Source organism: Nocardia sp. NPDC024068 (assembly GCF_040638875.1).
Classification (GTDB): domain Bacteria; phylum Actinomycetota; class Actinomycetes; order Mycobacteriales; family Mycobacteriaceae; genus Nocardia.
Genome location: NZ_JBEZYU010000002.1, coordinates 285,979 through 516,664, shown reverse-complemented (window position 1 = coordinate 516,664; position 230,686 = coordinate 285,979). Strand labels below are relative to the sequence as shown.

At 68.9% G+C, this 230,686-nt stretch carries 196 protein-coding genes, 2 pseudogenes and 1 riboswitch (2 of these 199 running past the window's edge); of the genes and pseudogenes, 91 read left to right on the top strand and 107 right to left on the bottom strand.

Annotated elements, in window-relative coordinates; translation table 11 throughout:
* Window positions 1-302 carry the beginning of an alpha/beta hydrolase gene (locus AB0F41_RS05065; RefSeq protein ID WP_357421403.1) on the bottom strand. It extends 589 nt beyond the left edge of the window, so only the first 302 of its 891 coding nucleotides appear in the window; its start codon is at window positions 300-302; its stop codon lies off the left edge, out of view.
* Between the two features lie 156 nt (window positions 303-458).
* Between AB0F41_RS05065 and AB0F41_RS05060 the strand changes: the two genes are divergently transcribed.
* Window positions 459-1,370 (top strand): LLM class F420-dependent oxidoreductase, encoded by a 912-nt coding sequence (locus AB0F41_RS05060; protein ID WP_357421402.1) that lies wholly within the window; start codon window positions 459-461, stop codon window positions 1,368-1,370.
* A 29-nt stretch (window positions 1,371-1,399) separates the two neighbouring features.
* Here the strand turns inward: AB0F41_RS05060 and AB0F41_RS05055 are convergent, their stop codons facing one another.
* On the bottom strand, window positions 1,400-2,305 hold the full coding sequence (locus tag AB0F41_RS05055) for a universal stress protein (protein WP_357421401.1): 906 nt from the start codon (window positions 2,303-2,305) through the stop codon (window positions 1,400-1,402).
* Window positions 2,306-2,476: 171 nt separating this feature from the next.
* Here AB0F41_RS05055 and AB0F41_RS05050 point away from each other — a divergent pair, with 171 nt between their 5' ends.
* Window positions 2,477-2,974: a GNAT family protein gene (locus AB0F41_RS05050; protein WP_357421400.1), complete on the top strand. Its 498-nt coding sequence runs from the start codon at window positions 2,477-2,479 to the stop codon at window positions 2,972-2,974.
* A 7-nt stretch (window positions 2,975-2,981) separates the two neighbouring features.
* On the opposite strand, the gene AB0F41_RS05045 is transcribed toward AB0F41_RS05050, so the two are convergent.
* The gene (locus AB0F41_RS05045; RefSeq protein ID WP_357421399.1) at window positions 2,982-3,896 is read right to left on the bottom strand and encodes a Ku protein; all 915 of its coding nucleotides are present in this window, start codon (window positions 3,894-3,896) and stop codon (window positions 2,982-2,984) included.
* Window positions 3,896-5,002 (bottom strand): lycopene cyclase family protein, encoded by a 1,107-nt coding sequence (locus AB0F41_RS05040; protein WP_357421398.1) that lies wholly within the window; start codon window positions 5,000-5,002, stop codon window positions 3,896-3,898. The genes AB0F41_RS05045 and AB0F41_RS05040 overlap by 1 nt, the downstream gene beginning before the upstream one ends.
* 138 nt (window positions 5,003-5,140) lie before the next feature.
* On the opposite strand from AB0F41_RS05040, the gene AB0F41_RS05035 reads away from it, so the two are divergent.
* Window positions 5,141-6,637 carry an MFS transporter gene (locus tag AB0F41_RS05035; protein WP_357421397.1) on the top strand — a complete coding sequence of 499 codons (1,497 nt, stop codon included), beginning with the start codon at window positions 5,141-5,143 and terminating at the stop codon, window positions 6,635-6,637.
* 39 nt (window positions 6,638-6,676) lie between these two features.
* Here the strand turns inward: AB0F41_RS05035 and AB0F41_RS05030 are convergent, their stop codons facing one another.
* The 3 genes from AB0F41_RS05030 to AB0F41_RS05020 form a co-directional block, all read right to left on the bottom strand.
* Window positions 6,677-7,540 carry a hypothetical protein gene (locus AB0F41_RS05030; protein ID WP_357421396.1) on the bottom strand — a complete coding sequence of 288 codons (864 nt, stop codon included), beginning with the start codon at window positions 7,538-7,540 and terminating at the stop codon, window positions 6,677-6,679.
* Between the two features lie 169 nt (window positions 7,541-7,709).
* Window positions 7,710-8,561, bottom strand: coding sequence for a hypothetical protein (locus tag AB0F41_RS05025; RefSeq protein ID WP_357421395.1), 852 nt, complete (start codon window positions 8,559-8,561; stop codon window positions 7,710-7,712).
* 77 nt (window positions 8,562-8,638) lie between these two features.
* Window positions 8,639-10,132, bottom strand: a complete 1,494-nt coding sequence (locus AB0F41_RS05020) for an NAD(P)/FAD-dependent oxidoreductase (protein WP_357421394.1) — start codon at window positions 10,130-10,132, stop codon at window positions 8,639-8,641.
* Between the two features lie 249 nt (window positions 10,133-10,381).
* On the opposite strand from AB0F41_RS05020, the gene AB0F41_RS05015 reads away from it, so the two are divergent.
* On the top strand, window positions 10,382-11,866 hold the full coding sequence (locus tag AB0F41_RS05015; RefSeq protein ID WP_357421393.1) for a cytochrome P450: 1,485 nt from the start codon (window positions 10,382-10,384) through the stop codon (window positions 11,864-11,866).
* A 62-nt stretch (window positions 11,867-11,928) separates the two neighbouring features.
* On the opposite strand, the gene AB0F41_RS05010 is transcribed toward AB0F41_RS05015, so the two are convergent.
* Together AB0F41_RS05010 and AB0F41_RS05005 are read right to left on the bottom strand one after the other, a co-directional pair.
* Window positions 11,929-12,807: a serine hydrolase gene (locus AB0F41_RS05010; protein WP_357421392.1), complete on the bottom strand. Its 879-nt coding sequence runs from the start codon at window positions 12,805-12,807 to the stop codon at window positions 11,929-11,931.
* Between the two features lie 52 nt (window positions 12,808-12,859).
* Entirely contained in the window at window positions 12,860-13,072 is a 213-nt protein-coding gene (locus AB0F41_RS05005) for a hypothetical protein (protein WP_357421391.1), read from the bottom strand.
* A 328-nt stretch (window positions 13,073-13,400) separates the two neighbouring features.
* Between AB0F41_RS05005 and recC the strand changes: the two genes are divergently transcribed.
* From recC to recD, 3 genes are read left to right on the top strand one after another with little or no spacing between them, the layout of a single operon-like run.
* Window positions 13,401-16,856, top strand: coding sequence for an exodeoxyribonuclease V subunit gamma (gene recC / locus AB0F41_RS05000; protein WP_357421390.1), 3,456 nt, complete (start codon window positions 13,401-13,403; stop codon window positions 16,854-16,856).
* Window positions 16,857-16,896: 40 nt separating this feature from the next.
* Entirely contained in the window at window positions 16,897-20,247 is a 3,351-nt protein-coding gene (locus tag AB0F41_RS04995) for a UvrD-helicase domain-containing protein (RefSeq protein ID WP_357421389.1), read from the top strand.
* On the top strand, window positions 20,244-22,178 hold the full coding sequence (gene recD / locus AB0F41_RS04990) for an exodeoxyribonuclease V subunit alpha (protein ID WP_357421388.1): 1,935 nt from the start codon (window positions 20,244-20,246) through the stop codon (window positions 22,176-22,178). Before AB0F41_RS04995 ends, recD begins: the two co-directional genes overlap by 4 nt.
* 16 nt (window positions 22,179-22,194) lie before the next feature.
* Here the strand turns inward: recD and AB0F41_RS04985 are convergent, their stop codons facing one another.
* The gene (locus tag AB0F41_RS04985) at window positions 22,195-22,947 is read right to left on the bottom strand and encodes a TetR/AcrR family transcriptional regulator (RefSeq protein WP_357421387.1); all 753 of its coding nucleotides are present in this window, start codon (window positions 22,945-22,947) and stop codon (window positions 22,195-22,197) included.
* A 172-nt stretch (window positions 22,948-23,119) separates the two neighbouring features.
* Between AB0F41_RS04985 and AB0F41_RS04980 the strand changes: the two genes are divergently transcribed.
* Window positions 23,120-24,688, top strand: coding sequence for a succinic semialdehyde dehydrogenase (locus AB0F41_RS04980; RefSeq protein WP_357421386.1), 1,569 nt, complete (start codon window positions 23,120-23,122; stop codon window positions 24,686-24,688).
* Window positions 24,689-24,732: 44 nt separating this feature from the next.
* Window positions 24,733-25,560 (top strand): SDR family NAD(P)-dependent oxidoreductase, encoded by an 828-nt coding sequence (locus tag AB0F41_RS04975; protein ID WP_357421385.1) that lies wholly within the window; start codon window positions 24,733-24,735, stop codon window positions 25,558-25,560.
* Here the strand turns inward: AB0F41_RS04975 and AB0F41_RS04970 are convergent.
* Both AB0F41_RS04970 and AB0F41_RS04965 read right to left on the bottom strand, forming a co-directional pair.
* Window positions 25,544-26,347 (bottom strand): putative protein N(5)-glutamine methyltransferase, encoded by an 804-nt coding sequence (locus AB0F41_RS04970; RefSeq protein WP_357421384.1) that lies wholly within the window; start codon window positions 26,345-26,347, stop codon window positions 25,544-25,546. The two genes, AB0F41_RS04975 and AB0F41_RS04970, sit on opposite strands and share 17 nt — an antisense overlap.
* 92 nt (window positions 26,348-26,439) lie before the next feature.
* Window positions 26,440-27,039, bottom strand: coding sequence for a TetR/AcrR family transcriptional regulator (locus tag AB0F41_RS04965; RefSeq protein ID WP_357421383.1), 600 nt, complete (start codon window positions 27,037-27,039; stop codon window positions 26,440-26,442).
* Window positions 27,040-27,158: 119 nt separating this feature from the next.
* Between AB0F41_RS04965 and AB0F41_RS04960 the strand changes: the two genes are divergently transcribed.
* Window positions 27,159-27,980, top strand: a complete 822-nt coding sequence (locus AB0F41_RS04960) for an SDR family NAD(P)-dependent oxidoreductase (protein ID WP_357421382.1) — start codon at window positions 27,159-27,161, stop codon at window positions 27,978-27,980.
* Between the two features lie 27 nt (window positions 27,981-28,007).
* Here AB0F41_RS04960 and AB0F41_RS04955 read toward each other — a convergent pair whose 3' ends face one another.
* The 3 genes from AB0F41_RS04955 to AB0F41_RS04945 form a co-directional block, all read right to left on the bottom strand.
* A complete protein-coding gene (locus AB0F41_RS04955; RefSeq protein WP_357421381.1) occupies window positions 28,008-28,634 on the bottom strand; it encodes an NUDIX hydrolase in 627 nt (208 codons plus the stop codon).
* Window positions 28,635-28,714: 80 nt separating this feature from the next.
* A complete protein-coding gene (locus AB0F41_RS04950; protein WP_357421380.1) occupies window positions 28,715-30,049 on the bottom strand; it encodes an adenylosuccinate synthetase in 1,335 nt (444 codons plus the stop codon).
* Entirely contained in the window at window positions 30,046-30,987 is a 942-nt protein-coding gene (locus tag AB0F41_RS04945) for a hypothetical protein (RefSeq protein ID WP_357421379.1), read from the bottom strand. The genes AB0F41_RS04950 and AB0F41_RS04945 overlap by 4 nt, the downstream gene beginning before the upstream one ends.
* 161 nt (window positions 30,988-31,148) lie before the next feature.
* Between AB0F41_RS04945 and galT the strand changes: the two genes are divergently transcribed.
* On the top strand, window positions 31,149-32,270 hold the full coding sequence (gene galT / locus AB0F41_RS04940; protein ID WP_357421378.1) for a galactose-1-phosphate uridylyltransferase: 1,122 nt from the start codon (window positions 31,149-31,151) through the stop codon (window positions 32,268-32,270).
* A 1-nt stretch (window position 32,271) separates the two neighbouring features.
* Here galT and AB0F41_RS04935 read toward each other — a convergent pair whose 3' ends face one another.
* On the bottom strand, window positions 32,272-33,147 hold the full coding sequence (locus AB0F41_RS04935) for a YdcF family protein (RefSeq protein WP_357421377.1): 876 nt from the start codon (window positions 33,145-33,147) through the stop codon (window positions 32,272-32,274).
* 200 nt (window positions 33,148-33,347) lie between these two features.
* Between AB0F41_RS04935 and AB0F41_RS04930 the strand changes: the two genes are divergently transcribed.
* From AB0F41_RS04930 to AB0F41_RS04920, 3 genes are all read left to right on the top strand, one after another.
* Window positions 33,348-34,223, top strand: coding sequence for a bifunctional 5,10-methylenetetrahydrofolate dehydrogenase/5,10-methenyltetrahydrofolate cyclohydrolase (locus AB0F41_RS04930; protein ID WP_357421376.1), 876 nt, complete (start codon window positions 33,348-33,350; stop codon window positions 34,221-34,223).
* Window positions 34,224-34,343: 120 nt separating this feature from the next.
* On the top strand, window positions 34,344-34,826 hold the full coding sequence (locus AB0F41_RS04925) for a TrkA C-terminal domain-containing protein (protein ID WP_357421375.1): 483 nt from the start codon (window positions 34,344-34,346) through the stop codon (window positions 34,824-34,826).
* Window positions 34,827-34,836: 10 nt separating this feature from the next.
* Window positions 34,837-36,027, top strand: a complete 1,191-nt coding sequence (locus AB0F41_RS04920) for a cation:proton antiporter (protein WP_357421374.1) — start codon at window positions 34,837-34,839, stop codon at window positions 36,025-36,027.
* 119 nt (window positions 36,028-36,146) lie between these two features.
* Here the strand turns inward: AB0F41_RS04920 and AB0F41_RS04915 are convergent, their stop codons facing one another.
* Window positions 36,147-36,497: a hypothetical protein gene (locus AB0F41_RS04915; RefSeq protein ID WP_357421373.1), complete on the bottom strand. Its 351-nt coding sequence runs from the start codon at window positions 36,495-36,497 to the stop codon at window positions 36,147-36,149.
* A 316-nt stretch (window positions 36,498-36,813) separates the two neighbouring features.
* On the opposite strand from AB0F41_RS04915, the gene AB0F41_RS04910 reads away from it, so the two are divergent.
* From AB0F41_RS04910 to AB0F41_RS04900, 3 genes are all read left to right on the top strand, one after another.
* Complete coding sequence (locus AB0F41_RS04910) at window positions 36,814-38,367, top strand: AIM24 family protein (RefSeq protein WP_357421372.1); 1,554 nt, start codon at window positions 36,814-36,816, stop codon at window positions 38,365-38,367.
* 59 nt (window positions 38,368-38,426) lie between these two features.
* Window positions 38,427-40,001, top strand: a complete 1,575-nt coding sequence (locus AB0F41_RS04905; protein WP_357421371.1) for an NAD(P)/FAD-dependent oxidoreductase — start codon at window positions 38,427-38,429, stop codon at window positions 39,999-40,001.
* A gap of 131 nt (window positions 40,002-40,132) precedes the next feature.
* Window positions 40,133-41,578, top strand: a complete 1,446-nt coding sequence (locus AB0F41_RS04900) for a three-helix bundle dimerization domain-containing protein (protein ID WP_357421370.1) — start codon at window positions 40,133-40,135, stop codon at window positions 41,576-41,578.
* Window positions 41,579-41,622: 44 nt separating this feature from the next.
* Here AB0F41_RS04900 and AB0F41_RS04895 read toward each other — a convergent pair whose 3' ends face one another.
* Window positions 41,623-42,543: an LLM class F420-dependent oxidoreductase gene (locus tag AB0F41_RS04895; protein WP_357421369.1), complete on the bottom strand. Its 921-nt coding sequence runs from the start codon at window positions 42,541-42,543 to the stop codon at window positions 41,623-41,625.
* Window positions 42,544-42,605: 62 nt separating this feature from the next.
* Window positions 42,606-42,833 carry a hypothetical protein gene (locus AB0F41_RS04890; protein ID WP_357421368.1) on the bottom strand — a complete coding sequence of 76 codons (228 nt, stop codon included), beginning with the start codon at window positions 42,831-42,833 and terminating at the stop codon, window positions 42,606-42,608.
* A 325-nt stretch (window positions 42,834-43,158) separates the two neighbouring features.
* Between AB0F41_RS04890 and AB0F41_RS04885 the strand changes: the two genes are divergently transcribed.
* Together AB0F41_RS04885 and AB0F41_RS04880 are read left to right on the top strand one after the other, a co-directional pair.
* Window positions 43,159-45,258 carry an AMP-binding protein gene (locus AB0F41_RS04885; RefSeq protein ID WP_357421367.1) on the top strand — a complete coding sequence of 700 codons (2,100 nt, stop codon included), beginning with the start codon at window positions 43,159-43,161 and terminating at the stop codon, window positions 45,256-45,258.
* A gap of 203 nt (window positions 45,259-45,461) precedes the next feature.
* Window positions 45,462-46,802: a metallophosphoesterase gene (locus AB0F41_RS04880; RefSeq protein ID WP_357421366.1), complete on the top strand. Its 1,341-nt coding sequence runs from the start codon at window positions 45,462-45,464 to the stop codon at window positions 46,800-46,802.
* Window positions 46,803-46,820: 18 nt separating this feature from the next.
* Here the strand turns inward: AB0F41_RS04880 and AB0F41_RS04875 are convergent, their stop codons facing one another.
* Window positions 46,821-48,059 carry a hypothetical protein gene (locus AB0F41_RS04875; RefSeq protein ID WP_357421365.1) on the bottom strand — a complete coding sequence of 413 codons (1,239 nt, stop codon included), beginning with the start codon at window positions 48,057-48,059 and terminating at the stop codon, window positions 46,821-46,823.
* Window positions 48,060-48,209: 150 nt separating this feature from the next.
* On the opposite strand from AB0F41_RS04875, the gene AB0F41_RS04870 reads away from it, so the two are divergent.
* The gene (locus AB0F41_RS04870; protein WP_357421364.1) at window positions 48,210-48,983 is read left to right on the top strand and encodes a siderophore-interacting protein; all 774 of its coding nucleotides are present in this window, start codon (window positions 48,210-48,212) and stop codon (window positions 48,981-48,983) included.
* A 31-nt stretch (window positions 48,984-49,014) separates the two neighbouring features.
* On the opposite strand, the gene AB0F41_RS04865 is transcribed toward AB0F41_RS04870, so the two are convergent.
* Window positions 49,015-49,788: a M50 family metallopeptidase gene (locus AB0F41_RS04865; protein WP_357421363.1), complete on the bottom strand. Its 774-nt coding sequence runs from the start codon at window positions 49,786-49,788 to the stop codon at window positions 49,015-49,017.
* Between the two features lie 237 nt (window positions 49,789-50,025).
* Here AB0F41_RS04865 and AB0F41_RS04860 point away from each other — a divergent pair, with 237 nt between their 5' ends.
* On the top strand, window positions 50,026-50,466 hold the full coding sequence (locus AB0F41_RS04860) for a hypothetical protein (RefSeq protein WP_357421362.1): 441 nt from the start codon (window positions 50,026-50,028) through the stop codon (window positions 50,464-50,466).
* Window positions 50,467-50,469: 3 nt separating this feature from the next.
* On the opposite strand, the gene AB0F41_RS04855 is transcribed toward AB0F41_RS04860, so the two are convergent.
* Together AB0F41_RS04855 and AB0F41_RS04850 are read right to left on the bottom strand one after the other, a co-directional pair.
* Window positions 50,470-51,687 carry a helix-turn-helix domain-containing protein gene (locus AB0F41_RS04855; protein WP_357421361.1) on the bottom strand — a complete coding sequence of 406 codons (1,218 nt, stop codon included), beginning with the start codon at window positions 51,685-51,687 and terminating at the stop codon, window positions 50,470-50,472.
* Window positions 51,688-51,850: 163 nt separating this feature from the next.
* Entirely contained in the window at window positions 51,851-52,369 is a 519-nt protein-coding gene (locus tag AB0F41_RS04850; RefSeq protein ID WP_357421360.1) for a DUF3558 family protein, read from the bottom strand.
* Window positions 52,370-52,582: 213 nt separating this feature from the next.
* On the opposite strand from AB0F41_RS04850, the gene AB0F41_RS04845 reads away from it, so the two are divergent.
* Complete coding sequence (locus AB0F41_RS04845) at window positions 52,583-53,995, top strand: MFS transporter (RefSeq protein WP_357421359.1); 1,413 nt, start codon at window positions 52,583-52,585, stop codon at window positions 53,993-53,995.
* 20 nt (window positions 53,996-54,015) lie between these two features.
* Here AB0F41_RS04845 and AB0F41_RS04840 read toward each other — a convergent pair whose 3' ends face one another.
* The 4 genes from AB0F41_RS04840 to AB0F41_RS04825 all read right to left on the bottom strand — a co-directional run bounded on the left by AB0F41_RS04840 (window position 54,016) and on the right by AB0F41_RS04825 (window position 59,195).
* Window positions 54,016-55,002, bottom strand: coding sequence for a hypothetical protein (locus AB0F41_RS04840; RefSeq protein WP_357421358.1), 987 nt, complete (start codon window positions 55,000-55,002; stop codon window positions 54,016-54,018).
* A gap of 255 nt (window positions 55,003-55,257) precedes the next feature.
* Window positions 55,258-55,812 (bottom strand): hypothetical protein, encoded by a 555-nt coding sequence (locus AB0F41_RS04835; protein ID WP_357421357.1) that lies wholly within the window; start codon window positions 55,810-55,812, stop codon window positions 55,258-55,260.
* A 193-nt stretch (window positions 55,813-56,005) separates the two neighbouring features.
* On the bottom strand, window positions 56,006-57,808 hold the full coding sequence (locus AB0F41_RS04830) for an FAD-dependent oxidoreductase (RefSeq protein ID WP_357421356.1): 1,803 nt from the start codon (window positions 57,806-57,808) through the stop codon (window positions 56,006-56,008).
* Between the two features lie 13 nt (window positions 57,809-57,821).
* Entirely contained in the window at window positions 57,822-59,195 is a 1,374-nt protein-coding gene (locus tag AB0F41_RS04825; protein WP_357421355.1) for an FAD-dependent monooxygenase, read from the bottom strand.
* A gap of 267 nt (window positions 59,196-59,462) precedes the next feature.
* On the opposite strand from AB0F41_RS04825, the gene AB0F41_RS04820 reads away from it, so the two are divergent.
* A complete protein-coding gene (locus AB0F41_RS04820; RefSeq protein ID WP_357421354.1) occupies window positions 59,463-60,128 on the top strand; it encodes a TetR/AcrR family transcriptional regulator in 666 nt (221 codons plus the stop codon).
* Between the two features lie 12 nt (window positions 60,129-60,140).
* On the opposite strand, the gene AB0F41_RS04815 is transcribed toward AB0F41_RS04820, so the two are convergent.
* Complete coding sequence (locus tag AB0F41_RS04815) at window positions 60,141-60,722, bottom strand: TetR family transcriptional regulator (protein ID WP_357421353.1); 582 nt, start codon at window positions 60,720-60,722, stop codon at window positions 60,141-60,143.
* An 89-nt stretch (window positions 60,723-60,811) separates the two neighbouring features.
* Between AB0F41_RS04815 and AB0F41_RS04810 the strand changes: the two genes are divergently transcribed.
* From AB0F41_RS04810 to AB0F41_RS04800, 3 genes are all read left to right on the top strand, one after another.
* Window positions 60,812-61,282: a DUF4334 domain-containing protein gene (locus AB0F41_RS04810; RefSeq protein ID WP_357421352.1), complete on the top strand. Its 471-nt coding sequence runs from the start codon at window positions 60,812-60,814 to the stop codon at window positions 61,280-61,282.
* Entirely contained in the window at window positions 61,279-62,370 is a 1,092-nt protein-coding gene (locus AB0F41_RS04805) for an NAD(P)-dependent alcohol dehydrogenase (protein ID WP_357421351.1), read from the top strand. The genes AB0F41_RS04810 and AB0F41_RS04805 overlap by 4 nt, the downstream gene beginning before the upstream one ends.
* Before the next feature lie 175 nt (window positions 62,371-62,545).
* Entirely contained in the window at window positions 62,546-62,803 is a 258-nt protein-coding gene (locus AB0F41_RS04800; RefSeq protein ID WP_357421350.1) for an acyl carrier protein, read from the top strand.
* A 238-nt stretch (window positions 62,804-63,041) separates the two neighbouring features.
* Here the strand turns inward: AB0F41_RS04800 and AB0F41_RS04795 are convergent, their stop codons facing one another.
* The 4 genes and pseudogenes from AB0F41_RS04795 to AB0F41_RS04780 form a co-directional block, all read right to left on the bottom strand.
* Complete coding sequence (locus AB0F41_RS04795) at window positions 63,042-64,034, bottom strand: hypothetical protein (protein WP_357421349.1); 993 nt, start codon at window positions 64,032-64,034, stop codon at window positions 63,042-63,044.
* A complete protein-coding gene (locus AB0F41_RS04790) occupies window positions 64,031-64,354 on the bottom strand; it encodes a hypothetical protein (RefSeq protein WP_357421348.1) in 324 nt (107 codons plus the stop codon). The genes AB0F41_RS04795 and AB0F41_RS04790 overlap by 4 nt, the downstream gene beginning before the upstream one ends.
* Window positions 64,355-64,620: 266 nt before the next feature.
* Window positions 64,621-64,915 (bottom strand): annotated as a pseudogene (locus AB0F41_RS04785) (TniB family NTP-binding protein); the annotation flags it as partial.
* A gap of 198 nt (window positions 64,916-65,113) precedes the next feature.
* On the bottom strand, window positions 65,114-65,599 hold the full coding sequence (locus tag AB0F41_RS04780; protein ID WP_357421347.1) for a hypothetical protein: 486 nt from the start codon (window positions 65,597-65,599) through the stop codon (window positions 65,114-65,116).
* 388 nt (window positions 65,600-65,987) lie between these two features.
* Between AB0F41_RS04780 and AB0F41_RS04775 the strand changes: the two genes are divergently transcribed.
* The 4 genes from AB0F41_RS04775 (at window position 65,988) to AB0F41_RS04760 (ending at window position 69,790) form a co-directional block, all read left to right on the top strand.
* Window positions 65,988-66,302, top strand: coding sequence for a hypothetical protein (locus AB0F41_RS04775; protein WP_357421346.1), 315 nt, complete (start codon window positions 65,988-65,990; stop codon window positions 66,300-66,302).
* Window positions 66,303-66,409: 107 nt separating this feature from the next.
* Entirely contained in the window at window positions 66,410-66,886 is a 477-nt protein-coding gene (locus AB0F41_RS04770; RefSeq protein ID WP_357421345.1) for a hypothetical protein, read from the top strand.
* Window positions 66,887-66,967: 81 nt separating this feature from the next.
* Window positions 66,968-67,597: a DUF305 domain-containing protein gene (locus AB0F41_RS04765; protein WP_357421344.1), complete on the top strand. Its 630-nt coding sequence runs from the start codon at window positions 66,968-66,970 to the stop codon at window positions 67,595-67,597.
* 240 nt (window positions 67,598-67,837) lie between these two features.
* Window positions 67,838-69,790 (top strand): copper-translocating P-type ATPase, encoded by a 1,953-nt coding sequence (locus tag AB0F41_RS04760; protein WP_357421439.1) that lies wholly within the window; start codon window positions 67,838-67,840, stop codon window positions 69,788-69,790.
* A gap of 11 nt (window positions 69,791-69,801) precedes the next feature.
* Here AB0F41_RS04760 and AB0F41_RS04755 read toward each other — a convergent pair whose 3' ends face one another.
* Together AB0F41_RS04755 and AB0F41_RS04750 are read right to left on the bottom strand one after the other, a co-directional pair.
* Entirely contained in the window at window positions 69,802-70,335 is a 534-nt protein-coding gene (locus AB0F41_RS04755; protein WP_357421343.1) for a TetR family transcriptional regulator, read from the bottom strand.
* Window positions 70,332-70,655: an SMR family transporter gene (locus tag AB0F41_RS04750; RefSeq protein WP_357421342.1), complete on the bottom strand. Its 324-nt coding sequence runs from the start codon at window positions 70,653-70,655 to the stop codon at window positions 70,332-70,334. The genes AB0F41_RS04755 and AB0F41_RS04750 overlap by 4 nt, the downstream gene beginning before the upstream one ends.
* A gap of 144 nt (window positions 70,656-70,799) precedes the next feature.
* Between AB0F41_RS04750 and AB0F41_RS04745 the strand changes: the two genes are divergently transcribed.
* Window positions 70,800-71,471 carry a DNA alkylation repair protein gene (locus AB0F41_RS04745; RefSeq protein WP_357421341.1) on the top strand — a complete coding sequence of 224 codons (672 nt, stop codon included), beginning with the start codon at window positions 70,800-70,802 and terminating at the stop codon, window positions 71,469-71,471.
* Window positions 71,472-71,535: 64 nt separating this feature from the next.
* On the opposite strand, the gene AB0F41_RS04740 is transcribed toward AB0F41_RS04745, so the two are convergent.
* From AB0F41_RS04740 to AB0F41_RS04725, 4 genes are read right to left on the bottom strand one after another with little or no spacing between them, the layout of a single operon-like run.
* Window positions 71,536-72,210, bottom strand: coding sequence for an SRPBCC family protein (locus tag AB0F41_RS04740; protein WP_357421340.1), 675 nt, complete (start codon window positions 72,208-72,210; stop codon window positions 71,536-71,538).
* A 26-nt stretch (window positions 72,211-72,236) separates the two neighbouring features.
* Entirely contained in the window at window positions 72,237-72,737 is a 501-nt protein-coding gene (locus tag AB0F41_RS04735) for a (2Fe-2S)-binding protein (protein WP_357421339.1), read from the bottom strand.
* The gene (locus AB0F41_RS04730) at window positions 72,730-73,605 is read right to left on the bottom strand and encodes a xanthine dehydrogenase family protein subunit M (RefSeq protein WP_357421338.1); all 876 of its coding nucleotides are present in this window, start codon (window positions 73,603-73,605) and stop codon (window positions 72,730-72,732) included. The genes AB0F41_RS04735 and AB0F41_RS04730 overlap by 8 nt, the downstream gene beginning before the upstream one ends.
* On the bottom strand, window positions 73,602-75,947 hold the full coding sequence (locus AB0F41_RS04725; protein ID WP_357421337.1) for a xanthine dehydrogenase family protein molybdopterin-binding subunit: 2,346 nt from the start codon (window positions 75,945-75,947) through the stop codon (window positions 73,602-73,604). Before AB0F41_RS04725 ends, AB0F41_RS04730 begins: the two co-directional genes overlap by 4 nt.
* Window positions 75,948-76,220: 273 nt before the next feature.
* Between AB0F41_RS04725 and AB0F41_RS04720 the strand changes: the two genes are divergently transcribed.
* A complete protein-coding gene (locus AB0F41_RS04720; RefSeq protein WP_357421336.1) occupies window positions 76,221-77,384 on the top strand; it encodes an XdhC/CoxI family protein in 1,164 nt (387 codons plus the stop codon).
* On the opposite strand, the gene AB0F41_RS04715 is transcribed toward AB0F41_RS04720, so the two are convergent.
* The 8 genes from AB0F41_RS04715 to AB0F41_RS04680 all read right to left on the bottom strand — a co-directional run bounded on the left by AB0F41_RS04715 (window position 77,315) and on the right by AB0F41_RS04680 (window position 85,395).
* Window positions 77,315-77,875, bottom strand: a complete 561-nt coding sequence (locus AB0F41_RS04715) for a nucleotidyltransferase family protein (RefSeq protein ID WP_357421335.1) — start codon at window positions 77,873-77,875, stop codon at window positions 77,315-77,317. The genes AB0F41_RS04720 and AB0F41_RS04715 overlap by 70 nt on opposite strands.
* A 26-nt stretch (window positions 77,876-77,901) precedes the next feature.
* On the bottom strand, window positions 77,902-78,507 hold the full coding sequence (locus AB0F41_RS04710; RefSeq protein WP_357421334.1) for a QsdR family transcriptional regulator: 606 nt from the start codon (window positions 78,505-78,507) through the stop codon (window positions 77,902-77,904).
* 53 nt (window positions 78,508-78,560) lie between these two features.
* Window positions 78,561-79,382 (bottom strand): ATP-binding cassette domain-containing protein, encoded by an 822-nt coding sequence (locus tag AB0F41_RS04705; RefSeq protein WP_357421333.1) that lies wholly within the window; start codon window positions 79,380-79,382, stop codon window positions 78,561-78,563.
* A complete protein-coding gene (locus AB0F41_RS04700; protein WP_357421332.1) occupies window positions 79,379-80,050 on the bottom strand; it encodes an FCD domain-containing protein in 672 nt (223 codons plus the stop codon). Before AB0F41_RS04700 ends, AB0F41_RS04705 begins: the two co-directional genes overlap by 4 nt.
* Window positions 80,051-80,381: 331 nt before the next feature.
* A complete protein-coding gene (locus tag AB0F41_RS04695; RefSeq protein ID WP_357421331.1) occupies window positions 80,382-82,178 on the bottom strand; it encodes an acyl-CoA dehydrogenase in 1,797 nt (598 codons plus the stop codon).
* 366 nt (window positions 82,179-82,544) lie between these two features.
* Entirely contained in the window at window positions 82,545-83,510 is a 966-nt protein-coding gene (locus tag AB0F41_RS04690; RefSeq protein WP_357421330.1) for an alpha/beta hydrolase, read from the bottom strand.
* A gap of 40 nt (window positions 83,511-83,550) precedes the next feature.
* Window positions 83,551-84,270, bottom strand: coding sequence for an alpha/beta hydrolase (locus tag AB0F41_RS04685; protein WP_357421329.1), 720 nt, complete (start codon window positions 84,268-84,270; stop codon window positions 83,551-83,553).
* Window positions 84,271-84,378: 108 nt separating this feature from the next.
* Complete coding sequence (locus AB0F41_RS04680; protein WP_357421328.1) at window positions 84,379-85,395, bottom strand: GlxA family transcriptional regulator; 1,017 nt, start codon at window positions 85,393-85,395, stop codon at window positions 84,379-84,381.
* Window positions 85,396-85,472: 77 nt separating this feature from the next.
* On the opposite strand from AB0F41_RS04680, the gene AB0F41_RS04675 reads away from it, so the two are divergent.
* Window positions 85,473-86,069, top strand: coding sequence for a TetR/AcrR family transcriptional regulator (locus tag AB0F41_RS04675; RefSeq protein ID WP_357421327.1), 597 nt, complete (start codon window positions 85,473-85,475; stop codon window positions 86,067-86,069).
* A gap of 88 nt (window positions 86,070-86,157) precedes the next feature.
* Here the strand turns inward: AB0F41_RS04675 and cysC are convergent, their stop codons facing one another.
* From cysC to AB0F41_RS04660, 3 genes are read right to left on the bottom strand one after another with little or no spacing between them, the layout of a single operon-like run.
* The gene (cysC, locus tag AB0F41_RS04670) at window positions 86,158-87,996 is read right to left on the bottom strand and encodes an adenylyl-sulfate kinase (protein WP_357421326.1); all 1,839 of its coding nucleotides are present in this window, start codon (window positions 87,994-87,996) and stop codon (window positions 86,158-86,160) included.
* On the bottom strand, window positions 87,996-88,928 hold the full coding sequence (gene cysD, locus AB0F41_RS04665) for a sulfate adenylyltransferase subunit CysD (protein ID WP_357421325.1): 933 nt from the start codon (window positions 88,926-88,928) through the stop codon (window positions 87,996-87,998). The genes cysC and cysD overlap by 1 nt, the downstream gene beginning before the upstream one ends.
* Before the next feature lie 32 nt (window positions 88,929-88,960).
* A complete protein-coding gene (locus AB0F41_RS04660) occupies window positions 88,961-89,884 on the bottom strand; it encodes a helix-turn-helix domain-containing protein (protein WP_357421324.1) in 924 nt (307 codons plus the stop codon).
* A gap of 81 nt (window positions 89,885-89,965) precedes the next feature.
* Between AB0F41_RS04660 and AB0F41_RS04655 the strand changes: the two genes are divergently transcribed.
* Genes AB0F41_RS04655 through AB0F41_RS04645 form a run of 3 tightly spaced genes read left to right on the top strand, consistent with a single transcriptional unit; the run spans window position 89,966 to window position 93,106 of the window.
* Window positions 89,966-91,129 carry a hypothetical protein gene (locus AB0F41_RS04655; RefSeq protein WP_357421323.1) on the top strand — a complete coding sequence of 388 codons (1,164 nt, stop codon included), beginning with the start codon at window positions 89,966-89,968 and terminating at the stop codon, window positions 91,127-91,129.
* The gene (locus AB0F41_RS04650; protein WP_357421322.1) at window positions 91,129-91,920 is read left to right on the top strand and encodes an SDR family oxidoreductase; all 792 of its coding nucleotides are present in this window, start codon (window positions 91,129-91,131) and stop codon (window positions 91,918-91,920) included. Before AB0F41_RS04655 ends, AB0F41_RS04650 begins: the two co-directional genes overlap by 1 nt.
* Before the next feature lie 13 nt (window positions 91,921-91,933).
* Window positions 91,934-93,106 carry a sulfotransferase gene (locus AB0F41_RS04645; protein WP_357421321.1) on the top strand — a complete coding sequence of 391 codons (1,173 nt, stop codon included), beginning with the start codon at window positions 91,934-91,936 and terminating at the stop codon, window positions 93,104-93,106.
* A 61-nt stretch (window positions 93,107-93,167) separates the two neighbouring features.
* Here the strand turns inward: AB0F41_RS04645 and AB0F41_RS04640 are convergent, their stop codons facing one another.
* Window positions 93,168-93,836 (bottom strand): PaaI family thioesterase, encoded by a 669-nt coding sequence (locus AB0F41_RS04640; RefSeq protein ID WP_357421320.1) that lies wholly within the window; start codon window positions 93,834-93,836, stop codon window positions 93,168-93,170.
* A gap of 221 nt (window positions 93,837-94,057) precedes the next feature.
* Here AB0F41_RS04640 and AB0F41_RS04635 point away from each other — a divergent pair, with 221 nt between their 5' ends.
* From AB0F41_RS04635 to AB0F41_RS04625, 3 genes are all read left to right on the top strand, one after another.
* Window positions 94,058-94,513, top strand: coding sequence for a thioredoxin domain-containing protein (locus tag AB0F41_RS04635; protein ID WP_357421319.1), 456 nt, complete (start codon window positions 94,058-94,060; stop codon window positions 94,511-94,513).
* Window positions 94,489-95,928, top strand: a complete 1,440-nt coding sequence (locus tag AB0F41_RS04630) for a serine/threonine-protein kinase (protein WP_357421318.1) — start codon at window positions 94,489-94,491, stop codon at window positions 95,926-95,928. Before AB0F41_RS04635 ends, AB0F41_RS04630 begins: the two co-directional genes overlap by 25 nt.
* A gap of 100 nt (window positions 95,929-96,028) precedes the next feature.
* Window positions 96,029-96,850, top strand: a complete 822-nt coding sequence (locus tag AB0F41_RS04625; RefSeq protein WP_357421317.1) for an IclR family transcriptional regulator — start codon at window positions 96,029-96,031, stop codon at window positions 96,848-96,850.
* Between the two features lie 42 nt (window positions 96,851-96,892).
* Here AB0F41_RS04625 and AB0F41_RS04620 read toward each other — a convergent pair whose 3' ends face one another.
* The 3 genes and pseudogenes from AB0F41_RS04620 to AB0F41_RS04610 all read right to left on the bottom strand — a co-directional run.
* Window positions 96,893-98,593 carry an FAD-binding dehydrogenase gene (locus AB0F41_RS04620; RefSeq protein WP_357421316.1) on the bottom strand — a complete coding sequence of 567 codons (1,701 nt, stop codon included), beginning with the start codon at window positions 98,591-98,593 and terminating at the stop codon, window positions 96,893-96,895.
* A 69-nt stretch (window positions 98,594-98,662) separates the two neighbouring features.
* Entirely contained in the window at window positions 98,663-99,349 is a 687-nt protein-coding gene (locus AB0F41_RS04615) for a biliverdin-producing heme oxygenase (protein ID WP_357421315.1), read from the bottom strand.
* A gap of 643 nt (window positions 99,350-99,992) precedes the next feature.
* A pseudogene (locus tag AB0F41_RS04610) lies at window positions 99,993-101,387 on the bottom strand (threonine/serine exporter family protein); the annotation flags it as partial.
* Between the two features lie 332 nt (window positions 101,388-101,719).
* Between AB0F41_RS04610 and AB0F41_RS04605 the strand changes: the two are divergent.
* Window positions 101,720-103,651, top strand: coding sequence for an acyl-CoA dehydrogenase (locus AB0F41_RS04605; protein ID WP_357421314.1), 1,932 nt, complete (start codon window positions 101,720-101,722; stop codon window positions 103,649-103,651).
* On the opposite strand, the gene AB0F41_RS04600 is transcribed toward AB0F41_RS04605, so the two are convergent.
* The 4 genes from AB0F41_RS04600 to AB0F41_RS04585 all read right to left on the bottom strand — a co-directional run bounded on the left by AB0F41_RS04600 (window position 103,648) and on the right by AB0F41_RS04585 (window position 108,659).
* The gene (locus tag AB0F41_RS04600) at window positions 103,648-104,442 is read right to left on the bottom strand and encodes a hypothetical protein (protein WP_357421313.1); all 795 of its coding nucleotides are present in this window, start codon (window positions 104,440-104,442) and stop codon (window positions 103,648-103,650) included. The genes AB0F41_RS04605 and AB0F41_RS04600 overlap by 4 nt on opposite strands.
* Before the next feature lie 67 nt (window positions 104,443-104,509).
* Window positions 104,510-105,400 (bottom strand): NERD domain-containing protein, encoded by an 891-nt coding sequence (locus tag AB0F41_RS04595; protein WP_357421312.1) that lies wholly within the window; start codon window positions 105,398-105,400, stop codon window positions 104,510-104,512.
* Between the two features lie 88 nt (window positions 105,401-105,488).
* Window positions 105,489-106,895: a DUF2252 domain-containing protein gene (locus AB0F41_RS04590; protein ID WP_357421311.1), complete on the bottom strand. Its 1,407-nt coding sequence runs from the start codon at window positions 106,893-106,895 to the stop codon at window positions 105,489-105,491.
* A 57-nt stretch (window positions 106,896-106,952) separates the two neighbouring features.
* A complete protein-coding gene (locus tag AB0F41_RS04585; protein ID WP_357421310.1) occupies window positions 106,953-108,659 on the bottom strand; it encodes a GMC family oxidoreductase in 1,707 nt (568 codons plus the stop codon).
* A 117-nt stretch (window positions 108,660-108,776) separates the two neighbouring features.
* Here AB0F41_RS04585 and AB0F41_RS04580 point away from each other — a divergent pair, with 117 nt between their 5' ends.
* From AB0F41_RS04580 to gcvP, 7 genes are all read left to right on the top strand, one after another.
* A complete protein-coding gene (locus AB0F41_RS04580; RefSeq protein WP_357421309.1) occupies window positions 108,777-109,481 on the top strand; it encodes a CDP-alcohol phosphatidyltransferase family protein in 705 nt (234 codons plus the stop codon).
* A 43-nt stretch (window positions 109,482-109,524) separates the two neighbouring features.
* On the top strand, window positions 109,525-109,923 hold the full coding sequence (gcvH, locus tag AB0F41_RS04575; RefSeq protein ID WP_357421308.1) for a glycine cleavage system protein GcvH: 399 nt from the start codon (window positions 109,525-109,527) through the stop codon (window positions 109,921-109,923).
* Window positions 109,924-110,073: 150 nt separating this feature from the next.
* Window positions 110,074-110,559: an FHA domain-containing protein gene (locus AB0F41_RS04570; protein ID WP_030520553.1), complete on the top strand. Its 486-nt coding sequence runs from the start codon at window positions 110,074-110,076 to the stop codon at window positions 110,557-110,559.
* A gap of 62 nt (window positions 110,560-110,621) precedes the next feature.
* Window positions 110,622-111,422, top strand: a complete 801-nt coding sequence (locus tag AB0F41_RS04565; RefSeq protein ID WP_357421307.1) for a MerR family transcriptional regulator — start codon at window positions 110,622-110,624, stop codon at window positions 111,420-111,422.
* 200 nt (window positions 111,423-111,622) lie between these two features.
* A complete protein-coding gene (locus AB0F41_RS04560; RefSeq protein WP_357421306.1) occupies window positions 111,623-112,096 on the top strand; it encodes a bifunctional nuclease family protein in 474 nt (157 codons plus the stop codon).
* 176 nt (window positions 112,097-112,272) lie between these two features.
* Window positions 112,273-112,851, top strand: a complete 579-nt coding sequence (locus AB0F41_RS04555; protein WP_357421438.1) for a MerR family transcriptional regulator — start codon at window positions 112,273-112,275, stop codon at window positions 112,849-112,851.
* Between the two features lie 96 nt (window positions 112,852-112,947).
* A riboswitch (glycine riboswitch) is annotated at window positions 112,948-113,046 on the top strand.
* A 141-nt stretch (window positions 113,047-113,187) separates the two neighbouring features.
* Window positions 113,188-115,983, top strand: coding sequence for an aminomethyl-transferring glycine dehydrogenase (gcvP, locus tag AB0F41_RS04550; RefSeq protein WP_357421305.1), 2,796 nt, complete (start codon window positions 113,188-113,190; stop codon window positions 115,981-115,983).
* 102 nt (window positions 115,984-116,085) lie between these two features.
* On the opposite strand, the gene AB0F41_RS04545 is transcribed toward gcvP, so the two are convergent.
* From AB0F41_RS04545 to AB0F41_RS04530, 4 genes are all read right to left on the bottom strand, one after another.
* Window positions 116,086-117,438, bottom strand: coding sequence for a cation:dicarboxylase symporter family transporter (locus AB0F41_RS04545; protein WP_357421304.1), 1,353 nt, complete (start codon window positions 117,436-117,438; stop codon window positions 116,086-116,088).
* A gap of 271 nt (window positions 117,439-117,709) precedes the next feature.
* Entirely contained in the window at window positions 117,710-119,386 is a 1,677-nt protein-coding gene (locus AB0F41_RS04540) for a hypothetical protein (RefSeq protein ID WP_357421303.1), read from the bottom strand.
* A 108-nt stretch (window positions 119,387-119,494) separates the two neighbouring features.
* A complete protein-coding gene (locus AB0F41_RS04535; RefSeq protein WP_357421302.1) occupies window positions 119,495-119,743 on the bottom strand; it encodes a WhiB family transcriptional regulator in 249 nt (82 codons plus the stop codon).
* 25 nt (window positions 119,744-119,768) lie between these two features.
* Window positions 119,769-120,317, bottom strand: coding sequence for an HNH endonuclease (locus AB0F41_RS04530; protein WP_357421301.1), 549 nt, complete (start codon window positions 120,315-120,317; stop codon window positions 119,769-119,771).
* Window positions 120,318-120,903: 586 nt separating this feature from the next.
* Between AB0F41_RS04530 and AB0F41_RS04525 the strand changes: the two genes are divergently transcribed.
* The 5 genes from AB0F41_RS04525 to AB0F41_RS04505 all read left to right on the top strand — a co-directional run bounded on the left by AB0F41_RS04525 (window position 120,904) and on the right by AB0F41_RS04505 (window position 127,815).
* On the top strand, window positions 120,904-123,093 hold the full coding sequence (locus AB0F41_RS04525) for a malate synthase G (RefSeq protein WP_357421300.1): 2,190 nt from the start codon (window positions 120,904-120,906) through the stop codon (window positions 123,091-123,093).
* Between the two features lie 208 nt (window positions 123,094-123,301).
* Complete coding sequence (locus AB0F41_RS04520; RefSeq protein WP_357421299.1) at window positions 123,302-124,009, top strand: SDR family oxidoreductase; 708 nt, start codon at window positions 123,302-123,304, stop codon at window positions 124,007-124,009.
* Window positions 124,010-124,103: 94 nt separating this feature from the next.
* Window positions 124,104-124,862, top strand: a complete 759-nt coding sequence (locus tag AB0F41_RS04515; RefSeq protein ID WP_357421298.1) for an NAD(P)H-dependent oxidoreductase — start codon at window positions 124,104-124,106, stop codon at window positions 124,860-124,862.
* 256 nt (window positions 124,863-125,118) lie between these two features.
* Window positions 125,119-126,825, top strand: a complete 1,707-nt coding sequence (locus AB0F41_RS04510) for a hydrogenase maturation protein (RefSeq protein WP_357421297.1) — start codon at window positions 125,119-125,121, stop codon at window positions 126,823-126,825.
* Between the two features lie 156 nt (window positions 126,826-126,981).
* Window positions 126,982-127,815: an MHYT domain-containing protein gene (locus tag AB0F41_RS04505; RefSeq protein ID WP_357421296.1), complete on the top strand. Its 834-nt coding sequence runs from the start codon at window positions 126,982-126,984 to the stop codon at window positions 127,813-127,815.
* A gap of 293 nt (window positions 127,816-128,108) precedes the next feature.
* Here the strand turns inward: AB0F41_RS04505 and AB0F41_RS04500 are convergent, their stop codons facing one another.
* The 8 genes from AB0F41_RS04500 to AB0F41_RS04465 form a co-directional block, all read right to left on the bottom strand.
* The gene (locus tag AB0F41_RS04500) at window positions 128,109-129,686 is read right to left on the bottom strand and encodes a hypothetical protein (protein WP_357421295.1); all 1,578 of its coding nucleotides are present in this window, start codon (window positions 129,684-129,686) and stop codon (window positions 128,109-128,111) included.
* A 130-nt stretch (window positions 129,687-129,816) separates the two neighbouring features.
* Window positions 129,817-130,716: a 3-methyladenine DNA glycosylase gene (locus tag AB0F41_RS04495; protein ID WP_357421294.1), complete on the bottom strand. Its 900-nt coding sequence runs from the start codon at window positions 130,714-130,716 to the stop codon at window positions 129,817-129,819.
* On the bottom strand, window positions 130,713-131,777 hold the full coding sequence (locus AB0F41_RS04490; protein ID WP_357421293.1) for a hemolysin family protein: 1,065 nt from the start codon (window positions 131,775-131,777) through the stop codon (window positions 130,713-130,715). Before AB0F41_RS04490 ends, AB0F41_RS04495 begins: the two co-directional genes overlap by 4 nt.
* A complete protein-coding gene (locus AB0F41_RS04485; protein ID WP_357421292.1) occupies window positions 131,770-133,167 on the bottom strand; it encodes a hemolysin family protein in 1,398 nt (465 codons plus the stop codon). Before AB0F41_RS04485 ends, AB0F41_RS04490 begins: the two co-directional genes overlap by 8 nt.
* 283 nt (window positions 133,168-133,450) lie before the next feature.
* Complete coding sequence (locus tag AB0F41_RS04480) at window positions 133,451-134,887, bottom strand: GuaB1 family IMP dehydrogenase-related protein (RefSeq protein ID WP_357421291.1); 1,437 nt, start codon at window positions 134,885-134,887, stop codon at window positions 133,451-133,453.
* A 49-nt stretch (window positions 134,888-134,936) separates the two neighbouring features.
* On the bottom strand, window positions 134,937-136,265 hold the full coding sequence (locus AB0F41_RS04475; RefSeq protein WP_357421290.1) for a DEAD/DEAH box helicase: 1,329 nt from the start codon (window positions 136,263-136,265) through the stop codon (window positions 134,937-134,939).
* Window positions 136,258-137,196: a M56 family metallopeptidase gene (locus tag AB0F41_RS04470; RefSeq protein ID WP_357421289.1), complete on the bottom strand. Its 939-nt coding sequence runs from the start codon at window positions 137,194-137,196 to the stop codon at window positions 136,258-136,260. The genes AB0F41_RS04475 and AB0F41_RS04470 overlap by 8 nt, the downstream gene beginning before the upstream one ends.
* Window positions 137,197-137,234: 38 nt before the next feature.
* Complete coding sequence (locus AB0F41_RS04465; protein WP_357421288.1) at window positions 137,235-137,624, bottom strand: BlaI/MecI/CopY family transcriptional regulator; 390 nt, start codon at window positions 137,622-137,624, stop codon at window positions 137,235-137,237.
* 220 nt (window positions 137,625-137,844) lie between these two features.
* On the opposite strand from AB0F41_RS04465, the gene AB0F41_RS04460 reads away from it, so the two are divergent.
* Both AB0F41_RS04460 and AB0F41_RS04455 read left to right on the top strand, forming a co-directional pair.
* Entirely contained in the window at window positions 137,845-138,552 is a 708-nt protein-coding gene (locus AB0F41_RS04460) for a hypothetical protein (RefSeq protein WP_357421287.1), read from the top strand.
* Between the two features lie 182 nt (window positions 138,553-138,734).
* Window positions 138,735-139,181 (top strand): PaaI family thioesterase, encoded by a 447-nt coding sequence (locus AB0F41_RS04455; RefSeq protein WP_357421286.1) that lies wholly within the window; start codon window positions 138,735-138,737, stop codon window positions 139,179-139,181.
* A 74-nt stretch (window positions 139,182-139,255) separates the two neighbouring features.
* Here AB0F41_RS04455 and AB0F41_RS04450 read toward each other — a convergent pair whose 3' ends face one another.
* Complete coding sequence (locus tag AB0F41_RS04450; protein WP_357421285.1) at window positions 139,256-140,020, bottom strand: SDR family oxidoreductase; 765 nt, start codon at window positions 140,018-140,020, stop codon at window positions 139,256-139,258.
* Between the two features lie 193 nt (window positions 140,021-140,213).
* Here AB0F41_RS04450 and AB0F41_RS04445 point away from each other — a divergent pair, with 193 nt between their 5' ends.
* Both AB0F41_RS04445 and AB0F41_RS04440 read left to right on the top strand, forming a co-directional pair.
* Window positions 140,214-141,845, top strand: coding sequence for an ABC-F family ATP-binding cassette domain-containing protein (locus AB0F41_RS04445; protein WP_357421284.1), 1,632 nt, complete (start codon window positions 140,214-140,216; stop codon window positions 141,843-141,845).
* Window positions 141,846-141,927: 82 nt separating this feature from the next.
* Window positions 141,928-142,161 (top strand): helix-turn-helix domain-containing protein, encoded by a 234-nt coding sequence (locus tag AB0F41_RS04440; protein WP_030520514.1) that lies wholly within the window; start codon window positions 141,928-141,930, stop codon window positions 142,159-142,161.
* Between the two features lie 89 nt (window positions 142,162-142,250).
* On the opposite strand, the gene AB0F41_RS04435 is transcribed toward AB0F41_RS04440, so the two are convergent.
* From AB0F41_RS04435 to AB0F41_RS04420, 4 genes are all read right to left on the bottom strand, one after another.
* Window positions 142,251-143,213, bottom strand: coding sequence for a hypothetical protein (locus AB0F41_RS04435; protein WP_357421283.1), 963 nt, complete (start codon window positions 143,211-143,213; stop codon window positions 142,251-142,253).
* A gap of 10 nt (window positions 143,214-143,223) precedes the next feature.
* Complete coding sequence (locus AB0F41_RS04430) at window positions 143,224-143,664, bottom strand: hypothetical protein (protein WP_357421282.1); 441 nt, start codon at window positions 143,662-143,664, stop codon at window positions 143,224-143,226.
* 212 nt (window positions 143,665-143,876) lie between these two features.
* Entirely contained in the window at window positions 143,877-144,293 is a 417-nt protein-coding gene (locus AB0F41_RS04425; protein WP_357421281.1) for an acyl-CoA thioesterase, read from the bottom strand.
* 39 nt (window positions 144,294-144,332) lie between these two features.
* The gene (locus AB0F41_RS04420; RefSeq protein ID WP_357421280.1) at window positions 144,333-144,830 is read right to left on the bottom strand and encodes a cupin domain-containing protein; all 498 of its coding nucleotides are present in this window, start codon (window positions 144,828-144,830) and stop codon (window positions 144,333-144,335) included.
* Window positions 144,831-144,900: 70 nt separating this feature from the next.
* Here AB0F41_RS04420 and AB0F41_RS04415 point away from each other — a divergent pair, with 70 nt between their 5' ends.
* Window positions 144,901-145,407, top strand: a complete 507-nt coding sequence (locus AB0F41_RS04415) for a MarR family transcriptional regulator (RefSeq protein ID WP_357421279.1) — start codon at window positions 144,901-144,903, stop codon at window positions 145,405-145,407.
* A gap of 24 nt (window positions 145,408-145,431) precedes the next feature.
* Here the strand turns inward: AB0F41_RS04415 and AB0F41_RS04410 are convergent, their stop codons facing one another.
* Window positions 145,432-145,998, bottom strand: a complete 567-nt coding sequence (locus AB0F41_RS04410; protein ID WP_357421278.1) for a helix-turn-helix domain-containing protein — start codon at window positions 145,996-145,998, stop codon at window positions 145,432-145,434.
* A 243-nt stretch (window positions 145,999-146,241) separates the two neighbouring features.
* Complete coding sequence (acnA, locus tag AB0F41_RS04405) at window positions 146,242-149,046, bottom strand: aconitate hydratase AcnA (RefSeq protein ID WP_357421277.1); 2,805 nt, start codon at window positions 149,044-149,046, stop codon at window positions 146,242-146,244.
* A 349-nt stretch (window positions 149,047-149,395) separates the two neighbouring features.
* Between acnA and AB0F41_RS04400 the strand changes: the two genes are divergently transcribed.
* The 7 genes from AB0F41_RS04400 (at window position 149,396) to AB0F41_RS04370 (ending at window position 156,232) form a co-directional block, all read left to right on the top strand.
* Window positions 149,396-149,980, top strand: a complete 585-nt coding sequence (locus AB0F41_RS04400) for a DUF6676 family protein (protein WP_357421276.1) — start codon at window positions 149,396-149,398, stop codon at window positions 149,978-149,980.
* Window positions 149,981-150,243: 263 nt separating this feature from the next.
* Entirely contained in the window at window positions 150,244-151,401 is a 1,158-nt protein-coding gene (locus tag AB0F41_RS04395) for a MoxR family ATPase (RefSeq protein WP_357421275.1), read from the top strand.
* A gap of 26 nt (window positions 151,402-151,427) precedes the next feature.
* On the top strand, window positions 151,428-152,384 hold the full coding sequence (locus tag AB0F41_RS04390; RefSeq protein ID WP_357421274.1) for a DUF58 domain-containing protein: 957 nt from the start codon (window positions 151,428-151,430) through the stop codon (window positions 152,382-152,384).
* Window positions 152,381-153,382, top strand: a complete 1,002-nt coding sequence (locus tag AB0F41_RS04385) for a VWA domain-containing protein (RefSeq protein WP_357421273.1) — start codon at window positions 152,381-152,383, stop codon at window positions 153,380-153,382. Before AB0F41_RS04390 ends, AB0F41_RS04385 begins: the two co-directional genes overlap by 4 nt.
* 157 nt (window positions 153,383-153,539) lie before the next feature.
* Window positions 153,540-154,256, top strand: a complete 717-nt coding sequence (fabG1, locus tag AB0F41_RS04380; protein WP_357421272.1) for a 3-oxoacyl-ACP reductase FabG1 — start codon at window positions 153,540-153,542, stop codon at window positions 154,254-154,256.
* A 62-nt stretch (window positions 154,257-154,318) separates the two neighbouring features.
* Window positions 154,319-155,152: an NADH-dependent enoyl-ACP reductase InhA gene (gene inhA / locus AB0F41_RS04375; RefSeq protein ID WP_357421271.1), complete on the top strand. Its 834-nt coding sequence runs from the start codon at window positions 154,319-154,321 to the stop codon at window positions 155,150-155,152.
* Between the two features lie 21 nt (window positions 155,153-155,173).
* Window positions 155,174-156,232 (top strand): ferrochelatase, encoded by a 1,059-nt coding sequence (locus AB0F41_RS04370; RefSeq protein ID WP_357421270.1) that lies wholly within the window; start codon window positions 155,174-155,176, stop codon window positions 156,230-156,232.
* Window positions 156,233-156,306: 74 nt separating this feature from the next.
* Here the strand turns inward: AB0F41_RS04370 and AB0F41_RS04365 are convergent, their stop codons facing one another.
* Window positions 156,307-157,089 carry a GTP-binding protein gene (locus AB0F41_RS04365; RefSeq protein WP_357421269.1) on the bottom strand — a complete coding sequence of 261 codons (783 nt, stop codon included), beginning with the start codon at window positions 157,087-157,089 and terminating at the stop codon, window positions 156,307-156,309.
* Window positions 157,090-157,219: 130 nt separating this feature from the next.
* Between AB0F41_RS04365 and AB0F41_RS04360 the strand changes: the two genes are divergently transcribed.
* Window positions 157,220-157,651 carry an OB-fold domain-containing protein gene (locus AB0F41_RS04360; protein WP_357421437.1) on the top strand — a complete coding sequence of 144 codons (432 nt, stop codon included), beginning with the start codon at window positions 157,220-157,222 and terminating at the stop codon, window positions 157,649-157,651.
* Complete coding sequence (locus AB0F41_RS04355; RefSeq protein ID WP_357421268.1) at window positions 157,635-158,837, top strand: lipid-transfer protein; 1,203 nt, start codon at window positions 157,635-157,637, stop codon at window positions 158,835-158,837. The genes AB0F41_RS04360 and AB0F41_RS04355 overlap by 17 nt, the downstream gene beginning before the upstream one ends.
* A gap of 100 nt (window positions 158,838-158,937) precedes the next feature.
* On the opposite strand, the gene AB0F41_RS04350 is transcribed toward AB0F41_RS04355, so the two are convergent.
* Window positions 158,938-159,753 carry a hypothetical protein gene (locus tag AB0F41_RS04350; RefSeq protein ID WP_357421267.1) on the bottom strand — a complete coding sequence of 272 codons (816 nt, stop codon included), beginning with the start codon at window positions 159,751-159,753 and terminating at the stop codon, window positions 158,938-158,940.
* A 64-nt stretch (window positions 159,754-159,817) separates the two neighbouring features.
* A complete protein-coding gene (locus AB0F41_RS04345; protein WP_357421266.1) occupies window positions 159,818-160,645 on the bottom strand; it encodes a DUF3097 domain-containing protein in 828 nt (275 codons plus the stop codon).
* Between the two features lie 100 nt (window positions 160,646-160,745).
* Between AB0F41_RS04345 and AB0F41_RS04340 the strand changes: the two genes are divergently transcribed.
* The 5 genes from AB0F41_RS04340 to AB0F41_RS04320 all read left to right on the top strand — a co-directional run bounded on the left by AB0F41_RS04340 (window position 160,746) and on the right by AB0F41_RS04320 (window position 167,295).
* Window positions 160,746-161,177 carry an NfeD family protein gene (locus tag AB0F41_RS04340; RefSeq protein WP_357421265.1) on the top strand — a complete coding sequence of 144 codons (432 nt, stop codon included), beginning with the start codon at window positions 160,746-160,748 and terminating at the stop codon, window positions 161,175-161,177.
* Window positions 161,177-162,340 (top strand): SPFH domain-containing protein, encoded by a 1,164-nt coding sequence (locus AB0F41_RS04335; RefSeq protein WP_357421264.1) that lies wholly within the window; start codon window positions 161,177-161,179, stop codon window positions 162,338-162,340. Before AB0F41_RS04340 ends, AB0F41_RS04335 begins: the two co-directional genes overlap by 1 nt.
* Window positions 162,341-162,497: 157 nt before the next feature.
* Window positions 162,498-163,784, top strand: a complete 1,287-nt coding sequence (locus tag AB0F41_RS04330) for an ABC transporter substrate-binding protein (RefSeq protein ID WP_357421263.1) — start codon at window positions 162,498-162,500, stop codon at window positions 163,782-163,784.
* Complete coding sequence (locus AB0F41_RS04325; RefSeq protein WP_357421262.1) at window positions 163,781-165,583, top strand: hypothetical protein; 1,803 nt, start codon at window positions 163,781-163,783, stop codon at window positions 165,581-165,583. Before AB0F41_RS04330 ends, AB0F41_RS04325 begins: the two co-directional genes overlap by 4 nt.
* Entirely contained in the window at window positions 165,580-167,295 is a 1,716-nt protein-coding gene (locus AB0F41_RS04320; protein ID WP_357421261.1) for a tetratricopeptide repeat protein, read from the top strand. Before AB0F41_RS04325 ends, AB0F41_RS04320 begins: the two co-directional genes overlap by 4 nt.
* Window positions 167,296-167,308: 13 nt before the next feature.
* Here the strand turns inward: AB0F41_RS04320 and AB0F41_RS04315 are convergent, their stop codons facing one another.
* The 5 genes from AB0F41_RS04315 to AB0F41_RS04295 all read right to left on the bottom strand — a co-directional run bounded on the left by AB0F41_RS04315 (window position 167,309) and on the right by AB0F41_RS04295 (window position 174,653).
* Entirely contained in the window at window positions 167,309-168,949 is a 1,641-nt protein-coding gene (locus AB0F41_RS04315) for an ABC transporter (RefSeq protein ID WP_357421260.1), read from the bottom strand.
* On the bottom strand, window positions 168,946-170,415 hold the full coding sequence (locus AB0F41_RS04310; protein WP_357421259.1) for a glycosyltransferase: 1,470 nt from the start codon (window positions 170,413-170,415) through the stop codon (window positions 168,946-168,948). The genes AB0F41_RS04315 and AB0F41_RS04310 overlap by 4 nt, the downstream gene beginning before the upstream one ends.
* Complete coding sequence (locus AB0F41_RS04305; protein ID WP_357421258.1) at window positions 170,412-171,866, bottom strand: hypothetical protein; 1,455 nt, start codon at window positions 171,864-171,866, stop codon at window positions 170,412-170,414. Before AB0F41_RS04305 ends, AB0F41_RS04310 begins: the two co-directional genes overlap by 4 nt.
* Entirely contained in the window at window positions 171,863-173,827 is a 1,965-nt protein-coding gene (locus AB0F41_RS04300; protein WP_357421257.1) for a hypothetical protein, read from the bottom strand. The genes AB0F41_RS04305 and AB0F41_RS04300 overlap by 4 nt, the downstream gene beginning before the upstream one ends.
* Before the next feature lie 157 nt (window positions 173,828-173,984).
* Window positions 173,985-174,653 (bottom strand): TVP38/TMEM64 family protein, encoded by a 669-nt coding sequence (locus AB0F41_RS04295; protein WP_357421256.1) that lies wholly within the window; start codon window positions 174,651-174,653, stop codon window positions 173,985-173,987.
* A gap of 400 nt (window positions 174,654-175,053) precedes the next feature.
* Here AB0F41_RS04295 and AB0F41_RS04290 point away from each other — a divergent pair, with 400 nt between their 5' ends.
* The 4 genes from AB0F41_RS04290 (at window position 175,054) to meaB (ending at window position 181,772) form a co-directional block, all read left to right on the top strand.
* Window positions 175,054-176,340 (top strand): SGNH/GDSL hydrolase family protein, encoded by a 1,287-nt coding sequence (locus AB0F41_RS04290; protein WP_357421255.1) that lies wholly within the window; start codon window positions 175,054-175,056, stop codon window positions 176,338-176,340.
* Window positions 176,341-176,623: 283 nt separating this feature from the next.
* Complete coding sequence (locus tag AB0F41_RS04285; RefSeq protein ID WP_357421254.1) at window positions 176,624-178,498, top strand: methylmalonyl-CoA mutase family protein; 1,875 nt, start codon at window positions 176,624-176,626, stop codon at window positions 178,496-178,498.
* Entirely contained in the window at window positions 178,498-180,783 is a 2,286-nt protein-coding gene (scpA, locus tag AB0F41_RS04280; protein ID WP_357421253.1) for a methylmalonyl-CoA mutase, read from the top strand. Before AB0F41_RS04285 ends, scpA begins: the two co-directional genes overlap by 1 nt.
* Window positions 180,780-181,772, top strand: coding sequence for a methylmalonyl Co-A mutase-associated GTPase MeaB (gene meaB / locus AB0F41_RS04275; RefSeq protein ID WP_357421252.1), 993 nt, complete (start codon window positions 180,780-180,782; stop codon window positions 181,770-181,772). The genes scpA and meaB overlap by 4 nt, the downstream gene beginning before the upstream one ends.
* Before the next feature lie 130 nt (window positions 181,773-181,902).
* Here the strand turns inward: meaB and AB0F41_RS04270 are convergent, their stop codons facing one another.
* The 3 genes from AB0F41_RS04270 to AB0F41_RS04260 form a co-directional block, all read right to left on the bottom strand.
* Window positions 181,903-182,808 carry an amidohydrolase family protein gene (locus tag AB0F41_RS04270; RefSeq protein ID WP_357421251.1) on the bottom strand — a complete coding sequence of 302 codons (906 nt, stop codon included), beginning with the start codon at window positions 182,806-182,808 and terminating at the stop codon, window positions 181,903-181,905.
* A 38-nt stretch (window positions 182,809-182,846) separates the two neighbouring features.
* Window positions 182,847-183,902 (bottom strand): nucleoside hydrolase, encoded by a 1,056-nt coding sequence (locus tag AB0F41_RS04265; RefSeq protein WP_357421250.1) that lies wholly within the window; start codon window positions 183,900-183,902, stop codon window positions 182,847-182,849.
* A 112-nt stretch (window positions 183,903-184,014) separates the two neighbouring features.
* Window positions 184,015-184,788 (bottom strand): MHYT domain-containing protein, encoded by a 774-nt coding sequence (locus tag AB0F41_RS04260; protein WP_357421436.1) that lies wholly within the window; start codon window positions 184,786-184,788, stop codon window positions 184,015-184,017.
* Window positions 184,789-185,246: 458 nt separating this feature from the next.
* Between AB0F41_RS04260 and AB0F41_RS04255 the strand changes: the two genes are divergently transcribed.
* From AB0F41_RS04255 to AB0F41_RS04230, 6 genes are all read left to right on the top strand, one after another.
* Window positions 185,247-185,477, top strand: coding sequence for a hypothetical protein (locus AB0F41_RS04255; RefSeq protein WP_357421249.1), 231 nt, complete (start codon window positions 185,247-185,249; stop codon window positions 185,475-185,477).
* A 99-nt stretch (window positions 185,478-185,576) separates the two neighbouring features.
* Window positions 185,577-186,443 carry a Sir2 family NAD-dependent protein deacetylase gene (locus AB0F41_RS04250; protein ID WP_357421248.1) on the top strand — a complete coding sequence of 289 codons (867 nt, stop codon included), beginning with the start codon at window positions 185,577-185,579 and terminating at the stop codon, window positions 186,441-186,443.
* Between the two features lie 10 nt (window positions 186,444-186,453).
* Window positions 186,454-186,864: a YjbQ family protein gene (locus tag AB0F41_RS04245; protein ID WP_357421247.1), complete on the top strand. Its 411-nt coding sequence runs from the start codon at window positions 186,454-186,456 to the stop codon at window positions 186,862-186,864.
* A gap of 30 nt (window positions 186,865-186,894) precedes the next feature.
* Window positions 186,895-187,947: a Gfo/Idh/MocA family oxidoreductase gene (locus AB0F41_RS04240; protein WP_357421246.1), complete on the top strand. Its 1,053-nt coding sequence runs from the start codon at window positions 186,895-186,897 to the stop codon at window positions 187,945-187,947.
* A gap of 133 nt (window positions 187,948-188,080) precedes the next feature.
* Window positions 188,081-190,285 carry a molybdopterin-dependent oxidoreductase gene (locus AB0F41_RS04235; protein ID WP_357421245.1) on the top strand — a complete coding sequence of 735 codons (2,205 nt, stop codon included), beginning with the start codon at window positions 188,081-188,083 and terminating at the stop codon, window positions 190,283-190,285.
* A gap of 361 nt (window positions 190,286-190,646) precedes the next feature.
* A complete protein-coding gene (locus tag AB0F41_RS04230; RefSeq protein ID WP_357421244.1) occupies window positions 190,647-191,636 on the top strand; it encodes an oxygenase MpaB family protein in 990 nt (329 codons plus the stop codon).
* A 10-nt stretch (window positions 191,637-191,646) separates the two neighbouring features.
* Here the strand turns inward: AB0F41_RS04230 and AB0F41_RS04225 are convergent, their stop codons facing one another.
* On the bottom strand, window positions 191,647-192,270 hold the full coding sequence (locus AB0F41_RS04225; RefSeq protein WP_357421243.1) for a helix-turn-helix domain-containing protein: 624 nt from the start codon (window positions 192,268-192,270) through the stop codon (window positions 191,647-191,649).
* A 152-nt stretch (window positions 192,271-192,422) separates the two neighbouring features.
* Between AB0F41_RS04225 and AB0F41_RS04220 the strand changes: the two genes are divergently transcribed.
* Entirely contained in the window at window positions 192,423-193,379 is a 957-nt protein-coding gene (locus AB0F41_RS04220; protein ID WP_357421242.1) for an oxygenase MpaB family protein, read from the top strand.
* 205 nt (window positions 193,380-193,584) lie between these two features.
* Here AB0F41_RS04220 and AB0F41_RS04215 read toward each other — a convergent pair whose 3' ends face one another.
* Entirely contained in the window at window positions 193,585-195,327 is a 1,743-nt protein-coding gene (locus AB0F41_RS04215) for an amidohydrolase family protein (protein ID WP_357421241.1), read from the bottom strand.
* 78 nt (window positions 195,328-195,405) lie between these two features.
* Entirely contained in the window at window positions 195,406-196,851 is a 1,446-nt protein-coding gene (gndA, locus tag AB0F41_RS04210) for an NADP-dependent phosphogluconate dehydrogenase (protein WP_357421240.1), read from the bottom strand.
* Window positions 196,852-197,194: 343 nt separating this feature from the next.
* Between gndA and AB0F41_RS04205 the strand changes: the two genes are divergently transcribed.
* The gene (locus tag AB0F41_RS04205) at window positions 197,195-198,136 is read left to right on the top strand and encodes an alpha/beta hydrolase family protein (protein ID WP_357421239.1); all 942 of its coding nucleotides are present in this window, start codon (window positions 197,195-197,197) and stop codon (window positions 198,134-198,136) included.
* 16 nt (window positions 198,137-198,152) lie between these two features.
* Here AB0F41_RS04205 and AB0F41_RS04200 read toward each other — a convergent pair whose 3' ends face one another.
* A complete protein-coding gene (locus AB0F41_RS04200) occupies window positions 198,153-199,292 on the bottom strand; it encodes an acyl-CoA dehydrogenase family protein (RefSeq protein ID WP_357421238.1) in 1,140 nt (379 codons plus the stop codon).
* 282 nt (window positions 199,293-199,574) lie between these two features.
* Between AB0F41_RS04200 and AB0F41_RS04195 the strand changes: the two genes are divergently transcribed.
* Complete coding sequence (locus AB0F41_RS04195; protein ID WP_357421237.1) at window positions 199,575-202,067, top strand: FtsX-like permease family protein; 2,493 nt, start codon at window positions 199,575-199,577, stop codon at window positions 202,065-202,067.
* A 6-nt stretch (window positions 202,068-202,073) separates the two neighbouring features.
* Here the strand turns inward: AB0F41_RS04195 and AB0F41_RS04190 are convergent, their stop codons facing one another.
* From AB0F41_RS04190 to AB0F41_RS04175, 4 genes are all read right to left on the bottom strand, one after another.
* Window positions 202,074-203,468, bottom strand: coding sequence for a condensation domain-containing protein (locus AB0F41_RS04190; RefSeq protein ID WP_357421236.1), 1,395 nt, complete (start codon window positions 203,466-203,468; stop codon window positions 202,074-202,076).
* Between the two features lie 10 nt (window positions 203,469-203,478).
* Complete coding sequence (locus tag AB0F41_RS04185; RefSeq protein ID WP_357421235.1) at window positions 203,479-204,924, bottom strand: MFS transporter; 1,446 nt, start codon at window positions 204,922-204,924, stop codon at window positions 203,479-203,481.
* A complete protein-coding gene (locus AB0F41_RS04180) occupies window positions 204,921-211,478 on the bottom strand; it encodes an SDR family NAD(P)-dependent oxidoreductase (RefSeq protein ID WP_357421234.1) in 6,558 nt (2,185 codons plus the stop codon). Before AB0F41_RS04180 ends, AB0F41_RS04185 begins: the two co-directional genes overlap by 4 nt.
* A gap of 282 nt (window positions 211,479-211,760) precedes the next feature.
* Entirely contained in the window at window positions 211,761-212,810 is a 1,050-nt protein-coding gene (locus AB0F41_RS04175) for an alpha/beta hydrolase family protein (protein ID WP_357421233.1), read from the bottom strand.
* Between the two features lie 292 nt (window positions 212,811-213,102).
* On the opposite strand from AB0F41_RS04175, the gene AB0F41_RS04170 reads away from it, so the two are divergent.
* The gene (locus tag AB0F41_RS04170) at window positions 213,103-213,606 is read left to right on the top strand and encodes an SRPBCC family protein (RefSeq protein WP_357421435.1); all 504 of its coding nucleotides are present in this window, start codon (window positions 213,103-213,105) and stop codon (window positions 213,604-213,606) included.
* A gap of 44 nt (window positions 213,607-213,650) precedes the next feature.
* Here the strand turns inward: AB0F41_RS04170 and AB0F41_RS04165 are convergent, their stop codons facing one another.
* Window positions 213,651-214,043 carry a hypothetical protein gene (locus tag AB0F41_RS04165; RefSeq protein WP_357421232.1) on the bottom strand — a complete coding sequence of 131 codons (393 nt, stop codon included), beginning with the start codon at window positions 214,041-214,043 and terminating at the stop codon, window positions 213,651-213,653.
* 172 nt (window positions 214,044-214,215) lie between these two features.
* Here AB0F41_RS04165 and AB0F41_RS04160 point away from each other — a divergent pair, with 172 nt between their 5' ends.
* The gene (locus tag AB0F41_RS04160) at window positions 214,216-214,638 is read left to right on the top strand and encodes an organic hydroperoxide resistance protein (protein ID WP_357421231.1); all 423 of its coding nucleotides are present in this window, start codon (window positions 214,216-214,218) and stop codon (window positions 214,636-214,638) included.
* 8 nt (window positions 214,639-214,646) lie between these two features.
* Here AB0F41_RS04160 and AB0F41_RS04155 read toward each other — a convergent pair whose 3' ends face one another.
* Entirely contained in the window at window positions 214,647-215,675 is a 1,029-nt protein-coding gene (locus AB0F41_RS04155) for a hypothetical protein (RefSeq protein ID WP_357421230.1), read from the bottom strand.
* A 79-nt stretch (window positions 215,676-215,754) separates the two neighbouring features.
* Window positions 215,755-215,994, bottom strand: a complete 240-nt coding sequence (locus AB0F41_RS04150; RefSeq protein WP_357421229.1) for a hypothetical protein — start codon at window positions 215,992-215,994, stop codon at window positions 215,755-215,757.
* A gap of 113 nt (window positions 215,995-216,107) precedes the next feature.
* On the opposite strand from AB0F41_RS04150, the gene AB0F41_RS04145 reads away from it, so the two are divergent.
* On the top strand, window positions 216,108-217,313 hold the full coding sequence (locus AB0F41_RS04145) for a hypothetical protein (RefSeq protein WP_357421228.1): 1,206 nt from the start codon (window positions 216,108-216,110) through the stop codon (window positions 217,311-217,313).
* A 42-nt stretch (window positions 217,314-217,355) separates the two neighbouring features.
* On the opposite strand, the gene AB0F41_RS04140 is transcribed toward AB0F41_RS04145, so the two are convergent.
* From AB0F41_RS04140 to AB0F41_RS04125, 4 genes are all read right to left on the bottom strand, one after another.
* A complete protein-coding gene (locus AB0F41_RS04140) occupies window positions 217,356-218,930 on the bottom strand; it encodes a DHA2 family efflux MFS transporter permease subunit (RefSeq protein WP_357421227.1) in 1,575 nt (524 codons plus the stop codon).
* Window positions 218,927-219,409: a MarR family transcriptional regulator gene (locus tag AB0F41_RS04135; RefSeq protein ID WP_357421226.1), complete on the bottom strand. Its 483-nt coding sequence runs from the start codon at window positions 219,407-219,409 to the stop codon at window positions 218,927-218,929. Before AB0F41_RS04135 ends, AB0F41_RS04140 begins: the two co-directional genes overlap by 4 nt.
* Before the next feature lie 128 nt (window positions 219,410-219,537).
* Entirely contained in the window at window positions 219,538-220,206 is a 669-nt protein-coding gene (locus AB0F41_RS04130) for a class I SAM-dependent methyltransferase (RefSeq protein ID WP_357421225.1), read from the bottom strand.
* Window positions 220,207-220,259: 53 nt separating this feature from the next.
* The gene (locus AB0F41_RS04125; RefSeq protein ID WP_357421224.1) at window positions 220,260-221,192 is read right to left on the bottom strand and encodes an alpha/beta fold hydrolase; all 933 of its coding nucleotides are present in this window, start codon (window positions 221,190-221,192) and stop codon (window positions 220,260-220,262) included.
* 210 nt (window positions 221,193-221,402) lie between these two features.
* On the opposite strand from AB0F41_RS04125, the gene AB0F41_RS04120 reads away from it, so the two are divergent.
* Window positions 221,403-221,729, top strand: a complete 327-nt coding sequence (locus AB0F41_RS04120) for an Lsr2 family protein (RefSeq protein WP_357421223.1) — start codon at window positions 221,403-221,405, stop codon at window positions 221,727-221,729.
* A gap of 18 nt (window positions 221,730-221,747) precedes the next feature.
* Here the strand turns inward: AB0F41_RS04120 and AB0F41_RS04115 are convergent, their stop codons facing one another.
* From AB0F41_RS04115 to AB0F41_RS04105, 3 genes are all read right to left on the bottom strand, one after another.
* A complete protein-coding gene (locus AB0F41_RS04115) occupies window positions 221,748-222,569 on the bottom strand; it encodes an SAM-dependent methyltransferase (protein WP_357421222.1) in 822 nt (273 codons plus the stop codon).
* Between the two features lie 215 nt (window positions 222,570-222,784).
* Window positions 222,785-223,621 (bottom strand): SAM-dependent methyltransferase, encoded by an 837-nt coding sequence (locus tag AB0F41_RS04110; RefSeq protein WP_357421221.1) that lies wholly within the window; start codon window positions 223,619-223,621, stop codon window positions 222,785-222,787.
* A gap of 112 nt (window positions 223,622-223,733) precedes the next feature.
* On the bottom strand, window positions 223,734-224,189 hold the full coding sequence (locus AB0F41_RS04105) for a hypothetical protein (protein ID WP_357421220.1): 456 nt from the start codon (window positions 224,187-224,189) through the stop codon (window positions 223,734-223,736).
* Between the two features lie 735 nt (window positions 224,190-224,924).
* On the opposite strand from AB0F41_RS04105, the gene AB0F41_RS04100 reads away from it, so the two are divergent.
* From AB0F41_RS04100 to AB0F41_RS04090, 3 genes are all read left to right on the top strand, one after another.
* Complete coding sequence (locus AB0F41_RS04100; protein WP_357421219.1) at window positions 224,925-225,818, top strand: helix-turn-helix transcriptional regulator; 894 nt, start codon at window positions 224,925-224,927, stop codon at window positions 225,816-225,818.
* A gap of 279 nt (window positions 225,819-226,097) precedes the next feature.
* A complete protein-coding gene (locus AB0F41_RS04095; protein ID WP_357421218.1) occupies window positions 226,098-227,456 on the top strand; it encodes a M20/M25/M40 family metallo-hydrolase in 1,359 nt (452 codons plus the stop codon).
* A gap of 21 nt (window positions 227,457-227,477) precedes the next feature.
* Window positions 227,478-228,005: a YbhB/YbcL family Raf kinase inhibitor-like protein gene (locus AB0F41_RS04090; RefSeq protein WP_357421217.1), complete on the top strand. Its 528-nt coding sequence runs from the start codon at window positions 227,478-227,480 to the stop codon at window positions 228,003-228,005.
* 86 nt (window positions 228,006-228,091) lie between these two features.
* Here the strand turns inward: AB0F41_RS04090 and AB0F41_RS04085 are convergent, their stop codons facing one another.
* Together AB0F41_RS04085 and ribA are read right to left on the bottom strand one after the other, a co-directional pair.
* Window positions 228,092-229,921, bottom strand: coding sequence for a long-chain fatty acid--CoA ligase (locus tag AB0F41_RS04085; RefSeq protein WP_357421216.1), 1,830 nt, complete (start codon window positions 229,919-229,921; stop codon window positions 228,092-228,094).
* A gap of 182 nt (window positions 229,922-230,103) precedes the next feature.
* Window positions 230,104-230,686: the 3' portion of a GTP cyclohydrolase II RibA gene (ribA, locus tag AB0F41_RS04080; RefSeq protein ID WP_357421215.1), read on the bottom strand. Its footprint extends 65 nt past the window's final position; only the last 583 of its 648 coding nucleotides appear in the window; its start codon lies beyond the right edge, outside the window; it ends in the stop codon at window positions 230,104-230,106.

Below are 230,686 nucleotides of genomic sequence, written 5' to 3'. Positions count from 1 at the left end.
AACCGCGCGACACCCTGCTCCCGGAGCAGTTGTTCGGACAGATCGGCCTGATCGGCGATCGAATAGTCATACTGCTGCGGTTTGGCCGACCAGCCGAAACCGATCAGATCCGGTGCCAGTACCGGGGCGAACTGTTCGCACAGATCGGGCCAGACCAGATGCCAGTCCCAGGACGCGGTCGGGAAGCCGTGCAGGCACAGCAGCGCGCCGCCGGAGCCGGTTCCGCCCGACTGCCAGAAGATCTGGTGCCCGCGATGGGTGAAGCGCTGCCCGCTGGACCTCCAGTTCGCAAACTCGTCCATCCCCACAGCATGCACCGCCGCGGGTCGCCGGTCGAGGACGTCGCGGGCGCGTCGGCGGGTGTTGCCGTGCCGGTACCGGCACCGGGCCGCACGGGTAGGCTCGGCATCCGGAACCGCGAGGTCCGGACCCATCAGCCGACGACCAGGAGGCCCGCAGTGCGAATCGGAATTCTGCTCGGTGAACGATCCGGAGCCGACGCCCTGCAGCGGCTCTCCGACGATCTGCGCCGCAGCGCCGACGAAGGTTTCCGCTCGGCCTGGCTCTCCCACATCTTCGGCCTCGACGCCCTCACCGCGCTCGCCGTCGCCGGGAGCCGGGTTCCGGAGATCGAGCTCGGTACCGCGGTCGTGCCCACCTATCCGCGCCATCCCGGCGCCTTGGCCCAGCAGGCCCGCACCACCGCACTCGCGGTCGGGCCGGACCGGCTGACCCTGGGTATCGGGCTTTCGCACCGCGTGGTCATCGAGAACATGTTCGGATACGACTTCGAACGGCCCGCCCGTCATATGCGCGAGTACCTGTCGGTGCTGGAGCCGCTGCTGGCCCACGAACCGGCCTCGTTCACCGGCGAGACCCTTGTCGGGAAGCTCGAACTGGGAATACCCGACGAAGGGCGGGTACCGGTCCTGCTGGCCGCCATGGGCACGCAGATGCTGCGCCTGGCCGCGCGCCGGACCGACGGGACGGTGTTGTGGATGACCGGACCGGCCACCATCCGCGACCATATCGCCCCCACGCTCGGCGCGGCCGTGGCCGAAGCCGGGCGGCCGCCCGCCCGGATCGTATGCTCGCTGCCCGTGCTGGTGACCGACGATATCGAGTCGGCCCGGGAACTGGCGGCTCGCAGCTTCGCCATGTACGGGACCTTGCCGTCGTACCGGGCGATGATGGATCGCGAAGGCGCCGCCGGCCCCGCGGACCTGGCGATCATCGGTTCGGAGGAGCAGGTCGCGGCCCGGGTGCGGGAGGTCTTCGATGCCGGGGCCACGGAATTCGTGGGCTCGGTGTTCGCCGGTGGCGACGATGCCCGGCGGACCCGCAAGCTGCTGGCCTCGCTCAACGGCTGAGCGAGCCGGGGCCGACGGACGGGCGCGGCTCAGCCCGGCCGGGTGATCATGACCGGGCAGGCGGCGTGCTGGATGAGCGATTGGCTGGTCGAACCGAGAAGCAGGCCGCGGAACCCGCCGCGGCCGCGGCTGCCGACGACGACGAGTTGCGCGCGCTCGGACCATTCCCGCAGATGCTGGGCCGGGGTCGACGGGTAGACCTCCCGGCGCACGGTGACCTCGGGATACCGCTGTTGCCAGCCGGCCATCCGCTCGGCCAGGACCGCCTGTTCGGCGGTCTGCAGATCCTCGGCCGGGATCTCGATGTATCCGGTGCTGGCGAATTCGGTGAAGGTGAGATCGCTCCAGGTGTGGACCGCGACCAGTTCGGTCTCGCGTTCGGCGGCTTCGGTGAACGCCGCGGCCACCGCCGTATCGCCGACCGGGCTTCCGTCGACACCCACGACCACCGGACCCTCGATCCTGTCCTCACCGCCCTCGCGCACCGCGACGATGGTGCCGCGGCCGTGCGCTGACACCGCCAGGATCGTGGAACCGAGATGTGAGACGGCGCCGCCGCGGCGGGAACCGAGCACCACCATATGTGCCGATTTGGACAGCTCGATGAGCATCTTCGCGGCATTCTGCTCCGAGAGATACGTATCGACGGTGACCTCCGGTGCGGCTTCCCGGGCCACCTGGGCGCCGGTGGCCAGGGCCTGTTCCCCATGGGTCCGCAACATCTGGACCGCTTCGTCGACCATCGGCTGATAGGCCATCAGCCAGGTTCTGGCCGGGGTCGAATTCATCGCATAGGCGATGACCAGGCGCCGTCCCCGGCGCGCGGCCACGGCCGCGGCCCAGCGGATGGCCGAATGGGCGGCACCGGTGCCGTCCGCGCCCACCACCACGGCCGCGGAGACGAGCCGATGCGGGTCGTCTGCGTTATCGGTCATGGCCTGAGTATTCACCCGGTACGCGACGAGGGCCATAATCGGCGGGCGTGTCCGCGTGATCGGGTTCGCGGAATTTTCGTAGGCCTCATTTGCGGCTCACCAGCGAATTCGGTGTACGGCGCGCCGTGGTGAGGCTTGTCGAATGCCGGGAGATATGCAGATCATGATCGCGTGCTGATATCGGATGGGGTGATCGGGCTACGGCCGATCGAGGTCGCCGACGCCGCGGCGCATCTGGCCGCTCTGGATGGGGAATCGGTGCGGCCTTCGCAGGGGCCCGGAACCCCGAATGTCGTAGCGGAATTCCAGCGCTGTGTTGCGGAGTGGGCCGACGACGGTCCGTGCAAGACGTTCGGCGTGGTCGACGTCGCGACGAGCGCACTGGCCGGCACGCTCGATCTGGCGCTGGAACAGGAATTCCTCGCGAAGCGGCAGGCCGATATCGGCTACGGGATCTACGCGACCTGGCGCGAGCGGGGCGTGGCCGGCCGCAGTGTGGTGCTGGCCTGCCGGTATCTGGCCCGGCACGATCTGGCCGACGAGGCGGTGCTGCGAATCGAGCCGGGTAATGCGCGCGCGGTGGCGCTGGCCCGTCATCTCGGCTTCCACTACCACCACACCGAGCGCGGACCCGAGGGCGCGCTGGAGTGGTACATCCAGGCGGTATGACCGCCGCTCAGGCGCCCTTGCGGGTCCGTTTCCGATCCGTCTTGGCAGGGGCCGGCTTCTTGGCCGGGGCCTTGCGTGGTGCGGATTTGCGGGCGGGGGCCTTGGCGGCCCCTTTCCCGGACTCCGAGTCGCCGCCCCGGGCGCCACTGGCCTCCAGACTGCGCTGAAGCGCCGCCACCAGATCGACGACCTCGGCATCGGATTCCGCGGCCGCCGTCTCCGGACGTTCCGGCGCCTTGCCGTCGCCCCGGGATATGGCGTCCTCGAGCAGGCTCTGCAGTTCACGCTGGTATTCGTCGGTGTATTGATCCGGATCGAAATCCTCCGACATCGATTCGACCAGCGTCTCGGCCATCTTTATCTCCTGCGGACGCGGAGCCTTGGCATCCTCCAGGGATTCGAACGACACCGACCGCACCTCATCGGGCCACAGCAGTGTCTGCAGCACCAGCATGCCGTCGCGCACCCGCATGGCGGCGAGCCGGGTCTTCTGGCGCAGGGTGAAGTGCACGAGCGCGGTGCGGTCTATCCGGTCGAGGGTGGCGGCCAGCAGGACATAGGCCTTGGGGGTGGTCGAATCCGGTTCGAGGTAGTAGGTCTTGTCGTAGAGAATCGGGTCGATCTGGTCCGACGGCACGAATTGCAGGACCGGAATCTCGTGTTTCTCGGCCACCGGCAATGTGGCGAAATCGTCGTCGGTCAGGACGACTTTGTCGCCCTCCGGCGATTCGTATTGTTTGTCGATATCGGCGAACTTGACGGATTGTCCGCATACGGTGCAGACGCGGTCGTATTTGATCCGGCCGCCGTCTTTGGCGTGGACCTGATGAAATTTTATATCGTGGTCCTCGGTGGCGGTGTACACCTTCACAGGGACATTCACCAGCCCGAACGCGATCGAGCCTTTCCAGATTGACCGCATCACTCCATGATGACCGAAGCCGACCCCGTGTGCGAGGGCGCCGGGAAATGGAGTGTCGCCGCGGCGAGCCGGGCCCGGGTGGAACCGGGTAGCGCGGCGAAGATCCGGGACATCGCACCGAGCATTCCGGTGAGGTCGTCGCGGTCGGAGAGATAGGCGCGCTGCAGGCCGATATCGAGGTCGAAGAATGCGTCGAAGAAACCCGGTAGTTCCGCCGGCGGCAGGGCCAGCAGTGCCCGCAACCCGGCCCGCCGCAGCCGATGCACGGCCCGGGCCGATACGGTCCAGCCCGTGCCGCCCGCGGCGACGATATCGGCGGCCGACAGCGCGGCCGCCACGCTGTAGCCGGTGGCCGGATGCAGATACCCGCCCGCCGCCCCGAAGGTGCCGGACCCGGGAGCGCCACCGGCGACGCGGAACCGCACCCGCTCGACCGGTTCGTCACCGCGCACCTCGATCCCGCGGACCCGCAGGCGGTGCCGAAGCCGTCCGGCCAGTTCGCCCGGGGTGATCGCGGGTGCGCCCGCCAGGCAGGTCTCCTCCGCCAGGACGGTATCCCCACCGAGGGGGACGCTGTAGAGGAACGAGCGGGGTGCGCCGGGATCGGTCCCGTTGTCGTCGCGCCAGTCCATGAAAAGCGCGGAATCGGTGCGCGTGCTCCGGGGTAGGACGAGGCCGAAGGCGGTCTGCTCGGCGGCGCCCGGGCGCCGGGGCAGTCCCCGGGCGTCCACCACGCGCCCGGCGCGGAGCCGGCGGCCGGTATCCAGCCGGACCTCGTGCCGGTCGATCGCCGTGACCCGGGCGGCCACCACCGTCGCGCCGGTGAGGTCGAGACCGGTCTGCAGTGCGGCCGTATCGAGGACGGTGTAGGGCCGGGATATCCGATGCTCGCGCTGTCCGTACGCTCGCGGTTCGGTGACGGTGGCCGCGATCGCGGCGGGATCGAGCCAGGCGGGGAGCTCATCGGCCCATGCGGCATAGGTCGCGCGCCAGCGTCGCTCCGGCCGCGGATCCACCACGGTGACCGTCATTCCACGGGCCAGGCATCGGTGGGCGAGCGCGCGCCCGGCCGGTCCCAGGCCGCAGACCACGATATCGGGGCTCACCGCTGGATCGAAGCACGCCGGGGTCCGGGCGCCTCGCGCCGGGGTGTGATCGGCGCTATCCAGGGCACCGGCCCGGAACAGCGGCGGACCCCGGGCGTGTTACGACTAGGTGAACCGAAGATCGGGAAGGGACCGTCGATGACGAATGTGGAGGCCGCGCGGAGCGCGCCGGTCGCCGGGAGCGGCCGGCGCGGCTGGTTCGGCCTGGCCGTGCTGCTGTTGCCGGTGCTGCTGGTGTCGATGGATATGTCCGTGTTGTTCCTGGCGCTGCCGACCCTGACGGCCGACCTCGATCCGACCGCGGCGCAGCAGCTGTGGATTCTGGACATCTACGGGTTCCTCATCGCCGGTCTGCTGATCACCATGGGCAATCTGGGTGACCGCGTCGGCCGCCGCACTGTGCTGCTGGCCGGGGCCACCGTCTTCGGTATCGCCTCTGCCCTCGCGGCCTTCGCGCCGAGCGCCGCCGTGCTCATCGCCGCGCGGGCGCTGATGGGAATCGGTGGCGCCACCCTGCTTCCGTCCAGCCTGGCGCTGATCTCCAACCTCTTCCCCGATCAGCGGCAACGGTCCACCGCGATCGGGATCTGGACCGCGTTCTTCGCCGGGGGTTCGGCCGTCGGGCCGATCATCGGCGGAATACTGCTGCACCACTTCTCGTGGGGTTCGGTGTTCTTGATCAATGTGCCGGTGCTGCTGGTCCTGCTGGTGTTCGCGCCGATCCTGCTGCCCGAACATCGGGCCGCGGCGCTGGGACCGCTGGATCTGCCGAGCGTCGCGCTGTCCATCGGTGGCATCCTGCCCGCGGTGTACGCGGTCAAACATATCGCCGAGTACGGACCCGACGCGGAAGCGCTGCTGAGTGCCCTGGCCGGCGCGGGGATGCTCACGATCTTCGTGCGCCGCCAGCGGCGCCTCACCGAACCGCTGCTCGATCTCGCCCTGTTCCGCCGGGCGCGTTTCTCGCTGGCCATCGGATCGAGTACGGCGGCCATGATGTCGCTGGCCGGGTTGAGCTATCTGAGCAGCATCTGGCTGCAATCGGTCACCGGGCGTGATCCCCTGCGGGCGGCGCTGCTGGGGATCCCGATGGCAGTCACCGTCTTCGTGTTCTCGGTCGGTGGTTCGGCGGTGGGCCGGCGGCTCGGGGTGCGCTGGGCGTTCGCGCTCGCACTGCTGGTGGCCGCGATCGGCAATATCCTGGTGCTCGGTATCGGTGCGGACGGCGGCGCGGGCTGGTATGTGGCGGGTTCGGCCATCGCGGGTGTCGGCTACGGGATCGTGTTCACGCTGGTCTCGGAAGTCGCGGTGGCCGCGGTCCCGGCCGAACGGGCGGGTTCCGCGGTGGGGATCTCCGAAACCAGTTTCGAACTCGGCAACGCACTGGGTCTGGCATTGCTCGGATCGCTGGCCGCGCTGGTCTTCCGGTCTTCGGGCGAGTTCGCGCCCACCCTGGGTGAGACGATTCAGCGGTACGGAACGGATACCGCGCTCCTGGACGCCGCGCGGGACGCGTTCGTCACGGGTGCGCACACCTCACTCGCCGTCGGCGCGGCGGTGCTGCTGGTGATGGCGGCGGTTGCCGTAGCGGTGGGAAAGAACGGCCGGTCGTCCGCGCGGACGACCGGCCGATAGGGCGCCCGGCGGCCGTAGAACCGCCGGGCACCGGGGGAATCACTGCGGCGGGGCTCCGTAGGGCGCCGCCGCGAAACCGTCGGCCGCGCCGATCGCGCCGCCGACTGCCGCGCCGGCCGCCATCGCGGGTCCCGCGATCACCGCGTAACCGATGGCCGCGCCGAGAACGGGCCCGATCACCAGGCCGATCGGCAGGAACGGAATCCCCGAGATGAAACCGGCCACGGCACCCACCATGGCGGAGGTCGCCGCGATCGGGGAGGCCAGCGTATTGCCGACCGACGCGCCGATGGCGGCCGAACCCATGGTCTGGGCGGCGATCCGATCCGACCGGCTGCGCTCGACGCCCACCGAGTCGAGGAACGTCGCCAGCTGTGCCTCGGTTTGCGCCGCACCGGTATTGATCTCCCGGACATCGAACGGCGCATCCATGATGATGTTGCCGATCCGCAGCTTGCCCGGGGGCGCCTCGATGGGCGCCACCGGCGCCACCGGCAACGGTGCGTGCAGCTCACCCTGCGGCGCGAGATAGGCGTGCTGGGGGATGGGGCGGGTCGCCGGTGCGGGCGCCGGGACGGGGTCGGCGACCGCGGCCGGTGCGGGCGCCGGGGCGAAGAAGGGTGCGGCGGCGACCCCGAAGGTATCGGTCGCGGACCGGACGGCCACCTGTGTTGCCTCGTGCACGGTGGTGGTGAGATCGCGGATCGGATCGGTGGTGGCCGGTGCCATGAGAATCAGATCCGTCGGCAGGGCGGGGATCGGGGATGACGCGGGTGGAGCGGGGAGTGCTTCGGCATTGGCCGTGCCGGCGCCGATCAGCGTCGCGATGAGCGGGATCGCGCCCGCCGCGACTACCGAGCCGGCAGCCCGCCGAGACGGACCGGTAGCTCTGTGCTTACCCATGGTCGCCTTTCTCCGGGAATTTGTCTGTATGCACGACATTCGGACCGGAACGTCCGGCGGATGGGATCGGCTGTCCAGACGGCTTGGCGTGGGTCTCCGGATACGGGGTGCGGGCGGCGTCCGGGGGAGTGTGCCCGAGGGTTGCTGCCGGCCCGGCCGGGGCTGCGGATCAGCGGGGCGGAATACCGAAGGGCGGCGCGGTGAAGCCCTCCGTCGCCCCGATCGCGCCACCGAGTGCGGCACCCGCGATCATGGCCGGGATGGTGACGACGCCGTACCCGATGGCCGCGCCGAGGACCGGCCCGATGACCAGACCGGTCGGCAGGAACGGTATTCCGGCGACGAATCCCGCCGCCGCGCCGAGCATCGCGAACGGGATGGCCACCGGGGCGGCCGCCGCGGTGCCGATCGCCGCGCCGACGGCGGCGGTACCGAGGGTTTGCGCCGCCATCCGGTCCGACCGGGCGCGGTCGATTCCCACCGAATCGAGGAAGGTCGCGATCTGGGCCTCGGCCTGGGCCGCACCGGCATTGACCTCGCGGACGTCGACGGGCGAGGTCATCACCATGGTGCCGATACGGAGCGTGCCCGGTGGTGCCTCGATCGGCGCCACCGGCAACACCGGCACCGGCGGATGCAGTTCGCCCTGCGGCGCGAGATAGGAATCCTCCGGAACCGGCCGGGTGCCGGGTACGTGCTGGTCGGCGGCGATCGGCGGCGGGACCGGCGCGAGGGCGGGAGCGAGCCGGGTGAAGGGTGCGGTGACGGTCGCGACGGCGTCGGTGGCCGACCGGACCGCATCCTGTACCGCGGTGGTGACCTGCGGCAGCGGGTCCGCGATCGGATTCGGCACCGGGGTGGGCGCGGCGGCGGGCAGCACGGGGATCGGAGGTGGCGTGGGGAACGCCTCGGCTTCGGCGGTACCGGCACCGATCAGCGTCACGATGAGCGGGATGGCGCCCGCCGCGAGGACCGAACCCGCAGCGCGCCGGGTCACACCGGTAGTGCTGTGCTTACCCATGGTCGCCTCTCTCCGGAAATTGTCGGTTTGCCCGATATTAGCTCCGGAGCGGGCGAGGATCTGGGATGTCGGCCGGGTCAGCCGACTTTTCGGTTGCCTGCGGGTTTCTTGCCGTCCGGCGTGGCGGTTTCGACGCCCGTGGCGGTGGTGGTTTCGGCACCTGCGCCACCGCCGGCCGGGCCCTGTGGCCGGCGTCCCGCGGCTCCGCGCACGATCTCCTCGCCCTCCTCGCTGTCGCTGTACACCGCTTCGAGTGCCAGCCGCGCGAAGATCCACTGTTCGGTCGCCGCCATCTGGCCGCGGCTACGGCCGAGGAAGGTGACGAACCACTGGATGATCGTGATGATCCGGCTCCGGTAACCGACGAGGTAGTACAGGTGCAGGGCCAGCCACGCGAGCCACGCGATGAAACCGCCGAACTCGAGCTTGCCCACCTGGCAGACGGCGCTGAAACGCGAGACCGTCGCCATACTGCCCTTGTTGAAGTACTTGAACGGCCGGCGGTCGGTGACGGCCTGCTTACCCGCGGTCTCGGCCTTGATCTGCTTCGCGGCGTAGGTGGCGCCCTGGATCGCGCCCTGGGCCTGTCCCGGGACACCCGGTACCGACATGAGGTCACCGACGACGAAGACATTCGGATGGCCCTGGATGGTGAGATCCGGTTCCACCACCACGCGACCGGCCCGGTCCACCTCGGTGCCCGTGGAACGGTCGGCCAGCAGCTTTCCCAGCGGACTGGCCTGAACTCCGGCCGACCACACCTTGCACGCCGATTCGATCCGCCGGATGGTGCCGTCCTGGTCCTTCACCGTCACGCCGTGCGCGTCGACATCGGTGACCATGGCGTTGAGCTGGATCTCCACGCCCATGCGTTCCAGCCGCCGCTGCGCCTTACCGCCCAGTTTGGGACCCATCGGGCCGAGTACCGCCCCCGCGCCCTCCACCAGGATCACCCGGGCGTCACGGGGGTCGATATGGTCGAAGGTGCCCTCCAGGGTGCGATCGGACAGTTCGGCGATCTGCCCGGCCAGCTCGACCCCGGTGGGGCCGGCGCCGACGACCACGAAGGTCAGCAGCCGATCGCGTTCCTCCTGGGTGCGGGCCACCTCGGCCTGTTCGAAGGAGCCCAGAATCCGGCCGCGCAGTTCGAGTGCGTCGTCGATGGTCTTCATACCCGGCGCGAAGGTGGCGAACTGATCGTTACCGAAATAGGACTGCTGGGCGCCGGTCGCGACGATGAGACTGTCGTAGGGGGTGACGGTCGATTCGCCCAGTAGCACGGAGGTGACGGTGCGGTTGTCCAGATCGATATCGGTGACCTCGCCGAGCAGCACCCGGGCATTCTTCTGTTTACGCAGGACCAGGCGCGTCGCGGGCGCGATCTCGCCGACCGACAGGATTCCGGTCGCGACCTGGTACAGCAGCGGCTGGAACAGATGGGTCGTGCTCTTGGAGATGAGCGTGACCTCGACATCGGCCCGTTTGAGGTGCTTGGTTCCGAACAGACCGCCGAATCCGGACCCGATCACGACGACGCGGTGCCGGCCGTTTCCAACAGGTTGCGTGCTCATGGTCGCTCCTCGCAGCGGTGGGCCGGTGCTGCCCGGGTGATCTTTCCTGACAACGCACACGGTAGTAGCAGTAGCGGTGGAGGACACGGTTAGATGCCCGTTGTTCACTGATCGCGGTGTGGCATCTCACCACCATAGCGATCGCGTGGTGGTCTCGGGGGAGCGCGGGATGGTACCGATTCGGTGGAAACAGCGCAGCGGTTGCAACAAAGACAATACGATGGGTGCTGTCTCTCAGGAGGTTTCGCCATGGTCACCGTCGACCGTGTCGCCGCGCGGCGATCGCGTGCGCACACCGATACCGAGAACTCGGCGCTCATCGAGATACCGAATCGGCATCTCGTGGATCGTCTGCTGCTGAAGGTGCCCGATCGTCCCAGAACCCTGGCGACCCCGCCCGATGGGAGCGACGCCGTCGCGGTCCGCGGGGACGCCGGACTCCCGTATATGGGCCGTACCTTCCACTACATGCGGTGGGGTCCGGCCGAGATGCTCGACCGATATCGCCGCTACGGCCCGGTCAGTATCAACAGCTCCCTGGGTATGGACCGAGTGTTCGCCGCGGGCCCGGATGCCCTCGACGAGGTGGTCGGACGCCGCCGCCGCGATTTCGGGCAGGGCTGGGACTACTTCATCGGGCCCTTCTTCCGGCGCGGGCTGCTGCTGCTCGAATTCGACGAGCATATGTTCCACCGCCGCATCATGCAGCAGGCGTTCACCCGCGACCGCCTCGAGGCGCATCTGGCCGAACTGACGCCCGTGGTCCGCTCCACCATCTCCGGGTGGGTGCCCGAGGGGCGCGACGCCACCCGGACGGTGCAGTTGTTCCCGGCGATCAAGGAGATGGCCCTGGATATCGCCGGGGAGACCTTCATGGCGGCCGAGGTCGGCGCGGAACGCCGGAAACTCACCGAGGCCTTCGTCGCCTGTACCCATGCCGGGCTGGCGATCGTCCGGCACAACGTCCCCGGCGGTAAATGGCGCGCCGGACTGCGCGGCCGCAAGGTGCTCGAGGACTATTTCACCGCCATGCTGCCGGACAAGCGGCGCAGCGACGCGCCCGACTTCTTCTCCGGGCTCTGTCACGCGCGGGCCGAGGACGGGTCGGTATTCAGCGACGCCGACGTGGTCAACCATATGATCTTCCTGATCATGGCCGCCCACGACACCACCACGACCACCGCCACCGCGGTCGCCTACTACCTGGGTAAACATCCGGAGTGGCAGCAGAAGGTGCGGGCGGAGGTGCGGGCGCTGGATTCGGCCGCCGAATCTCCTGCCATCGCGGATCTGGACACCCTGCACAACCTGGACCTGGTGGTCAAGGAGAGCCTGCGGCTGATGCCGCCGGTACCGGGAATGGTGCGCCGTGCCGTGCGCGATACCGAGATCCTCGGCCGGTACATTCCGGCCGGAACTCCCGTGGACCTCGGCTACCAGGTGAATCACCTGCTCGACGAGCTCTGGACCGCTCCCGAGGTCTTCGATCCGCTGCGGTTCTCCGAGGAGCGCCGTGAAGACAAGGCGCACCGGCTGGCCTGGATGCCGTTCGGGGCAGGATCGCACAAGTGCATCGGAATGCATTTCGGGACCTTCGAGGTGAAGACCATCATCTCGGCCATGGTCCGCGATTACGAGTGGAGCTTCCCGGAGGGCTACCGGATGCCGTGGGGGTTCACCACGATTCCGTTCCCCCGGGACGACGCGCCGATGCGGTTGCGGCGTTTGCGCTGATCCGGCCCGGACGACGAAGGGCTCCCGTTCCGGACGGGAGCCCTTCGTGAGGTTGCGAGTCGTCAGCGGCCCGACAGCAGGTATTCGGCGACGGTGGTATCGGTTTCCGAACCCTCCTGGTAGCCGCCCTCGCCGTTCATCGCCGTCATGATGGCGAGTGTGTAGCGCTCACCCGGTCCGGCGAATCCGACCGAGTTGACCACCCAGCCGCCCTGCTCCTCGGACCAGCCGTTCTTCAGGCCCGGCCGCATGGCCGCCCCGGCACCCCAGACGCCCCAGTGCTGGTTGGAGTCGACCCGGCGCATCAGGTCCAGCAGATAATTGCGGTCGTCCGGATGCATCCGGTCGAGCACATTCGACATCAGCCGGTCCAGATCCGCGGCGGTCGTCTTCTGGAAGCCCCAGTGCGGGCGCCCGCCCGGCCCGGTCTGCGGGGCGAGGCTGGTCATGCCGTTGGCGCGGAAGGCGTTGTTGAACGCCTGCCCGTCGAGTCCGGAGTACTTGTTCCAGAGCAGATCGGTGGCCTGGTCGTTGGAGGTCGACATCATCCTCTCGATGAGCGCGCGGTCCTCCGGCGGCAGGGCGATGGCACCGACCCGGGCCCGGTTGAGCAGGTCCTCGGCGATGGCGAGTTTGATGGTGGAGGCGCTCCACACCAGGTCTTCGGCGTGCGGGCCGGCATAGACCGCGCCGGTCTGCCGATCCCGGATCACATAGCCGGTGACGCCCGGCCGGGAGTCGAGGTAGGCGTTGACGGAGTCGATCCGGGCGGACATATCGCAGTCGAATCCGTGTGCGCAACCCTGAGTGTGGGCGTGCGGGACGGCATCGGCCGAGGGTAGACCGGCGGGTGCGCCGGCGAACAGGATCGCTGCGGCGGCCAGGACAGTGGCGGGTGCGGCCACGCGGGACGCCGCACCGGTGAGCAGGGGGGAACGCACGAGGGAACACCTTGTCACATCGGCGCTCCGCGCGCACGTTTTTCCCGGACGGCTACCGCACTCGTGCGGTAGCCCGCACCGCCGCCGCCGCTCGCCCGTTGAGGCGATAGCAGTGTTCGAAGGCCTCGCTGTGCTGCTCGCGGGGCCAGGAATGCAGTACCACGCTGCGACCGTAATGCCGGGTGTTGACGAGTTCCCATCGCTCGCCGCTGCGGCGGACGGTGAACCCGTCTCTCGGTATCAGGGGCACAACCAGCGCTTTCATCGAACCGACCAGCCTTTCGTGCAGTAACCCGTTCCTCCCGGGGTTTGCACTGTGACACAGCGTCTCCGCCGGATCCCGGCCATCGCACCGCGTGTCGGTGGCTTATGTGCGACAAATCACTGTGCAGATCGTGTGGTTATCCGGTAAAAGCATTCGGCGCTAGGGACATTCAGCTGATGATCATTTGTCCCCGGGTTGTCCGGTCACCGTCACGGGGGGTTGCCGAGGGGTGTCGGGGGCAGGGCGTATAAACGGGGTTGACCAGGCGGCCGCCGAGAAGCGCGGCTGTCACGAAGGACGGTGCACGGGCCGAGCGGAAAGGGCGGAGATGGCGCTGCGGATCCATCGCGCCGAACGCGCGGATGTCCTGGCCGCGGCCCTGGCGGAGCTGCTGGCGGATCCGTTGCCCGACCCCTTCGCCACCGAAGTGGTCGCGGTGCCGGCCAAGGGTGTGGAACGCTGGCTGACGCAGCGGCTTTCGGGCGTCCTCGGCGTCACCGGTGCGATGAACGACGGGATCGCGGCCAATATCCGGTTCCCGGCCCCGGCGGCCCTGGTCGACGAGATCCTCACGCATACCGTCGGTTTCGAGCCACATACCGACCCCTGGGCGCCCGATCGGGTGGTCTGGACGCTACTGCGGGTGATCGACGAATCGGTGGGCGAGCCGTGGTGCGCGGTTCTGGCGCATCATCTCGGTACGGCGGCGCCGGAAGGAGCGCCCGAATCCGGTGCGGCGCGAACGGAATACGACGATGCCGCGGCGGACGGGGACGGAAACGCCGGGTCCGGTGCCGAGCACCGCCGCGGCCGGCGTTATGCGACGGCCGCCCGCTTGGCGGCGCTGTTCGACGGGTACGCCGCCCAGCGCCCCACGCTGATCACCGAATGGGCGGCCGGCGCCGATACCGACGGCACCGGGCAGCCGTTGCCCGCCGATCTGTGCTGGCAGCCGGCACTGTGGCGGCGGCTGCGTGCCGTGGTGGGTGCGCCGGGGCCCGCCGAGCGATTGGAACCGGCCTGCGCGCGGCTGCGCGCCGACCCCGCGGTGGCGCCGTTGCCGGACCGGCTGTCGCTGTTCGGCGCCACCCGGCTGCCGGCCGCGCAGCTGGCGGTCCTCGCCGCCCTGGCCGAACATCGTGACCTGCACCTGTGGCTCGCCCATCCCAGTCCGGTGATGTGGGACGGCCTGGCGCGCGGCCGCGGGGACACCGGCGACCTCGGCACGGCCGTGGGCCTGTCCGTCCCCGAACGAGCGCGGGCACACGACGATTCCGCCACGCTGGTCCGGCATCCGTTGCTGGCCGGGCTGAGTCGCGATATCCGGGAACTACAGTGGCGCCTACCGCCCGCGCTGTCGGATACCCACCACGAGGATCCCCGCGAGGACGCGTCGCCGAGCCTGTTACGGGTGTTGCAGGCATATATCCGCGACGACCGGCCCCCGCGCGAGGGGGAGGACCACGTGGGCGACGGCAGCGTTCAGGTGCACGCCTGCCACGGCCCGGTGCGGCAGGTCGAGGTACTGCGGGAATGTCTGCTCGGACTGTTCGCCGCCGACCCCACCCTCGAACCACGCGATGTCCTGATCATGTGCCCGGAGGTCGAGGCGTTCGCCCCGTTGATGCGGGCGGCGTTCGGCAGTCCGGGCCCGGGAACCGCCGAGATGCGCGATGATTCGGCCCATCCCGGTCACCGGTTGCGGGTCCGGCTGGCCGACCGTGGCCGGGCGGTGACGAATCCGCTGCTCGGGGTGGTCGCGACACTGCTGGAGCTGGCCCTGGGACGGGTCACGGTGACCGAGGTCCTGGACCTGGCCGCGGCCGAACCGGTACGCCGCGCCTGCGGATTCGACGACGACGATATCGAGCGGATGCGGGAATGGGCGGTGGAGGCCGGCGCCCGCTGGGGTATCGGGCGGCGGCAGCGCCGGGCCTTCGGTCTCGGTGACTTCGAGCAGAATACTCTGAACGCGGCGATCGACCGGATCCTGCTGGGCGTCACCGCGGACGAGAGTTCGCAGGACTGGCTGGACCGGGTGCTGCCGCTCGACGACGTGGACAGCAACGATATCGATCTGGCCGGCCGGTTCGCCGAGTACATCGACCGGTTGGCGTCGATCCTGCGTGACCTGCGCGGGCCTGCCCCGGCGGCGCAATGGTCGGCGGTACTCGGGCGCGCACTGGATCTGCTGACCGACGTCCCCGAATCCCAGGCCTGGATCCGCACCGAGGCCCGGCGGGAACTGGCCACCGCCACCGCGTACGCCGGGGATGTTCCGCTGCGTCACCACGACGTCACCGTGCTGCTGCAGGAAAGGCTCGCCGCCACTCCCACCCGCGCGAACTTCCGCACCGGCGAACTCACCGTCTGCACCATGACCCCGATGCGCTCGGTTCCGCACCGGGTGGTCGTGCTGCTCGGGGTGGACGACGAGGTGTTTCCCCGCGCGGGCGGAGCCGACGGGGACGAGGTGCCGGCTCGCGATCGGCTTCCGGGCGAACGCGATCCGCGGTCGGAGGATCGGCAGCTGCTGCTGGACGCGATCATGGCCGCCCGTGACACCCTGGTCGTCGTACATACCGGGGCCGATCCGGTGACCGGCGCCTACCGTCCGCCCGCGGTCCCGATCGCCGAACTGCTGGACACCCTGCGGGCCCATCTGGGAGCCGCCGGTATGTCGGGGGTCCTGACCCGGCATCCGCTGCAACCCCACGACCGGCGGAATTTCATCGGCGTGCGCCCCTTCTCCTTCGACCCGGTGACCTTCGCCGCGGCACAGGCGGTGACCGCGTCGCCGGTCGCGCCGTCCGGGTTGCTCACCCGGACACTGCCCGCCGCCGAGACCACCGAGATCGGGCTCGCCGAACTCGTCGCCTTCCTGGAGCACCCGGTCCGGGGTTTCCTGTGGCAGCGCCTGGGGCTGCGGGTGCCGGACCAGGAGGAGGATCTCGCCGACCGGCTGCCGATCGAATTCGGCGGGCTCGACCGGTGGGCGCTCGGTGAACGGATGCTGAGCGCGCGGCTGGCCGGCGCCGATCCGGCGGATCTGCGTGCCGCGGAATGGCGCCGCGGCACGCTGCCGCCGGCCGAGCTGGGGCGGGCCGTACTCGACGAGGTGGAGCGCACCGTCGAAACCCTCTTCCGTGCGGCGGCTCCCGATTACGAACATGCGCCGCGCGATATCGATATCGCGGTGGATCTGGGTGGTGGCCGACGGCTGACCGGTACCGTCGCCGAGGTGCGCGGCGAGCTGCTGGTGCGGACCACATTCTCCCGGGTCGCGCCGAAACACCGGCTGTCGGCGTGGGTGTCACTGCTGGCGCTGGCGGCCGGTGCGGAGGGCGCGTGGCGGGCCGCGGTGACCGGCCGCGGCCGGTTCCCGACCCCCGCCTGGCGGGCCGAGCTCACCGCACCGGGTACCACCGACGCGCTATCGATTCTGCGGACCCTGGTCGCGTTGCGCGACGCCGGTCTCGCCGAGCCGCTGCCCATTTCGACCGCCAGCACCGCCGCCTACGCCGAGGCGCGGTATCGGCGGCTGCCGCCCGAGGAGGCGCTGGTGGCCGCGGACCGGGAGTTCGGCGGCGGCGACAAACGCCGTGACTTCGCCGAGCACACCGATCGCAACCTGCGCTATGTCTGGGGCCCGGCTCCGGAGTTGCGTGATCTCACCGATGCCGCCGCGCCGGCCGGAGAACCCGTGGAGACCACCCGGTTCGGTTCCATCGCGCGCCGGCTGTGGGTTCCGCTGCTGCGTGCCGAACGCCAGGGGGAGCCGTGAAAAACTCCGGGCCTACGGGTCGCCGGGCGGGAGAGCGCCGATGACCACCACCACTGTCTCGCCGCCTGCCTCCGGTAACGCTTTCGAACTCTGCGGGGAACTGCCCCAGGGCACCACTGTGCTGGAGGCCAGTGCCGGTACGGGTAAGACCTATGCCATCGTCGGGCTGGCGGTGCGCTATGTCGCCGAGGCGGGGATCGATATCGCCCACCTGCTGCTGGTGACCTTCAGTCGTGCGGCGACCCAGGAGCTGCGCGAACGAACCCGCGACCGGTTCGTCGCCGTGGCCGCCGCATTGGCCGATCCCGACGCCGCGCGTACCGGCTCCGACGAGCTGATACGCCATCTGGCCGCGGCCGAACCGGCCGAGGTGAACGCGCGGCGCGCCCGGCTGCTCGCCGCGCTCTCCGATTTCGACGCGGGCGTGATCGCGACGACGCACAGCTTCTGTCAGCGGATGCTCGGCGAACTCGGACTCGCGGGCGACCTCGATCCCGGCGCCCGGCTGGTGGAGGAGGCCGACGACATCATCGACGCGGTCGTCGAGGATCTGTATCTGAGTCGCTACTCGCGCACTCCGGCACCGTTCACCGTGAAGCAGGCCCACCGGTTCGCGCTCGCCGCGGTCCGCGACCGGCAGGCGCTCCTGGCGCCGGACAGCGACGAGGCCTCGGTACAGCGGGTCGCGTTCGCCGAGGCGGTCCGGGCCGAAACCGAACGCCGCAAACGCCTCGCCGGAATACGCGATTTCGACGATCTCCTGGTGCTGCTGCGCGATATCCTGGCCGACCCGCGGCGTGGTCCCGCCGCGTGCCGCCGGATCCGCGACCGGTATCGGGTGGTGCTGGTCGACGAATTCCAGGACACCGACCCGCTGCAGTGGGAGATCCTGCGCCGCGCCTTCCACGGGTCTCGGCCGTTGATCCTGGTGGGTGATCCGAAACAGGCCATCTACGCGTTCCGCGGCGCGGAGGTACTGAGCTATCTGGACGCGGTGGGGCAGGCGACCACCCGCGGGGAGCTCACCACGAACCGGCGCAGTGACGCCGGGCTGCTCCGGGCTCTGGAACATCTACTCGGTGGCACCGCCCTGGGACACGACGAGATCGTGGTGGCGCCGGTCGCGCCGACCCAGCCGTGGTCGCGGCTGACCGGGCCCGACGAGCTGATCACCCCGTTGCGGTTGCGCTGCCTGCCGCGCACCGGCGCCGGACCACGCGGTATGTCCGGTTTCCCGAATATCCACCGGCAGCGCGCCCGGGTCGCCGCGGATCTGGCCGCCGATATCGTCGCGCTGCTGGAATCGGGCTCCGGACTCGCCGGCCGGGCCGGTCGGCGGGGCGACGTGGTCGACGCCCCGGACACCGAAAACGGGCCTCGGCCGATCGGTCCGGGCGATATCGCCGTCCTGGTGCGCACCCATACCCAGCTGGATGTGGTGCGCGCGGCGCTGGAACGCGCGGGCGTGCCCGTGGTGCTCACCAGCGGTAGCAGTATTTTCGCCACGCGCAGCGCCACGGACTGGCTGTGGGTGCTGCACGCGCTCGAACAACCCCATCGCGCGGACCGGGTGCGGCTGGCCGCGCTGACCCCGCTGTTCGGCTGTACCGCCGCCGATATCGATGCCGGGGGCGCGGATCTGGTGGGCCGGGTGAGTGCCGAACTACGCGACGCGGCACGGCTTTTCGCGCGCAGCGGATTCGCCGCGGTATTCGAGCGGATCGGTGCCGCGACCCGGGTCGCGCCCCGGCTGCTCGAAGTGGAACAGGGCGAGCGACGGCTGACCGATCTCCGCCACCTCGCCCAGCTGCTGGACGAGGTTTCGGTCACCGAGGGGCTGGGGCTCACCGCCCTCACCCGGTGGCTGGCCGACCGCGTGCGCGATCCGGCTTCGGGGTCGGTGCCCGGCCGCGGCCGCCGCCTCGACCGCGATATCGCGGCGGTACAGCTGGCCACCGTGCACGCCAGCAAGGGGCTCGAGTTTCCCGTGGTGTACCTCCCGTTCGCGTGGGACAGTTCCGCCGACCCCAAACCGGCCACTCTGCTCATGCACCGGGACGGGCTGCGGGTGCTCGATATCGGCGGACCGGACGCACCGGGTTACGCCGCGCGGAAGGAGTATGCGGACGGCGAATCCGCCGGGGAGGAACTGCGCCTCGGCTATGTGGCGCTGACCCGGGCGTGCTGTCAGGTGGTCGCGTGGTGGGCGCCGTCCTTCGGTACCGCGGTCGCGCCCCTGCACCGGCTGCTGTTCGGCCGCACAGCGGAGGCCCCGCAGCCGAAATCGCGGGCTCCGGTGCCCGAGGACGCGGTGGCGGTCGAACGGATCCGGGAGTGGGCGGCCGGTGCGGAGGGAGCGATCTCGGTGACGGCGGCGGACCCCGGTGCGGAGATACCCGTCCTCCGGCAGCGCTCGGTGACCACCCCCGATGCTCTGTCCGTGGCGACCTTCGACCGGACCCTCGATGATCATTGGCGCCGCACCTCGTATTCCGCCCTGACCGCCGCGGCGCACAACCCCGTCGCCGACACCGAACCCGAAGCGGCGCCGGGACCCGGCGACGAACCCGAGGTCCCGGCTCCCCTGGAAGAGCCCGGCCCGGGCGCGGCATCGCTGATGAACGCGCTGCCCTACGGTGCCGAATTCGGCACCCTGGTGCACGCGGTGCTGGAACGTGTCGACACCGATGCCCCGGATCTGGCCGGCGAGGTGCGCACCCGGTGCGGCGACGCGATCGCCGAGATGTTGTCGGCCGCCGACCCGGAAACACTGTCGACCGCCTTGCTCGCGGTGCTGCGCACGCCGATCGGTTTCGGCTGTCTGGCCGATGTGCCGGGCCGGGATCGGTTGTGCGAACTCGAGTTCGAACTCCCGCTCGCCGGTGGGGACGCGCCGTCCGGTACCGCCGCGGGCCTCGGCCGGATCGCCGCGACGGTCCGCGCGCATCTGGCGCCCGGAGATGTATTCCACGCCTATGCCGACGAACTCGACACCCTCGACGATGTACCGCTGCGCGGCTACCTGACCGGCAGTATCGATGCGGTGCTGCGGACCCCCGACCAGCGCTACGTCATCGTCGACTACAAGACCAACCGGCTCGGCACCGGTGATCTCACCGTCGCGCACTACACCCGGGACCGGATGGCGGCGGAGATGATCCGCTCGCACTATCCCCTGCAGGCATTGCTCTATTCCGTGGCGTTGCACCGCTATCTGCGCTGGCGGTTGCCGGACTATGATCCGGCCGTCCACCTCGGCGGTATCCGCTACCTGTTCGTCCGCGCGATGATCGGGCCCGAAACTCCCGACGGCGCGGGGGTATTCGACTGGACCCCGCCGCCCGGTCTGATCCGTGCGCTGTCGGATCTGCTCGCGGGAGGTGCGGTGTGATCCCGATCAGGGTGGCCCAGCGCGGCACCGGGATGTTGCGGGAATTCAACGAGGCCGGGGTGCTGTCGGCGGCCGACGTGCATGTCGCCGAGCGGCTGGGCAGGCTCGGCGGCGAAACCGGCGAACTGGTGCTGTTCGCCGCCGCGCTGGCGGTGCGCGCGGTGCGCTCGGGGTCGGTCTGCCTGGACCTGAGCCGGATCCGGGAGATCGGTGTGGACGCCGAGGACGAGCGGGCCGAGGCGGTGGATCCGGCGGATCTGCCCTGGCCCGACGAGGCGTCGGTGGTGGACGCGTTACGGGAGAGTGCGCTGGTGCGTGGTGGCCCCGCTGGGCCGCTGCGCCCGCTGCGGCTGGTCGACCCGGCCCGGGAGGGCACTGGTCCGCTGCTGTATCTGGATCGCTACTACCGGCAGGAGCAGATCATCCGGGGGGTGCTCACGGCCCGCGCCGCCGGCCGTCCGCCCGTCGACACGGTGGTCGTCCGCCGCGAACTCGATCGGCTGTTCGGGCCGCCGGGGGCGGCGCCGGATCGGCAGCGGGTTGCCGCGGCGCTGGCGGCCACCCACTGGACCACCGTGGTCGCCGGTGGTCCCGGCACCGGGAAAACGCACACCATCGCGCGGATTCTCGCGCTGCTGGTGGCCCACGGCCCGGCCGGGCCCGGGGCGGCCCCGCTGCGGATCGCGCTGGCCGCCCCCACCGGTAAGGCGGCCGCCCGGCTGCAGGAGGCCGTTCGCGACCAGGCCGCGGCGCTGGGGCTCCCGGAGCTGTCGGCCGCCACCCTGCATCGGCTGCTGGGCTGGCAGCGTGGCCGCACCACCCGGTTCCGCTACCACGAGCACAATCGGCTGCCCTACGACGTGGTGGTCGTCGACGAAACCTCCATGGTGTCGCTGACCATGATGAGCCGGCTGCTGGTCGCGCTGCGCCCGGACACCCGGCTGATCCTGGCCGGCGATCCGGACCAGCTGGCGTCGGTGGACGCCGGCGCCGTGCTCGCGGACCTGGTGGCCTCCCCGTTCGAAGCGGGCGCCGATCCGGAGTTCGACGCCCTCGCGGGGACCGATGTTCCGGGGCCGGCCGACGACGAGCTCGGCGACCCCGACGCGCTCACCGAGGAGGAGCGGATCCGGTTGCGCGGCGGTATCGTCCGGCTGACCCGCGGCCGCCGGTTCGGTGGCCGGATCGCCGATCTCGCGATCGCGGTGCGGGCGGGGGATACCGAGACCGCGCTGGATCTGTTGCGCGGCGGTGGCGATATGCTCGAACTGCTCGGCCCGGACGAAATCGCCGCCGTCCGGGCCGATGTCGTCTCCACCGCGCGCCGGGTCACCGCCGCGGCGCTCGACGGCGATGCGTCCGCCGCCCTGGACGCCTTCGAATCCCATCGTCTGCTGTGTGCGCACCGCCGGGGTCCCTACGGGGTGGAGCAGTGGGACCGGACGGCCGCCGAATGGGCGGCGGCCGCGGGCGCGGGTCCCGAGAGCCGTACCGGCACCTGGTATCCGGGGCAGCCGCTGCTGGTGACGGCGAATGACCACGAGGCCCGGATATACAACGGCGATACCGGCGTGGTGCTGCGCCGCCCGGACGGGTCGCTGCGGGTGGCGCTGCAGCGCGGCGACGAACCGTATCTCGTGCATCCCACCCAATTCCCGTCGGTCGTCACGGTGTTCGCCATGACGATCCACCGCAGCCAGGGCAGTCAGTACGACGCGGTGACCGTGGTACTGCCGGAGCCGGGATCGACCCTGCTCACCCGGGAACTGTTGTATACGGCGATCACCCGTGCGCGCCGGCATGTGCGGATCCTGGGGACCGAGGAGGCGATCCGGGCCGCCATCGATCGGCATGTCCTGCGCGCCAGCGGACTGAGTCTCGATATCCCGGAACCGGAGGCAGCGGAACCGGAACCGGCGGCGGAGGCGTGACGGCGGCGGAGGCCGATCAGCCGGCAGCGGGGCCTGCCGTGGGAAAGATTCCCGGTAGTGCCATCGCGTAGAGCACATCGTCGGTGTTGCCGAGGGTGGCCAGTACCACCCGGATCATGGTCAGCCGGGCGGCGGCCACCGGCTCCGGGTCCGGTTCGCGCCCGGGGCCGGACGCGTCCGATATCCGGTAGACCACGTATTCGCAGACGTGCAGGGCCGCGTCGAGGTCCAGCGGGGCCGGTAGGGGCCGGCCGAGTTCGCCGAATTTGGTGCGCACGATCGCACGGATTCCGTCGAGGGCGGCGTTGCGGAATCCCGATACCGGGGAAGCCGGATCGTGCAGTTCGGCGAACAGCGGGCGCAACATCGCACCGTGCCCACGGGCCCAGTCGAGGTAGGCGTCGATCAGCCGGATCCCGAGTTCCACGCCCTCCCCGCTGGCTTCGACCGCGGCGGCGATCCCGCCGACCAATCCGGCGTTGGACACCTCCAGCACGGCATTGAGAGGTTCGGTGGCGTTGGCGAAGTAGCGGTAGAAGGTGGGGCGCGACAGCCCGGCCTGGTCGATGATCTGCGCGACGCTCAGGCCGCGGGAGCCGCTCCGGGTGAACACCTCGGCGGTCGCCCGCACGATACGGGCCCGCACCTGGTCGGCCTGCTCCTGTGTCTGGGGTGGGCGGCCGCGCCGGGGCGGGTCGGCGCGGCGGGCCGGGCCGGAACTCGGGGCCGGTGCCGGACCATCCCTCGGTTGTGTGCGTTCGGCGCTCATGAGACGCGCCCCGGCTCGGATGTGACATCCCACAGTGCCCGGCGGGCGCGGACTGTTGCGGGAAACGGAGCCCTTGACATGGCGTGCGGCACGGGCATTACTCTAACACCACTGTTCAATTAATCCTTGCGCCGAACGCCGCGGCGCGAACTCGCCCAGGAGACGCCGACCCATGACAACCGCCCAGCGTTCCGCCACCGGTGCACTGACCCCGGACCTGGTGAAACCGCTGCTCGACCGGGCCGCGGCGGGCGGGTCTCCCGCGGTCACGGTCGTCGCGCCCGCCACCGGCGAGCGGATCACCGAACTGCCGCAGTCCTCGGTCGCCGATATCGAGGCGGCGTTCGAGCGGGCCCGCGCAGCCCAGCGGGAGTGGGCCCGGGTACCGGTGCGGGAACGCGCCGCGGTGCTGCGGCGCTTCCACGATCTGGTCCTGGCCGAACAGGACACCATTCTCGATATCGTGCAGACCGAAACCGGCAAATCGCGGGCACATGCCTTCGACGAGGTCGGCGATGTGGCGGTCAATTCCCGTTATTACGCCGCCACGGCCCCCAAACTGCTGGCCCGGCGCAACCCCCGGGGTGTGCTGCCCGTCCTCACCGATGTGCAGGTGCGACAGCGGCCCAAGGGTGTCGTGGCGGTGATCTCGCCGTGGAATTACCCCCTCGCACTTTCCGTATCGGACGCGTTGCCCGCACTGGTCGCCGGTAACGCGGTGGTCGGCCGCCCCGACAATCAGACCGCGCTCACCGCGCTGTGGGCGGTGGATGCCGCCGTGCGGGCCGGGCTGCCGAAGGATCTGTGGCAGATCGTGCTGGGTCGCGGCTCGGTGATCGGCGGTGAAATCATCGATCGGGCCGACTATGTCGACTACACCGGATCGAGCGCCACCGGTCGCACCATCGGCCGGCAGGCGGGGGAGCGGCTGATCGGCTGCTCACTGGAACTCGGCGGGAAGAATCCGCTGCTCGTCCTCTCCGACGCCGATCCGGTGGCCGCCGCCAGAACGGCCGTGCGGGCGAGTTTCGCTTCGGCCGGCCAGCTCTGCGAATCGATGGAACGCATCTACGTTCACGAGACGGTCTACGACCGGTTCACCGGCGAGTTCGTCGCGGCGGTGCGGGCGTTGAAGCTCGGTTCGCCCCTCGACTACTCCACCGATATGGGTTCGCTGACCTTCCAGCGGCAGCTCGATACGGTGCGCGCACATGTCGACGACGCGGTGGCCAAGGGGGCCACGGTGCTGGCGGGTGGGGTCCATCGGCCCGACCTCGGCCCTTACTTCTACGAACCCACGGTGCTCGCCGATGTCACCTCGGAGATGACCGTCTACCGCGAGGAGACATTCGGTCCGGTTGTCTCGGTCTACAAGGTGCGCAGTGACGACGAGGCCGTCGAACAGGCCAACGACACCCCCTACGGACTCAACGCCAGTGTGTGGACCCGCAGCGCCGCGCGGGGCCGGGAATTCGCCGCCCGCATCAACGCGGGCTCGGTGAACGTGAACGAGGGGTTCATCGCCGCGTGGGGTAGTGCCGACGCCCCGTCGGGCGGTGTGGGGATCTCCGGCACCGGCCGACGGCACGGCCCGGAAGGGCTGCTGAAGTACGTCGACACCCAGACCATCGCGGTGCAGCGGATGCTGCCGATCGCGCCGCTGCCGGGTATGTCGGAGGCGGCATGGGCCAAAACCATGACACTCTACTTCCGGGTGATGAAGACGCTGCGGCAGAAGTAGGCCACTGCCGGATCGGTTCCGTAGGACGACAAGGAATGCAAACGATGAAACTGGATTCAGTGGCCGGTAAGAAGGTGCTGATCACCGGCGCGGCCATGGGCCTGGGCAAACTGTTCGCCGAACGCGCCGTGCGGGAGGGCGCCACCGCGGTGGTGCTCTGGGATATCAACGACACCGCGCTGGCCGAGACCGCGGCCGAACTCACCGCCGCCGGCGGTGCCGTGCACACCCACCGGGTCGATATCTCCGACCGGGCCGCGGTGGCCGCCGCCGCCGATGCGGTGCGGGTGGCCGTGGGCGATATCGACGTGCTGGTCAACAACGCCGGCATCGTTCGCGGCAATACCTACTTCTGGGAGATGAAGGACCGCGACGATATCGACCGGACCATGGCCATCAATGCGCTCGCGCCGATGTATGTGACCCTGGAGTTCTTGCCCGCCATGGTGTCCGGTACCGGCGAAGCGCGGGTCCTCACCATCGCCTCCTCGGCCGGGCTGGTGCACAATCCGCGGATGAGCGTGTACGCCGCCTCGAAATGGGCGGCGCTGGGCTGGTCGGATTCGGTGCGTATCGAACTGCAGCAGGCGGGCCACGCCCATGTCCGGGTCACCACTGTCTGCCCGACCTATATCAACACCGGAATGTTCCAGGGCGCCAAGGGGTTCTGGTTCACCCCGATCCTCGACCAGCACAAGGTGGTGGACACCTCCTGGGCGGAAATGAAGAAGGGCACCCCGGTGGTGATCCTGCCCTGGACCTCCCGCCTGAACAAGGCGCTGTCGGGCGTACTGCCCATCAAACTGCGGGACCTGTTCCTGAACACGGTCGGCGTCTACCACTCGATGGACGAATTCACCGGCCGGAAGTAGTGCCGGCCGCCACGGTGGCCGCCGGATCGCCGGAGCGCGCGATACGCGGGGAGAGTCCGGCCGCGGCGAGCAGCGCGGTGGCGGCGGCTGCCTGATCCGCGCCGATCTCGATCAGCAGGCTGCCGCCCGGCGCCAGCCACGCGGGCGCCGCGGCGGCGGTACGGCGGGCGAGGTCCAGCCCGTCCGGGCCGCCGTCGAGTGCGGTGGGCGGTTCGTGATCGCGGGCTTCGGGCGGCATCCGCGCGATATGCCCGGTCGGCACGTACGGGGTGTTGGCCAGCAGGATGTCGACGCGGCCCCGCAGCGTCGCGGGGAGCGCGTCGAACAGGTCACCCTGGTACACCCGGCCGCCCACGGGCACGAGGTTGTCGCGGGCGCATTCGACCGCCACCGGATCGATATCGGCGGCGTACAGGTCCGGTAGCGGGGTGGGCCCGGTGGCCAGTTCGGTGAGCAGCGCCAGCCCGAGCGCACCCGAGCCGCAGCACAGATCCACCACGGTGCGCGTTCCGTGCCGCGCAGACAGTGTCACCGCTTCGTCGACCAGGAGCGCCGACCGCTGTCGGGGGACGAACACCCCGGCGCGAACACCCACGCGGATACCTTTGAACTCGGCCCAGCCCAGTACGTGTTCCAGCGGAGTACCGGCGACGCGCCGGTCGACGAGGCCGGCCAGTTCGGCTTCGGTGCGCGCGGTCGTCACCAGCAGGCGCGCCTCCTCTTCGGCGAATACGCATCCGGCCGCCCGGAGCCGGCCGGTGACGGCATCGGTATCGAACGCGGTCATGCGGTCAGTCTGTCGAGCGGGCGAGCCCGGCGCACGGAAATTACGCCGAGTGTTCCCGGTTGCGCGTGGTGCGGCGGATACGCCTCCGGCGGTCAGGGCCGGAACGCGCGCAGAGTGATATCGACGAGGGCATCGGCATAGTCCGCGGTGAGCGGGCCGGTGCGCAGCAGCCAGCGCTGGAACAGGGGCGCGTAGAGCGTTTCGAGTACGAGGTCGAGATCGGCGTCGGCGGCGAGCTGGCCCGCGTGCTGCGCACTACGCAATCGCGCCTTCTTGGCCTCGTCCATCGGGCCGGCCAGCTTATCGCGGTAGAGCTCGGCCAGCTCGGAATCATGAATGAGCTCGGCGTTGAGCGCGCGGATCGGGCGTTCGAAATCGGGGTCGGCGAATTCCGCCGCCGTCGCGCGCATGACGAGTTTCAGATCGGTCTCGAGGTCGCCGGAATCCGGGAGCTCGATCCCCGCCCCGTCCTCGGATTCCCCGAGTGCCAGAAAGGAATCGAAGATGACCGCCCCTTTGGAGGGCCACCAGCGGTAGATCGTCTGCTTGCCGACGCCCGCCCGCGCGGCGATCGCCTCGATGGAGACCTTGGCGTAGCCGGATTCGGAGATGAGTTCGCGGGTCGCCGCGAGGATGGCCTGCCGGGAGCGTTCGCTCCGCCGGGAGCGGTCCGGGTTCTGAGTGGTGCTCACGGGGACGAAGCCTACCCGCTCGCGAGACGCAACGGTTCGGTTGACATTCCGGTCTAGCGTGCTTCATACTTCTTTCAGCTGAACGAGACGGTTCGTCTCGTGGAAAAGGAGGAGTTGCTGTGACGACTGCAAGAGTGTGGTTCATCACGGGTGCGTCGCGAGGCCTGGGCCGGGCATTCACCGAGGCTGCACTGGCCTCGGGGGACCGGGTGGTGGCGGTCGCCCGCACCATCGGCCCGCTCGACGATCTCGCGGCCGCCCATCCGGACGCCCTGGTGCGGTTCTCCCTGGACGTTGCCGACCGGCGAGCCGTATTCGACGGTGTGGAACGGGCTTTCGCCGCGTTCGGCAGGGTCGATGTGGTGGTGAACAACGCGGGAACGATGTTGTACGGCATGGCGGAGGAGGCCACCGAGGAGCAGGTCCGCGCCCACCTCGACGTCAACTTCTTCGGTGCCGTCTGGGTTTCCCAGGCGGTGGTTCCCCGGCTCCGGGAGCAGGGGTCCGGCCGGATCCTGCAGATCACCTCGATGGGTGCCGGCGGCGGGATGGCCTCGGTGGGCTTCTACGGCGCCGGGAAGGCGGCGCTCAACTCGTTCGCCGAGGCGCTGGCCATGGAAGTCGAGAGTTTCGGAATCAAGGTCACCGCGGTGCAGATGGGCGGATACGACACCGGGCTCTTCACGGCGGGGACCACCGCGACCGAGCCGCTGGCACCCTACGACGGTCTGCGCGCCGAATTGGCGCAGATGTGGGGCGACGACGCCGGACCCGACCCCGCCACCGCGGTCCCGGCAATCATGGAGCTGGCCGGGCTCGCGGATCCGCCGCGGTTCCTCATCGTCGGCGGCGCGTCCTTCGAGCAGGTGCTGGAACTGGAGGAGGCGCGTGCCGGGGTGCGCCGGAAGTGGGAGCACCTGAGCCGGATCGCTCCCGGCTGATGCGCCCCGGGACCGGCGGCGGAGCGGCTACCGGTCGCCGGTGAACGCCCAGACCGCCGCCGGCCGGCCGGTGGCCTTGGTGCGACGCCGTTCGTCGGTCTTCTCCAGCCCCGGGATACCCGCCAAGGTCCGGTTGAGGTTGGCGGCGTCCGGCCGGGCGCCCTGTAGCGAGGCGGTCAGATCCACGGCCCGGGTGGCCGGGAACTGCGCGCCCAGCAGCGCCCGGGTGAGAGCGAGATCCTTCCACAGCAGCCCGGACAGCAGGCCGCGGGCGGCGGTCGCGATGCCGTTGTGATCGAACGCCAAGGCCGGGGGTTCATCGAAGGAGACCCAGGTGGCCGGTCCCTCGTGCGGGCCGGTCACCGCCCACATGACGATCGAGAGCGTGGGGCCGCGCGGATCGCGGTGCGGTTCGTCGAAGGTGACCAGCTGTCCGACCGGCCCGACGGCGTCGGCGGGAACGCCGAGTTTGGTGCGCACCGCCCGAATCGCCGCGTCGGCCAGGCGCTCGCCCCGGCCGAGTAGTACGCCGGGCAGGGCGACCTGCCCGGTGAAGGGTTCGTGACCGCGGGCCGCGATCCCGAATGTGACCGCGGTGTCGTCGGCCCAGAACCGCAACGCCACGACATCCACCGATACCGCCGATTGGTCCACCGCCCCATACTGCCGTATCCGGTCTCGGCGGCGTTGTTCTCGTTGCCCGTCCACCGGATTCACCCGGTGCCGGCGAGTCCCTACGCCGGCACCGGCCGGACCGGGGATCGGCCCGGCACCGCCGGTCCGGTGGCCGCGACGGCTGTCAGGATTTCCGCGAGGGATGCGCGCGGCGTGCGGGCGGCCCGGCCGGGTCCGGCGGCCGTCAGCACCACCGGTACGCCGAGGTGGCGTTCCAGCCACGGGATCGGGTCGGCGGGGAGGCCGGTGAATACCGGAGTCACCGATCCGAGCCGGGCGGTGAGGTCGGATTGGTGTGCCAGATCCCGCCACCGACCCGGTTCGGGCGCATAGGGGATGCCGTCCGCGTCGGTATAGGCCGTCGCGACCAGCCCGTGGTGGACGGCGTCGAGATGGTTGACCACCAGGCCGTCGATACCGCCGCACCCGGCGAGGGCGTAGCGGAGGAGTACCGCGTCGAGATGTCCACGACGGAATCCGCCCTGGTAGGTGCCGTGACCGTTATGCACTTCCGGTACCTGCAGGCGTGGGTCCTCGGTGGGGAAAGGGCCCGCGCCGTGGCGGGTGGCATAGGTCCGGGTGACGCCCAGCACCGCGGCCGTCGCGCCGAGCCCGGCCACCATCGCCCGCGCATTCCGCGGCTCGACCGTCGACCAGGTGGTGTGTGGATGGAATCCCCGCCATTCGTCGAGGAGAACCCCCTGCGCTCCCTCGAAGATCAGGCGCCCGCGCCGGGCGAGCCGGGCCGGCTCACCGGGACCGGAAATGCGTACGGCGTGGCCGAATTCGCGGTAGGTATCGACGAGCGCGTCCACGGGTTCGTGCTGGTGGCCGCCGGATTTCAGCAGCGGCAGGTAGTGGGCGGCGAGCGTCCGCAGTTTCTCCCGCAGCACGGTGGGGCGCAGACAGTCGGCAACTCGGGGCGCGTCGTGCCGCAGCGCGTAACCGGCGGTTTCGCCGATCCCCATTCCGCACGACCCGTGTCGTGCCGTACCGCGGGCGTTTTCCCGTGCCCGATTGGCCGCGCCGTGGATCGGTGTGGTGAGCAGGGCGCGACCGTCCACCGACAGCAGGGACAGTGGATCGGTGACCCCCGCGGCCGCCAGTTGCCGTGCCTCGGTGGCCAGGGCCACGGGATCGACCAGTGCGTGTTCGGACAGCAGCGTCGGTACTCCCGAGAACGTCCCGGAACCGAATTGGGCGAAGGTGTGGCGGCGTCCGGCGGTGACCACATTGTGGGCGGCCTGCGCGCCGCCGTTGAAACGGACCACGGCGCCCACGTCCAGGTCTGCCTCGGGGGAGCACAGCCAGTCCACGGTGGCGCCTTTCCCGGCGTCGCCGAAACCGAGGTCGACGACGATCAGATGGCGCCGGGGCGGTACGGCCCCGCTCATCTGCCGGCCTCGGGCAGTGCCTTCGGGGTGGGTGCCCGCAGCGCCCGGCCGACCGCGTCCGCCTCGGCCGCCGATCCGACATCACGCAGGTCGGCCAGTCCGGTGCGCACGTCCACCCGCTCCTCGGTGAGGCCGATCGTCAGTGCGATCAGCTCGCAGACGGCGGCCGGATCGTCGAGCCGTAGGAAGTTCTGGCCCAGCAGATCGTGCCAATGCGCCGCAACCTCCGGATCGCGGTAGTAGGACGACTGATTCGGCAGGATGTAGTGGATATGCCAGCGGTGGGCGAGTTCGCGGTAGATGGATTCCACCGAGATATCGGTGCGGATATGGTCGCCGAGGACGGCGCGGATATGGCGCGAGGCCAGCCTGGGTTTGTTGAGTTCGTCGCCGATCAGGAAGAGATAGCCTTTCGTGCCGCGCTTCTCCCAGGCGTCGGTGATCACATGCTCGGCGATGAAATACGCCGCCAATTCATAGCTTTCGGATTTCTGCCCACCGCCCCCGCCTTCCAGGAGGATTGTGCGGAGTTGTTCGTCCATGCGGTTGTCCGATTCGAACTGACCCACCTGTAGCGGTGCGCGGTCGGTATCGGCGTCGCCGATCGCGCCGAACAGAATCTGCGGATCGTCGGCGTAACCCTTGTCTCGCAGCAGTCCGTGCAGTTTCCCGAGTTTGCGTTGCATGATGACCGGCACCCGGCCCATGGATCCGGTGACGTCGAAGAGCACCGCGATCGGCAGGGAGTTCCCGTGTTCGGCCGAATCCCGGCATTCGCGCGCCCGGATGCCGAAGGGGTCGAGGTCCGGATGCACCGTCCACGTGTCGTGCGGCCGATTCCGCAGCTCCGCGGTATAGCCGAAGTCATCGATCCCGTGGCTCGCGCGGTAGTCCTCGGCGGCGCGGTATGCGCTGTGGTCCCAATTGCCGTATCCCATCGGGGATCACCTCCGAATCGTTGTTTTGGTCGTATTGACCATAACGAGTGCGGGGAGGGTTGGCAAGACGGGCATCCGTGGGGCACGTACGGCCCGGGGTCGGCGGGACCCGCCGGAGGCGATTGGGCCGGGGCGGAGCACGGCCTGGCTATCGTGAGGGCGTGCCCACTCGTATCGTGAAGCGCACCGCCACGCTCGCCGACGGCCGTGACCTGATCTATTACGACGATGCCGACACCCGGCTGGGACCGGAGCGCCGCATCGACACCCGGCGGCTCGAACCCCGGCCGCCCACCGCGGTGATGCGCCAGGACGTGCTCACCGGGGAGTGGATCTCCATCGCGGCCGCGCGGCAGAGCCGGGTAGTGCTCCCGCCGGCCGATCTCGATCCACTCGCCCCGCAGACACCGGGAAATCCGTCGGAGATACCGGACCTCTACGACGTCGCGGTGTTCGAGAACCGGTCACCGTCGTTCGGACCGGCCCTGCCGCCCGCGGTACGCGGCGAACCGCGGGCGCCGGACGGGCTCGACGATATGACCGCGCTCGGATTCGGGCGCGAACGCGTGGCCGTCGGGCGCTGCGAGGTGGTGTGTTTCAGCCCGGAACACGAGGGTTCGTTCGGCGATCTCACCCCGAGCCGGGCCCGCACCGTCATCGAGGCCTGGGCCGACCGTACGGCCGAGCTGTCGGCGCTGCCCGGGGTGCAGCAGATCTTCCCGTTCGAGAACCGCGGCCGGGCGATCGGTGTCACGTTGCCGCATCCGCACGGTCAGATCTATGCCTACCCATATGTGACACCCCGGACCGCCCGGCTGCTCGAATCCGTACACCGGCTGGGGCCCGACCTGTTCGAACGCATTCTGGAGTCCGAACGCGCGGGTGGCCGGGTGGTGCTCGAGGGCCGGCACTGGACCGCGTTCGTGCCGTTCGCGGCGCGCTGGCCGATCGAGGTGCATCTGCTGCCGCATCGGCAGATCCCCGATCTCGCGGCCACCGATGAGGCCGAACGCGACGAACTGTCGACGTTGTATCTGCGGCTGCTGCGAGGGATCGACGCGCTCTACGACGACCCCACGCCCTATATCGCGGCCTGGCATCAGGCGCCGGTACGCGCCGGACGCGATTCCGTGCGCCTGCATTTGCAGCTCACTTCGATCCGGCGGGGAACCGACAAGATCAAGTACCTGGCCGGGTCCGAATCGGCGATGGGGGCGTTCATCGCCGATATCCCGCCCGACGAGGCCGCCGCCCGGATCCGGGCGGCGGTGACTTCGGTATGACTCAGCGGTTGGTGCTCAGCTGGAAGGTCCTCGTGGCGTCGAGATAGATGCTGTATTGCGCCTGTTTACTCGGCGGCGGCAACTGGGAGACCAGCTGGTTCAGTGAGGTCGTGGCGCCCACCACCGGGATCCCGGCGACGTAGAGATCCGCGACGGCCCGCCGGATATGGTTCGGCGAGGTGACGGCCACCGCGCTGTTCATGCCCAGGCCGTGCAGGATCTGGGAGCTGAACAGCGCGTTCTGCACGGTGGAACCGGCCCTGTTCTCCACGTGCACACGATTTGCCGGAATCCCTTTGCCGACCAGCCAGTTGCGCATCGCTTCGGCTTCGGTGATGCCGTTGCTCGGATTGTTCCCGCTGACCACGATCGGTGAGAAGGGCGAAGCCAGGGCCTGCAGCCAGGCGGCCTGCAGGCGTTCGACCAGTTCGGGCCGGGGCGCGCCGTCGGGGAGCAGGCCGAAGCCGAAGACCACGATTCCGGTCTGCGGCCCCACCAGGGCCGGCAGCGGGTTGGGCAGGGTGGCGATTCCGGCGCCGACCCCGTGCAGGACCCGGTCGGTACCGGCGGCCAGGCCGCCGTCGACGGCGCGCAGCCGCCCCATCGCGTCGTTCATGGCCGGGATATCGCCAGCGTAATGCGACCAGATGGCCTGTAGCGACAGCGCCTCGGCATCGGTGGGGTCGCGGCCGATCAGATCGTTGAGTGCCGCCCGGCCGGCGACGGAGTCGCCGTCGGTGAAATGACGCTGGGCGGTGTTGTACAGGGCGTCCGTCTCGGGACTGGCGTGTGCGGGAGAGCCGGTGAGACCGGCCAGGGAAACGCTTGCGGCGGCGGTGACCGCCACCAGATACTGCAGACCTCTGCGATTGTGCACTACGGCGACACCTTTCCACGGGGGAGCTGGGTTTTCGTAGGTGATCGGGGGATTGACTCACGGTTGCATGTGGCCACCCACCCTAGATCCCGCCGCAACCGGAACACGGGATTTACCCCTGTCCGATTCGTGACATGTCTCCAACTCCGGGCGACGCCGGTCGCGGGTCCCGGGTGCCGGCGGGGCTAGGCTGAACGCCCGTGGATACCGCAACGTTGACCGGGAAAGACCTCGCCGCCTCCCTGAACGCCGAGACCACGGCGCGGGCGAAGGCACTCACCGAGCAGGCCGGCCGCGCACCGCGGCTGGCGCTGGTCGTCGCGAACGACGATCCGGCCAGCGCCTGGTACGTGAATTCGCTGGAGAAGTCGGCCGCCAACCGTGGAATCGATTGCGAGATCATCGATCTCGGTGCCGATGCGACCGCCGAGGCGCTGCGCACCGAACTGTCGGTCCGCAGTGCCGACCCGGATACCGACGCGATCATGCTGCAGACCCCGCTGCCCGCGGGGGTCGCCCTGGACGAGGTGTCCCCGGCCATCGCGGCCCCGAAGGATGTGGACGGCGTGAGTCCGCTGTCGCTCGGCCTGCTCACGGCCGGCTCGCCCGGTTTCGCGCCCGCGACCGCGGAGGCGGTGGTCGAATTGCTGAAACATCACGAAATCGTGCTGGAAGGCCGGCACGTGGCGGTTGTCGGGCGCTCGAACGTGGTGGGCAAACCGCTGGCGCATCTGCTGCTGGCCGAGAACGCCACCGTGACCGTCTGCCATTCGCGGACCGCCGATCTGCCCGCGGTGACCTCGGCGGCCGATGTGGTGGTGGCCGCCGCGGGCCGGATCGGGCTGGTGACCGGCGCCAATGTGCGGTCCGGCGCAGTGGTGATCGATGTGGGCACCAACGAATCCGCGGAGGGGAAGATCGTCGGTGACGTGGACGCCGAATCGGTGCGCGGCACGGCGGCTGCCCTGAGTCCGGTTCCGGGCGGCGTGGGGCCGGTGACCACGGCGTTGCTGATGCGCCATGTGGTGATGGCCGCCGAGCAGGCCCAGCGCATGCGCGGTCTGACCGGGGCGTGACCCTGGGCCGCGGTGCGTCCGCGGAGGTGATCGCCGGTGTTTCGGAACCGGCGGTCACCGGGTAGCGCTAGGGTGTGTGCGGCTATCGGCCCACACTCACAGTCGAGTTAAGGTGACATCGTGAACGTCGAAGTGACACCCCTGCCGGGTATAGGCGTACGCAAAGACTTTCCGCTCACCGCGGTGCGCCGGCGGATCGGGGTCGTCGATCACAAGGACGGGACCATCGATCTGATCTTCACCAAGATCGGTGATCCCGATGCGACCACGCAGATCCCGATGACGGAGGCCGAGGCCGGTACTCTGGCGAATCTGCTGGGGGCGCCGCAACTGGTCGGTCAGTTGCGCAACGATCACCGGGATATGGCGGGTGTGAACACCCGGCAGCTGCCGGTCAGCGAGAATTCGCCCTACGACGGGCGGACCCTGGGCGAGACCAGGATGCGGACCCGGACCAAAACGTCCATCGTGGCGGTGATGCGGGCCGGGCAGGCCATGCCGGCGCCGGGCCCGGATTTCGTGTTCACCGGCGGCGATGTGCTGATCGTGGTGGGAACCACGGACGGCCTCGACCATGCCGCCGATATCCTGAAAGACGGCTGATACCAAGGCGATGCATGCGGACGCGCTGGCGCTGATCCAGCTGGGGGCGGTGTTTTTCGGGCTCGGAGTGCTCGGGAGGATCGCGGCTCGGATCGGTATGTCCCCGATTCCTCTCTACCTGCTGGGCGGGTTGGTATTCGGGGAAGGAGGTTTTCTCGAACTGCACGAGACCGGCGAGTTCATCAAGCTCGCCAGCGAGATCGGCGTCGTGCTGCTGCTGTTGCTGCTCGGGCTGGAATACAGCGCGGCGGAGTTGTTCACCGGAATGCGCCGATCCTGGATGGCCGGTCTGCTCGATCTGGTGCTCAATGCCACACCGGGTGTGGTCGTCGCACTGTTGCTGGGGCTGGGGCCCACCGGGGCGCTGGCCATGGCCGGTGTCACCTACATCTCGTCATCGGGAATCATCGCGAAGGTCCTCAACGATCTCGGGCGACTCGGCAACCGTGAGACGCCGGTGATCCTGTCGATCCTGGTCTTCGAGGATCTCGCGATGGCGGCCTACCTGCCGGTCCTGACCGCGGTGCTGTCCGGTCTGGGATTCGTCGCGGGCCTGCAGTCCCTCGGCATCGCGCTGCTCGCGGTCACGGTCGTGCTCGTGGTGGCGTTCCGGTACGGCAAGTATGTCTCGGCGATCGTGGCCAGTGAAGACAACGAGATCTTCCTGCTGAAGCTGCTCGGTTCGGCGCTGCTGGTGGCGGGGGTGGCATCCTCCCTGCAGGTTTCGGCCGCTGTCGGGGCGTTCCTGCTGGGTATCGCGATTTCCGATACCACCGCGCACAGTGCCACGAAGATCTTGGAACCCCTGCGTGATCTGTTCGCGGCCATGTTCTTCGTCCTGTTCGGACTGACCACCGATCCGCGCAGTATCCCGCCGGTACTGGGATGGGCCATTCTGCTGGCGGTGATCACCACGGTCACCAAGATCGCGACCGGCTGGTGGGCGGCCGCGCATGCGGGATCGGCGCGTCTGGGCCGGGCCCGCGCGGGCGCGGCGCTGGTGGCCCGTGGCGAGTTCTCCATTGTCATCGCGGGCCTTGCGGTGGCGGCGGGGGCGGTGCCGGACGAGTTCGCGGCGCTGGCCACCACCTATGTTCTGCTGATGGCCGTGGTCGGGCCCATCGCCGCCCGCATCGTGGAGCCGACGGTGCGGTTCGTCACCCGGCAGCCGAAACCCGAACCGGATACCGTCGGCGAGTAGCAAGCACCTGCCCGGAGCGGATGCCTGACCACCGTGTGGGTCGGGCCGAGGCGCAGTCCTTCGGTGACCCGCCGATCGGCCCCGCGGCGAAGGAGGCCGATCGGCGGATCGTGCGCCGCTCAGGCGGCGACGGCGCGGTGCAGCGAGCGCAACACCGTGTCGACGTCGTCCACATCGACGACGAGCCGGGTGTAATCCGTACCGCGCAGGTCGATCCGGACGGCCTTTCCGCCGAACAGGGTGTCCCAGAACTCTTTGCGCCCTTTGCCGCGGAAGGTGCCCGCCGCGATCGCGCCGGGGAAGAAGGCGCCCGGCGCGCGGACCCAGGGCGGGCGCCGGTCGATTTCGGCCGGCGCCACGGACACGATATTCGTGAGGTCGAAGGTGATCCGTTCGCACAGCGACAGCACCCGGTGGGTGCCGCGTACGTGAACGGTGACGGTAGTGCCGGTGATCTCGAAATCCACCATGGGTTCCTCCCTGATGCCGAGTTCCACTCGTCCTCTTCCAGAGTGCCGCCGGGTGCTGTCGTTTGGCTGTGTAGGCGCTGTGAAAATTCTCAGGATCCGGTGGTGCGTGTCACCGCGGGCCGTGCGGACCGGCACGGGTCACCGCAGGTGGCGGGGTCCGGTATGCGCCTGTCCGGTCTCTCGGTGGCGCGCTGCGGCCGGTATCGGTCAGACTCGTCGGTGTGGATCAGAAAATCGAACGGGTACCCGGCCGGGCGCCGGGGATCCGGCGGACCGCACGAGGCACGCGGTGCGCGCGGGGTCGGGGTGATTCGAGGTGAGCACACTCGCTCCGGGGGAGAACCGGCCCGCGCCGGGTGACCGGTTGACCGTCACGGTGACGTGTTCCGCGCCGGTCGACGTCTCGGCCCTGCTGCTCGCGGCCAACGGCAAAGTTCGCTCCGACGGTGACTTCGTCTTCTTCAATCAGCCGGTCGGCCCCGGTGTCACCTATCGGCACGGTCGTGGGGCCGGGGACGCGGTCGATGTGCAGACTCCGGCGGTCCCCGCCGGTATCGACAAGGTCGTGGTCACCGCCAGCCTGGACGGCAGCGGTCCGCCCGTGTTCGGGTCGGTGGGGTCGCTCACCGCCACCGTGACCGGCCCACAGGGCACCCTGACGTTCCCGATCTCGGGATTGAGCACCGAAACAGCGCTGGTATGCGTCGAGATCTATCGCCGGGCGGGCGCGTGGAAGGTCCGCGCCGTCGGACAGGGATACGACAACGGCCTGGCCGGTATCGCCACCGATTTCGGGGTGAACGTCGACGACGAACCCGTGGCGCCCACGGCGGCGCCCCCACCGTCGCGCACCGATCCCACGATGGTCGCCAATCCGGTGGCGCCGCCGCAGTATCCGGCGCAGCCCGGTCCGGCCGCGCCGCCGTCCGGTGGCGGTTATCCGCCGCCCGGTCCCGGCGCTCCCTATCCGGCGCAGCCCCAGGCGCCGGGCTTCGCCCCGCCGCAACAGCCGTATCCGCCGGCCCACGGCTACCCCGCGCAGCCCGCTCAGGGGTACCCGGCCCAGCCTGCCCCGGCGGCACACCCACCACAGCACATTCCCGCCTATGCACCCCAGCAAGGAGCTCAGCCGATGCACAGCGAGCTGTTCGACCCGCGCCATGCCGAAGTCTCCGGTATGGGCATCCAGAAACAGGGCGGCAAGATGATCAAGGTCGGGGTGAACGGCGAAACGCTGGTCCGCTCCGGGTCGATGGTCGCCTACCAGGGCGAACTGCAATTCCAGGCGCTGGGCTCCGGAGGGATCGGCCGCGCCATCCAGCAGCGGCTCACCGGTGAAGGTGTGCCGCTGATGAAGGTATCCGGCCGGGGTGATCTGTTCGTCGCCAACGGTGCCGCCGATGTGCACATCATCGACCTGGACGGCACCGACGGGCTCACCATCAACGGGTCCAATGTGCTCGCGTTCGATCCCACGCTGGGCTACGACATCCGGATGGTCCAGGGTGCCGCCGGGTACGCCAGTAACGCCGGTTTGTTCAACTGTGTGTTCAGCGGACGCGGCCGGATCGCGATCACCAGCCACGGTACCCCGGTGGTGCTGAACGTCGATCAGCCCACCTACGCCGACCCGCAGGCGGCGATCGCGTGGTCGTCGAGCCTGCAGACCGGGGTGAAGCGCAACGATTCCTTCGGCCTGGGCCGGCTCATGGGCCGCAGTACCGGCGAGGGCATCACCCTGGCGTTCTCCGGCCGCGGGTTCGTCATCGTGCAGCCGTCGGAACTCCCGCCCGGCGGGATGCTCGGCGGCACCGGTGGCGGCCAGGAAGCGGGCCAGAGTGGCGGTCTACTCGGCGGTCTGCTCGGCTGACGCCGCGACGCGGGCGCGGATGAGCGCGTCCGGGGCGCCGGTGTGGTATCGACGACCCCATGGTGATGCGCGCACAGTACGACGTGGTGATCGTCGGCGCCGGGCACAACGGACTGGTGGCGGCGGCCTATCTGGCCGGTGCCGGCCGGTCGGTGCTGGTGCTGGAACAGGCACCGGCGCCCGGCGGCGCGGCCGTCTCGGCGCGAGTGTTCGACGGCGTCGATATCCGGCTGTCGCGGTACTCGTACCTGGTCAGCCTGCTGCCCGACCGGATCGTGCGGGATCTCGGACTTCGGTTCCACACCCGGCGGCGCCGCATCTCGTCCTACACCCCGGCCGGCGATTCCGGCCTGCTGGTCCACAACGATGCGCCCGCCGCCACTCGGGAGAGTTTCGCCCGGGTCACCGGGTCGGATCGCGAATACGACGCCTGGCAGCGCTTCTACGCGATGACCGGCGAGGTCGCCGCCGCGGTGTTCCCGACGCTCACCGAACCGTTGCCCACCGCGTCGCAGCTGCGGCGGCGGGTGGGCGACCGGGCGTGGCGGGCCTTGTTCGACGAGCCGCTCGGTGCGGTGATCGAACGCTACTTCGCCGATGATCTGGTGCGCGGTGTGGTGTTCACCGATGCCCTGATAGGGACGTTCGCCCATGCCCACGACCCTTCGCTCGCGCAGAACAGGTGTTTCCTCTACCACGTGATCGGGGGCGGCACCGGCGATTGGGATGTACCGGTGGGCGGAATGGGGGCGCTCACCGACGCCTTGGTCGCCGCCGGGCGTTCGGCCGGGGCGGAGATACATACCGGAGCCGAGGTCACCGGAATCTCCTCCGACGGCGCGACCGCGGAGGTCCGGTTCCTCGGCAGCGCGGGGGAGACGCCGGTCGGGGCGCGCTATGTCCTGGTGAACGCCGCACCCCGTGAAATGGCACGACTGCTGGGTGAACCGGTGGGCCCGAACCCCGAAGGTGCGCAACTGAAGATCAATATGGTGCTCTCCCGGCTGCCGCGGCTGCGGGATTCCGCGGTGAACCCGCGCGACGCCTTCGCCGGCACCTTTCATATCGGCGAAACCTACGAACGGCTCGAAACCGCCTACCGTGAAGCGGCAGCCGGACAGCTCCCGGCGCGGCCACCGTCGGAGATCTACTGTCATACACTCACCGATCCGGATATCGTCGGCGCCGGGGAACCTCCGGGGCGGCATACCCTCACCCTGTTCGGGTTGCACACGCCGGCAAGGCTTTTCGTCTCCGACCCCGCGGCCCGCGATGCCGCGGTGGCCGCGACCCTCGCCGAGCTGGATGCGGTCCTCGCCGAACCCCTCCGTGACTGCCTGGCCCTCGACGCGCACGGAGCCCCCTGCCTCGACGTCGCCACCCCGGTGGATCTGGAACGGTCGCTGCGGATGCCCGGGGGTCATATCTTCCACGGTGATCTCTCGTTTCCCTACCGGGACGAACCCGCGGACACCCCCGCTCAGCGGTGGGGTGTGGACACGGCCTACCGCAATATATTTCGCTGCGGAGCGGGCACGGTCCGCGGTGGCGGGGTGAGCGGAATCGGCGGGCACAATGCCGCGATGGCCGTCCTCGGGGAAACCGGTGCCGAGCGGGCGGGAAATGCCGGATGAATTCTGGCCGGAGAATCGGCTGTGGGCCCCGTAGCTGGGAGTATCCGAATACGGTGTGGCGGTAGGGTTGTCGGCTGTGGATCGGCCCGGCGGGTCGTTCGATTTCGCTGTCCGGCGCCGAGGAGAGATACGTGGCACTCGATACCACCCCCAAGGGTGTGGCCCCCCAAGACAAGGCCGCGCGTGAGCGGAAAGCGATACGCGAACTGGAGAGCCGGCTGGCGGACGCATACGCGCAGAACCGTTCGGCCGACGAAGTGGGTGCCGTGGTACGCACCGCCCACGACCGGTTCTCCGGGAGCAGTGTGCGGGATTTCGTTCCCATTCTCGTAGAGCGGGTGGTGCGCCGGGAGCTGGATTCCGGTGACGAGGCCGCGATCGTGCCCTCGTCGGTGGCCGAAGCGCCGACCGGGAAGACCGTCGCCGAGGACCCGGTCTCCGGCGATCCCGGCGCGCCGGGCCGCGTCCGGTCCCTGGCCACCGACCGCCGCGGGTTGTTCGCGCTGGCCGGCGCCGGGGTGGTGGCAGTGGGCGCGACCGCGTGGGCGGTCACCCGGCCCGGTTCGGATCCGGCGCCGATCGCGCCCGCCGCGGGTGCCGCGCCGATCGCGGTGACCGGCGTGGTCGGATCGGAGAAAATGGCCTTCTTCGCCGACGACCGGGTCGCCGAGGTCTTCGCCGCGCACGGTTACCACGTGACCGTGCAGCCCGCCGGGTCCCGCGAGATCTCCACCTCGGTGGACCTGGACGGGCAGGCCTTCGTGTTCCCGTCCAGCCTGCCCGCGGCCGAGCGGATCATCCGCGAGGTCGGGGTCCGCACCCGGTACACCCCGTTCTACTCGCCGATGGCGATCGCGACCTTCGCGCCCATCGTGGAACTGCTCGACGCGGCCGGTGCGGTGAAGTTCGACGGACCGGTGCCGGCGCTCGACTTCGGGGCCTATATCGAGATGGTGCAGCGGGGAGTGCGGTGGGACGAGCTGGCCGGTAACGCCTCCTACCGCGTCGGCAAGAACATCCTGGTCAGCACGACCGATGCCCGGACCTCGAATTCGGCGGCCATGTACCTGGCGGTGGCCAGCTATGTGGTCAACGACGACGCCGTGGTGCGCGGCGCGACCGCCGAACAGCATGTGCTGCCCACGCTGCAGCGGTTGTTCCTGGCCCAGGGGTACACCGAGGGATCCAGTGCGGGCCCGTTCGAGGAATACCTCACCGCCGGTATGGGTGCGACCCCGATGACCTGGATCTACGAGGCCCAGTACGTCGCGGCGGCGGTAGCGGGACGGCTCCGGCCCGAGATGGTCCTGCTGTACCCCTCGCCCACGGTCGTCTCCCGGCATACCCTGGTGCCCCTCACTGCGGAGGGGGAGGAGATCGGCGCGCTCCTGCACAATGACGCCGATCTGCAGTCGCTGGCCGCCGAACACGGTTTCCGGACCGGTGATACGGCACGTTTCGACGAAGTGGTCACCGAACACGGCGTGGAGGTGGCGCCGGATGTGGTGGATGTGGTGGATGTCCCCGCCTACGAAACCCTCGAGCATCTGCTCGACGGGGTGGCCGGCGCGTACTGACGGCGACGGAGTGGACGGGGCCCGCATCCCGTCCACTCCGGGCATCACAGCCGGGTGGCGACCTCGTTGGCGATGAGCGCCAGATGGTCGAGATCGGTGAGATCCAGGATCTGCAGGTAGATACGCTCGGTACCGATCTCGCGATAGCGGGTGATCTTCTCGGCCACCTCCGCCGGTGTCCCGGCCAGGCCGTTGGCGCGCAACTCGTCGACCTCCCGCCCGATCGCGGCGGCGCGGTGGGCGATCTCCGCCTCGTCGGTGCCCACACAGGCGATGAGGGCGTTTGAGTAGGCCATGCTGCCGGCGTCCCGGCCGGCGGCCGCGACCGCGGCGCGCACCCGGTCGAACTGCGCGGAACTGTCGGCAACCGACGCGAACGGGATGTTGAACTCGGTCGCGTACCGCGCCGCGAGCCGGGGTGTCCGGGTGGGCCCCAGACCGCCGACGATCACCGGTACCGGCTGCTGTACAGGTTTGGGCAGGGCGGGAGAGCGCACCAGTTCGTAGTGTTTGCCGGTGAAATCGAAGGTATCGCCCGGAGCGGTCTCCCACAGCCCGGTGATCACGGCCAGTTGCTCCTCGAGGCGGTCGAATTTGTGGTCCGGGAACGGAATGCCGTAGGCGGTGTGCTCGTCGGCGAACCAGCCGGTGCCCAGACCGAGTTCCACCCGGCCGCCCGACATCTGGTCCACCTGGGCCACCTGGATCGCCAGCGGACCGGGCAACCGGAAGGTGGCCGCGGTGACCAGGGTGCCCAACCGGATACGGCTGGTTTCACGCGCCAGGCCGGCCAGGGTGATCCACGCGTCGGTGGGACCGGGGAGGCCGTCCACCGAGCCCATGTGCAGGTAGTGGTCGGATCGGAAGAACCCGTCGAACCCGAGTTCCTCGGCGGTCCGGGCCACCCGCAGCAGAGTCGTGTAATCGGCGCCCTGCTGCGGTTCGGTGAAGATGCGCAGTTCCATACGCTCATCGTGCCGGACGGCCGGACCGCCGCCGGAGCCGGTGGGTGGATGAACGGCCGGGCTCAGGCCGAGGCCGCGCCGGGGCCGGTCATCGTGGTCGGGAGCACCCGGTCGGTCCAGCCGCACGGCAACCCGCAGCTGGCCACGACCAGGGTTTCGATCTCGCCGGTGTCGAATATCCGCCGCGTGGATTCGGCGCGGGCGGGATATCCGCAGGAGCCGCATTTGCCGAAATAATTGAGGATCTCCTCGGAATGGGTGATGGCCACCCTGCGCCGGGTCGGGTGCATGGTCGTCCTCCGGGTGTCGGAGCGTGTGAGATGGGCCGAATGTAGTTCGCGCACAGCGGGTCCGTGGGTGGAGTGAGGCGGCGCTGGGATCTCTCACACCGAGGACGCCGCTGGTGCTGGGCAACCTACAACGGTGAGGTAGGCCCGGTTTCGGTACGGAGAGTGAATATCGGGCAACGGTGATTCGTGACCTGTCACAGACCGTTTCGGAAAGGGGGTTACTCGCTGGTAATAACGATGTGACCGGGATATTGTGAGCGACGTTACAGATGGGTGACCCGCCGGCCCAGTTGTTCGTTGCGGGCCGAAGAGAAGATGCGCGAGTTTGGTTACCGACGTCATCGATGCGGTCGCGGAACTGCCCGCGGCCCGTGCCGCTGTCTGGGATCTGCTACTCGATCCGCAGACCTATCCCCGGGTGTTCACCGGTATCGGCGCCTGTTCCAGGCTGGACCTGCCCGGTGAGCGTCCCGTATTCGAATTCCGGGTCGGCACGCCGCAGGCCGGTATCCGGATCATGCGCGTGCGGGTGGTCACCGGCCGCTGGTACGAGAGTCTGGAACTGCACGCGCCGGAGGTCGGTAGTTTCGCGGCGGTGCGGTTGTACGGGGAAGGTGACCGCTGCGCGGTCTCGGTCACCTTCTTCGCCGCCGGGCGGGTGCACCACCATCTCGGCGAGGCCTCGAACTCGGCGATCCAGGACTGGACGGCCGAAGGGCTGCGCCGTATGGCCGATATCATGCGCGGTGCCCGGACGTCCACGGTGGCCAACGGCGACACTTCGCTGGTACGCCGGCAACTCGAGGTGCTGCGGCAGGTGACGGTCAGCGGTGTGGTGCGCAGCCGTCCCGAAGTGGTGCTGAAACAGCTGCTCTCCCTGAACAAGTGGGGCTTCAACCTGGCGGGCGGGTATGCGGCGGGCGCCGCGCATTCGCCGGACCGGATCGCGGTGATCGACGATCAGGGACAGCGCACCTTCGCGGAGATGAACGAACGCAGTACCGCGCTGGCGGGAGCGCTGGCGGAGGTGGGGCTCGGGGCGGGCGACGCGATCGGCCTGCTGTCCCGCAATCACGCGGGCATGGTCGAAACCATGGTCGCCGCCGGGAAACTCGGTGTGGACGTCGCCCTGCTCAATGCGGGCCTGGCCGCGCGCACCGTGGAGCAGATCGTGCAGCGGCATCGGCTCTCCGCGCTGTTCGTCGACGGCGAGCTCGAAGAGCTCGTGCAATATCTGCACGACGATCTGCCCCGGTACAACACCGACGAGCGGCCGCCGCACCCCGGGCGCCATACCATCGGCGAGTTGATCGACCGGGCGGAGCAGGATTTCCGGCGACCCGCTCATCCCGGCCGGTTGATCGTGCTCACCTCGGGGACCAGCGGCATCCCGAAGGGTGCGCGGCGGCCCCATCCCAAGGGGTTCGCGACCATCGCCGCGCTGCTGTCGCGAATACCTCTGGAGATGGAGGCGGCGATGCTGATTCCCGCCCCGCTCTTCCACACCTGGGGTCTGGCAGGCCTGCAGTTGAGCACGGCGCTGCGTTCCACGGTGGTGCTGCCGGAGCGGTTCGATGCCGAGGACTGCCTGCGCCTGGTCGCCCGGCATCGGGTGGCCACCATGATCGTGGTCCCGACCATGGTCAATCGTATTCTCGATCTACCACCCGCCGTGCGCGCCCGCTACGACACCTCCTGTCTGCGTCACGTCATCAGTTGCGGGGCACCGCTGGCCGGGGCGGCCGTGCTCCGGTTCATGGACACCTACGGGGACATCCTCTACAACGTGTACGGATCCACCGAGGTCTCCTGGGCGACCATCGCCACGCCCGAGGATCTGCGCTTCGCACCCACCACCGCCGGCCGCCCGCCACTCGGTACCAAGGTTTCGGTACTCGGTCCCGATCACAAACCGGTACCGGTCGGTGCGACGGGCCATATCTTCGTGGGCAATCACATGCTGTTCGACGGTTACGTCAATGCGGCGCCCCCGGACGAGGCGCACGGCATGCTCGATACCGGCGATGTCGGTTATTTCGATGTCAACGGAAGGCTTTTCATCGCCGGACGCGACGACGAGATGATCATCTCCGGCGGTGAGAACGTCTTCCCCCGGCCGGTGGAGGAGGCCCTCGCGCATCTGCCACAGGTGAGCGAGGTGGCGGTGGTCGGCGTACCGGACTCCGAATTCGGCCAGCGGCTGGCGGCGTTCGTGGTGAAGCACGAAGGGTCCGGGCTGGATTCCGATATGGTGCGCACCTACGTCCGACACCGGCTGAGCCGGTTCTCGGTACCCCGGGATGTCACCTTCCTGCCCGCCCTGCCGCGTGGGGAGACCGGGAAGATCTTGAAATGGTTACTCGCCGGGAGCCATAACGGCCAGGTGCCCCCGCCCGGATTCGGCGGGCCGCTGGCGACCGGGTAGATCGGATCCGCGTCCGGTCCGCCTGTGCGGTGGGGCGACGGCGAATGCCGATGTGATGCCGGATATCCGGGCACCGGGCCTCCCGCCCGGCCTTCCGTTGGGCCCGGTACGCACCCGAAGGGGTGCCGGGCCGACAGTGTGCCGGGCGGCTGCGGGTAGATTCAGCATCCGCAGAGGCAATCGGTCAGGGAGAGGCGTCCTCCGTGGTAGTAGTTTCCGTGCTCGCAGGGCTGGCCGCGGTGGTGGTGGTAGCCGGGCTCCACTGGTACCTGTGGCGGCGGCTCGTCCGCGACGCCACCCGGGCCGGGTCCGTCTGGCGGCCGATCGGTGCCGGTGTGCTGGGTGTGGGTTCGGCGCTGATGCTGGGCGCTTTCGCGGCGGTGCTGAGCGGTGTGCCGTGGGATGGATGGCGCCGGCTCGCCTGGCCGGGATTCCTGTGGGCGGCGCTGTTCGTCTACCTGCTGATCGGCGTGCTCGCCGGTGAGGTCGTACGGCCGCTGCTGCTGCGCGGACTGATTCGCCGGGACGCGGGAACCGCCGCGCCGCCGCCCGCCGCACCGGAACCGCTGGAGCGGAACCGGCCCGCGAGGACGCCGGAACCGGTGGGTGCCGTCCACGGTGGCCCCGGCAGCGCGCCCGGCGGCGGAGCTTCCGGGCCGGCCGGGCCGCTGCCTCCCGGCCCCGGACCCGAGGAGCAGGAACCCGGGCGGCCCTTGTCGCGACGGCTGCTGATCTCGCGGCTGGCCGCCGGGGCCACCGTGGTGACCGCGGGTGCGCTGGTGGGTACCGGCACCTACGGGGTACTGGACGGCCCGATGGTGCGCCGGGTGACGGTACCGCTGACGAAGCTGCCGGCCGCCGCTCATGGTGTGCGCATCGCGCTGGTCAGCGATCTGCACCTGGGGCCGGCTCTCGGTCGTGGATTCTGCGAACGGGTCGTGCGTACCGTGAACGACACCCGGCCGGATCTGATCGCGGTGGTCGGCGACCTCACCGACGGCACGGTCGACGATCTGCGTGCGGAGACCGAACCACTGGCCGGTTTGAGTGCCCGGCTGGGCGTCTTCTTCGTCCCGGGCAACCACGAGTACTACTCCGACGCCGATGCCTGGATCGCGAGGGTGCGCGAACTGGGGATGACCGTGCTGCTCAACGAGCGCCTCGCCCTCCCCGATTTCGATCTGGCCGGGGTCGACGATCCCGCCGGAACCGAGGCCGGCCGCGGTCCGGACTTCGCCGCCGCACTGGACGGCCGCGATACCGCCCGCGCCTGTGTTCTGCTCGCTCATCAGCCGGTGGTGGTGAACCAGGCGGTGGAGTACGGGGTGGATCTGCAACTGTCGGGCCACACCCACGGCGGACAGTTGTGGCCGGGAAATCTCATCGCCCGGCTGGCCAACCCGACGGTGGCGGGATTGGAGTTGTACGGGAGCACCGCGCTCTATGTGACCCGGGGCGCCGGTGCCTGGGGTCCGCCGGTGCGGGTGGCCGCGCCCTCCGATATCACCGTGCTGGAGCTGGCCTCGCTCCAGCAGGGAATCTAGATCTCCCGGCCGCGCCGTTCAGGGCCGGGTGAGCAGCGCTTGCAGTTGTTCGATTCGCGGCAGCTGCACGGGGCCGAACTCCGGCGGGTGATGGATCTCGATGCTCAACCGGCCGGCGTAGGTACTGATGATGCTGGTGCCCCCGCCGGCCTGCGGGGGGCGTCGGCCGGTCGGATCGGGTTTGGCGATCATGGTGGTCCGGAAATCGTCGATCCGCACCGCCGGCACCCGCGGCGGGGGTATCCGGCCCCAGTTGGTGGTCATCACCGTATGGAACGGGTCGGCCGGTGGTACGGCGAGCGTATCGGGGAGTTGCAGCGGAGTCTGCTGGATATATCCGGAGGCCAGGCCGGCGCGTAGCGCGTGGAGCGCCCCCCGGGCCAGGCCGTCGAGGGTGGTCTCCGTGCCCGCCGCGGGCCGGTACCCGGCGAAACCCAGAACATTGGTGCCCTCGGTGGGGCCGATCAGGGGGTGGACCCGGCGCCGCAGGTCCACCGAGTAGGAGCACTGCAGCCGGTCCACGGGTAATCGCCTGGCCTCGGACTCGGTGAGCAGTAACGCGGCCGCGACGAGGCTGTGCACCGTGACCCCCGCGCGGTGGCCCCGGTCCACCAGCGCTCCGGTCTGCTCCCGGCTGAGCCGGCAGCGGGTGGTGATGAGGGGCGGATACTCGTGGTCGTTGGCATCCAGGGCTTCCATCGGCGGTGATGGCGGTTCCGCGCGGAGTGCGGCGCCGCCGGGGACGGGCCGGCGGCGTACCCCGCGGGCGGTGAGCAGATCCTCGACCGGCAGCGGCTGCCGGGTCGTGGGCAGGACGGGAACCCGGCCCGCCGCGGCGATCGGGTAACACTCCCACAGCCGCTGGAACAGCCGCAGGGAATGGGTCGCGTCGGCGATACTGTGATGAACCAGCAGGGTCACCGCGGTGTCGGCGCCGGACCGGACCACATGCAGACTGCCCAGGGCCCGGCGCTGATCCGGTTCGGCGCCGCTGAGCAGCAGTTCGGGATCGCCATCGGCGACGGTGACCACGATTTCCGGAGGCCCGGCGGTGACCAGTGTGTGCCCCGCCGGTTCGGCGGGCGCCAGCTGCGCACCCAGGATGGGATGCGCGGTGACCAGAGCCTCGAAGGCCGCGCTCAGAGCGCCGAGGTCGACGGGTCCCGAGATCCGCGCGCAGTATCCGACGAACACTTCGCTGAAGGCGAAGATCTGTTCGCTGGGCGCCAGCGGACGAATGACGGTAGCCGCGGTCATGATGGTGCCTTTGTCCGGAAGTTTGTGGAAGATTAACCCAAAAACGCTCTATTGCCTCATATTTCGCCGAGGCCCAGACGGATGCTACACAGCGGCTCCGACAGGGCTGGTACGTTTGCTTAGGTATACCTAATTCACGGAGGAGAGCGGATGGCCAGGAAGCGCACGACCATGACGGTCGCCCGGACCGAGTGGTTGAGCCCACATATCGTGCGGGTGTATCTGGGTGACCCCGGATTCGGTGATTTCGATATCAGCGAGTTCACCGACGCCTACGTGAAACTGCTCTTCGACCGGCCCGACGGTGAGGTCACGCGCACCTATACGGTCCGTTCGGTGGATACGGCGGCCCGGGAGATAGCCATCGACTTCGTGGTCCACGGCGACGAGGGAATCGCCGGTCCGTGGGCCGCGACCGTCGGCCCGGGTGAGCAGGTCACCTTCTTCGGCCCGGGGGGTGCGTACGCTCCCCGCGCGGATGCCGACTGGCATCTGCTCGCCGGCGACGAGGCCGCGTTGCCCGCGATCTCCGCCGCCGTGGAGGCGTTGCCGGAGGGCGCGCCCGCCAAGGTGTTCATCGAGGTCGCGGATGCCGCCGATGAGATCGCGTTCACCTCGAAGGCGCTGGTCGAGGTCACCTGGATTCATCGTGGTGGTGCCGCGCACGAGGTGGGTGACGAGCGGGCCGGGGACAACGCCCCGCTCATCGGTGCGGTGAAGTCCGCGCCCTGGCTGCCCGGTCGCGCGCAGGTCTTCATCCATGGGGAGGCGCAGGCGGTCATGCACAATCTGCGGTCCTATATCCGCCGGGAACGCGGCGTCTCGGCGGAGTTCGCCTCGATCTCGGGGTACTGGCGGCGGGGGCGCACCGAGGAGGGTTTCCGGGTCTGGAAGAAGGAGCTCGCCGAGGCCGAGAGCGCCTGAGTGCCGGTCCGGCCGCCGTAGCGGCGGCCGGTCAGGCGGGGCAGTCGGCGCCGTTGGGCACCGGCAGGCAGATCCCGGCCGTGGCCGACAGCAGCAGCGCCGCTCCCGCGACCAGCGCGCCCAGCGCCACAGCCAGGAAAACCCCCACCCACAGCAATCCCGGAAGCCGGGTCAGCCGGGCCAGTTGATCGGCGTCGGTGGTGCCGTCGCGCATCCGGGATCGGGTGCGCTGCAATTCCAATACCGGACGACTGCCGGCCAGCAGCAGCAACCAGGTCGCCAGATAGGCGAATCCGGCCTGCAGCGCATCGGAGCCGAACCAGGACACCACGAAAACCAAGGCGCCCGTGGACACCACGGAGACCACGCCGTACACATTGCGGATCATCACCAGCATCACGGCCAGGGCCGCGATCGCGATCCACAGCATCAGGGTGATCCGCCCGGCGCCCAGTAGCGCGGCGAAACCGAGTCCGACCAGCGGTGGCGCCGGATAGCCGGCGAGCGCGGTCAGAATCATCCCGAGCCCGTAGGGTTTCCCGCTGGACACGGTCAGTCCGGAGGTATCGGAGTGCAGCGTGATCGCGGTGAGCCGGCGACCGCTCAGCAGGGCCACCAGCGCATGGCCGCCTTCGTGCGCGATGGTGACGACATGGCGGGTGAGGCGCCACAGGGGGCGGTACGCCACCAGTATCAGGGCCGCCACCGCGGTGGCGAGTACCAGCCACGACGGCGGTGCCGCCTGGGTCGTCGTCAGCCGCTCCGCGATGGAACTGCTGCGGTCTATCAGATCACCGGTATCCACCGCCGCACCATAACCGGGGGTGCCGTCCGGGCGCGCGCCGTCCCGTCGCCCGAAGTGCCGATCGCGGGAGGGTGGGCCGGAGCACCGGCCTCGAGTATCTGTTGATGGGAGGTTTCACTATCTTTGCCGACCCCCGTTCCGAGGTGGACCGAAGTCCGGACGATGTGTCCTATCGCCGGGGGTGGGTAATTGTACGTTTGTCCATATCGATTTCGGTCTCGGGTGGAAGGAGCGCGTATGTGCACGAGTGGGCAGTTCGACCACGAACCCGGAGACCGTTCGGACCGCTTCGATGTCCCGGATCCGGCCGAGTTGCTGCGCATCTGGTCGGCAGGTCCGGCCGGGTCGCCGGAGCCGCCGGGCGCGGATTTCGGCACGGCGTTCCGGGTGGGACTGGGCCTGGCGCTGGCGTTGCTCGACGATTCCGATCCGTCCGGGCAGCAGGTGCTGGCGCGGCTCGAGGTGGCCGCGGCACGGTGGGCGCGCGAGGATGTCCCGCTCGAGGTCATCCAGCACGCGCTGCACGAGGGTGTGAAGAACGGTTTGGGGCTGCGGCCCGAGCCCGGCCGGGCCGGCGGTGTGGACGGCTGCTTCGTGGCGGACGTCCTCGATACGCTGACCGCCGCCATCTCGCGGGCCTACGTGGCCCAGGTGCGCGCGGATCGGGGCCCGGGGTGACGCTCAGCTCGCCCGATAGCTGCGCGCCACCAGCGCGGACCGCAGATACCACAGTCCCGAGGGCTGGGTGGGATCGAATCCGGTCAGCTGGGCGACCCGCTTGAGCCGGTAGTCGATGGTGTTGGTGTGAATATGCATGAGCCGCGCGGTGCGCTGCCGATTGAGATTGTTGCTGATGTGGCGCTGAAGGGTTTCCAGCAGTTCCGGATGATCGTCGAGGGGATCCAGCAACGAGCCGAGATATTCACGGCCCGGCCCGGGGCGGGTCAGCTGGTATTCCAGTGCCATATCGTCGAATCGGTACAGCCCCGGCACACAGTCCAGGCGCTGGACCATATCCAGCAGTTCGTGCGCCTGATCCGCGGCCGAGGGGACCTCTGCGGTCGGCGCCTCCACGACGGCGGCGCTGATCGGCACCTGCGCGGCCCGGGACAACTGCGCCAGCAGATCGTCGAGTCCGGCGACGGCGACGACCCCGGCGGGCAGCAGTACCGTGCCACCGTCCACGCTCAGCAGCGACAGCGCCACCTCCTCGCAGCGGGTCGCCAGTTCGGCCTGGACCCGGCGCAGTTTGCGCCGCGCCACCACCTTCCCGTCCAGCGAGGCGATCGATTCGTCCGGATGGGACGGAATGGCCACGGCGAGTACGGAATAGGCCGCGGCGATCTCGATCCCGCATTCCCGCGCCATGGTCGAGGTGCTGTGCCCGCCCAGCAGGGCGGAGGTGAGCGTATGGACCGCGGTGTGGTGTTCGCTTACGACCGAACGCAATTCGCGCACATAGGCCATGGAGATGCAGACGGTCATCTTGTCCAGCATCTCCACCACGAGCTTGGCCCCGTCGACGAGCGCCGAATAGTCGGTGACCGTCGCATTGGACACCACCAGGTCCAGCCCGAGCCGGAACCCTTCGTGCACGGCGTGATGGATGGTGTCGATGGGTACGCCCTCCCGTGCCCATCCGGCGGCGGCGTTCTCCAGCCTGCGGGTCTTCTCCGGGATGTCCTTACCGTCGAGCATGCTGACGGCCAGCTCCAGGCAGGTCCGGGTGATGGTGGTGACATCCCCGTAGATGGCATCACCGGGCAACGTGCCGCACGGGACGACATTCTCGACGAAATGGCCGACCATCCGGCGCGACAGTTTGCGTACGTCCTGCAGCGGGGCGGACATGGGTTGGCCGGATAGCGTCAGCTTGGTTCTTGTCGCATCGGCGGTCATGCTGACTCCTTCTACCCCCCCGGGTGGCGAACTGGGCTCTACAGTAACGATCAGGTTTCGGCCTGGGGGCCGGTTGACGAACTCGGATGGATGACCCCGAAGTGCGGCCGATACGCGTTGTGACCGGTCACAGTGGTGCGCCCTACGGCCGGAACGGGTGTGGTCACCGGGGGAGAGCGGGTGCAAGGGCGCCCGCCGTCCGCTCGGCCTGTGCGCAGGCCCCCGGGCCGGTGCCCACCGGCGCGCTGTCCACCCGGATCCGGATCACACCCCCTTCGGCGGTCGGCAGGGCGACCGTGCAGGTCGCCGCGGTATCGGAGGCGCCGGAATACAGGCGCCGACCGGCCCGGTCGCCGATCGTGATATCGGCGTGGGTGTCCTCGCGGCCGCCGACCTCGTCGGGCGAGCCCTCGGCCGCGAACCAGACCCGCAGCGCGGCGTCGGCACTGCTCCATCCGCAGCCCGCCCAGCCCTCCTCGACGGCGACATCGCGCCGCCCCGACCCGGCGGCGAACCCCGCACCGGTGATCAGCTCGGCCGGTAGGTCGCAGGGATCCCAGACGGCGGCCGGGTCGGTGGAGTCACCCGATCCGCATCCGGCGACGGCAGCGGCGGCGACGAGCAACGCCGCCGCCGGACGGATCGGAGACAGTGCGGATCGGAGACGTCCGGGAATCAGCATGCGGCGCATGCTAACCGCGGATTCCGCTGCGCCACAGGCGCTCTGTGCGCACTCACAGCCGGCCGGACGGTGCCCTTGAACCCGGGCACAACAGGCGATCCGACGGACTGATGTCCCATCATGTGGAAAACCGGAGGTCCGTACGGGCCGGCCGGGAATAGCGTGGCCCGGCGGGCGTGTTGGCCTGTCTGGTTCGAGGAAAGGGGTATACCGGTGGTGGCGGAGACAACGAAGGCCGCCGTCGGGCTCCGTTCCGAACGAGGCGCCGTCCTCGGTTCGCTCATGCTGGCCACCGCGCTGGTGGCGCTGGACTCGACGATCATCGCCACCGCGGTCCTGTCCATCACCGAAAGCCTCGGCGGATTCGCCCAGTTCCCGTGGCTGTTCTCCATCTATCTGCTCGCCCAGGCGGTGACCGTACCGATCTACGGAAAGGTCGCCGATATGGTCGGCCGGAAACCCGTCATCCTCTTCGGTATCGCGGTATTCGCCGTCGGATCGCTGCTGTGCGGGCTCGCGGGCAGCATGCTGGGGCTCATCGTGTTCCGGGCGATCCAGGGCATCGGCGCGGGCGCCATCCAGCCGATGACCATGACCATCGCCGGTGATCTCTACACCCTCACCGAACGCGCCAAGGTGCAGGGCTACCTCGCCGGTGTCTGGGCGGTTTCGTCGGTCGCCGGGCCGCTGCTGGGCGGCGTGTTCGCCGACTATCTGGGCTGGCGCTGGATCTTCCTGATCAATCTGCCGCTGGCGGCCTGGGCCGGTTGGATGGTGTGGCGGCACTTCACCGAGACCGCGCCCCGGCACCGGCAGCGTATCGATGTGCTCGGCGCGATCCTGCTGACGCTCGGTGCGGGAGCGCTGATCCTCGGCCTGCTGGAGGGCGGGCAGGCCTGGGCCTGGAGTTCGCCCGCCGGTATCGCCATCTTCGCCGGCGGCGGCGCGGTCCTGCTGCTGTTCGCCGTCGTGGAACGGCGGGCCGCCGATCCGATTCTGCCGCCGTGGCTGTTCACCCGGCGCGTGGTGGTCGCCAGTTCGGCGATATCGCTGCTCGTCGGAGCGCTGCTGCTCGGTCTGACCTCCTACGTTCCGACCTTCACCCAGGGCGTCCTGGGCGCGAGTGCCCTGGTCGGCGGACTCACCGTGGGCGCCCTGACCCTCGGCTGGCCCATCTCGGCCTCGCAGTCCGGGCGGGTGTACCTGCGCATCGGTTTCCGCCGCACCGCGGTCCTCGGTAGTTCTATCGCGGTACTCGGTACGGTGGCCGCGCTGTTCATCGGGCCACAATCGACGATCGCGCAGATCGCGGCGACCTGTTTCGCGGTGGGTCTGGGAATGGGCCTGGTGGCGAGCCCGACCCTGATCGCGGCGCAGACCGAGGCGACCTGGAGCGAACGCGGAGTGGTGACCTCGGCCAATATGTTCGCCCGGTCCATCGGCAGCGCCGTGGGGGTCGCCGTATTCGGCGCGCTGGTGAACTCCAGGATCGGCGCCACCGGCACCCCGTCACCGGAGACGCTCGCCGAAGGCGTGCATCTGGTCTTCGTGGCCGTGGCCGCGATGACCGTGGTGATGGTGGGTGCGAGCGCGCTCATGCCGGGCCGTACCGATATCGGCCGGTAACGGCCCGGCGGCCCGGTCCGCTACCGGGGCCCGCGCAGCACTTCCACCCGCTCCGCGGCCTCGAATTCGATCACCTGGTGGACTCGCGAATCCCCGACCGGGCCGAGATCGGCCAGCACGACCTCACCGCGGCAGTCGACCGATTCGACCAGCGCCTCCAGCGGTGTGCCGTCGGATCCGGCGATCCGGATCCGGTCACCGACGGCGAGTTCGTCGGCGCGCACCCCGCTCTCGATGAGCGGCGACGGCCCGTCGACGCCGCAGTAGGTGCGGCCCGCGGTATCGCCGACCCCACGCTGGGCGATGGTCCACCAGACCGGGTTCGCGCTGTCCCCGGAGGTGCGGTGATGCCAGCGCAGAACCCGATCGCGGCCCGCCTCGGCCGCGGCCCGGCTCTCGTGCACCGAGACATGGCGGGGGACGGGAGCACGGCGCGGGCGCACCGTACCGGCGGCACCGTCGACCACGAGCACCCAGTGTGCGGAGGCATCCTGGTCGCGGGCCGCGTTGACCCGCTTGGCCAGGGCCTGACCCGGTGTCGCGCCCAACCGGTCGGCGACATCGGCCAGACTCTCCGCCAGGCCGAGCGCGCGCAGGAATCCCGCGACCTCGATTTCCGCGGTGCCCAGCCGCTGCGCGAGAACGGGCATCGGCGTCCGTTCGCGCCAGGCGTCGCGCGCGATATGTTCGTGCTCGGTGAGCCAGAGAATGGACGGGCCGTGCAGATGCCGGTCCAGCACGACCGCCCACCAGTCCCATTCCGGATCGGCCGCCATCCGGTCCCGGATCCAGCCCGCCCGATCGCCGGCCCGGACCTTCTCCTCCGGCGGGATGAAGTTGCGGAGTGCCGCCTGCAGCGCCGACGGTGTCCGGCCGAGTTCCGCGGCGATATCGTCCGGCCGGGCGCCGGAGCGCAGTTCCGATGCGACGGCACGATATTCCGATTCGCGCCAGGATGTTCCGTGCCGGCGCGGCGGCAGCAGTCGTTCGTTTCCGAATTCACTCATAACAGAACCCCCGGTTCCGAAACGCCGGAGAGCCTGTGCCGCGACCGGTCCGCCCCGGCCGCGACCTACTCTCCGACTGTGTCCTACCTGCATGATTCTACGGCGGGGGTCCGACAGAAAACCGCTCCGCGACGGTAGTCGCGGAGCGGTTCTCCGGAGCGTGGATCCGCTCTGCCGCAAGCGGATCGGAGCGACGGTTGGTCCACGCGGTGGCCCGCCGCGGTTGATGCCGACCGGCCACGGCGGGTTCGGTTGTTACGGAGTGGAATAACCGATCAGTGCACCCACACCCGCACCGATCGGAATGGTGATCAGCGCACCCACGCCACCCAGGAAGAACCCCAGCACCGCGCCGATCCCGCCGCCGATCAGGGCACCGATGCCGGCGTTGTGCATCTTGCGCGCCTCGGTGCCGGGGTCGGCGACCAGTTCGGCGACATGATGACTCGCCGGCGTCGACGCGCCGGGCGTCAGGGTCAGGGTGCGGCCGTCGGCGGAGATATCGGCGGCCAGTGGCGCGGTCCGGCCCGCGGCGGCGAGCCCCAGCGGCAGTGTGGTCAGGGTGCGACCGGACGCGTCGGCCAGGGTGACCGCCGCACCGTCGGCGGTGAGCCGGAAGCTACCGGCGTCGAGGGTGGTGGCGATCGCGGTACCGGTCTCCGCCGGTGCGACGACGTAGCCGACCCCCTGCTCGGTGCCGCGGACGGCGATATCCGCCGCGGTCTGCGCATCGGCCGCCGCGGTACCCGTGGCCACGCCGAGTGCGCCGATGGAGATCAGCGCGGTGGCCGCGATGTGCTCGATTCTCATGATGTTCCCCACTCGATCTGCCGGCGCGCGGCGCCGGCGGGTTCCCCAGAGAGCCGGATTTCGGCCCGGAACCCATTCTCATGGAACATAATCGGGCGGACAATGCTTTCGGCGGATTGCCACTTATGCGCCGACCTTCGGCCGCGGCAGCTGCGCGCACCGCGGGCGCGTCGCCCGCCGCGCCCGCATACCGCTAGACATCCAGGATATGGGGGAGCCCGGCCCGGTAGCGGTCCGCGTCGAGCTTCTTGGCGGCGTCGAAAGCGGGCAGCGCCACCAGCGGGAACACCGGCGCGTACGGCGCCGGATCGTCGGCGGCGTCGATGATGGCGTTGGCCGCCGACCGCCCGGATTCATTGGCGCTCTCCATCGTGGCCAGATCGATATGACTGCGGACGTGGTCACCGCCGAAGAAAAGATTCGGGATCGCGCAGCGGGCCTCGGGCCGATTGTCGTAGGACCCGACGGTATTGACCAGCAACGGGGTGGCATTGTGGGTGGTGCCGCCCGACCAGGTGACGCCCGGATCGAGATGCCACGAATGGATGTCCTCGTCGCGCAGCCAGCCGGTGTTGGTGTTCAGCCAGAGTTTGAGCTGCGCCCACACCTCCGCGGCGATCTCCTGTGCGCTGCACTGTTTGGCCGGTCGCTGATGAACGATCCCGGGGGTGTCCCAGTCGGAGATATCGACCGAGAAACACTCCTGGACCGAACCGTCGCCGTACTGGGCCGGGAAATCCCCGACCCACATCGGCGCCTGCCGCAGCGCGGTGAGCGCCCAGGGGGAGCCGAGCGCCGCGATATGACCCTCCGGGATATCGGTGGGCCGGCGCAGATAGTACTGGATTCCGACCATCCAGTCGGTGATCAGTTCGCGCATTCCGGCGAGACGTGGATCGGCGGCCAGGATCCGATCATCGAGCAGCGGCACCGTTTTCTCGACCGGCATAGCGCAGACGTAGTAGTCGGCGACCACGGTGTTCGTGCCGCCCTGACCATCGGAGACGGTGACGGAATCGATCCGGCCGCCGGAGTAGGACAGCCGGCTCGCGCCTGATCCCGTCACGAATTGCACGCCGCGCGAGCGCAGATAGGCCACCCACGGGTCGATCCACGCGGCATTGGTGGGCCGGTTGAGGATCCGGTCCACACCCCCGGAGAACTCGGGCACGACACCGGATCCGGCGAGGACGAGCGCCTCACCGATGGTGCCGATGGTGCGTGCCGAACTGAGGTGCGGTTTGGCGGCGACCGTGATCCGGGTGAGCGCGTTGACGAGGTAGGCGCGGTAGGCCGGCGATTTGCCGTCGGCCCGCATGATCTGTTCCCAGGTCAGGTACTCCCACTGGCCGAAGCGGCGCTCGGTGCTGGAGGTGAACCACATGACCATCTGCTTGGCGAAGAACGCGAGTTCGTGCGGCGGCAGTTCGGGGACGAAGCCGAATGCTCCGATGATGCTGTTCCCCAGGAGTTCCGGGGTGAGCTGATCGATGGCGCCGAGTTCCACCGGGGCGAAGATGGGCGGCCGGTCCCGGAAGCCCGCTACCGTCCCCTCCACCCGGATCAGATTGTCGAGCACCCCGTGGGGATTGCCCGGGAACGGGATCCGGCGCATGGTGTCGGGCACGTTCTGGTAGCAGCCGGGGAAGAAGCGGAACCCGTGTTCGCCGGGCAGGTCCGCCCGGCCTCCGGAGCCGGTTCCGGGCACACCCATACTGCGCGCCTTGCCGCCGAGATGGGCCGGTTCGTAGACGGTGACGCGGAAACCGCGTTCGGACAGTTCGTGTGCCGCGGACAATCCGGCCATCCCGCCGCCGAAGATCGCCACATCCTTACCTCCGGTGCGTAGGCCCGGTGTGCGGTGCCGCGGTGGGTCCGCGGCGGCGGGCCCGCCCACGCCGGCGCCCGCCGCCAGGATCGCGGCGCCGGTGAGGGCGCCGCGCAGCGCGGTACGGCGGTCGATCGAGGCTGACTTCTTCGGCAGCTGATCCGACATGGTGATCTCCTGGTCAAGCGGTGGTGGACGGTGGAACAGCGAATGGGGTTCCGCGCAGGGCGGTGCAGGAGGTGTGGAGTTCACCGGCGGTGGTGGCGATCTCGTGCGCGATATCGCGCAGTACCGGCCGTGGGTCACCGCGGTGGTGCCACAGTGCGCCCGCTGTGAGCCGGGCCATCCGGGCCGGGCTGTAGAGCTCGGCGGGGCGGCGGGTACGGGAGAAGATCCCGGTGGTGATCGCGGCGAGATCGGGGTCGGCGGTCGCGGCGCGATACAGCTCCACCTCGAGCGGACTCATCGCGGTGCCCCGGGCGAGCCGGTTGGTCCAGTGATAGATCTCCCGGCATTCCAGGACCCGCTGTCTGTCCCAGGCCGTGAGGGCGCGGTCCAGCGCTGCCGGATCGTGCAGCACGGGGGAGACGGATTCGGCGAGGCGCCGGCCGTAGTGCAGGGCGTCGCGGATGCCCTGCGCGGTCACCGGGTCCTTGAAATGACCGGCATCTCCGGGTAGCGCCCAGCCGGGCCCGCTCGAGCGGCGGAAATAGGAGACGATTCCGGTGGCCGATCGCACCCGGGTGGCCTGTTCGCAACCACGCAGTCGCGCCCGTAGCGCCGGGATGCGGTCGATGGCCGCGGCGTACCGGCGCTCGGCCTCCCCGGGCCGCAGGGCGCCGGACAAGGCGGGCGGCTGGACCAGGCACAGCAGTAGGCCGTCGTCGCAGGGGAACGCGGTACCCAGATCCGGTCCCTGGCGCCACTGGGCGGCGGTCGAGCGCCGGTCCGGGGAGTCGTCCCGCCAGTACGCGAAATAGCAGTCGCGACCGCTGGGTTCGGATTCGTAGGGGGTATCGGCGCCGGCCAGTTGCGCCACTGTGCTGCGTCGGCCGTCCGCGCCGACCACCAGGGCGGCCCGGATCTCGGCCGTTCCGCCCTCGGCGTCGCGGTAGCGGACGCCGGTGCACCGGTCACCGTCCCAGACGAGCTCGGTCACCCGGCATTGCTCGCGGACTTCGGCGCCGGCCCCGCGTGCGGTGCGCACCAAGGCGTGGTCGAGTCCGGTGCGGCGCACGCACAGGGTGTAGTCGATACCGTCCACCTCGGGAAACGGTGTGGTTATCGTCAGCCCGGCACCGGCCGCCAGCGCGTGGGTGAGTGGGGGCGCGCCCAACTCCGTGACGGCATCGAGGGCGCCCAGCCGGGACAGTTCGGCGACGCCGGCGGGCCACAGCAGATGGGTGGACAGGGTGTCGGAGGGAAACCGCGCGGAATCCAGCGCGACGACCCGGTGCCCCGCGCGGGCGAGTGTCGCGGCCGCGGCCGATCCGGCGCACCGGGCGCCGACCACGACGGCGTCCGCCTGTTCGACCGTGCGGGGGGAGTCAGGCATTCGAACCGCCTCGGTCATCAAGTATCGGACACTATGTCCGATTGATGGTGGGCGGTGGCGGCCGGATTGTCAACCATCCGAGCCGCACTGTCCCGCACAGTTTTCCGGTCCTCCCGGCACCCGCCACGGCGACTTCCGGTTTGCCGGCATTCCGGGGCCGGAACGCGCCCGTGGCGGGCGTCCGGGATCCACGTGCGGGCACAATGGCGGCATGGACCCAGCGAGCCGATACCTGCCGTCGCGGCCGAACGATCCGGTGAGTGGCCGATGGCCTCGCTGACGCGCGCCCCGAAGCCCGCCAGGAAACCGGATGAGGACCGGCGAGCCGAGTTCGAACGCCGGGTGCTGCGTGCGGTGGAGGATCTCCTGGCCGACGGCACCCCGTATACCGAGATCGCGGTGCAGCGAATCGCTTCCGCCGCCCAGGCGGCCCGCTCGACCTTCTATCGGTACTTCCCGGACAAGAGTCAACTGCTGATCCGGATGGCCGAGCTCGCAACCGCGGATCTCTTCGCCGCCGCGGAACGCTGGTGGGGCGCCGAGCACACCGACCGTGAGGCAGGGGTGCGCCGCGCGATGAGCGCGATGATCGACGGTTTCCGCAGGCACCGTTACCTGCTGCTGGCGCTGAGTGAAGTCGCCGCCTACGACCGGGATGTCGGCGCCTACTGGCGGGGTCGCGTCGCTTCCTTCGTGGATCTGGTGCGGATCCGGCTCGAGGCCGACCGCGCGGCGGGCCGGATCGCCGCGGATCTGGATCCGGCGGCCACGGCGCTGGTGCTCGCCGCGATGGTCGAGCGCTCCATCACCACGGCGTTCGCGGTGCGGACGGGAATCGGCGACGACGAGCTGGCGGCCGCGCTGGGCCGGTCGATCTGGCTGGTCGTCTACGGCGACGCGCCCACTGATGCGGGCCCATCCCCGACGGCCTGACGCGTCGGCGCCTCACGCATGCGGGTCCGGTGCCGCCGTCGCGGCCGGTGCCGCCAGCCGGCGCGCGGCGAGCACGACCGCGGCGCGTTGGCCGGGGATGCGCCGGTCCGGACCCTGCGCGGCGTGCACGGCGGTGGTCCGGGCCAGTTCGGTGAGCATGCGCAACAGTGTCGGTGCCGCGATATCGGCGGTGACGATGCCGTCGCGCTGGCCCCGGCGGATCTCGGCGAGTTTGGGATCGACGGTGCGGCGCAGTACCCCCTCGATCCGCTCGTCCGCCGGCTCCAGATCTGCCCAGGCCTGGAGGCGGGCGTTCTCCGGGTGGTCGAGGAAGTGATCGAAGAGCCGCCCGACATAACCGGGTAGATCGTCGGCCCGTAGTGCGGTCTCCGCGGTCGTCTGGGCGGTCCACTGCTCGGTGACCGCGGCGTACAGCTCGGATTTCCCCGGGAAATAGGCGTAGAGGCGGTCCTTGCTGGCGTGCGCGGCCGCGGCGATGCGGTTGATCCGCGCGCCCGCCGTTCCGTACTCGGCGAATTCGGCCTTGGCCGCCGCGAGAATCCGCTCCCGGGTCGCCTGGCCTGCCGCACGCATTCCGCGATCCTATCTTGCCGAACCATCTGGTTCGGAACTATGGTCATTGCCGAACCAGATGGTTCGCCGAATCCGTCGATGGGATGAACATGAGCGCGGACACACCCCGGTGGCAGCAGTTGCGGGCGCGGACCGAGGGCGTCTCGGTCGACGAATTGGACGGTCTCTGGGCCCGGCTGCGGCCGGCCCGCGCCGAGGACATCCTCGGCGAATGGCGCGGCGATGCCTTCCAGACCGGGCATCCGCTGTGTCGCGCCCTGTCCAAGAGTCGCTGGTACGGCAAGACCTTCCACGCGCTCGACGACGCCAAACCGCTGATCTGCCGGGCCGAGGACGGCACCCTGTTCTCCGATGTGGAACTCGGCCAGGGCGAGGCCACGCTGTGGAATATCGAATTCCGCGGCGAGGTGACCGCCACGATGGTCTACGACGGCCGCGCCGTATTCGACCATTTCAAATGGCTCGACGACAGCACGCTCATGGGCATCATGAACGGGCGGCCGGAACTGGTGCTGGCCGGCGGGCAGTACTTCTACTTCATGCTGGAACGGGTCCGATGACGCACACCACCGCGGTACTGTCCCGTGACCCGGCGGCGCCGTTCTCGGTCGAACCGATCGAACTCGACGCGCCGCGCGACGACGAGATCCTGGTCCGGATCGTCGCCGCCGGCATCTGCCACACCGATCTGGTCAACCGGGTGATCGGCAAGGCGGATCGCCCGATCCTGCTCGGTCACGAGGGAGCGGGAGTGGTGGACGCCGTCGGCGGCGCGGTGACCTCGGTGGCGCCCGGGGACCATGTGGTCCTGACCTTCCGGCGCTGCGGCGCCTGCCCCAACTGCGCGGCCGGACGTCCGGCGTACTGCCGGAACTCGACCGCGCTCAACCACTTCGGCCGGCGGGCGGACAAATCCGTGCGGATCACGGCCGGTGGCGCCCCGGTACGGGACGGATTCTTCGGCCAGTCCAGTTTCGCCGGCTACGCGCTGGCGACCGAGGACAACACGGTGGTGGTCGATCCGGCGGTGGATCCGGCGGTTGCGGCCGCCTTCGGCTGTGGATTCCAGACCGGCGCCGGCGCGGTACTCAACGCGCTGCGCCCGAGCGCCGGTTCCTGGCTGGCGATCTACGGTGCGGGTGCGGTGGGTTCCGCGGCACTGCTGGCCGCCCGGACGGTTCCCGGCGTGCGGACGGTAGTGGTGGAGACCACGGCTGCCCGCCGAGATCTCGCGCGGGAACTGGGCGCCGACGCGGTGGTGGATCCGGGCGCGGAGGATACCGTGGCCACGATCCGCGATCTCACGGGCGGGGGCGCGGCCCACGCGGTGGACACGACCGGTTTGCCCGCGGTGCTGGGCGATGCCTTCACGGCGCTGGATATCGGTGGGACGGTGGTCGCGGTGGGGCTCGGCGCCGGAATCCCGCCGATCGATGTGCGGGATATGGTGTTGCAGGGCAAAACGGTCCGCGGATGCCTGGAGGGCGACGCGGAGCCCGCGACCTTCATCCCGCGGCTGCTGGACCTGCACAGCCGGGGTCTGCTTCCGGTGGACCGGCTGGTGGCCCGCTTCCCGCATACCGATATCGCCGCCGCGCTGGCGGCCCAGCGTACGGGCACCGTGATCAAGCCGGTGCTGACCTGGTGAGTTCGCGCCCGGTCCGGGAGTCGATCTCGCAGGTTGGCCCGGGCGACCTCCGGTGGACGAATTCCGTTCATGTGTAGATCATTCCGGTGCCGGGTCGGCGGGGCATAGTGCACGGCGTTCCGTCGTCATCCGGTGCCGCGCGCTGCTCCGGTTCGGCGGGGAAAGGCCGGTTGCCATGTCGGATATCCCGATTCGCGAATACATCGCGGAGTTCTTGCGTACCCACACCGGGCTGGAACTGGATGAGATCCCGGCCCGGGCCACACTCGACGACCTCGAGGTGGATTCGCTGACGGTGCTGTCCCTCATAGTGCTGGCCGAGAAGAATTACGGCCGCGTGGTACCCGAGCGGGAGGCCGCCGCCGCCCGGACCTTCGGCGAGTTGATGAACCTGCTGGGTGTGCCCGGGGTGTCGATCGACCCCACGCCGTGACCCGGTGTCGATGTTCGAAGTGGTGTGCACCGACGTCCGAAATCGCGTGCGTGAGAGGCGACACGAAAATGTCAGCGGTCCGACCTGCTGATACGACAGCCGTGTCAGTACCAGGCGACACACAATGTCAGTAGCAGGTGACGGGTTCTCCCTGACGGCATCCGCGCTCTGAACTGCGGAATCGGCTGCGCTGTTGAACTTCCTGCGGCGCGGCCCGTGTATTTATCGGCGGTTGAGGTCAGGGAGGTAGAACTTTGACGTCGGCGGGTATGTGGCCCAGCTCTCGTACTTTCTCGAGTCGGGCCAATGCGCCGTCGATGGCGTTGGGATGTATATTTCCCGCGTCTTCGAGTGCTGCACGTAAGCGGTCGGTGTCGGCGTTGCGTAGGGCGTCCAGGACTTCTGGATCGAGTTGTCGGCCTTTGTGGGCGGTGACGAAGTCGGAGTCGATCTCGATCTCGAGGGGCTTGAGGGCCATGGGGAAGGATCGGCCGTGGTCGATGGCGACGAGGTCGAGGTGGTCACCGCGGTCGACGGTGCGGTAGTTGCCGGGGTGACGGTCCATCGAGCCGATGATGTAGTCGAGGACGGCGACTTGTTGTTGCTGGATCTTGGGGTAGGCGGTCACTGGTCCGGATGGTGTGGAGTCGACGAATTGCTGAATCATGCCGGGGCCGGTGGGGCGCCCGTTGGGGCCTATGACTCCGTCGGTTCGTGCGGTTGGGGGGATACGGCCGAATCCTAGGATCTCGTCGACCCGGTACGCGGCGATCTCCCGGCTGGTCAGGGAACCGGGTGCGTGGGTGAAGGGGAGGCCGGCGTCGTATTTCTCTCCGTGGATGGGTTTGTAGATGTTGAGCTCGCCGTCGGTGGACCGCATTTTGCGCACTTCCGTGGAACTGCGTGCGACGGCCGCGCGCATATCTCCGGTGAATCCGACATCGGTGGTCAACCGTCGCGCTGCCATTGCCGCCTCGGTGTTGCTGGGGCGGTAGTTCGGGTTTCGTGTTGGCGTCGGCACCTGCATCGGATGTGATTGGCGGACTGTACGGGTTTCTTCGAGCAGATGTTGCGCACCGCGCGCGTTGGCATTGTCCAGCACCTGCGCACCGTCGGTCGCGGTGCTGCTGGTGCGGTGATAGGTGTTCGAGACCGAGCGGGTGCCCAGGTCCAGCGTTCTGGTCAACCGGCGCACGATGTTGATGAGAACTGGGGTGACGCTGTCTCTCATGGTCGTGGTTGTTGTGGCAGGCCGGGTGGTTGGTGTGGGCTTTCGTCCACGACGCGGTAGTAGCTCATGGCAGGCAGGTCCAGCAGGGCGCGAAGAAACTGCGCGCCCTGTGCCGGCCGGACCCGGCCGAGGGGGTTATAGACCTTGATGCCTCGCTCGTGCCATTGCTCGGCCACGAGGCAGCCATCAGGATCGGTGACTGTGAGTGCAACCGCCCCGTCGGCGGCCAATCGGAACTCGGCCACTTTTCGCGCTTCCGGAAAACCTATGTCGTAGATCGCGACCACGGTCGGCGCCACGTTCGACACGATCACCTCCATAGCGGGGTTATGAAGTCCCGCGTGCAGGTCGGACACCTGAGCTCGGGCCTGAACCGGTCGGCGGCAGGTTCAGAGTTTGCTGTTGTGATGCTATACGCACGCAAGTTCGGGAATGGTCGACGTATGTCCAGGTGGGGTACACCCCCGCGCGCGGACGGGGCGGCCGGGTAGCTGCACCGTCCCGGTCGTCAACGCCCGGTGGGTGTAGTTTTCCGGGGTCGCCAGCGACGGCAGGTCACACTGGTACCTGATTGTGCAGCAGCCCCCAGCGGGAACGACGCGGCGAAGCCGGCCAACAGCGCACAGACGTCCACGCCGGGCTCCCAGCGAGGCAGGTGAACGGCGCGAACCGATTCTCCGATCGCGGATCCGAGCGGACCGCCAGATACGCATCCCGGGGACCGGCCCCGACCAGCGGAATGCGCAACTCGTTGCCCAGGAACCGCAGCAGGTTCAAGAATTCCCGCTGGCCCCGCCCCGGCCGCCGAGCACGTTGTTCAGCTCATCGATGACAAGGACAAGGACAAGGACATCGGTGGCGCGCAGCAGCCGCAACGTCACACCAGTACGCGGCACGCTGATGTTCGAACTCCCGCGCACTCAATACCGAACCATCAGGGCATCGATGCAGTGGACTTCGAGAATCCACACCCGGCGCAGGTGAGGCTGCGCGACGCGCGACGGCCGGTGGTCGCGCCCGCTGTTCCCGGCCGGTGGCGAGGTCACCGACGGCGACCGGGAGCAGCGGGGTCGGCGGGGCTAGAAGACGTCGACGCCGGTATTCCGGCCGCTGGAGGAGTTGTCGGTGCTCGGATCACCGGTTCCGCCCTCCTCGGGGCCGGTCGCGGTGCCACCGGTGGTGCCCGGTTCCTGGCTGCTGTCGCCGGTGGACCCGGGATCCTCATTGCTGTCGCCGGTGGAGTCCGGTGCCTGACCGCCCTCCGAAGTGGTACCCGGTTCTTGCTGGTCGCCGCCGGTGGTGCCGGGCGCTGTGGCGTCGTCCTGCTGCCCGGGGCTGTCCGCGCCGGTGCCGGTTCCCCCGGGCGCAGACCCCTGTGGGTCGGTGCCGGACGATTCGCCGGGTTGCGGGCTGTCGGGGCTCGGACCGAAATGCAGGACGAGCCAGGGCATCGGCAGTTCCGGCTGGGCGATCGCCGTCGCCGGTGCCAGCAGGATGGCCGGCGTCGCGAGACCGGCCAGAGTGGCGGCCGCGACCGAGATGCGTCGTGCTGTTCGTGATCCCACGCAAAACCTCCCAGAAGAGTGATCGGTTTTCGCTGGTGGAGAAACAGTCGAGCACCACGACGCTAACGCGGCGCGGGCCCGGCGCCGGCGGCGCGCGGCGGACGTGACGGAGCCGACGGTGTGTTGTGACGGGGAGGTGATCTGCCGATCCGCCGCGGCGCGTAGCGGTCCGGACCGATGGCAGGATGCCAGACGGATGCCAGAAATTCCGAACAGGCGCGTGTCGCGCCTGCGACACGCCGCGATTTTCGGCGCTGAACAGAACTTTTCGGCGAGTCTCGCCCCATTGCGCCCGCGATTGCGCTTCAATAACCGGTCGGGTTCGGCTTTACGGAAATGGCACCAGCCGCCACCGCGTATACCGGCATCCGAGAGGGGCACGACCACAATGAGCATGATCCTCCTCACCGCACTGCACGACGGCCTACCTGTGCTGCACGACTACACCGTGCACGCCCAGGTCGGTAATCCCAGCCCGGAAGCACCGCCGCTGTCGGACAAGATCACCCAGATGACCAGTTATCTCACCTGGTTCGTGCTGCTGTCCGGAGTCACCTCGATCGTCTTCGGCGGCGGTAAGTTCGCCTGGGAGAAGTGGAACGGCGGAACTCTCACGGCGCCGAAGCAGATCGCCGGCGCGATGGTGGGCGGGGCGGTGGCGACCAGTGCGGGCACGATCATGAACGCGATCATGGGGGGTTGAAATCCACCGGGTGGCCGGGAACCACGGTGATCTCCGCGTATGGTGCGGGCGGCACCGCCCCGGCCGGCCGGTCGGCTGCTGCCGGCGGTGATGCTAGATTCGCCGGTGTGCGGTCCGGTGCTACGGGAGCGTGGTTGCGCTCGCTGCTACCGGCCATCCTGGTGATGGCCGTGCTGGGCATGCATCATCTGGCCGGTGGGCCCGATCACACAGAGCCCGCCGAGCCGTCCGGCCACCACACGATGGAGGCTGTCGCCGCGATCCCGGCCGTGGACGCGGCGGACGAGCAGTGCTGTGCCGCGATTTCGCACCCGACGTCGGCGGAGGCCCGGCATGCCGTGCCACCACACCCTCCTCACGACACCGATCCGGCCGGTCACGGCGCCGGCCACGACCTGCTGCATCTGTGCCTGGCGATCTTGACCGCGCTGGCGGCGTTGGCGCTGGTGCTCTACCAGGTTGCCGGGTGGCTCGAGGGAACAGCCCGGGTGCGCGGAGGTTCCCGCCACCCCGCGACATTCGCGCGCCCGCCGCCACCCGCCACTTCTGTGCGCCTGGCCACCCTGGGTGTCCTGCGGTTGTGATCGACGGCCGCCGGGTCCGGTTCGCTCCGGGTCGCGGTGCTGCCTCGATATCCGCGGACAATTCGAATCCCAGGAGTACACATGATCAGAACGAAGCCGACCGCTGCCGTCCTCGCTCTCCTCGCCTCGGCTGCTGTGCTGGCCGGTTGCGGCGACGATGACGCCGACCACGGTGACCATCCGTCGACCGCGGCCCCGAGTATCTCGGCCGGGCCGGGGCCCGAGTCGGCGGATGCGGCCACCGGTGCGCACAACCAGGCCGATATCCGGTTCGCGCAGGAGATGATTCCGCACCACCGGCAGGCTGTGGCGATGGCGGCACTCGTGCCCGGCCGCTCGGCCGACCCGGCTCTGATCGAGCTGGCCGCCGGAGTGCAACAGGCGCAGGATCCGGAGATCACCGCGATGACGGGATGGCTGGAGGCCTGGGGTGTCGCGGTGCCCGCTCCGGCCGGCCATATGGGTATGGACCACGGTGAGATGCCCGGCATGATGACCGAGGATCAGATGGCGCGGCTCGAATCCGCCACCGGCGCCGAGTTCGACCGGATGTGGCTGGAGATGATGATCGCCCATCATGAGGGCGCGGTGCAGATGGCGCGTACCGAACTGGCCGAGGGTGAATTCGGCGCGGCCCGGGCGATGGCGCAGGAGATCATCGATACCCAGCAGGCCGAGATCCAGCAGATGCAAGCGATGCTGCAGGGCTGATTCCCGCGGAACCCGGGTTGCGACGTCGTGTGCAGCCCGGGTTCCGAACGGGTGGTCATATACCCCTAAGGGGTATACATTCGGGGTATGTCCACCGAACATGCACACGGCCCCGGCGCGGCCCCGGAGCACGGGCACCATTCCGCTACGGAGGCGGCATCCGGAGACCACCCCGATCCACACGCGGGGCATTCCGGTCACGGCGACCATGCGACCGTCTTCCGGCGGCTGTTCTGGGTGATGCTGGTCCTCGCGGTTCCGGTGGTGGCCGCCGATATGATGTTCGCCGACCTGGTCGGCTATACGGTGCCCGATGCGCTGGCCTGGGTATCGCCGGTCCTCGGGACCGTGATGTACGGCTGGGGCGGGCGCCCGTTCCTGACCGGCGCGGTCGCCGAAATCCGTGCCCGCCGGCCCGGCATGATGTTGCTCATCGCCCTGGCGATCACGGTGGCCTTCGTCTCCTCCTGGGGCGCCGTGCTCGGGATACTCGCCCACAACCTCGATTTCTGGTGGGAACTGGCCCTGCTCATCGTGATCATGCTGCTCGGGCACTGGCTCGAGATGCGTTCGCTGGGTCAGGCCTCGAATGCGCTCGAATCGCTGGCGGCGTTGTTACCGGATGAGGCCGAACGGATAGCCGGCGGGCAGCCGGTGACCGTCGCCGCGGCCGACCTGGTGGCGGGTGATCTGGTGATCGTGCGCCCCGGTGGGCGGGCGCCCGCCGACGGGACGGTCGAATCCGGTACCGCGGACGTAGACGAATCGATGATCACCGGGGAATCGCGGGCGGTCCGCCGGTCGCCGGGCGACCGGGTGGTCGCGGGGACCGTCAGCACCGATTCGGCGTTGCGGGTGCGGATCACGGCCGTCGGCGCCGATACCGCGCTGGCCGGTATCCAGCGGCTGGTGGCGGAGGCGCAGAACTCTTCCTCCCGGGCCCAGGTCCTCGCCGACCGGGCGGCCGGGCTGCTGTTCTGGTTCGCCTCCGGCGTGGCGGTGCTGACCGCGGCGGCGTGGCTGCTGCTGGGGCAGCCGGAGTCGGCGGTGACCCGCACCATCACCGTGCTCGTGATCGCGTGCCCGCATGCCCTGGGTCTGGCGATCCCGCTCGTCGTCTCGCTGGCGACCGAACGGGCGGCGCGGGCCGGGGTGCTGATCACCGACCGCCGGGCGCTGGAGTCGATGCGTACGGTCGACGCGATCCTGTTCGACAAAACCGGCACTCTCACCAAGGGTGAACCGGCGGTGGTCGCGGTGGCGGGTACCGCGGCGTCCGGCGAGGACGAGGTGGTGGCCCTGGCCGCCGCGGTAGAAGGCGACAGCGAACATCCACTCGGCCGGGCCGTCGTCGAGGCGGCGGCCCGCCGCGGACTCGAGGTCCCCGTCGCCGGTGACTTCACGGCTCGCAACGGAATCGGCGTCACCGCCACCGTGGATTCGGCGACGGTCGGCGTGGGCGGTCCCGGCATGCTCGCCGAGTACGGGCTCGCCCCGCTGCCCGAGAGCGCGCGCTGGGCGGCCGAGGGGTCGACCGTGCTCCATATCGTCCGGGACGGCGTGGTCATCGGGGCGCTGGCCGCGGCCGACGAGATCAGACCGGAATCGGCCGAAGCGGTCGCCGCTCTGCACGCGCGCGGTGTGCACGTCGCGATGATCACCGGCGACGCGGAGCCGGTGGCGCGGTCGGTCGCTTCCCGGCTCGGGATCGACGAGGTGTTCGCCGGGGTTCTCCCCGAGGACAAGGGCGCGAAGGTGGCGGAATTACAGGCCGGCGGCCGCACCGTGGCCATGGTCGGCGACGGTGTGAACGACGCGCCCGCGCTGGCCCGCGCCGATGTGGGCATTGCGATCGGCGCCGGCACCGATGTGGCGATCGCGTCCGCGGGCGTGGTCCTGGCCGGTGACGACCCACGGTCCGTGCTGTCGGTGATGGAGCTGTCGCGGGCGACGTATCGCAAGATGGTCCAGAATCTGGTCTGGGCGGCGGGCTACAACATCATCGCGGTGCCGCTGGCCGCGGGTGTGCTTGCACCCTGGCATATCACGCTGCCGATGGAGGTCGGTGCCCTGTTGATGTCCGCCTCCACGGTGGTGGTGGCGCTCAATGCCCAGTTGCTGCGGCGACTGGATCTGCGTCCCGATACGGTCCTCGGGCCGCGGGGCGCGCGCGTTCCGGTGGCCACCGGGTGAGGATGCCCGGATCACAGCCGGGCCAGGGCGGCGATCGGGGCGGTCAGCTCGGCGGCGTCGAGCGTGGAATCACTCGACAGGGCGTGCAGCAACGCGCCGTCGAGGAATATCGCCACCGCCCGGGCGGCGCCGGGCCCGATATGCGGAGTGAGGACGGCCACCAGACCGTCGAACCAGACCCGTGCCAGCGGCCGGAGTTCGGGATGGCGGGTGGCGGCGAGGTAGAGCTCGTTGACGGTGAGGGTCTGCTCGGGTTCGGCGAAACAGCCGGCGGTGAGCGCGGCCAGGGTGGCGGGCAGATCGTCACCGCGCTCCAGTTCCGCGGCCCATTCGGTGAGGGCGGCGCGGGTGGCGGCCGCGGTATCGGCCAATGCGGCCTCGACGAGTTCGGTGAGGTCGGCGAAATAGTAGGTCGTCGACCCGACCGGTACACCGGCGGCCGCCGCGACCGAGCGGTGGGTGAGCCCGGCCAGACCCTGCCGGGGTATGAGATCGCGGGCGGCGTCGAGGATTCGCTGGCGCCGGTGCGGATCCCGGGGTGTCAATGCGCGCCCGCCAGGTTGAGGGTGACCACGCCGGCGACGACCAGTGCCACGCCCAGAATCTTGGTGGCGCCGAGCGATTCACCGAGGAACAGCGCCCCGATGAGCACGATCAGGGTGGTACCCAGGCCGGACCACAGCGCGTAGGCGAAGCCGACGTTCATACCGCGCGCGATCGCCTGGGCGAGCGCCACGAACGCCACGGCGTAGGCGGACAGCGAGGCCACCGTGGGCCAGAGTTTGGTGAAGCCCTCGGTGGCCTTCAGCAGACTCGTGCCGATGATCTCCGCGATGATCGCGACACCGAGCAGTACCAGTGACATGCCGTTCCCTCCAGATGTGTACGTTTGTACATGGACAAACGTACACATCAGGGTGTGTGTGCTGTGTACGGGGCGCGAGCCGGGCCGGTCACCGCACCGGCCGGCATCGTAGGGTGGATCCACATCCCAGGGCAGGAGGCCGAAGTGGCCGAGACGGAAGTGTCCGAGGTCATGGCCGAGCTGGCCGCACTCGAGGACGCGAAGATCCGCGCGGTGAACGAGAAACACGGTGACGATCACGGCGTGAATCTCGGCGCGCTGCGCGCCCTCGCCAAACGGCTGAAAACGCAGCAGGACCTCGCGCGCGGGCTCTGGGACACCGGCGACACCTCTGCGAAACTGCTGGCGTTGCTGATCTGCCGCCCGAAGGCGTTCGACCGTGCGGAGCTCGACGCGATGGTGCGTGCCGCGCGCACTCCCAAGGTCCACGACTGGCTGGTGAACTACGTGGTGAAGAAGAATCCGCACGCCGAGGAGCTACGCCGGGCCTGGTTCGCCGACCCGGATCCGGTCGTGGCGAGTGCCGGTTGGGCGCTCACCACCGAGCGCGTGGCGAAGAAACCGGACGACCTCGACCTCGCCGGTTTGCTGGACACCATCGAAGTGGAGATGGCGGATGCCCCGGACCGGCTGCAGTGGGCGATGAACCAAACCCTGGCCCAGATCGGAATCGAGCACGCGCCTTACCGCGACCGTGCCATCGATATCGGTGAGCGGCTGAAGGTGCTCGAGGACTACCCGACCGCCAAGGGTTGTACGTCCCCGTTCGCGCCGATCTGGATCACCGAGATGGTGCGCCGCCGCGGGGAAGCGTAGAGGCGTCACCCCGCCCGGGCGGGGTCGGCACCCAACTCTCGTGACCCCGCCGCGGCGTGGACCCCTAGCTGTCTGCGCCGCGCCGGCGGCCGAGCAGTACCAGGATCACCAGCACCGCCGCGCCGAGCGCCAGTATCAGCTGCCTGTTCGCCGACAGCCCCGCCGCGGCCATCAGATCGATGGGTTCGGCGGCCTGGCGCGGGGCGATGGGAGTGACGGTCGAGGCGGCCGGTCCGGGTGCCGCGGAATCGGAGGTCTCCGCTGCCGTGGTCTCCGGCGCCGCGGTCGAGGCGGCCGATGAGGTGATCTCGGCGGCGAGATTGTCGGCGAAGGTGCCGATCAGGCTACCCGCCACATCGGCGAGCGCGCCGCGGCCGAACTGGGCCGGTTTGCCGGTGATGGCCAGGTCGGTATCGACGAAAACATCGGTGATACCACCGGATTCGACGAGCCGGCAGGTGATCACCGCTTTCGCGGTGCCGTTACCGCGGGCTTCCCGTCCGCCGCCTTCGAGCACGGCCACCCCGGCGTCCTCGTCCTGCGAGACGACCTTGATGATGCCGTTGTAGGTCAGCCCGACCGGGCCCAGCTTCACCTTGATCTTGCCGTGGAAATCGTCGCCGTCGCGAGAGGTGAGAATGGCGCCGGGAACGCACGGCGCGATCCGCTCCAGGTCCAGGAGTACGGGCCAGGCTTCTTCGGCGGGAACGGGAATCTGGAAGGTGTTCTCTAGTTTCATTCGCGGTCCTAGGCTTCGGTGCCGGATCAGGTCTGCGGGGTCGCGGAGGTCTCGGCGGTGATCGTGGTGGCGGCGTCGCGTACGGCGCGGATGATGCCCTGGTAGCCGGTGCATCGGCAGATGTTGCCGGACAGCCCTTCCCGGATCTCGTCGTCGCTGGGATCGGGATTGTCCTCGAGGAACGCGGTCGCCGACACCACGAATCCCGGGGTGCAGAAACCGCATTGCAGACCGTGATGGTCGCGGAATGCCTGCTGGACGGGGGAGAGCGTGCCGTCGGTATCGGCCAGGCCCTCGACGGTCCTGACCTCGGCGCCGTCGGATTGGACCGCGAAGATCAGGCAGGCCCGCACGGCGTCGCCGTCCAGCAGGACCGAGCAGGCGCCACAGACACCGTGTTCGCAGCCCAAGTGGGTTCCGGTGAGCCCGCAGGTCTCCCGGAGATAGTCCGCGAGGGTGAGCCGCGGGGGTATCCGGTCGCGGCGTTTCACCCCGTTCACGACCACCGAGATCTCGACGTCAGTCATTGCTCGCCTCCTCTACCGCGCGCGTCCAGGCCCGCGCCACCATGACCGCCCCGACCCGGCGCCGGTAATCGGCGGAGCCGTGGATATCCGCGGGGATCGAATCCAGTGCCGCGGTCGCGGATCGGCCGACCTCGGCCGCCTCGATCTCCGCCACCGGCCGGCCGATCAGTTCCGATTCGATGGCCGCCGCCCGCAGCGGGGTGGGGGCCAGGCCGAACAGCCCCACCGCGACCTTCTCGATGCGCGAATCGGCGTCCAGCCGCACCGCGATCGACGTTCCCGCCATCGCGAAATCCCCGGCCCGGCGGGCGAATTCCTCGATGGCGAAACCACTGCGCCCCGGCCATACCGGGAAGGTGATACCGGTCAGCAGTTCGTCGGCTTCCATCGCGGTGGTCCACATACCGGTGAAGTAATCCGCCGCCGCGACGGTCCGCTGTCCACGTGGCGACAGGGTATGCATCTGCGCGTCGAGGGTCAGGGCCACGACGGGATATTCACCGGCGGCGTCGGCATGCGCGATCGCACCGCCGATGGTGCCGCGGTTGCGGATCTGGAAATGACCGATCAGCGGTGTGGCCCGATGCAGCAGCGGTACCGCGCGCCGGATCTCCGGTGAACGGCCCACCGCGGCGTGCGTAGTGCCCGCCCCGACCCATACCGAATCGCCGCGGCTTTCGATACCGCGCAGATCGTCGAGCCGGCGCAGATCGACGAGATGGTCGAAGACCGCGAGCCGCAGGGCCAGCATGGGGACCAGACTCTGGCCGCCGGCGAGGATCTTGGCCTCCTCGCCCAATTCGGCGAGCAGCGCCACGGCCTCGTCCGCGGTGCCGGGGGCGTGATAGTCGAAGGCGGCGGGTTTCATGCGGTCACCTCCGGGTTGCCGCTCGCACGGGCCGCCTCGATCATGTCCACGATGCGGGCGGGGGACAGGGGGAGCCGGTCGATCCGGACGCCGAACGGCGAGAGTGCGTCGGCGACCGCGTTGAGCACCGCGGGGGTCGCGCCGATCGCGCCGCCCTCGCCGACGCCCTTGAAACCACCCGGGCCGGTGCTCGGCGTCTCGATATGGCCGAGCTCGATCTCCGGAACCTCGGTCGCGGTCGGCATCAGATAGTCCAGGAAGGTGGTGGCCACCGGGTTGCCGTCCTCGTCGTAGGCGAGATGTTCGTAGAGCGCGCCGCCGATGCCCTGCACGGTGCCGCCGTAGATCTGACCTTCCACCACATTCGGGTTGATCATCGGCCCGACGTCCTCGCTGACCACGAACCGGAGCAACTTCACATGACCTGTTTCGATATCCACCTCGCAGGTGCACACATGGGTGGCGTTGGCCCAGATCATCATCTGGTCCGCGCGGTGGCGACCGGACGCCTCCAGGCCCGGCGGTACCCCGGGCGGCAGCAGTTCGGTCTGGTAGTAGGCGATCTGGGCGATCTCGGCGAGCGACAGGGAGGCGTCGGTCCCGGCGACTCCGGCCCGGCCGTGCGCGAAATCGACGTCCTCGACGGCGGCGCCGAGCTGTTCGGCCGCGATCGCCACGATTCGGTCGCGCAGAATCGCCGCGGTCTGCCGGATGGCGCCCGCGGCCATCGAACCCGACCGGCTGCCGTTGGTTCCGCCGCCCTGGGGCGCGGCCGCGGTATCGCCCTGGAGGGTCTGCACATCCTCGATATCGACACCCAGCGCGTCGGCGGTCAGCTGGATCGCGGTGGTCTCCAGGCTGTTGCCCGCCGATCCGCCGGACAGATACACGCTCACCTTGCCGGTCGCGGCGATCCGGATGGTTGCGCCCTCGGTGCTGAGGAACGGGGTGCTGCCGGTGGTCGGCTCCACATAGGTGCAGGTACCGACGCCGAGGTAGCGTCCCTCCGCGCGGGCCCGTTGCTGTTCGGCGCGGAACGCGTCGTAGTCGAGGATCTGCAGCGCCTGTTCGAAGGTCTCTCGTGGCGAACAATCCGAATACGGCATTCCGTTCGGGTTCGCGACGGGCATATCGGCGTGGCCGAGCATATTCCGGCGCCGCAACTCGACCGGGTCCAGGCCCAGCTCCCGGGCCGCGGTATCGAGCAGCAGTTCCCGCGATACCGATTCGAACTGCCACGGTCCGCGATAGGCCACCCGGCCCACGGTGTTCGAGTAGAAGGAGGCGGTGCTGAATCCCGCCTCGGGAATCCGATAGGGACCGGGGAACAGCATTCCGACCGCGATGGACGAGGTCAGCGGTGACGGGATCGGGTAGGCGCCGACGTTCTGGACGTGCTCGATGGTGGCCGCGAGGATATGCCCGTCGTCGTCGAAGGCCATGGCGACCTCGCCGTGCTCGTGCCGGGCCATACCGGCCGACATCAGGCTCTCCTGGCGGTCCTCGATCCATTTCACGGCATGACGCAGGGTGCGCGCCGCCAGCATCACGCAGGTGTCCTCACGCTGGGGCGCCACCTTCTGCCCGAAACCGCCGCCGGTGTCGCGGACGATCACCCGGACGCGGTGTTCGTCGATACCGAGCAACCGGGAGCAGAATCCGCGCACCTCGTGTGGTGACTGGGTGGAGGTCCAGATGGTCATCTCGCCGGTGGGGGCGGTCCATTCCGCCACCACCCCGCGGGTTTCCAGCGGTACCGGCGCGTAGGCCTGCTGGTGGATGGTCTGGCGCACGACATGGGGCGCCGCGTCCAGGACCGGTGCGAGATCGGCCGGCGCGCGCCCGGCCAGGCCGCCGGCGGAATTGCCCGGGTGCCCGGCGTGGACGAGTTCCGATGCGGCCGCCGCGGTCTCGTAGTCGACGACGGGGTCGAGCGGGTCGTAGTCGACGAGCACCAGTTCGGCGGCGTCCTCGGCGATATAGCGGTTGACAGCCACCACCAGGGCCACCGGGTCGCCCACGAACCGCACCTCGTCCTCGGCCAGCGGTGGCCGGGGTACCTCCGGGAAGCCGGGAGTGTCCAGGGCGTAGGAGATCTCGCTGACCAGCGGATTGAGCTCCGCGGCGGTGTATACGGCGACGACGCCGTCGAGGGCGGCGGCCTCGGTGTAATCGATACCGGTGATCCGGGCCCGCGCCAGCGGGCTGCGGACGAAACAGGCGTGGACCATCCCGGGCCGGGTGATGTCGTCGACGAAGGTGCCGGCGCCGGTCACCAGGCGCAGATCTTCGACGCGCGGTACGCGTGCGCCGACGGCGGTGGTCTTCTCGGTGGTGCTCATGATCGGCTCCGTCGCGTCGGGGCGTGGTGTGTGGCGCTGCGAGACAGCCTGATTCGACCCATCCGGCCGTTCCTCCGTTCGCGGGACAACGCGGGCACCGGGTACGGGCGCCCTGATCTGCCCACCGATGCTGAGCACTTGTTTAGCATCGGCGTCATCGTGGTGTCAATACAGGATATGTCGACTTCAAGAATTAGAATGTCGATTTGCGGAAGTGATATTCTCGCATGTTGTACCGGGTTTTCGGTGATCGCCGCAGCGAGGAGGTGGAACATGCGCGACCTGGCCCCGCACCTGGCCCGATGGCACGCAGAAGGGAACGTCTGCGCGGTGGCGACGGTGGTGGGCGCCCGGGGGAGTGCGCCGCTGCCGCTCGGGGCGAGTATGACCGTGGACGTCTCCGGGACGGTCCGTGGCAGCCTTTCGGGTGGCTGTGTGGAGGGCGCGGTGTATGACCTGTGCATGGCGGTGCTCGACTCCGGTGCGCCGGTGCGGCAGACCTTCGGGTACAGCGACTCCGATGCCTTCGCGGTAGGTCTCACCTGCGGCGGCGAATTGGACATATTCGTCCAGCGGATCGACGAGCCGCACTACCGGGTACTCGCGGCCGCCCTCGGGACATCGGAACCCGCCGCGCTGGTGCGTGATCTGCGTACCGGGGCGATGCTCGCACTCACTCCCGGCGCATTCCTCACCTCCGGCGGGGAATGGCCGGAGGCCGTGATCGGGCGAGCCCGTTCGCAGCTCGCCGCCGGGGCCGATGAGCTGTGCGTGATCGGATGCGGGGACGAGGTCCGGGAGGTATTCGTCGCCGCCTTCGCCGCCCCGCCCCGCATGATCGTGTTCGGCGCCAATGTCTTCGCGGCGGCGCTGTGCCGGGTCGGGCGGTTACTGGGATATCACGTCACCGTCTGCGAGGCCCGGCCTGCGTTCGCCGACCGGACCCGGCTGCCCGACGCCCACGAGGTCGTGGCCGACTGGCCGCATCGGTACCTGCGCGGTACCGCGGTGGACTCCCGGACCGTGCTGTGCGTCCTCACCCACGACCCGAAATTCGATATTCCGGTGCTGATCGAGGCGTTGCGGTCGCCGGCCGGCTATATCGGTGCGATGGGTTCGCGCCGGGCCGATGCCGAACGGCGGGCCCGGCTGCGCGAAGCCGGCGTGACCGAGACCGAACTCGCCGCCCTGCATTCACCGATCGGCCTCGAACTCGGTGGCCGCACCCCGGAGGAGACGGCGATCGCCATCGGGGCGGAAATCGTGGCGGCCCGTCACGGCGGTTCGGCCCGCTCACTGTCGGCTACCCAGCGTCCCATCCACGCCCCGGCGCGGCCGTGGCCCGCCGGACCGGATTTCGCGCGCGCTCAGCCCGGTAGATCCCGGGGCGTATCGATATCCGCGGGCGACCCGGTGTCCTCGCACGGGACCCGCTGAACCAGATCCGGATTGGCGGCCAGGAATCGCCGCGCGCCGATATCGCCGACGGCCTCCGCCGAGACGGCCGCGAAATACCGCGACCCCAGCAGTACCGGATGTCCCGGCCGCCCGTCGTAGGTGGCGACCGCCAGATCCGTGCCGCAGGTCAGCAGTCGTCGCACCGCGCCGGCGCCGAGCCAGGGCATATCCACCGGCACCACCACCGCCGCCGGCTCGCGCACCGCGACCAGCCCCACGGTCAGTGACGAGCCCATACCGGTGACCCATCCGGGATTGTGCACCACCTCGGCGCCGTCCACCTCCAAGGCGACCGCGCCGGAGACCACGACCACCCGCTCGCATCCCCCGTCGCGCAACAATCGCACCGCGCGATCGACCAGACGTTCGCCTTCGAACCGCACGTCCGCTTTGGGCCGGCCGAACCGCCGTCCCGCGCCGGCGGCCAGAACCACTCCCGCGGCGCGTATACGCGGTGCTACCGAATTCATGCCTCGATCATGGCGGACGGCCGAGGCTATCCGGCCGGGAGGTCGAGGCCCAGCAGTGCCGCCTGCACCTGATGGAGGCGGTCGACATCGCCGCGCAGTCCGGTGACGTTGTCGTGGTACAGGAACGCCTCACCCAGCCGGACCAGCGAATAGGCCAGCAGTGACCGTTCGAGGTGTGGGACGTAGCCGTCCTGCTCCTCGGCGCGGGTGATGAGACGTTCCACCGCCACCAGGATGCGCGGCTGGACCGGACCGTCGCTGGAGGTGAGGATCCGCAGGCCCGCGAGCGGCTCGTTCTCGAAGTACCGGCGGAATGGTTCGTTACCGGCCATCCAGCGGTTCACCCGGTCGAGCACACTGAGGATGCGCCGGGCGCCGGTCGCGCGCCGCCGGGCGTCCGCACGTTCGATCAGTGATTCGAATTCTCCGGCCAGCACCGCGCCGAGTACGCCGTCGCGGGATCCGAACCAGCGGTAGATGGAGGCGCGGCTGAGTTTGAGTTGCGCGGCGATGGCCTGGACGTCGACGCGCTCGCCCGCCAGAAACGCCTGCCGGGCAAGGGCGACGACTTCTTCACGGGTGGCCGAAGCCGGGCGGCCCGGTGGTCTGGAGGTGCGGCTCGCGGTGGTCACTCCGTTATGATACACACAGATATTCGTGTATCTAAAACAGGTGGATCCGCTGTTCAGCGTACCGAGTGCAGGACCGCGACCTGCGGCTGGGCCAGCGGAGACCGCGCGGACCAGCGGCCGCCGTCGTACCCGACCTCCACCGGATGATCGAACGCCGCGGAAATCGCTGCCGTGGTGATGGTTTCGGCCGCCGGTCCGGCGGCCACCGTGCGGCCCCCGGCGATCAGCAGGGCATGGGTGGTGGAAGTCGGCAGTTCCTCGAGGTGGTGGGTCACCAGCACGGAGGCGAGGCCGGGGTGGGTGCGATCCAGGGCATCCACGGTGGCGAGCAGCTGCTCCCGCGCCGCCACGTCCAGGCCGGTGGTCGGTTCGTCCAGCAGCAGTAGTCGCGGCGCGGTGATCAGCGCCCGGGCGATGAGTACCCGGCCGCGTTCCCCCTGGGACAGCGTCGGCCATACCCGTTCGGCCTTGCCCGCCATGCCGACCGCGTCGAGAGCGGCTGTCGCGGCGGCGTTCTGCTCGGCCGACGGGGTCCAGCGCAGGGGTGTGTCCACCGTGCCGGTGAGTCCGGTGAGTGCCACCTCGTGGACGGTCAGGGGTGACCGCAGGGGGTGGCGTGGGTCGACGTGCCCGATCGAGCGCCGCAACCGTTGCAGCTCGACCCGGCCGAGCTGTTCGCCGAGCACCCGGACCGTGCCGCCGGTGGGGTGGGTCCGTGCGCCGCAGAAGCCGAGCAGGGTGCTCTTGCCCGCGCCGTTGGGTCCGAGCAGGGCCCAGTGCTCACCGGCCCGTACGGTCAGCGAAATACCGTCGATGATCCGGTTGCCGTCGCGCCGGAAGGTGACGTCGGTCAGCTCCAGGACCGGTGTGCTCACGTGAATGCCTCCTTGATGGCGAGCAGATGGGTGCGGCTGTGCCGGGCGGCCGCGCCGGGATCGCGGGCGGCGATCGCCGCGGTGAGACGCTCGTGTGCGGCGTGGTCCTCGGCGGACGAGGGTAAGGGGCGGAGATCGAGCATATCGATCATCGCGAACCGCAGCCGCGGCAGGAACGTATCGAAGAGCTGCGTGAGGACGTCGTTGTGGGCGGCCACGATCACGGTGCGGTGGAACGCGGTATCGGCGTCCACGAGTTCGGCGACCGATCCGTCCGCCCCCGCCCGCGCGGCCAGGGCGCGGCGGATGGACCGCAGATCGGCGGGAGTGCGGCGGTGCGCCGCCAGGGCCGCCGCCTCCGCCTCGATGGCGATACGCGCTTCCACCACCGCGGCGATGGTGGCGCGGCGCAGCACGATATCCCAGTCCTCGGGTACATCGCACGCCGTCACGAAGACGCCGGCGCCCTGACGGCTGGCCAGTACGCCCTTGCCCGCCAGGATGCGCACGGCCTCGCGCAGGGTCGAGCGGCCCACGCCCAACTGTGCGGCCAGCGTCGTCTCACCGGGAAGCCGGTGCCCGAGCGGCCATTCGCCGGCGCGGATCCGGGCCAGCAGCAATTCGGCCGCCTGCTCGGCAAGCGGATGCCTCCGTACCTGGGAAACCATGGGTGAACCTCGCTACTTGTCTGAGGAGTGTGTGCAGTCTGCCACAGGTCGCACCCGGAGCTTCTCCTCGACCGCCACTACCGCCGGGCCGAGCCCCGAAGATGCCCCGGCGTGGTACCTGGCGGCGCCCGTTCCCGCGTGCCCTCGCGCCGCTACCGCGATATGTTCCATCGAGTCGGAGTCCCCGTTCCGAACGACAGTGGCCGCAGGCCCGGATCGAGCGGGCGCCGACTCCTCGCCGAGTAGGCCCCTGCGCCGTCGATCCGGTCCCGGAGCGGATCGGCGCGGTCGTTGTGCCGCCGGTGCGGTGGACGCCCGGCGGCACGCGGGCTCAGAACCAGGTGTCGTGCATGTCCAGGGTGGTGGTGTCCAGATCGGCCAGCAGATCCAGCTGCGGTCCGGTGCGGGGGAGTTCGTGCCGGAAGAAGTACCGCGCGGCGTGGCGCTTCCCGTCGTAGAAATCACCGGTGCGGCCGTGGGCGGCGACCACCTGCTCCAGCCAGATCCATGCCACGACATGGTGACCGAAGGCCTCGAGGTACACCGAACTGTTCGCCAGCGCGACCTCGATATCACCGGCCGCGAACAGGCTTCCGGTGACGGTGACCAGACGGGTCCAGGATTTGTCCAGCCGGTAGGCGAGATCGGCCGCGTCGTCGTCGAGTTCCTGGGCGGCGGCGAGGGTGGCGCGGATCCGGGTGTCGAGTTCGCGCAGGCTCGCGCCGGACTGCTGGGTCACCTTGCGGCCCAGCAGGTCCAGGCCCTGAATTCCGTGCGTACCCTCGTGGATCGGGTTGAGACGGTTGTCGCGGTAGTGCTGCTCGACGTTGTACTCGCGGGTGTAGCCGTAACCGCCGAGCACCTGGATGGCGAGGTCGTTGGCGGCCAGACACCATTGCGAGGGCCAGCTCTTGGCGATCGGGGTGAGGATGTCCAGCAGCAGGGTCAGGGTACGGCGCTGCTCCTCGGTTTCGGCGGTGCGCTGCTCGTCGATGAGCCGGGCGCAGTAGAGCACCAGGGCCAGACCGCCCTCGGCATAGCTCTTCTGCGCCAGTAGCATCCGTTTGACGTCGGCGTGTTCGATGATCGGGCGCTGCGGCGAGGTGGGATCGGCGGCCCCCTTGGTGCGACCCTGTGGCCGGGCGCGGGCGTAGTCCAGGGATTCGAGGTAGCCGGTGTAGCCCAGTGCGGCGGCGACGAGCCCGACGCCGGCGCGGGCCTCGTTCATCATATGGAACATGTACTTCAGGCCCTGATGGGGTTCGCCCACCAGATAGCCGATCGCGCCGGCCGACCCCTCGGGAGTCCAGCGGCCTTCCCCGAAGTTGAGCACCGTGTTGACCGTGCCGCGGAAACCCATCTTGTGGTTGAGCCCGGCCAGCGCGACATCGTTGCGCTCACCGAGCGTGCCGTCCGCGCCGACCAGGAACCGCGGTACCACGAACAGTGAGATCCCCTTGGTGCCCGCCGGGCCGCCCGGGATCTTGGCCAGCACCAGATGCACGATGTTCTCGCCGAGTTCGTGATCGCCGCCGGAGATCCACATCTTGGTGCCGAACACCCGGTACGTGCCGTCGTCGCGCGGTTCGGCCCGGGTGACGATATCGGCGAGCGAGGAACCGGCCTGGGGTTCGGACAGGCACATGGTGCCGAAGAATCGGCCCTCGAGCATGGGTGGGACGAAACGCTGCACCACCTCCGCGCCGGCGTGCGCGATGAGCAGATTGGCGTTGCCGATGGTGAGCAGCGGATAGGCGCTGGTGCCGGGGTTGGCGGCGTGGAACCAGGCGAACGCGGCCTGGGCGACCGCGGCCGGGAGTTGCGCGCCGCCGAGGCCGGTGTCCATGGTCGCCCCGACCATGCCCGCCTCGGCGAACGCGGTCAGTGCCGCCCGCACCTCCGGGATCAGGGTGACCGTTTCGCCGTCGAAGGTGGGTTCGTGGGCGTCGTTGAGCTTGTTGTGGGTGGCGAAGTGCTTGGTGGCCAGCTGTTCGCTCAGCTCGAGTACCGCGTCGAAGGTTTGGCGCGAATGGTCGGAGAAGCGCGGTCGCCGCGTCAGCTCCTCGACGTCGAGCCATTCGTACAGCAGGAACTCGAGGTCGCGCCGGGACAGCAGAGTAGACCGCATAACCACCTTTTCGGTACAAGTTATCGCCAGAGTATCAAATCACGGCACCGGGGCCGGGCCCGCGGATCCTGCGGCTCACCAGCGCCGCCGACCGGGTTCGAGGGTAGCGATCGCGGTCGGTACCGGGGGCGGAAAAGCGTGGTTCCGGGCGCGGGCCGGAGCGCCTGGGTGGCCTGGCGCGCCGGCCCAGAAGAAAGTACGGGTACCGCCGTCCGGCCGGTGGAGTGCACGGCGGGCCCGGCCCGGGACTCGTTGTCTCCGCATCGGCGAGACGAGACCTCCTGCCTGTGCCGGCCCTCCGAACGGGAGCGAGAAGGGCCGGCACGGCAGGGCGTATATCAGGTGCGGCGTGCAGATATCGCGGCGTCAGGCGGGGTGCAGCGCCCCGCGCAGCACCCCGACGGCCTGGGAGACCGCGGCCTGCGCGGCCTGCGTTGCGTGCATCGAGTTGACCATCACGAAATCGTGGACGATGCCGCCGTAGCGGGTCTGGATCACCGGTACCCCCGCGTCCCGGAGCCTGCCCGCGAAGGCCTCACCTTCGTCACGCAGGACATCGGCCTCGGCGGTGATCACCAGGGCGGGCGGCAGTCCCCGGAGTTGCTCGCGGGTGGCGCGTAGCGGGGAAGCCGTGATCTGGGCCCGGTCGGCCTCGCTGGTCGTGTACTGGTCCCAGAACCACTGCATGCCGTCGCGGGTGAGGAAGTAGCCCTCGGCGAACTGCCGGTAGGAACCGGTATCGAACGCGGCGTCGGTGACGGGGTAGAACAGCACCTGCTGGACGAAGGAGATATCGCCGCGTTCCTTGGCCATCAGGGTCAGCGCGATTGCCATATTGCCGCCGACCGAATCCCCCGCGACCGCGATCCGGGCCGGATCGAGCCCCTTCTCCGCACCGTGCGTGCTCACCCACTGGGCGACCCGGTAGGACTGTTCGTTGGCGACGGGGTAGCGCACGTCGGGTGAGCGGTCGTATTCCGGGAAGACGACCGCCGCCCCGGCACCGACCGCGAGATCGCGTACCAGCCGGTCGTGGGTGTGGGCGTCGCCGAAAACCCAGCCGGCGCCGTGGGTGTAGACGATCACGGGCAGCGGGCCCGTCGCGCCGGGCGGGGTCACGATCCGGGCCCGGACCGCACCGGTGGGCCCGCCCTCGACGGTGATCCACTCCTCGTCGACCTCGGGTTTGTCGATGGGCGAATCCTGTACCGAATCCACCGCTTTACGGCCCTCCTCCGGCGGCAACTGGTAGAGGAACGGAGGTTGTGAGGTCGCATCGACGAACTCCTGCGCGGCCTGCTCCAGGGAAATGTTCAGCGGATTTCCGGTCATGGTGCGATGTCCTTTCGTGGGGTCGATCCGTGGGAGAGGGTCAGGCGAGCTCGGTGAGCGCGCCGGTGATGACCCCGGCGACCTCGCCGGGGTGGGTGTGCATGACCAGATGCGGTGCGTCGATCTCGACGATCGAGCGCAGGCCGGCGCGGCGGTAGCCGTACCGTTCGACATCGGGGTTGATGGTGTGGTCGGCCGCGGAGACGATGCCCCAGCCCGGTTTCGTCTTCCAGGCCGCGGCGCCGGCCGGCTCGGCGAACGCGGCCCCCGACAGCGGTCGCTGGGAAACCGCCAGTGCCTGTGCGGTTCGTGGATCCAGACCGGCCGCGAAAACCTCCGGGAAAGCGGCTGGATCCACCCAGACATCAGTTCCCGGTTCGCCACCGGGCTCGGCGGCAGCCGGTGTGTAGACGAGGTGTGCGGCGAGTGCGGAATCGGGGAAGCCGCCCTGCAACTGTCCGAGGCTCTCGCCGACTTCCAGGGCATACCCGGAGACGTAGACCAACCCGATGACGTTGCCGGCTGTTCCGGCGACCGTGATCACGGCGCCGCCGTAGGAGTGCCCCGCCAGCAGGACCGGCCCGTCGATCCGTTCGACGAAGGCGCGGATCTGGTCCGCGTCGGCGGCCAGGCTGCGCCCGGCCACCGGTGGTGCGGCGACCCGGTGACCGTCCGCGAGCAATCGCTCGATGACCGGATGCCAGCTGGAGGCGTCGGCGAAGGCGCCGTGGACGAGGACGATGGTCGGTGCGAGGGACATCGGGGGTTCTCTCTGTCGCTGGGTTCGGCGCCGTTGTTGTGCGCCGGATCCAGCTTCGGCCGCCGGGTCCCTTTCACGCCCCTCGCTACCGGCCGTGAAACCCCCCGATCAGGACGCGGCGGCAGCGATCTCGAGTGCCGGGGCCGAGGTCGCGCCCGTGGATCGGAACTGCTGCTGGTACTTGCGCGGCGAGATGCCGAGGCGGGCCACGAACGCGCGCCGCAGGGCTTCGCTACTGCCGTAGCCAGCCGCCATGGCGGCCTCGGTGACCGTACGGCCGGCGTGCAACATATCGCGCGCCACCCCGAAGCGGATGAAGGCCACGTATTCGGCGGGGGAGTGTTCGAGTTCGGCGCGGAAGAGCCGGGTGAGGTGGCGGACGCTGACCCGGGCGTGCTCGGCCAGCGTCTGGACGGTGTGCGGGAAGGCGGGGTCCGCGCAGATCAGGTCCACAACCGTGCGCACCAGCGGGCTCCGGGGCAGCGGCCCGGTCAGTGACGCCGAGAACTGTGACTGTCCGCCCGCGCGCTGCATGGGAACCACCATCAACTGTGCGATCCGCCGGGCGATATCGGCGCCGTGGTCCTCCTCGACGATCGCCAGCGCCAGATCGATACCCGCCGCGACACCGGCCGAGCTGTACATGTTGCCGTCGCGGACGAAGATCGCATCCGGCTCCACCGTGGCCGCCGGATAGCGGCGGGCCAGGTCGGCGGCGTATTTCCAGTGGGTCGTGGCCCGGCGGCCGTCGAGAACTCCGAGTTCGGCCAATACGAAGGCGCCGCTGCAGATGGACGCGAGTCGCCGGGTGTGCCAGGACAGCCGCCGCGCCGCTGCCAGTACCTCGGGCGTCACGAATTTCGACGGGGGCAGTTCACTGCCCGGAATGATCACGGTGTCGAAGCGACCGGCATCGGCGGCCGCGGCACTCACTTCGATCCGCGCCCCGAGCGAGGTCTGCACACTGGTGCCGTCCGGGGAGACCAGGACCACCTCGTATCCGGGGGCGGCTTGGTTGGCTTCGACGAAGACTTCGGCGGGGCCCACGAAGTCGAGTGCCTTCACCCCGTCGAAGACCAGGATGCACATGCGCCTTCGGCTGGGGTGGGCGGTATCGGAGACCATGCTGCGAGTATTCTGGAGCCGTCCCTCCATAACAAGCGGTGTGGGGCATATCGCAGCAGGATCGGTACGGTGAGCGCATGGGACGTCCACGGCAGTTCGATGAGCCGCGCCTGCTGGAGGTGGCCACGGAACTGTTCTGGTCGCGCGGGTTCGACGATACGTCGGTGGGGGATGTCTCGGCGGCGACCGGAGTCGGCAACGGCAGTATCTATGCCGCCTACGGCAGCAAGCGCGGACTGTTCCTCGCCGCTTTCGAGCGGTACTGCGACCAGCGGGCCCGGTTCGTCCGCGAGGTGATCACCGGTGCGCCCGGTTCCGCTCGTGACGCGGTCCGGGCCCTGCTGCGCGCGATCATCGACGACTGCGCCGGACAGCCGGATCGGCGCGGCTGCCTGATGCTCAACAGCATCGCGCAACTGGGCCTGCGGATGCCGGAGGTCGTCGCCATCGGTCACCGCACGACCGCGGCCATGGAAGCCGGTGTCGCCGAGGGGCTGGCGAACCGTCCGGGGGCCGAGACCGACGCCGCAACTCTGTCCGCGCGCAGTGCCGGTGTCGTGGTGATGGCTCAGGGACTCATCCAGCTCAGCCGGCTGGGCACACCGGCCGATCGGTTGCGGGAGATCGCCGATACCTCGGGCGAGGCACTGCCGGTGACCCCGCGGGCCGAATGAATCCGAGGCGCGCACCCCGGGGAACCGGCGAGCGCCGTCGGCCGCCACGGGCCGCCGACGGCGCTCGCCTGTTCTCACGCCGCATGTCTCAGGCGCTTTCCTCCCGGGCCAGCAGCGCCAGGATCGCGGCGGCCATCGCGGCCGGGTCTCCGTCCTCCGGACGCAGGACCAGCGCCGGTGCGGACGGCGCCTCGTAGGGGTCATCGATACCGGTGAAACCGCGAACCTCACCGGCCCGGGCCTTCGCGTAGAGACCCTTGGGATCCCGGGCCTCGCAGACCTCCAGCGGAGTGTCCACGAAAACCTCGACGAAGGTGATCCCGGCGGAGTCGTGGGTCGCGCGCGCCCGCTCCCGGTCGGCCCGGTAGGGGCTGATGAGCGAGACGATGGCGACGGTCCCGGATTCGGCGAACAACCGGGCGACCTCGCCCACCCGGCGGATGTTCTCGGTGCGATCGGCCGCACTGAAACCCAGATCCGAATTGAGGCCGTGGCGCAGATTGTCGCCGTCGAGGAGGAAGGCCGGGCGTCCGGCGGCGACCAGGCGCCGCTCGAGTTCCACCGCCACCGACGATTTCCCGGACCCCGACAGCCCGGTGAGCCAGACGGTCAGCCCGCGGGTCGCGCGCTCCGACCGTTCGACGGCGCTGGCATGCCAGACCACCCGCGACGACGGCAGGCTCGGGCCGGTGATCATCCCGGCGCCGACCGTATCTCCGGTGACCTCGTCGACGAGCAGGAAACTACCGGTGGTGCGGTTGCGGCGATAGGGGTCGAACTGCAACGGCTGCCGCGTCCGCAGCTGCACCCGGCCGATCTCGTTGAGCGACAGCGCGGGCGCGTTCTCGTCCCGGTGCAGTGTGTTCACATCGAGCCGGTAGTCCAGTGAACGGATCTGCGCGGGCACACTGCGGGTGGTGTGCCGGACCGTGTAGGAGGCGCCGGGGCGCATCTCGGCCTCGTCACTGAACCAGCACACCATGGTGTCCAGATCGCGGCTCACCTGCGGGCGGTTGGCGGGGCGGCAGAGCATATCGCCGCGTCCGATATCGAGCTGATCGGCGAGCGCGACGGTGACCGCCTGCGGCGGGAACGCCTGGTCGAGCGGCACCCCGCCGGGTCCCCAGATGCCGGTGACCGTGGTGGTGAGTCCCGAGGGCAGTACGGTGATCTCGTCGCCGGGCGACCACACACCGCTGGCGACCGAACCCGCGTATCCGCGGAAATCCGGGGTGTGACTGCGGATCACGTACTGCACCGGCAATCGGGCGTCGATGAGGTTGCGGTCCGAGGCGATATGCACCTCTTCGAGGTGGTGCAGCAGCGGTGTGCCCTCGTACCAGTCCATGGTGGTGCTGCGGTGCACGATATTGTCGCCGTGCAGCGCCGACATGGGGATGAAGGTCAGATCCGCGATCTGCAGCCGGGACGCGAACCCGGCGAAGTCCGCACGGATCTCGTCGAAGCGTTGCTTCGAATAGCCCACCAGATCCATCTTGTTGACGCACAGCACCAGGTGCGGGACTCCCAGCAGTGACGCCAGGAACGCGTGCCGCCGGGTCTGCTCGACCACCCCGTGCCGGGCGTCGACCAGGATGAGCGCGAGGTCCGCGGTCGAGGCGCCGGTGACCATATTGCGGGTGTACTGCACATGTCCCGGTGTGTCGGCGATGATGAATTTGCGCCGGGGCGTGGCGAAGTAGCGGTGTGCGACATCGATCGTGATGCCCTGCTCACGTTCCGCGCGCAATCCGTCGGTGAGCAACGCGAGATTGGGATAGTCCTCACCGCGATCGCGGCTGGTGCGTTCGACCGCGTCGAGCTGATCGGTGAACAAGGTTTTGGAATCGAAGAGGAGCCGTCCGATCAGCGTGGACTTCCCGTCGTCGACGCTGCCCGCGGTGGCCAGGCGCAGCAGGGTGCTCATCAGAAGTAGCCCTCTCGTTTACGGTCTTCCATCCCGGCCTCGGAGATCCGGTCGTCGGCGCGGGTCGCGCCCCGTTCGGTGACCCGTGCCGTCGCGACTTCCTCGACGACCTCGGCGGGGGTGGCGGCGGTGGATTCCACGCATCCGGTGCAGGTGGCATCGCCCACGGTGCGGAACCGCACCAGGGCCTCGTGCGGTTCCTCGCCGTCGAGCAGGGTCAGGAACCGGGTATGCGCCAGCAGCATGCCGTCGCGCTGCACCACCGGGCGGCGGTGCGCGTAGTACAGCGGCGGTAGGTCGATGCCCTCGCTCGCGATATAGGTCCAGATATCGAGTTCGGTCCAGTTGGACAGCGGAAAGACGCGGATATGTTCGCCGGGGCGGTGTTTACCGTTGTAAAGGTTCCACAGTTCCGGGCGTTGCCGGCGCGGATCCCATTGGCCGTACTCGTCGCGGAAGCTGAAGACCCGTTCCTTGGCTCGTGCCTTCTCCTCGTCGCGCCGGGCGCCACCGAAGACCGCGTCGAACCGGCCCTCGCGCAGCGAGCGCAGCAGGGTGGCGGTCTGCAGCCGGTTGCGGCTGCCCCGGGGGCCGGTGTCCTCGGTGACGCGACCGGCATCGATATCATCCTGCACCCGGCCGACGAGCAGGCGTAATCCGTACTTCGCGACGGCCGCGTCGCGATACTCGATCACCTCGTCGAAGTTGTGCCCGGTGTCGATGTGCAGGATCGGGAACGGGACCGGTGCCGGCCAGAACGCCTTGGTGGCCAGGTGCAGCATCACCACGGAGTCCTTGCCGCCGGAGAACAGCAGGACCGGACGTTCGAAGGTTGCGGCCACCTCCCGGAGGATATGGACGGATTCGGCCTCGAGTGCGGCCTGATGCGAGAGCTCGTAGGTACTCGCCGCCGACTTCGTGTGCTGGCTCACGCTTAAAAACTAGAACACGTTTCTATGCGCGGTCAACGGTTTGCTGGAGGCCGCCCACCCGCTGCGGCGGTCACGGCGTCCGCGGCGGCCACCAGGGCGGCGCCCCGGCGGGTGATCTCGGCCCCGGTGATCGGTTTCCCGACGTACATGGTGAGCACCAGCTGCTGGCGACCGTCGGCGTCGTAGGTCGGGGCGGCCAGCAGGCTCACCGGATGCTCCTTCCGGGGTCGCAGGTCGGAGCCCAGATAGACCCGCTCGCCGAGGGTGGTGACAAGTTCGGCGACGGCGGTGCGCAACTGGTCGGGCAGGTCGTGCCCGGCCACCCCGGCCAGGAGCGAGTACAGCTGCCGCCCCGCGCCGGTCATGCTCTCCACCAGGTAGCCGCGGTCCCGGCATTCGGCCACGATCCGGCGCAGCAGGGTCTCGTCCTGGCGCAGCGGCACCGTCGGTGTGGTGCCCAGCCAGGCATCGAAGGCGGCCTCGGTATCCCACAGCACGTACATGAGACCGACCGGCGGTGCGAATCGGTACGTCGCCCCGACCTGTACCAGTGCCGGTCCGGCGCTGTCCAGGACGCTGATCCGCTCGCCGACGACGGCCGATGCGGTGCAGGTGGTGCCGTAGGTCGCGCTCAATAGTTCCAGTTCGGGATGGGCCAGTGCCGCGATGGAGAAACTCTGCTGGGCGACCCGGCCCGCGGCGATGAGGGCCGGACCGGGGCCGTATTCGCGGGTGCGCGGATCGCGGGTCAGGTAGCCGGCGGCGGTGAGCTCGGTGAGGATGCCCAGGCAGGTGGGTTTGGCCAGGCCCAGGTCGCGGGCCATTTCGGAGAGTCCGGCGCGGCGACCGCGGCGGGCGACGACGTAATCGAGCACCTGAACGACACGCTGGGTGGGAGCGGAGCGCCGGCCGACGTCGCGAACCTCCGATATATCTGCTGACCGACCCGCTGCCATTGACCACTCCTAGAACAGGTTCTAATCTTCTCGGTATCGCAATGTACCAGGGCGGTACATATATGGAACACCGGGAGTATCGTGCTGACCCAGCCGTTCGCGGACTCGATCGCCGCCGCCGAGGAAATCATCAAGAGTGCCCCCCATATCCGCACCGAACAGGATCTCGCCGAGGGCTACGACTATCTCGCGGGCAGTATCCGCGCCTCGATCCAGATGGCATGGTCCTTCGAGAAGGATTTCCCGTTCTTCGTGACCTCCACCGGGCCCTACACCAAGATGGGCCTGGACAACCCGGACACCCTCTACTGGCACGCCAATCTGCGGCCCGACGCCGAATACGTGGTCACCGGAACCCGCGGGACCACCCGTGACCTGAGCTTCCAGGTGCTCAACGGCAACTATTCGCCGAGCGAGGTCCCCGGCGGGGAAACCGCCTTCGACGACCGCTCCCTCGATATCGCCGCCGACGGCAGCTATGAACTGACCCTGGGGCCCGGACCGGGCGGCCGCAACCATATTCAGCTCGCCCCGGATGCCACCATGCTCGCGGTGCGCGAGGTCTACGGCGACTGGGCGAACGAGAAGGCGGGCACCGTCCGGATCCGCAAGGTCGATACCGCCGGTACCGCGCCGCCGCCGATCACGAACGACCTCATGGCCAAACGGTTCGAGATCGCGGGCAAGATGCTGGTCTCGCGGTTGAAAACCTTCCTGGCCTTCCCGGAGTGGTTCTACCTGAACCTGCCGGTCAACACCATGACCGAACCGCGCCGCACCCCCGGCGGGCTGTCCACCCAGTTCTCCTCGGTCGGGCACTACGAACTCACCGGCGACCAGGTGATGATCCTGACCGTGCCGAAATCCGACGCCCCTTACCAGGGCTTCCAGCTGGGCAGCATGTGGTACCTCTCGCTGGACTACATCAACCACCAGACCAGCCTCAACGCCGACCAGGCGAACGTCGATCCCGACGGCATGATCCGCTTGGTGATCAGCGAACGCGATCCCGGCCTGGTCAACTGGATCGAGCGCACCGGCCACGACCGCGCCTACCTGCAATTCCGGTGGCAGCGGCTGTCCCGGGAGATGACACCCGAGGACGGCCCGGCGGTGGAACTGGTGTCCTTCGACGAACTGCCGGACCGGCTGCCGTACTACAAGGAATCGCGGATCACCCCCGAGGACTGGCGGGCCCGGATCGCCGGCCGCCAGGCGGCGGTGGCGGAGAGGATGCTGGGCTGATGGCGGCACAGAACACCGTGCTGGCGGGCAAGGTCGTCGTCGTCTCCGGTATCGGGCCGGGGCTCGGCCAGGCGATCGCGGTGCAGAGTGCGAAAGCCGGGGCGGATATCGTGCTGGCCTCGCGCACCGAGAAGCGGTTGCGCAAGGTCGCCGCGGAGATCGAGGAACTGGGCCGGCGCGCCCTGGTGGTGCCGACCGATATCACCGACGACGCGGCCGCGCAGAACCTGGTGACCGCCGCCCAGGAAGAGTTCGGGCGGGTCGACGCGCTGGTGAACAATGCCTTCGCCATGCCGCCGATGGTCGACCTCGCCGAGGTCGCCTTCGATGATCTGCGCACCAGCCTGGAAACCAACGTCTTCGCCGCACTGCGGCTGACGCGACTGTTCGCCCCCGCACTCGCCGAGAACAAGGGTTCGGTGGTGATGATCAATTCGGCGGTACTGCGGCATTCGCGGCAGCCCTACGGTCCGTACAAGATGACCAAGACCACGCTACTGGCCCTGGCGCAGAGCCTGGCGACCGAGCTGGGTCCGCGCGGTATCCGGGTGAATTCGGTGGCTCCGGGCTGGATCTGGGCCGACACGCTGAAATGGTATTTCGACTACCTGGCCAAGGAACGCGGCGTCACCGCCGCCGACGTGTACACCGAGACCGCCGCCGATATCGATCTGCGGCGGTTGCCCGAACCCGACGAGATCGCCGACGCCGTCGTCTTCTTCGCCTCCGAGATGTCCCGGGCGATCACCGGAACCTGTCTCGATGTGAACTGCGGCGAATTCCACCACTGAGGAGTAACGAGAAATGATCGGCAGGGAAGACGTCGGCACGATCGACGATCTGCACGCCTCCGCCACCAAGGTGACCGGTCTCGACGATTTCGGCGCCGACGACTACCGCACCGGGTTGTCGGTGCTCCTGGAATCCTACGAACGGGACGCCGAACTCACCCCGTTCGGCAATAAGATCAACCGCGCGTTCCTGCGCGGCGCGCTCATCGCGCGCTCGCTGAGCGAGGCCGGCTGGAAACAGTATCCGCAGTATGCCGAGGTGCCGGTCGAACGCCCGATCTTCGTCACCGGACTGCCCCGGTCGGGCACCACGGCCGTGCACCGCCTCCTCACCGCGGATCCGGGCCATCAGGGCCTGGAGATGTGGCTGACCGAGATGCCGCAGCCCCGCCCGCCGCGGGAGACCTGGGAACAGGATCCGGTGTTCCAGCGCCTGCAGGCCGGTTACGAGCAGCACCATATCGAGCATCCGGAATTCATGGGCGTGCACCACATCTCGGCCGATCAGGTGGAGGAGTGCTGGCAGCTGCTGCGGCAGTCGGCCATGTCGATCTCCTACGAATGCCTGGGCTATCTGCCCCGGTACTCCGAATGGCTGCGCGATCAGGACTGGACCCCGGCCTATGCCCGTCACCGCAAGAACCTGCAGCTGATCGGGCTCAATGATCCGGACCGGCGCTGGGTGCTGAAGAACCCGAGCCATCTGTTCGCCCTCGACGCGCTGCTGGCGGTGTATCCGGACGCCTTGGTGATCCAGATGCATCGCCTGCCGCGCACCATCATCGCCTCGGTATGCAGTCTCAACGAACAGGCGACGGCGGGCTGGTCGGACAAGTTCCGCGGCCCGGTGGTGGGGGAGGCGCAGCTCGAACTGTGGTCACGGGGAGCGCGGACCTTCCTCGGCGACCGCGCGAAACATCCGGCCGACCGGTTCTGCGATGTCTACTACGAGGATTTCGTCACCGACCCGCTGGGCACTGTCGAACGGATCTACACCCATTTCGGTATCGAGTTCACCGATACCGCCCGTGCCCGGATGGCCGATCTGCACGGTGAATCCACCTCGGGCGCGGCGCGGCCCGCGCACAAATACGCGCTGGCGGATTTCGGGCTCGACCCCGACCGGGTCGACGAGGCATTCGCGCCGTATCTGGCCGAGCACTATCCCGGCGGCAGCCGGAAATGAGGTCCGGGGCGGCGGGGCCCGGTGACCGACCGGAACCCCTGCCGCCCGCACCGGAGCAGGGTCAGGGTTGTCCCGGGTTGAGCACGATGAACAGTCCGTGCGCTTCGGCGCAGAGCCGCTCGCCGTCGTGCAGCGTCGCCTTGATCCACACCTTGCGTCCCTCCTGCCGTTCGGCCCAGGCGCGTAGCGCCAGTTCCCGGTTGAGCGGAGTGATCGACCGATAGTCCACGGTCAGCGACGCGGTCCTGGTGACCGCCCCGGAATGGGCCGAGCCCGCCAGGCCCATCAGATCGTCGAATCCCAGGGAGATGTAGCCGCCGTGCGCCGCCGCGTTCCCGCCCAGGTGGAAGGTCCGGTAGGTGATCCGTGCCTCCACGCCGTCCCGGTCGACCTTGTCGACCCAGTACGGCGGCAGGGTCACATTGCCACGGGAGGGCAGATCGAAACGGGTCCAGCCCGGTGCGTCCCATTCTTCGCCGATATACCCGCTGAGGCGATCGTTCAGTTTCTCCAGGATTCCGGCGGCCTCGAGGACGAACTCGTCGGGCGGGGTCGCCAGCCGGGCTCGGTCCATGAGCGTGCGGACCTGTTCGACGAACTCGCCGTAGTGCGGTCCGCCCCGGCTGGTATCGACCGAGCGGACCGCGTCCATCAGCTCCGACATCGGCCGGAACCCGCCCTCGTGGTGCTCGGCACTGGGGAGTGCGGTCCCGGCCTCGTTTTCGCTCATGAGAACACGTTATAGGTCGAGGACGGCGCACCCGCCCGCCGGGGCGCGGTATCCACCGTCGACCGGCCGGGAGTGGACCACGTCCCGCCGCGTAGGCTCCCCGGTTATCGGCGGTCCGGGAGTGACGTTTCGACCGGCGGCCGGTACCCGTTCGTGCGACGATTCTCGGGACGGGGTGCATGGACGCGGGGCGGTCGGCTCGGGCCGCCGGGAGGACGGGAATGTCGACGACGCCACTGACCCAGCAGAACTTCCAGACGGTCGTGGCCACCAATCACATCGTGCTGGTGGACTTCTGGGCGACCTGGTGCGGCTGGTGTACCCGGTTCGCCCCCGTCTACGAGGCCTCGTCGGAGACCCACCGCGATATCGTGCACGCCACCGTGGAAGCCGAGGCCGAACCGGGCCTGGCCGCTGCCGGTCAGGTCGACCGCTATCCCTGGGTGATGGCCTTCCGTGAGGGCCTGCTGGTCCACTCGCAGGCCGGATTCCTGCCCGCCGAACAGCTCGAAGAGCTGGTGCAGCAGGTGCGGTGGATGGATATGGAGGCCTTTCGCCGCGAACACGGCCGGCAGTCCCGGCCGGCCGCCCGGGGGCCGGAGGCCCCGGAGCCCCGGCGGGCCGGAATCGCACCCGGACCCCAGCCCTACGGGTGGCCCGGGCTCCCCGCGGCGTGAAGGGCGTACTCGAACCGGGCGGGGTCTTCGCCGGCTATCGCATCGAACGACTCCTGGGTGCCGGCGGGATGGGTGAGGTCTACCTGGCCCACGACCGTGATCTCCCACGCCCGGTGGCACTCAAACTGCTGACCCCGGTCGCCGGTGACGACAGTGACGTCCGGGCCCGCTTCCTGCGCGAGGCCGATATGGTCGCCCGCCTGTCGCATCCGAATATCGTCGCGGTGTACGCCCGCGGCGAGGAGAGCGGCCGGCTCTGGATGGCCATCCAGTACATCGAGGGCACCGATGTCGCGGCGGTACTGCGCCACGGGCCGGTGCGTCCCGACCACGCGGTGCGGATCACCGAGGAGACGGCCCGGGCCCTCGATCACGCCCACGCCGCCGGGGTGCTGCACCGCGATGTCAAACCCGCCAACATCCTGCTGGCCTGGGGTAGCCGGCAACAGGTGTACCTCTCCGATTTCGGGATCGCGAAGGCCCTCGATCGCGCCGACGGACTCACCCGTACCGGCGAGCTGTACGTGAGCTTTCACTACGCGGCGCCGGAACAGTTCGAGATGCGCGCCGATATCGACCGGCGCGCTGATGTGTACTCGCTGGGCTGCACCCTCTACTACATGCTGACCGGCCGGCTGCCCTATCCGGCGGCGACGACCGGCGCACTCATCAACGCCCATCTCAACGCGCCGGTACCGCGGCCCTCCGAGGTCGATCCGGGACTGCCGTGGGGGTTCGACGCGGTGATCGCCCGCGCCATGGCCAAGAACCGGTACGAACGGTTCGCCAGTTGCGGCGAACTCGCCGCGGCGGCGCGGCGGGCACTCACCGAACCGGCCGTGACCATGCCGGCGGTCGTGGCGGCACCGCCGGTGCCGCGCTCGGAGTTCGCACCGCGGCGCACTCGCCGCCGGTGGCCGGCGGCGGTCGCCGGGGCGCTCGTGCTCGCGCTCTTCGGCACGGCGGTATGGCTCACCGGTGTCCTCCGTTCCGGTGGCGCCGACGCCGGTGACACCCCCGGCCCGCCGGCCGATGCGAAGGCCGCGGCCGAACAGGCTGCCTGCGAGTACACCGCTCTGGTCGCCACCTACGACTACGACGATCCGGCGGGCTGGGAACAACAGGTGCAGGCAGGCGCGACGGGCCAGTGGAAAACTCAGGCGGCCACGGTGGTGCCGATGGTCCGGATGCTGATCGCCGCCGATCCGGAACGCTCCCGGGCCGGTGACGCCGCCTGCGCGGCCACCATGAGCGATAACGACACCCGGGCGGAGGTCCAGGTGCAGCTCACCACCCTCAATGCCGAACCCGGCGCGGCGGAGACGCCACGCGATCTGTCGGTGTCCGCCGTGATGGAGCTGGTGGACGGCCGATGGCTGTGCAGTGTCTTCAACGCCCCGTTCATGCCGGGCTGAATATGGCTGTGATGGTTTGCGCAGGGCCGGAACGGGGCACCGTGGTAGAGGTCCGGTTCGCTGCGCATATGCTGGCCGGGCTGCACGATGGAGGTAAGTCTTGACGGTCGAGGTGCTGGCCGACCCGGATCCGGGCGGGTCGTGGCAGGGCGCGGGGCAGCAGGCACGTCCGGCGCCGCCGGTGGCGATGATCGAGCGGATGACGCTGATCCTGGACGCGTTCGCGCCCGCGACACCGGTACTCACCCTGCACGATCTGGTGGAACGTACCGGGCTTCCGCGCTCGACGGTGCACCGGATCCTGGATCAGATGATCCGGCTGCGCTGGCTCGCGCATTCGCCGGGCGGGTACCGGCTGGGCCTGCGCACACTGGAACTCGGTGGGCTCGCCGCCGGGCACAACGAACTGCGCACCGTGATCGGTCCGCTGCTGCACGAACTGTGCCAGCGCATCGGATCGGTGGGACATCTCGGTGTCCTCGACGGCCGCGATATCGTCTATCTCGATAAAACCGGCGGCCGGCAGAGCGCTACGGTACCCACCCGCATCGGCGGCCGGCTGCCGGCGCACAGTACCGCGCTCGGCAAGGCGCTGCTGGCCGGCCTCGACCCCGGTGTCGTGGAGACCTCGTTACGCGAGCAGCTGCCGCGGCTCACCCCGCGCACCATCGGCGACCGCCTGGAACTGCATCGGGAACTGGCGCGGATCCGCAGCCGCCAGGGCGTCGCGGTGGACAACGAGGAGGCGGTCCCCGGTATCGGATGTGTGGCGGTGGCGGTACGGCGCCGCGGTGTCGCGGTCGCGGCTCTGTCGCTGGCCACCCGGATCGGGGCCGGGCGTCCCGGTATCGACACCGCGCGCCAGGCCCGGCAGCTGGCCGCGCTGGCCGCCGAGGCCGGCCGACTGCTCTCGCGGGACTGACCCGTCGCGATCCCGGCGCGGTGGCCGGGACCGCGGGACGGGTCAGGCCGTGCCGAGAGCGGCCGCGAGCGCCCGGCCCGCCGCCCGGCCGGAGAAGATGCAACCGCCGAGGAAGGTTCCCTCCAGCGCGTTGTAGCCGTGTACACCGCCGCCACCGAATCCGGCGACCTCTCCGGCGGCGTACAGACCTGGCAGCGCGGTGCCGTCCGGACGCATCACCTGCGAATCCAGATTGGTCTGCAGCCCGCCCAGGGTCTTACGGGTCAAGACATTGAGCCGTACCGCGATCAGTGGCCCGGCGGCGGGATCCAGGATCCGGTGTGGTTTCGCCACCCGCGCGGTCCTGTCACCGAAGAAGGTGCGGGCGTTGTGGATCGCGGTCACCTGCGCGTCCTTGCTGAACTTATTGGTGATCTCGCGGTCCCGGGCCACGATCTGTCGTTCCATCCCGGTGTAGTCCAGTACCGGACCGCGGCTCAGTTCGTTCATCCCGTCGACCAGCTCGCGCAGGGTATCGGCGACCACGAAATCGACCCCGTGTTCTTTGAACGCCTCCACGGGGGCGGGTGCGCCCTTGGTGAAACGGCTGCGGACCGTGGCGAGCCGATCCTTACTGGTGATATCGGGGTTCTGCTCGGACCCCGACAGCGCGAACTCCTTCTCGATGATCGACTGGGTCAGCACGAACCAGGAATAGTCGTACCCGGTGGCCAGGATGGCCTTCATGGTGGAGTTGGTGTCGAACCCGGGGAAGCACGGTGCCGGGAGCCGGGTGCCGGTCGCGTCGAACCACAGTGACGACGGGCCGGGGATGATCCGGATCGCGTGATCGGGCCAGATCGGATCCCAGTTGTTGATGCCCTCGGTGTAGTGCCACATCCGGTCCCGGTTCACCAGCGCCGCGCCGGCCTCCTCGGAGATACCGAGCATCCGGCCGTCCACATGCGCGGGGACGCCCGAGATCATGGTGCGCGGTACCGGTCCGAGCCGGTCGGCCGGCCAGTTCCGGCGGATCATGTCGTGGTTGTGGCCGATACCGCCGGAGGTCACCACCACCGCCTCCGCGCGGAGGTCGAACTCGCCGGTCACGGTGCGCGAGGACGCGACCCCGCGAGCCAGTTCGGTCGGCTCCAGAACGCTGCCACGCACTCCGGTGACGGTGCCGTCGTCCAGTATCAGTTCGTCGACCCGGTGCCGGAACGCGAACCGCACCAGCCCGTTGCGTTCCGCCTCCAGAACCGGGTTCAGGAAGGCTTCCAGGACGCCGGGGCCGGTGCCCCAGGAGATATGGAAGCGCGGCACCGAATTGCCGTGCCCGTCGGCGAGACCGCCACCGCGTTCGGCCCAGCCGACCAGCGGGGTCACCCGCAGGCCGAGGTCGTAGAGGTAGTCCCGCTTCTCGGTGGCCGCGAAACGGACATACGCTTCGGCCCACTGCCGGGCCCAGTGGTCTTCGTCGTCACGGTCGAATCCGGCCGACCCCAGCCAGTCCTGGAGTGCCAGTTCGTAGGAATCGTGGATACCCAGCCGCCGCTGTTCGGGACTGTCCACGAAGAACAGGCCGCCCAGTGACCAGAATGCCTGCCCGCCGAGGTTGTTCCGGTTCTCCTGGTCGAGGACGAGTACCCGGTGTCCGGCCTTGGTCAGTTCGTAGGTGGCGACGAGACCCGCCAGACCGGCACCGACGACGATCACCGGGAATTCGCCGGCGGATTCCCGCCCGGCAGGAGAGGTTTCGGACACGGTCGACCCTTCGTTTCGCGGCGGCTACCGGCGGGAATGTATCAGACTGGACGAGCGCCCAACACCGCTTCAGCTGTGCCGACGGGTCGGGAATTCGGCGCCCAGCTCGGTGAACAGCGCGCGGTTGAGGACGAAGGCGCGTTTGCCCTCGTCCAGGATTCGGCGCTGTTCGAGCTCGTCGACGTCGATCCGGTCGAGCAGGGCGCGGTACTCACGTTTGAACGCCGCGGGATTGCCGATCTGCTCGAAAACGTAGAACCGGACGCCGTCGCCGCGATGTGGCAGATCCCAGAGTTTCTCGGCGTTGCCGCGGATGACCTGGCCGCCCGAGAGATCGCCGAGATAGCGGGTGTAGTGGTGGGCGATATAGCCGCCGGGCCATCCCTGGGCGCACTCTTCGATACGGGCCGCGTAGGCGGCGGTTGCGGGTAGCGGCGTGAGACCGTCCCGCCAGCCGGGACCGGCCAGATGGATGAGATCGCGTTCCAGTTCGGCGGTGCGGGCCAGTTCGGGTTTGATGAACGGCCCCGCCACCGGATCGGCGGCGAGGGCCGCACTGTGGGCCTCCAGGGCCCGGTAGATGTACCAGAGTTGTCCGGTATAGCACCGGAAGGACTCGATCCCGAGTGAGCCGTCGAGCATCTCGCCGATGAACGTCGAGTTCTCCGCCTCTTCGTGCTCCCGCGCGGTGGCCTCCCGCATCCGGGTGGAGAACGGGGCCGCGGCCGGATCGAGGGTCTCTGTGGTATCCGGCATCGAACGAACCTTCCTACGAACGGTGCGGGTCACGCCCGTGACCTCACTCGAACCCCGGTCGTGCGACGGCCGTCGCGCGACCCCGGCGGCCGACAACCCGACCATACCGGCAGGGACCTCGTCGGTGGGGTCCCCGCCGGAGCGATCATTGCGCGTCGGGACGCAGTGCCGCGGGCAGCGGTTCGGTGGGGGCGAGGCGCGACTCGACGGCGCCCACCCCCACCGGCTCGGGGGTGAGTGCGAGCGGCATCGCCTGGGTCGGTGCCAGGTCCTCGCCGATCCCGAGGGGCTGCACCGGATGCGGCGGCAGCGCCGGGATCTCCAGCATCTCCAGCATCGGGGTGGGCGGCGCCGCCAAAGACGCATCGGGCAGTTCCAGGGGCTCCGCCGACACCACTCCGCTCAGCGGTGACGGGTCCAGCTCCCGGGTCCAGACACCGCGATCGAACGCGGGTACGGGTGCCGTACCCCGGGCGACCGGCCTGGACACCTGAGGCAGCTGCCCCGCGACCGGGAAGCCGGCCGGCAGGTCCAGCGGAGCCTCGCTCGCCGTCGCGCGGGTGAGCGCGGGGACCGGTGTGTGGCGCGGCAGCGCGATCGGACGCCGCTTGAGGTTCACTCGTTTGCCCAGGTTCACGGTGGGCAGGCGCCTGCGCTGGACCACCGGACGGCGCAGCGCGCCGAACTTGCGCAGGATCGGCGGGCGGCGCACCGTCCGGTCGAACCATTCACCGAGGGTCACCCCGCCGGCCAGCGCGCAGCCGATACCGAAGGCCGCCAGCAGCTGATCCGCGCCGCGGGTCAGGTCGTCGTTGAGCATGCCGTACAAACCGCGGTACACGCTGAGGCCGGGAAGCAGCGGGGTGATACCCGCCAGCGCCACGACCAGTGGCGGGGTCATCGTCCGCCGGGCGAACAGACCACCGACCAGGCCGATCACGACAGCTGCGGCGCCGGCGGCGATCACCGGGCCGAAACCGGCCTCCATCACCATCAGGTAGCAGATGGCGCCCATCGCGCCACTCACCGCGGCGGCGGCCAGGGCGCGCTTCTCGGCGTAGCAGGCCAGTGAGAAGGCCATTGCCGCCACGGCGCCGGCCAGCACCTGTACCGGCAGATTGGACAGCGTGTGGCCGGGACCGAGATCCATGGGGACCGTGGCGTCGAACATCTCGCCCACCCGCAGGGTCAGCGCGATACCGGCGATGATCCCGCCGGTCATCATGAGCAGTTCGAGCATGCGGGCGGCCGCGGTGATCGGCGCGCCGGTGATGGCGTCCTGTACCGAGCCCACCAGGCTCAAACCACTGAGCAGCACGGTGATCCCGGCCGCGATGATCAGCGTCGGACTGACCGAGATACCCAGCGGCTCGGCAACCACGGCCAGCGCGACCGCGGGTATCGCCGCGATCGCGCCGCCCACCAGATGCTGGAAGAAGAACGGCAGACCGTGCCGATTGAGGGTGCGGTTGGTCCGGTCGATCACCGCGGTGGTGATGAAACTGAGCGCGGTGACGAGGATTCCGCCGCCGAGCAGCAGGGCGATCGCCGCGGCCATCAGCGACCAGGCGAACGTGGCCGTCCAGCGGTTGTACGGATGCGGCGCGGTGGTGATCACGTCCAATGCCGCGCGCGCCTCCTGCGGCGGTATCAGGTCGCGCCGGATTCGCCGGGTGAGCCGGTCCACCGCCGCCAGCCGGGTGAAGTCCAGCGAGCGGTACTGCACCACCCGCATCGAACTCGCCGGCGGCAGTCGCGGACCGCGATGCACATAGATACGGATCGAGTTGTAGGTGACCTCGACATCGCACGCGGACAACCCGTAGGTGGCGGCGATGAAGCGCACCGTCGTCTGGGTGTCGGTGACAGCCGAGCCCGATGCCAGGACCACTTCGCCCATTCGCACCGCCAGGTCGAGCACCTCTGCCACCGCGGCGTCGTCGGACAGATCGATGGGCTGCAGCGGCGTCGGTGCGGAAACGATCGTGTCGGCGGTGGCGGGGCGGTCGGCCACCAGCTTGCTGATGGCGCCGGTGATGACGGGGAGACGGAGCGGAGTACGCCGGTGTTCGGCGTAGCTCGTCGAGTCCGGGGAGATCGGGGGTGTGGAGGTCACTCCTTCCAAGGTTCCTTGCGCAGCCATAGCCGCGAAGGTAGTGGCCGGAAGCCCCTCTTGCCCACCGGAAACGGGGTCCGGAAATTGTGATGTTTGTTACGCAGGTGTTTATTTGACATTTCGAATGGAAAAAGAGGCCCGATCGACGTGCTGACCTGGGCAGTCATCGATGGCGTCGGAGCGGCCGCGGTGTGTGTTACGCCTCGCGTGTTCATGAACCCCCGCAGCCGGAACCCGCGGCTAGGGTCGGAGGTATGAGCACCGGCAGCACTGCGACAGCGCAACAGTTACGGCAGGCACTCGACGGGCCGTGGGGCGATGTACGGGAGAAGGCGCGCAACGATCTGGCGGATGACCGGTTTCTGGGCGACCCCGACCTCGATCTTCCCGCCGCACGTGCCCGGGTGCTCGACCAGATGCGGGCCATCGCCGACCTCGGGCTGGCCGAAAGCGGGTTCCGGCGCGAACACGGGGGCACCGGAGAGCCGGGCGCGGCCGTCGTCGGCCTGGAGATGCTGGCGTACGCGGATCTGTCGCTGTGGGTGAAGTCCGGGGTGCAGTGGGGCCTGTTCGGTGGTGCCGTGGAGAACCTGGGCACCGAACGCCACCGTGACCACATCCGGCGCCTCATCACCCTGGATCTCCTCGGCTGTTTCGCCATGACCGAATCCGGGCACGGCAGCGATGTCGCCAATCTGGAGACCACCGCCACCTACGATCCGGCGACCGAGGAGTTCGTCGTCCATACGCCCACGCCGTCGGCGCGCAAGGACTACATCGGCGGCGCGGCCGAACACGCCCGGATGGCGGCGGTGTTCGCGCAACTGCACACCCCGTCCGGGGAGCAGGGCGTGCATTGCCTGCTGGTGCCGATCCGCGACGAGGACGGCAACGATCTGCCCGGCGTCACCACCTCCGACTGTGGCCGCAAGGGCGGGCTACCGGGCGTCGACAACGGCCGGATCGTGTTCGACCACGTCCGGGTACCACGGGAGAACCTGCTCAACCGCTATGCCGACGTCGACCCGGACGGTACCTACCACTCCGAGATCGACAACCCGAGCCGCCGGTTCTTCACCACCCTCGGGACCCTGGTCCGCGGCCGGGTGAGTGTGGGCGGCGCGGCGGCCGCCGGGGCGCGGGTCGCGCTGGCCATCGCGCTGCGGTACTCGCTGAAACGCCGCCAGTTCGGTAATCCGGACGACGGCGGCGAAACCCTGCTGCTCGACTACCGGATGCACCAGCGGCGGCTGCTGCCCCTGCTCGCCCGCTCCTACGCCCTGGCATTCGCGCAGAACGACCTGGTCCGCCGGATGCACCTGGTGCAGACCGGTCAAGATCTCGATCCGAACGGTCAGCGTGCCCTGGAGAAACGCGCCGCGGGGCTGAAGGTGGCCCAGACCAGGCACGCCACCCGCGCAATCCAGGAATGCCGCGAGGCGTGTGGCGGCGCCGGCTATCTGACGGAGAACCGGCTGGTCACGCTGAAGGCCGATACCGATGTGTTCACCACCTTCGAGGGTGACAACGTCGTGCTCACCCAGCTCGTGGCCAAGGAGATCCTCACCGCTTACGCCGATGAAGTGCGCGACCTCGACGCGCTGGGCTGGGTGCGGTTCGCCGCCACCATGGCCGGGGATGTGGTGCGCAAACGCTCGGGTGTGCGCCAGCTGATCCAGACCCTGCGCGATCGCGGCGGCGAAACGGTCGACGAGGGCGATCTCGGGAAACGGGCCACCCAGCTGGCCCTGTTCGCCGACCGCGAGGATTACCTGACCCGCACCGCCGCGCACCGGTTGCGTGCCCGGGCCGAGGAAACCGGACCGTTCGAGGCGTTCAACAACGCGCAGGACCATATCCTGGCGGCCGGCGAGGCCCATATCGATCGGCTGGTGCTGGAGGCGTTCATCGAAGGAATCGCCGATATCGAGGACGACGATGCCCGCGCGCTCGCCGAAACGGTCTGCGATCTGTTCGTCTACTCGCTGCTCGAGGAGAACTCCGCCTGGTACATCATGCACCGGTTCATCTCGGTGGAACGTGCCAAGGCGGTGCGCCGCGGTGTGAACGAGCTGGTAGACCGGCTCCGCCCGGAGGCACCGATCCTGATCGACGCGCTGGGAGTGCCGGAATCGCTGCTGGGCGCGGCGATGCTCGACGACGCGAGCGTGTACGAGCGGAACTAGGGCGTACCGGCGGGGTGCTCGGTAGCTCCGTCAGCGTGGCCGAAGGCCCGGCGGGCGTGGACCGTCGTCCAGAAGAGCGCGGCGGCCAGTGCGACGCCCGCCGCCGCACCGCCGGCGATATCGGTGGCCTCGTGGTAGTCGAGCGCGATCATGCCCACCGCGCCGATACCCAGGGCGACGGTGGCGAGCGCGACGGTCACGACACGCGCCCGGACCGAACGCAACAGCAGCACCACGGTCGTCACCAGCGACACCAGGTGCACGGTATGGCCGCTGGGATAGGCCAGATAATCGTGGAGCGGCCGGCCCCAACCGGGTTTCAGCGCCCAGGTGTTGATCGCGACGGCGATCTCGGGCACCAGCACCACGGTCACCGCCTCCCACCATCTGCGCTGCCAGGCGAACAGCGCCACCGCGGCGCACAGCAGCGCGAGCACCACGCCGGTGCTGCTTGCCAGCGCCAGGACCTCGGCCAGCCACGGACGGGGGTCCAATCGGGGGCGGATGCGTTCGCTCACCGCCAGGTCGAATGTGGTGGGGCCGCCACCGGGCGGAAAGGACAGCGGAATCGCCGCCGTCGCGGTCGCACCGGCCGTCGTCACCGCGACGGTCGCCAGGGTCGCGCCGGCGATGCCGCGCGGACGAGCCCGCGCCGGCTCCGCGGCGGGTTCCGAGGGCTGCGTCCGGGGCCGGTGGTGCGGATCCGGGCGGCGGCCGCCACCCGGGCATCGGGAAGAGCCGGTGGCGCGGCGCGCGGGCAGCGGATCCGGCGCGCCGGGTGCGATGCTCACCGGCCGACCCTAACCATCGCCCACACACCGTGGGAAGTTCGTGCGCCCGGGCCGGCCCGGGACCGGCTCAGCCCGGACCATAGGAGAGGAAGGCGGCGATGACGAACCAGAGCATCCAGGCCACCGCGACGAACATGCCGAGCGCGAACGCCGCCCGCATGATCGCCCGGCCGAAATCGATATCGCCCACTTCCCGGGGATAGAGCCGCCACGGGCTGTACCACGGGGTGCGGAAGCGCCGCCCTGCCGCCGCGCGTTCGGCGAGCGCGAGATCCTCGGCGTACTGCTCGGCCTCGGCCTGGGCGGGCCCGCCGTGCCACAGGGTCACATCGATGGGACCCAGGAAGCCTTCCTCGAGCAGCAGCTGCGGCGCCGGAAGGTAGGGCAGCATCCCCATACCGCGGAAGGCCACCGCCACATCGTTGGCGGTCCAGCGGTGTGATTCGCGTTCGGCGAGTACCCCGAAATAGTGGCGCAGGCGGTCGCCGTCGTCGCCGAGGATCACATCGAAGCTCGGATCGTGCACCTTCTGCTCGATCTGGATCGGAGCACGCTGCAGTGGCACGATCAGCGCGACACCGTGCACGGCGCGCTGGCCGAGTCCGCGCGCGGCCAGCCAGCTCTGCAGGGCGAAGGTGTGCTCGCGGGACCGTTCGAGCAGCGATCGGTCGTCGGTGGCCACGAGTTCGGCGCGGACCCCGTTCAGGGTCCAATCTCCGGTGAGCGGCACCTGCAGGGTGCCGCCGCGTTCCGACCGCAGTCCGGCGACATCGATGACCACGCAACTGGTCGGCGTCCAGACCACCGCGTCGAACTCGTACGTGCCGTCGTGGTGGACCAGGGCGCAATTGACCGTCGCGACACCGTGCGGGCCGGAGACCTCCTCCCAGCCACCGAGCCAATCGACCAGGGCCCGTTCGGCAACGCTGTCGGTGCTGTTCTGAACCTGCACGAGCATGGTGACCGCCCTTCGCGTCCGATCCGAGGCCGCATCCGGCCCAGGGGTGATGGCGGCGCCCTCCGTGGCGGCGCACCCCCTGTCGAAACTACCGGTCCGGATCCTCGCTCGGAAGTTTCCCGGCGCGAACCGCCGCGACGAGTTCGTCGTGATCGGCCTCGGTCCGGTCGGCATAGCGCACGGCGAATTCGGCGACGGCCTCCTCGAAATCCTCGTCCTCGCCGAGATATCCGCTGATCAGCCGCGGATCCAGCGATCGGGCGTGGGCGCGGGCGAGCAGGGCGCCGGCGAGGCGGCCGTAGTCGTCGAGATCGTCGGGATCGAGTTCCTCGGGGGCGATACCGCCTTTGAGATTGCGGAACTGGCGCACGATGAACGGCAGCTCCCGGCTGCCGCCGTCGGGGTGCGGCACCTTCATCGTCGTCCAGCCGAGCAGAATATCGGTTTCGGTCTGGACCAGCCTGGCGCCCTGCACGATTCGCTGCCCCTCGTGGTCCGCCGGGCCGATCCCGAGAACAGGCGCCAGTGCCGACGGTGTCGCCTGTTTGAGCTGCAGAACCAGAAACTCACCCGAATTGCCGTGCAGCAGAGCGACATAGCTGTGGAATCCGACACTGCCTGTTCCTACGACCCGGAAGGCGATATCGGCCACCGCGAACCGCGCCAGTAACCCCTGCCGGGATTCGCGCAGGCTTGCGCCGTAGCGCTCCAGAGCGTCGATCGCGGCATCCTCGACGTGCTGGGGCACCGTGGTGAGGATCGGTGGGTCACCGACGAAATGGTGACTCTCGATCCCGGTTTCGTGATCGTCGATATGGGTCCACTTCTTCACGACCTTCTCGCTGTCGTTCTTGCGGGCCTTCTTGGCGGCCTTCTTGAAGTTGTCCAGCAGGTCGTCGGCCTCGACGCGGTCGAGAATGGATTCGTCGGCCAGCGCCGACCAGGATTTCAGGAAGGGCCGTTCGGCCAGTGCGGCGATCGCGCGGCGGTAGGTGCGGGCAGCGTCGGCCGCGGCGGTCCGGCATTCGTCCTCGTTCGCGCCACCGACCCGGCCCGCCAGCACCAGACTCGCCGCCAGTCGTTCCAGATCCCATTCCCAGGGGCCGGCGGCGGTTTCGTCGAAATCGTTGATATCCATGACGATCTCGCCGCGGGAGGTGCCGTACAGGCCGAAGTTGGCGGCGTGGGCGTCGCCGCAGAGCTGGGCGAGGAAGCCGGTATCCGGGCTGCCCGCAAGATCGCTTGCCATCAATCCGGCGGCGCCCCGGTAGAAAGCGAACGGTGAGGCGGCCATCCGCGCGATCCGCATCGGGATGAGATGCTCCAGGCGGCCGCGATTGGAGGCTTCGACGTATTCGAGCACCGAGGGCCGCCCCTCGGTGCGTACGGCCCGGTCGCGCGCCGTCCGCGGGATACGGTCGCGCACGGACTCGCCGCGGGCGAGAACCTCCTCGGCAGGGGTGTACGAGCGCAGGGTGATACGACTGTTCGGCACGCGCCAACGGTACCGAGAGATCCCAGGTCGCGGCATCCTCCGGGCGATCAGCGACCCTCAGCCCGCCGCGGGACGGTCCCGCCGGCCGGCCGGTGCCGGTTCGATGGGCAGCCGCAGGGCGCCGGGAGCCGCGGCCGGGACCACCGGCCGGGCGGGCGCCACCGGCGCGATGCGGCGGTAGGGCGTACCGAGCGGGGGACGCCGATCCTCCTGATTCCGGTTCGGCCAGAACGCCATCGCGCGTTCGGCCTGAGCGGTGATGGTCAGCGAGGGGTTCACGCCCAGATTCGCGGTCACCGCCGACCCGTCGGCGATATGCAGGCCCGGGTAGCCGAAAACCCGCTGGTAGGGGTCCACCACACCGGTTTCCGGGGTCTCGCCGATCACACATCCGCCGATGTAGTGCGCGGTGGCCGGTATATCGAAGACGTCGGTGTACAGACCGTGGGTGTCGCCGTCGATCTTGTCCGCGAAGCGGCGGCCCACCTCGTGCGCCAGGGGGATCCAGGTGGGATTGGGTTCGCCCGTACCCTGCCGGGTCCGCAGCCCGCCGCGGCGCAGGAAGGACGTGAGGGAATTGTCCAGCGATTGCATCACCAGCAGAATCACCGAGCGTTCGGAGGCCCGGCGGGCGTCGAAACTGCGCAGGAAGACCAGCGGGTGGGTGAGTGCGGCCAGCAGGAAGCGCAGGAACCGGAAGGCGCCGCCGTCGACCACCGGCGCCGACAGCGGGAACAGGGCGTTCTGCCCCTTGCCGTAGTGGCACACCTCGATATGGGTGTCCGGTTCCGGATGGATCGAGGAGGTGATGGCGATGCCCGCCGCGAAATCGCGTCGAGCGCGGCTCACCACCGCGAGGATCGCCTCGGAATTGCTGCGGGTCAGTTCGCCCAGCCGCGGCGAGAGCGCGGGCAGCACACCCCGGTCGCGCATCCGGTGCAGGAGTTTCTGGGTGCCCAGGGCCGCACCCGCGAACACCACCTGTCCGGCGGTGAAGGTGCGCCGGTTCCGGCGCAGCAGGCGATCGGGACGTTCGGTGTCCACGGCGTAGCCCCCGCCGGGTAGCGGGCGGACCGCGGTGGCGGCGGTGAGCGGATGCACGACGGCGCCGGCCTGTTCGGCGAGATGGAGGTAGTTGGTGGTGGTCGTGTTCTTGGCGTTGTGCGGACAGCCGGTCAGACAGCGGGCGCAGTGCACACAACCGCGGCGGCGGGGTCCGGCGCCGCCGAAGTACGGATCCGCGACCTCGGCGCCGGGATCTTCTTCGTTGAAGTACACCCCGACCTCGGTCGGATGGAAGGTCGCGGCCACCCCCATATCGGCGGCGACCTCGCGGATCACCTCGTCGGCGGGGGTGATCCGGGGGTTGGGCGCCACTCCGAGCATCCGCCGGGCCTGGTCGTAGTACGGCGCGAGTTCGGTCCGCCAGTCGGTGATGTGGGCCCACTGGCGGTCGGTGTAGAAGTCGGCGAGTGGTTCGTAGAGAGTGTTCCCGTAGATGAGGGAGCCGCCGCCCACACCCGCGCCGGAGAACACCGCGCAGGTGCCGAGAATGCTGATCTGCTGCGGTCCGGTGCAGCCCAGTTTCGGAGCCCAGATCGATCGCCGGAGGTTCCAATTGCTCCGGGGGAGCGATTCGGAGTCCCAGCGCCGGCCGGCTTCGAGCACTCCGACCCGGTACCCCTTCTCGGTCAGCCGCAGTGCGCTCACGCTCCCACCGAAACCCGAACCGATGACCACGACGTCGTAGTCGAACTCCGGCATGTTCTTCCTCTCACCCGAAACCTACGATGAGATACTTTCACACTCATTCATTCATCGAATGACACGCGGGGAGCGCTGGCGCGGGCGGGCCGCCATACGGTAAGCACTTGCTCTGTGATGAGCGATTCGGGAACCGGCGGGTCCGAGACCGCGGCATCGGACCCGGATCGCGCGGGCGCGGCCGGTCCGGTGCTGTCGGATCGCCTGCTCACCGTGCCGAATGCCCTGAGCGTGCTGCGACTGATCGGTATCCCGGTCTTCCTGTGGCTGCTGCTCGTGGAACACGCGGACGGCTGGGCCTTCACCCTGCTGGTGCTCAGCGGGGTCACCGATTTCCTGGACGGCAAGCTCGCGCGGCTGCTGGACCAGTCGTCCCGGCTCGGGGCGCTGCTGGACCCGCTCGTCGACCGCCTCTACCTCGTCACCACCCTGGCCGCGTTCGTCGCCCGGGGACTGATCCCCTGGTGGGTGGCGGCGCTGCTGATCGGCCGCGATCTGGTGCTGAGCCTGACGCTGCGCATCTACCGCCGCCGTGATCTCGACCCACCCGAGGTCATCTATCTCGGCAAGGCCGCCACCTTCGCCCTGATGTCGGCGCTGCCGTGGCTGCTGGCCGGGCAGATGGACTGGGTGGGCGACGGTTTCGGCCGGGCCTTCGGTGGGGCACTGCTGATCTGGGGCACGGCGGTCTACGTCTGGACCGGACTGCTGTATCTGGGCCGGGCGATCGCGGTGGCGCGAGCGATACCCCCCGCCGCGGGACCGTCCCGCGGTTCCCCGGGCCGGGAGACCGGCGCGGCGGATCACGACGGGCTCGCATAGAGTTGCGGGCGTCGTGCACGACGACACGAGGAAAGGACACCACGTGAACCGGGCTCCGGAGGATCTGCGCTACACCGCGGAACACGAATGGGTGCGTCGTATCGAGCCCACCCGGGTCCGGGTCGGGATCACCGATTACGCCCAGTCGCAACTCGGTGACGTCGTGTTCGTGCAGTTGCCCGAAACCGGTGCCGATGTCGCCGCCGGGGACAGCATCGCAGAGGTCGAATCGACCAAGAGCGTTTCCGATATCTACGCTCCACTGCGCGCGAAAATCGTTGCGGTGAACAAGGAACTGGAGGCGCAACCGGAAACGCTGAACACCGATCCCTACGGTGACGGGTGGTTGTTCGAACTCGAGGTGGACGACGCGTCCGCATTGGAATCGAGTCTGGGTGAACTGCTCGATGCCGCAGGTTATCAAGGAGTTATCGGGGGCTGATCCAGCCTTCCCTGTTCTACCTGCACGGGCGAGGCCCGGCAGGGTACGGTCAATGCCAACGGATGTGCCGCCCGGAGTCGGGGCCACCGAGCCACGTCGCATCGCGGCATCTGCCTGCATGGTTTATGAGGTTCGAGGAGGAGAGAAACGGTGAGCGAGAACAAAGACCCGGGTTACGGGGAGACCGCGGCCGAGACGACGTCGGTCTTCCGCGCGGATTTCCTGAACGAGGTCGACGCATCGCGCTCCGGCGAGCCGACCGGCGAACAGCCGGTGCAGGGTGTTGAGGGTCTTCCGGTCGGCGCGGCGCTGCTGGTCGTCAAGCGCGGCCCGAACGCGGGTTCGCGGTTTCTGCTGGACCAGCCGACCACGTCGGCGGGCCGCCATCCCGACAGCGATATCTTTCTCGACGATGTCACCGTCAGCCGTCGCCATGCCGAATTCCGGCAGGACGAGGATTCGTTCCAGGTCGTCGATGTGGGCAGCCTGAACGGCACCTACGTCAACCGGGAGCCGGTGGATTCCTCGGAACTGCAGAACGGGGACGAGGTGCAGATCGGCAAGTTCCGCCTGGTCTTCCTCACCGGCCCGCGCACCCAGGAGGCCGGTTCCGCGGCCGGTGCCGGCAGTTTGTGAACAGTTGATGATCGGTGCGCCGGTCCGGGTGATCGGCGCTTCGACATGAAAGACTCGAGGTCATGACAGGCGCGGCGCAGCAGTGGGCGCACGGAGGTATGTCGATCGGCTCCGTGCTCGATCTGCTGCGACCGGATTTTCCGGATATCACCATTTCCAAGATCCGCTTCCTCGAAGCGGAAGGCCTGATCCGGCCCGAACGGACTCCGTCCGGTTATCGCCGGTTCTCCGTCGCCGACTGTGAACGGCTGCGGTTCGTCCTCACCGCCCAGCGCGACCAGTATCTGCCGCTGAAGGTGATCAAGGAGCAGCTCGAGGCGATCGACAGCGGTGCGGCCACGCTCGGGGTCAGGGAAGCCCGGGCCCGCGCCCGGGCCGTACCGGCCGACCCGGAGCCCGCCGTGAACGGCGAGGATGCCGGCCCGCGTCCGCCGCGCCGGCTGGGAGTACCGCCCGGCCGCGTCTCGGCGGATGAATTCGCATTCGATCACGAGATCCGGGTGACGCGTGCGGATCTGCTCGACCGGGCCGGGATCGACGAGAACTTTCTCACCGATCTGATCCGTGCGAATCTGATCACACCCGGCCCCGCCGGCTTCTTCGACGCCGATGCCGTCACCCTGGCGACCACGGCGAAGGCGATGGCCGAATTCGGTTTGGAGGCGCGGCATCTGCGTGCCTTCAAGCTCGCCGCCGACCGGGAGGCGGCGCTGGTGGCCCAGATCGTCGCACCGATCGCCAAGAGCCGAGATGCGGGCGCCCGCGCACGGGCCGAAGAGACGGTGCGTGAACTCGCTGCGCTGTCGCTCACCCTGCACGCGAGCCTGGTGAAGGCTTCGGTGCGCAATTCCCTCGGCGGCTGACGGGCCGGCGCCCGCCCTCCATGCCGGAGTCGGATCGGGGTTGACCTGCGGTGGAACCGCCGTCGGCGACACCCGTGGCAACACACCGATTCCGGTGTTGCGCAGCGATCGCGGCGGCGCCGGAAGTTCGCCTAGACTCGTAGTACGGCGGGTCCAGTATCGGCGAGGGCGGACGGCCGGGGAGTATGGGAGGCAGTGCGATGAGCGAAATGCGCGTGATCGGCATCCGGGTCGAGCAGCCACAGAACCAGCCCGTCCTGCTGCTGCGGGAGGCGGAAGGGGAGCGTTATCTGCCCATCTGGATCGGGCAGGCCGAGGCCACGGCGATCGTGCTCGAACAGGAGGGCGTCACACCTATCCGGCCCCTCACCCACGATCTGATAAAGATCTTGATCTCCGATCTCGGTCATACCCTCGAGGAGGTTCATATCGTGGACCTGAAAGAGGGCACGTTCTATGCCGACCTGGTCTTCGAGAACGAGGTGCGGGTATCGGCCCGTCCGTCGGACTCGGTGGCCATCGCACTGCGCGTCGGTTGCCCCATCTACGCCGCGGAATCGGTGCTCGAGGAGGCCGGTCTGGTGATGCCGGACGAACGCGAGGACGAGGTCGAAAAGTTCAAGGAGTTCCTCGAGTCGGTATCTCCCGACGATTTCAAAGCGACCGATAGTTGAGAAACCCGGATTTTTTCTAGACCTCAACTACAGGTCGAGACTATTACCGCGCGTCGCGTTTGGATCGGCACTGCTGCGGCCGAGAGAATGGGAAGAGTAGCCTCATAGTCGACGCCGTGCCGTCGGCTACAGGGCACAGATCGGCGGAGCAAGGGAGTAGTTCAGTGGCAGAGCATATGCGGGATATGCAATCGGAAGTGGGCCCGCCTCGGCGCTACGAAATACAACCCGGACTGTTCCCCGACGATTCGGTCCCGGATGACCTGGTCGGATACCGGGTGCCGACGGCGTGTCAGGTGGCCGGCATCACCTATCGGCAATTGGACTACTGGGCGCGCACCGCGCTCGTGGTGCCGTCCATTCGCGGTGCGGCCGGTTCCGGAAGTCAGCGGCTGTATTCCTTCAAGGACATCCTCGTCCTGAAAATCGTCAAACGTCTGCTCGACGCAGGTATTTCGTTACAGAACATCCGTATCGCGGTGGAACACCTGCGTAGCCGTGGTGTCGAGGATCTGGCGAATATCACGCTGTTCTCCGACGGCACCTCGGTATACGAGTGCACCTCCCCGGAAGAAGTCGTCGATTTACTGCAGGGCGGTCAGGGCGTTTTCGGAATAGCCGTGAACAGTGCGATGCGCGAGCTCACCGGGGATATCGCCGCGTTTCCGGCCGAACGGGCATCGGAGGCCGGTGAGCGGCCGGATGACGAACTCTCCTTCCGCCGCAAGGCCCGGCTGACCCGCAAGACGGGCTGACCACGGACCGATACCCGTCCTGGTGCGATGAGTCCGATGACACACAGCGGGGGAGTATCTGTCGGCCCAGCTCGGCGGGCTAAAATATCGGGGCGTCGTAGCCGTGCGGGAGAGTCCCGGATCCGAATGGACCCGGGCGCCGAAGGAGCAGCACCTCCCCGTCAATCTCTCAGGCACCAGGACCGTGCGGGAACCGGCGCCTCTGGAAAGTGGTGGCCGCGGGCCACCCGCCCAAGGTGAAAGGCGGCCCGGCCGCCGAAGCTCTCAGGCGCCGCGACAGAGGGGGAGGGCCCTGCGTCGGCCGTACGGCCGGCCACCCGTAACCAGGGAGCCGTGGTGACCCAGAGCTTCGTAGATCGGCACGTAGGACCCGACGGCGACGAATTCGCGCGCATTCTCGCCGCGATCGGTATCGGATCGGCCGAGGAATTGGCGGCCGCCGCACTTCCCGCGGGAATCCGTGACGAGAATCCGCTGGTGGGATTGCCCGACGCCGGCACCGAGCACGAGGTGCTGGCCGAACTGGCCGCCCTCGCCGCCTCGAATACGGTCGCGACCTCCATGATCGGGCTCGGCTACTACGACACGCTCACCCCGCCGGTGCTGGTGCGCAACCTGCTGGAGAATCCGGCCTGGTACACCGCCTACACGCCGTATCAGCCGGAGATCAGCCAGGGCCGGCTCGAAGCGCTGCTGAATTTCCAGACCATGGTCACCGATCTGACCGCGATGGATGTCGCCAACGCCTCGATGCTGGACGAGGCCACCGCCGCCGCGGAGGCGATGACCCTGATGCGCCGCGTCGACCGCGGCGGTAGTCCGAGGCTGGTTGTCGACGCCGACCTGTTCCCGCAGACCCGTACCGTCCTGGCCACCCGCGCCGAACCGCTCGGCATCGAGATCGTGGACGCGGACCTGGCGGGCGCGAGCCTGCCCGACGGGGACTTCTTCGGGGTTCTGCTCCAGGTGCCGGGGGCGTCGGGGCGGGTCGTGGACTGGTCCGGAATCATCGCGCAGGCCCACGACCGGGGCGCGCTGGTCGCGGCCGGGGCCGATCTGCTCGCGCTCACCCTCATCACCCCACCCGGAGAGCAGGGTGCCGACGTGTGCTTCGGCACCACCCAGCGTTTCGGGGTGCCGATGGGGTTCGGCGGACCGCACGCCGGATATCTCGCGGTCCGGGCCGCGTATGCCCGTCAGCTACCCGGCCGTCTGGTGGGCGTCTCCAAGGACGCCGACGGCGCGCCGGCCTACCGGCTGGCGCTGCAGACCCGTGAGCAGCACATCCGCCGGGAGAAGGCGACCTCGAATATCTGCACCGCGCAGGTGCTGCTGGCGGTTGTCGCCGGTATGTATGCCTGCTACCACGGCGCGGACGGGCTGCGGGCGATCGCGCGCCGGGCCCACGGTCATGCCGAAAACGTGGCCGCCGCCCTGGGCGAGGCGCTGGTGCACGACAAATACTTCGATACGGTGCTGGCCCGGGTGCCCGGGCAGGCGGAGAACATCGTCGCCAAGGCCGCCGCCCGCGGCCTCAACCTGAGGCTGGTGAACGCCGATCAGGTGGCGGTGGCATGCGACGAGGCCACCACCGACGAACATGTGGCGGCGGTACTGGACGCGTTCGGTGTGGCCCCGGCCGAACCGGTGTGCGCGGGGATCGTGGACCGGACCTCCGACTTCCTGACTCATCCGGCGTTCACCCGCTACCGCACCGAAACCGCCATGTTGCGCTATCTGCGGGCCCTGTCGGACAAGGACATCGCGCTGGATCGCAGTATGATCCCGCTCGGCTCGTGCACCATGAAGCTCAACGCCACCGCCGAGATGGAACCGATCACCTGGCCCGGTTTCGCGCGGCTGCACCCGTACGCGCCGGAGGCCGATACGCCGGGACTGCGGCAGGTGATCGCCGATCTCGAGCGCTGGCTCGCCGATATCACCGGCTACGACTCGGTGAGCCTGCAACCGAACGCGGGCAGTCAGGGCGAGTACGCGGGCCTGCTGGCCATCCGCCGCTACCATCTGGACCGCGGTGATGCGGGCCGCGACACCTGCCTCATCCCGTCCAGCGCGCACGGTACCAACGCGGCCTCGGCCGCCATGGCCGGGCTGCGCGTGGAGGTCGTGAAGTGCCGCGCCAACGGCGATGTGGATCTCGACGATCTTCGCGCCAAGATCGCCGACCACGCCGAGCGGCTCGCCTGCATCATGATCACCTATCCGTCCACGCACGGCGTGTACGAGCAGGAGGTCGCCGAACTGTGTGCCATGGTGCACGATGCCGGCGGCCAGGTCTATGTGGACGGCGCGAACCTGAACGCACTGGTCGGACTGGCCCGGCCGGGGCGTTTCGGTGGTGATGTCAGCCATCTGAACCTGCACAAGACCTTCTGCATCCCGCACGGCGGTGGTGGTCCCGGGGTCGGTCCGGTCGCGGTCCGGTCCCATCTCACCCCTTATCTGCCCGGCGACCCACTGGTGCCCGGGTCGCACGCGGTCTCGGCGGCCGAGTTCGGATCCGCGTCGATCCTGCCGATCACCTGGGCTTACATCCGGATGATGGGTGCCGGGGGACTGCGCCGGGCGACCCTCACCGCGATCGCCTCGGCCAATTACCTGGCACGCCGGCTCGGGCAGTACTACCCCGTGCTCTACACCGGCGACAACGATATGGTCGCTCACGAATGCATCCTCGACCTGCGCGAGATCACCAAGAGCACCGGTGTGACGGTCGATGATGTGGCCAAACGGCTCGCCGACTACGGATTTCACGCACCGACCATGAGCTTCCCGGTAGCCGGGACCCTGATGGTGGAACCGACCGAGAGCGAGAATCTGACAGAACTCGACGCGTTCGCCGAGGCCATGATCGCGATCCGGCACGAGATCGACCGGGTGGGTGCGGGGGAGTGGCCGGTCGAGGACAATCCGCTGCGCAATGCCCCGCACACCGCGGCGAGCCTGGTCCGCGAATGGGATCATCCGTACAGCCGGGAGCTCGCGGTGTACCCGCTCGGCCTGGCCCATGAACGGCCCAAGGTCTGGCCGGCCGTGCGCCGGATCGACGGAGCATTCGGCGATCGCAACCTGGTCTGCACCTGTCCGCCGCTCGACGCGTACGCGGACTGACATTCCGCACCCGGCTCGAATGCGGCAACGAACCGGCCGGGTCCACTGTCAACGGACCCGGCCGGGGGCGATCGCGCAGCTCCGGCTGATCGCCGGACGACATCAGGCCGGAACGAGGACCTTGGTGCCGCCCTCCTCGGCCGGACGCGAATCGTGATCGTCGACCATCGTCTGCTCGTCGAACGGCCGCTTCCGGTCGAGGACCTCGCGCACCCGGCCGGAATCGACCGTCTTGGTCCAGGTGCCGACCAGCAGGGTGGCGACGGCGTTACCGGAGAAGTTGGTGAGCGCACGCGCCTCGGACATGAAGCGGTCGATGCCGACGATCAATCCGACACCATCGAGCAGTTCGGGCCGGTGACTCTGTAACCCGCCCGCCAGGGTGGCGAGTCCCGCACCGGTGACCCCGGCCGCGCCCTTCGAGGCCACGATCATGAACACCAGCAGGCCCAGCTGTTCGCCCAGGCTCAACGGCTGCCCCATCGCATCGGCGATGAAGATCGAGGCCATGGTCAGGTAGATGGCGGTGCCGTCGAGGTTGAACGAATAGCCGGTCGGCACGACGACGCCCACGGTGGTGCGCTCGACACCCAGATGTTCCATCTTCGCGATCAGCCGCGGCAGCGCCGATTCCGACGACGAGGTGGCCACGATGAGCAGGTACTCGCGCGCCAGATAGCGGCACAGCTTGAAGATCGATACCCGGGCGACCAGCCGTACCAGTACGCCCAGGACTCCGAAGACGAACACCAGACAGGTCAGGTAGAAGGCGATCATGAGGGTGGCCAGCTGGACCACGGCCCCGAGTCCGGTCCGGCCGACCACATTGGCGATAGCGCCGAAGGCGCCGATCGGGGCGAGCCAGAGAATCATCGCCAGGATCCGGAAGACCAGTTTCTGGATCAGCGCGATACCGCGCAGGATGGGTTCACCGGCGGAGCCCATGGCCTGCACCGCGAACCCCACCAGCAGCGCGACGAACAGTGCCTGCAGCACACTGCCCGCGGTGAGCGCGGAGACCAGTGTGGTTGGGACGATGCTGTGCAGGAATTCGACGGTGCCACCGGCTCCGTGCGCTTCCTCGGCGTACTGCGCGCCCTGTCCCGCCGACTCGGTGAGATCGAGACCGGTGCCCGGGTCGAGCAGATTGCCGACCAGCAGGCCGATACCCAGCGCCATTGTCGACATGACGAGGAAGTAGCCGATGGCCAGTCCGCCCACCTTGCCCACCGTGGTGGCGGCGCGGACCGACCCGATACCGAGGACGATGGTGCAGAAGATCACCGGCGCGATCATCATCTTGATCAGGTCGACGAACATGGTGCCCAGCGGCGCCAGCGCTCTACCGGTGCCCGGCGCGAGCCAGCCGACCAGAATGCCCGCCAGGACGGCGACGATCACCGCCAGATAGAGCCAGTGGGTGCGATCCCGCCGTGTTCGAGTTCGGTCCTCCATGACCTGGTCTCCTCCCGAGTCGTAGTGCGCGGGTGCGGTGAACCCGGCCACCACACCCTGTGCAGAATGATGGACTGAGACGTGACGCCGGTCATGCTTTCGTGCATTTCGTTCAGAGGACGAACCGCTGATCCCGGAGGCGCATGAGGCCTACCTCGGCCGGATCCCCGGATTCGTCGAATACGCTCACCGAGATCAGCCCTGCACTGCGGGCCGCACCCGACGGGCTCACCGCCGCCGGCGCCGCGACCGCGATCGCGGGCCGGAGGCATCAGGGCGTGGTGAGCGCACCCACCATCGCCGTACCGAAGGCAAGATCGTTGGTGCTGGGCAGGACCGTGTAGCTGCCGCCGGTCCGCTCGGTGAGGGTACGCAGGCCTTCGGTGCCGGATCCGCCGACCACGATGACGTCGATCCGGATCGGCTTCCCGGCATCGCCCGCGTTCTCGATACCGGCCAGCAGCTCGGCGTCACTGGTACCCGAATCGTCGTCGGGTCCGTCGGTGACCAGCAGGATCGAATTGGTGCGCTCGGTGGCGTACCCGTCGACGGCACTGCTGTAGGCCGCCAGCAGCGCCCTGTAGCACTCGTCGGTATCGGCGGCCGTGGCCTCGATCGACCCCAGTGAGCCCATGAGTTTGCTCCGCTGGGCGTCGTCGAGCGGCGCGGTGTCGGCGATCACGTCATAGGGATTCGTGCCGTCGACATCCTTGCCGAAAGCCCAGATACCCAATCCGAATTCGGGCGGCATGACATTGAGAGTGGAGGCCAGCGCGCCGATGGTGTTGTTCAGCCGGGTCAGATCGCCTTCGGCGGTGTCCATCGATGCGGAGACATCGAGCAGGGCCGTGGCATGGACACCGAGGACCGGCGAGTCGAGGACCTGCCGGAGCCGGTCCAGTGCGGCGCGTGGCGGTACCGGGGCCGGGCCGGCCGGGGGCGCGGCGAAGCCCGCCGCGACCAGGTCGCGCTGCTGTTCCGGTTTGCGCAGGTAGTCGGCGAACAGTCCGGCCATCAGGTTCTGTGTCTTGTCCACCCAGGGACCGGACATGAGTGCTGCCGGATAATCCGCGATCGGGGCCGCGCCGGTGGGAACGTAGAAGGTGGTGCTGCCGTTGGCGGCGAGCCGGCGCTGGGTCACGGGGACGGCGTGCACCGCGGCCTCGGCCGGTGCGGCGCCGGTCAGCGAGGTCAGGGCGGCCGAGGCGTCCACGGCTTCGGGTGCGGCGGAGGCCAGTCCGGAAACCGCCGACAACGTCTGCCCGGCGGCGGTGGCCTCTTCGGTCAGCGGTTCGGTTCCCGACACCGCGCTCGCGACCGCGGCGGCGACCGCGAGGGTCGTATCTCCGGGCGGCATCGCGAGTTTCAGACCGTCCCAGCCGGGGAGCCCGATCTGTTCCAGCGAACCCTGTTGCAGCCGTGGGAGGTCCACCCAGGAGGTCTGGGTGGCGGCCAGCGCGTGCCGCAGGACCTCGGGGACGGCCAGCACGATCGGCGTCGACGCGATCGATCGGGGGGCGCCCTCGATCAGGCCGGGCACCCGCATGGACTCGACCTGGCGGCTGGACTCCGGAATCCACAGCGCCGGTCGCGGCCCGAGCACCGGATTCCAGGTGGCGGTGGATCGGAAGGCGGTCACCATATCGGCGGCCGGGCGTTCGGTGATCACGACCTTCGCGCAGTGATCGCGGACAACCGGCCGGGTTTCGTTGTACCGGGTGGCGATGGTGCGCACCGGATCGGCGATTTCGGGGTCGACCGTGACATCCAGGACGGCCTCGCCCTCGACGCAGGCGCCCGACGCCGCCGCGCCCGACGATCCGGCCGACTGCGGGCGCAATTGCGTCCACCCGACGGCGAGGACGACCAGGACCACAACCACCACCGCGGCGATCACCGGTCCCTTGCTGATTTCCCGGGAGGAGCCGGTGCTGCGATGGGTACCCACGAGCAGTCAGTCTAGGGAGCAGCGCCCGGTTCTGGCGCGCCGCGGTCACGACTGTGGGGCCGTGCGTATGGACACGGCCCCACGGCATCGCGGCGGGGTTCCCGCCCGTTATTCACGGATCATCTTTCCCCGGTCGAATTCGTGCCCGCCCCACACTCCGGACTGGCCGGTGCGCTCGGCGAATGCGCGGCAGTCCGGCCGGATCGGGCACCGGCCGCACACCTGACGCGCGTACTCGAAGTCCTGCGACGGGTAGGGAAACCACGCCTCGTGGTTCGGGTCGCCGCGGCAGGCGGCGCGATGCCAGCCACGGCTGTCGGACATCGGCAGCAGATCTGCCAGAATTTCGACGGTCATCTCGATCCCTCCTCTCGCGGATCGCCTAGGGGGTCGCGGCCAGGTGCTTCCACACCCGCCGCTGTTCACGGACCAGGGGTTCGGGGGCCCGGGGCTCCCAGAGCAACCGCATACCCGCCTCCTCGGGGGTGCGGTCGGCCTTGGCGGTATTGCAGGGCACGCAGCATGCGATGAGGTTTTCCCAGGTGTTGGGACCACCGCGGCTGCGCGGACGGATGTGGTCCACCGTGGGGGCCCATTCGCCGCAGTAGCCGCACCGGTGCCCGTCCCGCCGGAGGATCGCGGAGTGGGTGGCCCGGCCGCCCGGTGTGCGGACGGCGATATGGGCCAGGTACCGGTAGCGGACCAGCCGGATCGTCTCGGGCAGCATGATCTCGGCATGCTGCGACCGGATCGGGAAGTGCGGCCGGCGGATCACCACCGATTCGGCGCCGCCGCTCATCACCAGCACGACGGCCCGGTCGGCGGTGACCCGATCCAATGCCTCGTAGCTGGCGTTGAGCACCAGCACACGGCTGTGTATCCAGTTGTCGGGAGTGAGAGTCGCCGGGTCGGCGACAGCGGATATCGGCATGGGTATCACCAGGTTTCGACGGCCGGGGGCAGCCCGGAACTCCGACGGGAAAAGGGAGAAGGCGAATGGTCAGCGGCGCCGCGGGAGGAGCAGGTCGATCATGAGATCGCCGCAGCTTTTCGGCTGCCGTGCCGATTCGGTACCGGCGTTCATCGACTGATTCGCCGCGCGGAGGCACCGTTTCGATACGGTGCCGAACCGGATGGCATCGGCCGGTGCGACTGGATACAAGACCACTCCTCCCTTCTGAATATCGGCGGCCCGCCCTGACGGCCGGCCGGCTGGAATCCATGGTGGCACAGCCGGGTAGCGCTTGTCGGCTCATTTTCCCGGCACCCGGTGGCAGACCGTCTTTCCGCTACCGGACTCCGGGTGCAGCCCGCTCCCGGCGCCCGGCGCCGGACGGTCTCCCGGATACCCGCGGCACAGGGCCTGGTCACGTGGCCCGGGGCCGCGTAAACGGCGTAGGGTCCGGTGCCGGCACCGGCATCCGTCGACGCGTTCACCCGGCGACCGGAGCGCCGCTACCAGCCGGTAACATCAACATCGACTTTCCACCCGGCATTCGCGGAAGTGAGGCAAGTAGATGACAGAGCGGAAACAGGTCGGCGGGCTCCAGGTTGCCACCGTTCTCCACGACTTCGTAGAGAACGAGGCATTGCCCGGTACCGGCGTCGATTCCGCCGCGTTCTGGGCCGGCGCCGAGCGGATCATCACCGAGTTCGCTCCGCGCAACCGGGCCCTGCTGGCCGAACGCGACGAAATCCAGGGCAAGCTCGATGCCTGGCACGGCGAACACGCGGGAGCGGATTACGACAGGGCGGCGTACAAGCAGCTACTCGTCGATATCGGCTATCTCCGGCCCGAACCGGCCGATTTCTCCATCGGCACCGCCGGTGTCGACGCGGAGATCAGCAGCACCGCCGGACCCCAGCTGGTGGTGCCGGTGAGCAACGCGCGGTTCGCGATCAACGCCGCCAACGCACGCTGGGGTTCGCTCTACGACGCGCTGTACGGTACCGACGCCATTCCGGAGACCGGCGGTGCCGAGAAGGGCACCGGATACAACAAGGTCCGCGGTGACAAGGTCATCGAATGGGCCCGCAACTTCCTAGACGATTCGGTCACTCTGATCACCGGGTCGCATATCGGCTCGACGTCCTACACGATCGTCGACGGCGAACTCGAGGTCGGGCTCGAGGACGGCACCGCGATCGGACTGGCCGATGCCGAGCAACTGGTCGGCTATGTCGGCGACCCCGCCTCGCCGAGTGCGATCCTGCTGAAACACAACGGACTGCATATCGAGATCCAGATCGATCCGGAGTCGCCGATCGGCAGCACCGACTCCGCCGGGGTCAAGGATGTGGTGCTCGAATCGGCGGTCACCACCATCATGGACTTCGAGGACTCGGTGGCCGCGGTGGACGCCGAGGACAAGACGTTGTGCTACCGCAACTGGCTGGGCCTGATGAAGGGCGACCTCACCGAAGAGGTCAGCAAGAACGGCAAATCCTTCACCCGCACCATGAACCCGGACCGCGTGTACACCGCGCTGGACGGGTCGGAGCTGGCGGTCCACGGGCGGTCGCTGCTGTTCGTGCGCAATGTCGGCCACCTGATGACCAGTGACGCGATCCTCGACGCCGAAGGCAACGAGGTGCCCGAGGGCATCATGGACGGCATTCTCACCTCGCTGATCGCCAAGCATTCGCTGCGTGACGATGTGGCGCTGACCAACAGCCGCACCGGCTCGGTCTACATCGTCAAGCCCAAGATGCACGGTCCCGACGAGGTCGCGTTCACCAATGACCTGTTCGCGGCCGTCGAGGACGTGCTCGATCTGCCGCGCAACACGCTCAAGGTCGGCATCATGGACGAGGAGCGCCGCACCACCGTCAACCTGAAAGCGTGTATCAACGCCGCCGCCGACCGGGTGGTGTTCATCAACACCGGGTTCCTGGACCGCACCGGCGACGAGATCCACACGTCGATGGAAGCGGGTCCGATGATCCGCAAGGCGGAGATGAAGACCCAGCGCTGGATCCTGGCCTACGAGGACTGGAACGTCGATACCGGTATCGCGGCCGGACTGCCCGGGAAGGCCCAGATCGGCAAGGGCATGTGGGCTATGCCGGACCTGATGGCCGGAATGCTCGAGCAGAAGATCGGACACCCGAAGGCCGGCGCCACCACGGCGTGGGTTCCGTCACCGACCGCCGCGACCCTGCACGCCACCCACTACCACCTGGTGGACGTGTTCAAGCGGCAGGCCGAGATCGCCAAGGGCGGTGCGCGGGCGGACGTCGACGACATCCTGCAGATCCCGCTGGCGGCGGACCCGAATTGGAGCGAGCAGGACAAACAGCAGGAGCTGGACAACAACTCGCAGTCCATCCTCGGCTACGTGGTCCGCTGGATCGACCAGGGTGTCGGATGCTCCAAGGTGCCCGATATCTCCGATATCGCGCTGATGGAGGATCGCGCCACCCTGCGCATCTCCAGCCAGCTCATGGCCAACTGGCTGCGCCACGGTGTGGTCACGGCCGACGAAGTGGTGGCCAGCCTGGAGCGGATGGCCCCGGTGGTGGACCGGCAGAACGCCGGAGATGCCTCGTATCGCCCGATGGCGCCCGATTTCGCCGGTAGCGTGGCGTTCCAGGCCGCCAAGGAGCTGATCCTGGAGGGCACCGCGCAGCCGAACGGCTACACCGAGCCGATCCTGCACCGCCGTCGTCGCGAAGCCAAGGCTCTGGCGGCCAAGAACGGTTCCTGACCCGGGTCCGCTGAGCGGACACCAGCCCCCGGCCGCCTCGGCCGGGGGCTGTTTCATTTGCGCCGCTCGGCATGGCCCCGGGGAGCGGCCGTGGCCGGGCGGCGATTTCGCCGTGAGCGGCCCCCGGGCGCGCCGGGCTTGTGGAATCGCCGGCCGGCAGCTTGCATGGAAGTGGGTCGGTATCTTCCCGGCCCGGGAGGAGCCCTGCGTGAGGGAGACAGCGGTGATCACCGGCGCGGCCGGCGGGATCGGGGCGGCGGTGGCCCGTCGCCTGGCGGCGGAGGGGGTCCGGTGTGTGCTGGTGGATCGCAAACCGGAGTTGGCCGAGGTGGCTGCGGAGATCGGCGGGGAAGCGGTGATCGGCGATCTGACCGACCCGGCGCTGTCCGAACGTGCCGCCTCGATCGCCGGGGACGAGTTGTCGCTGCTGGTACTCAATGCCGGGATGAACTCGTCGGATAAGGACCCTGCCACTCTGGATCTCGACCGGTACCGCGCCGTCGTGGGTGTCAACCAGCACGCGGTGGTGTGGGGGCTGCGTGCCGCGCTGCCGGTGTTGCGCACCCGTGGCGGCGGATCGATCGTGGTCACCGCTTCGCTGGCGGCGCTGCGCGCCACACCTCAGGACCCGATCTACGCCATGACCAAGCACGCGGTGATCGGGCTGGTGCGCGCGCTCTCGGGGTCGCTCGCCGAGGAGAACATCCAGCTCAACGCGGTCTGCCCGGGGCTGGTCGACACCCCGCTCACCGCGGGGAACCGGGAGCGGTTCCGGGCGGCCGGGATCGCGGTGCTGGACGCGGATTCGGTGGCCGCCGCGATCGTGCGGACCCTGCGGTCCGGCGAATCCGGTACCGAACTGGTGGTGCGCCCGGACCTACCGGACGAGCTGTACCGGCCGGCGCCCCTGCCATGACGCGTGGCGCGGGGCCGATCGTGCGCGTCGGTCTCCGACCGGGACGGTGCGAGCATATGGAATGCCCGGCGGGGCCGGTGCCGTTGCTCACCATATGAAGGTGTTGATCGTGTACGCCCACCCGCAGCCCGATTCGCTGACAGGGGCGCTGAAAGACGTGGCAGTCGAGCAATTACGGTCCGACGGGCACGAAGTCCGGGTCAGCGACCTCTACGCCATGGGCTGGAAAGCCCACGCCGACGCAGCCGATTTCGGCGATGTCGCGGAAACCAACTTCATGCTGGCCTCGGGCGAGGCCTACGACAACGGGACCCTCGGCGCCGATATCCGGGCCGAACAGCAGAAGCTGCTGTGGGCGGATACGGTCCTGCTGCATTTCCCGCTCTGGTGGTTCTCCATGCCCGCCATCCTGAAGGGCTGGGTGGATCGGGTGTTCACCTGCGGATTCGCTTACGGCGCGGGTGGCACCGCGATACCGCGCTACGGCGACGGCGTACTGGCGGGCAAGCGGGCGATGCTCGTGGTGGCCATCGGAGGAAAGGAGCCGTCCTACTCCGAGCGCGGAATCAACGGCCCTCTGGACGATCTCCTGTTCCCGATCCACCACGGCATCCTGTACTACCCGGGGATGGACGTCCTCGAGCCCTTCGTGGTGCACGGCGCCATCGGCGTGGACGACGAACGATTCGCGGAGATCACCGCCGACTTCCGGCAACGGATCGGCGCTTTGGAGCGGCTCGGGCCGATCGCGTACCGACGGCAGGCCGGCGGCGACTACGATCGGCGGCTGCGGCTCGAACCGGGGCGGGAAAGCGCGGGAGCGACGGGTTTCGGGTTGCATATCGCGTCGTGAACCCGCGCCCACCGGCGCACACTGATCCATTGCGTCACTGCGTATTCGGTGCTGTGCGCCGTCGTGTCGGTGTAGTGAGCTACTCGGTTGCAGATATATGCACCTTCACCTGGTGATACGTTGTGGCAACGCATTGTCGGTGCCGTCACTCGGGGCGGTCGGACCCGGTCCCCGGGCTGCGTACGAAACCGGGTGGGGCTAGCTTGGTCGGGAAGCGAAAGTCGTACTTGGGGTTCGAGATACTCGCCCCCGCCCGATGGAGGAAATCTTGCGCGTCCTGCTGGTCGCCAGTGCTTTCAACAGTCTCACCCAGCGCGTCCACACCGAACTGCGCCGCCGCGGGCATACGGTCGGGGTGGAATTGGCGCTCGGCGACGATCTGCTGCGGGCCCGGGTGGCCCGGTTCCGGCCGGAGCTGATCCTGGCGCCGATGCTCACCACTGCCATACCCGAGGACATCTGGACCGAGTACACGGTGCTGATCGTGCATCCCGGGCCGATGGGCGACCGCGGCCCGTCCTCGCTCGACTGGGCGATCTCGACCGGTGCGCGGGAATGGGGCGTCACCGTCCTGCAGGCCGTCGAAGAGATGGACGCGGGGCCGATCTGGGCATCGGTGCCCTTCCCGGTCGCCTCGTGCGGAAAGAGCGAGCTCTACCGCAACGAAGTGTCCGATGCCGCGGTCGCGGCCGTACTGCTGGCGGTGCAACGATTCGCCGACGGCGATGCCGAACCCGAACCGCTGGACTACGATCGACCGGACGTGCGGGGACGGTTGCGGCCGTACCACACCCAGGAGAACCGGCGGATCGACTGGTCGGCCGACGATACCGAGACGGTACTGCGCAAGCTGCGCGCGGCCGATTCACAGCCGGGTGTGCTCGACGAACTGTTCGGCCGGGAGTACTTCGTGCACGGCGGACATCGCGAGGACCGGTTGCGCGGTACACCGGGCGCGGTGATCGCTACCCGCGACGGCGCGATCTGCCGGGCCACCGTGGACGGCGCGGTCTGGTTGCCGCAACTGCGTCGCCGCCGCACGCCGGGCGGCCCGAAGACCTTCAAACAACCTGCGGTGGACGCACTCCGCGCGGATCTGGCCGACGATGTTCCCGAGGTGCCGGTGACACCGGCGGAGGCGTCGGTGCGGGACACCTGGTCGGAATTGCGCTATCACGAACAGGGTTCGGTGGGGTACCTCGAATTCGCTTTCGCCGGTGGTGCGATGAGCACAGCGCAGTGCCGGCGCCTGCTCGCGGCGTATCGGCAGGCCTGCGCGCGCCCGATCCGGGCGCTGGTGCTGGGTCCGGATCGGGACTTCTTCTCCAACGGGATCCATCTGAACGTCATCGAAGCGGCCGACGATCCCGCCGAAGAGTCCTGGCGCAACATCAACGCGATGAACGACCTGGTCGAGGCGATCCTGACCACGACCGACATTCTGGTCATCTCCGCGCTGGCGGGTAATGCCGCCGCCGGGGGCGTGATGCTCGCGCTGGCCGCCGACGAGGTGTGGTGCCGGGAGTCGGTGGTGCTCAATCCGCATTACCGGTTGATGGGTCTGTACGGTTCGGAGTACTGGACCTATTCGCTGCCGCGCCGGGTGGGGACGGCGGAGGCGGCGCGTCTCACCCGGGAACCGTTGCCGGTCGGAGCGGCCGCGGCCGGCGAGATCGGGCTCGTGGACCGGGTCCTGCCGGGTGGCACGCAGCGGTTCCGCGACCAGGTGCGGCGGGATGCGGCCGCATTGGCCGATTCGCCCGAACTGGCGGATCGGCTGACCGCGAAGAAACGACAGCGCGAGGCGGACGAATCGGTCAAACCGCTGGCGCGGTACCGGGCCGAGGAGTTGGCGCAGATGCGCCGGAATTTCTTCGACGAGGGCGAGCCGTACCACGGACTGCGGCGGAACTTCGTCTACAACGTGGCGCCGCCCGCCACCCCGGCCTACCTGCTCGGGTGACCCGGACATTCCGGCCAGTAGCTCAGTTGTGACATCAAGTGGCGACCGCGGGCCCACCTGGGGTGAAATTTTTACTCTGCAGCCCGGTGCGGGCGCGTCGAACTACTGTCTACGGGGCCGCAGTTCGGAAATCGACGATTACATCGGAGTAGAGACGTGCTACACCTCGAGCACTTCAGCAACGGCTGGGTGACTCCTGTCCTTGCCTTTTTCATCTCGTTCATCGGGTCGGTGCTGGGCCTGCGGTGCGCGGTGCGGGCCCGGACCGCACAGCCCGCCATCGGCTGGCTCGTCGCGGCGGCGGTGGCGCTCGGCGGTGCCGGTATCTGGGTCATGCATTTCACCGCCATGCTCGGTTTCACGATCGACGGGACGAGCATCCGCTACGACATGCCCATGACACTGCTGAGCGCGGCCATCGCGATCGTGGTGGTGCTGGCCGGACTGGCCATCGTCGTGCGCGGGCACCGCGAGGCGATCGCCCTCCCCCTGGGCGGTGCGGTCACCGGCCTCGGCGTGGCGGCCATGCACTACCTGGGGATGGCCGCGATGAACAGCGGGGCCTCGATGGAGTACGGCGTCGGCCTGGTCCTGCTGTCCCTGGTGATCGCGGTGGTCGCGGCGACGGCCGCGCTGTGGTTCATGCTGCATGTGCAGGGCTGGGGCAACACCATCGGCGCGGGGCTGATCATGGCTGTCGCGGTATGCGGGATGCACTACACCGGGATGGCGGCGATGAGCGCCCACCACACCGACCACCACGGAACTCCGGAGGGTGCGGCCCCGGTCGAGCTGCTCACGCCGCTGCTCACCACGGTCGCGCTGGTGGTGGTGGGGCTCGTCGTCCTGGTCGGCGTCGCCGAACTCGAGGTCCGCAGTATCGCGGTCGCCGGGCCCGCGCCCGAACCCGAGGATATCGGGACCCTGACCACCGATCCGGCGACGCTGGCGCTGAGCGGCCGGCAGTGGCCGCGCCAGCCGCTGGACTAGATCCGGCCGGTTGTCGTACTCGTGACACCGACTGTGGCCCCCGGTTGCCGGGGCCGGTGGCCACGTCCTAGTCTGGGCGGCCGTATCTGCAAGCCGAAGTGAAGGACTAGCTCGAATGGGTAGTACCGCGCTCGATATCGCCGCGCTGATCGTGCAGCGAGCCGGAGAATTCTGGAATTGGGTGGCCACCGGGTCGGCGGGATTCCCGCCGCTGTGAGCCGCTGATCGACAGCTGTCCGGAGCCCGGGACCCCGCGGGGTGCCCGGGCTCCGTCGCGCCCGGGACCCGGTGCCTCAGGAGCCCACCACCGACTGCTGATCCGCCGGAGGCGTGTACGCCGACTCGTCGACGTGCAGGACCATGAAACCGTTGTCCGAACAGGTGACGTAGAGATCGTTGCCGCGCCATTCCGGCGGTGACATGCACCAGTCGGTGGACACATCGCCGAAGGCGAGTGCGCCGGTGCGTGAACTCAGCGCCTGGGAGGGGTCGAACTGTCCTTCCAGGACCGCGCGGGCCGCGCTGGGCGCGGTCATGGCCGGAATCCCGAGCAGGGAGGCCAGCGCGTGCGGTGAATTCACCAATTCCAGGTTGCGGCCGGTCCGGGCGGGCGGGTTGAGGTAGGCGATCTCCCGGATGGCCCGCGGATCCCGGATATCGAACACCCGGATCCCCGAGGACACCCAGCCGCAGGCGAGCGCGGTCGGGTTCGCGGGCCGGTCCGCCGTGCAGTAGTGGGATTCGTAGGCGAAGAGGGAACCGCCCATGGACGAGCCGATATTGCTGTCCAGATTCTGGGGCAGGTTGATCTCCAGTTTGATCTTCGCCACCACTTCGGGAGCGGTGTCGTCGGAGACGTCGATGAGCTTCACACCGCCGGATCCGCCCTCGTCCACGGTGTAGATATGAGGTCTGCCGTCGTAGGTGACCGGGATGCTGTGCTGTGTTGCCCAGCCGTCGGACCAGAACATCCGCCCGAGATGATGCACCTGCGGATCGGGTTCGCGCCGCTGAATCGCGCCGACATCGAGAACAGTGACCCCGCTGAGCGCCGACAGGTACAGGCGAGTCCCGTCCGGGCTCACCCCGAACCCGTGTGCGGTGAGGCCGGTGAGACCCTGCCAGATCACTCGTGGATTCGTGGGATCCGTGAGATCGATCGCGCTGAGGAAACCGGGTGTGATCCCGGAGGCCCAGTAGGTGTTGCCGTCGGGGGAGAAGCCGCCTTCGTGGGTGGTGATCGGCAGCGGCATGCCCAGATTCGTGCCGGGGCCCGGATTGAGCAATCGTGGGTGGGCGCAGTCGGAGACGTCGTAGACCGACAGATACCCCGCGCCGACGAGCAGCGGGACCCCGGTGCCCACCAGCAGTCTGCGCTGGGTGTTGACCTTCAGGCTCTCCCAGGTCCCGGCGACCATGGCGGGTTCGTTCAGGGTCGCCGTCGGGCGGGGATGCGCCGGATCGGAGACGTCGAGGACCTGGACACCTCCGTTCTGGTGCAGCAGATTACCCGGGAAGAACGTCCCCATATAGGCGCAGTGCTCGAAGCTGGTGGAGGTGATACCCGCCCCGCGCCCCGAGAACTGCCCGACCATGGACATATTGCAGTGGTAACCCTGAGTGCTGCGTCCGCTGTCGCGGTCGGCCGCCGGAACATCGCCCTGTAGACCGGTTTCGGGAAGCGAACCGGGCCCGCACGCGGCGCGCGGTACCGAGGTGCGTCCCACGTCGAGGAACTCCCGGACCTGATTGTGGATATCGGATTGCAGATCCGCGCCGGCACTGCCCGGCAGCAGGACCGCCACAATCGCGACGACCGCGCCGAGGACCGATGCCCTGGTCCGGCGCAGTGCTCCGAAGGGACGCCCCATTGCATCCTCACGCTTCCCGGGCTACCTCGCCCGACCCGGCCGGGACGAGTACGGTACACGGCCCCGGAATTGTCCCGTGATGGTAGCGATCCGGGAATCGCCCGGCCCGGGTTTTCGGGAAGGTTCGAGGTCAGCCCCGGGCGGCAAGCAGATCGTCACAGGTCCGCAGCAGCCGCCCGCGCAGCGCCGCGGCCCGTTCGGCGATATCGGCCTGGGCGCGCGCATATTCGGCCCGGCCTGCCGGAGTTTCGATCCGCACCGGCTCGTAGCCGTAGTCCCGCAGATCGTACGGGCTGGCCCGCATATCGAGTTCGCGGGCGGCGCGTGCCAGACCGAAACAATCCAGCACCAGATCCGAACACACCAGTGGGGTCAGCTTGAAACTCCACTTGTACAGATCCATATTCGCGTGCAGGCAGCCCGGTTGCTCGGTGTCGCGCTGTCCATCGCGGGTGAGCGGACGGTGGTTACGCGGTACGGCCGGTTCGGTGAAGAAGCGGTATGCGTCGAAATGGGTGCAGCGCAACGGCATCGATTCGACGACGGCGTCGGTGCCGTCGGCGCCGAGCCGCAGTGGCACCGCGTCGTGGCGGACCTCCCGGGTGCGGTACACCATCGCCCACTCGTGCAATCCGAAACACGAGAGCGAGGCCGTGCGGCCCGCGGTCGCGCGGAGCAGACCGGCGATATAGGCGATGGTGTCGGCGCGGGTGTCCAGGAAGGCCGGGTCGGCGGTGACCGCGGTATTCCGGTCGTGGCCGCCGCCGGTATCGGCCCGCCGATAACCGCGCAGCCCGAGGTATTCGGGTGCGCCGGGCAGTACGACCCCGTAGCCCGGATGCCAGCGGCGCAGCTGCGCGGGTTTGTGGCCGTAGTAGGTGAACAGGAAGTCGAGCACCGGGTGCTTCGTACCGGCGGCCCGGCGCCGCAGATGATCACCGGCCAGGGTGTCCACCCGGTCGCGATGGGCGGCGGCCCGGCCCCGCCATTCGGTTTCGGTGAGCACCGTGCCGACGACCGCCGCTGTCATTCGGCCACCCGGTGGGTGGTGTCGCGCACAGTGCCCACGAACTCCTCGACGAGATCCTCGAGCGCGACGATCCCGGCGGTGTTGCCGCGGGCGTCCACGACCCGGCCCAGATGACTGCTGGTGCGCCGGAGGCGGGCCAGAGCCTCGTACAGGGTGGTCCCGAGCAGCACGGTGGGAAGCGGGCGGATATCGGAACGCGGGATCTCGGTGTTCGGCCCCGCGGTTTCATCGGATACCTTGTCCAGAACATCCTTGACGTGCAGATATCCCACCAGCGAACCGTCCTCGGCGCGTACCGGATACCGCGAGAAGCCGGTTTCGGCGACCGCGGTCTCCATATCGCCGAGGGTGGTGCCGTTGGCCCGCAACGGCACCGTGCGGGCGCGGCTCAGCGGCACCATCACCTCGGCCACGAACCGTTCCCCCGTACCGAGGGCCTGGGTGAGGCGCCGGTGTTCCTCCGCGTCGAGCAGTCCCTCGGAGCGCGATTCGCCGATCATCTCGGCGAGTTCGTCACTGGAGACGGTGGCCTCCAGTTCGTCCTTGGGCTCGATGCGCAGCATGCGCAGGGTGAGGTTGGCCGCGAAGTTGTAGATCGCGATCAGCGGCCGGGCAATCCGCAACCACATCAGATGCAGCGGTACCAGCAGCAGCGCGCTGCGCTCGGGCCCGGCCAGCGCGATGTTCTTCGGGATCATCTCGCCCAGCAGAATATGCAGGATCACCACGATGGTCAGGGCCAGGACGAACGACACCGGATGCAGTAGCGCCTCGGGCAGCCCGGCCAGCTCGAACGGCCGCTCCAGCAGATGAGCGACCGCGGGTTCACCCACCCGGCCCAGCAGGATCGAGCAGATGGTGATGCCCAGCTGAGCGGCGGCCAGCATCATCGACAGGTTCTGGCCGGCCCGGATCACCGTGTCGGCATTACGTTTGCCCTGCGCGGCCAGTGCCTCGAGCCGGTCGCGGCGGGCCGAGATGAGCGCGAATTCCGCGGCGACGAAGAACGCGTTACCGGCCAGCAGCAGTACCGTGAACGCGACGGCGAGCAGATCACCCACGGTGGGACTCCCGTCCGGCGGGCTGGTGTTCGCGCCGTCCGGCGGCGTCGGGTTCCACCGGTACCAGGCGGACCCGGTCCACTCGCCGCCCGTCCATCCGTTCGACGCGGGCCAGCCAGCCGCCCGGGCCGTCGAGACGGTTGCGGTCGTGACCGCGGCGCTGGGGAAGCACCACGATATCGCCGGTCACCGGGATACGGCCGAGGCGGGCGAGTACCAGACCGCCGAGGGTCTCGTATTCGCCCTCCGGTGCGTGGTAACCGGTGGCGCGGTAGATCTCGTCGATACGCAGCAGCCCGGAGCAGTCCCAGCCGTCGGATACCCGGCGGACGTCACGTTCCTCCTCGTCGTGTTCGTCCCGGACATCACCGAGGATTTCCTCGATGATGTCTTCCATCGTGACGAGCCCGGCGGTGCCGCCGTACTCGTCGACGACCAGTGCGACCTGCATCCCGTCGGCGCGGACCCGTTCGAGTACCTCGTCACCGTCCAGACTGGCCGGTACCACCGGGACGGGCTGCGCGATCCGGTCGAGCCCGATACCGCCGCGGGTCGGCGCGGGATGGGTGAAGGCCTGTTTGACGTGCACCACCCCGAGGGTGTTGTCGAGGTCGCCGTCGATCACCGGGAATCGGGAGAACCCGGTGCGGGAGGCCGCCTCGAGCAGATCGGCGATGGTGGCCGTGCGGTCCAGCGATTCGATCTTGACCCGCGGTGTCATCAGCTCCTCGGCGCTGCGCGCCCCGAACTGCAGCGAACGGTCCAGGATCTGGGCGGTGCGCTGGTCGAGCGCTCCGTGCCGGGCGGAGGTGCGGACCAGCGAACCCAGTTCCTGCGGTGACCGCGCGGAACGCAGTTCCTCGGCGGGCTCCACGCCGAATCGGCGTACCGCCCAGTTGGCCGAGCCGTTGAGAAACTGGATCATCGGTTTGAACACTGTCGAGAACGCCACCATCGGTCCCGCGGTGGCGCGGGCGGTGGCCATGGGCGCGGCGATGGCGATGTTCTTGGGGACCAGTTCGCCGTAGATCATCGACAGCGAGGTCGCCAGGACGAGCGCCAGCACGAGGGCGATACCGACGGCCGCGGATTCCGGGATACCGAACAGCGTGAACACCGGCTGCAGCAGCCGCGCCAGTACCGGTTCGGCGATATAGCCGGTGATCAGGGTGGTGATGGTGATGCCGAGCTGGGCGCCGGAGAGCTGGAACGACAGAGTGCGGTGCGCTTGACGGACCGCACGGGCCCGGACGTCGCCCTCGCGGGCGTGTGCTTCGACGGTGCTGCGTTCCAGCGCGGTGAGCGAGAACTCCGCGGCCACGAACAATGCGGTGCCGGCGGTGAGCGCCACGAAACCGGCGAGACTCAGGATGGTGAGCAGGGCGGCCATTTCACCACCACCCGGCGAGCATCACGGAAGGGGATGCTCGATCGACCGGAGGTGCGGGCAGGGCTGCGAAGGGAGGGGCGCCGGGTCTGTCACCCGGCTCGATAGATGAGCCCTCCTGAGTGGCGCCCTCGGACGCGGGTGACAACTGGTTCCTTTCGTCCTGATCGATTCGACAGCCGACTGGGGTCGACGACCCTTATGCTACCGGCCCGGGCACACGGGTGCATGGGCCGGTAGCCGGTGCGGCGCGCGACTATCGGACGCTGTGCGGGGACAGGCGCGTTCACCAGCCGCCGGGCAGCGGGCGGCCCTCGGCGAAACCGGCGGCCGATTGCACGCCCACCACCGCGCGTTCGCGGAAATCGGCCAGGGTGCGCGCGCCGGCGTAGGTGCAGGCACTGCGGACGCCGGAACAGATGTGGTCGATCAGATCCTCCACGCCGGGCCGTTCCGGATCCAGCAGCATCCGGGAACTGGAGATCCCCTCCTCGAACAGTGCCTTGCGGGCCCGGTCGTAGCCGCGGTCGGTGGCCGTGCGCGCGGCGACCGCGCGTTTGGAGGCCATTCCGAAGCTCTCCTTGTAGGCGTTACCGTCGCGGTCCACCCGCAGATCGCCCGGGGACTCGTAGGTCCCGGCGAACCAGGAGCCGATCATCACATTGGACGCGCCCGCCGCGAGGGCCAGCGCGACATCGCGGGGATGCCGGACACCGCCGTCGGCCCAGACGTGCGCGCCCAGTTCGGCCGCCGCGGCGGCGCATTCGGCCACCGCGGAGAACTGGGGGCGGCCGACGCCGGTCATCATCCGGGTGGTGCACATCGCGCCCGGTCCCACCCCGACCTTGACGATATCGGCGCCCGCGGCGATCAGATCGCGGGTGCCCTCGGCGGAGACGGTGTTCCCGGCCACCAGCGGGACGCCCAGACCCAGATCGCGGATCGCCCGCAGCGTTTCCAGCATCTTCACCTGATGCCCGTGCGCGGTATCCACGACCAGCACATCGGCCCCGGCATCGACCAGCGCCTTGGCCTTGGCCGGAACATCACCGTTGATCCCGACCGCGGCCGCTATCCGCAACTGCCCGTCCGTGTCCACGGCCGGGGTGTAGATACCGTGCCGCACGGCGCCGGTGCGCGTCAGGACACCGGCGAGCGAGCCGTCCGGATGCAGCAGTACCGCGAGCCCGGAATGGGCCGCCTCGAGCCGGTCGAAGATCTCGGCGGGCGCCGCGGTCGCCGGGGCGGTGACGAAATCGGTGTCCGCGACCTCGTGCAGGCGGGCGAAACGGTCGACATCGGCGCAGGCGTGTTCGGTGACCACCGCGATCGGGCGATTGTCGTCCACCACCACGACGGCCCCGTGCGCGCGTTTGTGGATCAGCGCGAGGGCTTCGGAGACCGAATGGCCCATCGTGAGTGTGACCGGGGTGTCGGCGACCAGCGAGCGGCTCTTGACGAACGCGATGGTCTCGGCGGCGGCGTTATCGGGCAGGTCCTGAGGCAACACCACGAGCCCGCCGCGACGGGACACCGTTTCGGCCATCCGCTTGCCGGCCACCGCGGTCATATTCGCGACGACCAGCGGGATAGTGGTGCCGGAACCGTCGGCCGTGGCGAGATCGACATCGAACCTGGACGCGATATCGGTGCGGTTCGGCACCAGGAAGACGTCGTTGTAGGTCAGGTCGTACGGCGGGGTCTGTCCGGGAAGAAACTGCACTGCGCCCATGGTAATCGTGATCCACACCGGCCGCGCCCGGCCGCGGAATTCACTTCGCCCGGCGCCTGCGTTGCCCCCGGACCGGGGCCGGGTTCGCACTGCGGTGGGGCCGGGCGCGCGGGTCGGTGCGCCGGGGCCGGGTGGTGGGCGCGGGCTCCGGCCGATCCGGTCCGGGCGGGGTCCGGGCCCCGGTGAGACGCCGCAGACCGGGGTCGCCGGGGCGCACCTCATGCTCGACCACCGGCACACCGGCCGTGCGCGCGAGCGCGGCCACCTCGGCGCGTTCGGCGGGGGTGACCACGGTGACCACGGTGCCGCCGGCTCCCGCCCGGGCCGTGCGCCCGGCCCGATGCAGATAGTCCTTCGGGTCGGCCGGGGGGTCGGCGTGCACCACCAGCGAGACCGCGTCGACATGGATACCGCGGGCGGCGATATCGGTGGCAACCAATGCGGAGATCGCGCCGTCGGCGAACGCGGCCAGGGTCCGGATACGGCGGTTCTGGGCCCGGCCGCCGTGCAGGGCCGCGGTGGCGATGCCCTGTTCACGCAACCGGCGGGTGAGTTTCTCGGCGCCGTACTGGGTCCGCACGAACAGCAGGGTCCGCCCTGCCCGGGCGGCGATCTGCGCCAGCACCGCGGGTTTGTCGGCCGGATCGACATAGAGCAGATGGTGGGTCGCGATCCCGGCGCTCGGCTCCGGGCCCACACTGTGGGTGACCGGGTCCCGGAGATAGTCGCGGACCAGCTCCCGGACGGAGTCGTCGTCGAGGGTGGCCGAGAACAGCAGCCGCTGGCCGTCATCCGGGAGACGGTCCAGCAGCCGCCGGACCTGGGGCAGGAAACCGAAATCTGCCATATGGTCGGCCTCGTCGATCGCCACGACTCGTACGGCGTCGAGGACCGCGGCGTTCTGCTCGACCAGATCTGCGAGCCGACCCGGCGTGGCGACCAGCAGGTCCACCCCGCGCTGGAGCCTGTCGGCCTGTTTGGCCACGGGTACTCCGCCCACCGCGGTCCCCAGCCGGAGGCCGAGGGCGAAAGGCGCGAGCGCCTGTTCGATCTGCAGGGCCAGCTCCCGGGTGGGCGCCAGGATCAGGCCGCGAGGGGCGCGCGCGATGGCGGGCGCCCCGGCGAGCCGGGCGAGGATCGGCAGGCCGAAAGCGAGGGTTTTGCCCGAACCGGTGGGGGCCCGGCCGAGCACATCCCGCCCGGCGAGCGCGTCGGGGATGGTGGCCGTCTGGACGGGCAGCGGCTCGGTGAGTCCTTCGCGGTGCAGCGCCTGGACCGTGAGAACCGGCAGGCCCAGCCGGGCGAAGGGGGGCCGGGTCCGGGAACCGGTGTCGGGGTCGGCGGGTCCGGATTTCCCGCGGTCAGGCACGGAACAACCGGCTCAGCTCGACCAGCCACGGAATGGCGACCGCCAGGGTCGGCACCACCAGAATGGCGATCGAGGCGAGATAGGCCGCACCGGCGATGCGCAGGTCACCGAGCGGTCCGGCCAGCCGCTGGATGCGGATCAGGGTGCTGGGCCCGCCCACGGCGAGCGCGCCCTGCGGTGCGGTCGACTTGGAGCAGGCGACGAGCGCCCGGGCCAGCGGTTTCGGGCCGGTCACCTTGACCGCCGAATCGTCGGCCAGTAGTTCGATGAGCAGTTTCACCGAGTCGAGGGCGGATTTGCTGCGCACGAATCGCGGGAAGGCCTCGTGGGCAGCCGTGAAGGCTTCCAGGACGAGGTCGTGGCGGGCCCGCAGATGGGACCGTTCATGACTGAGGATGGCGGTGAGTTCCTGCTCGTTGAGGTTGTCGAGGGTGCCCGCGCTGACCACGACGCGCCGGCGCAGACCCGGCAGGCAGTACGCGATGGGCTCGGTGGCCGAGAGGACCCGGATATCGGCCGCCCGCCGCATCGGGCCGCCTTGGTCGAGCAGGTCCACCAGCATGCGGTGGCGCGCGCGGCGGCGCCGGGTGTGCACGCCGACCCGCAGCGCGGCATAGACGAGCCGCCCGCCGATCAGCAGGGTGAGCATGAAAACCGAGACATAGGCCAGCCACAGGGGCAGGCCCAGCGCGTCGATCTCATCGGTGGGCTTGGTGGTGGGACGTCCGTCCGGACCCGGCACCAGCAGTTCGGCGGCGATGGCGAGGCCGGAGCTGAAGGCGCTGAGCACCGCGGCCAGCGCGATGGCCTGCCAGAGCACGAGGGCGGCGCGGGGTACGCGATAGGTCCAGGTCGCCCGGCTGAGCGCCTCCGGAACGGGACCGGCGAGAAGCAAGGCGAGTACGGCGAATGCCGGTGCTGCTGCGTCCATCGACTCTGCTCACTGCGTTGTGGGGCCAGGGTCCGAGATCACTGGGGTGGTGTGGTGTCCTCGGTTGCTTCGAGCTTAGCGAGCGCATCCCGGAGGGCCGCGGCCTCGTCCTTGCCGACCTGCTCCACGAAATGCACCAGGGCCGCGGCCCGGCTGCCGGCCTCGTCCGCCTGCTGCAGCGCGTCCATCATGAGTCCGGCGACCAGCTCGTCGCGGGTGTGTACCGGAGCGTACCGGTGCGCGCGATCGTCGCGCCGCTGCACTACGAGGTTTTTCTTCGCCAGCCGTTGCAGCACCGTCATCACCGTGGTGTACGCGAGTTCGCGGCGTGCCGACAGGGCCTCGTGCACCTGCCGGACAGTCTGTGGTTCATCGGCGGACCACAACTGGTCCATAACCGCTTTCTCGAGTTCACCAAGTCCAGCCATCTTTTGATTTTACGACTTCAACGACACTGTGGCGTACTACAGGGTGTCGTAACTCCGTGGGATTGGTCATAGGTGGTCATCGACGGTCGGCGGCGCGAAGGGCCGAGCTTCGTCACGGCCCCATAACTCCTCTTTCGCGCGAAACACTTGCTAGGTCTGGTAAGGCTAACCTATCTTTCGATCAAGTCGTTGCCGCGACGCCGATCTCGAGGAGGTTCGAATGTCCGAACTGGCCACTATGCGTATCCACCGCCCCTATGAGGCGGCGTTCGGGTCGGCCTGTTCCCGTTTGCGGGCTCTGCAGCCGGAACATCCGCGGGTCTACGCCGCCGCGGCCATGGCCGATCAGGGCAAGCGGCGCTGGTGGGCGCTGTCTACGGGTCTTCGTGAGGGGCGAATAGATCTGATGTACCGGCGGCATGCCGCCGAGATGATCAGTGCCTCGGCTGCCGCCGAAGTGGTGGCCACCGCGCTCATCCATGCCATCGTCGGCCGGGTGGCCGCCCTATGGATCGCCGACGGGCGGGCCTGGGATCCGGGCCTGGAGAACGTGTGGATCCATACCGACAACGATGGTGGAATCGATTGGGCGGGCCTGACGGATACCACGATTCGTGTCGTGGACGGGGATCCGATGGCCGGTTCCCCCGGTGTGGTGACGCTGCCGTGTGAGCGGGCCATGTGGGTGTGGTTGTCCTATCGGTGCGAGCCCTCGCTGCTGCTGGTCCAGGGCGCGCTGGCCCGGAGCGCCGGCCTGAGTCCGCGCCGTTTCCGGGCGCTGGTGGCCGAATCCGTTTCCGGCGCCACGACCTACGTGCCGGATCTGGCGCGTACCGATCCGGTGGCCGGTGCGCGGCGCGGGCAGGGTCTGCTGTTGGCGCTGGAAGATCGGAGTCTGGCGCTTCGGCGCGCCCAGGCTGTTGCCTAGTTAGGTAAGCCTGCCCTATACTCGAAACCGGCGTACGGATCGCGCGAGAGTCCCGAGGGCTGCGGTGACCCCCGATCCACTACGCGCGGCGGGCTCCACCTCCTGGTGGGGCCCGCCGCTTCATTTCCCGGGCCGGCGAGCCTGTGCCATTGCCCGCCGGCAGGTCGTGCGATTGTGGAGCCATGACGGAACAGCAAACCCGGGCCCCGCAATCGATGGCCGATCTCACCGCCGAACAGCTCAACGAGATGAGCAAGGGGACGTTCGCCGATCTGATCGGTCTGCGGGTGACGGAGCTGGGACCGGACCGGGTGCGCGGCGAATGGACTGTTACCCCCCGGCACCACCAGCCGGCCGGGATCCAGAACGGCGGCGTGCTGTGCACCGCGGTGGAAACCCTGGCCAGTACCGGCGCCGCGGCCTGGTACGGCGAGCGGGGCGTCGTGGTGGGGGTCAACAACTCCACCGATTTCCTGCGGGCCGTGCGGGAGGGCACGCTCACCGCGGAGGCGACCCCGCTGCATCGGGGTGGTTTACAGCAACTCTGGCTGGTCGTCGTCACCGACGACGACGGGCGCACGATCGCGCGCGGTCAGGTCCGGTTGCAGAACCTGCCCCATCGTTCCTGAGGCGATTTCGCGGACCGGAAACGCGGCCGGCCCGGGACGATCCCGTCCCGGGCCGACCGGCGTCGATTACGCGGTCAGATGCCGCCCGTCGACAGCAGACCGCCGTCGACCCGCACCGTCTCACCGGTGATCCAGGCTGCCTGGTCCGAGACCAGGAAGGCGATGAGCCGCGCGATGTCCTCCGGCGACCCCAGCCGCTTCATCGGATAAACCTGCGCGGCGGCGTCCTCGTCGGCCGAGTACAGCGCGTCCGCGAAACTGGTCTTCACCACGCCGGGTGCGACGGCGTTCACCCGGATCTTCGGGCCCAGCTGCCACGCCAGCTCGTCGGTGAGCCGGATCAGCGCCGCCTTGGAGGCGCCGTAGGCCGCGATGACGCCGGTGGACCGGATACCCGCGACGCTGGCCACGTTCACCACCGCACCGCCGTGCTCGCCCATCCACGCTTTGTACGCCTCCTGGACGTAACCGAGGGCGGCGACGACGTTCACGTCGAAGATCTTGCGCACCGCGTCGAGATCGGCCTCCATGAGCGCGCCGTAGACCGGATTGATCCCGGTGTTGTTGATCAGGATGTCCAGCGACCCGAATTCGGTCACCGCCCGCTGGACCGCGGCCGTCCGCGCCTCGGCGTCGCCGGAGTTCCCGGCCACCGCGACGACCTGGCCCTGATGTCCCAACCCGCGCAGTTCGGCGGCCGCCTTCTCCAGCGGTTCGGGTTTGCGCGCGGTGATCACCACGTTCGCGCCCCGGCTCAGCAGTTCGGCGGCCACCGCGTGGCCGATACCCCGGCTGGCCCCGGAGACCAGCGCGCTCTTGCCCAACAGATCGGTGCTCATATCCGGGCACGTTACCGTGCCTGCCCAGGACAACTGCCGGCAGCGGACCGCAACGTCCCGGTCCGGAACGACCACGGCCGGGCGCCGGGTAAAATCAATGGTTCATCGTCCGGATACAGCCGATCATGGGTGGAAAGACCTGCCCGGTGCGGAACCGGACCATTGCCCCCGACCCAGTTCCGAGGAGATATCTGTGATCACCGCGACCGACCTCGAGGTCCGGGCCGGCGTACGTACTCTGCTGTCCGCGCCGGGTCCGGCGCTGCGGGTACAGGCCGGTGACCGGATCGGCCTGGTCGGGCGTAACGGCGCCGGGAAGACGACCACGCTGCGCATCTTGGCAGGGGAGGGCGAGCCGTACGCCGGGACGATCCTGCGGTCGAGCGATATCGGCTATCTCCCGCAGGATCCCCGGGAGGGCAATCTCGATGTGCTGGCCCGCGACCGGGTGCTGTCCGCCCGCGGACTGGATGCACTGATCCGGGATATGGAGAAGCAGCAGGCGCTCATGGCCGAGCTGGCCGACGAAAACGAACGTGAGCGCGCGGTCCGCAAGTACGGGCGGCTCGAGGATCGTTTCTCCGCGCTGGGCGGGTACGTCGCGGAGAGCGAGGCGGCCCGGATCTGCAACAGTCTGGGTCTGCCGGACCGCGTCCTGGACCAGCCGCTGCGCACGCTCTCGGGCGGCCAGCGCCGGCGAATCGAACTGGCGCGCATTCTGTTCGCCGCCTCCGACGGTAGCGGCGGCCGCTCCGACACCACCCTGCTGCTGGACGAGCCCACCAACCACCTGGACGCGGATTCCATCACCTGGTTGCGCGGCTTCCTGCAGAACCACAACGGTGGCCTGATCGTGATCAGCCACGATGTCGACCTGCTCGCCGACGTGGTCAACAAGGTGTGGTTCCTCGACGCGGTACGCGGTGAGGCCGATGTCTACAACATGGGCTGGACCAAGTACGTCGATGCCCGCGCCACCGACGAGCAGCGGCGTCGCCGGGAACGGGCGAACGCGGAGAAGAAGGCGTCGGCCCTGCGCGCCCAGGCCGCCAAATTGGGTGCGAAGGCCACCAAAGCCGTTGCCGCGCAGAATATGGCCAAACGCGCCGACCGGCTGATGTCCGAACTCGACGAGGTGCGGGTGGCCGACAAGGTCGCCAGGATCAAATTCCCCGAACCGGCCACCTGCGGAAAGACCCCGCTGATGGCGGAGAACCTCACCAAGGCGTACGGGTCGCTGGAAATCTTCACCGGTGTCGATCTGGCCATCGACCGCGGCAGCCGGGTGGTGGTCCTGGGCCTCAACGGCGCCGGTAAGACCACCCTGCTGCGGCTGCTGGCCGGCGCCGAGGAGCCCACCGCGGGGTCGCTTGTGCCCGGTCACGGCCTGAAAGTCGGATATTTCGCGCAGGAGCACGACACCCTGGACGATTCGGCCTCGGTCTGGGAGAACATCCGGCATGCCGCGCCGGACGCCGGAGAGCAGGAATTGCGCGGGCTGCTGGGTGCCTTCATGTTCAGCGGCCCGCAACTCGAACAGCCCGCCGGAACGCTCTCGGGCGGTGAGAAGACCCGACTGGCGCTGGCCGGGCTGGTGTCTTCGGCGGCGAACGTCCTGCTGCTGGACGAACCCACCAACAACCTGGACCCGATATCGCGCGAACAGGTCCTCGACGCGCTGCGCACCTATGCGGGAGCGGTGGTGCTGGTGACCCACGATCCGGGGGCCGCCGAAGCGCTGAATCCGGAGCGGGTGATCCTGCTTCCGGACGGCGCCGAGGACCACTGGTCGGCCGAGTATCTGGAATTGATTCAGCTCGCGTGAGTTTCATCACACGAACTCATTGCCGGATGCTCGCCGAATGCTTAGCCTGAGAGTGACGCTGCTCGGCGACTCGGAGGAAGCCATGGGCGACAGGCCGGTACAGAGCAAGAGCACATTGGGAAAGGGCACCCGTGTCACGGGTAAGTCGCGGGATCGCCTGCAAACCCAGTTGAAGAAGCAATACGAAGCGGGGGCGAGCATCAGGTCGCTGGCACGGGCGACCGGGCGTTCCTACGGGTTCATCCACAACGTGCTGACGGAGTCGCATGTGCAACTCCGCAGCCGTGGTGGCGCGAACCGCCGTAAATCGCGCTAGCCGCAACGTATTCGCAGGCACCGCCGCCGGGGCATCCGCACCCGGCGGCGTGGTCGCCGGTGTGCCCGCGGGGCGCCCCGGCAGCGGGATCACCATCCGGCAACGGTGCCGTCACCGTGGATCAGGAGATTGGCGAGACTGGCGAAGATCGGCAGTCCGGTCTTGATCTCCAGATACGCGAACTGACCCTGCGGATTGACCTCGAGGAAATAGTGTTGACCGTCGAGGCCGACCCGCAGATCGACGACGCCGAAACTCAGCCCGAGCGCCCCCATGAGCGTCGCCAGTGATTTGCTGACGGCCGCGGGCAGGCGGCTGGGGGAGAAGCCGACCGAGGTGTCCAGCCGGGAATCCACCTGTCCCGCGCCGGCGCGCGAATCGATGCGCACCACCCATTCGTGCCCCTCCACCCACACCACGCGCAGATCGCATTCCGGTTCGATATAGCGCTGGAAGATGGTCGGCGACCATCGGATACCGCCCAGCCGGTCCATATCGGCGGATTCGAGCAGGCGGGTCTCGGAGAACTCCGCGCGTGAGGTACCGGTCCGTTTGAAAACGACAGGCGTCCCGCAGGATTCGGCGAACGCCCGGGCCTCGTCGGGGTCGTTGGTGATCACCGTCTCCGGGACCGCGCATCCGGCCCGCAGCGCCGTATCCAACTGGACGATTTTGCGGTGGGCGATCCGGTCGTGACCCGGTTCGTTGACCCACCGGGCCGGTAGCGACCACAGCAGTCCCTGGACGAAACCGTCGCATTCGGCCTGCCGGTAGGCATCGTCGTCGGAGCGCACGCCCACGGGAACATCGCTCGGATGGGGACGTCGCCACCACACGGCCGTGACCTCGTCGAGCCCGGAGATACCCGCCAGCGATCTGGTGGCACCCGATCTGTCGATCCGGACCGTCCCCGATTCCCGGGGGAAATCGCGCAGATCCAGTCGTAGCGGTCCGTCGGCATGATGTTCGCGCAGCGCCGCCTCCATGGCGGCCGCGTGGAGATCGTCGGCCTCGGAGACGATGAGGACCCGTCCCGGATACCGGGTGCCCACCGATGCCCGCTCAGTCGCTGCTGTCGCAGTGGATATCGTGCCGGCCCCCGTGGCGTGCCCTGGTGTGGGTACGGGTGAAGGCGGTGGGGTGCGCGGCGTCGATGTCGAGCCCGGCCGCCCAGGTCGCCGCGAGGCGGTGGAGCTGGGCATCTCCGAATGTCTCCGACGGTGGGGCCGCGAGCGTCATCGGCCGGTCCGCGATATCGATTCGCAACCGCCGCGTGAAATCGGCGGTCGCACCCGCCCGGATATCGACCAGAACGGCGCCGGTGGGCGTCTCCGCACGCCGCCCGGAATCGCGGATCGCGAGCACATCGCGGCGCAGGAAGGTCCACGTCCCGTCGGCGACCCGTACTCGGATGTCGTGGTCGGATTCTCCGACCAGAAAGCCGGTGATTGTCGCGACCGCACCGGATTCCGGTGCGTCGAGGAGGTGGATCGCATCGGTCATCGAGGATTCTCCGATCTTGCTCGCAGTGTGCCATGACCCGATCGCGTCCGGATCATAACGCCGTACCGAATGCGCGGCATCCAGTATCGCCGAATTATCACCGGTGAAATCATTGATCTTGTTTAGCGATTCCGCCGGGCGGCGTGCAATTTCCGGCCGACGGGAACATTTTTCCGGGCAGGTGAATATTTGCCGGGCGCATGCACCGGCGGTCAGAGCCCGAGCAGGTCCGGCCGGGACGCCAGTTCACGCAATCGGCCGGCGGGATCGGCGAGCAGGCGCCTGGCATCCAGATCGAGCAGTCCCCCGACCACCCCCACCTCCGCCGAGAGAGTGCCGTCCACGCGGATCATCTCCTGCCGGATGCGGAAGGTCTTCCCGTTACCCCAGGCGAATTCGCATGTCACCCGGAACTCGTCTCCGCCGCGCAGTTCGCGCCGGTATTTGATGGTGCTCTCCAGCACCACCGGACCCACCCGGGCGGCTTGGAGTTTGTCCGGCTGCAACCCGGCCGCCAGCAGGAATTCCCAGCGTCCGTGTTCGGCGTACTGCATATACACCGCTTGATTCACATGGCCCAGGGCGTCGAGTTCGTAACCGCGCACGGTCACGGGGACAGAGAAGGTCATAGCGGTGCGAACCCGCCCGGTGTCACCGTTGTTCCCGGTTCAGCGACGCTGGGCATTGCGTTCGTGCCACCACCGCGGCGCGTCGACGAAGTGGTTGTCGTATTCGTCCTGCGACGCGGCGAGTTCGTCCAGGGTCGCCTCGCCGCGTGCGATTCGCTCGAGCAGGCGGAAGTAGCCGAAACGCTGGACGCCGGGCATGAGAGCGATCAGGATGCGGGCGCCGCTGTCCGGGGTGGCGCCGAAGGCGTGGACGGTGGTCTTCGGCGCCACCGCGCATCCGCCCGCACCGACGGTGACGAAGCGGTCCCCGGCCATCAGCTGCAACTCGCCCTCTGCGACATAGAAGAGCTCGTCGGACAGGGTGTGGAAATGCGGTCCCGCACCGTCGGCGCCGCGATCCATGGTGACCTCCAGGGTGCTCACCGCGCCGTGCGCCGGTTCGGCGTCGATGAGCAGCCGCATGGTGACCGATTCGGTGCGCAGCGTCTCGGCCGTGTCGGGCTGCCGGACGGCGAGCGAGAGCGGGCTGGTGTTCATGGCTACTCCCAGTGATTCGCTTGCGAATAATTCGGTACCGAACTATATCTGGGCGAATAGAATTCTGTCTATGTCCGCACGCGAAACAGATGCGATCGACGCCATCGAACGGCAGTGGAGACGGGAACGCCCGGACCTGGATCTGGCGGCGATGGTGGTCTTCGGCCGTCTCGGCAGGCTGGCGGTGGTCGCCGAACGGGAGATCGAAGCGGTGTTCCTCGTCCACGGGCTGCGGCGCGGGGAATTCGATGTGCTGGCGGCGCTGCGCCGGGCGGGCGACCCCTTCGAACTCAACCCCTCCGCGCTCGCCGACACCCTCATGCTGTCTCGCGCGGGCATGACAGGGCGTCTGGACCGGCTGGAATCGGCCGGTTACGTGCGACGTATCGCGGACGCCGTCGACCGCCGGGCCGTGCGGGTCGCGTTGACAGGCGCGGGCCGGGAATTGGTCGATACGGTGGTCACCGAGCATATCGCCAACGAGACACGCATGCTGGCGGCACTGACCGCGGCCGAACGCCGGGAATTGGATCGGCTGGCCGGAAAGCTTCTCACCGCACTGGAATCCGGGAGCTGAGGGCGCCGGCGAGGTGCGCCGAGATCAGGCGCGGCGGCGGACCGAGGCCTCCACCAGGTCCAGCACGGCCGTGAGGTTCTCGTTCGTATGGCCGGAGGCGATCCGGGCGATGAGGCCGTCCAGCACCAGATCGAGATAGCCCAGCAGAACATCGGTGGGCACATCGTCACGTAACGCGCCGGCGGCCTTCCGGCGTTCCAGCCGGGCCAGGGTCGCGGCGGTGAGTTCGGCCGACCGCTGGGTCCAGCCGGCCCGGAATTCGGGATCGGTGCGCAGGCGGCGGGCGATTTCGAGCCGGGTGCCCAGCCAGTTGTATTCCTGCGGGTCGGCGAGCATATTCCGCATCACCTGCACGATGCCCTGGTTGGCCGCTACCTCGGCCATCCGTTCGGCGTCGTCCTGGGCGAGGGCGAAAAACAGCGCGTCCTTGTCCCGGAAGTGATGGAAGATCGCGCCACGGGACAGGCCGATGGCCTCCTCGAGCCGGCGCACGGTGGCGCCGTCGTAGCCGAATTCGGCGAAACAGCGGCGCGCACCGTCGAGGATCTGGGAGCGCCGGGCGGCCAGATGATCGTCGCTGACCTTGGGCATCGGTCTCCTTCAACGGATATACGAACCCCGCGCGGTGATGTGCCGCGCGGGGTTGTCACGATTCGAGCGAGCGAACAAGTGGTGCCATTCGTACTCCCGCAACCCCGTGGGAGCGAGTCCTACGAGCGACGTTCGCGCCCGTCTCGTCGTTGCGGGCCCGAAGCGCATGCGCCGCAGGCGCGAGTCTCGGGCCCGCAACGACGAGACCTCAGGGGCGCGAACCCGCCGCCGGAGGCGGCGCAATCAAGCCCTGATCATGTTCCGCAGGACGTACTGCAGGATGCCGCCGTTGCGGTAGTAATCCGCTTCACCCGGGGTGTCGATGCGGACCACCGCGTCGAACTCGACTTTCGAGCCGTCGTCCTTGGTCGCGGTGACGTGGACCGTGGACGGCGTGCTGCCGGAGTTGAGCTCCTCGATACCGGCGATATCGAAGACCTCGGTACCGGTCAGGCCCAGCGATGTGGCCGATTCGCCCTCGGGGAACTGCAGCGGGATGACGCCCATGCCGATCAGGTTCGAGCGGTGGATGCGCTCGAAGGATTCGACGATCACGGCCTTGACGCCCAGCAGCCGGGTGCCCTTGGCCGCCCAGTCGCGGGAGGACCCGGAACCGTATTCCTTACCGCCCAGCACAACCAGCGGGATACCGGCCTTCTGGTAGTTCTGCGAGGCGTCGTAGATGAACGCCTGCGGGGCGCCGTCCTGGGTGAAGTCGCGGGTATAGCCGCCCGAGACGTCGTCGAGGAGCTGGTTGCGCAGCCGGATATTGGCGAACGTACCGCGGATCATCACCTCGTGGTTACCGCGCCGCGAGCCCAGGGAGTTGTAGTCCTTGCGCGCCACGCCGTGGGCGTCGAGGTAATCGGCGGCCGGGGTGCCCGGTTTGATGGCGCCCGCGGGGGAGATGTGGTCGGTGGTGACCGAATCGCCGAGCAGGGCCAGTACGCGCGCACCCTTGATATCGGCGACGGGCTCCGGCTCCATGCCCATACCGTCGAAGTACGGCGCCTTGCGGACGTAGGTGGAGTCGTCGGCCCACTCGAAGGTGTTGCCCTCCGGGGTGGGCAGGCTGCGCCACCGCTCGTCGCCCTTGAAGACGTCGGCGTAGGACTTGGTGAACATCTCCTGGCTGATCGCGGATTTGATGGTGTCGTCGATCTCCTGGGCCGAGGGCCAGATGTCCTTCAGGAACACGGGGTTGCCCTGGGTGTCCTTGCCCAGCGCGTCGTTCTCGAAATCGAAGTCCATCGTGCCCGCGAGCGCGTAGGCGATGACCAGCGGCGGCGAGGCCAGGTAGTTCATCTTCACGTCGGGGGAGATGCGGCCCTCGAAGTTGCGGTTACCGGAGAGCACCGCGGTGACGGTGAGATCGTTGTCGTTGACCGCCTTGGAGATTTCCTCCGGCAGCGGACCGGTATTGCCGATGCAGGTGGTGCAGCCGTAACCACCCAGGTAGAAGCCGAGCTTCTCCAGGTAGGGCCACAGGCCGGCCTTCTCGTAGTAGTCGGTGACGACCTGCGAGCCCGGCGCCATATTGGTCTTGACCCAGGGCTTGCTGGTCAGACCCTTCTCCACCGCGTTACGTGCCAGCAGGGCCGCACCGATCATGACCGACGGGTTCGAGGTGTTGGTGCAGGAGGTGATACCCGCGACCGCGACCGCGCCGTGGTCCAGGATGAACTCGCCGCGCTCCTCGGAGACGACCCGCACCGGCTTGGAGGGCCGGCCGTCGGAATTGACGGCGGCGGACTGGACGTCGACCGCACCGTCGTCGGCGAAGGACAGCGTGGCCGGATCCGAAGCCGGGAACGATTCCTCGACCGCCTCGTCCAGCTGGGAATGCGGCGTCGGGTGCTGATCCTCCACGTAGTTGTGAATATCCTTGCGGAACGCGATCTTCGACTCGTCCAGTGCGATACGGTCCTGCGGTCGCTTCGGGCCGGCGATGGAGGGCACCACGGTGCTCAGGTCCAGCTCGAGGTACTCGGAGTAGACGGGCTCGGCGGCCGGATCGTGCCACATGCCCTGTTCCTTGGCGTAGGCCTCGACGAGCGCCAGCTGCTCCTCGGTCCGGCCGGTCAGGCGCAGGTAGTTGACGGTTTCCTCGTCGATCGGGAAGATCGCCGCGGTCGAGCCGAACTCGGGGCTCATATTGCCCAGGGTGGCGCGGTTTGCCAGCGGGACCTCGGCCACGCCCTGCCCGTAGAACTCGACGAATTTGCCGACCACACCGTGCTTGCGCAGCATATCGGTGACGGTCAGCACCACGTCGGTGGCGGTGACGCCGGGCTTGATCTCGCCGGTCAGTTTGAAGCCGACGACGCGCGGGATCAGCATCGAGACCGGCTGGCCGAGCATGGCGGCCTCGGCCTCGATACCGCCGACGCCCCAGCCCAGCACGCCCAGGCCGTTGACCATGGTGGTGTGCGAGTCGGTGCCGACACAGGTGTCGGGGTAGGCCTGGCCGTTGCGGACCATGACGGTGCGGGCCAGGTATTCGATGTTCACCTGGTGCACGATGCCGGTGCCCGGGGGGACGACCTTGAAATCGTCGAAGGCGCCCTGGCCCCAGCGCAGGAACTGGTAACGCTCGCCGTTGCGCTCGTACTCGAGTTCGACATTGCGCTCGAAGGCATCGGCGCGGCCGAAGACGTCGAGGATGAGCGAGTGGTCGATGACCATCTCGGCGGGGGAGAGCGGATTGACCTTCTCCGGGTCGCCGCCGAGGGCGGAGACGGCCTCACGCATGGTGGCGAGGTCGACCACGCAGGGCACGCCGGTGAAGTCCTGCATCACCACGCGGGCCGGGGTGAACTGGATCTCGATACTGGGCTGGGCGCTGGGGTCCCAGCTCGCGAGGGCGCGGATGTGGTCGGCGGTGATATTGGCGCCGTCCTCGGTGCGCAGCAGATTCTCGGCGAGGACTTTCAGCGCGTACGGAAGTTTCTCGGTGCCGGGCACGGCCGCGAGCCGGAAGATCTCATAGGAGTTGCTTCCGACCTCGAGGTTGCCCTTGGCGCCGAAAGTATCGATACTTTTCGTCACGTCAGCTCCACTTGTCGGGTGTGCGGACGCCGTCGGCGGGGCTGTGCCGGCGGCGATACGTCTGTTGTCTGGCCTGAGGTCCGGCCCGCTGTGGCGCCGGTTCCCCGCGATTCCCAACCCTAACAGTACGCTTGTCCTGTGAAATTTCGGGGCCACGCCCGATGATCATCACGCGGCGCGTGGACCCGCGGATGCGGCGGGTGTGGGATAACCGTTCCTTCGTCGCGTAATCTGCTCTCGAGCTGGTCCGGGTTGCCGGGTTACCCCTACGGGTACCCCGGGCTCGCACCCAGAATCGGATTCCCCGTCGCCTCGCCTATCGATGCGGCTCGACCAGACCGGATGGAAGATGACCGTCACCCATACTTCGGCCTTCTCCCTCAAGGCCACCAAACTGCCGGACGGGTTCGACTCGGACACCATGCAGGAGGTTCGCGACGATCTCGCCGACAACGGGGTGGCCGCCCCCAAGGGCGACGAACAGGACGAACTGGCCGCTATCGTGAGCGATGCGCGGGAGCAGGGCATCGATCTGAGCATCGTCGTCCTCAGCGGCAATCCGGGCCATGATTCCGAACTGCGCGATCTCGCCACCGAGGTCGCCGGATTCCAGCACGGCACCGTGGCGGTATTCAGCGACGACTGGATCGGCACCACCAGTGATTCGATCACCCGCGTCCACCTGGAATGGGCCGAGGACAAGGCCAAGTTCACCGGTGGTGATACCGAAGAGGCCGCGCAGATCCTGGTCCACCGTCTCGAGCAGGAGCCGGCCATGGGCTGGACCGCGATCACCATGGCGTTGCTGGCCGGGCTGGTGCTGATCGTCGGCGGCCTGTACTGGATCAAATCCCGCCGTGGCCCCGAGGCGCTGTCCGGCGCGGGAACCGGCGACACCCCCGCGGAACCGGTCCGCGCCGCCGCCCCGCGATAACCGGGCGATCGCCGGTCTTCCGGACAAGTTTCCCGGCGCCGCCGAGGTTTCGGCGAACGCTACCGCGGGCATGATGCCGTATCGGTACGTATGGTCGACTGGAACGGGCGGTGACGGCCGCGACAGCGACTCCGCGGCCGGCGCCGGGTAGGAAACGGTCCGCGAAGGCGGCGAATTTCCCGATAGTGGAGCCGGTTGCGGCGAATACGGCCAGTACCTGGAATAGTTGTGACAGCACGCACAGGACCGAAGCGAAAGCGGGGATGTTGGTGACTTCGACGGACGGTGTCAGCGGGGCGGATCTGGCGAAAAAAACGCCGGAGGCCGCCTCGAACGCCCTCGAGCGTGACGTCGCGACCCTGGAAAAAGCGATCTACGAGGTGAAGCGGGTCATCGTCGGACAGGATCGCCTGGTCGAGCGGCTGCTCGTCGGCGTGCTGGCCAAGGGGCATGTGCTCCTGGAAGGCGTCCCCGGTATCGCCAAGACGCTCGCGGTGGAGACGTTCGCCAAGGTTGTGGGGGGCTCGTTCTCGCGCGTCCAGTTCACCCCCGACCTGGTGCCGACCGACCTCGTCGGGACGCGGATCTACCGCCAGGGGCGGGAGGAGTTCGATACCGAGCTCGGTCCGGTGGTCGCGAACTTCGTCCTGGCCGACGAGATCAACCGCGCTCCGGCCAAGGTGCAGTCGGCGCTGCTCGAGGTGATGGCCGAGCGGCATGTGTCGATCGGCGGTAAGACCTACCCCATGCCGGATCCGTTCCTGGTGATGGCGACCCAGAACCCGATCGAGAGCGAAGGCGTGTACCCGCTGCCCGAGGCGCAGCGCGACCGTTTCCTGTTCAAGGTGGTCGTCGACTATCCCTCGGTCGAAGAGGAACGCGAGATCATCTACCGGATGGGCGTCACCCCGCCCCAGGCCGAACGGATCCTGGAACCGGCGGAGCTGCTGCGATTGCAGAAACTGGCCGCGAACACCTTCGTGCACCATGCCCTGGTCGACTACGTGGTCCGGGTGATCTCGGCCACGCGCACGCCGGCCGAGTTCGGTATGCACGATGTGGCGAGCTGGGTGTCCTACGGCGCCTCGCCGCGTGCCAGCCTCGGCATCATCGCCGCCGCGCGGGCCGTCGCGCTCATCCGTGGCCGCGACTATGTGGTGCCACAGGACGTGATCGAGGTGATCCCGGATGTCCTCCGGCACCGCCTCGTGCTGTCCTACGACGCCCTCGCCGACGAGGTCAGCCCGGAGGATGTGATCCAGCGGGTGATGCAGACCGTCGGACTGCCCCAGGTGGCGCCGCAGGCCGTGGCGCCGGGCGCGCCGGCCTCGGCGGAGAACGGTAACCGCAGGCCCGCCCCGCCCCAGCCCGCTCCCGCGCCTCAGGTCCCGCAGACCGCCGGCACGAACCAGACCCAGTGACCCGGCCGTCGGATCCCCGCGCCCGAGTGCCCGCGCCCGACCACGCACCACCGTCGTTCCGGTCCGGCGAACTGACCGATCCGCATCTGACCGCCGCGCTGAAAACGCTCGAACTCACCGTGCGGCGGCGGCTCGACGGTGTTCTGCACGGCGACCATCAGGGCCTGATCCCCGGTCCCGGCTCCGAGCCGGGGGAGGCGCGCGCCTATCAGCCCGGCGACGATGTACGCCAGATGGACTGGTCGGTGACCGCCCGCACCACCCACCCGCATGTCCGGCAGATGATCGCCGACCGGGAACTGGAGACCTGGATGGTGGTGGACCTGTCCGCCAGCCTGGACTTCGGCACCGGCGCCTGCCAGAAACGGGATCTGGCCGTGGCCGCCGCGGCCGCGGTCACCCATCTGACCATGGGCGGCGGTAACCGGATCGGCGCCGTCGTCGCTACCGGTGAACAGCTGTTGCGGATTCCGGCCCGCAGCGGGCGGGTGCACGCGCAGTCGCTGTTGCGTGGTATCGCCACCACACCGCACCCGCGCGACGGGGTGCGCGGTGATCTACACGGCGCCATCGAATCGCTGCGCCGGCCGCAGCGCAAACGCGGGCTCGCCGTGGTGATCAGCGACTTCCTCGGCGATATCGGCTGGCAGCGTTCGTTGCGTGCCATTTCCGCGCGCCACGAACTGCTGGCGGTCGAGATCCTCGATCCACGAGATATCGCGTTACCGGATATCGGTGACGTGGTCCTGCACGACCCGGAGACCGGGCGCACGCGCGAATTCAGCGTCACCCCGCAGCTGCGCGCCGACTATGCGGCGGCCGCGCAGCGGCACCGGCAGGAGGTCGAGCAGACCCTGCGCAGTTGTGGCGCCCCGGTGCTGACCCTGCAGACCGACCGGGACTGGATCGCCGATGTGGTCCGGTTCGTTTCCACCCGGCGCCACAGCCTCGGCGCCTCGACCCCGCGGGTGCCACGCCAGTGAGTATTTCGAATTTCGCCGCACCGATCTGGCTCGGATTTCTTGCTGTTGTTCTCTTACTCGCGCTCGGCTACCTGCTCGTGCAGCGCGGTAAGCAGCGGAACATGTTGCGGTTCAGCAATATGGAGCAGCTGGAGAAGGTCGCCCCGAATCGGCCGAGTTTCTGGCGCCATGTGCCGATCGTGCTACTGATCGTGGGCATGGTGTTCTCCACCATCGGTGCCGCCGGTCCGACCGCCGAGCAGAAGGTGCCGCGCAACCGGGCGACGGTGGTGCTGGTCATGGACGTATCGCTGTCCATGGAGGCCACCGATGTCTCGCCGAACCGTCTGCAGGTCGCCCAGGAGGCGGCCAAGAGCTTCGCCGACGGGCTCACCCCCGGGATCAACCTGGGCCTGGTCACCTATGCCGGTACCGCCTCGGTACTCGTCTCGCCGACGACCGATCGCGGATCGGTGAAGGCGGCGATCGACAACATCAAACTCGCCGAACGCACCGCCACCGGTGAAGGGATCTTCACCGCGCTGCAGTCCATCGAGACCCTCGCCTCGGTGCTCGGCGGGTCCGAGACCCCGCCGCCGGCGCGGATCGTGCTGATGTCCGACGGTAAGCAGACCGTCCCGGATTTCGAGGACGTCGACAATCCGCGCCACGAATTCGTGGCCGCGCGGCTGGCGAAGACCAAGAAGATCCCGGTATCGACCATTTCGTTCGGCACGAAATGGGGTGTCGTGGAGATCCCGCGCGAGGACGGCGGCACCGATCAGGTCGATGTGCCGGTGGACGACGAGGCGATGCAGGAAATCGCCCAGCTCTCCGGTGGTGAGTTCTATACGGCGTCGAGTCTGCAGGAGCTCTCCAGCGTGTACGACACCCTGGAAGAGCAGATCGGTTACGAGGTGACCAGAGGCGACGCCAGCCGTCCGTGGTGGCTGCTGGGCCTGCTCGCCACGCTGGCCGGAGTGGTGGTCGCGCTCGTGATGCGGCAGCGACTGCCCTGATCCGCGCGCCGCGCACACCGTCGGCAGTCCGGGCCGGGTTCGATCGAACCCGGCCCGGATTCGTTCTCCCGCTTTGTCCGGGGTGCACAAAACGACCGCGGAATTATCGGTGGACGTCCATGAGAGCCGCCCGGGCGGCGCCAGGTAGGTTGTCCCCATGTCGAACTTCACACCACGTTCGGTCCTGGTGACCGGCGGTAACCGGGGCATCGGTCTCGCGGTGGCCCAGCGTCTGCACGCCGACGGCCACAAGGTGGCGGTCACCCATCGCGGTTCGGGCGCCCCCGAGGGCCTGCTCGGGGTGAAATGCGATGTCACCGACAGCGAATCGGTCGATCAGGCCTTCGCCGAGGTCGAGGCGCAGCAGGGCCCGGTGGAGGTGCTGGTCGCCAACGCCGGTATCACCGATGACACCCTGCTCATGCGGATGACCGAAGAACAGTTCACCAAGGTCGTGGACGCCAACCTCGCCGGTGCCTTCCGCTGCGCCAAGCGGGCCAACCGCGCGATGCTGCGGGCCCGGTGGGGCCGGATGATCTTCCTGGGTTCGGTGGTGGGACTCGCCGGCCAGGCCGGGCAGATCAACTACGCCGCCTCGAAGGCGGGTGTGGTCGGGCTGGCGCGTTCGATCACCCGTGAGCTCGGTTCGCGGTCGATCACCGCCAATGTCGTCGCGCCCGGGTTCATCGAAACCGATATGACCAAGGACCTGCCCGAAGAGATGCGGGATATGGCGAAGAAGTTCATTCCGCTGCAGCGGATCGGGAAGCCCGAGGATGTCGCGGCCGTGATCAGCTTCCTCGCCTCCGAGGACTCGGCCTACGTCTCCGGTGCCGTCATCCCGGTCGACGGTGGTATGGGTATGGGGCACTGACCGGCCACGGTCACCGAGCACGGCGAAATACGACACCAGAATCCAGGGAGAACCGAGAACTCATGGGCGGATTGCTCGAAGGCAAGACGATCCTCGTCACCGGCATCATCACCGATGCCTCGATCGCGTTTCACGCGGCGGCGATCGCGCAGAAGGAAGGCGCCCGGGTGATCATCACCGGTCTCACCGAGCGCCTGCGCCTGATCGACCGCATCGCCAAGCGGCTGCCCGAAGAAGTGCCCCCGGCGATCGGCCTCGATGTCACCAGCGACGAGGATCTGCGCAAACTGCCGGACGCGCTGCGTGAGATCGCGCCGGAGGGGATCGACGGCGTACTGCATTCGATCGCCTTCGCCCCGAAGACCCTCATGGGCCCGGCTGCCGTGCCGTTCCTCGACGGACCCGCCACCGACGCCGCGAAATCGTTCGAGATCTCCGCGTGGAGTTATGCAGCACTGGCCCGGGCCGTGCTGCCGGTGATGAACGAGCGCGGGTCGATCGTCGGGATGGATTTCGATCCCCGGACCGCGATGCCGTACTACAACTGGATGGGCGTCGCCAAGGCCGCGCTGGAATCGGTGAACCGGTATGTGGCGCGGGAAGTCGGCTACGCGAAGAAGATCCGCTCCAACCTGATCGCGGCCGGACCGGTCAAAACTCTCGCCGCCAAGGCGATCGCGGGCACGGCCACCGATGACGCCAAACAGCTCAAGCAGCTGGACACCTACTGGGACGGCGCTTCGCCCATCGGCTGGGACGGCGGGGCCGAGGTGGTCGGCAGGTCGATCGTCGCGCTGCTGTCGGACTGGCTGCCCGCGACCACCGGTTCGATCATCTACGTCGACGGCGGCGCCAGCCACAACACCTGGTTCCCCGAGAACATGCCGTCGAACTGACCGACGCGGGAGGAGAACACCGTGGCCCGCGCGGCCGACGCACTGCTGCTGCTGTCCTTCGGCGGGCCCGAGGGCCCCGACGATGTGATGCCGTTCCTGGAGAACGTGACCCGTGGGCGCGGTGTGCCCCCGGAACGGCTCGCCGAGGTGGCGGAACACTATCTGCACTTCGGCGGCGTATCACCGATCAACGCGCTCAACCGCGACATCATCGCGGCGGTGGAGCGGAACCTGGCGGTGGCCGGACTCGATCTTCCGGTCTACTTCGGTAACCGCAACTGGCATCCACTGGTCGAGGACACCGTGGCCCGCATGACCGCCGACGGTGTCGGCTCGGCGCTGGTGTTCCCGACCTCGGCCTGGGGCGGCTATTCCGGTTGCCGGCAGTACGACGAAGACATCGTCCGGGCGCGTGCCGCGGTGGGTGAGGGTGCGCCGGAACTGGTGAAACTGCGCCAGTATTTCGATCATCCACTGCTGGTCGCGGCGTTCGCCGATGCCGTACGGGTGGCGGCCGCGGCGTTGCCGCCCGAGCGTCGCGACAGCACCCGGTTGGTGTTCACGGCGCATTCGGTGCCGGTGGCGGCGGATACCGCGGCCGGACCCCCGGACGGCGGCGGCCACCTCTACAGTCGCCAGGTCGCGGAATCGGCCCGGTTGTGCGCGGCCGCGGCCGGTTTCACCGACTACGACGTGGTCTGGCAGTCGCGGTCCGGGCCGCCGCGGATCCCGTGGCTCGAGCCGGATATCGTCGATCATCTGGAAACACTGCCGGACAAGGGTTTCGACGCCGTGATCGTCTGCCCGGTGGGCTTCGTCTCCGACCATCTCGAGGTCATCTGGGACCTGGACAACGAAGCCGCGGTCAAGGCTGCGGAACTCGGGATGTCGTTCGCCCGGGCGGCCACGCCCGGCACCGATCCGCGGTTCGCCGAAATGGTGGTCGAATTGATCGGTGAACACCTCGGCGCGGTCACACCGCGGCGACTCGGTGCGGTGCCCGGGTACGGGTGCACGCGCGATGGCGCTCCGTGCGCCGCCGACTGTTGCGCGCCACCGCGTCGCCCCGCCGGTCGGTGAACCGGGCGGCTTCCGTCGGTGGTGCGTGGAAAGCGGGGACTTGTGGTTTCCCAGCCGGGTCCGGCGTCCTCGGATCAATAGTCGAGGGCGTGCTCCGGCTGGCAGACGCGCATGGGCGAGGGTAGATAGCGGACGATGGCGTCCAGCAGCCCGGCGATATCGTCGCGGCACCGCGCCGGGTCGCACAGCACCGGGACGGCCTCACCGATGCGCGTGACGCGGCGGATGCGATCGTGCAGCTGCTCGGGCGGGATCTGCTGCCCGCCCGTGTCCGTCCGCTGTTCGCCGTCCTGTTCCATGACGGCCGCGGTGAGGTGACGGTATTCCCGCTCCGCCGCTGCCCAATGGCTTCCGCGGAACCCGGCGGCCATCGGTTCGAGAGCCCACATCGATACCAGATCCATGACACCGTCGAACCGGGGGCCGATGCCCAGGGGGAGGTGCAGCGTCAGCGGCCGCGCTCCGCGCGTATCGGCGATCGCCCGCACGCAGCGCTCGAAGTCGGCGCCGGGGCGATCGAGTCCGGTCACCAGGCACAGGCGTGCGACCTGGTGGTCGTCGGCCATCCGCAGGATCATTTCCGGCCGGGGGCAGCCCGGCGCCGCGGCGTTCAGGACCACGACCACCCCGTCGGCCACCCGGATCGAGCGTTCCAGATCCGCGATGGCCGCGCCGCCCGGCAACTCGGAAACGCGAATCGTGTGCTCGCCGCCGTCCGGCACCCGATGTGTCACGGCGGCCGTGCCGGAACCGGCGTCCCGGCCGAGCAGACGCCGGACGACCCGGGTCGTCTCGGCCGGTTCCCCGGCGATCGTGACGTTTCGGATCGACTGTAGGTCGACGGCTCTGGTACCCATCGTGGTCAACCGTACCTCCGCCGAGAGGTGCGAGGAGGCGAATTCCGCGCAGAAATAGAACGTGTTCCTGGCCCAAAATAGAACGTGTTCCTATAGTGTCGGGGCTGTGCAGAAGGAACAACGCCCGGCTATACCGGATTGGTTCACCACCGACGACGGCGCGCCGCGCCTGGTGGGAAGCCGCTGCGATGTGTGCGGCACACCGTACTTCCCGCGGAACACCCTGGCCTGCCGGAACCCGCAGTGTGCCGGTCCGAAGGACGGCTCGGAACTGTCCGAATATCTGTTCTCCACGCGTGGCCGGATCTGGTCGTACGCGGATGCCCGGTACAAACCACCGCCGCCCTATGTCTCACCCGATCCGTTCGAGCCCTACGTCGTCGCGGCGGTAGAGCTCGAGGTCGAGCAGATGGTGATTCTCGGGCAGGTCGTACGCGGTCTCACGGTGGACGACCTGGCCGTCGGGATGCCGGTGGAGCTCACCCTCGGCGTGCTGTACACGGACGAGGAAGCCGATCACACGGTATGGATGTGGAGGCCGGTCGATGACGAACAGGTCTGATCGCGATATCGCGGTCCTCGGTGCGGGTATGCACCAGTGGGGCAAATGGGGACGCAATTTCGTCGAATACGGACTGGTAGCGGCCCGTGCGGCGCTGGCGGACGCCGGCGTGGACCATCGCGACGTCGGCTACATCGCCGGCGCGGACACGATCCGCAACGGATATCCCGGCTTCGTCTCCGGCGCGACGTTCGCCCAGGCGCTGGGCTGGTCGGGTGCGCGGATCTCGAGCAGTTACGCCGCCTGTGCCTCGGGTGCCCAGGCCATCGCCAACGCCCGGGCCCAGATCCTGGCCGGGCTGACCGATGTGGCGCTGGTGATCGGCGCGGACGCGACCCCCAAGGGTTTCTTCCAGCCGGTCGGGGGCGAACGCCGCGACGATCCGGACTGGTTGCGTTTCCATTTGCTCGGTGCCACCAACCCCATCTATTTCGCGCTCTATGCCCGCCGCCGGATGGCGCTGCACGGCGCCACGCTCGACGACTTCGCCGCGGTGAAGGTGAAGAATGCCAGGCACGGATTGAACAATCCGTACGCCCGGTACCGCAAAGAGGTCTCGGCCGAGGACGTCGCGTCCTCGGCCGTCGTATCGGACCCGCTGCGACTGCTCGATATCTGCGCGACGAGCGACGGCGGAGCGGCGCTGGTACTGACATCGGTGGACTACGCGCGCCAGCGCGGTATCAGTGACCCGGTCCGTATCCGGGCCCTGTCGACGGTGACGCCCACGTTCCCGAAAACTGTTGTCGACCTGCCCGATTTCGCGACGGACTCGGCCGTGGCCGTCGAACCCCCGCCGCAGACGTTCCGTTCGGCCATCGCGCAGGCCGCGTACGAGGAAGCCGGACTCGGCCCCGCGGACCTGTCCTTCGCGGAGGTCTACGATCTGTCCACCGCGCTGGAATTGGACTGGTACGAGGATATCGGTCTCTGCGAGCCGGGTGGCGCCGAGGCACTGCTGCGCAGCGGTGCCACCACGCTGGGCGGACGCGTGCCGGTGAATCCCAGCGGTGGGCTGGCCTGCTTCGGTGAGGCGATCCCCGCGCAGGCCATCGCCCAGGTCTGCGAGCTCACCTGGCAGTTGCGCGGACAGGCCGACCACCGTCAGGTGGAGAACGCCACGGCCGGCATCGCGGTCAATCAGGGGCTCTTCGGCCACGGCTCGGCGATCATCGCCGCCCGCTGAACCCGGCGTCTCCCGGCCGCGCGCCCGTGCGGCCGGGAGACGAGCCCGGCCCCACGCGAAATCGGTACCCCGGCCGGTGATCCGGTGGAGGCCTGCCGGCTCAGCGCGATTGTGGTGCGGCGGTATGCGCCGCGACGAGGCGGGCCGCGCGGATGGCGTCCCACAGGGGACGCAGCAAGGTCTCGTGCGCGGTGGCGGCACTCGCCGAGGTCGGCGCGGAAGCAGGTTCACGCTGGGCGACCGTGAGGATCGCGGCCACATGATCGGCCGTATCCAGTATGCGTTTGGCGCGTAGCGGTACGCATTCGGGGTAGGTGTGCCGGGAGTAGTCCGCGAGTTCGGCCTCGATGAGTTCCCGGGGGTCCGCGTCACCGGCGCCGAGACCGGTGGTGTGCAGCCGCATGAGTGCGTCCGCGGCATCGCGCACGGCTTCGCGCATGGCGTATTCGGCTTCGCCCAGCGTCATATCGGGCCCGCCGGTCCGCGGCATCGGCACCCCGTACACGGTCCACTGGAGGGTGTCCTCGTCGGTGAGATACGGGATAAGGCCGGTGCCGTCCGCGCCCGGTACCCCGATGAGAATGCCCTCCTCGGCCTCCACCGCGTCGCTGGCGAAGGCGGTGCCCACCGGCAGCCCGCGTACATCACCGGGTACCGGGAGTACCAGCCGCAATTCGGCACCGGGTACCGCCAGGGCCTCGCGAATCATCTTGAGCAACGGCATCACCGCGGTGCCCGGCGGCCCACCCAGTGCGGACCACGGCACGTCGGTGCGTCCGCCGGTGATCGGATCACCGGCCGCGAGGGTGTGCCGGGGTGCCCACGCGTGCAGCGCCTCGAGGACGTCGTCGGGCGCGCTGCGACCGGCGAGCCACGAACCGGCCCACAGTGTGAGGGTGGCACTGGGAGAGCACATAATCATCGAGCATAAAGGGTGTCGGCAACCGGCGGGCAGCGTCTGCCGAGGCCGTTTTCGCGGGTTAGAATGGTTCCCCCGGTTCGGTCACGAAGTCGATCAGACGCTCCACCGCGCCGAGCAGCGGAGCCTCCAGATCCCGGAACGACCCCACCGCCGCATACACCCGGCGCCAGCCGTCCTGCGGTGTGCCCCATCCGAGTTGCCGGCAGACACCGGTTTTCCAGTCCTCGCCGCGCGGTACCCGCGGCCACTGCCCGATGCCCAGCGCGGTGGGCTTCACCGCCTGCCACACATCCACATAGGGATGCCCGGTGACGAGAACATGCTCGCCGAGCCCGGTGGTGAGATGGGTCTCCTTGGATCCGGTCACCAGGTGGTCCACCAGTACACCGACCCGTCGCCCTGGTCCGGGACCGAATTCGGCCAGCCGGGCGGCGAGATTGTCGAGCCCTTCCAGATGCTCCACCACCACGCCCTCGACCCGCAGATCGTGCCCCCACACACGTTCCACGAGCGCCGCGTCGTGCACCCCTTCGACCCAGATCCGGCTGGGCGCGGCGACTTTCGCGCGCAGGCCTTCGACGCGGGTGGAGCCGGATGCCGACCGTACGGGCCTGCCCGGCGGGGCCGCCTTCGGCCGCACCAGGGTCACCGGTTCGCCGTCGATGAGGAACGCCGCCTCGCGCAGCGCGAACAACCGAACCGCGCCCCCGGCGTCGGCCAGTTTCACGAAATCGCCGTCGTAGGTCCGGTCGAACCCGACCACCGCGCCGCAGAAACCGCTGGCCGCGTCCTCGACCACGAGGTCGGTCTCCGCGGTGACCCGGGGGGCGGTGCGTCGCGCGGTACGCGGATGGCCGGAGAAGATATCGCCGTATCGATCGCTCACCGGGCCGAACGTAGCGCACCGGTGCCGGTCGCCGCCGCTATCGGTGCCGGGTGTCGCCGGACCGCCCGCATACGCGGGGACGGCGCACTAGGCTGGTTGCGTGGCCGCAATTGTCTGGTTGGTCGCCGGTGTTGCGCTGGCGGCGACCGAGGTGTTCGTCGGGGAGTTGACCCTGCTGATGCTGGGCTCGGCGGCGCTGCTCACGGCGGGGGTGAGCTTCCTGGCCGGGACCCCGGTCGTCGTCGACGCGGTGGTCTTCGCTGTGACGGCTGTGGTACTGATGCTGGGGGTCCGGCCGGTTCTGTTGCGGCGCTTCGGCACTCCGCCACCCACCCTGACCAATGTGGACGCGCTCACCGGTAAGACCGCGCTGGTGCTCGAGCCGGTGGGCGAGCACGACGGCCGGGTCAAATTGGGCGGGGAGGTGTGGTCGGCCCGCGCGCTGGATCCGGCCGAGGAATACCCCGAGGGTACGACCGTGTACGTGATGAAGATCGACGGCGCGACCGCTGTCGTCTGGAAAGGGCCGTGATGGCTGCATTGATCGTCGTCATCGCACTGGTACTGCTGGTGGCAGTGGTGGTGTTCAAGTCGATCGCGCTGATCCCGCAGGCGGAGGCGGCGGTGATCGAACGACTCGGCCGATACGCCCGGACCGTATCGGGACAGCTGACGTTCCTGGTGCCGTTCGTGGACCGGATCCGCGCCAAGGTGGATCTGCGGGAACGGGTGGTGTCCTTCCCGCCGCAACCGGTGATCACCCAGGACAACCTGACCCTGCAGATCGACTCGGTGGTGTACTTCCAGGTGATGCAGCCGCAGTCGGCGGTCTACGAGATCTCCAACTACATCGCGGCCGTGGAACAGCTCACCGTCACCACGCTGCGCAATGTGGTCGGCGGGATGACGCTGGAGGAGACGTTGACCTCCCGCGACCAGATCAACAACCAGCTGCGCGGGGTGCTGGACGAGGCCACCGGGCGCTGGGGTCTGCGTGTGGCGCGGGTCGAGCTGAAATCCATCGATCCGCCGCCGTCGATCCAGGAGTCGATGGAGAAGCAGATGAAGGCGGACCGCGAGAAGCGCGCCATGATCCTCACCGCCGAGGGCACCCGCGAATCGCAGATCAAAACCGCCGAGGGCGCAAAACAGGCCCAGATCCTGTCGGCCGAGGGCGCGAAACAGTCGGCGATCCTGTCGGCCGAGGGGGAACGTCAGAGTCGTATCCTGCGCGCCCAGGGCGAGCGGGCCGCCTCCTATCTGCAGGCGCAAGGTCAGGCCAAGGCGATCGAGAAGGTCTTCGCCGCCATCAAATCCGGGAAGCCCACACCGGAACTGCTGGCCTATCAGTACCTGCAGACACTGCCCATGGTGGCGCGCGGCGACGCGAACAAGGTGTGGCTGGTGCCCAGCGATTTCGGCAAGGCACTGGAAGGGTTCGCGAAGAATTTCGGCACCCAGGGCGAGGACGGCGTCTTCCGGTACGAGCCGCCGTCCGGTGAAGAGGTCGGTAAACCCGAGGACGATTCCGAGGAGGTCGCCGATTGGTTCGATACCAGCACCGATCCCGCGGTGGAACGTGCCGTACGTGCCGCGGAATCGGTGGCCCGCACTCCGGTGGATACCGCGGCGCCGGTGACCACCACGAAACCGGCCGCCGACCCGGGTCCGCCGGCAGTGGACCCGCGGCAGTAGAGGTGGCACCGCAATACCGGCCCGGGCCGGTATTGCGGCAGTAGCGGTGCCCGACCGGCAGCCGCGCGGGCGCGACTGCCGGATTCTCCGATCGCCGCGCATCCCGCCGATGTCTGGTAGATAATCGAAACCCTCTGCTGGACATGAGCATCGGGGCATGGTGACGACACGTCGCGCGGTACTGGGGGCGCTGGCCGGCCTGCCGTTGCTGGCCGCCTGCGCGCCCGATGTACTGCTCGGCGATCGCGGTGCCGTACGAATCGCCGTCTCCTGGAGCGGGCTCGAGCTGGCGGCGTTCCGCTCGGTGCTCGACGCCGCGGGCTCGCCCGAACCCGTCGAGGTGGTGCCCCTGGGTGACGAGATCGGGACCGCCCTCACGGCCCGGGGACGGTCGGCCCCCGATATCGTCATGCTGCCGCAGGCCGGGCAGGTCCGGGCATCGGCGGCGGCCGGGCGGCTGCGGGAGCTGCCCGGACATCTGTGGTCCGATCCGCGTGGACCGCGGTACGCGGAGTACTGGCGACAGCTGTGCCACCTCGGTGACCGGCCGTACGGAGTGCCGTTCAAGGCGAGCGCTAAATCGCTGGTCTGGTACGACCGGGAGGCCATCGATGCGGCCGGGCTGGGTGATCCGGTCACCTGGACGGTGCGTGACTGGCTCGACGGCGTACGGGAACTCGCGGGAGCCCCACGCCGGCTGCTCGCGCTCGGCGCCGCCGACGGCTGGGTTCTGACGGACCTCTTCGAGAACTTGCTGCTGGCCGAATCTCCGGCGGTATACCGTGATCTGGGCGGCGGGACGCGGGACTGGGATGTTCCCGCGGTGCGCACCACCTTCGCGCGGCTCGGCGGGTTCTGGGGTATCCGGTCCGGGCTGGCGGGCGGGGTGGGAACCACGCTGACCCGGCAATTCGCCGATGCCGTTCGCGATGTATTCGAACACCGGCGGGCGCTGGCCGTCGCGGCCCCGGATTTCGCCGAACCGGTGGTGCGTGACGCGTTGCGCCGGAGCGGGCGCGGTGCGGACAGTGCCGCCGTGGTGCCGTTCCCGATCGCGGCCCCGGGCGGGGCGAACCCGCGGATCGTCGGCGGTGATGTGATGGTGCTGACCCGGTCGGCGGGCCCCCGCGCGGAGGCGGTGGTCGCCGCGCTGGCGGCGGACCGGGCCCCGCTGCCGTGGATCGAGGGATCCGGCGGGTTCCTCGGGCCCCACCTGCATACCCGCGCTCATTATTCGCGATGGTCGGCGACCGCCGCCGAATCGTTGTCCGAACGGCCGGAATTCGATCTGTCCGACCGGATCGGCGCGGTTGGCGGCCGGGACGGATTGTGGCGCGTGCTCACCGATTTCCTGATCACCGCGGGAGACAGAGGCGGCGACGTCGCCACCGCGACCGCGACGGCCGTCGCGACGCTGGGCAGGTTCGAACGGGGCTGGAGATGAGCGGGGCACCACCGGCATTCGAGGCGCACCGCCTGCGGATCGAACTGCCCGTCGCACGGATGCGGGGCCCCTTTGTCCCCGGCCGGCCGCCACCGCGCGGGATCACGGTCGTCGCCTGCCTGCCCGCTGTGCTGCTGCTGGCCCTGCTGGTGGTGCCGACCTCCGCAACGGTTGTCCTGGCGGTACGTACCAGCCTGTGGCCGGTGGTGGGATGCCTGATCGCCGCCGCGGCGTTCGTGGCAGCTCTGGAAGTGGCCCGCCGGAACGAGCCCCGGAGTCTGTGGGCACTGCCGGCGCTGGTAGGGGTGGTCGCACTCGGCGCGCTGTACCGGTCGGATGAATCGTATGCGCGCAGCCTGGGCTGGATGGCGTTCGCGGCCGCGCTGCTGATCGCGGCGATGCTGCTGGCCTGGTGGAGCCGCCACAGCCGGGGGCTGTGGCTTCCGCTGATCGTGCCGTTCGGTATCTCGGCGGTGGTCTCGGGTGTGGCGTTCCGGTTGATCTTCCAGTTCTCCGGTGCCCGGCTGGGCTTCGACGCCTTCCCGGGATACCGGGCCTGGTTCGTGGCGATGCTCGGCTCGGCATTCCTGTGGACCTGGCTGGGTTTCCTGATCGGCGTGTTCCGGGCGGGAATCCGGGCCCTGGAACGCGATCCGGTGCGCTGGACCCTGCTACAGGAGAAACCGGGTGCCGTGCTGTTCTGGCGGCTGTTCACACTGCAGCGGCCGATAGTCCTGGTGGCCGGGCTGGTGGTGGGCGTCGCCGCGGCCAGGGTATTCGATGTGGTGTTGATCGGTGTCCCGGGTTCGGTGCAGTACCAGGTGGACAGCGCCACCGTGTCCTGGTGGCGGCTGGCCACCGATCCCGCGACCGCGGGCGATGCCGCGGTGTACGCGCTGCCGCTGGCCGTGCTGGTGGCGGTGGTCGCCTGGGCGCTGCAGACCGATCTCCGGGACCGCCGCGCCGGGTTCCCGGCCGGCGCGCATCCCGGTGACGGTCGTCCTGCCGCACCGGCCGGCGGTGTGGCAGCCCGGGCCCGGACGCTGGTCATCGGCGCGCTCTCGGTCGCGGCGGTGATACCGCTGGTGGTGCTGGCGGTGGTGGCGATGCGCGGCCCCGACGGCTGGGCGGCGTCCGCTTTCACCGATGTCTGGCGGGATCGGTGGCTCTGGCACTCCCTCGAGGCCACCTTCTGGGTGGCCCTGCTGGCGACGATCATCGTGGTGGCGGCCGCGGCGCCGCTGGCCTATCGGCTTTCGGTGGCGCCCGCCGGGTGGCCGGCGCGCGCGACGGTCAGCGCGCTGGTGGTGCTCGCGGTGCTGCCGGTGCAGGCCTATCTGGGTCCGCTCGATATGTTCATCGACGATCACGGCCTCTCCGGTACCCGGGTGCCCCTGGTACTGGTCCACGCCGCCGCGGGATTGCCTATTGCGGTACTGATCCTGCGCGGCGCGGTGGCAGCGCCACCGGGAAGCCCGGCCGCCGATGCGCTGCGCGGGCTGGCCGCGCCGGGCACGATCAGCCGCCGCTTGCTGGGATCGGCGGCTCCTGCCCTGGTGGCCGTGGCGGTGCTCGAATTCGTGCAGGTCTGGAACGATTTCATCGTCGGTCTGCTGATCAGCGGTGCCGGGGCGTCGCCGTGGTCGCTGCTGCTGTGGGGCGGGGCCCGGCAGTTCGGGGAGAACGCGGCGCAACTGGCCGCAGGTTCGCTTATCGCGGCGTTGCTGCCGGTTTTCCTGGTGCTGGCGACCTGGCGGCGCTGGATCGTGCCCGGATTGACCGGTGGAGTCCTGCGATGAGGGAGATGCCCCGAGTGCCGGGGGTGCTCGGCGGGCTCTCGGTGGTGGCCTCGGCGCTATTGCTGGAATTGGGCCGCAACCTGGTGATGAACTCGTTCGGTGAGGGCTCGGAAGTGCAGGTCCTGGCGTCCGGGCTGCGCTGGCTGGCGGTGCTCGTCATCGCGCTGGCCCTGCTGTACACCGGCTACCGGGTCATCGCGGATCGGCGGTCGGGCGTGCGCCGGGCCTATCGCCGTAGCCTGCTCGACGGATTGGACGGGCCCCCGCCGTCCGATTCACCGGCGGTGGCGCGGGAGCCCGAGCCTGCGCCCGGCGGTCATGCAGCCGACGGCAATGCGGTCGCCGCGGCCCTGCGGGAGCTGCCGGTCTTCGATTACGACGCCGCGACGGTGCACGCGATTTTGACCGCGATGGGGATGGAACAGGTGCCGGCTGCCCAACCGGTGCCGCCGGTGGCGCCGGCACCCGCCTTGGTGGAACCATGGACCGCTGCCGGCCTGCTGGCCAACCTGGTGAGAGGCGAGGTGCTCGAATGCTACGAGCGGCAGCGCTACCGGATCGTCCGCGCCCCGTGGGAACCGGCCCGGGCGATCGTCCTCGCCGGTGCCCTCTGGCAGGCGGCGCTGTTCGCGCTGGTGTCCCACACCGCCGACAGGGCGGCGGGTTGGGCCGCCGGTATGACGACCGCTGTTCTCGCACCGCGCGCCCGGCGCTGGTTCGCCGTGGAGGAGAAGTGGCTGCGTGAGATCGTCGCGAACTGCTGCAACGATGCTCTCGTCGTGGCAGCCGTTCCGCCGGCCACCGCCGTCCAGCTGGTCCGGATCGGCGACGCACTCGATGTCTGGTACGCGCTCGGAGGGGACGGCGTCGACGAGGAGAGCGGTGTCGACGGGGACGGCGGTGCCGAAGAGGACGGCGGCGAGAAACATACCCGTACCGTGGCGCGGGAGCTGATGAAGCTGGGTCCGGTGAAACTCGGCGGCCACTACACGGCGATGCGGTTGCGGGCGAAGGTACTCGAAGGCGCGGTGCCCCGCCGATGGCCCCCGTGGTGGCGCACGACCGGCATCGGCGCCCGTGCGGAACACGCGAACGGTCTCACCCTGCTGGAAACTGCCACCAGCCCACCGGAGGTGTCGAAGGCAGTGGAACGGCTGCGGGAGGCCTGGTGGCGGTTACCGCGGGAGGATGCCGCGAGTCAGGTCCGGGTACTGACGGCTCTCGCCGTCGCGTATATCCGCCTGGGCCGGGTGGACGCGGCGCAGGATCGTCTGGAACTGGCTGCGCTGCGCGCCCGCGACGACGAGGACGGCGACGGGTGGGCCCGGGCGCAGGAACTCACCGCGGCGGTCTACTGGTCCCGCGGTGAACCGAGGGCGGCGTTGCGCTGCTGGCTGCGTGCGCTCACGACCTATCGCGATCTGGCCGATGACCGCGGTATCGGCCGCACCCTGCAACACCTCGGCGGCGCGGCATTGAAAGTACCGGAACACGCGGATCTGCTTCTCGTCGGCGATGGGGCGCCGGGAGAAGCGGAGGTTTACTGGTGTGCGCACGGCTGGCTGGCCGAGGCTCTTCGCCGCAACCCGGACGCGGCCTACGCGCAGGACTATCACGCCGACGCCGCGGAGCTGCGCGGTGGTGCCGATGCCCCCGCGATGGACCGGTGGCCGCCCGAGGCGCGTGATCCGGCGGAGCCCGATCGCGGCTGACCGGCGGCCGGAATCACGACAGCACCCGGTACAACCGCCAGGTCGGCTGGTTGTCGCCGTCGTTGGGGATCTCCAGTTCCAGGGTCGCGATATCGGCGCCGGTCTCGTAGAGAGTCGGATACCGCACGTTCACGGCGTCGGATGTCCCGCGGCCGCTGTTGGGGACCGCGAGGATGTAGTGCACACCGTGCGCGGCGGGGTCGTTGAGGATGGTGATGAAATCCTGGTCGGACGGGATGATGAACGTTCTGGGCCGCTCCGTCGCGGTGAATACGGCGAACCCGTACACCGTGTCCATCAGCACGGACGATTCCGGCAACCCGAGATCGTCGATATAGCCGGCCATTTCGCGTTCGGTATCGAAGGAGGCGATGATCCGCCGTTCCTGTGACCGGGTTGCGGAGGTGTCGTCCGGATCGGGAAACAGGATCTCCTGGAGCGCGTACTGCTGCACCGACAGTGTCGGCGACAGCATGAAGACACCGGTGACGGCCGGCGTCGCCACCACCAGTACCGCGGCGAGAACCGCGGGTACCCGCCGCCGTCCGGGCGCGATGACCCGCGGCCGTCGGTGGCGCCCGGGCCGCCGGGCGGGGATACCGCCCCGGGCGGGCACCAGTTGCGCGGCCAGCACGATCATGAGCGGGGTCGCGCTCATATAGAAGCGCAGGAACGGAAAGGTGGTACCGGTCATCTGATTGCGGGTCGCGAAGGCCAGGACCGCGCCGAACACGAGGCCCGTCACCAGGACTTCGGCATCACGGCGCCGCCAGGCCAGGACCAGGCAGACCGGAATGAGGACCGGCAGCACCGGCCCCAGGATCATGATCTCGCTGATCGAGTAGAGGAACCCGAACAACGGGGTCACCGTGCCACCCGAACTACTTTGCGCGACGATGGCGGTATTTCCGTAATCAGAGGTGAACTGCTGGAACGGCTGGCCGGTGATGAGCCAGCTGGTCACGGTCCACACCACGAACGCCACCCCGATGGGCGCCGCGACCAGCAGCGCGTCCATGACGGTATCGGTGATGCGGTCCCGGCGCGGGCCACGGGCGCGCCGCCAGGTCACCACCGCGGTGAAAACCGTGACCCCGGCGGCGACGGGTAGCGCGTCGTACCGGGTGAGATAGGCCAGTGCCAGGGCGATACCGGCGATCGCGAGATCGTGTACGTCGTCGGTATAGAGCCACCGGATCAGCCGGCGCGCGGTCCAGCACAGGAAGAAGAGGAACGGTGCCTCGCTCATACCGTTCGCCGCGTAGAAGACGATCATCGGGTTGAGTGCGAAGACCGCGGTGAGAAACCACACCAACCAGGACGGGACACCGCGGTCGAGGCAGATACCGCGGATCTGCACCACCGCTGCGGCGGCGAACGGCGCCGATACGAGTACTCCGGTGAGGTTCCAGGACGTCACCACCGGCCACCAGTGGCCGAGCACCACCAGGGGCAACTGGATGAGGGTGATGAGCGGCGTGAAGATGAATCCGATGGCGGCCAGATGCGGATCCCGGCTGAACAGGGCGCTTCGCGCGGCCGAGGTGCGGCTGAGCGAATCGCCGAGAATATAGTGCGGCTCGATCGCCAGGTAGAGGCCGGCGGCCAGGTAGGCCAGCGCGGTGACGACGAACAACCACCGTGCGGACCTCATCGTGGGGCGCTCGCCGGTTCCGGTGTTTCCGTGCCGGGCAACCCGTGGAAGGTCTTCTCCCAGTAAGACGGTTTGACGATCAGCTGGTAGGTGCCTTTGATCGCCGCGATACTCATCAGGATCCAGTACAGCGGGGAGGTGACGGCCGCCAGCAGCAGCGTGGTGAGCCGGCTCTCCCGGCATGCGACGAGGTTCATGTACATCACGGCGGTATTGCCGACGACCAGGCAGAACAGCGCCGGAAAGTAGACATACGGCGGGAACTGGTCGTGGATGGCATCGGGCTGTCCGAGCAGCCAGGCCAGAGTGATGAGCCAGAACAGCATATTGAGGCAGGCGATGAGCGGGGTACCGGCCAGCAGCGTGGTGAACCGCGCGAAACTGCGCGGCCCGAGTTCGCGCCACAGATGGCGCGGCCGCCGCATATGCACCAGCCAGGTTTGCAGATACCCCTTGTACCAGCGGGAGCGCTGCCGGATCCAGTTGATCGGATCGCTGTTGGCCTCCTCCCAGGTCACCGAGTCGAGAACGGCGGTGCGGTAGCCGCTTTCGGCGATGCGCACCCCCAGATCGGCGTCCTCGGTGACATTGAACGGATCCCAGGCCCCGATCCGATCCAGCACCGTCCGGCGCAGATGGTTGGAGGTGCCGCCCAGCGGGATGGGGGCGTCACCGCGCATCAATCCCGGCAGGATGAACCCGAACCAGAGTGCGTAATCGGCGGTGAACCAGGCGGTAAGCAGGTTCTGGCTGCCGTTGTGGAAGGCCAGTCGCGCTTGTACGCAGGCGGTTTCGGGGGGTAGCCGGTGGAAAGCGACGGCGGCCCGGCGCAGCTGGAGGGGATCGGGACGGTCTTCGGCGTCGTAGATGGTGACGATCTCGCCGGTGGCGAAGTGCAGCCCGAAATTGCAGGCTTTCGGTTTCGTCCGGGGCGGGGCGGGTGGCACCTCGACGATGGACACCCAATCCGGTGCGTCCACGTCACGGGCCGCGGTGAGCGTGGCGTCGTCGTCGGCTTCGAGGAGGAGCAGCACCTGCAATTTGTCGGCCGGATAACGGAACTCGGCCATATTCGCGATCACCGTGGCGATCACCTCCGGCTCGTGGAAGGCGGGCACCAGGATGGTGTAGCTCGGCAGGGCGGCGTCGTCCGCGGCGAGTGCGTCCTCGTCGGTCACGGTGACGATGCTGCGGCCGTCCAGCCCCCGGTAGAACAGGATCAGCCGGTCGACGAGCGTCCAGACGTAGGCCGCCGTGCACACGACGGTCAGCGTGATCAGCGTGCCGGTGCGGGCGAAGACCGCACCGGCGACGAGTGCCGCGAGCAGCGCGATGAGGGTCCAGCGTTGCCAGGGGACGACCACCGTCGCGGCCGAGGCCTCCGGGTGGCGTTCGCGGAGCCCGTGGACGGCGTCGTGGAGGGCGGCGGCGACCCGGTCGTCCGGTGCTTCCGGATCATCGTTCACCACGGCTGCACCTGCACCAGCCGGCGGGCCAGGGTGGCGAGCAGATCGGCGTCCTTGTACTCGGGGTCGGCGTCGGTCAAGGCACTGACTCCGCGGGCGAGCAGCGCGATCGTGCCGGTGGTGAGACCGGCGAGCGTCGGCCGGGGCGGCAGGAAGTAGGCGTCGGGTTCGTGGTTGTCGACGGTCATCACCGTGACGCGCTGGATATGCGTGGTATCGCGGCGCCAGACGAAAGTGAGGTAGTTCCAGGTCAGGTGACGCTGTTCGTCGACGATGGAGTACATGTCCGCGGTGATGCCGCGCCCGATCGGGACCGGCTGCGGCGGGTTGCCGACCCGGGAATGCCGCAGATCGTAGCTGAGCAGTGTGGGCGTGACATCCAGCGCAGCGCCGTAGCGCACGGTCAGCAGGTCGATCTGGGCGGTGCGATTGCGGCCGATGCTGTCCCACTGCGGATTCGGCCGGAGTGTACGGACGGTCTGCCGCAGGAAGGTGGATTCGCTGCTGAAGTAATGTGCCGGCCAGTCCATCTTCTGCAGGCCGGTCTGACGCCAGCCCGGCGGGACCACCAGCCCGGTCTCGCCCTGATAGGGCGGTCCGGCGGCGATGTTCTCGCTTTCCGGTTTCGGCAGCGGAGTCAGGGTGAGCACCACCGCGACCGCGGCCAGCGCTGCCACCGAATACCACGGACGGGCGGTCGGGATGTCGACGCGCGGGCCGGTGGCCGCCGGCCACAGGGGTTCGCGCAGGATCAGGGCACAGCCGCCGACCACGACGGCGGTCACGGGTACCACCCCGCTGAGAACGACCGAGATCCGGATTCCCGGGAACCAGAGCGACACCAGCGCGAATACGGCGCTGTCGAGCACGATCGCGAGCACGGCGACACCCAGGACCCGGCGGCGGCCGCGCAGGAAACCGTAGGACAGGCAGGCCGCGGTGGCCACGATGAGAACCACCGTGTACGCGAACATGCCACCGCCCAGCGTGATCGCGACGAGCCGGTAGAACACCGGGTTCACGACGAGCAGCAGAACCCAGACGGACCGGTAGCGTGCGGTGGCGCGCAGCCCGAACAGCAGCACCGAGCCCGACAACACGAACAGGACCAGGGCCAGCACGTCGTAGTGGAACAACTCGTAGAACGGGGCATACCGGGGCAGCAGCAGACGCTGTACGGCGAGCGCGATGAGCAACCCGATAACGCCGACGATCACATCGGTTTCGCGATCATGGATGGGCAGTACGGGATTGCCGCGCCGCCGGACGCCGAGCACCAGGGCCATCGCCGAGAGCGGTAGCACCACCAGGTAGCCGATGCTGGTGCCGTGGCTCGCGCCGACCCAGATATCGACGAGTGTGCGCCGGAACGCGAGCACGGTCAGTACCGTCAGAACCGTCCAGCGGACCACGAGGGCGCCGACCCGGCCGGTGGTGGCGCGATCCGTCACGGTCCGCGTCGGTTCGCCGGTCGGAGGCCGCGCGCGGCGAACCAGAGCACGAAGACCAGGCCGATGACCAGGAGTATCGCGGCCACGATCAGCAGGACACGCATGGTGGACGTGATCGAGGCGCCGGGGTCGGGGGGTGTGGACGTGGCGTCGGTTAGCGCGTAGTCGACGGGTTCCCGGCCGGCGGCCGCGAACACGAGGTCACCGGACAGCGAGTACCAGCCCTCGGGTCGGTCGGACACCCAGTCCAGGGTGCGATCGAGTTCGCCGGGGCCGGAATTACTGGTGGCCACCAGCAATTGCCGTGCACCGTCGTAGTAACTCTGCAGTGCGGCGAAACGCAGATCGGGGGAGAGTTGCAGCCGGGTCGTCGTCCCGGCCCGGTCGGTGACCTGCAGGCGGGTGTCGTCGGTTTTGCTCAACGGAGGTGAGATACCGTCCACCGGCCGGCCGTCGGCGGTGATGAGAACGGCCGGCCGGTTCGCCGCGACGGCGTCCTGCATCGAGGTCCACCGGGGATCGAGCCGGGTGGAGGTGAGCGTCTGCAGGCCGCTCGTGATCGTGACGGCGCGGCTCAGATCGTCGAAATCGCCGGTGGTCGCCGCGATATCGAAGCCCGGAAGCAGCGCCGCGGGTAACGCCTGGAATCCGTCCGGAGGTCCGCCCGGGAACGGTTCGCTGGTGACCTCGCTGCCCGGCAGGATGGTCAGGGTCAGCGGCTGGTCGGTTCCGCAGCGGCCGGTGTCGCCGGTGGTGCGCAGCGTGACCTGGACCGGAGTGCTGCGTTGCAGGACCTCGTTCGGTATATCGATCCAGCGGTCGATCTGCCCGGAGGGATCGGCGGCCCAGTTCGTCAGTTCCCGATCCCCGGCGGTCACCACGATCTGGCCGGCCTGGCTCGGCGGCAACGGCGTGTAGTGGCCCTGGAGGTTGATGCGGATATTCCCCGAAGGCCGGCCCAGCCGGGACTGATCCAGGCCGAAGCGGACGCTGACCTGAGCATGGGAAACGGCCTCCAGCTCGCCGACGCCGAGCTGCCCGAGCGTGGTGGTGTCGGGAGCCAGGATCGGCGGCTGATCCAATGACCCCGCCACCGCGCGGCTGGTGACGGCGAATTCGGATACCCGGCTGGTGATCAGCCGGATCTGATCGAGCAGTGCGTCGCCCGCACCGGTGACCAGCAGCCCCGGCGGACCGGCGGCCGGGGTCAGCGTCGTGGCCGCGTCACCGCCGCCCCGGATGGCGATCGAACGGGTGAAATCGTCGTCCGGTTCGGTGCGGGCGCCGTCCGGCCCGAGCGGGCGCAGGGTCACCCGGACCGGTTGGCTGCCGTAGTAGGCGACGATCGCGCTGGACAAAGACAGCGCCGCGGTCGATTCCAGGTCCGACGGCGCCTCCGGGACGTAGATGCGTAGTTCCTGCAGGATGGGCGGCAGGAAATCCGCGATGGCTGCCGGAGTCTGCGGGGTGCCGGTGTAGAAGATCCGGACATCGCGGAGTACGGCGCCGTGGTCGAACCAGTCGTCCGGGCAGCGGCCCAGCGCCGGGAACAGGTTCATATGCAGAGTGACGGTGGCGGCTTGTTCGTCGACGGTGGCTTCGGCCAGCGGAATGGTGACCGGTACCCGGGTAGCGGGTCCGGCGGGCAGGTCCGCGTGCCCGATGAAGCGGTCATTCGATTCGACATCGAGTGTCCCGCGTTCCAGATCGGCGGGCAGGTCGACCGCCATGCTCAGCCGGTCGGGCGTCATCCCGGGTGGTACCGGTATCGCCAGGTCCACCTGGTCGTCGTCGCCGTGTAGCGTGATCGGTTCGCCCAGGCCCAGGTCCCGGGCGGAGAATTCGGCCGGCCCGGCCGGTGCCGAGAGGTCCGGCGGTTGTGCCGGGGCGGTGCCGCCGGTGAGGGTGATCACGGTGAGTAGTGCCCAGCAGGTGCACAGCGTCCGTACCGCGATCCGCATGGGTATGCCACCCCTCAGTTATTCGACGGTGTTGCCGGAAGATTTCGATAACACCAGTCCGCACGGTATCCGTAACCATACGGATGGTAACCGCAAGAGCTCCGGCTATCGGTCAGCTACGGATGTCGCGGTGTCGTGCGTGCCGAGGGTCGCGTGTTCAGTCGCGGGCCGCCACCGGGATCGGTTCGACCGGTTTCCAGCGCTGGTCGATCAGCAGACCGAGCATGCCGCCGGCGATGCAGATGATCGATACTCCGACCATGACGGGATGGGTGCCGCCGGTCAGCGCGTCGGCCAGGACCACGGTCGCGGCGGTGCCGGGCAGGATGCCCACCACGGTGGCGCCGAGATAGGGCCAGAACCGGATCGACGACAGTGCGCACGAGTAGTTCACCACCGAGAACGGTGCGAAGGCGATCAGGCGCAGCGCGCCGACGGCCAGCCAGCCGCGCCGGCGTAGTCGCTCGTCGACGATCCGGACGGCCGGATGGGTGAGGTAGGGCGCGACCCGTTCCCGCCCGGCGGCGCGTACCAGGAGAAACGCCGCCGAGGCGCTGAGCGTCGAGGCGATGACGGCGACCGCGAGCCCGACGACGGGACCGAACAGCAGGCCCGAGGCGACCGTGAAGACGGTGCGCGGGACGGGCGCGATGGTGATCAGTGTATGCGCGAGGAAGAACATCACCGGAAAATAGGGCCCGGCTCCCTCGGCCCACGCCTGGATCGAGCGCGGACTCGGCAGCGGGGTCAGCAGCGCCGCCGCGCAGACGACGGCCACGCAGCACAGTACGAGGACAATCCGCCGGTCGCGGAGCATGCGGGACACCGGGAGAGGTTATCGGTCGCCGGTCGGTCCGGTTCGCGCGGTGCCGGTTCGCGCCGCCGGTTGCCGGGGCAGTGGACGAGTATGCCCGCGCATGTCCGGCCGGACCGGAGCACCCGGATCGGGGTGAGACGGGTACCCCTCAGCGGAGGTGGTGAAGACCGGGTCCGTACCGGACGCGGGGTGAATGGTGGGTGTCGCGTGGCCACCCCGGTGGCGGTCGGGTATGCCGGGCCGGGCCGGCGTGGCCGGGATGCATTGCCCGGATCGCGGCGGGTTATTCCCGGACCGGGTGTCGGATTGTCCACAGTACGTGCGGGATTCGATCCTCCGGAGGCAAGGTTGATCGCGGTGACCGGTGTGCGCTCGGCGGGCCGGACGGAAGACGGGACGCGCGATGCGCATGGGGAACAGGTGGCCGCGCCCGGCCGCTTCGGGAGGTGACCCGCGGCGGGCCGGCCGCCGGATCGTGGTGGCGCTGCTGACCGCTGTGGCACTGCTGGCCGCCGGGTGCTCCACGGCGGCCGATGACGACGACTCCCGGTGGTCCGACAGCTGGATCACCGCGCAGCAGGCGGCGGTCGGGATCTGGGAACCGAACTGGTCGGAGGACGGGTTCGCCGATCATTCGGTCCGGCAGGTCGTCCGGCCGACCACCGCGGGAGACGAGGTTCGGCTGGTGCTGTCGAACCTCTTCGGTGACCGGCCCCTGCGGATCACGGCGGCCACCCTCGCCGAACCCGGTGCGGGGGCCGCGCTGCGGCCCGGCACCGTGCGGCCACTGCTGTTCGACGGTTCCCCGTCGACGGAGATCCCGGCCGGTACGGAGACGACGACCGACCCGGTCGACTTCCCGGTCGCGGCGCTGCGGCCGGTCGCGGTCACCCTGTATCTCGCCGATCCCACCGGACCGGCGACCTTCCACCAGATCGCCAATGCCACCAGTTACCGCGCCCGTGGCGATCATGCCGCCGATCCGGCGGCGACGGCGTTCACCGAGACCAGCCGGTCCTGGTACTACCTCGCCGATCTGGAGGTGAAGGCCGCCGGGCAGGACGAGGCCGTGGTGGCGTTCGGCGATTCCCTCACCGACGGGGCGCAGGCCGGGACCGATGCCGACAACAGGTACCCGGACGCGCTGGCCGCGCGGCTGGCCGCCGACGGGAGCGGGCGCGCCGTGCTGAACGCTGGTATCGGCGGTAACCGGGTGCTGACCGATTCCGCCTATACCGGTGAGAGCGCCGTGACCCGCTTCCGCCGCGATGTGCTCGATCGCGATAACGCGGGAACCGTCGTCCTGCTGGAGGGCATCAACGATATCGGCGTCAGCGAACTCGACGAGCCGTGGGCGAAACCCAATCCGGTGGTGGATGCCGACCGGCTCATCGCCGGATACCGGACGTTGATCGGACTGGCCCGTGCCGACGGTCTGCGCGTCCTGGGCGCCACCCTGACTCCGTACCGGGGCGCGCCGTATTTCAGCGAACGCGGCGAAGCGGTGCGCGATGCCGTGAACGCCTGGATCCGGACGTCGGGGGAATTCGACGCGGTCGTCGATTTCGATCGGGCGCTGGCCGACCCGGCGGATCCGGACTCCCTCGCTCCCGAATTCGACAGCGGTGATCATCTGCATCCCGGCCCGGCCGGTTACGCCGCTATGGCCGCGGCGGTGGATCCGGCGGCGCTGTGAATTCGGCGGCGCTGGTGAATTCGGCCGGCTCGGATCTTCTCCCGGCGGCACCGGTGTCCGATAGGTGATGACCGGGATTTCCGGTGTCGCCGCAGGCTCGGGGTAGCGCAGGTTACTCGCTGGTAACGGTGGTCACGGGGAGTTGCGTTCCGGCATCCCGCTAGCATCGGAGGGGCGGGCTGAATGCCCGTTAACCAAAGTATTCGCTGAGCTGGGCGGATGCCAAGGTACGCGTGCACGCAGGTGGTGCGCTTGTACTGGAACGAACTAGAGGGAACAGGGTATGCCGATTGCTGCAGAGCCCGCGGCCGGAGCCGATCCGTCCTCGTCCGCGGTGCCCGAATATCCCGCCTGGCGCAAGGGTGTGGCGGGAGTGTTGGCCAAGGCCCGCAAGGTCGACGCGGCCGAACTCGGTGACGAACCCGAAAAGCTGCTGAACGAGTCCACCTATGACGGGCTGGATATAGCACCGCTCTACACCCGCCGAGACGAACTGCCGGAGCAGCCGCTGCCCGGCGCCTACCCGTTCGTCCGGGGCGGCGACGGCACCCGTGATGTGCATCGCGGGTGGTATGTCAGCGCCCGGATCGGAGCCACCGATCCCGCCGCGGCGAATCAGGAGATCATGAGCGGGCTGGAGAACGGCCTGAGCGCGGTCGAGTTGATCGTCGGCCCCGGCGGACTGCCGGTCGACGGCCTGGTGACCGTGCTGAACGGTGTGCTCTTCGAACTGGCGCCGCTGCGCCTGCGGGCCGGCGCGGCGACCGCCGAGGCCGCCGAGTCCGTACTGGGCGTCCTCGCCGGGTACCCGGTGCCCGAACGGTCGGATATCCAGGTCTCCTTCGGTGCCGCTCCGCTCACGGCCGCGTTCTCCGGAATCGAGGACCTGGGTGTCGAGGAAACCGTCGCCCTGGCCGCACGGCTCGCGGAGCGGCCGGAGACGCTGCGCGCGATCACCGTGGACGGCATCGTCTTCCACAATGCAGGCGCCTCCGACGCGCAGGAGGTGGGCGCCGCGGTGGCCGCCGGTCTCGAGTACCTGCGACTGCTGTCCGCGCAACTGCCGGTGCCCGAAGCGCTGCGGCAACTGGAATTCCGGTTCGCCGCCACCGACGACCAGTTCGCGACCCTTGCCAAGTTCCGGGCCGCGCGGCGGTTGTGGGCCCGGGTGGCACACGCTCTCGGGGCACCGTCTGAGGGCGCCGCACCGCAGCACGCGGTGACCTCCGAGGCCATGATGAGTCGCCGCGACCCGTGGGTGAACCTGCTGCGTACCACGCTGGCGGCGTTCGGCGCCGGTGTCGGTGGCGCCGATACCGTCACCGTGCTCCCGTTCGATTCGGCGCTACCGGCCGGTGAACTCGGTGTCTCCGCGGCGTTCGCGCAGCGGATGGCCCGCAACACCCAGTTGCTGCTGCTCGAGGAATCCCATCTCGGCCATGTGCAGGATCCCGGTGCGGGTTCCTGGTATGTCGAACGATTCACCGACGACCTCGCCAGCGCCGCATGGACCTTCATGCAGGAGATCGAGGCCGCCGGCGGTTATCGTGCCGCGCTGGACTCGGGACTGCTGGCGGCGAAGATCGGGGAGACCCGCACCCGGCGGGAATCCGATATCGCGCACCGGCGCACCGCGGTCACCGGGGTCAACGAGTTCCCGAATCTGGCGGAGTCGCCGCTGTCGGAGGCTGCCCGCGCGGCCGGTCCGGGGCAGCGGTACGGCGCCGCGTTCGACACCCTGCGGGACCGCTCGGATGCCTATCTGGCGGCGCACGGCGCGCGGCCGCAGGCGCTGCTGGTGCCGCTGGGCACCGTCGCCGAGCACAATGTACGCGTCACCTTCATCGCCAATCTGCTGGCGTCCGGCGGTATCGAATCGGTCAACCCGGGCCCGCTGGCCGGCGACGAGATCGGAGTGGCGGCCAAGGATTCCGGCGCCACCATCGCCGTACTGTGTGGTACCGACGCCCGGTACGGCACCGACGCGGCGGCGGCGGTGGAACAACTGCGGGGTGCGGGTGTGGGAACGGTCCTGCTGGCAGGACCGGAGAAGGTGCTGGCCGGTATCGACGAGGAGCGGCGCCCCGACGGGTTCCTGGCGGCCCGCATCGATGCGGTCGCCGCCCTGACCGCCCTGCTGGAGAAGGTGGGAGCCTGATGACGACACAGCGAATCGAGCAGGTGATCGGCAGTTTCGCCGAGGTACCGCTCACCGAACCGGGTTTCACCCCCGAACCGGCCGGGGATTCCGCGCGCGAGGCCTTCGTCGCGGCGTCGGCGGCGGCCAACAACTACTCTCCCGAGCAGTTGGTGTGGTCGACGCCGGAGGGTATCGATGTGCCGCCGGTGTTCACCGGGCGCGATCGTGACGCGGTCGTGGAGGCCGGGTTCCCGCTCGACAGCGTGCCCGGTGTCGCGCCGTTCGTGCGCGGGCCGTATCCGACGATGTATGTGAACCAGCCGTGGACCATCCGCCAGTACGCGGGATTCTCCACGGCGGCCGATTCGAACGCTTTCTACCGGCGCAATCTGCAGGCCGGTCAGAAGGGTCTGTCGGTGGCCTTCGACCTCGCCACCCACCGGGGCTACGACTCCGATCACCCCCGGGTGCAGGGCGATGTCGGGATGGCGGGCGTGGCCATCGATTCCATCCTGGACATGCGCCAGCTCTTCGATCAGATCCCGCTGGATCAGGTCAGCGTCTCGATGACCATGAACGGTGCGGTGCTGCCGATCCTGGCGCTGTATGTGGTGGCGGCGGAGGAGCAGGGCGTCACGCCCGAGCAGCTGGCCGGAACGATTCAGAACGATATTCTGAAAGAGTTCATGGTCCGCAACACCTACATCTATCCGCCCAAACCCTCGATGCGGATCATCTCCGATATCTTCGGCTACACCAGCGCGAAGATGCCGAAGTTCAACTCGATCTCCATCTCCGGCTATCACATCCAGGAGGCGGGAGCGACCGCCGATCTGGAGCTCGCCTATACCCTCGCCGACGGCGTGGAATACCTGCGGGCGGGTATCGATGCGGGCATGGAGATCGACAAGTTCGCACCGCGGCTCTCGTTCTTCTGGGCCATCGGTATGAACTTCTTCATGGAGGTCGCCAAACTGCGGGCCGGCCGGCTGCTGTGGAGCGAGCTGGTCGCGAAATTCGATCCGAAGAACCCGAAATCGCTCTCGCTGCGTACCCATTCGCAGACTTCGGGCTGGTCGCTGACCGCGCAGGACGCCTACAACAATGTGGCCCGCACCTGTATCGAGGCGATGGCGGCGACTCAGGGCCACACCCAGTCGCTGCACACCAACGCCCTGGACGAGGCGCTCGCGCTGCCGACCGATTTCTCGGCCCGGATCGCGCGTAACACCCAGCTGCTGATCCAGCAGGAGTCCAACACCACCCGGCCGATCGACCCGTGGGGCGGTTCGTATTACGTCGAATGGCTGACCCATCAGCTGGCCGATCGCGCTCGCGCCCATATCGCCGAGGTCGAGGCGCACGGCGGGATGGCGCAGGCCATCGGTGAGGGCATCCCGAAGTTGCGGATCGAAGAAGCCGCGGCCCGGACCCAGGCGCGCATCGATACCGGCCAGCAGCCGGTGATCGGCGTGAACAAGTACCAGGTGGAAGAGGATCACGAGGTCGAGGTCCTCAAGGTCGAGAACTCGCGGGTGCGGGCGGAGCAGATCGAGAAGCTGCGGCAGCTGCGGGCCGACCGTGATCAGGACGCGGTGGACCGGGCGCTGGGCGAATTGAGCCGGGCCGCCGCCTCGTCCGAGGGCGGGATGGAGAACAATCTGCTGGCCCTGGCCATCGACGCCGCCCGCGCGAAGGCCACCGTCGGGGAGATCTCCGACGCCCTGGAGAAGGTCTACGGCCGCCATCAGGCCGAGATCCGTACCCTGTCCGGTGTGTATCGCGACGAGGCCGGGAAGGTCACCAACATCACCACCGCCGGGGACCTGGTGGAGGAGTTCGCCGAGGCCGAAGGCCGGCGTCCGCGCATCCTGGTCGCGAAGATGGGGCAGGACGGCCACGACCGCGGCCAGAAGGTGATCGCCACCGCCTTCGCCGATCTCGGATTCGATGTGGATGTGGGCCCGCTGTTCCAGACCCCCGAAGAGGTGGCGCGGCAGGCGGCGGACAACGACGTGCACGTGGTCGGGGTGTCCTCACTGGCCGCCGGTCACCTCACGCTGGTGCCCGCCCTGCGGCAGGCACTGGCCGAGGTCGGCCGGCCCGACATCATGGTCATCGTCGGCGGGGTCATCCCGCCCGGTGATTTCGATGAGCTGTACGAGGCGGGCGCGGCGGCGATCTTCCCGCCGGGCACCGTGATCGCGGACGCGGCCATCGATCTGCTGCGCAAACTCGGTGCCGCGCTTGGGCACGAGCTCGGTTCCGGCGACAGCGATTCCGGGGTCGAAGCCCAGGGATGAGCACACGTGTAGTCGACGTGGAAGCACTCGCGCAGGCGGTCCGCTCCGGGGAGCGGGCCGCGCTGGCGCGGGCGATCACCCTCGTGGAGTCCACCCGCTCCGACCATCGGGACCAGGCGCAGCAACTGCTGCTGCGGCTGACCCCGGAAACCGGTGCGGCGCTGTCGAACCGGGTGGGGATCACCGGGGTGCCCGGGGTGGGTAAGTCGACCTTCATCGATGCCCTGGGTATGCAGCTGATCGGTCAGGGGCATCGGGTCGCCGTGCTGGCGGTCGATCCGTCGTCCACCCGGACCGGTGGCTCGATCCTCGGAGACAAGACCCGGATGGCACGGCTGTCGGTGGAGGAGAACGCCTTCATCCGGCCGTCGCCGACCGCGGGAACGCTCGGTGGGGTGGCCAAGGCGACCCGCGAGACCATTGTGCTGCTCGAGGCGGCCGGTTACGACGTGATTCTGGTGGAGACCGTCGGCGTCGGCCAGTCCGAGGTGACGGTGGCGAACATGGTGGACGTGTTCTGTTTCCTGACCCTGGCCCGCACCGGCGATCAGCTGCAGGGCATCAAGAAGGGCGTCCTGGAGCTGGCCGATCTGGTGGCGGTGAACAAGGCCGACGGCAGGCACGAGATCGAGGCCAAGGGTGCGGCCCGGGAGCTGACCGGTGCGCTGCGGCTGATCCATCCGCACGACGCCCTGTGGCGGCCGCCGGTGCTCACCATGAGTGGTCTGGAGGGCACGGGGCTGGAGAAATTCTGGCAGACCGTGCTGGACCACCGCCGCGTGCTCACCGATGCGGGGGAGTTCGCCGAGAAACGACGCCGGCAACAGGTCGATTGGACCTGGACCATGGTGCACGAGCAGTTGCTGCGCCGCCTCGCCGACAATCCGAACGTGAAGGCTCTGCGTGGCGAGGTGGAGCGGGAGGTCCGGGACGGAACCCTGACCGCGGCGCTGGCCGCCGAGAAGCTTCTGGGCGCGTTCGACAGCTGAAGAAGCCGATTCCGCGACAGGAGATGGTCGCCGCGCTGGGCGAGGTCGCCGCGGAACTGGATGTCGAAGTGCGCCTCGCAGGAGGTCCCGGAGGGCTGGTCACCCGGCTCGTAGCGCCGGTCCGCGGGACTCAGGCGAGCCCGAACCGCTCGGCGGCGTTGCGGTAGCACACCCGGCGCAGCCATTCGTCGCCGAGCTCGAGGCGCTCCAGGGCCTGGAAGGCATGCCGGTACGGGTACGGGATGTTCGGGAAATCGCTTCCGAACATGATCCGGTCGCCCACGTCGACCAGACGTTGCCGGTCGGCGGCGGGGAAGGGGACATCGATTTCCGCGAAATCGGTGAATGCCATGGTGGTATCGAGCGCGACCCCGGTGAACCGGTCGGCGAGGTCGAGGAACTCGGTGTATTCCGGCATCCCCATATGGGCCACGATCAGCGGTAGCCGAGGATGGCGGTCCAATACCTCGGCCACCGGGCCGGGGCCGGTGAAAACACCCGGCGCCGGTCCGGAACCGCAGTGGATCACCGTCGGCACCCCGGCGTCGGAGAGCATGCCCCAGACCGGATCGAGCAGTGGGTCGCGCGGATCGTAGGCACCGACCTGGATATGGGCCTTGAATACCTGGGCGCCCCGCTCCAGGGCGGTCCGGACATAGTCGGCGGCGGTGGGTTCCGGAAAGAAGGTCGCGGTGTGCAGGCATTCCGGTACCTGTTCGGCGAACTCCGCGGTCCACTCGTTGAGCCAGGCCGCCATCTCCGGACGGTGCGGATAGACGAGGGCCGTGAACGCGCGCAGGCCGAAGCGGCGCAACGTCTCCAGGCGTACGGATTCGTCGGCGCGGTAGGTGATCGGCCAGGGCCGCCCGGTCATCGGCCCGATATCGTCGAAGTAGGCCCACACCTTCCGCAGTACCCGATGCGGCATGAAATGGGTGTGTACATCGACGAGTCCGGGCAGACCCAGCCGCTGCCGGAACGCCGCCAGATAGGCCTCGTCGGCCGCGACCTCGGGGATAGCGGAAACGGCAGGCAACGTGGGGCTCCTCTCGGAACGGCTGGGGGACACCGTGTTCACTGGTGCCCGGTGGTGGCTTCGGCCGGAAAACGGTCCCGGGCGAAATCCCCGATCCGGCCGATCATGCGGTCGAAGAAACGCGCGGGATCGGTGGCGACGACGATATCGGCGTTCGGCGGCCGCCCCCACATCCCCGCCCAGTCGGCCACGGTGGTGGCCCGGGTGAGGGTGCCGGTCAGTTCGACGTCGACCGTGGCCGGCCGGGTGCGTACCAGGGTGGGGTCCAAGGCCACGGCCGCGGCGAACGGGTCGTGCATATGGGCCAGATAACCGAGGTCGTGGTCCCGGTGGAAATCGAAGTAGAAACGCACGGCATCGGTGAGATGCCGGATGATCGGGTTGCTCGCCGCCGAGCGTGGTCCGGGCGGATCGGCGGGCGAGACGGTCTCAACCGGCAGGCTACCGGCCCGTTCGGCCAGTTCGGCCAGATGGACGGGCCGCATCTCGATGGTCTCGGTGATATCGAGGGCACAGACCAGCGGGCGGCGGTCCGGCGGTGCCGCGGCGAAGGCATCGAAGACGATCTTGGCGGCCTCCGGGTCGACATGGATGTTCCACTCGTTGGTGGGTGTGGTGTTCCCGGGGTGGTTGAACGCGCCGCCCATGATCACGAGCCTGCGCAGGAGGCGCGGCAGGTCGGGTTCCGTGCGCAGGGCGAGTGCGAGATTGGTGAGCGGTCCGGTGCACAGGCCGATGAGCTCGCCGGGATACCGGCGAGCGAGGTCCACCCACAGCCGATCGGCCGTACGCGACGAGAGTGACCGGGTCGGCGTGGGAAGGTCGGCGTACCCGATCCCGTGCGGACCGTGGGTGTCCTCGGTGGTGCGCAGGGGAATTTCGAGGGGGTCCGCGGCCCCCAGCGCGACTTCGATCTCCGGCGCCCCGGCCAGCTCCAGCCAGGCGAGGTTGTTGATCGCGACCTGCGCGGCGGGGACATTACCCGCCGTGGCGGCGATACCGGCGATCTCGGCATCCGGGCTGGCCAGCAGATAGAGCAGGGCGAGGGAATCGTCCACTCCCGTATCGACGTCCATGATGATCCGCTGGCGCATCCCGCGAGCCTATCGAGGTGGGCAGCGGGCGTAGCCACCGCACCGTTCGCTCGGACAGGCCCGGACGGCGCGATCATGTCACGTGACACAAACGAGTCGGCCGCCCCCGTGCTCAGTCGCGGGTGGGCCAGTAGGTATCGGTGGCGGGCCGGCGGCTCAGCGCCGTCGCCCCGGCGTTGACCTCGGTGAGTCCGAGGTGGAAGAGCATGCCCACGGTCACCAGGCTGACGCTGACGATCAGCGGCGTGAGCAACTGGGCGGCTCCGGCGCCGGTGGGCGGCGTCGCGTGGTGGGTACCGATATGCATGGCGTACATGCCGGTGTAGTGCATACCGGCGACAGCCACGCCCATCACCATCGCGGCGCCGACCGTGGAGAGGGTGCCGCGCACATTGAGGGTGAACCACAGCGCGGCGGTCGCGGCGAATACCGCGATCACCATGGACAGGGCGACTGTCGGCCAGTCGTAGCCGATCTCGACATCGGTTTTCATGGCGTACATTCCGGCGTAGTGCATGGCGCCGACGCCGAGTCCGGTGACCACGCCGCCGATGAGCAGGCCGCGGTTGCCGAGCGAACGTTGCTGGGCGAGGCACAGGCCGAGCCAGACGACCACCATCGCGATCGCCGCGCTGATCAGGGTGATCGGTACGTCGTATCGGATGGCCGCGCCGTTGATCCGGAAACCGAGCATCGCGATGAAATGCATGACCCAGATACCGGTGCCGCCGATGGCCACCGAGGCGGCGATGAGCCACCCGTCGAACGGGGAACCGCTGCGGACGCGGCTCATGCACCGTAGACCCAGCAACGAGCCGGTGAACGACATGGCGTAGGCCACCGCCGGGGTGAGCCACCCGTAGCTGAAGTGGTCTATCTCCACCAGTAAACCTCCTCGCTGGAAGGAAACCCGGGGCCGCGGTTGCGGAACGCGGGCATTCCAAAATTGCGAACCTGCAGGGAGTGAATTTAGAGGAGATATGTAGCAAAAAACAAGGGCCGCAATGTTGACATAGGCGCAGGTGTGACACTCACCCCGCGAGGTGTCGACGGACGGCGGGCCGGATGCGGGGAGCGGCTCCACCGGGCAACGCGACGAACGGATCCGGCTATCGATCGGCACCACGGTGCCGACGCACAGTGAACGCGTCGCCGGAATACGGCGGGACGCTACCGCGCGAGATCTGTGGACGGAAGAGGACACTCGTATGCCCTCACCGCCGGTCCGGCCGGCACCGCCACCGGCCCGCGGCGCGGACGCACCTCCGTAGCGTCACGGTCTCACCGTTCATGCTGTGTACCGACGGCCGTCGGCGTAGGCTTCGGGCAACTCGAAGGAGACCCATGCCTGGCACATCCAGCAGCCGCACGTCTATCGAAAACGATCTACCCGAGGTCGAACTGGCCGAATTCGCCGAGATCCGCAGTGCGGAACGTGCCGAGGCCGCGCGTCGCAGCGCCGTCGCGGCGCGGATCGTCGCCGGGCACGCCACCGATGCCGCCGACTGCCGCCATCTACTGGCGATGCTCGGTCTCGACGCCGAGGCGGGCAAACTGGCCGGCCTGCAGACCTGATTCCGGCGTCGCGGCCCGCGCCGGAGGCCCGGAAGCGTGCGATGACCGTCGCGCCCGGTGCTATCCGGACCGTTGGGGGCCGCGACGTACGCTCGGGATATGCCCGATACGGCCACGCCGACCGACCACCGCCCAGCGCTTGCCGATCGCCTCGACGAGCTGGCCGAACTGATCGGCGACCGGCGGACGGTTGTGCTCACGGGCGCGGGAATCAGTACCGACAGCGGTATCCCGGATTACCGGGGCCCGGACTCGCCCCCGCGGACTCCGATGACCTACCAGCAGTTCGTCGGTGATCCCGTATTCCGGCAGCGGTACTGGGCGCGTAATCATGTGGGCTGGCGGCATATGGACGCGGCCCGGCCGAACGCGGGCCATCGGGCACTGGCCGAGCTGGAACGCCTCGGTGTGGTCACCGGCGTGATCACCCAGAACGTCGATCTCCTGCACACCAAGGCGGGTAGCCGCCGGGTCATCGACCTGCACGGCAGCTACGCCCAGGTGCGCTGCCTGTCCTGCGGGGCGCGGATATCCCGGATGGCCCTCGCCGAACAACTGGAGCGGGTCAATCCGGGTTTCGCCGTCGCCTCGGTGACCGGCCTCGAGGTGGCACCCGACGCGGATGCGGTGGTCGAGGATACGGCTGCCTTCCGGATGGTCGACTGCCGGTGCGGCGGGCTGTGGAAACCGGATATCGTCTATTTCGGTGAGAGTGTCCCGCCGGACCGGGTCGCGGCCGCCGGGGAGATGGTGGACGAAGCCGAGGTCATCCTGGTGGCGGGATCGAGTCTGGCTGTGCTCTCGGGGCGCCGGTTCGTGCATCGCGTCGCCCGCGCCGGCGGCACCGTCGTCATCGTGAACCGCGGCCCCACCCGCAGCGACGAGTACGCCGTGCGCAAACTGGACGCGAGCTGTTCGGCAGTGCTGTCCGGTCTGGCCGAGCGTCGGCGGGTCCGCTCCGCGTAGGCTCCGGTACATGCGCAGCACACTTCTCGCGGTGCATACGGGACGGACCGAGGTGGTCCGCGATATCACCCCCGAATGCACGGATTTCACCGCCGCCGCCGGTGGCGACGGGCTCCTGCACATTTTCGTTCCCCACGCCACGGCCGGTGTCGCGGTCCTGGAACTGGGCGCCTACAGCGACGATGATCTGCTGGCCGCGTTGCGGGATCTGCTGCCCGCCGACGACCGGTGGCGGCATGCGCACGGGTCCCGCGGCCATGGCCGTTCCCATGTGATGCCCGCGCTCATCGCCCCGTACGCCACCGTCCCGGTCCTGGACGGGAAGCCCGCGCTGGGGACCTGGCAGTCCATCGCGCTGGTGGATGTGAACGTCGACAACCCGGACCGGCAGGTGCGGCTGTCCTTTCTCGCCTCCGTATGAGAGCCCGGGAGCGCGGGTAACGTCGCGGCCATGAGCAGCCTCGGAGTCGCGATCATCGGGTACGGCCTTGCGGGTGCGGTCTTCCATGCGCCGCTGGTGGCCGCCGAACCCCGCATGCGGGTGGCGGCGGTGGTGACCGGGTCTGCGGAGCGAGCCGGACAGGCCCGTCGCGAGTATCCCGGTGTGCGGGTCGTGCCCGATGCCGACGCCCTGTTCGCCGACCTCTCCGGTATCGACGCCGTGGTCGTCGCGACACCCAATCGCACCCACGCCGAATTGGCCCGGCGGGCGTTGGAGGCGGGGGCCGCCGTGGTGGTGGACAAACCGTTCGCCGTCACCTCGGTCGAGGCGGAGGACCTCATCCGGCGCGCGGAGACCGCGGGTCGGGTTCTGACGGTTTTCCACAATCGCCGCTGGGACGGCGATTTCCGGACGGTGCGCGCCCTCGCCGACAGCGGTGCGCTCGGGCGGATCCGGCGTTTCGAGTCGCGATTCGAACGCTGGCGTCCGGTGCCCAAATCCGGCTGGCGGGAAACGGGCCCGGCCGCCGATGCCGCCGGCATCCTCTACGACCTCGGCAGTCACCTCGTGGACCAGGCCCTGCGCCTGTTCGGCCCGCCGACCGCGGTCTACTGCGAGCTGGATACCCGGCGGCCCGGCGTGCGGACCGAGGACGATATGTTCCTCGCCCTCACCCATGGGGGCGGTATCCGATCCCATCTGTGGGCCAGCGCGGTCGCGCCACGGCTCGGGCCGCGGTTCCGGGTGCTGGGCGACGAGGCGGGGTACGAGGTGTACGGCCTGGACCCCCAGGAAGCGGACCTACGGGCGGGGCGACGCCCCGGTGACGGGAAGCCATGGGGCACCGTCGAACCCGGCAGCTACGGAATTCTGGGGGCGGACCCGGAGGGGGAATCCCAGCCGACGCTGCCCGGCGACTATCCCGCGTTCTACACCGCCTTCGCCGATGCGATCCTCGACGGCGCGCCGGTTCCGGTCGATCCCTACGACGCCCTGGCCGGTTTGCGGATCCTGGAAGCCGCCCGGGAATCGGCCGTCTCCGCGACCGTCGTCCATCCCTGAGGGGGCGGGCCCTCGCGGATTCCCGCGCCCGGCGCCGCGCGGAAATTGAACTGAGGGCGGGTCGCCGCAGTTTCTTCGGGCGGAAACCGCCGAACCGGGAGCGCGGGCCGCCGCGGCGGGTCATGATGGAGACATGACCACCTCCGCGTCCCCTTCTCGGACCGTCGCCTCCCGGAACCTGCTGCGTACCTGTCCGCTGTGCGAGGCGGTCTGCGGTCTGGAACTCACCCTGGACGCGCAGGATCGCGTGACCGCGGTGCGAGGGGATAAACAGGACCCGTTCAGCGGCGGATTCCTCTGCCCGAAAGGGGCGAGTTTCGGCAATCTCGACGGCGATCCCGACCGCCTCACCGAACCCTTGATCCGGGATCGCGCGACCGGCTCCTGGCGCAGTGCGGGCTGGGACGAGGCGTTCGATCTGATCGCCGAGCGTATCCCGGCGATCAGATCCGAGTACGGCAACCAATCCGTGGCTCTCTATCTGGGTAATCCGAACGCGCATACCGTCGCCGGCACTCTCTACGCTCCGGCGCTGATCCGGGCGCTCGGCACCAGGAATCTGTACTCGGCCAGTACCGCCGACCAGATGCCCAAACAACTGGCCTGTGGTCTGCTGTTCGGCGATCCGCTGGCCGTTCCGGTACCCGATCTGGACCGCACCGACTATCTGCTGATGCTGGGCGCCAATCCGCTGGAATCCAACGGGTCGATCTGCACCGCCCCGGATTTCCCGGGCCGGCTGCGGGCGTTGCGGGCGCGTGGCGGGCGGCTGGTGGTGGTGGACCCGCGCCGCACCCGGACCGCGGCGGTGGCCGACGAACACCTGTTCGTCCGCCCGGGCGCCGATGCCTATCTGCTGTTCGGCATCGTGCACACCCTGTTCGACGAGGGGCTGACCGCGGTGGGCGTCGAGGTGGCGGGCCTGGACGAGGTGCGGGCCGCGGCCCGGGAGTTCACCCCGGAGGTCGTGGCCGGCCGCACCGGGGTGCCCGCGGAGACCGTGCGCAGGCTGGCCCGTGAACTCGCCGCCGCGCCGACGGCCGCGGTCTATGCCCGCATCGGGACCTGCACCGCCGAATTCGGCACCCTGACCCAGTGGCTGGTGGATGTGCTGAACGTCCTCACCGGCAACCTCGACCGCGCCGGTGGGGTCATGTTCGCCGCCGCCGCCGCGCGTGGTGTGGTACGCACCAAACCGTTCCGGGCGGGCCGGTGGCGTAGCCGGGTGCGGGACCTGCCCGAGGCCATGGGTGAACTTCCCGTCGCCACCCTGGGCGACGAGATCACCACGCCCGGTGCGGGGCAGGTGCGGGCGGTGATCACGGTCGCGGGCAATCCGGTATTGTCCGCGCCCAGCGGTACCCGGCTCGACGAGGCGTTCGCGGGCCTGGACTTCATGGTGAGCGTGGACCGCTACCTCAACGAGACCACCCGGCATGCCGATGTCATCCTGCCGCCACCGCGTCCGGTGCAGTCCCCGCATTACGATTTCGCGTTGCTGCAGTTCGCGGTCCGCAATTACGCGCGCTACTCGCCACCACTGGTGGCGCTGGGCGACCGGCCGTCCGAGGCGGCGGTCTATGTGCGGCTCGGCGCGGCGGTGAGCGGACAGCCGCACAACCCGACCGCGGATTTCGACCCACTGGTCGTATTCGACGAGTTCGTCCTCGGCGACACCCTGAATCGGGCCGGGCTGGCCGAACGTCGCCAGGACCTGATCGGGAGTACCACCACCGAGCAGCGGCTGGATCTCATGCTGCGGCTGGGACCGTACGGGGAGTGGAACGGCGGCGACCTGAACCTGCGCACGCTGCTGGACAATCCGCACGGTATCGATCTGGGCCCGCTGCGGCCGCGGCTGTCCGAGGTGTTGCGCACGTCCTCCGGGAAGGTCGAACTGGCGCCGCCTCTGCTGCTGGCCGATATCGACCGGCTGCGTGCCGCGCTGGCCACCGCCACACCGGATCTGGTGCTCATCGGACGCCGGCACCTGCGGTCGAACAACAGCTGGATGCACAACATGCCGCGGCTGGTCAGCGGAACGAATCGGTGCACGCTGCAGATCCATCCGGACGATATCGCCCGGCTCGGGCTGCGCGACCACGCGATCGTGAAATCCGCGGCGGGCTCGCTCACGGTTCCGCTGGAGCCGACCGACACGATCATGCCCGGCGTGGTGAGCCTGCCGCACGGTTGGGGCCACGCCGGCAGTGCGCAGCAGGTCGCGGCCGAGCACGCCGGGGTCAACGCGAATGCGCTGACCGATGATTCGGTACTGGACGTGCCGTCCGGGAACGCGGTGTTCAACGGTGTTCCGGTGACGCTCACGCCCGCCTGATACCGCGCGGACGGCGGCGGGGGCCGGCGAGTGTGGCGGACCCGCGTCGGCGGGTGGATTCGCTGGTCGGTGGTCGGCTGGGTCCGGTGTGAGTTCCGATAGCGGTCCGATAGATCGACATCGGTCGATCTATCGCGATACGTGACCGGATTTTGATAGTCTGTACCGCGAGAAACTATCACGGGATCGGATACCGCCGATGGAATGCCACGCTACCCGGGCCCCGCCGAGCGCCGAAGTCACCGCCCGCGAGGGCGATTCGTGCCGGGTGGCTGCCTTCGTGGAGATGCGCGTTCCCGAACCGCGCGCCGCCGGATGTCCCGGCGCCTGCCCGCTGACACCGGAAAACCCGAGGAGAACTATGACGACCGCCCCCGAAACCCCGGCCCGCATTCCCGAGACGGCCCCTGCCGGCGCGGACGAACCGCTGGAACTCGTTCCGCTCGATTCACTGACCGCCGAAATGGTCGGCCACTGGACCTATCTCATGATGGAGGGTGCCGCCTTCGCCATGCAGGGCCTGCATCCGGTGATCCGGGAGGTCACCGACCGGTACTCCGTCGCGAAAACCGATCCGGGCGGCCGGGCCCTACGCTCGGTGGATTCGGTGCTGCGCTGGACCTACGGTGGGCTCGAGGCGATCCAGGACGGCCGCCGGCTGCGGTCGCTGCATGCGCCACTGACGATGAAAAGCTCCGAGGGCAAGCAGATCAGCGCGCTCAACCCGGGCGCCTACCAGTGGGTGATCGCCACCGCCTACGTCACCACCGCCAAGGCCGGGCCGCTGCTGATGGGCCGGGAGTTCGGCGACGACGAACTCGAGGAACTGCTGCGCGACAACATCCGCCTGGCCCGGATCCTGCAGGTGCCGATGAAGGGGTATCCACGCACCCGCGCCGAATTCGACGACTACTACGAGCATATGGTCACCGAGGTGCTGTCGGCCGACGAGGAGGTGCGTGAGCAGTACCGCCAGTTACGGACCGGTGATCTGGACCGGTTCCGGGCCATGGGGTCCCCGGCGGGGGCCATCACGCGCCGGCTCGCGAGACCTTTGCTGCGGTTCAACTATCTGTCCATCGTCGGGCTGCTCGACCCACGGTTGCGCGATCTCATCGGCGTGGACTGGACCCCGGCCGACCAGCGGAGCCTGGAGCGCGCGTACGCGGTGATCCGCCTCGCCTACCGGATACTGCCGGACCGGCTCACCTATTTCCCGATCGCCTACCATGCGCGCAAACATCATCAGCAGATCCGGAAGATGCGGAATCGCGAACTGAAATCCGCCGCGTACACCGTGCGCCCGCGACAGGACACCCCGCGCGATCCCGTCACCGTCATACCTGGCTGACGGCGGGCGCTCAGGCGCCGCCGGGGTGCGGATAGAGCAGCGGAGCGAGGTAGCGCCGGGCGAATTCGCGGGCCGCGTCGGCGTCGCCGAGCGGCAGCACCCCGGCCGGGTTGGCGATGAACGAGATGGTGAGCCGGACGAACAGTTCGGCCACCACCTCCGGATCGAAACTGCCGAGTTCGCCGCGCTCCTGCCAGTAGGCGAGGAACCGGGCCACGAGATCGCGGCCCTGTTGTACGGCGTCGTCGCCGGTGAGGAACGCCGTGAGCTGGCCGGCCCCGCCGGAGGCGCGCAGGCTGCGGGTGAGCAGCCGGGGTGCGGTGGCCTCGCCCACGAACGCGGCGAACATATCCGCCAGCGCGCCCACCGGACCGGCCGAGCGATGCATCGCGTCAGCGACGATCATCGAGACCCGCTGTGATTCGGCCATCAGCGCGTAGCGGACGATGGCCGATTTGGTACCGAAACGCCGGTACACCGTGGCGACGCCGACCCCCGCGACCTCCGCGATCCGCACCATGGTGGTGTCCTCGAAGCCGTGGGCGGCGAAACATTCCCGGGCCGCGTCCACGATGCCGCGCGATTTGGGGTCCAACTGCTGCAGTTCGGCCCATGGCGCAGCGGCTGTTTCCATTCGCCAGAGCCTACCGGCTCTCCGGCGGGTACGGATCCGCGCCGATACCCGTTCGGCTCGCCGGACTGTAGTGCTCAGTCCGCCTCCGCTGATAGAATCGATGGACTCAGACTATCATTCCTGCTCGATATTCCCACTGCGCGAGGTGACGAATGGCGATCAACGCAACGGTGCGCACCGCCGGCCGGTCCGCCGACCCCCGGATCCGGCCCGAGGTCCTGCGTGAATTCCGCAAACATTCCGGAAGTGTCCTGGCGGGCGTTTTCGCCGGTGCCGCCTTCGATCAGGTCGCGCTGGTGCCGGTGGCCGCGGCGGTCGACCGCACCGGCCGGTTCGCCGCCAATTTCGCCGATCGCGGGGTGCGCAGCGGCGCCTCGGCGATGATCGCGCTGTGGGGCGATTCCGACGACCGCCGCGCCGAGTCGGATTGGCTGAAACTCCGGCACCGTGACGTGCGCGGCACGGGGTCGGGGCAGTTCGAGGACGTCGAATACAGTGCCTTGAACCCCGGCATGTGGAAGTGGATCGCGGTCAGCGGCATCTTCGTCGTCCTCAACACCTTCACCTACTGCACCGGCACCGAGATGCGTCCGGAAGAGGAGGACGCCGCCTATCTGATGCTGCGCGAGGCGTTCGCGGATCTGGAATTGCCCAGCGCCGCAAGCAAACTCCCCGCCGATCTGGCCGAGGCGCGCGACTACTACGACACCATGGCCACCGGGGAACTGGCAGCCAATCCGTTTCTGGTGCAGAAGTTCGCGGGCCTCACCCGGCTACCACTGCCCACCCTGGGCCTGCCGCCCGTCGCGCGGCGCGCGCTGAACCCGGTGTGGCTGGTGGTGCGCCCGGCGGTGGGACATGTGATCCAGGTGTGCTCGTCCAAAGCGATGCATCCAGCGGTACAGGAGCTGACCGGCTTCGAACTGACGCCCCGCCACGACCAGGAATTCGCGGTATACGTGCGCCTCTTGCAGTGGGCCTGGCGAAATCTACCCGATCGGCTGCTGCTGCAACCGCTGGCCTACAACCGGTTCCAGTACGAGAAGATGGTGCGGACCCTGCGCGGCTTCGGGCTGGATTCCTTCGCGGTCCCCGCGGACCGGCCATGAGTGGGGAGGACCGTCCCGCGCCGCAGATCGACGAGGAGCCGGCCGCCGGGTTGCGGCCCGGTGTCACGGCCCACCCCGGCCGTAAAGGCGGCACGCGGCCCGCATACGCCGGGTTCGTGACCCGGCCGCGGACCTGCCCGGTCGCCTCGGGCCCGAGGGGCGGTTCGCCGATCGGTGGACCGCGGCGTCGCGGGGTGGGTAGTGGTCAGGTGCGGGCGCGCAGGAATCGCCCGGTCCGTTCCGCGCCCAGTGCCGGGGCGGCGGTGCCGTTGCCGAACACGTAGCGGCCGCCGATGTACACCGCGGCGACCGCGGCATCGTTGCGGTTGACCATGCGCGGCAGACCGCCGTACTGCTCCACCGGGCTCTCGGCGTAGGCGTCCAGTGAGTCGTCGAGCCCGGCCGGGTCCAGGATCACGAAATCGGCACGATCGCCTTCGCGCAACCGTCCCGCGTCGATGTCGTACCAGTCGGCGAGCTCCCCGGTGAGCCGGTGCACCGCGCGCTCCAGTGGGATAACCGGTGTGCCGGCCTGTTCGGCCCGATACATCCGGCGCAGGAAGCGGAGACCGAAGTTGTAGAAGGCCATATTCCGCAGATGCGCGCCCGCGTCGGAGAATCCGAGCTGGATACCCGGATGCGCGGCGAACCGGTCCAGTACCTCCGGGCGGTGATTGGAGATGGTGGTGCGCCAGCGCAGTTTCGTCCCGTGCTCGAGCACCAGGTCGAGAAAGGCATCCACCGGATGCAGGCCGCCGCGGCCGGCGCCGACCTCCCCGAAGGTTTTGCCGATCACGGCCTCATCCGGGCAGTCGACGATCTCGGCGTCGAAGAAATCACGATGCCAGACCCGCATCCCGAACTTCGCGTCGTAGTCCTTGCGGAACCGGCGGCGGTAGTTCTCGTCCGCGAGCAGGGCATCGCGTTCGACCCGGTCGGCCAGATGCAGGGCGGCCGCGCCGGATCCGAATTCCTCGAAGATCACCAGATCGATACCGTCGGCGTACACCTCGAACGGCACCGGCAGATGCTGCCACCGGAAATCCCCACCGAGCGCGTTCACCAGCCGGGCGAGGTAATCGATGAGGAACACCGCGAACGGGTTGGCCTTGATATCGGCGGCGGAAAGGAGCGTGGTCTTCAACCGCCGCCGCCCGATACCGAGGCTGCTGAAGATCATCGCACCGAGGCTGCGCGGCGAGGTGATATCGGGGCCGCCCTGCAGGATCCGCCCGCGGCGGCGCAGAATCGCGTTGAGCCGCCGGCGCTCGCGGCCCTTCGCGTAGGTGGACGGGAGGGTGCGGGAGCGGCAGGTCTCGCCGTCGACCTTGTCGAACAGCAGTTGCTGGGCCGACATCCCGACGAAACCGGCGTCGAGTGCTTCGTGCAGCGCGGCCTCCATCGCGGCCAGTTCCACGGAAGTGGGCCGGGTATCCTTGCGAGTGGCCCGATCGAGTCCGAGGCGGGCGGTGCGGATATCGGAATGTCCCAGCATGGCCGCGATATTCGGGCCCAGGGGCAGCCGTTCCAGCGCGGCGACGTATTCGTGCGCGGAGCTCCAGGTCCGGGCGTCGGCCAGGGTATCGATCACGTGGCCCCGGGGAATGGCCTCGACCCGGCCGAAGATATCGCCGGCTCCCGTGGGATCGATATGCACCGTGGACAGTGAACACGACCCGAGCAGGACGGTGGTGATTCCGTGCCGCACCGACTCCGACAGGGAGGGGGTCTTCAGGACTTCGATGTCGTAGTGGGTGTGGATATCGATCATTCCGGGCAGTACCCATTTCCCCTGGGCATCGACGATATCCGGGCAGCCCGTCTCGTCGAGAGGCGCCTCGGATACCGCTACGACCCGGTCGCCCCGCACCCCGAGATTGCGGATCGCCGAGGGCGCGCCCGTCCCGTCGAACCAGCGTCCGCCCTTGATGATCGTGTCGTAGCTCACATACCCATTGCAACTGGTCGGTTGACCGGAGTCAAGGGGAGGACGCCGGGCGGGGTATCCGCCCGGCGCCCGTGCCGCTCAGTCGGCCCGGACCTCGGTCCGGTCCTCGCTCCACAGCGTGTGGTACTTGCCCTCGGCATCCACCCGCTCATAGGTGTGCGCACCGAAGAAATCGCGCTGTGCCTGGGTGAGCGCGGCGGGCAGCCGGTCCGCGCGCAACGCGTCGTAGTACGACAGCGACGACGCGAAGGCCGGGACCGGGATACCCAGCAGGGTCGCGGTGGCCACCACCCGCCGCCAGCTGTCGATCGCGGTTTCGATCGCGTCCCGGAAATACGGTGCGAGGATCAGGCTCGGCAGGGCCGGATCGGTTTCGTAGGCTTCCTTGATCCGGTTGAGGAAACGGGCCCGGATGATGCAGCCGCCGCGCCAGATGGTCGCCAGGTCCCCCGGGGTGAGGTTCCAGCCGTATTCGGCGCTGCCCGCGGCGATCTGGTCGAACCCCTGCGCGTAGGCGACGACCTTGGAAGCGTAGAGGGCCTGCCGGATATCCTCGGTGAACTGCGCGATATCGGTGGGTTTGGCCGCCAGCGCCCCGGCGGCGAGGCCCTCGGCCGCCGCACGCTGACCGCGCGAACCGGACAGCGCGCGGGCGAAAACCGCCTCGGCGATACCGGTGACCGGAACACCGAGGTCGAGCGCGGATTTCACGGTCCAGCGGCCGGTGCCCTTCTGCTCGGCGGCATCCACGACCACATCGACCAGCGGTTTCCCGGTTTTCGCGTCCACCTGGTTCAGCACCTCGGCGGTGATCTCCACCAGGTAGCTCTCCAGATCACCGGAGTTCCACTGGGTGAAGATATCGGCGATCTGCTTGGGATCGAGGTCCAGCGCGGCGCGGAACAGGTGATACGCCTCGCCGATCAACTGCATATCGGCGTACTCGATACCGTTGTGCACCATTTTCACGAAATGGCCGGACCCGTCGGGCCCGATATGGGTGCAGCACGGCGTCCCGTCGACCTGCGCGGCGATGGACTCCAGCAGCGGACCCAGCGATTCGTAGGATTCCGCCGGCCCGCCGGGCATGATCGAAGGGCCGTTGAGCGCGCCTTCCTCACCGCCGGAGATTCCGGCGCCGACGAAGTTCAGGCCCCGGGCCCGCAGCGAGGCCTCGCGGCGGATGGTGTCGGTGTAGAGGGCGTTACCGCCGTCGATGATGATGTCGCCGGGCTCCATGGCACCGGCGAGCTCCTCGATCACCGCGTCGGTGGCATCGCCGGCCTTGACCATGATGAGCACCCGCCGCGGCTTCTCCAGGGCGTCGACGAACTCCGCGACCGTTTCGGTGCGGATGAAATCACCATCGTCTCCGTGCGCGACGAGCAGCGCATCGGTTTTGGCGACGCTGCGGTTGTGCAGGGCCACGGTGTAGCCGTGCTTGGCGAAGTTGCGGGCGATATTGCTGCCCATCACCGCCAGGCCGGTGACCCCGATCTGTGCGCGCGCTGTGGAGGACGCCATGAACCAGCTCTTTCCTTCGACAGTTCCAACGGTTGCGGCGGTTCTCACCGATGCCGCGACGGCCGCGACGACGGCCGGCGAACGCACCGGCCGCCTCTGTTCTTTCTACCGGGTGGCTCCGGCGGAGCGCGCGCAGACCCGCCGATAAGCCGCTCAGGCCCTGCTCGGGCCTCTCCGTGCGGTTCGCCACCGCATGGCGGCGGCCGCCGGCGGCGCCCCGGGGCCCTCGCGGAATCGCGACACTGGGCCCGGATGCGGCAGCGCTCGGCGGCGCGTCCGGCCGAAACGTGGAAATATCCTCCGCCACTGAGGATTACGGAGCGGTAGTGGGTACCCGGGCAGGATGCGGTACAAGAGTTTGCTCGCTTCGGCGAGCGCGGCGATCGTCGCCGCAGCGTTTCTGTCGATCTCTCCCCACGCCACCGCCGCCCCCATGCCACGGGTGCATGCGGAGCGGTCGCTCGGCGATCGCGCGATCCAGGTGGATGTGTTCTCTCCGGCGATGAACACGGTGGTCACCAACCGGGTCATTCCGGCGGCAGGCGGGGGACCGGCGCCCACCATGTACCTGTTGACCGGCATCGGCGGGGGCATCGACGGTATCTCCTGGTGGGACAACACCGATGTCCGGCGGTTCTTCGCGGACAAGCACGTGAACGTGGTGATGCCGGTGGGTGGCGCCTACACCATGTACACCGATTGGCATACCGACGATCCGGCGGTCGGCCGCGCCCGCTGGCAGACCTACCTCACCCGGGAACTACCCGCGGTGGTGGACGCCCGGTTCGGGACCACCGGCCGCAATGCGGTGGCAGGAGTGTCGATGAGCGGTGGATCGGCACTGGATCTGGCCATTCAGGACCCCGGCCGCTATCAGGCCGTCGCCTCCTACAGCGGGTGCCCGTGGGCCGCGGACCCGGCGGGGATCGCGATGGTCAGCGCCCAGGTGGTGCGGGGCGGTGGTAATCCCGCCAATATGTGGGGTCCGCCCGGTGCCGACGGCTGGCAGGCGCACGACGCGTTCGTGCGCGCGCCCCGGCTGGCGGGCAAAACCGTCTATCTCTCCGCTGCCTCCGGCGCCCCCGGCGCGATCGACCGGGGCTGGGGATTCCCGCCGGTGGAGGCCATCGCCGATGCCTGCACCTCGGCGTTCGCCGCCCGCCTCGGGCAGCTGGGGATCGACGCCGTCCACGTCGACCGGTCCGCGGGTGCGCATACGTGGGGCCAGTTCGAATACGACCTGCACGATTCCTGGCCCCATCTCGCCCGTGCGATCGGCGCCTGATCGGCCCGGCACGGGATCACCGGGCGAGCGCGCGGGCGATCACCATCCGCTGGATCTGATTGGTGCCCTCGAAGATCTGGGTGATCTTGGCTTCGCGCATGAACCGTTCCACCCGGAAGTCCCGGGTGTAGCCGTAGCCGCCCAGCACCTGCACCGCGTCGGTGGTGACCTTCATGGCGGCGTCGGTGGCGGTCAGTTTGGCGATACTGGCCTGGGTGGAATACGGCCGGCCCGCATCGCGGCGGCGGGCCGCGTCGAGGTAGGTCGCCCGTGCCGAGCCCACGGCCGCTGCCATATCGGCCAGCAGGAAGCCGAGCCCCTGATGGTCGATGATGGCCTTACCGAACGCCGTGCGCTCCCGGGCGTAGGCGACCGCCTCGTCGAGGGCGGCCTGCGCCAGGCCGACGGCCACCGCGGCGATCCCCAGACGTCCGGAATCCAGGGCGCTCAACGCGATCTGCAGTCCCTGACCCTCCTCGCCGATACGCCGCTCGGCCGGGAGGAAGGCGTTGTCGTAATGCGCCGAGGTGGTCGGCACCGCGTGCAGGCCCATCTTCTCCTCGGGTTTACCGAAGGACAGGCCCGCGGTGCCTTTCGGGACCAGGAAGCAGCTGATACCGCGCGACCCTTCGCCGGTGCGGGCGAACAGGGTGTAGAAGTCGGCGATACCGCCGTGGGTGATCCAGGCCTTGCTGCCGTTGACCCGGTAGCCGCCGTCGGCGGGCGTGGCCCGGCTGGACAGTGCCGCGGCATCGGAACCCGCCTGGGGTTCGGACAGGCTGTAGGCGCCGACGGTGTGCCCGCCCAGCATCTCGGGTAGCCAGCGTTGCTTCTGCTCCTCGGTGCCGAAGGCCAGCAGCGGGTGGCAGGACAGGCTGTGCACGCTCACCGCGACCGCGACCGCCGCCCAGCGGCTGCCCAGCTCCTCGAGGACCTGCAGGTACACCTCGTACGGCTGACCGCCGCCACCCCATTCCTCGGGGTAGGGGAGACTCAGCAGACCGGCCTCGCCGAGCGTGGCGAACAGTCCCTCGGGATAGGTTTCGTGGCGTTCGTGCTCATCCACGATCGGCGCCATGGCCTTGTCCGCGATATCCCGGGTGAGCTGGATCAGCTCGTATGCCTCGGCGGTGGGCAGCATTCTCTCGACAGCCACGATGCTCCTCGAACGATGATCGGTTCGAGATCAGGGTACTGAGGTGCTGCCGCGGGTGTCCGGTGCGTCGGGCTCGCGCCCGCCTGCGCCGTATCGGAAATCCCGGTGGCCGTCCATGGGGAGGCATCACAGGATTCCGCTGCGGGCATGGCGGGATCGCGCGGTGTGGACGAGGATGAACAACCGGAATCGAGAAGGCCGGGCCCGGGCGCGGCCGGGACGGGGATCAGCGATGGACACCAGAGCGCAGGGAACAGACCGTGCTCGCCGGGGCGGGTGCCGATGACCGCGGTCTGGGATCGGTTCCGGCTGTTCAACATCGGTGATCTGCTGGTGCATCGGGGCCGCACCCTCATCTCGCTGACGGTGATGGCGGTATCGGCGGCACTGCTGGTCGCGGTGTTCAGTATCTCCGGATCGGTGACCGGTTCGGTCGACAAACTCGTCGCCGGTCTGGGCGGAACGGCCCGGCTCGAGGTCAGCGGTATCACCGACGCGGGCTTCGGGCAGGATCTGCTGGGGCCGATCGCGGCGACCCCCGGCGTCGAGACGGCCGTCCCCATGCTGCGCGCCCAGACCGGGGCGGACGAGAACCGGGCGCTGCTGGTGGGCGCGGACGCCCGGGTCGCGGAACTGGGCAGCTCGCTCACCGGATCGCTGGGAGATCAGGCGGCGAAGCTGCTGACCGTGCCCAACGGGGTGCTCACCGGCGCGGCCATGGGCTATCGGGAGGGCGATACCTTTCCACTCGGCTCCGGGACGGCGACCGTGGCGGGGACCCTCGACGCCGACGGTGCCGGACAGCTCAACGGTGGGTTTCTGATCGCCACCACGCTGGTCACCGCGCAACAACTCACCGGCCGGCCCGGTCAGCTGGATTCCATCCAGATCATCGCCGAACCCGGTGCCGACATCGAACAGCTGAGGGCGGCGCTGACCGATACCGTGGCCGGCCGCGCGGTGGTCGCCGATCCCGGCCTGCGCGCCGCGCAGGCCGGGGGTGCGGTGCTGATCATCCGCTACTCCACCCTGATGGCCGCGGCGGCGGCGCTCGTCGTATCGGCCTTCCTCATCTACAACGCCATGGCCATGGCGATCGCCCAGCGCCGTCCCACCCTGTCGCTGCTGCGTGCCATCGGGGGGCGCCGGATGCCGGTGATCCGCGATCTGCTGGCCGAAGCGGTGCTGGTCGGGGCGCTGGGCGGGCTGATCGGCGCCGGGATCGGGATCGTGATGGGCCGGCTCGCGATCGACCGGCTGCCGGCCGCGATAGTGCAGTCGGTGGAGGCCCGCACCGAATACCAGGTCCCCGGATACGCCATCCCGGTCGCGATCGGGCTCTGCGTGCTGGCCAGTGTGCTGGCGTCGGCGTTCGCGGCCCGCGCCGTCTACCGGGTGCAGCCGATCGAGGCGCTGGTGCCGGTGGGCGCGGCCGCCACCGACACCGTACGCCCGGCGGTGCGCTGGGCGTCGCTGGTGCTGGGCCTGGTCATGGTGGCGGCGTCGATCTATCTGGCCGAAACGGATCTGGGCATATGGTCGCTGGCCTCGATCTCGCTGTCCTTCGGCGCGGCGATCGTGCTCTGTTTCGCGGCGACCGCCCCGATCGTCCGCGCCGCGGGCGCGATCGCCCGCTGGTTCGGCGGGCCGGGCGCACTGGGCGCGACCACGCTCGAGCGCGCACCGCGGCGGGTGTGGGCCACCGCGATGACGGTACTCATCGGGGTGGCGGCGGTGGTGTCGACCGGGAGCGCCACCCGCAACGTCGTCGATTCGGCGGGGAAGAGTTTCGAGAATCTGGCGGCCACGGATTTCTGGGTGACGCCGGGATCGATGGCACAATTCCCCACCGGACCGCTGCTCCCGGACGGTCTCGAGGAGCAGCTGGAAGCCGTGCCCGGAGTGGCATCGGTGAACCCGGCTCAGCTGGCGTTCGCCAGTGCCGGGGCCGGACGGGTGCTGCTGCAGGGGTTTCCGGCCTCCGCCGACAACACCCGCCTCAGCTCGGAGATCACGCCCGAGGTCGGGCGCCTGCTGGTCACCGGCCGCGGGGTGGTGGTTTCCCGTGACGTCGCGCGGTCGCTGGGTGTATCCGAAGGTGATCTGCTCACCCTGCCCACTCCGACGGGCCGGCACGAGGTGCGGGTCCTGCAGGTGATCCCGTACTTCTCCGCGATCGCGGGGGTCATCATGATGGATCTCGACCGCATGCGCGGCTGGTATCAGCGACCGGGGGAGACGACCCTCGCCGTGGACCTGGCTCCCGGCGCCGATCCGGAGACGGTGCGCGCGGCACTGCGGCAGGTGGTACCGCCGGACCTCTACATCGATTCCGGCAGGGAGGCCGTGGAGGCGACAGCGGGAAGTCTGCGGCAGGGGACCGCGCTGGCCACCAACATCCTGTGGATCGTGGTGCTGGTCGCCACCATCGCCTTGCTGAACACCCTCATGCTGTCGGTTCTGGATCGCCGCCGCGAGATCGGGGTATTGCGCGCCATGGGCACCGACCGGCGTTTCCTGCTGCGCTCGGTGCTGGCCGAGGCGGCCGGGATCGGGCTGGTGGGCGCGCTCCTGGGGCTGCTCGTCGGGGCGGCGGTGCAATACCTGTCGGCTGTCGCCATCGGTCACGCCCTGACCATCGATGTCGTCTACGAGGCGAGCCCGCTGCTGATCGTCTACGGTGTCGTCGCGCTGGTGCTGGCGCTGCTGGGGTCGGTGCCGCCCGCCGTGCGTGCCGCCCGGATGCCGATCGTGGAGGCCCTGGCGGTTGATTGAGGGTGGTCACCGGGGCTCGCGGGCCGCCGCGCGGAAGATCGTTGCCAGCGCGGTGAGGTAGCGGTCCACCGAAGCATGTGCGACGGGGTTGTCCGGGTAGATAACGCTGATCGTCGTCTCTGCGGGCAGGCGGTTGATCCAGATGAGCGCTTCCTCGCTGGCGGCGCGGTTCCCGTACAGCCCGCCGCGGGCGAAATCGAAGAATTCGCTGCCCGCGAAATCGCGGGCGTCGACATAGGAGATCATCGGGTTGGACCAGTCCGGCGCCACCTCGATACCGCTGCCGGTCGGCGCCAACTCCAGAACACGGTGAATGGTGGCCGATTTCAGCCGCATACCGTTCTCGTAGGCGCGCTGGGCCCGGGCCACCATCCGTTCGAACGACGCGCGGATTCCGATCGGGAACGCCACCGGAACCAGTGCCACATACCAGCCGATCGAGGTCATCTCTTCGAAGGTGGAGCGGGTGTTGAGCGGGGTGATGCCGAAGTAGTAGTCGCTGTCGGCGAGTTCCCGTTCGGCCAGGGCGGCCGCGGCGAAGACGCCGCCGGCGAATTCGCCGCCGTGGTCCCGGCAGAGCTTCTCGAATCGGGCGGCCTCGTCCTCGCCGAACAACGCGACCGTCCGATGGGCGCTGCGGTGGGTGTCCCCGGCACGGATGCCCAGATCCAGTGGGAACGAGGGGAGTTCACCGTCGTTGCCGCGCAGCAGTCGCAGCCAGGTCGCCACATCCGGGGAGGCCTGGGTGAGCTGTGCGGAGGCCGCGCGTTCCCGGGCGCAGTATTCGATATAGCTGGCGGGCGCCGGGAGGGGCGGTGCCTGATCCCAGGCGTGCTTCGCATAGAGGCAGGCCAGTTCGAAACATGAGATGTGCTGGCCCACACCGTCGGTATGCAGATGATCGACGGCCAGGTAGACGGTGGTGGATTCGCCGTGCTCGATCGCCCAGAAGGTGAAGCAGTCCCACTGCGGCGGGCGCGGAGTCTGCCGCTGGACGAGATCGCGGATCGATTCGGCACTGTCGATCCGGCCGTGGTCGACGGGTGCGAAGTCGATCTGGCCCGGTTCGAGCAGATGCCGGTGGACGGTGCCGTCGGCGGCCTGCGAGAACCAGCTGCGAAAGGTGTCGTGGCGGAACAGGAATTCGTTCACCGCGCGCGTCATCGCGTCGCGGTCCAGCACGGTGGGCACCTCCGCGGTCACCAGGCACAGTCCGGAGACCCGGTACTCCGCGCCGCGATGGCGGTAGGCCTGGCGCAGGTAGTGCTCCTGCTGATGTGACGGCGGTGTGCTGTGTACCGGCGCGGCCGCCGCGTATTCCCGGGACCGTGGTGTCGCCGCCCAGCTCACCACTCGTCCGGGGGCGGGTTGCCATTCGTCGATGAGTCCGAAGTCGACCATCTCTCGTTCCTCAGTTCACCGCCGGCGCCGGGGCCGGTAGGGGTCGGACCGGCGCGGTGTCCGGGTCGGGCAGAGCCAGCGTGACCGCGGCCAGGACGACGGCGACCACCGCGATCGCGGACAGCATCACGGTGCTGCCGCCGAGGGTGTGGGCGCGGAAGAACGCGGCGGACAGCAGCGCGAGACCGACTCCGTTGCCGATCTGCTCGATCGTGGGCAGTAATCCGGAGGCCTCGGACATCTGTTCGTCGTCGAGTCCGGCCAGCATGATCGGTTGTAACGGCACCGCGAAGACACCCGCTCCGAAGCCGCACAGGAAAACAGGCGCGGCGCACAGCAGCATGTTCACCCGCCCGTCGGTGATGTTCACATAGGCCACCCCCATCAGCACACAGGCGGCGTAGAGCACGAGCCCACCGGCGAGCACCCGGACACCCCACCGCTTCACCAGCACCGGTGAGAGCAACGCGCCCGCGCCGGCGCCGAGCGCGAACGGCGTCATCGCGATACCGGTGCGCAGCGGCGAGAACTGCAGGACATCCTGCAGGGTGATGGAGATGGCGAACACGAAGGCGGTGAAAAGCCCGAAGAATCCGGTGACCACGATCGACCCGACCGCGAATCCGCGGTCGGCGAACAGGTCCAGCCGCACCAGCGGCCCGGCGCCGCGTCGATCGGCGCGGCGTTCGTGCCGCAGGGTGACCGCCCCGGCCACCAGCGCCGCCGCGACGATCGAGCAGGGGAGCGGCCGCCAGCCGTGGAGATGGATTTCCGACAGGCCGTAGAGCAGTCCGAACAAGGTGACGGCGGAGAGGACCACACCGGCCGGGTCCATCGGCGCGCGCCGCGGGGGTGCGTCGAGCCGCAGGTAGCGCCACGCCAGTGCGAAGGCCACGATCCCCAGCGGCAGATTCATCAGGAAGACGCTGTGCCAGCCGAGACCGGCGATATCGGCGGTGACCAGCCCGCCGCCGAGGATCGGGCCGAGTAGCCCGGCGAAACCGGAGGTGGCGCCGTACAGCGCGAACACGGTGGTGTGCAGTTCCCGGGGGAACAGCGCGGTGAGCACGGCGATGGTCTGCGCGGCCATGCCCGCGCCCGCGACACCCTGCACGATCCGCGCGATGACGAGTTCACCTGCGCCGTCGGCGGTTCCGCACCACACCGAGGCTGCTGTGAACGCGACGACGGCGAGCAGGAACATCCGGCGGCGGCCGGCGCGGGCGCCGAGCCGGGCCGCGGGCAGCAGTGTGCACGCGAACGCCAGCGAGTACCCCGACACGATCAGTAGTTGCTGCGCCGAGGTGGCGCGCAGATCGGTGGTGATGGCCGGTAGCGCGGTGTTCACGATGGTCACGTCGATCATCTGCATGAACACCGACAGCAGGCATCCCGTGAACGCGAGCCAGGCGCCCGGACCCCCGCCGGTCCGGATACCCGTGGCGGTCTCCGTCACGACCGCGCCTCTTCCGGTAGCCGCGCCGCGTCCTCCGGCACGGCCACGGGGCCGGAGCTGCCGTTCCCGGCCGCGGCGGCATTGTCACCGCCCGCGGAGGATTCGAGACCGTTCGCGTGGTGACCGTTGCCGTTCGCCGGTGCCGGGCCTGCGCCGACATCCGGCCGCCCGCCACCCGAGCCGTTCGCGGCGGGCGCCTCGGCCTGCGGTGCGGCCGTGGGCAGAGCGGCTGCGAAGCCACCCGCCGGATCGGTGGCCAGGATCAGTTCGGCGACCTTGGGACCGGCCTGTTCGAGGCTGAACGCCCGGCCCATCTGCAGCGACATGAGCTCGATGCCGAGCTGTTTGCTGACGCGGGAACCGAATTCGACCGCCATGAGCGAATCCAGGCCCAGTTCGGTCACCGGCGCGGTCAGATCGATGGTGTCGGGCTGCACCCCCATCACCACCGCCAGCTGGTCGGCGAGCATCCGGGCCATCGCCTGCCCGCGCTTGTTCTCCTCCAGCGCGGCGAGTTCGGCCTTGAGTGTGGCCAGCATCGAGTTGTCCTGTACCGATGCCGCGACCAGTGCGGCGAGGCGCCCGGTCCGCCCCATCTGCGGGAACGCCGCGGTGAGTTTCGACCAGTCGGTGGGGATCACGGCCGCCCGCGTCACCCCCAGTCGCAGCGTTTGTTCCAGATAGACGGTGCCGTCGGCCATATCGATCGCCCCGAACCCGGCCAGTTCGAGGTATTTCGCGACCTTGTCGTCGGCGGCCATCCCGCCGGCCGCGCCCGACATATGGCCCCAGCCCACGCACAGCACCCGCTCACCGGCCCGCGACCACTGCTCGGCGAGCGCCTCGACGGCCAGATTGGCGGCCGTGTAGTTGTACTGGCCGAAGATCCCGAACATCGAACCGCCGGAGGAGTAGAGCACGAACATATCGAGTTCGGCGCCGGCTCCGGTGACCGCGTCGTGCAGGACCCGCGCCCCGTGCACCTTGGACCGGTACACCCGGGACAGCTGCTCGGCGTCCATATGCTCGACCCGGTTGTCGGCGACCGCTCCCGCCGCGTGGAATACACCGCGGAGCGGATGACGCGGATCGTGCGCCCGGCCCACCACGGCCGTGAGGGCCGCCGCGTCGGCGATATCGGCGCGTTCCTCGATCACGGTGACCTCGGCGGCCCGCCACGCCGCCAGCTGCTGCCGGGCGGCGGGGGTCGAGGCGCCGCTGCGCCCGAGTAACACCAGGCGCCGCGCTCCCTTCGACACCAGCCAGGTACCGGTTGCCATCCCGAAACCGCCGAAACCGCCGGTGATCAGATAGGTGCCGTCCGGATCGATGCCGAGCTCCGGCAGCATCGGCCGCACCGGTGGCGCCTCGTCGGTCATCGACAACGCGATCCGGCCGATCCGGGTGGAGCGGATGGTGTCGTCGAACGCCCGGGTCACCTCGTGTGTGCCGTACAGCTCGTAGGGCAGCGGGCGGTATTCGCCGGAGCGGAACTTCGCCACCACCCGGCGCAGCAGGTCGGCCAGTTGCAGCGGCCGGAACCGGCACATCCGGTCGAGGTCCATGGAGAAGTAGGACAGGTTCTTGTCGAAGTTCGCGAGCTCGAGTAGTCCGCCGGTGTAGATATCGGCCTTGCCGACCTCGATGATGCGCCCGAATTCGCGGATCGCCTTGAAGTTCTGGCGCAGCGCCTCGCCCGGCGCGGAACTCAGGATCACATCCACCCCCACACCGTCGGTGAGCCCCAGCACATCGTCGGCGAAATTCAGCGAACGTGAGTTGAGCGCGTGATCGGCACCGAGAGCGAGAATATGCGCCCGGCGTTCCGCGGTGCTCGCGGTGCCGATGATCCGGGCACCACGAGCCTTGGCGACCTGGATGGCCGCGGAACCGACCCCGCCGGCGGCGCCGTGGATCAGCACGGTCTCACCCGCTTCCAGCCGTGCCAGGTCCAGCAGGGAGTATTCGGCGGTGCCGAAGGCGGTGGTGCTGGTGCAGACCGCGGGGTCGGTGTCCGCGGGCAGCGGGATCACCGCGCCGCGGTCCACGACGTGATATCGCCGCATCATGCCTTTGGCGGCCAATGCGACCAGATCGCCCACCGCGATATCGGTGACCCCGTCGCCGAGCCGGGTGACGCGGCCGACGCCCTCCATACCCGGGCTGGTCCCGAAGAAGGTATCGGCGAGTTCTCGTTCGCCGAGGATTCCCATCACCTTCAGCGGGTCCTTGTAGTTGAGCCCGATGATCTGCATCCCGATCTCGACCTCACCGGGCCCGGGGTCGCGTCGCGGGGTGCGCCGCCACGCCAGTGCGGACAGCAGTTTGGATTTCGGGATCTCCAGCGCGAAATCGGCCTCCGGGTCGGTGAGCGGTTCCGCCGTCTCCAGGATGTCGATCCGTTCCTGCAGCGGGGTGGTGATCCGCGGCAGCAGGCGGCCGCGGTCGCGCAGCAGGACCTCATCGGAGTTGTCGTAGCGGAAGGCGCCGGGAACGGACAATTCGGTGCACAGTTCGTCGATGCCGGTACCGGGTTCGGTATCGATGAGCCGCCAGCGCAGCGCCGGCTGTTCGTTCAGCAGGACCCGCCGGGCCCCGGCCAGGGCGGCCTGACGTGAGTCGGGGCCGTCGGTCGCGTCCGGCCGCGCGAAGGCATGTTCGGTGACCAGGGTGAGATGGCAGGAGTCGTCGCCGCCCCCGGCCATCGGCGAATCGCCGGCATCGGGTGCTACGAACAGGTGCGCGGCGACCGCGATGCGCTTCAGTGTCCACAGATCGGCCAGATCGTCCTCGATACGGCCCGCGACGATCACAATATGGGTCCGGGTGGTGCCCGGATCGTCGGCTGCGGCGCGGAGCAGCGCGGTGAGATCGGCCTCGAGATGGGGATCCGTACCGGTGGTGAGCCGGTAATGCGCACCGGGCACGGCATCGGCGAGTTCGCGGGCGCGGGTGCTCTCGCCCAGGGCGAGCACGATCGTGGTGGCCGTCCCGGTATCCCCCAGGGCCTGCGGGTCGATGGGGTCGGCCGGTTCGATCGTCTCGGCGTAGTAGAAGTCGGCCATCCGTTGCAGCGGACTCCCGCCGGGCGTGAGCGCACCCAGCCGCACCCCGATCAGATGCAGGCAGAGGGTGCCGTCGGCGGCCAGCAGCCGTACATCGGCCAGCGGACCGCCGGCCCGGCGCGCGACCACGGTCACCTCCTCGGGCAGTGCCCGATACATCCGCACCGCCGAAACCCCGACCGGCACCATGGCGCCGTCACCGAGCCCGTCCTGCGCGAAGAGCATGGCCACCGTCTGCATGGCCGCGTCGACGACCGCCGGATGCGCGAGATGCCCGGATCCGGCGGCGATACTGCCGTCGACGCTCGCCACCACGGCATCTCGTCCGGCGCGAACCGTGGTCACGCGCCGGAACGCGGGGCCGTATTGCAGGCCGCGTGCGGCCAGTGCGGCATAGAACAATTCGGGATCGACGTCGATCGCCGCCTCCGGTTCCGGTACCGAATCCACGATCGTCTCGTAGCTGCCGGTCAGAGCGCGTCCGGTGGAATGCACGGTCCACACCGTGCCGGTGGCGCTGCGGGAACGGATCAGGAAGCGCCCGCTGGCCTCCTCGATACCGAGTTCGAGGAACGGCACATCCGGTTGCGCCAACACCAGCGGCGCGACGAACCGCACGTCCTCGAGCGCGACGCGGGTATCGCCGGAACGGGTGGCCGCGGCGCTGAGCGCCGCATCGAGATAGGCCGCACCCGGCATGATGCGCATTCCACCGACCACGTGATCCGGTAGCCAGGGCAGCAATTCGGTGCCGACCTGCAGCATCCAGCCCGGCCGGCCTTCCATATCCGGGTCGCCCAGCATCGTATAGGTGTCGGCGCTGCCCAGCCGCAGCTGTTCGAACAGCGGCAGCGGGTTGTGCAGCCGGGTGTTCTGCCACGGATAGCGGGGCAGCGGCAGATGTTCGGTGGCCGGTCGGCCGGCCGGGAAGAGAGCGTCGGCGTCGAGGACACCCGCGGCGTACACACCGGCGAGGGTGCGCCGCAGACTGTCACGGTCGGTTTCCTTGCGGTTCAGGGTGGCCACGGTGGCGCCGTTCTCCCCGGCGGCGAGCAGGATCTCGCGGATATTGCCGGACAGCACCGGATGCGGGCCGACCTCCACGAAGACCCGGTGCCCGGCCGTGACCAGACCCGCGACGGCGTCGGCGAACCGCACCGGCTGCCGGACATTCGCGCACCAGTATTCGGCGTCCCAGCCGTCCTCGGCCTCCACGACCGCCTCCGCGGTCACCGTAGACACCAGCGGAATCCGCGGCGCGCGGGGTGAGAGCCCGGCCAGTACGGTCCGCAGTTCGTCGAGGACGGGATCCATGAACCGGCTGTGATAGGGCACCTCCACCCGCAGCGCTCGCGCGAACGCGCCCTCCTCGGTGAGTTTCTCGGCGATCTCGTCGAGCCGGTCCACGTCACCGGCCAGGGTGAGAGATCCGGGACTGTTGATCGCGGCGATATCGACCACGTCGTCGTCGGTGAAGTATTCGCGAACCTTGTCCGCTCCGGTCCCGACCGCGAGCATCCCGCCCGTTCCCGCTGTCGTGGCCTGCAACCGGGAACGGTGGTAGGCGACCGTGACCGCTTCCTCCAGGGTCAGCATGCCGGTGATATAGGCGGCGGAGACCTCGCCGACACTGTGACCGACGATCCGCGCCGGTGTGATACCCAGCTCGGCGAGTTCGGCGACGAGCCCCACCTGGACGAGAAAGTTGGCGGGTTGCGCGACCTCGGTCGCGCCGACTCGGGATTCCTCCTCCGGGCGCAGCAGTTCCTCGATGATCGACCAGCCGGCGACCTTCCGGAACGCGTCGTCGACGGTGCGTGCCGTGGCGGCGAACGACCCCTCGGTGCCGAGCAGATCCCGCGCCATCCCCCACCACTGCGGTCCCATACCCGAGAACACGAACACCGGTTCATCGGTGCGCCGCGACACGGTACGGACCGCGTCGCGGCCGTCCCCGCCCGCGTAGGCGCGCAGTTCCTCGATCAGTGCGCCGCGTTCACGCACCGGCACCCCGGTACGGAAACTGTGGTGGGCGAGCCGGGTCCACGCCGCCTCGGCCAGATGATCGGGGTCCGCGCCCGCCGCGAGCAGATCGGCGAACCGGCCGGCCATGGCCCGCACGGCCGGCGCGCTGCGGGCGGAGACCGGCAGCACCCCGAGATGATGCCGCGGCCCGGCCGCCGCGGCAGTGGCCGCGGGACGGAACTCCTGCAGGATCGTGTGGGCATTGGTGCCGCCGTAGCCGAAACCGTTCACCGCGATGGCCATCGGCGCCGCGTCGGCGGGCAGCGGCCGCGGCTCGAGCTGGATATGCAGATTCAGGTCGGCGAAGGGGATATCCGGGTTGGGTTCGTTCAGCCAGCCCTGCGGGGGAATCGTGCGATGCCGCAGGGCGAGCGCCGATTTGATGACACTCGCGATCCCGGAGGCGGCCTCGGTATGGCCGAGGGTCGCCTTGAGCGAGCCCACACCGAGGCTTTGTTGCCGGGCCGCGGCCGCGCCGTAGACCGAACCCAGTGCGCGCAGTTCGATCGGGTCGCCGACGGGGGTTCCGGTGCCGTGGGCCTCGACGTAGGTGATCTGTTCCGGCGCCAGACCGGACCGCTCGCACACGGTGCGGGCCAGTGCCTCCTGCGAATCGGCGTTCGGCACGGTGATCGCAGCGGTGCGACCGTCCTGATTCGATCCGGTCGCCTTCACCACCGCATAGACCCGATCGCCATCGCGCAGGGCGTCGTCGAGCTTCTTCAGCACCACGATTCCGCCGCCCTCGCCGCGCCCGTACCCGTCGCCGGCGGCATCGAAGGATTTGCAGCGGCCGTCGGTGGCCAGGAAGCCGCCCTTGCACATCATGACGAAGGTCTCCGGCTGCAGCATGACGTTCACGCCGCCTGCCAGGGCCATCGTGCAATCGCCGTTCTCGATGGCCTGGCAGGCCAGATGGAAGGCGACCAGCGACGACGAACACGCGGTGTCGACGGTGAGCGCGGGCCCGACCAGATCGAGTGCATAGGCGATCCGGTTGGACAGCATCGTGTACGAGGCGCTGGCCGCGGTATGCATATCCACATGGGCCAGGGCCGGCCCGACCACCCCCACCACCGACTGATCGACCACGAATCCGCCGATGTACACGCCCACCGACTCACCCGCGGCGCGTCCGGCGACCCCGGCATCGTCGAGGGCCTCCCAGGTCACTTCGAGAAGCAAGCGCTGTTGCGGGTCCAGGCCGGTGGCCTCCCGGGGTGAGATGCCGAAGAAGTCGGGGTCGAACTCCCACGGGTCGCTGGTGAGGAAGGCGCCGTGCCTGGTGTAGCTGCGCCCGGGAGTGCGTTTCTCGGGGTCGTAGTAGCGGCGGTAGTCCCAGCGGTCCGGCGGGATTTCGACCACGGCATCGCGTTTGTCGACCACGAAGTCCCAGAAGGATTCCGGGGAATCGATCCCCCCGCCGAAACGGCAGCCGATACCGACAATGGCAATGTCCGACATCTGTATGTCCTCCCGGATACGGGGTGAGCCGCGGTTTCCCGCCGGAAATCTGGAGCAGAGTTTCGCCGCGAACGTCGCCGGAACAATACTTGCGAAATAAATCCGTCCATCATGCCGAGGAGTCGCAAAATATCCGGTGTCGCTACGACATTGGGGCCGATGCTACCGAGGTGGTTCGGGCTCCTGGAATGTGTTCCGGACAACGTTCTGCCACCGCACAAGCCCCGCCCGTATCAATTGTGAACCAGCCCAGTGTGTTTGCCGCGCCGGTGACATTCGCGATCACCTGCGCAATGCGGCGGCGAAGAGCGGCCACGAATCGTGCAGATCCTGCTGCCAGTAACCCCAGGAATGGGTGCCGTCCGGACGTAACGCCACAGTGGCGGCGATACCGAGCTCGTGCAGGCGGTCACGCAACCCGACCGCGCACCCCGCGGCCACGGTCTCCAGGATTCCGCCCACCAGGAGTTGATCGGCGAGCTTTCCCGGGTTCTGTCCGATTCCCGGGCCCTGCAGGGTGTCCAGCGCCCCGGGCGCGCCCGTGCCGGCGGAGAGATAGAGGGTGAGCCCGCGGAGATCCTCGCCGCGGAGGAAGGGGTCGTTACCCGCCCACGCCGGATCCTGCGGCGGGCCCCACATGTTCCGCGGGTCCCCGCCGTTGCTGCGGACCACCAACTCGATGATCGCGCGTCCCTGCGGATCGCTGGTGCGCACGCATCCGCTGTACGAGCCGAGCGCGCGGTAACGGTCCGGGGCCGCCAGCGCCAGCTGGAAAACCGACGCGGCCGCCATCGATACCCCGGCCACGGCATTCGCGCCGGTTCCGTGGAACGCGGCGTCGATCAGTGACGGCAGCTCCCCGGTCAGGAAGGTGGTCCAGCGCTGGCGCCCCAGCACGGGGTCGTCCGCCCGCCAATCCGTGAAATAGCTGCCCGCGCCCCCGATCGGGTTGACCACGGTGACCTGTTCGGCCGCGAAGAACTCCCCGATATCGGTGCGATCGAACCAGTTGCCGCCGTCACCGCCGCCGGTGATCCCGTTCAGCAGATAGAGGACCGGGGCCCCGGCCGCGGGGTCCGCCGCGGGAAGTACCCGCACCGGGATCACCCGGTCCATGGCGGGCGAATACACCGCGAGCTCGACAGCGCGTCCGCCGGCCGATCGTGTCCCGGTGATCCGCGCGGGTTCCCGGACGGCGTCGCCGGGGGCCGGTGGAGTGGTGGCCGGGCTTGCCGCTCCCGGCGCGGTGGCCGTCGCGGGAAGGAGCGCGACAACAGTGGCCCAGACGAACAGGACGCGGGCGGCGCGGCGCCTCCGGTGCGGTCGTGGCATCGCCGGACGCTAAGCCCGCCGCGCGGTATCCCGGCTCGCTTCCGGTGATTTCTGTGACGCGGGCCAGTGTGAAGGGGATCCCACTGCTTCCGGTCCCAAGGTGGCCTCCCGCCGGCGGACTCCCTCGCGCCCCGTGAGCGTCTATGGACAGATGACTGGACAGGTGTAACCATCGGTGGACGGCAGCCGCGCAGTGGACGGCTGTGGCGACCGACGAGAGGAACCAGCGCATGGACGTCCGCGCACACCGGTACGGGGCGATCGCGATCGGTGGTGGCCGGCGATGAGTGCCATGCGGCCGTGCGAGCGGGTGGGTCTCGAATTCATCGAGAACGCACCGCTGAAGTTCAGCAACAGCGTGGACCTGGCGATCACTCCCGAGCAGTTGTTCGAGGTGCTGGCCGACGCGGAATCCTGGCCGCGGTGGGCTTCGGTGATCACCAAGGTCACCTGGACCACTCCCGAACCGCGCGGCATCGGCACCACCCGGGTGGTCGATATGCGCGGCGGGCTGGTCGGTGACGAGGAATTCCTGGCCTGGGAGCCGCACACCCGGATGGCTTTCCGATTCAACAGTTGCACCACCGGCGCGGTGGCCGCGTTCGCCGAGGACTACCGGGTGGTGCCCACTCCGGAAGGGTGCCGGCTGACCTGGACTCTGGCCCAGCGGCTGGCCGGTCCGGCGCGGTACACCTCATGGCTCGCGGGACCGTTCATGAATATGGCGTTCCGCCGTTTCCTGGCGAATCTGCGGCGCTACACCGATGAGCGTTTCGCCCCGGCGGCACAGCAGTAGTTCCCGGGTGCCGTGGCCCGCTGGGGCGACGGCACCCGGAAGGCTCATCCCATCATCAGGGAACCGGCCAGCCACGCGGCCAGCACCAGGCCGACCCCGATCAACGCACCGGGATACAGTGCCCGTCCGCTGCGCGCGGCATTGACCGATACTCCGGCCCCGAGTAGAAATCCGAGGCTGCCGCCCAGCACGATGATCCAATTCCCGACGCTGGGGTCGGTGCTGCAGCCGGTGCGGCCCTCACAGACTCCCATCGCCAGCAGAAACCACGGTGAGAGTACGACCGAGACGATCGCCAGCGTGGCCAGCAGGAACCAGAGCAGACCGGTGATCACCAGATCCCGCTCGCGTGGAGCGGGAACGGGACCACCGCGCCCGTAGGCGTCGTCCGGGATGGGCGAAATGGGATAGTCGGTGGAAATCTGATTCGGGAACATATGCCTCGCGATCGCTCGAACCTGTACAGCCGCCGGATGGTCCTGGGCAACCGCGCCTGTGCCGCAACCGATCCGGTATCGCGCGCGACACTACACTGCGCACAGTCCCGCGGCACCGGCTGCGGGCGGCGGTGGGTGACCACCGCGGGCGAGAGCGATCAGAGGAGACGCGATGCGCGTTCTGTATACGGCCGAAGCGTTGTCCACCGGAGACGGCCGTAACGGTCGCACCCGGACCACCGACGGCAGAATCGATCTGGAACTGGCGATGCCGAAGGAAATGGGTGGCAGCGGCGACGGCGCCAACCCGGAACAGTTGTTCGCGGCCGGCTACGCGGCGTGCTTCCATTCCGCGCTGCGTCTCGTCGGTTCGGAGGCGAAAGCGAATATCGACGATTCCGCGGTGGGCGCCAAGGTCGGTCTCGGCGCCGACGCCGACGGGGGCTTCGGTTTGACCGTGGTGCTCGAGGTCTCGCTTCCGCATGTGCCGCTCGAGGAGGCTCGTAAGCTGGCCGACCGGGCGCACGAGGTCTGCCCGTACAGCAATGCCACCCGCGGCAATGTCGACGTCGAGGTGCGGATCGCGCAGGACTAGATCCCTGTTCAGGTGCCCGGCGATTCGGTCGCCGGACCGCCGGGTGCCGTGGTATCCGCGTCCGGCGCGGTGGGCGGTCGCGAATCCGGGGCGGATTCCGCGACCGGTGCGGACGTGGGTTCCGGCGGCGGCCCGGCCGGTACGTCGTCCGTGCGATCCACGGTGGACGCCTGGTAATTCGCGGCCGTCTCCCGGGATACGCTGATCTTCCAGGGCATGCGCACCGCCTTGCCCGCCTCGCGGGGCATCGACGCCACGGCGACCACGGCGGCGCCGACCGCGATGAGTATCGCCGCGATCGCGGCGGTGGTGATGGTGCCGGAAGCGACGTAGTCGACCTGGTTGAGACCCGCGACCGGTTTCGTCCCGTCGTTGAAGGCCCAGTTCACCCAGGAACCGATCTGGCCGCCGAGATCCCAGCGCCGGATCGTCATGTTCTTGAGGGCCTTCTGCCGGGAGGTCAGGTACAGCATGTTCACCAGCACCAGAACCGCCGTCAGGACCGCCCCACCGGTGGCGATCCGCGCGAATCGCTTCGAATCGGTCACGATATGGATCGCGATGGCCGCGAGGGTGACGGCGATGACGCTGCTGGCGGTCACCGCCCACGATCCGGTCAGGTCCGCGGCGGGCGGCGGGCCCTGCGACGACCAGACGGTCAGATACCGGGTGGTGGAGTCGACTTGACCGAATGGGGTGGCCCCGGCCATACCGTCGGGTCCGTGGGCGACCATCCAGTGCTGAAACATCAGGATGAAAGTGACGACACCGCCGAGCCCGGTGAAGACATACCCCCATTTTCCGCGTAACCGGGGTGCGTTGCGGATGCCCTCGGCGCGGTCCCGGGCGCCACGCAGTGTGGTGCGGGCGAGTTCCCGCCGCTCGTCCCGGCGCCGCGCCCGCTCCTGCGCGTCGGCCGATCGGGATGTCGATATTCCCGTTTCGGGTTCGGTGGCTTCCCGCACTGCGGTGCGGCCCGGCCCGGAGGGGGCGGCGCCGTCACCTCCGCTCGCGCCCCACGGGGTCGGCTTGACCATCGCTTCAGTCTAAATCGCCGCCCACCGGTGGGAATACCGCGCAACCGCGTTGCGTGGCAGCGGGTTCGTCGCGGGCCGGTCAGGCGGCGGTACCCCGATCAGGGTGTTCGGCGTGCCCGTTGGCCACCAGATCCACCACCGAATCGCGCAGGCCGGCCCGGAGCTGTCGTGCGTGTTCACGCAGGGCCGGCGAGACGGGTTGCGCGGCGGTCGGTTCGCGTTCGGCGAGTTCGACGAGGTCGTTCGCGATATGGCACAGTGCGATCAAACGCCGCACCATATCCCGCCGCTCGGCCGGCGGAATCACTTCGGTGTTCACGATCGTGTCATCGCCATCGCGAGTCATGTCGTTTCTCGGCGCCCTCGGTGGCCCCAGCGGCCGATTCGGTACGGTGACCCTCACCGAATCGAGGCCACCAGTAGGAGGAATCGGTGAACCTGCGCCGGGTATTGCTGTCGACGCTGACGATCCTGCTCGTCCTGTCCGGCGTCGCCTGCACCGACGGTGACGACCGGCCGGCGGCCGATCCCGCGGGGCGCGGCGAGGTCGTGACCGTCACCCCGGTCCTGGAGATGACCGGCGCGCAGACCGCGGACTATCTCGCGGAGTGGAAATACCCGGTTGCGGGTGCGAAGGGGGTGGGCGCCTATCGCGTCGTGTACGGCACCGTCGCCCCGGACGGTACGCCGACCACCGCCAGCGGGCTGGTCGTGATTCCGGAGACCGCCGGTCCGGCGCTGCGGATGGTGTCCTACGCGCATGGGACGACCGTGCGCCGGGACGAGGCGCCCTCGGCCGACGGCGAGACCGAACGCGCCCGCACGATCATGTTCGCCGCCGCGGGCTATGCCGCGGTGGCGCCCGATTATCTGGGTCTGGGGGAGGGGCCCGGGCCGCATCCCTACGCACATGCGCCGAGCGAAGCGTCGGCCTCGGCGGATCTGCTGACGGCCGCGCGGACCGTCCTGGCCGACCAAGGCCGCGACACCCGCCCGGACGTTCTGGTGACGGGTTTCTCGCAGGGAGCGCAGGCGGGTCTCGCGCTCGGGCAGCAACTGCACAGCGGGGCGGTGGCCGGGTTCGGCCTGGCGGCGTCGGCGACGGTCAGCGGCGCCTATGCGGTCCGGGAAGTGCAGGCGCCGGGTGCACTGGACGGCCGGGTCGACCCGAAGCGGGCGGTGGTGTACCTGGCGTACTGGATCACCGCGATGAATCGGATCTATCACGTGTACGGGGATCCGGCCGAGGCCTTCCGCGCGCCCTATGCGCAGCGGGTCGAGGAACTCTTCGACGGCCACCACGATCTGCTGTCGGTCACGGCGGGGCTGCCGCGCACCCCGCAGGAGTTGCTGACGCCGGAATATCTCGCGCTGGCGCAGAACCCCACCGGTCCGGCGCTGCGGGCCATGGACGACAGCGATACCGTCTGCGATTGGGCACCGGACGCGCCCGTTCGGCTGTACGCCGCGCAGGGTGATCGCAGTGTCCCGTTCGAGAACTCCCAGCAGTGCACGAAGGCGGAACTCGGCGCGCGTGCCGAACTGATCGACCTGGGCGATATCGACCACGGGGCCACCGTGCGCACCGCGCTGCCGCAGATCCTCGACTGGTTCCGGAAAACGGCGCCGCCCGCCTGAACCGGGGGACCGGTCCGGACGGGCGGCGTGCGCACCCGGATGTCAGTGCATGAGCACCGGTGCCGGCTTGTCGGCGTCACCGGCGGGTACCGCGGCGGCCTTGCGCGGCAGCAGCAGCGAGAACACCAGGGTGACCACGCACAGCACGAACGCGACCCAGAAACTGCTCGCGTAGGCGTCCGACATATCCCCGAGCACCACGGCCTCGAACTTGTCGCCGAGGCTCGCGATGTACTGCAGCACCGAGGCATCGGGCTGTTCCCCGGTCCGCTGCGCCTCGGCCAGGGCCTGGCCGGCCGAGACCGCCTCGGAATCCTTCATCTGGTTGGTCAGCACCACCGAGATCACCGCGACACCCACGGAACTGGCGATCTGCTGGATGATGTTCAGCAGCGTGGAGCCCCGGGCCACCTGGGTTTCGCCCAGGGTCCGCAGCGCCGCGGTCATCAGCGGCATCATGGTGAGGCCCATTCCCAGACCCATCACGAACAGCACGCTCAGCACATAGACGTAGGAACTGCCGGCCTCGATCTGGGTCAGCCCGAACATGGTCGCGGCCAGAATCGCCAGACCCACCGGTACGACACGTCCCACCGGAACCTTGTCGACCAGCATTCCGGCGATCGGCATGGTGAGCAGCGAACCGATACCCTGCGGTGCGACCAGCAGGCCCGCCATCAGCGCGCTTTCGCCACGGACCTGCTGGAAATAGGTCGGGATCAGCAGCAGCCCACCGAAGAAGGACGCCGAGAACAGGAACATGGTCAGAGTCGCGACCGTGAGATCGCGATTGCGGAACAGGCGCAGATCGAGCAGCGGGTTCTTGGGTTTGAACGAGTAGAGAACGAAGGCGACCACCAACACGCCGCCGACCAGCATCGTCGCCCATACCTTCGGGGTGTTGACGGTGCCTTCCTCCGGGATGGAGGAAATTCCGTACAGGAACAGTGCCAGACCCGGCGAGAGCATCAGCATGCCCACGAAATCGAACGATTCACTGTCCTGCGGTTCATCCTTGGGCAGTACGACCCAGGCGTACACGATCGCGATCGCGCCCAGCGGCAGGTTGATCAGGAAGATCCAGTGCCAGGAGGCATCCTCGATGAGCCAGCCACCGAGGATCGGGCCGAGGATCGGGCCCAGCAGCATCGGCACGCCCAGGATGGCCATGAGCCGGCCCATCCGCTCGGGTCCGGCGGCCTTGGTCATGATCGTCATACCGAGTGGCATGAGCATACCGCCGCCGAGACCCTGGATCACCCGGAATCCGATGAGCGCACCGATGTTCCAGGACAGCGCACACAGCACCGAACCGGCGGTGAACAGCAACAGCGCGGTCATGTACAGCCGTTTGGTGCCGAACCTGTCGGCGGCCCAGCCGGTCAACGGGATCACGGTGGCCAGCGCCAGGGTGTAGGCGGTGACGGTCCAGGCCACCGTGGAGTAGTTGGCGACATCGAATTCGGACTGGAACGTCGGCATGGCGACGTTGACCACCGTGATGTCCAGGATGGACATGATGGATCCGAGTACGACGACACCGGCGAGTTTCAGAACCGACGCGTCGATTCTCTCCGGTGCCCCCGCGCCGGGGGCGGGGGTGGAGGTTGCGGTCACGAATTGTCTCCTGACGGTATGGAGGGGAAGGCCACGGCGTTGTCCACGGCCCCGGATTCGAGCACGGCGGTGAGCACGCTCCGGAGGTCGTCGCGTAGTGCGTCGGGCAGGCGGTGGACGACCTTGTCGATCGTCGCGCGGTGTATCGCGATCTGATCCCAGGCCAGCCGGTGCCCGTGTTCGGTCGGGCCGACGAGTTTCACCCGGCGGTCGGTGGAGCTTTCCTGCCGCGTGAGCAGATCCAGCCGTACCAGCCGGTCGATATTGCGCCCGGCCGCGGCCATGGACAGGCCGAGCTCGTCGGCGATGGTGTGGATCGGCTGCGGTTCGCTATGCCGTACGACGGTGAACAGCACCCGGGCCTGGGAGAGGGTCAGGTCCAGTTCGGCGAGCCGATCGGCTCCCTGCCACCGTCCCGGATCGCAGACCGCGAGCACGAAATGCTCGATCAGTGCGCTGGTCTCCGACTCACTTGCCACCGCGCGATCATATGGGTCGTCGTAATAATCGCGGAAGCGAGAATATCTCGTCTGTGATGCAGAACATAGGAGGGGCTCGGTTCTATTACCCGGAACGACGGTGCTGGTCCGCGAACCGCTCGTGTCACCTACCGCTCGGAGCTGTCCGTACCGTCTGCCGGGCGGTCGTACACCAGGGTGTACCGCCAGAACATCCGCCGCCGGATCCGGGCACCGGGCAGTTCGCGTCCGGCCGCGTCCCGGATCGCCGCGAGCGTATCCAGCGGTTCCGCGGTAGGTGCCCGCATATGGTCCGGTAGCGACCGTGCGCGCCGAGGATGGACGAACAACCCGATCACCGGATTCACGACCGCCGAAATCGTGCCGGCGACGTGATCGGCGAACCCCGCGTCCCGGTAACAGCCGACCACGACCAGCCGCCCGCCCGGCGCGAGACTCTCGCGTACCTCGCGCAATGCCCGGTCCAGCGGCATATGGTGGAGCACCGCCACCGCTGTGATGGCCGGTCGGCGGTGTTCGAGGGGGCCCGTGAACGGGGCGCAGACCACGGTGACCGCGTCGGTGCCCGCGAAACGCGCCGCGGCGATATCCGCCGAGCGGGGATCCGGCTCCAGTCCGGTGAGGTGGTCGGCGTCTCGGCACAGCCGGGCGAGCAGATTCCCGGTTCCGCATCCGATATCGAGGACCTCGCGGGCGCCGGATTCCCGGATACGCGCGGCGACCCAGCCGAGATAGAAGTCGTTGTGACTCCACGGATGGTGTCCGTTGAAACGGCCGAGAGCGGCGACCACACCCATACGGACCGAAGATAGCACCGGTTCGCGACCGTCTGGCAGCACCGGCGCGGCGGTCAGTGCCCTGTTTCGGGTTCCGCAGTGAGGAATGCGCCGATCAGCTCCGCGACCCGCGCCGGTTGTTCGAGGTGCAGGAAATGCCCAGCGCCGGTGAGTGTCTCGGCGCGACCGCCGGCCGGGGCCAGTGCCGCGGCCACCCCACCCGTGAACGCCGGGTGGATGGTGGTGTCCGCGGAGCCGTGCAGGTACAGCATCGGCATCCGCGGCGCGTCGTACCGGTACCGGTGCGGTTCGGCGTAGGGCTCCGGTGGTGCCCCGGTGATCCGGGCGAACGCGCGGTAGTAGGACACCGCGGCGGTCCGATGCGCCGGGTCCGGCAGGGCAGCGAGGGCGTGCTCGATATCCGCCTCGGCCGCGTACCCGGGGGACCAGTCGTGCCAGAGTCGCGGTATCAGCCGATCCAGCGACCGCTCCGGAAGTTTCGGTAGCTGACTGAAAAGGATGTACCAGCTGAACCGCAGCTGGCGCAGATAGGCGCCGGCGGACCGCAGCGCCGTACCCGGCCGGGGCCGCATGGCCGACAGTGGTGGCACCGCGAGCGACACGACCCGCGAAAATGGGCAGTCCGGTTGCGCGGCAAGGGTATTCGCGGTGATCGCGCCCCAGTCGTGGCCGATCAGCGCGGCGTCGCCGGGCGCACCCAGCGCGCGATGGAGCGCGAGCGCGTCGTAGGCGAGTGCTCCGAGATCGTAGACGCCGTCCGCGGGTACCTCGGTCGGCGCGTACCCGCGGGTGAACGGCGCCACCACCCGGAAGCCCCGGGCAGCGAGTTCGGGCCCGAGATACCGCCACGTCCACGCGCTGTCCGGGAATCCGTGCAGGCACAGTGCAAGCCGACCATCCGGATCGCCCCAGGTCAATGCCGTCATCGTCAGATGCCCGAGCGCGAACTCCACGGTTTCGGGTGACTGCGGTTGCTGTGTGCCCATTCGGTCGCTCCTCTGCGATCCTGCCCCGGACACGGTAACCACTGCGGCTCCGGCCCGCCCCGCCGACACCGTGTGTGCGGGTAGCGGTATGCTCGCATCCCCCGGAAGAGGTAGCTGTGCCGGTGCTGCGGGCAGGCCCGGATTTCGCACGGCCGAGGGGTAGCTGATGTCATATGTGGCAAGGTAATTGGGGATCGGAGGAGCAAGCCCATGGCGCGCAAGGTCGTCATCAGTTTGATCGATGACCTCGACGGCGAATCACCCGCGGCCGAAACTGTGGTGTTCGCATTCGAGGGCGTGACGTACGAGATCGACCTGACCGAAGCCAACGCGGGGGAATTGCGCGCAGTCTTCGGTAAGTGGACCCCGTTCGCCCGGAAGGCCGGTCGGCCGGGGCGTACCAAACGGGAACGTGCCGGCCGACCCGCATCCGCGAGGGTTGTGCGGGAGTGGGCGGTGCGTAACGGACACGAGATTTCGGCGCGCGGCCGGATTCCGGCCGGGATCCTGGCCGCATTCCGCCGCGCGACCGAATAGCGGCCCCGGCCGCGTCGTTCAGTTCCGGATGCCGCCGCTGGTGGCGGGTTTGTAGGCGATTCCGCCGACCATTACCCGCTCTTCGGGGAAACGTTCCCGCAGTGGCGGTCCGGCGGGCCACCAGTCGTCGAGTTCGACGAGCCCGGGTTCGATGAGTTCCAGCCCACCGAAATATTCGAGTATCTGCTCGGTGCGGCGGTACCAGCCCGAACCCAGTCCCTCTTCGGTGAATCGCCGCTCGAGTTCCCGGGCCAGCGCATGCAGTTCCGCGTGCTCGGGACCCGGATCGTAGAAATGGCTGATCGCCAGATACGACCCCGGAGGCAGTAGTTCGACGTACTTGCGCATGATCGCGGCCGGGTCGAGTTCATCGTCCACATGGTGCAGCAGCCCGCACAGGATCAGCCCGATCGGGCGGTCCATGTCCAGGTACCGGATGATGTCGGCGTTGCGCAGCAGGGTGTCCACTTCGAGGAGGTCCGCGGGCACGAAATGGGTGTTCTCGTTCTGTTCGAGCAGTACCCGTCCGTGCGCGTTGCAGACCGGGTCGTTGTCGACGTAGACGACCTGTGCGTCGGGATTCTGCTGCTGGGCGACTTCGTGGGTATTGGCCACCGTCGGAAGTCCGGCCCCGATATCGAGGAATTGGTCGATTCCCGCGGTTCCTGCCAGGTGTCGTATGACGCGATGCAGCCAACGGCGGTTCATTATCGAGACATCACCCTGTCTCGGGGCCACCTCGAGAATCGAGGCATACGCGGCGCGGTCGACATCGTAGTTGTCCTTACCACCGAGGCTGTAGTCGTAGACACGAGCGATACTGGCCCGGGTGGTATCCACCCCCACAGGTTTGCGAACGCCGGTCCGGTGAGCCGGTTCGGCCATGTCGACCTCTCTCTGCGCGATAAAAGTGAAATGAATGTGATTCGGGCCACCAGCCTAGAACGCCCTTCGGTGCGCGGCAATCGCACCGAAGGAATTGCGCGGCAACGGGGTTCGAGTCCGGTGTGCGACTCGAACCATCCGTGACCGACCGTCTTCATTTCCTGGAATGCCTAGTTCCCGGCGTGGATACTGCGTAGCCGGTGCGGCTCGGGTCGTTTGTAGCCCACCCCGCCGATGACGACGCGTTCTTCCGGAAGCCGTTGCCGGGTGGAGGGTCCGGCCGGCCACCAGTCCTCGAGTTCGCCGAAACCCGGATGGATGAGTTCCAGGCCGTCGAAGTACTCGAGCTGCTGCGCGCGAGTGCGGTACCAGCCCGAGCCCAGGCCCATTTCGGTGAAGGCGCGCTCCAGTTTCTTGGCGAGCTCGTGTAACTCGGGGTTTTCGTCGGCGGGATCCCAGAAATTGGTGATCGCCACGTACGAGCCTTCGGGTAGCCGTTTGGTGTACTCGCGCATGACTCCCGGCGGATCGAGTTCGTCGTCGAGGTGATGGAGCAGTCCGCACAGGATCATCGCGATCGGCCGGTCCATATCGAGATACTGCAGAACCTTCTTGTTCTCGAGGAGGGTGCCCTCCTCGAGAACATCGCCGGAGACGAAATGGGTGTTCTCGTTCTGTTCGAGCAGCACCCGTCCGTGCGCGTTGCAGACCGGGTCGTTGTCGACGTAGACGACCTTCGCCTCGGGATTCTCCTGCTGCGCGATCTGGTGGGTATTGCCCACCGTCGGAAGTCCGGCGCCGATATCGAGGAATTGGTCGATTCCGGCCGGACCGGCCAGATAACGCACCACCCGATGGAGCCAGCGCCGATTCATCCGGGATACATCGCCCTGTCGCGGCGCGATTCGCCGGATCTGCTCGAACGCAACGCGGTCGACGTCGTAGTTGTCCTTACCACCGAGGCTGTAGTCGTAGACACGGGCAATGCTGGGCCGGGTGGTGTCCACTCCGACCGGTGCCCGAACCCCTGTGTGAGGAGCCGGCTCGGCCATGAATACCTCTCTCTACGTAGCACAATCGAACAGGGCGATGGTAAGCCGTGGGTTTTGCGTCGCTCGCTCAGGCGTCCGCACTGCGTTCGAGCACTTTGCCCGGGAGCCACCCGCCGCCCAGGTGGGTGACCCGCCACCAGTCGATATCGATGACGACGGCTGTCACCGGGGTGGCGAAGAAAGGTTCGACTTGGGGTTCCTTGCGCAGCAACGCCTGGAATGTCGCGTCCCGGTCGTCGTCTTCGCGCAGGGTCACCGTGCCCAGACCCTGTGCGAACGGGTCCGCGATACCGCCGGGTACGACCTTTACCCCGACATTCGGATTGGCCCGGAGCTGGTCGAGGGTGCGGCCGCGGTTCTCGAGAATCAGGGTGAGTGTGAACAGATCGTCGTCGAGATTGGCGAAGAAGGCACTCGTCGCCCAGTTCACCCCGTCTTTGGAGGTCGCGAGATCGATACTGGAATGGCCGAGGACCTCGGTGAGTTTCTTACGGATTTCGGTGTTGGTGATGTCGTCGGACATGAGGTCCTCCCGTTGTTCTCGTGGTGCTGTACACGTCGTGCCTGGCATGCGGTAGCGGATCCGTGCCCGTGGCACACCGGCCTGGCCGTCCGGTGGCGAATCCACGTGTGCGCGGGCGCTTCTGGTCGGTCGGTACAGAGCTGGGACGGCGCGCCGCCGTGGCGGTCGATTCGGCTCCTGTCGACTGCCCGTCAGCCTAACCGCCGGAGACAGTGGACGGCAGGGCGGCACCCGGTGTCGTCCACCGTCGAAAGCCTTGGCGCGCAAAGCGTTACATGGATGTAATGAATCCGTGTCGGCAGTGGTTTGCTCGGGCGTACGAAACGTCGCGATATGGGGGAGTGCCGGGCCGGCGCCGTTGTCGCGATGCGGACGCCGGCGCGGTATGCTGGAAAACGCTCCATTGGTGCTCGCTCCTGCTGCCGATGCCCACATCGGTGTCGTCTCCCCAGGTCTTGGTGGTAGTGAGGCCGAACGGTCGTATCGTGGTGGAGTTTACGCAAGGAAACCTGATACCGCGTGCAAACAGGAAGAACCTACGTGCAAGCGGCACTGTAGGATTCGCTCCGATATCCGGCGGCACTGGTTGCCGCGTGGGTGCCGGCCCTATCCGGCGTCGGCGCGTTGCGGAGAAAAACGCGCTTACCACAGAGTAAGATCGCCTGCCGACCGGTGCGGTTCGTCGGTGGCGGGCGCCGTACGATGCAGCACAGCACGAACTGGCCAGAGGCGATCATGACAAACGAGCAGGACGATTCCGATATTCCGGATCAGGCCGAGGCCGACCGGGGCCCGACTGTACTCCGCATCTCGCTCGGCAGCAGATTGCGCCGGCTGCGGGAGGCCTGCGGGATATCCCGTGAGGATGCCGGCGACCATATTCGCGGATCCCACGCGAAGATCAGCCGCCTCGAGCTGGGCCGTACCCGATTCCGGGAGCGTGACCTGCTGGACCTGCTGAAGCTGTACGGCGTCGAGGATCAGGCCGAGCTCGATGTCTATCTGGATCTGATGCGTAAGGCCAACGACCCGGGCTGGTGGCAGCCGTTCAACGACGTGCTGCCGCAGTGGTTCGAAACCTATCTCGGCCTGGAGCAGGCGGCCACCACGATCCGTACCTACGAAGCCCAGTTCGTCCCCGGTCTGTTGCAGACCGAGGCGTACGCGCGGGCGGTGATCAGGCTCGCAAACGAAGATGAGACCGAGCGGCGGGTCGGTATGCGGATGCGGCGCCAGGAAATCCTGAGCCGAGCGTCCGCGCCGACGGTCTGGGCGGTGGTCGACGAGAACGCCTTGCGCCGCCCGGTCGGCGGATACCCGGTACTGCGCGGTCAGATCGAACATCTCATCGCCGTCTCCGAACGGCCGAATGTGAAGATCCAGGTGTTGCCCTACAGCGTGGGCGGTCACCCGGCCGCGGGCGGTTCCTTCAGCATCCTGCGTTTTCCGGAGCCCGAACTGGCGGACATGGTCTATATGGAGCAATTGACCACCTCGGCCTATCTCGAGAAGAAGCACGAGGTGGAGGTGTACATGACGGTGATGAACAAGCTCAGTGTCATCGCCCCCACGCCCGGCGAGAGCCGGGACTTCCTGCGAAGGGTGCTCGGCGAGCTACCCGCCGAGTAGCGGGCCGGCATCGGGGGTTGTGAAAGGGCGCACTGGATCCGGGGGAGGGTGGCAGCGTCAGCGGTAGACGTGCCCGTGCTGGACCAGCTGGGGCACGCAGGTGGTCCGGAAGGCCGCATCACCAGCACGGGTTCGGTGGCTAGTGGGACGACTCTCGCTTGAAAAAACATAGTGCGATACGTAGATATGCGCATCTAAACATGTATTGACACCATCCGCAGTTGAGTTCCGACCGAGCGCAAACAGAAGCAAGGAGGCAAAGGATGGTAGGAAAGGAGCGTGGCCGCTACAGGTGATGACTCTGGCTCCGCTCGTTCTCGCGCTGTGTCGGAGGTGGTGGAGCTGGTCAGTGCGCTGATCCGGTTCGACACCTCCAACACCGGCGATCCGGCGACCACCAAGGGGGAACAGGAGTGTGCCGAGTGGGTCGCCCGGCAACTGGAAGACGCCGGATACAGCACCGAGTATGTGGAGTCCGGCGCGACCGGCCGGGGAAACGTTTTCGCGCGCCTCCCGGGCGCCGATTCCGGCCGCGGTGCGCTGATGATTCACGGGCATCTGGATGTGGTGCCGGCGGAAGCCGCCGATTGGAGCGTGCATCCGTTCTCCGGCGCCGTCCAGGACGGATATGTCTGGGGCCGCGGGGCCATCGATATGAAGGATATGGTCGGGATGATGCTGGCGCTGGCGCGCCAGTTCAAGATCGAGGGCACGGTACCCCCGCGCGACCTCGTGTTCGCCTTCCTCGCCGACGAGGAGAACGGCGGCAAATGGGGTTCGCAGTGGCTGGTGGAGAACAGGCCGGATCTGTTCGAAGGCGTTACCGAGGCGGTGGGGGAGGTCGGTGGTTTCTCGCTGACGGTGCCCCGTCCGGACGGCGGTGAGCGCCGGCTGTATCTGGTGGAGACCGCCGAGAAGGGGCTGGGCTGGATGCGCCTGCGCGCGAAGGCCCGGGCGGGTCACGGCTCTTTCCTGCACGAGGACAATGCCGTCACCATTCTGGCGGCCGCGGTGGCCCGTCTGGGCACGCATACCTTCCCGCTGGTGGTCTCCGATTCGGTCGCGGAATTCCTGGCCGCGGTCTCTGAGGAATCCGGGCTGGTCTTCGATCCGGACAGCTCCGATATCGAAGGAACGCTGGCGAAGCTGGGGTCGATATCCCGGATCATCGGCGCCACCCTGCGCGATACCGCCAATCCGACGATGCTGAACGCCGGATACAAGGCGAACGTGATTCCGCAGACCGCGGAAGCGGTCGTGGACTGCCGGGTGGTTCCCGGGCGGCTGGCGGAGTTCGAGCGGGAGGTCGACGAGCTCATCGGACCGGATGTCGAGCGGGAATGGGTGACGAAACTGGATTCCTACGAGACGACGTTCGACGGTCATCTGGTCGATGCCATGAACGACGCGATCCTGGCGCACGACCCGCAGGGGCGGACTGTCCCGTACATGCTTTCCGGTGGTACGGATGCGAAAGCCTTCGCGCATCTGGGTATCCGGTGTTTCGGGTTCGCGCCGCTGCGGCTGCCGCCGGAGCTGGATTTCGCGGCCCTGTTCCACGGTGTCGACGAGCGTGTTCCGGTCGACGCACTCGAATTCGGCACCGATGTGATGGAACACTTCCTGTTGCACAGCTGATCCGATTCGAAAGAGGAGAACATGGCCGACAATCCTTATGACGCCCTGCCTTCGGTGCCCGCGTTCACCGTGACGTCCGCGGACGTCACCGACGGTGCGACCTTGGGCAACGACCAGGTCAGCGGCGTGTTCGGTGCCGGCGGCAAAGATGTGTCGCCGCAGCTGAGCTGGTCGGGTTTCCCGGCGGAAACGAAGAGCTTCGCGGTGACGGTCTACGATCCGGACGCTCCGACGGCGTCCGGTTTCTGGCATTGGGCGGTGGCCGATATCCCGGTCTCGGTTACCGAATTACCGTCCGGTTCGGGTAGCGAGGGTGGCTCGCTGCCGGCGGGCGCGGTGACGCTGCGCAATGACGGCGGTTTCGCCGGTTTCGTGGGAGCGGCGCCGCCCGCCGGTCACGGACCGCATCGGTACTACATCGTGGTGCACGCGGTCGATGTGGACTCGCTGGGTGTGCCGCCGGAGGCATCACCGGCGTTCCTCGGGTTCAACCTTTTCTCGCATACCCTGGCCCGGGCGACCCTGGTGGGTACCTACGAGCAGAAGTAGGCGCAAGGCGCTGTCAGAAGTGAGTGCAAAGCGCTGTGGCCCCGGTCCTGTACCGGGGCCACAGCGTTGTGTGCGTCGGGCGGGACTCAGCTGCGAACGTCGATCACCGGTGCGGTGGCTTCGTCGGCGTAGAGGGCGGTGATCTGCGCGGCGTACTTACCGGCGATGGGCACGCGTTTGAGCGACATCTTCGGGGTGAGTTCGTCGCCGCCGGGTTCCCACACGGTGTCGACGATGGTGAACCGTTTGATCTGCTCGACCCGGGAGAGTTTCGCGTTTCCGGCCTGTACGGCCGCGTGGACGTCCGCCTCGATCCTGGGGTGACGGGCCAGGGTGGCGATATCGGCGCCGGTGGCGTCGATATCCTTGGCGCGGACCGCGGCCATATCGGGGTCCAGCATGATGAGCGCGGTGATGTACGGTTTCGCGTCGCCGATCGCGACGACCTGGCCGACCAGCGATGAGACGGCTTTGACAGCGTTCTCGATATTGCTCGGGGCGATGTTCTTCCCGCCCTCGTTGATGATGAGTTCCTTCTTGCGGTCGATGATCCGCAGGTAGCCGTCCGGGTCGAGGGCGCCGACATCGCCGGTGTGCAGCCAGCCCTCGGAGTCGAGCGCTTCGGCGGTCTTATCCGGCATGCCTCGGTAGCCGTGCGTGATGATCTCACCGCGGACGAGGACTTCCCCGTCGTCGGCGAGCCGGAGTTCGAGCCCGTCGACGGGCCGTCCGACCGACCCGGGGCGGGGTTTGTCGAGTTCGGTGTAGGTGGCCACACCGGTGGTTTCGGACATGCCCCACACCTCGGATACGCAGAATCCGAGTCCGAGGAAGAATTCGAGGGTTTCGGGCGGGATGGGTGCGGCGCCGGACGATGCGACGCGGAGTTCGTCGAGTCCGAGGGCGGCGCGGAGTTTCGCGAGCAGGAGCTTGTCGGCGAGGGTGTGCTGGACGGAGAGCAGCGGCCCGCGGCCGGTGCCGGCGAGGTCGGCTTTGGCGGCGGCGATGCCGGTGGCGATGGCCCAGTTCGCGATGGCCTTCTTGGCGCCGGTTTCGGCGGACAATTTGGCCTCTACACCACCTTTGATCTTCTGCCAGACGCGCGGGACGCCGAAGAAGACGGTGGGGCGGGCGTCGGGGAGCGCGGCGGCGATTTCCCGGGGATCGGGGACGGTGGTGATCTGGATGCCGGTGACGAGGTTGATGGCGTGACCGGAGATGCGGTCGGCGACATGGGCGGCCGGCAGATAAGACAGCGCGCGGTCGTCGAGGCCGACGTCGAGGGGGCCCCTGCTGAGGGCGATCATTTGCGCGAGGACGTTGCGGTGGGTGAGTTCTACGCCTTTGGAGGGCCCGGTGGTGCCGGAGGTGTAGATGAGGGTGGCCAGGTCGCCGGGTTCGACGGCCTGCCAGGCGGCGTCGAAATCGAATTCCGGGTCGGGGTGGGTCTCCAGGTCGGCGAGTGTTTTCGCGCCCTCAGCGGTGCCGTCGATGACGATGAGGTGCTCGATGGGGACGCCGGCCGCGCGGATGGTGTCGAGGAATTGCTGTTCGGTGATGACTATCTTGTTGCCGGCGTTGGTGAAGGCGTGTGCGATCTGTTCGGCGGAACAGGTGTTGTACACGGAGAACGGGGTGGCGCCGATATGCAGTGCGGCTGTGTCGAGGAGGTTGAACTCCGGGCGGTTGGTCAGCATGATGCCGACGGTGTCGCCGCGGCGGAGACCGAGCGCGGCCAGGCCGGCGGCGAGCACGCGGACTCGTTCGCCGTACTCGCGCCACGTGATCTCCTGGGTGCCGCCGACCGTGCGCAGGGCGACGGCGTCGGGGCGGAGGGTGAGGGTCTGCTGGAAGGCCGCGGGCACTGTGTAGACGGTGGTGCCGGTGCGGTGCGGGTAGGCGATATCTGTTGTCATGGTCCGTTCCCGAGGTGCTGAGGTTCCGCGGGCTCGTATCCGGTGAGGGGTGCGCCGCATGCGGAACACCGGTCATTCGGAGTGACGCGGATCACTCATCCTAGCCGGGAAACGGACAAAGCGTATGTGTTCTGTCTGGGCCAGCGGTTTTTCTCCACCGACCCGATCGTGGTCGATCGGGGTCACCCGGGCAGTGGGAGCCGCCGGTGGGCGGCAGCGGGGTCGTCGTCGGCCGGGATCCAATGGCCGCGATGTCGGCGTTTGGCGTCGAGGTAGGCGGCCGCGCGCGCGCTCAGCGGCGAGGTGTAGAGCGGTTCCGGGGTGACGTCGAGATCCACGTCGACCAGGGCCTGCACTTTCTCTGGGTTGTTGGTGAGCAGCCGAACCTTGCCGAGACCGAGCGCGGCGAGGCTTCGGGCCGCGGATGCGTAACTCCGCCCGTCCGCGGGGTAGCCGAGCGTGGTGTAGGCCGTGAAGGTGTCCGCGCCGGAGCGTTCCGCCTCTCGGTAGCCGAGCGCTTTGGCGATCAGTCCGGCGCCGCGGCCTTCCTGTTCGAGGTAGACGAGGATGCCGGACCCCTCGGCCTGGATGAGGTCGAGGGATTTGCGGAGTTCCGGCCCGCAGTCGCAATCCTGGGAGTCCAGCGCTTCGCCGTAGAGGCAGCGTGAATGGATGCGAACGAGGCAGTTGTCGTCGGGGTCACCGAAGATCAACAGGTGTCCCAGCGCGGGATCACCGTCGACGGCGAGCACGCGCATCGGCGTG

Excerpts from the sequence above, each read along its gene's own strand:
- AB0F41_RS04440 (WP_030520514.1), top strand. The coding sequence starts at position 141,928 with ATGGGCGACAGGCCGGTACAGAGCAAGAGCACATTGGGAAAGGGCACC.
- meaB (WP_357421252.1), top strand. The coding sequence starts at position 180,780 with ATGAGCACACGTGTAGTCGACGTGGAAGCACTCGCGCAGGCGGTCCGC.
- AB0F41_RS04175 (WP_357421233.1), bottom strand. The coding sequence starts at position 212,810 with ATGCCACGACCGCACCGGAGGCGCCGCGCCGCCCGCGTCCTGTTCGTC.
- AB0F41_RS04875 (WP_357421365.1), bottom strand. The coding sequence starts at position 48,059 with ATGACCGCGGCTACCGTCATTCGTCCGCTGGCGCCCAGCGAACAGATC.
- AB0F41_RS04850 (WP_357421360.1), bottom strand. The coding sequence starts at position 52,369 with ATGCTGATTCCCGGACGTCTCCGATCCGCACTGTCTCCGATCCGTCCG.
- AB0F41_RS04465 (WP_357421288.1), bottom strand. The coding sequence starts at position 137,624 with ATGGCTGGACTTGGTGAACTCGAGAAAGCGGTTATGGACCAGTTGTGG.
- AB0F41_RS04730 (WP_357421338.1), bottom strand. The coding sequence starts at position 73,605 with ATGAAACCCGCCGCCTTCGACTATCACGCCCCCGGCACCGCGGACGAG.
- AB0F41_RS04605 (WP_357421314.1), top strand. The coding sequence starts at position 101,720 with ATGAGCACCGGCAGCACTGCGACAGCGCAACAGTTACGGCAGGCACTC.
- AB0F41_RS04650 (WP_357421322.1), top strand. The coding sequence starts at position 91,129 with ATGGCGGCACAGAACACCGTGCTGGCGGGCAAGGTCGTCGTCGTCTCC.
- AB0F41_RS04660 (WP_357421324.1), bottom strand. The coding sequence starts at position 89,884 with ATGGCAGCGGGTCGGTCAGCAGATATATCGGAGGTTCGCGACGTCGGC.
- AB0F41_RS04170 (WP_357421435.1), top strand. The coding sequence starts at position 213,103 with ATGCGGCCGTGCGAGCGGGTGGGTCTCGAATTCATCGAGAACGCACCG.
- AB0F41_RS04225 (WP_357421243.1), bottom strand. The coding sequence starts at position 192,270 with ATGGAAACAGCCGCTGCGCCATGGGCCGAACTGCAGCAGTTGGACCCC.
- AB0F41_RS04855 (WP_357421361.1), bottom strand. The coding sequence starts at position 51,687 with ATGACCGCCGATGCGACAAGAACCAAGCTGACGCTATCCGGCCAACCC.
- AB0F41_RS04985 (WP_357421387.1), bottom strand. The coding sequence starts at position 22,947 with ATGAGCGCCGAACGCACACAACCGAGGGATGGTCCGGCACCGGCCCCG.
- AB0F41_RS04325 (WP_357421262.1), top strand. The coding sequence starts at position 163,781 with ATGAGCGGGGCACCACCGGCATTCGAGGCGCACCGCCTGCGGATCGAA.
- AB0F41_RS05020 (WP_357421394.1), bottom strand. The coding sequence starts at position 10,132 with ATGAGCACGCAACCTGTTGGAAACGGCCGGCACCGCGTCGTCGTGATC.
- AB0F41_RS04995 (WP_357421389.1), top strand. The coding sequence starts at position 16,897 with ATGACCACCACCACTGTCTCGCCGCCTGCCTCCGGTAACGCTTTCGAA.
- AB0F41_RS04160 (WP_357421231.1), top strand. The coding sequence starts at position 214,216 with ATGCGCGTTCTGTATACGGCCGAAGCGTTGTCCACCGGAGACGGCCGT.
- AB0F41_RS04450 (WP_357421285.1), bottom strand. The coding sequence starts at position 140,020 with ATGAGCACCGATCTGTTGGGCAAGAGCGCGCTGGTCTCCGGGGCCAGC.
- recC (WP_357421390.1), top strand. The coding sequence starts at position 13,401 with ATGGCGCTGCGGATCCATCGCGCCGAACGCGCGGATGTCCTGGCCGCG.
- AB0F41_RS04980 (WP_357421386.1), top strand. The coding sequence starts at position 23,120 with ATGACAACCGCCCAGCGTTCCGCCACCGGTGCACTGACCCCGGACCTG.
- AB0F41_RS05035 (WP_357421397.1), top strand. The coding sequence starts at position 5,141 with ATGACGAATGTGGAGGCCGCGCGGAGCGCGCCGGTCGCCGGGAGCGGC.
- inhA (WP_357421271.1), top strand. The coding sequence starts at position 154,319 with ATGGGCGGATTGCTCGAAGGCAAGACGATCCTCGTCACCGGCATCATC.
- AB0F41_RS04645 (WP_357421321.1), top strand. The coding sequence starts at position 91,934 with ATGATCGGCAGGGAAGACGTCGGCACGATCGACGATCTGCACGCCTCC.
- AB0F41_RS04365 (WP_357421269.1), bottom strand. The coding sequence starts at position 157,089 with ATGGGTACCAGAGCCGTCGACCTACAGTCGATCCGAAACGTCACGATC.
- AB0F41_RS04725 (WP_357421337.1), bottom strand. The coding sequence starts at position 75,947 with ATGAGCACCACCGAGAAGACCACCGCCGTCGGCGCACGCGTACCGCGC.
- AB0F41_RS04950 (WP_357421380.1), bottom strand. The coding sequence starts at position 30,049 with ATGAGCGGGGCCGTACCGCCCCGGCGCCATCTGATCGTCGTCGACCTC.
- gndA (WP_357421240.1), bottom strand. The coding sequence starts at position 196,851 with ATGGCGTCCTCCACAGCGCGCGCACAGATCGGGGTCACCGGCCTGGCG.
- AB0F41_RS04585 (WP_357421310.1), bottom strand. The coding sequence starts at position 108,659 with ATGCCGGAGTTCGACTACGACGTCGTGGTCATCGGTTCGGGTTTCGGT.
- AB0F41_RS04765 (WP_357421344.1), top strand. The coding sequence starts at position 66,968 with ATGATCAGAACGAAGCCGACCGCTGCCGTCCTCGCTCTCCTCGCCTCG.
- cysC (WP_357421326.1), bottom strand. The coding sequence starts at position 87,996 with ATGAGCACCCTGCTGCGCCTGGCCACCGCGGGCAGCGTCGACGACGGG.
- scpA (WP_357421253.1), top strand. The coding sequence starts at position 178,498 with ATGACGACACAGCGAATCGAGCAGGTGATCGGCAGTTTCGCCGAGGTA.
- AB0F41_RS04840 (WP_357421358.1), bottom strand. The coding sequence starts at position 55,002 with ATGAGTGAATTCGGAAACGAACGACTGCTGCCGCCGCGCCGGCACGGA.
- AB0F41_RS04760 (WP_357421439.1), top strand. The coding sequence starts at position 67,838 with ATGCTGGTCCTCGCGGTTCCGGTGGTGGCCGCCGATATGATGTTCGCC.
- AB0F41_RS04790 (WP_357421348.1), bottom strand. The coding sequence starts at position 64,354 with ATGGAGGTGATCGTGTCGAACGTGGCGCCGACCGTGGTCGCGATCTAC.
- AB0F41_RS04810 (WP_357421352.1), top strand. The coding sequence starts at position 60,812 with ATGAGCGCGGACACACCCCGGTGGCAGCAGTTGCGGGCGCGGACCGAG.
- AB0F41_RS04535 (WP_357421302.1), bottom strand. The coding sequence starts at position 119,743 with ATGACCGTCGAAATTCTGGCAGATCTGCTGCCGATGTCCGACAGCCGT.
- AB0F41_RS04545 (WP_357421304.1), bottom strand. The coding sequence starts at position 117,438 with ATGGAGGACCGAACTCGAACACGGCGGGATCGCACCCACTGGCTCTAT.
- AB0F41_RS04205 (WP_357421239.1), top strand. The coding sequence starts at position 197,195 with ATGCGGTACAAGAGTTTGCTCGCTTCGGCGAGCGCGGCGATCGTCGCC.
- AB0F41_RS04805 (WP_357421351.1), top strand. The coding sequence starts at position 61,279 with ATGACGCACACCACCGCGGTACTGTCCCGTGACCCGGCGGCGCCGTTC.
- AB0F41_RS04860 (WP_357421362.1), top strand. The coding sequence starts at position 50,026 with ATGTGCACGAGTGGGCAGTTCGACCACGAACCCGGAGACCGTTCGGAC.
- AB0F41_RS04315 (WP_357421260.1), bottom strand. The coding sequence starts at position 168,949 with ATGAGGTCCGCACGGTGGTTGTTCGTCGTCACCGCGCTGGCCTACCTG.
- AB0F41_RS04830 (WP_357421356.1), bottom strand. The coding sequence starts at position 57,808 with ATGTCGGATCAGCTGCCGAAGAAGTCAGCCTCGATCGACCGCCGTACC.
- AB0F41_RS04775 (WP_357421346.1), top strand. The coding sequence starts at position 65,988 with ATGAGCATGATCCTCCTCACCGCACTGCACGACGGCCTACCTGTGCTG.
- AB0F41_RS04510 (WP_357421297.1), top strand. The coding sequence starts at position 125,119 with ATGGAGGAAATCTTGCGCGTCCTGCTGGTCGCCAGTGCTTTCAACAGT.
- AB0F41_RS04740 (WP_357421340.1), bottom strand. The coding sequence starts at position 72,210 with ATGAAACTAGAGAACACCTTCCAGATTCCCGTTCCCGCCGAAGAAGCC.
- AB0F41_RS04130 (WP_357421225.1), bottom strand. The coding sequence starts at position 220,206 with ATGGGTGTGGTCGCCGCTCTCGGCCGTTTCAACGGACACCATCCGTGG.
- AB0F41_RS04400 (WP_357421276.1), top strand. The coding sequence starts at position 149,396 with ATGACCGTCACCCATACTTCGGCCTTCTCCCTCAAGGCCACCAAACTG.
- AB0F41_RS04470 (WP_357421289.1), bottom strand. The coding sequence starts at position 137,196 with ATGGACGCAGCAGCACCGGCATTCGCCGTACTCGCCTTGCTTCTCGCC.
- AB0F41_RS04750 (WP_357421342.1), bottom strand. The coding sequence starts at position 70,655 with ATGTCACTGGTACTGCTCGGTGTCGCGATCATCGCGGAGATCATCGGC.
- AB0F41_RS04515 (WP_357421298.1), top strand. The coding sequence starts at position 124,104 with ATGAAGGTGTTGATCGTGTACGCCCACCCGCAGCCCGATTCGCTGACA.
- AB0F41_RS04090 (WP_357421217.1), top strand. The coding sequence starts at position 227,478 with ATGGCCGACAATCCTTATGACGCCCTGCCTTCGGTGCCCGCGTTCACC.
- AB0F41_RS04700 (WP_357421332.1), bottom strand. The coding sequence starts at position 80,050 with ATGGTTTCCCAGGTACGGAGGCATCCGCTTGCCGAGCAGGCGGCCGAA.
- AB0F41_RS04125 (WP_357421224.1), bottom strand. The coding sequence starts at position 221,192 with ATGGGCACACAGCAACCGCAGTCACCCGAAACCGTGGAGTTCGCGCTC.
- AB0F41_RS04640 (WP_357421320.1), bottom strand. The coding sequence starts at position 93,836 with ATGAGCGAAAACGAGGCCGGGACCGCACTCCCCAGTGCCGAGCACCAC.
- AB0F41_RS04190 (WP_357421236.1), bottom strand. The coding sequence starts at position 203,468 with ATGGTCGACTTCGGACTCATCGACGAATGGCAACCCGCCCCCGGACGA.
- AB0F41_RS04085 (WP_357421216.1), bottom strand. The coding sequence starts at position 229,921 with ATGACAACAGATATCGCCTACCCGCACCGCACCGGCACCACCGTCTAC.
- AB0F41_RS04410 (WP_357421278.1), bottom strand. The coding sequence starts at position 145,998 with ATGCCCAAGGTCAGCGACGATCATCTGGCCGCCCGGCGCTCCCAGATC.
- AB0F41_RS04290 (WP_357421255.1), top strand. The coding sequence starts at position 175,054 with ATGGGGAACAGGTGGCCGCGCCCGGCCGCTTCGGGAGGTGACCCGCGG.
- AB0F41_RS04230 (WP_357421244.1), top strand. The coding sequence starts at position 190,647 with ATGACGACCGCCCCCGAAACCCCGGCCCGCATTCCCGAGACGGCCCCT.
- AB0F41_RS04330 (WP_357421263.1), top strand. The coding sequence starts at position 162,498 with ATGGTGACGACACGTCGCGCGGTACTGGGGGCGCTGGCCGGCCTGCCG.
- AB0F41_RS04430 (WP_357421282.1), bottom strand. The coding sequence starts at position 143,664 with ATGACCGATGCGATCCACCTCCTCGACGCACCGGAATCCGGTGCGGTC.
- AB0F41_RS04245 (WP_357421247.1), top strand. The coding sequence starts at position 186,454 with ATGCGCAGCACACTTCTCGCGGTGCATACGGGACGGACCGAGGTGGTC.
- AB0F41_RS04265 (WP_357421250.1), bottom strand. The coding sequence starts at position 183,902 with ATGCGCCAGCGGATCATCATGGACGTCGATACGGGAGTGGACGATTCC.
- AB0F41_RS05005 (WP_357421391.1), bottom strand. The coding sequence starts at position 13,072 with ATGAAAGCGCTGGTTGTGCCCCTGATACCGAGAGACGGGTTCACCGTC.
- AB0F41_RS04820 (WP_357421354.1), top strand. The coding sequence starts at position 59,463 with ATGGCCTCGCTGACGCGCGCCCCGAAGCCCGCCAGGAAACCGGATGAG.
- AB0F41_RS04460 (WP_357421287.1), top strand. The coding sequence starts at position 137,845 with ATGTCCGAACTGGCCACTATGCGTATCCACCGCCCCTATGAGGCGGCG.
- AB0F41_RS04530 (WP_357421301.1), bottom strand. The coding sequence starts at position 120,317 with ATGCCGATATCCGCTGTCGCCGACCCGGCGACTCTCACTCCCGACAAC.
- AB0F41_RS04320 (WP_357421261.1), top strand. The coding sequence starts at position 165,580 with ATGAGGGAGATGCCCCGAGTGCCGGGGGTGCTCGGCGGGCTCTCGGTG.
- AB0F41_RS04970 (WP_357421384.1), bottom strand. The coding sequence starts at position 26,347 with ATGACCGCGTTCGATACCGATGCCGTCACCGGCCGGCTCCGGGCGGCC.
- AB0F41_RS04580 (WP_357421309.1), top strand. The coding sequence starts at position 108,777 with ATGAGCGATTCGGGAACCGGCGGGTCCGAGACCGCGGCATCGGACCCG.
- AB0F41_RS04565 (WP_357421307.1), top strand. The coding sequence starts at position 110,622 with ATGACAGGCGCGGCGCAGCAGTGGGCGCACGGAGGTATGTCGATCGGC.
- AB0F41_RS04685 (WP_357421329.1), bottom strand. The coding sequence starts at position 84,270 with ATGTCCCTCGCACCGACCATCGTCCTCGTCCACGGCGCCTTCGCCGAC.
- AB0F41_RS04890 (WP_357421368.1), bottom strand. The coding sequence starts at position 42,833 with ATGCACCCGACCCGGCGCAGGGTGGCCATCACCCATTCCGAGGAGATC.
- AB0F41_RS05055 (WP_357421401.1), bottom strand. The coding sequence starts at position 2,305 with ATGACCGATAACGCAGACGACCCGCATCGGCTCGTCTCCGCGGCCGTG.
- AB0F41_RS04560 (WP_357421306.1), top strand. The coding sequence starts at position 111,623 with ATGAGCGAAATGCGCGTGATCGGCATCCGGGTCGAGCAGCCACAGAAC.
- AB0F41_RS04165 (WP_357421232.1), bottom strand. The coding sequence starts at position 214,043 with ATGTTCCCGAATCAGATTTCCACCGACTATCCCATTTCGCCCATCCCG.
- AB0F41_RS04395 (WP_357421275.1), top strand. The coding sequence starts at position 150,244 with ATGTTGGTGACTTCGACGGACGGTGTCAGCGGGGCGGATCTGGCGAAA.
- AB0F41_RS04615 (WP_357421315.1), bottom strand. The coding sequence starts at position 99,349 with ATGCCGGATACCACAGAGACCCTCGATCCGGCCGCGGCCCCGTTCTCC.
- AB0F41_RS04250 (WP_357421248.1), top strand. The coding sequence starts at position 185,577 with ATGCCCGATACGGCCACGCCGACCGACCACCGCCCAGCGCTTGCCGAT.
- AB0F41_RS04525 (WP_357421300.1), top strand. The coding sequence starts at position 120,904 with ATGACAGAGCGGAAACAGGTCGGCGGGCTCCAGGTTGCCACCGTTCTC.
- AB0F41_RS05015 (WP_357421393.1), top strand. The coding sequence starts at position 10,382 with ATGGTCACCGTCGACCGTGTCGCCGCGCGGCGATCGCGTGCGCACACC.
- AB0F41_RS04695 (WP_357421331.1), bottom strand. The coding sequence starts at position 82,178 with ATGCGGTCTACTCTGCTGTCCCGGCGCGACCTCGAGTTCCTGCTGTAC.
- AB0F41_RS04105 (WP_357421220.1), bottom strand. The coding sequence starts at position 224,189 with ATGTCCGACGACATCACCAACACCGAAATCCGTAAGAAACTCACCGAG.
- AB0F41_RS04800 (WP_357421350.1), top strand. The coding sequence starts at position 62,546 with ATGTCGGATATCCCGATTCGCGAATACATCGCGGAGTTCTTGCGTACC.
- AB0F41_RS05025 (WP_357421395.1), bottom strand. The coding sequence starts at position 8,561 with ATGGGTAAGCACAGCACTACCGGTGTGACCCGGCGCGCTGCGGGTTCG.
- AB0F41_RS04835 (WP_357421357.1), bottom strand. The coding sequence starts at position 55,812 with ATGAGAATCGAGCACATCGCGGCCACCGCGCTGATCTCCATCGGCGCA.
- fabG1 (WP_357421272.1), top strand. The coding sequence starts at position 153,540 with ATGTCGAACTTCACACCACGTTCGGTCCTGGTGACCGGCGGTAACCGG.
- AB0F41_RS04240 (WP_357421246.1), top strand. The coding sequence starts at position 186,895 with ATGAGCAGCCTCGGAGTCGCGATCATCGGGTACGGCCTTGCGGGTGCG.
- AB0F41_RS04180 (WP_357421234.1), bottom strand. The coding sequence starts at position 211,478 with ATGTCGGACATTGCCATTGTCGGTATCGGCTGCCGTTTCGGCGGGGGG.
- AB0F41_RS04195 (WP_357421237.1), top strand. The coding sequence starts at position 199,575 with ATGACCGCGGTCTGGGATCGGTTCCGGCTGTTCAACATCGGTGATCTG.
- AB0F41_RS04905 (WP_357421371.1), top strand. The coding sequence starts at position 38,427 with ATGGTGATGCGCGCACAGTACGACGTGGTGATCGTCGGCGCCGGGCAC.
- AB0F41_RS04870 (WP_357421364.1), top strand. The coding sequence starts at position 48,210 with ATGGCCAGGAAGCGCACGACCATGACGGTCGCCCGGACCGAGTGGTTG.
- AB0F41_RS04155 (WP_357421230.1), bottom strand. The coding sequence starts at position 215,675 with ATGGTCAAGCCGACCCCGTGGGGCGCGAGCGGAGGTGACGGCGCCGCC.
- AB0F41_RS04485 (WP_357421292.1), bottom strand. The coding sequence starts at position 133,167 with ATGGCCGCCCTGCTCACCATCCTGAGTCTCGCCGGTTTCGTGGCGCTC.
- AB0F41_RS04690 (WP_357421330.1), bottom strand. The coding sequence starts at position 83,510 with ATGACCGGAAATCCGCTGAACATTTCCCTGGAGCAGGCCGCGCAGGAG.
- AB0F41_RS04425 (WP_357421281.1), bottom strand. The coding sequence starts at position 144,293 with ATGACCTTCTCTGTCCCCGTGACCGTGCGCGGTTACGAACTCGACGCC.
- AB0F41_RS04720 (WP_357421336.1), top strand. The coding sequence starts at position 76,221 with ATGCGCGACCTGGCCCCGCACCTGGCCCGATGGCACGCAGAAGGGAAC.
- AB0F41_RS04300 (WP_357421257.1), bottom strand. The coding sequence starts at position 173,827 with ATGCGGATCGCGGTACGGACGCTGTGCACCTGCTGGGCACTACTCACC.
- AB0F41_RS04555 (WP_357421438.1), top strand. The coding sequence starts at position 112,273 with ATGCGGGATATGCAATCGGAAGTGGGCCCGCCTCGGCGCTACGAAATA.
- AB0F41_RS04455 (WP_357421286.1), top strand. The coding sequence starts at position 138,735 with ATGACGGAACAGCAAACCCGGGCCCCGCAATCGATGGCCGATCTCACC.
- AB0F41_RS04255 (WP_357421249.1), top strand. The coding sequence starts at position 185,247 with ATGCCTGGCACATCCAGCAGCCGCACGTCTATCGAAAACGATCTACCC.
- AB0F41_RS05030 (WP_357421396.1), bottom strand. The coding sequence starts at position 7,540 with ATGGGTAAGCACAGAGCTACCGGTCCGTCTCGGCGGGCTGCCGGCTCG.
- AB0F41_RS04920 (WP_357421374.1), top strand. The coding sequence starts at position 34,837 with ATGCATGCGGACGCGCTGGCGCTGATCCAGCTGGGGGCGGTGTTTTTC.
- AB0F41_RS04120 (WP_357421223.1), top strand. The coding sequence starts at position 221,403 with ATGGCGCGCAAGGTCGTCATCAGTTTGATCGATGACCTCGACGGCGAA.
- AB0F41_RS04975 (WP_357421385.1), top strand. The coding sequence starts at position 24,733 with ATGAAACTGGATTCAGTGGCCGGTAAGAAGGTGCTGATCACCGGCGCG.
- AB0F41_RS05045 (WP_357421399.1), bottom strand. The coding sequence starts at position 3,896 with ATGCGGTCAATCTGGAAAGGCTCGATCGCGTTCGGGCTGGTGAATGTC.
- AB0F41_RS04495 (WP_357421294.1), bottom strand. The coding sequence starts at position 130,716 with ATGACAGCGGCGGTCGTCGGCACGGTGCTCACCGAAACCGAATGGCGG.
- AB0F41_RS04335 (WP_357421264.1), top strand. The coding sequence starts at position 161,177 with ATGGCTGCATTGATCGTCGTCATCGCACTGGTACTGCTGGTGGCAGTG.
- AB0F41_RS04635 (WP_357421319.1), top strand. The coding sequence starts at position 94,058 with ATGTCGACGACGCCACTGACCCAGCAGAACTTCCAGACGGTCGTGGCC.
- AB0F41_RS04420 (WP_357421280.1), bottom strand. The coding sequence starts at position 144,830 with ATGAACACCAGCCCGCTCTCGCTCGCCGTCCGGCAGCCCGACACGGCC.
- AB0F41_RS04815 (WP_357421353.1), bottom strand. The coding sequence starts at position 60,722 with ATGCGTGCGGCAGGCCAGGCGACCCGGGAGCGGATTCTCGCGGCGGCC.
- AB0F41_RS04595 (WP_357421312.1), bottom strand. The coding sequence starts at position 105,400 with ATGCTCGTGCAGGTTCAGAACAGCACCGACAGCGTTGCCGAACGGGCC.
- AB0F41_RS04915 (WP_357421373.1), bottom strand. The coding sequence starts at position 36,497 with ATGGTGGATTTCGAGATCACCGGCACTACCGTCACCGTTCACGTACGC.
- AB0F41_RS04675 (WP_357421327.1), top strand. The coding sequence starts at position 85,473 with ATGGGACGTCCACGGCAGTTCGATGAGCCGCGCCTGCTGGAGGTGGCC.
- AB0F41_RS04100 (WP_357421219.1), top strand. The coding sequence starts at position 224,925 with ATGACAAACGAGCAGGACGATTCCGATATTCCGGATCAGGCCGAGGCC.
- AB0F41_RS04735 (WP_357421339.1), bottom strand. The coding sequence starts at position 72,737 with ATGACTGACGTCGAGATCTCGGTGGTCGTGAACGGGGTGAAACGCCGC.
- AB0F41_RS04500 (WP_357421295.1), bottom strand. The coding sequence starts at position 129,686 with ATGGGGCGTCCCTTCGGAGCACTGCGCCGGACCAGGGCATCGGTCCTC.
- AB0F41_RS04235 (WP_357421245.1), top strand. The coding sequence starts at position 188,081 with ATGACCACCTCCGCGTCCCCTTCTCGGACCGTCGCCTCCCGGAACCTG.
- AB0F41_RS04680 (WP_357421328.1), bottom strand. The coding sequence starts at position 85,395 with ATGGTCTCCGATACCGCCCACCCCAGCCGAAGGCGCATGTGCATCCTG.
- AB0F41_RS04285 (WP_357421254.1), top strand. The coding sequence starts at position 176,624 with ATGCCGATTGCTGCAGAGCCCGCGGCCGGAGCCGATCCGTCCTCGTCC.
- AB0F41_RS04945 (WP_357421379.1), bottom strand. The coding sequence starts at position 30,987 with ATGGGATACGGCAATTGGGACCACAGCGCATACCGCGCCGCCGAGGAC.
- AB0F41_RS04355 (WP_357421268.1), top strand. The coding sequence starts at position 157,635 with ATGACGAACAGGTCTGATCGCGATATCGCGGTCCTCGGTGCGGGTATG.
- AB0F41_RS04415 (WP_357421279.1), top strand. The coding sequence starts at position 144,901 with ATGTCCGCACGCGAAACAGATGCGATCGACGCCATCGAACGGCAGTGG.
- AB0F41_RS04795 (WP_357421349.1), bottom strand. The coding sequence starts at position 64,034 with ATGAGAGACAGCGTCACCCCAGTTCTCATCAACATCGTGCGCCGGTTG.
- AB0F41_RS04825 (WP_357421355.1), bottom strand. The coding sequence starts at position 59,195 with ATGCCTGACTCCCCCCGCACGGTCGAACAGGCGGACGCCGTCGTGGTC.
- AB0F41_RS04895 (WP_357421369.1), bottom strand. The coding sequence starts at position 42,543 with ATGGAACTGCGCATCTTCACCGAACCGCAGCAGGGCGCCGATTACACG.
- AB0F41_RS04220 (WP_357421242.1), top strand. The coding sequence starts at position 192,423 with ATGGCGATCAACGCAACGGTGCGCACCGCCGGCCGGTCCGCCGACCCC.
- AB0F41_RS04715 (WP_357421335.1), bottom strand. The coding sequence starts at position 77,875 with ATGAATTCGGTAGCACCGCGTATACGCGCCGCGGGAGTGGTTCTGGCC.
- AB0F41_RS04350 (WP_357421267.1), bottom strand. The coding sequence starts at position 159,753 with ATGTGCTCTCCCAGTGCCACCCTCACACTGTGGGCCGGTTCGTGGCTC.